The organism is Streptomyces sp. NRRL F-6676 (assembly GCF_000725625.1).
In the GTDB taxonomy this organism is placed as follows: Bacteria; Actinomycetota; Actinomycetes; order Streptomycetales; family Streptomycetaceae; genus Streptomyces.
On record NZ_JOHS01000002.1, the window covers coordinates 1 to 230,686 of the forward strand.

The 230,686-nt window shown below is 72.5% G+C and carries 191 protein-coding genes, 3 tRNA genes, 3 pseudogenes and 1 riboswitch; of the genes and pseudogenes, 104 read left to right on the plus strand and 93 right to left on the minus strand.

Annotated features, from left to right (window positions below; all coding sequences use genetic code 11):
* Positions 1-236 precede the first annotated feature (236 nt).
* Positions 237-1,520 (minus strand): M6 family metalloprotease domain-containing protein, encoded by a 1,284-nt coding sequence (locus tag IO29_RS02325; protein ID WP_030377377.1) that lies wholly within the window; start codon positions 1,518-1,520, stop codon positions 237-239.
* Between the two features lie 476 nt (positions 1,521-1,996).
* Between IO29_RS02325 and IO29_RS02330 the strand changes: the two genes are divergently transcribed.
* Positions 1,997-2,689 (plus strand): TetR/AcrR family transcriptional regulator, encoded by a 693-nt coding sequence (locus IO29_RS02330; RefSeq protein WP_033224867.1) that lies wholly within the window; start codon positions 1,997-1,999, stop codon positions 2,687-2,689.
* Positions 2,690-2,966: 277 nt separating this feature from the next.
* Entirely contained in the window at positions 2,967-4,526 is a 1,560-nt protein-coding gene (locus tag IO29_RS02335) for an MFS transporter (protein ID WP_030377379.1), read from the plus strand.
* Between the two features lie 20 nt (positions 4,527-4,546).
* On the opposite strand, the gene IO29_RS02340 is transcribed toward IO29_RS02335, so the two are convergent.
* The gene (locus tag IO29_RS02340) at positions 4,547-5,050 is read right to left on the minus strand and encodes a MarR family winged helix-turn-helix transcriptional regulator (RefSeq protein WP_030377380.1); all 504 of its coding nucleotides are present in this window, start codon (positions 5,048-5,050) and stop codon (positions 4,547-4,549) included.
* A 110-nt stretch (positions 5,051-5,160) separates the two neighbouring features.
* Here IO29_RS02340 and IO29_RS02345 point away from each other — a divergent pair.
* Together IO29_RS02345 and IO29_RS02350 are read left to right on the plus strand one after the other, a co-directional pair.
* Positions 5,161-5,932 (plus strand): annotated as a pseudogene (locus IO29_RS02345) (dioxygenase).
* 315 nt (positions 5,933-6,247) lie between these two features.
* Positions 6,248-7,246: a sigma-70 family RNA polymerase sigma factor gene (locus IO29_RS02350; RefSeq protein WP_030377381.1), complete on the plus strand. Its 999-nt coding sequence runs from the start codon at positions 6,248-6,250 to the stop codon at positions 7,244-7,246.
* Positions 7,247-7,595: 349 nt separating this feature from the next.
* On the opposite strand, the gene IO29_RS02355 is transcribed toward IO29_RS02350, so the two are convergent.
* Positions 7,596-8,591 carry a helix-turn-helix transcriptional regulator gene (locus tag IO29_RS02355; RefSeq protein WP_030377382.1) on the minus strand — a complete coding sequence of 332 codons (996 nt, stop codon included), beginning with the start codon at positions 8,589-8,591 and terminating at the stop codon, positions 7,596-7,598.
* 320 nt (positions 8,592-8,911) lie between these two features.
* Between IO29_RS02355 and IO29_RS02360 the strand changes: the two genes are divergently transcribed.
* The 3 genes from IO29_RS02360 (at position 8,912) to IO29_RS02370 (ending at position 12,751) form a co-directional block, all read left to right on the plus strand.
* Positions 8,912-9,673: a DeoR/GlpR family DNA-binding transcription regulator gene (locus IO29_RS02360; protein ID WP_030377383.1), complete on the plus strand. Its 762-nt coding sequence runs from the start codon at positions 8,912-8,914 to the stop codon at positions 9,671-9,673.
* Positions 9,670-10,617 (plus strand): 1-phosphofructokinase, encoded by a 948-nt coding sequence (gene pfkB, locus IO29_RS02365; protein WP_030377384.1) that lies wholly within the window; start codon positions 9,670-9,672, stop codon positions 10,615-10,617. Before IO29_RS02360 ends, pfkB begins: the two co-directional genes overlap by 4 nt.
* 94 nt (positions 10,618-10,711) lie before the next feature.
* Positions 10,712-12,751, plus strand: a complete 2,040-nt coding sequence (locus IO29_RS02370; RefSeq protein WP_030377385.1) for a PTS fructose transporter subunit IIABC — start codon at positions 10,712-10,714, stop codon at positions 12,749-12,751.
* A gap of 193 nt (positions 12,752-12,944) precedes the next feature.
* Here IO29_RS02370 and IO29_RS02375 read toward each other — a convergent pair whose 3' ends face one another.
* From IO29_RS02375 to IO29_RS02385, 3 genes are all read right to left on the minus strand, one after another.
* On the minus strand, positions 12,945-13,724 hold the full coding sequence (locus tag IO29_RS02375) for a DUF6227 family protein (RefSeq protein WP_030377386.1): 780 nt from the start codon (positions 13,722-13,724) through the stop codon (positions 12,945-12,947).
* Between the two features lie 169 nt (positions 13,725-13,893).
* Positions 13,894-15,174, minus strand: a complete 1,281-nt coding sequence (locus tag IO29_RS02380) for a L,D-transpeptidase (protein ID WP_420705349.1) — start codon at positions 15,172-15,174, stop codon at positions 13,894-13,896.
* Between the two features lie 141 nt (positions 15,175-15,315).
* Positions 15,316-16,353 carry a P1 family peptidase gene (locus IO29_RS02385; protein ID WP_030377388.1) on the minus strand — a complete coding sequence of 346 codons (1,038 nt, stop codon included), beginning with the start codon at positions 16,351-16,353 and terminating at the stop codon, positions 15,316-15,318.
* Between the two features lie 79 nt (positions 16,354-16,432).
* On the opposite strand from IO29_RS02385, the gene IO29_RS02390 reads away from it, so the two are divergent.
* Positions 16,433-16,618 (plus strand): hypothetical protein, encoded by a 186-nt coding sequence (locus IO29_RS02390; protein WP_030377389.1) that lies wholly within the window; start codon positions 16,433-16,435, stop codon positions 16,616-16,618.
* Positions 16,619-16,710: 92 nt separating this feature from the next.
* On the opposite strand, the gene mscL is transcribed toward IO29_RS02390, so the two are convergent.
* The 6 genes from mscL to IO29_RS02415 all read right to left on the minus strand — a co-directional run bounded on the left by mscL (position 16,711) and on the right by IO29_RS02415 (position 22,968).
* Positions 16,711-17,202, minus strand: a complete 492-nt coding sequence (mscL, locus tag IO29_RS02395) for a large conductance mechanosensitive channel protein MscL (protein WP_030377390.1) — start codon at positions 17,200-17,202, stop codon at positions 16,711-16,713.
* 119 nt (positions 17,203-17,321) lie between these two features.
* Positions 17,322-18,107 (minus strand): RcpC/CpaB family pilus assembly protein, encoded by a 786-nt coding sequence (locus IO29_RS02400; protein ID WP_078618057.1) that lies wholly within the window; start codon positions 18,105-18,107, stop codon positions 17,322-17,324.
* 221 nt (positions 18,108-18,328) lie between these two features.
* Positions 18,329-19,282, minus strand: coding sequence for an S-methyl-5'-thioadenosine phosphorylase (locus tag IO29_RS02405; protein ID WP_234307371.1), 954 nt, complete (start codon positions 19,280-19,282; stop codon positions 18,329-18,331).
* Positions 19,283-19,448: 166 nt separating this feature from the next.
* Complete coding sequence (locus IO29_RS36155) at positions 19,449-19,790, minus strand: FmdB family zinc ribbon protein (protein ID WP_078618058.1); 342 nt, start codon at positions 19,788-19,790, stop codon at positions 19,449-19,451.
* Between the two features lie 69 nt (positions 19,791-19,859).
* Positions 19,860-21,170 carry an MFS transporter gene (locus tag IO29_RS02410; RefSeq protein ID WP_030377393.1) on the minus strand — a complete coding sequence of 437 codons (1,311 nt, stop codon included), beginning with the start codon at positions 21,168-21,170 and terminating at the stop codon, positions 19,860-19,862.
* Between the two features lie 202 nt (positions 21,171-21,372).
* A complete protein-coding gene (locus IO29_RS02415; protein ID WP_078618059.1) occupies positions 21,373-22,968 on the minus strand; it encodes a potassium/proton antiporter in 1,596 nt (531 codons plus the stop codon).
* 286 nt (positions 22,969-23,254) lie between these two features.
* Between IO29_RS02415 and IO29_RS02420 the strand changes: the two genes are divergently transcribed.
* A complete protein-coding gene (locus tag IO29_RS02420; protein WP_030377395.1) occupies positions 23,255-26,179 on the plus strand; it encodes a penicillin acylase family protein in 2,925 nt (974 codons plus the stop codon).
* Between the two features lie 83 nt (positions 26,180-26,262).
* Here the strand turns inward: IO29_RS02420 and IO29_RS02425 are convergent, their stop codons facing one another.
* Complete coding sequence (locus tag IO29_RS02425; protein ID WP_051707406.1) at positions 26,263-26,934, minus strand: 5-formyltetrahydrofolate cyclo-ligase; 672 nt, start codon at positions 26,932-26,934, stop codon at positions 26,263-26,265.
* Between the two features lie 61 nt (positions 26,935-26,995).
* Here IO29_RS02425 and galU point away from each other — a divergent pair, with 61 nt between their 5' ends.
* From galU to IO29_RS02460, 7 genes are all read left to right on the plus strand, one after another.
* Entirely contained in the window at positions 26,996-27,907 is a 912-nt protein-coding gene (gene galU / locus IO29_RS02430) for a UTP--glucose-1-phosphate uridylyltransferase GalU (RefSeq protein WP_030377397.1), read from the plus strand.
* Positions 27,908-27,911: 4 nt separating this feature from the next.
* A complete protein-coding gene (glp, locus tag IO29_RS02435) occupies positions 27,912-29,258 on the plus strand; it encodes a molybdotransferase-like divisome protein Glp (RefSeq protein ID WP_030377398.1) in 1,347 nt (448 codons plus the stop codon).
* 172 nt (positions 29,259-29,430) lie between these two features.
* Positions 29,431-29,910, plus strand: coding sequence for a cyclic pyranopterin monophosphate synthase MoaC (moaC, locus tag IO29_RS02440; RefSeq protein ID WP_030377399.1), 480 nt, complete (start codon positions 29,431-29,433; stop codon positions 29,908-29,910).
* The gene (locus tag IO29_RS02445) at positions 29,907-30,515 is read left to right on the plus strand and encodes a MogA/MoaB family molybdenum cofactor biosynthesis protein (protein ID WP_078618060.1); all 609 of its coding nucleotides are present in this window, start codon (positions 29,907-29,909) and stop codon (positions 30,513-30,515) included. Before moaC ends, IO29_RS02445 begins: the two co-directional genes overlap by 4 nt.
* The gene (locus tag IO29_RS02450; protein ID WP_078618061.1) at positions 30,512-31,147 is read left to right on the plus strand and encodes a GNAT family N-acetyltransferase; all 636 of its coding nucleotides are present in this window, start codon (positions 30,512-30,514) and stop codon (positions 31,145-31,147) included. Before IO29_RS02445 ends, IO29_RS02450 begins: the two co-directional genes overlap by 4 nt.
* A 142-nt stretch (positions 31,148-31,289) precedes the next feature.
* Positions 31,290-32,633, plus strand: coding sequence for a divisome protein SepX/GlpR (gene glpR, locus IO29_RS02455; RefSeq protein WP_030377402.1), 1,344 nt, complete (start codon positions 31,290-31,292; stop codon positions 32,631-32,633).
* Positions 32,634-32,715: 82 nt separating this feature from the next.
* Positions 32,716-32,789, plus strand: a tRNA-Ala gene (locus tag IO29_RS02460).
* Positions 32,790-32,850: 61 nt separating this feature from the next.
* Here IO29_RS02460 and IO29_RS02465 read toward each other — a convergent pair.
* Together IO29_RS02465 and IO29_RS02470 are read right to left on the minus strand one after the other, a co-directional pair.
* Positions 32,851-35,334, minus strand: coding sequence for an ABC transporter permease (locus IO29_RS02465; RefSeq protein WP_030377403.1), 2,484 nt, complete (start codon positions 35,332-35,334; stop codon positions 32,851-32,853).
* Positions 35,328-36,155 carry an ABC transporter ATP-binding protein gene (locus IO29_RS02470; RefSeq protein WP_051707407.1) on the minus strand — a complete coding sequence of 276 codons (828 nt, stop codon included), beginning with the start codon at positions 36,153-36,155 and terminating at the stop codon, positions 35,328-35,330. Before IO29_RS02470 ends, IO29_RS02465 begins: the two co-directional genes overlap by 7 nt.
* Positions 36,156-36,348: 193 nt before the next feature.
* Here IO29_RS02470 and IO29_RS02475 point away from each other — a divergent pair, with 193 nt between their 5' ends.
* Positions 36,349-37,710, plus strand: coding sequence for a sensor histidine kinase (locus tag IO29_RS02475; RefSeq protein WP_051707408.1), 1,362 nt, complete (start codon positions 36,349-36,351; stop codon positions 37,708-37,710).
* The gene (locus IO29_RS02480; RefSeq protein WP_030377406.1) at positions 37,701-38,342 is read left to right on the plus strand and encodes a response regulator; all 642 of its coding nucleotides are present in this window, start codon (positions 37,701-37,703) and stop codon (positions 38,340-38,342) included. The genes IO29_RS02475 and IO29_RS02480 overlap by 10 nt, the downstream gene beginning before the upstream one ends.
* A gap of 9 nt (positions 38,343-38,351) precedes the next feature.
* Here the strand turns inward: IO29_RS02480 and IO29_RS02485 are convergent, their stop codons facing one another.
* Complete coding sequence (locus tag IO29_RS02485; protein WP_030377407.1) at positions 38,352-38,828, minus strand: GNAT family N-acetyltransferase; 477 nt, start codon at positions 38,826-38,828, stop codon at positions 38,352-38,354.
* A gap of 144 nt (positions 38,829-38,972) precedes the next feature.
* On the opposite strand from IO29_RS02485, the gene IO29_RS35435 reads away from it, so the two are divergent.
* Positions 38,973-39,920 carry a hypothetical protein gene (locus tag IO29_RS35435; protein ID WP_051707409.1) on the plus strand — a complete coding sequence of 316 codons (948 nt, stop codon included), beginning with the start codon at positions 38,973-38,975 and terminating at the stop codon, positions 39,918-39,920.
* Between the two features lie 19 nt (positions 39,921-39,939).
* Positions 39,940-40,743, plus strand: coding sequence for an exodeoxyribonuclease III (locus tag IO29_RS02495; protein WP_030377409.1), 804 nt, complete (start codon positions 39,940-39,942; stop codon positions 40,741-40,743).
* 185 nt (positions 40,744-40,928) lie between these two features.
* Here IO29_RS02495 and IO29_RS02500 read toward each other — a convergent pair whose 3' ends face one another.
* The 4 genes from IO29_RS02500 to IO29_RS02515 all read right to left on the minus strand — a co-directional run bounded on the left by IO29_RS02500 (position 40,929) and on the right by IO29_RS02515 (position 44,604).
* A complete protein-coding gene (locus tag IO29_RS02500; RefSeq protein WP_234307372.1) occupies positions 40,929-41,162 on the minus strand; it encodes a hypothetical protein in 234 nt (77 codons plus the stop codon).
* A gap of 120 nt (positions 41,163-41,282) precedes the next feature.
* Positions 41,283-42,170 (minus strand): SDR family oxidoreductase, encoded by an 888-nt coding sequence (locus IO29_RS02505; protein ID WP_030377411.1) that lies wholly within the window; start codon positions 42,168-42,170, stop codon positions 41,283-41,285.
* The gene (locus IO29_RS02510) at positions 42,167-43,087 is read right to left on the minus strand and encodes an alpha/beta fold hydrolase (RefSeq protein WP_030377412.1); all 921 of its coding nucleotides are present in this window, start codon (positions 43,085-43,087) and stop codon (positions 42,167-42,169) included. Before IO29_RS02510 ends, IO29_RS02505 begins: the two co-directional genes overlap by 4 nt.
* Complete coding sequence (locus IO29_RS02515; protein WP_030377413.1) at positions 43,084-44,604, minus strand: flavin-containing monooxygenase; 1,521 nt, start codon at positions 44,602-44,604, stop codon at positions 43,084-43,086. The genes IO29_RS02510 and IO29_RS02515 overlap by 4 nt, the downstream gene beginning before the upstream one ends.
* A gap of 189 nt (positions 44,605-44,793) precedes the next feature.
* Here IO29_RS02515 and IO29_RS02520 point away from each other — a divergent pair, with 189 nt between their 5' ends.
* Positions 44,794-45,411 carry a MerR family transcriptional regulator gene (locus IO29_RS02520; RefSeq protein WP_420705351.1) on the plus strand — a complete coding sequence of 206 codons (618 nt, stop codon included), beginning with the start codon at positions 44,794-44,796 and terminating at the stop codon, positions 45,409-45,411.
* A 15-nt stretch (positions 45,412-45,426) separates the two neighbouring features.
* On the opposite strand, the gene IO29_RS02525 is transcribed toward IO29_RS02520, so the two are convergent.
* A complete protein-coding gene (locus IO29_RS02525) occupies positions 45,427-48,840 on the minus strand; it encodes a S41 family peptidase (RefSeq protein ID WP_051707410.1) in 3,414 nt (1,137 codons plus the stop codon).
* Between the two features lie 276 nt (positions 48,841-49,116).
* Here IO29_RS02525 and IO29_RS02530 point away from each other — a divergent pair, with 276 nt between their 5' ends.
* A complete protein-coding gene (locus IO29_RS02530; RefSeq protein WP_030377416.1) occupies positions 49,117-49,710 on the plus strand; it encodes a TetR/AcrR family transcriptional regulator in 594 nt (197 codons plus the stop codon).
* Between the two features lie 174 nt (positions 49,711-49,884).
* Positions 49,885-52,128, plus strand: a complete 2,244-nt coding sequence (locus IO29_RS02535; RefSeq protein WP_030377417.1) for an MMPL family transporter — start codon at positions 49,885-49,887, stop codon at positions 52,126-52,128.
* Between the two features lie 72 nt (positions 52,129-52,200).
* Here IO29_RS02535 and IO29_RS02540 read toward each other — a convergent pair whose 3' ends face one another.
* Positions 52,201-52,548 (minus strand): SsgA family sporulation/cell division regulator, encoded by a 348-nt coding sequence (locus IO29_RS02540; protein WP_030377418.1) that lies wholly within the window; start codon positions 52,546-52,548, stop codon positions 52,201-52,203.
* A gap of 292 nt (positions 52,549-52,840) precedes the next feature.
* Between IO29_RS02540 and IO29_RS02545 the strand changes: the two genes are divergently transcribed.
* The 4 genes from IO29_RS02545 (at position 52,841) to IO29_RS02560 (ending at position 55,827) form a co-directional block, all read left to right on the plus strand.
* Positions 52,841-53,917 (plus strand): energy-coupling factor ABC transporter permease, encoded by a 1,077-nt coding sequence (locus IO29_RS02545; protein WP_030377419.1) that lies wholly within the window; start codon positions 52,841-52,843, stop codon positions 53,915-53,917.
* A gap of 32 nt (positions 53,918-53,949) precedes the next feature.
* Positions 53,950-54,711 (plus strand): cobalt ECF transporter T component CbiQ, encoded by a 762-nt coding sequence (gene cbiQ / locus IO29_RS02550; RefSeq protein ID WP_030377420.1) that lies wholly within the window; start codon positions 53,950-53,952, stop codon positions 54,709-54,711.
* Positions 54,687-55,490 (plus strand): energy-coupling factor ABC transporter ATP-binding protein, encoded by an 804-nt coding sequence (locus IO29_RS02555; protein WP_106969734.1) that lies wholly within the window; start codon positions 54,687-54,689, stop codon positions 55,488-55,490. Before cbiQ ends, IO29_RS02555 begins: the two co-directional genes overlap by 25 nt.
* Before the next feature lie 61 nt (positions 55,491-55,551).
* Positions 55,552-55,827 (plus strand): DUF1876 domain-containing protein, encoded by a 276-nt coding sequence (locus IO29_RS02560; RefSeq protein ID WP_030377422.1) that lies wholly within the window; start codon positions 55,552-55,554, stop codon positions 55,825-55,827.
* A 10-nt stretch (positions 55,828-55,837) separates the two neighbouring features.
* Here IO29_RS02560 and IO29_RS02565 read toward each other — a convergent pair whose 3' ends face one another.
* From IO29_RS02565 to IO29_RS02580, 4 genes are all read right to left on the minus strand, one after another.
* Positions 55,838-57,022, minus strand: coding sequence for a serine hydrolase domain-containing protein (locus IO29_RS02565; RefSeq protein ID WP_030377423.1), 1,185 nt, complete (start codon positions 57,020-57,022; stop codon positions 55,838-55,840).
* Positions 57,023-57,099: 77 nt separating this feature from the next.
* A complete protein-coding gene (locus IO29_RS02570) occupies positions 57,100-58,797 on the minus strand; it encodes a penicillin-binding transpeptidase domain-containing protein (RefSeq protein ID WP_030377424.1) in 1,698 nt (565 codons plus the stop codon).
* A 109-nt stretch (positions 58,798-58,906) separates the two neighbouring features.
* Complete coding sequence (locus IO29_RS02575; RefSeq protein WP_030377425.1) at positions 58,907-60,523, minus strand: penicillin-binding transpeptidase domain-containing protein; 1,617 nt, start codon at positions 60,521-60,523, stop codon at positions 58,907-58,909.
* Positions 60,524-60,699: 176 nt separating this feature from the next.
* A complete protein-coding gene (locus IO29_RS02580) occupies positions 60,700-62,469 on the minus strand; it encodes a dolichyl-phosphate-mannose--protein mannosyltransferase (protein ID WP_030377426.1) in 1,770 nt (589 codons plus the stop codon).
* A gap of 103 nt (positions 62,470-62,572) precedes the next feature.
* Here IO29_RS02580 and rsmI point away from each other — a divergent pair, with 103 nt between their 5' ends.
* Entirely contained in the window at positions 62,573-63,421 is an 849-nt protein-coding gene (gene rsmI / locus IO29_RS02585) for a 16S rRNA (cytidine(1402)-2'-O)-methyltransferase (protein ID WP_030377427.1), read from the plus strand.
* A 452-nt stretch (positions 63,422-63,873) separates the two neighbouring features.
* On the opposite strand, the gene IO29_RS02590 is transcribed toward rsmI, so the two are convergent.
* The 3 genes from IO29_RS02590 to IO29_RS02600 form a co-directional block, all read right to left on the minus strand.
* Positions 63,874-65,085 (minus strand): ubiquitin-like domain-containing protein, encoded by a 1,212-nt coding sequence (locus IO29_RS02590; protein WP_078618062.1) that lies wholly within the window; start codon positions 65,083-65,085, stop codon positions 63,874-63,876.
* Positions 65,086-65,291: 206 nt separating this feature from the next.
* Positions 65,292-66,170 carry a TatD family hydrolase gene (locus IO29_RS02595; RefSeq protein WP_030377429.1) on the minus strand — a complete coding sequence of 293 codons (879 nt, stop codon included), beginning with the start codon at positions 66,168-66,170 and terminating at the stop codon, positions 65,292-65,294.
* A gap of 42 nt (positions 66,171-66,212) precedes the next feature.
* On the minus strand, positions 66,213-66,641 hold the full coding sequence (locus IO29_RS02600; protein ID WP_030377430.1) for a hypothetical protein: 429 nt from the start codon (positions 66,639-66,641) through the stop codon (positions 66,213-66,215).
* 293 nt (positions 66,642-66,934) lie between these two features.
* On the opposite strand from IO29_RS02600, the gene rsmA reads away from it, so the two are divergent.
* The 6 genes from rsmA to IO29_RS02630 all read left to right on the plus strand — a co-directional run bounded on the left by rsmA (position 66,935) and on the right by IO29_RS02630 (position 75,935).
* Positions 66,935-67,843 carry a 16S rRNA (adenine(1518)-N(6)/adenine(1519)-N(6))-dimethyltransferase RsmA gene (gene rsmA, locus IO29_RS02605; protein ID WP_051707411.1) on the plus strand — a complete coding sequence of 303 codons (909 nt, stop codon included), beginning with the start codon at positions 66,935-66,937 and terminating at the stop codon, positions 67,841-67,843.
* Entirely contained in the window at positions 67,840-68,733 is an 894-nt protein-coding gene (locus IO29_RS02610; protein ID WP_030377432.1) for a 4-(cytidine 5'-diphospho)-2-C-methyl-D-erythritol kinase, read from the plus strand. Before rsmA ends, IO29_RS02610 begins: the two co-directional genes overlap by 4 nt.
* Positions 68,734-68,861: 128 nt before the next feature.
* Positions 68,862-70,685, plus strand: a complete 1,824-nt coding sequence (locus tag IO29_RS02615; RefSeq protein WP_030377433.1) for an ABC-F family ATP-binding cassette domain-containing protein — start codon at positions 68,862-68,864, stop codon at positions 70,683-70,685.
* Positions 70,686-70,916: 231 nt separating this feature from the next.
* A complete protein-coding gene (locus IO29_RS02620) occupies positions 70,917-72,770 on the plus strand; it encodes an outer membrane protein assembly factor BamB family protein (protein WP_030377434.1) in 1,854 nt (617 codons plus the stop codon).
* An 88-nt stretch (positions 72,771-72,858) separates the two neighbouring features.
* A complete protein-coding gene (locus IO29_RS02625) occupies positions 72,859-74,979 on the plus strand; it encodes an outer membrane protein assembly factor BamB family protein (RefSeq protein WP_078618063.1) in 2,121 nt (706 codons plus the stop codon).
* Between the two features lie 281 nt (positions 74,980-75,260).
* Entirely contained in the window at positions 75,261-75,935 is a 675-nt protein-coding gene (locus tag IO29_RS02630) for a helix-turn-helix transcriptional regulator (RefSeq protein ID WP_030377436.1), read from the plus strand.
* Positions 75,936-76,175: 240 nt separating this feature from the next.
* On the opposite strand, the gene IO29_RS02635 is transcribed toward IO29_RS02630, so the two are convergent.
* The 7 genes from IO29_RS02635 to IO29_RS02665 all read right to left on the minus strand — a co-directional run bounded on the left by IO29_RS02635 (position 76,176) and on the right by IO29_RS02665 (position 82,664).
* Positions 76,176-76,988 (minus strand): enoyl-CoA hydratase/isomerase family protein, encoded by an 813-nt coding sequence (locus IO29_RS02635; protein ID WP_030377437.1) that lies wholly within the window; start codon positions 76,986-76,988, stop codon positions 76,176-76,178.
* Entirely contained in the window at positions 76,985-78,277 is a 1,293-nt protein-coding gene (locus IO29_RS02640; RefSeq protein WP_051707412.1) for a cytochrome P450, read from the minus strand. Before IO29_RS02640 ends, IO29_RS02635 begins: the two co-directional genes overlap by 4 nt.
* A gap of 298 nt (positions 78,278-78,575) precedes the next feature.
* Positions 78,576-79,967, minus strand: a complete 1,392-nt coding sequence (locus IO29_RS02645; protein WP_030377439.1) for a cytochrome P450 family protein — start codon at positions 79,965-79,967, stop codon at positions 78,576-78,578.
* A 40-nt stretch (positions 79,968-80,007) separates the two neighbouring features.
* Complete coding sequence (locus IO29_RS02650) at positions 80,008-80,634, minus strand: GTP-binding protein (RefSeq protein WP_033224882.1); 627 nt, start codon at positions 80,632-80,634, stop codon at positions 80,008-80,010.
* Positions 80,627-81,001 carry a DUF742 domain-containing protein gene (locus IO29_RS02655; protein WP_006143845.1) on the minus strand — a complete coding sequence of 125 codons (375 nt, stop codon included), beginning with the start codon at positions 80,999-81,001 and terminating at the stop codon, positions 80,627-80,629. The genes IO29_RS02650 and IO29_RS02655 overlap by 8 nt, the downstream gene beginning before the upstream one ends.
* Entirely contained in the window at positions 80,998-81,399 is a 402-nt protein-coding gene (locus IO29_RS02660) for a roadblock/LC7 domain-containing protein (RefSeq protein WP_006143844.1), read from the minus strand. Before IO29_RS02660 ends, IO29_RS02655 begins: the two co-directional genes overlap by 4 nt.
* On the minus strand, positions 81,396-82,664 hold the full coding sequence (locus IO29_RS02665; RefSeq protein ID WP_030377441.1) for an ATP-binding protein: 1,269 nt from the start codon (positions 82,662-82,664) through the stop codon (positions 81,396-81,398). The genes IO29_RS02660 and IO29_RS02665 overlap by 4 nt, the downstream gene beginning before the upstream one ends.
* Positions 82,665-83,031: 367 nt before the next feature.
* Here IO29_RS02665 and IO29_RS02670 point away from each other — a divergent pair, with 367 nt between their 5' ends.
* Positions 83,032-83,814, plus strand: a complete 783-nt coding sequence (locus tag IO29_RS02670) for a hypothetical protein (RefSeq protein ID WP_051707413.1) — start codon at positions 83,032-83,034, stop codon at positions 83,812-83,814.
* Positions 83,815-83,851: 37 nt separating this feature from the next.
* Positions 83,852-84,616, plus strand: a complete 765-nt coding sequence (locus IO29_RS02675; RefSeq protein ID WP_030377443.1) for a sensor domain-containing protein — start codon at positions 83,852-83,854, stop codon at positions 84,614-84,616.
* A gap of 13 nt (positions 84,617-84,629) precedes the next feature.
* Here IO29_RS02675 and IO29_RS02680 read toward each other — a convergent pair whose 3' ends face one another.
* Positions 84,630-84,821: a DUF397 domain-containing protein gene (locus IO29_RS02680; RefSeq protein ID WP_030377444.1), complete on the minus strand. Its 192-nt coding sequence runs from the start codon at positions 84,819-84,821 to the stop codon at positions 84,630-84,632.
* Between the two features lie 8 nt (positions 84,822-84,829).
* On the minus strand, positions 84,830-85,681 hold the full coding sequence (locus IO29_RS02685; protein WP_030377445.1) for a helix-turn-helix domain-containing protein: 852 nt from the start codon (positions 85,679-85,681) through the stop codon (positions 84,830-84,832).
* Between the two features lie 236 nt (positions 85,682-85,917).
* Between IO29_RS02685 and IO29_RS02690 the strand changes: the two genes are divergently transcribed.
* Positions 85,918-86,331, plus strand: coding sequence for an ATP-binding protein (locus IO29_RS02690; protein ID WP_030377446.1), 414 nt, complete (start codon positions 85,918-85,920; stop codon positions 86,329-86,331).
* Positions 86,332-86,754: 423 nt separating this feature from the next.
* Here IO29_RS02690 and IO29_RS36165 read toward each other — a convergent pair.
* Positions 86,755-86,973: pseudogene (locus IO29_RS36165) on the minus strand (transposase family protein); the annotation flags it as partial.
* Between the two features lie 139 nt (positions 86,974-87,112).
* On the opposite strand from IO29_RS36165, the gene IO29_RS38365 reads away from it, so the two are divergent.
* Both IO29_RS38365 and IO29_RS02705 read left to right on the plus strand, forming a co-directional pair.
* A complete protein-coding gene (locus IO29_RS38365) occupies positions 87,113-87,961 on the plus strand; it encodes a hypothetical protein (RefSeq protein ID WP_158709299.1) in 849 nt (282 codons plus the stop codon).
* 212 nt (positions 87,962-88,173) lie between these two features.
* The gene (locus IO29_RS02705; protein WP_030377448.1) at positions 88,174-88,386 is read left to right on the plus strand and encodes a hypothetical protein; all 213 of its coding nucleotides are present in this window, start codon (positions 88,174-88,176) and stop codon (positions 88,384-88,386) included.
* A 96-nt stretch (positions 88,387-88,482) separates the two neighbouring features.
* Here the strand turns inward: IO29_RS02705 and IO29_RS02710 are convergent, their stop codons facing one another.
* Positions 88,483-88,824 (minus strand): hypothetical protein, encoded by a 342-nt coding sequence (locus IO29_RS02710; protein WP_030377449.1) that lies wholly within the window; start codon positions 88,822-88,824, stop codon positions 88,483-88,485.
* 21 nt (positions 88,825-88,845) lie between these two features.
* Positions 88,846-90,525 (minus strand): sodium:solute symporter family protein, encoded by a 1,680-nt coding sequence (locus IO29_RS02715; RefSeq protein ID WP_030377450.1) that lies wholly within the window; start codon positions 90,523-90,525, stop codon positions 88,846-88,848.
* 164 nt (positions 90,526-90,689) lie between these two features.
* Between IO29_RS02715 and galT the strand changes: the two genes are divergently transcribed.
* The 7 genes from galT to IO29_RS02750 all read left to right on the plus strand — a co-directional run bounded on the left by galT (position 90,690) and on the right by IO29_RS02750 (position 97,893).
* Entirely contained in the window at positions 90,690-91,751 is a 1,062-nt protein-coding gene (gene galT, locus IO29_RS02720; RefSeq protein WP_030377451.1) for a galactose-1-phosphate uridylyltransferase, read from the plus strand.
* Positions 91,748-92,713 (plus strand): UDP-glucose 4-epimerase GalE, encoded by a 966-nt coding sequence (gene galE, locus IO29_RS02725; RefSeq protein ID WP_030377452.1) that lies wholly within the window; start codon positions 91,748-91,750, stop codon positions 92,711-92,713. The genes galT and galE overlap by 4 nt, the downstream gene beginning before the upstream one ends.
* 82 nt (positions 92,714-92,795) lie before the next feature.
* Entirely contained in the window at positions 92,796-93,968 is a 1,173-nt protein-coding gene (gene galK, locus IO29_RS02730) for a galactokinase (protein ID WP_030377453.1), read from the plus strand.
* A gap of 206 nt (positions 93,969-94,174) precedes the next feature.
* Positions 94,175-94,621 carry a hypothetical protein gene (locus IO29_RS02735; protein ID WP_030377454.1) on the plus strand — a complete coding sequence of 149 codons (447 nt, stop codon included), beginning with the start codon at positions 94,175-94,177 and terminating at the stop codon, positions 94,619-94,621.
* Between the two features lie 5 nt (positions 94,622-94,626).
* Positions 94,627-96,801, plus strand: a complete 2,175-nt coding sequence (locus IO29_RS02740) for a hypothetical protein (protein WP_030377455.1) — start codon at positions 94,627-94,629, stop codon at positions 96,799-96,801.
* Positions 96,791-97,444, plus strand: a complete 654-nt coding sequence (locus IO29_RS02745) for a hypothetical protein (RefSeq protein WP_030377456.1) — start codon at positions 96,791-96,793, stop codon at positions 97,442-97,444. Before IO29_RS02740 ends, IO29_RS02745 begins: the two co-directional genes overlap by 11 nt.
* Positions 97,444-97,893, plus strand: coding sequence for a hypothetical protein (locus IO29_RS02750; protein WP_030377457.1), 450 nt, complete (start codon positions 97,444-97,446; stop codon positions 97,891-97,893). Before IO29_RS02745 ends, IO29_RS02750 begins: the two co-directional genes overlap by 1 nt.
* Before the next feature lie 19 nt (positions 97,894-97,912).
* Here the strand turns inward: IO29_RS02750 and IO29_RS02755 are convergent, their stop codons facing one another.
* From IO29_RS02755 to IO29_RS02770, 4 genes and pseudogenes are all read right to left on the minus strand, one after another.
* Positions 97,913-98,521, minus strand: coding sequence for an ALF repeat-containing protein (locus IO29_RS02755; protein WP_030377458.1), 609 nt, complete (start codon positions 98,519-98,521; stop codon positions 97,913-97,915).
* Between the two features lie 159 nt (positions 98,522-98,680).
* Positions 98,681-100,855: a glycosyltransferase family 4 protein gene (locus IO29_RS02760; RefSeq protein ID WP_030377459.1), complete on the minus strand. Its 2,175-nt coding sequence runs from the start codon at positions 100,853-100,855 to the stop codon at positions 98,681-98,683.
* Between the two features lie 313 nt (positions 100,856-101,168).
* Positions 101,169-101,525 (minus strand): annotated as a pseudogene (locus IO29_RS02765) (VOC family protein); the annotation flags it as partial.
* Between the two features lie 34 nt (positions 101,526-101,559).
* Positions 101,560-102,393, minus strand: a complete 834-nt coding sequence (locus IO29_RS02770; RefSeq protein ID WP_030377461.1) for a trans-aconitate 2-methyltransferase — start codon at positions 102,391-102,393, stop codon at positions 101,560-101,562.
* A gap of 98 nt (positions 102,394-102,491) precedes the next feature.
* On the opposite strand from IO29_RS02770, the gene IO29_RS02775 reads away from it, so the two are divergent.
* The gene (locus IO29_RS02775) at positions 102,492-102,989 is read left to right on the plus strand and encodes a MarR family winged helix-turn-helix transcriptional regulator (protein ID WP_030377462.1); all 498 of its coding nucleotides are present in this window, start codon (positions 102,492-102,494) and stop codon (positions 102,987-102,989) included.
* On the opposite strand, the gene IO29_RS02780 is transcribed toward IO29_RS02775, so the two are convergent.
* The gene (locus IO29_RS02780; RefSeq protein WP_030377463.1) at positions 102,948-103,724 is read right to left on the minus strand and encodes a LuxR C-terminal-related transcriptional regulator; all 777 of its coding nucleotides are present in this window, start codon (positions 103,722-103,724) and stop codon (positions 102,948-102,950) included. The two genes, IO29_RS02775 and IO29_RS02780, sit on opposite strands and share 42 nt — an antisense overlap.
* A 254-nt stretch (positions 103,725-103,978) precedes the next feature.
* On the opposite strand from IO29_RS02780, the gene IO29_RS02785 reads away from it, so the two are divergent.
* Positions 103,979-104,434 carry a GNAT family N-acetyltransferase gene (locus IO29_RS02785; protein ID WP_030377464.1) on the plus strand — a complete coding sequence of 152 codons (456 nt, stop codon included), beginning with the start codon at positions 103,979-103,981 and terminating at the stop codon, positions 104,432-104,434.
* A 10-nt stretch (positions 104,435-104,444) separates the two neighbouring features.
* Here the strand turns inward: IO29_RS02785 and IO29_RS02790 are convergent, their stop codons facing one another.
* Entirely contained in the window at positions 104,445-104,939 is a 495-nt protein-coding gene (locus tag IO29_RS02790; RefSeq protein ID WP_030377465.1) for a MarR family winged helix-turn-helix transcriptional regulator, read from the minus strand.
* 74 nt (positions 104,940-105,013) lie between these two features.
* Between IO29_RS02790 and IO29_RS02795 the strand changes: the two genes are divergently transcribed.
* Complete coding sequence (locus IO29_RS02795; protein WP_030377466.1) at positions 105,014-105,382, plus strand: VOC family protein; 369 nt, start codon at positions 105,014-105,016, stop codon at positions 105,380-105,382.
* Between the two features lie 51 nt (positions 105,383-105,433).
* Here IO29_RS02795 and iolE read toward each other — a convergent pair whose 3' ends face one another.
* The 5 genes from iolE to IO29_RS02820 all read right to left on the minus strand — a co-directional run bounded on the left by iolE (position 105,434) and on the right by IO29_RS02820 (position 112,174).
* Positions 105,434-106,351, minus strand: a complete 918-nt coding sequence (gene iolE / locus IO29_RS02800) for a myo-inosose-2 dehydratase (protein ID WP_030377467.1) — start codon at positions 106,349-106,351, stop codon at positions 105,434-105,436.
* Complete coding sequence (locus IO29_RS02805; protein ID WP_030377468.1) at positions 106,351-106,914, minus strand: hypothetical protein; 564 nt, start codon at positions 106,912-106,914, stop codon at positions 106,351-106,353. Before IO29_RS02805 ends, iolE begins: the two co-directional genes overlap by 1 nt.
* Positions 106,915-106,936: 22 nt before the next feature.
* Complete coding sequence (locus tag IO29_RS02810) at positions 106,937-108,079, minus strand: ferritin-like domain-containing protein (protein WP_051707415.1); 1,143 nt, start codon at positions 108,077-108,079, stop codon at positions 106,937-106,939.
* 101 nt (positions 108,080-108,180) lie between these two features.
* Positions 108,181-110,109, minus strand: a complete 1,929-nt coding sequence (locus tag IO29_RS02815) for a GMC family oxidoreductase (protein ID WP_078618064.1) — start codon at positions 110,107-110,109, stop codon at positions 108,181-108,183.
* Positions 110,110-110,596: 487 nt separating this feature from the next.
* Positions 110,597-112,174 (minus strand): carbohydrate-binding protein, encoded by a 1,578-nt coding sequence (locus IO29_RS02820; protein ID WP_030377471.1) that lies wholly within the window; start codon positions 112,172-112,174, stop codon positions 110,597-110,599.
* A 212-nt stretch (positions 112,175-112,386) separates the two neighbouring features.
* On the opposite strand from IO29_RS02820, the gene IO29_RS02825 reads away from it, so the two are divergent.
* The gene (locus IO29_RS02825) at positions 112,387-113,043 is read left to right on the plus strand and encodes an ArsR/SmtB family transcription factor (RefSeq protein WP_030377472.1); all 657 of its coding nucleotides are present in this window, start codon (positions 112,387-112,389) and stop codon (positions 113,041-113,043) included.
* A gap of 83 nt (positions 113,044-113,126) precedes the next feature.
* Positions 113,127-114,416 (plus strand): MFS transporter, encoded by a 1,290-nt coding sequence (locus IO29_RS02830; protein WP_106969739.1) that lies wholly within the window; start codon positions 113,127-113,129, stop codon positions 114,414-114,416.
* Between the two features lie 27 nt (positions 114,417-114,443).
* On the opposite strand, the gene IO29_RS02835 is transcribed toward IO29_RS02830, so the two are convergent.
* Complete coding sequence (locus tag IO29_RS02835; RefSeq protein WP_030377474.1) at positions 114,444-115,121, minus strand: TetR/AcrR family transcriptional regulator; 678 nt, start codon at positions 115,119-115,121, stop codon at positions 114,444-114,446.
* Complete coding sequence (locus tag IO29_RS02840; RefSeq protein ID WP_030377475.1) at positions 115,118-116,128, minus strand: acyl-CoA desaturase; 1,011 nt, start codon at positions 116,126-116,128, stop codon at positions 115,118-115,120. Before IO29_RS02840 ends, IO29_RS02835 begins: the two co-directional genes overlap by 4 nt.
* A gap of 285 nt (positions 116,129-116,413) precedes the next feature.
* Between IO29_RS02840 and ppc the strand changes: the two genes are divergently transcribed.
* Positions 116,414-119,146, plus strand: coding sequence for a phosphoenolpyruvate carboxylase (gene ppc, locus IO29_RS02845; protein WP_030377476.1), 2,733 nt, complete (start codon positions 116,414-116,416; stop codon positions 119,144-119,146).
* 81 nt (positions 119,147-119,227) lie between these two features.
* Here the strand turns inward: ppc and IO29_RS02850 are convergent, their stop codons facing one another.
* The 6 genes from IO29_RS02850 to IO29_RS02875 all read right to left on the minus strand — a co-directional run bounded on the left by IO29_RS02850 (position 119,228) and on the right by IO29_RS02875 (position 124,148).
* Complete coding sequence (locus IO29_RS02850; RefSeq protein WP_030377477.1) at positions 119,228-119,719, minus strand: hypothetical protein; 492 nt, start codon at positions 119,717-119,719, stop codon at positions 119,228-119,230.
* Positions 119,720-119,837: 118 nt separating this feature from the next.
* Positions 119,838-120,443, minus strand: coding sequence for an aminoacyl-tRNA hydrolase (gene pth, locus IO29_RS02855; RefSeq protein ID WP_030377478.1), 606 nt, complete (start codon positions 120,441-120,443; stop codon positions 119,838-119,840).
* A 122-nt stretch (positions 120,444-120,565) separates the two neighbouring features.
* A complete protein-coding gene (locus IO29_RS02860) occupies positions 120,566-121,156 on the minus strand; it encodes a 50S ribosomal protein L25/general stress protein Ctc (RefSeq protein ID WP_030377479.1) in 591 nt (196 codons plus the stop codon).
* Between the two features lie 221 nt (positions 121,157-121,377).
* On the minus strand, positions 121,378-122,352 hold the full coding sequence (locus IO29_RS02865; RefSeq protein WP_030377480.1) for a ribose-phosphate diphosphokinase: 975 nt from the start codon (positions 122,350-122,352) through the stop codon (positions 121,378-121,380).
* 111 nt (positions 122,353-122,463) lie between these two features.
* The gene (glmU, locus tag IO29_RS02870; protein ID WP_078618065.1) at positions 122,464-123,951 is read right to left on the minus strand and encodes a bifunctional UDP-N-acetylglucosamine diphosphorylase/glucosamine-1-phosphate N-acetyltransferase GlmU; all 1,488 of its coding nucleotides are present in this window, start codon (positions 123,949-123,951) and stop codon (positions 122,464-122,466) included.
* Between the two features lie 121 nt (positions 123,952-124,072).
* Positions 124,073-124,148, minus strand: a tRNA-Gln gene (locus tag IO29_RS02875).
* A 178-nt stretch (positions 124,149-124,326) separates the two neighbouring features.
* Here IO29_RS02875 and IO29_RS02880 point away from each other — a divergent pair.
* A complete protein-coding gene (locus IO29_RS02880; protein ID WP_030377482.1) occupies positions 124,327-125,712 on the plus strand; it encodes a sensor histidine kinase in 1,386 nt (461 codons plus the stop codon).
* Positions 125,713-125,776: 64 nt separating this feature from the next.
* On the opposite strand, the gene IO29_RS02885 is transcribed toward IO29_RS02880, so the two are convergent.
* Entirely contained in the window at positions 125,777-126,271 is a 495-nt protein-coding gene (locus IO29_RS02885; RefSeq protein WP_030377483.1) for an SUKH-3 domain-containing protein, read from the minus strand.
* A gap of 168 nt (positions 126,272-126,439) precedes the next feature.
* Positions 126,440-126,952: a YwqJ-related putative deaminase gene (locus tag IO29_RS02890; RefSeq protein WP_030377484.1), complete on the minus strand. Its 513-nt coding sequence runs from the start codon at positions 126,950-126,952 to the stop codon at positions 126,440-126,442.
* 235 nt (positions 126,953-127,187) lie between these two features.
* On the opposite strand from IO29_RS02890, the gene IO29_RS02895 reads away from it, so the two are divergent.
* The 6 genes from IO29_RS02895 to mfd all read left to right on the plus strand — a co-directional run bounded on the left by IO29_RS02895 (position 127,188) and on the right by mfd (position 140,160).
* Entirely contained in the window at positions 127,188-128,210 is a 1,023-nt protein-coding gene (locus IO29_RS02895; protein WP_030377485.1) for an SMI1/KNR4 family protein, read from the plus strand.
* Positions 128,211-128,219: 9 nt separating this feature from the next.
* Positions 128,220-131,507 carry an SUKH-4 family immunity protein gene (locus tag IO29_RS35875; RefSeq protein WP_030377486.1) on the plus strand — a complete coding sequence of 1,096 codons (3,288 nt, stop codon included), beginning with the start codon at positions 128,220-128,222 and terminating at the stop codon, positions 131,505-131,507.
* 256 nt (positions 131,508-131,763) lie between these two features.
* Positions 131,764-132,636, plus strand: a complete 873-nt coding sequence (locus tag IO29_RS02905) for a coiled-coil domain-containing protein (RefSeq protein ID WP_030377487.1) — start codon at positions 131,764-131,766, stop codon at positions 132,634-132,636.
* A gap of 372 nt (positions 132,637-133,008) precedes the next feature.
* The gene (locus tag IO29_RS02910; RefSeq protein ID WP_030377488.1) at positions 133,009-133,797 is read left to right on the plus strand and encodes an ABC transporter ATP-binding protein; all 789 of its coding nucleotides are present in this window, start codon (positions 133,009-133,011) and stop codon (positions 133,795-133,797) included.
* A complete protein-coding gene (locus IO29_RS02915) occupies positions 133,794-136,373 on the plus strand; it encodes an ABC transporter permease (RefSeq protein WP_030377489.1) in 2,580 nt (859 codons plus the stop codon). The genes IO29_RS02910 and IO29_RS02915 overlap by 4 nt, the downstream gene beginning before the upstream one ends.
* Before the next feature lie 256 nt (positions 136,374-136,629).
* Positions 136,630-140,160 carry a transcription-repair coupling factor gene (gene mfd, locus IO29_RS02920; RefSeq protein ID WP_030377490.1) on the plus strand — a complete coding sequence of 1,177 codons (3,531 nt, stop codon included), beginning with the start codon at positions 136,630-136,632 and terminating at the stop codon, positions 140,158-140,160.
* Positions 140,161-140,256: 96 nt separating this feature from the next.
* Here mfd and IO29_RS02925 read toward each other — a convergent pair whose 3' ends face one another.
* The gene (locus tag IO29_RS02925) at positions 140,257-140,442 is read right to left on the minus strand and encodes an antitoxin (protein ID WP_030377491.1); all 186 of its coding nucleotides are present in this window, start codon (positions 140,440-140,442) and stop codon (positions 140,257-140,259) included.
* 171 nt (positions 140,443-140,613) lie between these two features.
* On the opposite strand from IO29_RS02925, the gene IO29_RS02930 reads away from it, so the two are divergent.
* Positions 140,614-141,342 (plus strand): HNH endonuclease family protein, encoded by a 729-nt coding sequence (locus IO29_RS02930; protein WP_030377492.1) that lies wholly within the window; start codon positions 140,614-140,616, stop codon positions 141,340-141,342.
* A gap of 74 nt (positions 141,343-141,416) precedes the next feature.
* Here IO29_RS02930 and IO29_RS02935 read toward each other — a convergent pair whose 3' ends face one another.
* Positions 141,417-142,100, minus strand: a complete 684-nt coding sequence (locus tag IO29_RS02935) for an Rv1352/Rv1906c domain-containing protein (protein WP_030377493.1) — start codon at positions 142,098-142,100, stop codon at positions 141,417-141,419.
* A gap of 211 nt (positions 142,101-142,311) precedes the next feature.
* Here IO29_RS02935 and IO29_RS02940 point away from each other — a divergent pair, with 211 nt between their 5' ends.
* The 15 genes from IO29_RS02940 (at position 142,312) to IO29_RS03010 (ending at position 160,167) form a co-directional block, all read left to right on the plus strand.
* Complete coding sequence (locus IO29_RS02940; RefSeq protein ID WP_030377494.1) at positions 142,312-144,339, plus strand: N-6 DNA methylase; 2,028 nt, start codon at positions 142,312-142,314, stop codon at positions 144,337-144,339.
* Positions 144,340-144,489: 150 nt separating this feature from the next.
* Entirely contained in the window at positions 144,490-145,131 is a 642-nt protein-coding gene (locus tag IO29_RS02945) for a hypothetical protein (protein ID WP_030377495.1), read from the plus strand.
* Positions 145,132-145,196: 65 nt separating this feature from the next.
* The gene (locus tag IO29_RS02950; protein WP_267881971.1) at positions 145,197-146,690 is read left to right on the plus strand and encodes a serine/threonine-protein kinase; all 1,494 of its coding nucleotides are present in this window, start codon (positions 145,197-145,199) and stop codon (positions 146,688-146,690) included.
* A 111-nt stretch (positions 146,691-146,801) separates the two neighbouring features.
* Positions 146,802-147,638, plus strand: a complete 837-nt coding sequence (locus IO29_RS02955; RefSeq protein WP_030377497.1) for a glycoside hydrolase domain-containing protein — start codon at positions 146,802-146,804, stop codon at positions 147,636-147,638.
* Between the two features lie 200 nt (positions 147,639-147,838).
* Complete coding sequence (locus IO29_RS02960) at positions 147,839-148,480, plus strand: SurA N-terminal domain-containing protein (protein ID WP_030377498.1); 642 nt, start codon at positions 147,839-147,841, stop codon at positions 148,478-148,480.
* Between the two features lie 17 nt (positions 148,481-148,497).
* Positions 148,498-149,490 carry a nucleoside triphosphate pyrophosphohydrolase gene (locus tag IO29_RS02965; RefSeq protein WP_030377499.1) on the plus strand — a complete coding sequence of 331 codons (993 nt, stop codon included), beginning with the start codon at positions 148,498-148,500 and terminating at the stop codon, positions 149,488-149,490.
* Positions 149,491-149,714: 224 nt separating this feature from the next.
* Complete coding sequence (locus tag IO29_RS02970) at positions 149,715-150,989, plus strand: cytochrome P450 family protein (protein ID WP_030377500.1); 1,275 nt, start codon at positions 149,715-149,717, stop codon at positions 150,987-150,989.
* A gap of 189 nt (positions 150,990-151,178) precedes the next feature.
* Entirely contained in the window at positions 151,179-152,201 is a 1,023-nt protein-coding gene (locus tag IO29_RS02975) for a LysM peptidoglycan-binding domain-containing protein (RefSeq protein WP_030377501.1), read from the plus strand.
* A gap of 257 nt (positions 152,202-152,458) precedes the next feature.
* A riboswitch (cyclic di-AMP (ydaO/yuaA leader) is annotated at positions 152,459-152,649 on the plus strand.
* Positions 152,650-152,653: 4 nt separating this feature from the next.
* Positions 152,654-153,376, plus strand: coding sequence for a LysM peptidoglycan-binding domain-containing protein (locus IO29_RS02980; protein WP_030377502.1), 723 nt, complete (start codon positions 152,654-152,656; stop codon positions 153,374-153,376).
* 350 nt (positions 153,377-153,726) lie between these two features.
* Entirely contained in the window at positions 153,727-155,007 is a 1,281-nt protein-coding gene (gene eno / locus IO29_RS02985) for a phosphopyruvate hydratase (RefSeq protein ID WP_030377503.1), read from the plus strand.
* A gap of 148 nt (positions 155,008-155,155) precedes the next feature.
* The gene (locus IO29_RS02990; protein WP_030377504.1) at positions 155,156-155,635 is read left to right on the plus strand and encodes an FtsB family cell division protein; all 480 of its coding nucleotides are present in this window, start codon (positions 155,156-155,158) and stop codon (positions 155,633-155,635) included.
* Between the two features lie 86 nt (positions 155,636-155,721).
* Positions 155,722-156,288, plus strand: a complete 567-nt coding sequence (locus IO29_RS02995) for a DUF501 domain-containing protein (RefSeq protein ID WP_033224903.1) — start codon at positions 155,722-155,724, stop codon at positions 156,286-156,288.
* Positions 156,285-157,229, plus strand: coding sequence for a Ppx/GppA phosphatase family protein (locus IO29_RS03000; protein WP_030377506.1), 945 nt, complete (start codon positions 156,285-156,287; stop codon positions 157,227-157,229). The genes IO29_RS02995 and IO29_RS03000 overlap by 4 nt, the downstream gene beginning before the upstream one ends.
* A 127-nt stretch (positions 157,230-157,356) precedes the next feature.
* Positions 157,357-158,292, plus strand: a complete 936-nt coding sequence (locus IO29_RS03005) for a PRC and DUF2382 domain-containing protein (RefSeq protein ID WP_030377507.1) — start codon at positions 157,357-157,359, stop codon at positions 158,290-158,292.
* Between the two features lie 489 nt (positions 158,293-158,781).
* Complete coding sequence (locus tag IO29_RS03010) at positions 158,782-160,167, plus strand: NAD(P)/FAD-dependent oxidoreductase (RefSeq protein ID WP_078618067.1); 1,386 nt, start codon at positions 158,782-158,784, stop codon at positions 160,165-160,167.
* A gap of 162 nt (positions 160,168-160,329) precedes the next feature.
* Here the strand turns inward: IO29_RS03010 and IO29_RS03015 are convergent.
* Positions 160,330-160,416, minus strand: a tRNA-Leu gene (locus IO29_RS03015).
* Positions 160,417-160,824: 408 nt separating this feature from the next.
* Here IO29_RS03015 and IO29_RS03020 point away from each other — a divergent pair.
* Together IO29_RS03020 and IO29_RS03025 are read left to right on the plus strand one after the other, a co-directional pair.
* On the plus strand, positions 160,825-161,595 hold the full coding sequence (locus IO29_RS03020; protein WP_030377509.1) for an ABC transporter ATP-binding protein: 771 nt from the start codon (positions 160,825-160,827) through the stop codon (positions 161,593-161,595).
* 92 nt (positions 161,596-161,687) lie between these two features.
* A complete protein-coding gene (locus IO29_RS03025; RefSeq protein WP_030377510.1) occupies positions 161,688-164,216 on the plus strand; it encodes an ABC transporter permease in 2,529 nt (842 codons plus the stop codon).
* Between the two features lie 143 nt (positions 164,217-164,359).
* On the opposite strand, the gene IO29_RS03030 is transcribed toward IO29_RS03025, so the two are convergent.
* The 3 genes from IO29_RS03030 to IO29_RS38370 form a co-directional block, all read right to left on the minus strand.
* Complete coding sequence (locus IO29_RS03030; RefSeq protein WP_030377511.1) at positions 164,360-165,652, minus strand: class I SAM-dependent methyltransferase; 1,293 nt, start codon at positions 165,650-165,652, stop codon at positions 164,360-164,362.
* Between the two features lie 173 nt (positions 165,653-165,825).
* Positions 165,826-167,607: a caspase, EACC1-associated type gene (locus IO29_RS35455; RefSeq protein ID WP_051707419.1), complete on the minus strand. Its 1,782-nt coding sequence runs from the start codon at positions 167,605-167,607 to the stop codon at positions 165,826-165,828.
* Entirely contained in the window at positions 167,607-168,008 is a 402-nt protein-coding gene (locus tag IO29_RS38370) for an effector-associated constant component EACC1 (RefSeq protein WP_051707420.1), read from the minus strand. The genes IO29_RS35455 and IO29_RS38370 overlap by 1 nt, the downstream gene beginning before the upstream one ends.
* A gap of 291 nt (positions 168,009-168,299) precedes the next feature.
* Here IO29_RS38370 and IO29_RS03045 point away from each other — a divergent pair, with 291 nt between their 5' ends.
* Together IO29_RS03045 and IO29_RS03050 are read left to right on the plus strand one after the other, a co-directional pair.
* Complete coding sequence (locus IO29_RS03045) at positions 168,300-169,475, plus strand: 4-hydroxybenzoate 3-monooxygenase (protein ID WP_030377514.1); 1,176 nt, start codon at positions 168,300-168,302, stop codon at positions 169,473-169,475.
* A gap of 212 nt (positions 169,476-169,687) precedes the next feature.
* The gene (locus tag IO29_RS03050; protein ID WP_030377515.1) at positions 169,688-170,584 is read left to right on the plus strand and encodes a Bax inhibitor-1/YccA family protein; all 897 of its coding nucleotides are present in this window, start codon (positions 169,688-169,690) and stop codon (positions 170,582-170,584) included.
* A 101-nt stretch (positions 170,585-170,685) separates the two neighbouring features.
* Here IO29_RS03050 and IO29_RS03055 read toward each other — a convergent pair whose 3' ends face one another.
* Positions 170,686-170,916 carry a DUF4287 domain-containing protein gene (locus tag IO29_RS03055; protein WP_030377516.1) on the minus strand — a complete coding sequence of 77 codons (231 nt, stop codon included), beginning with the start codon at positions 170,914-170,916 and terminating at the stop codon, positions 170,686-170,688.
* Positions 170,917-171,017: 101 nt separating this feature from the next.
* Between IO29_RS03055 and IO29_RS03060 the strand changes: the two genes are divergently transcribed.
* Positions 171,018-171,335, plus strand: a complete 318-nt coding sequence (locus tag IO29_RS03060) for a hypothetical protein (RefSeq protein WP_033224905.1) — start codon at positions 171,018-171,020, stop codon at positions 171,333-171,335.
* Positions 171,336-171,458: 123 nt separating this feature from the next.
* Here IO29_RS03060 and IO29_RS03065 read toward each other — a convergent pair whose 3' ends face one another.
* The 3 genes from IO29_RS03065 to IO29_RS03075 all read right to left on the minus strand — a co-directional run bounded on the left by IO29_RS03065 (position 171,459) and on the right by IO29_RS03075 (position 175,359).
* Entirely contained in the window at positions 171,459-172,247 is a 789-nt protein-coding gene (locus IO29_RS03065) for a hypothetical protein (RefSeq protein ID WP_030377518.1), read from the minus strand.
* A 335-nt stretch (positions 172,248-172,582) separates the two neighbouring features.
* Positions 172,583-173,803, minus strand: a complete 1,221-nt coding sequence (locus tag IO29_RS03070) for an acetyl-CoA C-acetyltransferase (protein WP_030377519.1) — start codon at positions 173,801-173,803, stop codon at positions 172,583-172,585.
* Positions 173,804-174,336: 533 nt separating this feature from the next.
* The gene (locus tag IO29_RS03075; RefSeq protein WP_199806830.1) at positions 174,337-175,359 is read right to left on the minus strand and encodes an SGNH/GDSL hydrolase family protein; all 1,023 of its coding nucleotides are present in this window, start codon (positions 175,357-175,359) and stop codon (positions 174,337-174,339) included.
* A gap of 182 nt (positions 175,360-175,541) precedes the next feature.
* On the opposite strand from IO29_RS03075, the gene IO29_RS03080 reads away from it, so the two are divergent.
* Positions 175,542-176,933 (plus strand): cystathionine beta-synthase, encoded by a 1,392-nt coding sequence (locus IO29_RS03080; RefSeq protein WP_030377521.1) that lies wholly within the window; start codon positions 175,542-175,544, stop codon positions 176,931-176,933.
* Between the two features lie 404 nt (positions 176,934-177,337).
* On the opposite strand, the gene IO29_RS03085 is transcribed toward IO29_RS03080, so the two are convergent.
* Entirely contained in the window at positions 177,338-177,748 is a 411-nt protein-coding gene (locus tag IO29_RS03085; protein ID WP_030377522.1) for a hypothetical protein, read from the minus strand.
* Between the two features lie 223 nt (positions 177,749-177,971).
* On the opposite strand from IO29_RS03085, the gene IO29_RS03090 reads away from it, so the two are divergent.
* Positions 177,972-178,817, plus strand: coding sequence for a MurR/RpiR family transcriptional regulator (locus IO29_RS03090; RefSeq protein ID WP_030377523.1), 846 nt, complete (start codon positions 177,972-177,974; stop codon positions 178,815-178,817).
* 82 nt (positions 178,818-178,899) lie between these two features.
* The gene (locus tag IO29_RS03095; protein ID WP_420705350.1) at positions 178,900-179,547 is read left to right on the plus strand and encodes a hypothetical protein; all 648 of its coding nucleotides are present in this window, start codon (positions 178,900-178,902) and stop codon (positions 179,545-179,547) included.
* 49 nt (positions 179,548-179,596) lie between these two features.
* On the opposite strand, the gene IO29_RS03100 is transcribed toward IO29_RS03095, so the two are convergent.
* The 5 genes from IO29_RS03100 to IO29_RS03120 all read right to left on the minus strand — a co-directional run bounded on the left by IO29_RS03100 (position 179,597) and on the right by IO29_RS03120 (position 183,772).
* Positions 179,597-179,971 (minus strand): roadblock/LC7 domain-containing protein, encoded by a 375-nt coding sequence (locus IO29_RS03100; RefSeq protein WP_030377525.1) that lies wholly within the window; start codon positions 179,969-179,971, stop codon positions 179,597-179,599.
* Positions 179,972-180,041: 70 nt separating this feature from the next.
* Complete coding sequence (locus tag IO29_RS03105; RefSeq protein WP_051707421.1) at positions 180,042-180,641, minus strand: roadblock/LC7 domain-containing protein; 600 nt, start codon at positions 180,639-180,641, stop codon at positions 180,042-180,044.
* Between the two features lie 38 nt (positions 180,642-180,679).
* Complete coding sequence (locus IO29_RS03110; RefSeq protein ID WP_030377527.1) at positions 180,680-181,606, minus strand: hypothetical protein; 927 nt, start codon at positions 181,604-181,606, stop codon at positions 180,680-180,682.
* On the minus strand, positions 181,603-182,001 hold the full coding sequence (locus tag IO29_RS03115) for a hypothetical protein (RefSeq protein WP_030377528.1): 399 nt from the start codon (positions 181,999-182,001) through the stop codon (positions 181,603-181,605). The genes IO29_RS03110 and IO29_RS03115 overlap by 4 nt, the downstream gene beginning before the upstream one ends.
* Before the next feature lie 310 nt (positions 182,002-182,311).
* Entirely contained in the window at positions 182,312-183,772 is a 1,461-nt protein-coding gene (locus IO29_RS03120; protein WP_078618068.1) for a type III PLP-dependent enzyme domain-containing protein, read from the minus strand.
* Positions 183,773-184,077: 305 nt separating this feature from the next.
* Here IO29_RS03120 and hutU point away from each other — a divergent pair, with 305 nt between their 5' ends.
* The 4 genes from hutU (at position 184,078) to hutI (ending at position 189,591) form a co-directional block, all read left to right on the plus strand.
* On the plus strand, positions 184,078-185,775 hold the full coding sequence (gene hutU / locus IO29_RS03125) for a urocanate hydratase (protein ID WP_030377530.1): 1,698 nt from the start codon (positions 184,078-184,080) through the stop codon (positions 185,773-185,775).
* Complete coding sequence (locus IO29_RS03130; RefSeq protein ID WP_030377531.1) at positions 185,772-186,989, plus strand: allantoate amidohydrolase; 1,218 nt, start codon at positions 185,772-185,774, stop codon at positions 186,987-186,989. Before hutU ends, IO29_RS03130 begins: the two co-directional genes overlap by 4 nt.
* Positions 186,986-188,320 carry a formimidoylglutamate deiminase gene (locus tag IO29_RS03135; RefSeq protein WP_030377532.1) on the plus strand — a complete coding sequence of 445 codons (1,335 nt, stop codon included), beginning with the start codon at positions 186,986-186,988 and terminating at the stop codon, positions 188,318-188,320. The genes IO29_RS03130 and IO29_RS03135 overlap by 4 nt, the downstream gene beginning before the upstream one ends.
* Positions 188,321-188,415: 95 nt before the next feature.
* Positions 188,416-189,591, plus strand: coding sequence for an imidazolonepropionase (hutI, locus tag IO29_RS03140; protein WP_030377533.1), 1,176 nt, complete (start codon positions 188,416-188,418; stop codon positions 189,589-189,591).
* A gap of 143 nt (positions 189,592-189,734) precedes the next feature.
* On the opposite strand, the gene IO29_RS03145 is transcribed toward hutI, so the two are convergent.
* Entirely contained in the window at positions 189,735-190,694 is a 960-nt protein-coding gene (locus IO29_RS03145) for an RNA polymerase sigma factor SigF (protein ID WP_030377534.1), read from the minus strand.
* Positions 190,695-190,931: 237 nt separating this feature from the next.
* Here IO29_RS03145 and IO29_RS03150 point away from each other — a divergent pair, with 237 nt between their 5' ends.
* Both IO29_RS03150 and IO29_RS03155 read left to right on the plus strand, forming a co-directional pair.
* Entirely contained in the window at positions 190,932-191,303 is a 372-nt protein-coding gene (locus IO29_RS03150) for an STAS domain-containing protein (RefSeq protein WP_030377535.1), read from the plus strand.
* 464 nt (positions 191,304-191,767) lie between these two features.
* Positions 191,768-192,391 carry an ATP-binding protein gene (locus IO29_RS03155; RefSeq protein WP_030377536.1) on the plus strand — a complete coding sequence of 208 codons (624 nt, stop codon included), beginning with the start codon at positions 191,768-191,770 and terminating at the stop codon, positions 192,389-192,391.
* Positions 192,392-192,855: 464 nt separating this feature from the next.
* On the opposite strand, the gene IO29_RS03160 is transcribed toward IO29_RS03155, so the two are convergent.
* Positions 192,856-194,352 carry an oligopeptide:H+ symporter gene (locus IO29_RS03160; protein ID WP_030377537.1) on the minus strand — a complete coding sequence of 499 codons (1,497 nt, stop codon included), beginning with the start codon at positions 194,350-194,352 and terminating at the stop codon, positions 192,856-192,858.
* A 613-nt stretch (positions 194,353-194,965) separates the two neighbouring features.
* Between IO29_RS03160 and IO29_RS03165 the strand changes: the two genes are divergently transcribed.
* On the plus strand, positions 194,966-195,643 hold the full coding sequence (locus IO29_RS03165; RefSeq protein ID WP_030377538.1) for a response regulator transcription factor: 678 nt from the start codon (positions 194,966-194,968) through the stop codon (positions 195,641-195,643).
* Between the two features lie 16 nt (positions 195,644-195,659).
* Positions 195,660-196,949 carry an ATP-binding protein gene (locus tag IO29_RS03170; protein ID WP_030377539.1) on the plus strand — a complete coding sequence of 430 codons (1,290 nt, stop codon included), beginning with the start codon at positions 195,660-195,662 and terminating at the stop codon, positions 196,947-196,949.
* 9 nt (positions 196,950-196,958) lie between these two features.
* On the opposite strand, the gene IO29_RS03175 is transcribed toward IO29_RS03170, so the two are convergent.
* Positions 196,959-197,489 carry a GtrA family protein gene (locus IO29_RS03175; protein ID WP_030377540.1) on the minus strand — a complete coding sequence of 177 codons (531 nt, stop codon included), beginning with the start codon at positions 197,487-197,489 and terminating at the stop codon, positions 196,959-196,961.
* A gap of 165 nt (positions 197,490-197,654) precedes the next feature.
* Here IO29_RS03175 and IO29_RS03180 point away from each other — a divergent pair, with 165 nt between their 5' ends.
* Genes IO29_RS03180 through IO29_RS03190 form a run of 3 tightly spaced genes read left to right on the plus strand, consistent with a single transcriptional unit; the run spans position 197,655 to position 200,559 of the window.
* Positions 197,655-198,815: a 5-(carboxyamino)imidazole ribonucleotide synthase gene (locus IO29_RS03180; protein ID WP_030377541.1), complete on the plus strand. Its 1,161-nt coding sequence runs from the start codon at positions 197,655-197,657 to the stop codon at positions 198,813-198,815.
* Positions 198,812-199,360: a 5-(carboxyamino)imidazole ribonucleotide mutase gene (gene purE, locus IO29_RS03185; RefSeq protein WP_030377542.1), complete on the plus strand. Its 549-nt coding sequence runs from the start codon at positions 198,812-198,814 to the stop codon at positions 199,358-199,360. Before IO29_RS03180 ends, purE begins: the two co-directional genes overlap by 4 nt.
* 5 nt (positions 199,361-199,365) lie before the next feature.
* On the plus strand, positions 199,366-200,559 hold the full coding sequence (locus IO29_RS03190; RefSeq protein WP_030377543.1) for a dipeptidase: 1,194 nt from the start codon (positions 199,366-199,368) through the stop codon (positions 200,557-200,559).
* A 57-nt stretch (positions 200,560-200,616) separates the two neighbouring features.
* Here the strand turns inward: IO29_RS03190 and IO29_RS03195 are convergent, their stop codons facing one another.
* Positions 200,617-201,168 (minus strand): acyl-CoA thioesterase, encoded by a 552-nt coding sequence (locus IO29_RS03195; protein ID WP_030377544.1) that lies wholly within the window; start codon positions 201,166-201,168, stop codon positions 200,617-200,619.
* 118 nt (positions 201,169-201,286) lie between these two features.
* Here IO29_RS03195 and IO29_RS03200 point away from each other — a divergent pair, with 118 nt between their 5' ends.
* Both IO29_RS03200 and IO29_RS03205 read left to right on the plus strand, forming a co-directional pair.
* Positions 201,287-202,588 carry an LCP family protein gene (locus IO29_RS03200; protein ID WP_030377545.1) on the plus strand — a complete coding sequence of 434 codons (1,302 nt, stop codon included), beginning with the start codon at positions 201,287-201,289 and terminating at the stop codon, positions 202,586-202,588.
* A 103-nt stretch (positions 202,589-202,691) separates the two neighbouring features.
* Entirely contained in the window at positions 202,692-203,879 is a 1,188-nt protein-coding gene (locus IO29_RS03205; RefSeq protein ID WP_030377546.1) for a dipeptidase, read from the plus strand.
* A 95-nt stretch (positions 203,880-203,974) separates the two neighbouring features.
* On the opposite strand, the gene IO29_RS03210 is transcribed toward IO29_RS03205, so the two are convergent.
* Positions 203,975-204,376, minus strand: a complete 402-nt coding sequence (locus IO29_RS03210) for a VOC family protein (RefSeq protein ID WP_030377547.1) — start codon at positions 204,374-204,376, stop codon at positions 203,975-203,977.
* A gap of 38 nt (positions 204,377-204,414) precedes the next feature.
* Complete coding sequence (locus tag IO29_RS03215; RefSeq protein ID WP_030377548.1) at positions 204,415-204,777, minus strand: VOC family protein; 363 nt, start codon at positions 204,775-204,777, stop codon at positions 204,415-204,417.
* Between the two features lie 94 nt (positions 204,778-204,871).
* On the opposite strand from IO29_RS03215, the gene IO29_RS03220 reads away from it, so the two are divergent.
* Positions 204,872-205,372, plus strand: coding sequence for a CGNR zinc finger domain-containing protein (locus IO29_RS03220; RefSeq protein ID WP_030377549.1), 501 nt, complete (start codon positions 204,872-204,874; stop codon positions 205,370-205,372).
* Between the two features lie 179 nt (positions 205,373-205,551).
* Here the strand turns inward: IO29_RS03220 and IO29_RS03225 are convergent, their stop codons facing one another.
* Complete coding sequence (locus tag IO29_RS03225) at positions 205,552-206,709, minus strand: acyl-CoA dehydrogenase (protein WP_030377550.1); 1,158 nt, start codon at positions 206,707-206,709, stop codon at positions 205,552-205,554.
* Positions 206,710-206,918: 209 nt separating this feature from the next.
* On the opposite strand from IO29_RS03225, the gene IO29_RS03230 reads away from it, so the two are divergent.
* Complete coding sequence (locus IO29_RS03230; protein WP_030377551.1) at positions 206,919-208,262, plus strand: UDP-glucose dehydrogenase family protein; 1,344 nt, start codon at positions 206,919-206,921, stop codon at positions 208,260-208,262.
* A gap of 155 nt (positions 208,263-208,417) precedes the next feature.
* On the opposite strand, the gene IO29_RS03235 is transcribed toward IO29_RS03230, so the two are convergent.
* Positions 208,418-209,983: an LCP family protein gene (locus tag IO29_RS03235; protein WP_078618069.1), complete on the minus strand. Its 1,566-nt coding sequence runs from the start codon at positions 209,981-209,983 to the stop codon at positions 208,418-208,420.
* 198 nt (positions 209,984-210,181) lie between these two features.
* Here IO29_RS03235 and IO29_RS03245 point away from each other — a divergent pair, with 198 nt between their 5' ends.
* On the plus strand, positions 210,182-211,252 hold the full coding sequence (locus IO29_RS03245) for a glycosyltransferase family 2 protein (protein WP_030377554.1): 1,071 nt from the start codon (positions 210,182-210,184) through the stop codon (positions 211,250-211,252).
* Between the two features lie 84 nt (positions 211,253-211,336).
* Here the strand turns inward: IO29_RS03245 and IO29_RS03250 are convergent, their stop codons facing one another.
* The 3 genes from IO29_RS03250 to IO29_RS03260 all read right to left on the minus strand — a co-directional run bounded on the left by IO29_RS03250 (position 211,337) and on the right by IO29_RS03260 (position 216,275).
* A complete protein-coding gene (locus tag IO29_RS03250; RefSeq protein WP_030377555.1) occupies positions 211,337-213,118 on the minus strand; it encodes an LCP family protein in 1,782 nt (593 codons plus the stop codon).
* 343 nt (positions 213,119-213,461) lie between these two features.
* On the minus strand, positions 213,462-215,201 hold the full coding sequence (locus IO29_RS03255) for an LCP family protein (protein WP_030377556.1): 1,740 nt from the start codon (positions 215,199-215,201) through the stop codon (positions 213,462-213,464).
* 318 nt (positions 215,202-215,519) lie between these two features.
* Positions 215,520-216,275 (minus strand): TIGR03089 family protein, encoded by a 756-nt coding sequence (locus tag IO29_RS03260; protein ID WP_030377557.1) that lies wholly within the window; start codon positions 216,273-216,275, stop codon positions 215,520-215,522.
* Positions 216,276-216,397: 122 nt separating this feature from the next.
* Here IO29_RS03260 and IO29_RS03265 point away from each other — a divergent pair, with 122 nt between their 5' ends.
* Positions 216,398-217,921: a peptidoglycan recognition protein family protein gene (locus IO29_RS03265; RefSeq protein ID WP_234307376.1), complete on the plus strand. Its 1,524-nt coding sequence runs from the start codon at positions 216,398-216,400 to the stop codon at positions 217,919-217,921.
* A gap of 183 nt (positions 217,922-218,104) precedes the next feature.
* On the plus strand, positions 218,105-219,187 hold the full coding sequence (locus IO29_RS03270; RefSeq protein WP_030377559.1) for a mannose-1-phosphate guanylyltransferase: 1,083 nt from the start codon (positions 218,105-218,107) through the stop codon (positions 219,185-219,187).
* Positions 219,188-219,662: 475 nt separating this feature from the next.
* Here IO29_RS03270 and IO29_RS03275 read toward each other — a convergent pair whose 3' ends face one another.
* The 4 genes from IO29_RS03275 to IO29_RS03290 form a co-directional block, all read right to left on the minus strand.
* Complete coding sequence (locus IO29_RS03275) at positions 219,663-220,679, minus strand: DNA-3-methyladenine glycosylase family protein (RefSeq protein WP_030377560.1); 1,017 nt, start codon at positions 220,677-220,679, stop codon at positions 219,663-219,665.
* A 93-nt stretch (positions 220,680-220,772) separates the two neighbouring features.
* On the minus strand, positions 220,773-222,098 hold the full coding sequence (locus tag IO29_RS03280; RefSeq protein ID WP_106969738.1) for a coenzyme F420-0:L-glutamate ligase: 1,326 nt from the start codon (positions 222,096-222,098) through the stop codon (positions 220,773-220,775).
* Entirely contained in the window at positions 222,095-223,054 is a 960-nt protein-coding gene (gene cofD / locus IO29_RS03285; RefSeq protein WP_030377562.1) for a 2-phospho-L-lactate transferase, read from the minus strand. Before cofD ends, IO29_RS03280 begins: the two co-directional genes overlap by 4 nt.
* A gap of 152 nt (positions 223,055-223,206) precedes the next feature.
* Entirely contained in the window at positions 223,207-223,716 is a 510-nt protein-coding gene (locus IO29_RS03290; protein ID WP_030377563.1) for a cysteine dioxygenase, read from the minus strand.
* 789 nt (positions 223,717-224,505) lie between these two features.
* Here IO29_RS03290 and IO29_RS03295 point away from each other — a divergent pair.
* The 3 genes from IO29_RS03295 (at position 224,506) to IO29_RS03305 (ending at position 230,600) form a co-directional block, all read left to right on the plus strand.
* Positions 224,506-224,769 (plus strand): WhiB family transcriptional regulator, encoded by a 264-nt coding sequence (locus tag IO29_RS03295; RefSeq protein ID WP_030377564.1) that lies wholly within the window; start codon positions 224,506-224,508, stop codon positions 224,767-224,769.
* 384 nt (positions 224,770-225,153) lie between these two features.
* The gene (locus IO29_RS03300) at positions 225,154-229,062 is read left to right on the plus strand and encodes a glycosyltransferase (protein WP_078618070.1); all 3,909 of its coding nucleotides are present in this window, start codon (positions 225,154-225,156) and stop codon (positions 229,060-229,062) included.
* Positions 229,059-230,600: a DUF5719 family protein gene (locus tag IO29_RS03305; protein ID WP_030377566.1), complete on the plus strand. Its 1,542-nt coding sequence runs from the start codon at positions 229,059-229,061 to the stop codon at positions 230,598-230,600. Before IO29_RS03300 ends, IO29_RS03305 begins: the two co-directional genes overlap by 4 nt.
* The last annotated feature ends 86 nt before the right edge of the window (positions 230,601-230,686 follow it).

Consider the following 230,686-nt stretch of genomic DNA (forward strand, 5'->3'; position numbering starts at 1 on the left):
GCGGAGGCCGTCGCCCCGGGCGGGGGTGGGGTTCGGGGGCATGGGGGTCACGGTAGTGCGGGTGGGGTGGGGTGGCTGTTGCGCCTGAGGGCTCGGGGGGTTGTGTCGTTCTGCGGGTGCGGGTGCGGGTGCGGGTGCGGGTGCGGGTGCGGGTGCGGGTGGTGTGTGGTTGCTCGCGCGGTTCCCCGCGCCCCTTCGGGGGCGCCCCTTCGCGGCGCCCCCTTTCGGCGTGGCCCCTACCCCCTCGTCACCCGTATCCGGTAGTTGCCCCTGGTGTCCTTGGGGAGGACCGTCACCGTGAGGTGGCGGGTGGGGTCGCGGAAGGTGTCGCCGGGGGTGAAGGTCGCGTCGGAGAGTTCGGCCTGGACGTTGGGGGTGCGGGTGCAGCCGCCGCTGTCGTGGTGGGCGTCGCGCACGGTGATCGGGCCGTCGCCGGTGTCGACGTCCGCGTCGACCCGGTAGACCAGCACCCCCGGCCGGCACACCGCCGCGTCGTTGCCCTCCTTGGTGCGCAGCTCCAGCGCGTACCCCGTGCGCCCGCTCAGCGGGACGACGACCAGCTTCACCCCGCCCGCCCGGGCCAGCGGCGTGAGCGTGTACTCCCGGCTGCCGCGGTCCGCCGCGCACCGCACCTGCGTGTCGTCGAGCCAGCCCAGCTTCCACTTGTGCCAGCCGAGCAGGTCGTTGTCGGCGCCCCAGTCCTCGCTCATGATGTCCCAGTGCCCGACGGCCCCGCCGCCGTCCTGGGTGTAGAGGTCGGGCAGCCCGAAGACGTGCCCGTTCTCGTGCGGCAGCACCCGGTAGCCGGTCCGCCCGTAGGAGCCGGAGCCGTCGTCCTGGCGGCTGTAGACGAAGGACGCGTTGGCCACCGGCACGCCGTCGGCGACCGGGGCCTCCGCGTTGCCCGCGAACGTCACCGACAGCACCGTGTCCAGCGCGGAGGGGCCCGCGTTGGGTGTGACCAGCACGTTGAGCAGGTCGTAGGCACGGAAGTCGACCTGGGCGTCGGCCTCGGCCACGATGTCCTGGACCAGGTCCCGGTACGCGGGCTCGAAGGGGGCGCCGCGCTCTATCCCGTACGCCTTGAACGGCTTCGGCATCCGCAGCCAGTGCGTGACCGGGGTCTCGGGGCGGTAGTCGAGGCGGCCGTAGGAGCTGGTGGCGAACCACTTCCGGGTCTGCGGGAAGAACTCGTGGAACCGGTCCATGGCCCTGCCCTCGCCGGGGGCGTCGGAGAAGTCGACCATCAGGGTGAGGGCGTGCACGGTACCGGTGGAGCGGGCGTAGCCGGACGGGGTGGGCAGACCCTCCGACATCTGTACGCCGTCGTCGCCGTGGATCGTGCAGGAGCCGAGCGAGGCGGCACGGGCGGGGGCGGCGGGTCCCGCCGTCGTGGGGCCCGCCCGGAGCTGACCTGTGCCGGCGGTGGAGACCGCCAGGGTCAGCGCGGTGACCGAGGCGAGGGCGGCGGCGCGGCGCGGGCGTATCCGTCGGCGCGGGCGTATCCGGCAGTGGACCATCGGCACAGGCGACCCCTCCGCTCCAGGCAGCCACCCGGCGTCACGGCTGCTCCCCTTTCGCTCACCCTCCGTGACCTGGGGTGGAGCCGCGCGTTGAAGGGGACCGATCGGGTTCGGGGCGGCGCTCGGCGAAGTTCCCGAAGGGGCCTCGGGGGCGGCCTCGAAAGGCCTCGAAGAAGGGACCTCGGGGGCGGCCCCGAAGGGCCTCGGAGGCGGGCCCCGAACGGCCTCGGAGGACGGTCCCGGAGGGTTTCCGAGGGGGTGTGACGCAGGTCACGACATGACTTCCCGGCGGCCCGGAATTAACGGGGACCCGTTCCCCGTTTAGCTGACTGTCCGGCTGAAGCGGGGAACGGATCCCCGGTTCGAGCGGGGGGCTCGGGGAAGAGCCCGCGCACCGCGGTCCCGGGGAAGAGCCCGCGAACGGCCGGACACCGAAAGCCCCACCGGGGACCGGAAAGGACAGGGAGGACGCCGTGGAGACCGCGACACCCGTGCAGCAGCGAGCGACCCGGCCGCCGCGCGCCGACGCCCTGCGCAACCGGGAACGCATCGTCGCCGCCGCCCGGGAGATGTTCGTCGAGTTCGGCCCGTACGTGCCGCTCGACGAGATCGCCCGCCGCGCCGGTGTCGGCAACGCCACGGTGTACCGCAACTTCCCGGACCGCGAGGCGCTGGCGCTCGAGGTCGTCTGCTCCGTCATGGACCGGACGGCCGAGGCGGCCGAGGCGGCCCTCGCCGAGAGCGGCGACGCCTTCGAGGCGCTCTCCCGGTTCGTGCACGCCTCCGTCGATGAACGGATCGGCGCGCTGTGCCCGATGCTCCAGGGGACCTTCGACCAGCACCACCCCGATCTTGACGCCTCCCGCCACCGCCTCGAGGACCTGGTGGAGTCGCTGATGGACCGGGCCCGCAGGGCGGGACAGCTCCGCCCCGACGTGGCCGTCGGCGATGTGATGGTCGCCGCCGCCCAGCTCAGCCGCCCGCTCGCGGGAGTGATGTGTCTGAGCATCGACCGATTCGTCCACCGTCATCTCCAGCTGTTCCTGGACGGACTGCGGGCCCCGGTCCGCTCCGAACTGCCGGGTACGGCCGTGACCATGGAGGCTCTCCGCACACCCTGCCCCGACCAGCCGATGAGTTCCGAGCAGCCCGGCGGTCATCACTGAGACCCCCACGCCTCACCCCATAGACCACTCGCACGCATCACGGCACCACACAGACCAACCACAGGCACCACACAGACCACAGACGCCATACAGACCACAGACGCCAGGCGCCGCGGCCGTCGACGAGGACGGGCCGGGCCCCGGTCACACGTCCGCGTCCGCACCTCCGCGTCCGCACGTTCGCACGTCCATGCGTTCGCGTTCTTCCGTCCTGACGCAGCGGTACGACTTCCGCCGTTGCGTTCCTCCCTCACCAAGTCCCGGAGTGGGTACACCCATGTCTGACACAGCCCCGGCCGCCGCCGAGGCGGCGCCTCGATCCGACGGCACGTCCGGCCGCACGCACAATCCCTGGAGGGCGCTGATCTTCATCGCGCTCGCCCAGCTGATGGTCGTGCTCGACGCGACCATCGTGAACATCGCCCTGCCCTCCGCCCAGCAGGACCTGGGCATATCCGACGGCAACCGGCAGTGGGTCATCACGGCCTACGCGCTCGCCTTCGGCGGTCTGCTGCTCTTCGGCGGCCGCATCGCCGACCTGTGGGGCCGCAAGCGGACCTTCGTCGTCGGCCTGGCCGGCTTCGCCGCTGCCTCCGCGCTCGGCGGTGCCGCGCAGAGCGGCGCCATGATGTTCGGCGCCCGCGCGCTCCAGGGCGTCTTCGGCGCGCTGCTCGCGCCCGCCGCGCTGTCCCTGCTCGCGGTGATGTTCACCGACGCCAAGGAGCGCGCCAAGGCGTTCGGCATCTACGGCGCGATCGCCGGTGGCGGCGGCGCCGTCGGCCTGATCCTCGGCGGCTTCCTCACCGAGTACCTGAACTGGCGCTGGACGTTCTTCGTCAACATCCCGTTCGCGCTGGTCGCCGCGCTCGGCGCGTACTTCGTCATCCACGAGCCGGCCGGCGGCCGCAACCGCTCGTCGCTCGACATCCCCGGCGTGATCCTGTCCACCCTGGGCCTGGTCTCGCTGGTGTACGGCTTCACCCGCGCCGAGTCCGAGGGCTGGAGCGACGCGACGACCATCGGTCTCTTCGTCGCCGCCGGGGTGCTGCTCCTCGCGTTCGTCCTGACCGAGGCCAAGGTCAAGGCCCCGCTGCTGCCGCTGCGCGTCATCACCGAGCGCAACCGCGGCGGTGTCTACCTCTCCCTCGGCCTCGCGATCATCGCGATGTTCGGTCTGTTCCTCTTCCTGACCTACTACCTCCAGGCGGTGCAGGGCTACTCGCCGGTCAAGACCGGCTTCGCCTTCCTGCCGATGATCGCGGGCATGATCACGGGCTCCACGCAGATCGGCGCCCGGCTGATGACCCGGGTTCCGCCGCGGCTGCTGATGGGTCCGGGCTTCCTGCTCGCGGCCGCCGGCATGCTGGTGCTGACCCAGCTGGAGATCGGCAGCTCCTACGCCACCCTGCTGCTGCCGGGCCAGCTGCTGCTCGGCCTCGGCATGGGTACGGCGTTCATGCCGGCGATGTCCCTGGCCACGTACGGTGTCGAGCCCCGGGACTCCGGTGTCGCCTCCGCGATGGTCAACACCTCGCAGCAGGTGGGCGGCGCGATCGGCACCGCCCTGCTGAACACCATCGCCGCGTCGGCGACCGCCTCGTACATCAAGGACCACCTCGCGGGGAGCGGTTCGAAGACGCAGGCGCAGTTGGTCCAGCTCCAGGGCCAGGTGCACGGTTACACCAGTGCGATCTGGTTCGCCGTCGGCATCCTCGTGGCGGCCGCGGCCATCGCGATGACGCTGATCAACACCGGCCGCCCCGGCGCCGGCGTGGGCGTCGGCCAGGCGGCCGGCGAGGCGGAGGACGAGTTCAAGATCCCGGTGGTCGCGCACTGACCACGGGATGAGGGGGGCGGTCAGCGGAGCCAGGGCAGGTCCGCGCCCGCCTCCTTCGGCTGGAGTCCCTCGGCGACGATCTTCATGATCTCGCCGAGGGACTTCTGCTGTTCCGGGGTGAGCCGGTCGAAGACGGCCTGGCGGACGGCCTCCACATGGCCGGGGGCGGTCCGCCGCAGCACCTCGTACCCGGCGTCCGTGAGCACCGCGAACTGGCCCCGCCTGTCGGAGGGGCAGTCCTCGCGCCGGACCCACCCGCTCTTCTCCAGCCGGGCGACGGCGTGCGAGAGCCGGGAACGCGTGATCTTGGCCTGCATCGCCAGCTCCGTCATCCGCAGCCGCCGCTCCGGCGCCTCACCGAGCTGGACGAGCAGCCCGTAGTAGACGTGCGGCATGTTCGCGTCCCGTTGCAGCTGGCGGTCGAGATGGTCGTCCAGGAGCGTGACGGCGTGCCGGTAGGCGCGCCAGACGCGCTGCTCCTCGACGCTGAGCCAGCGGGTGTCGCGAGGGGATGCGGTGTCCATGGTCCTACTGTACGAGGCATCTTCTTGAAGGTTAAACAACCGAGCGTTACGGTGAAGGGGTGAGCTTGACATTTCAAGTAGATCCCTCCGCGCGCCCCGCACCGGAGCGCATGCCCGCCCTCTACCTCAGCCATGGCGCGCCCCCGCTGGCCGACGACCCCGTCTGGCCCGGCGAACTGGCCGCCTGGTCCGCCGCGCTGCCGCGCCCCAGGGCGATCCTCATGGTCTCCGCCCACTGGGAGGACGCCCCGCTCGCACTCGGCGCGGTGGAGCCGGTTCCCCTCGTCCACGACTTCTGGGGCTTCCCCGAGCACTACTACCGCGTGCGGTACGACGCCCCGGGCGCCCCCGCGCTCGCCGACGCCGTCCGCAAGCTGCTGCGCACGCCCGGCACGCCGGTCCAGGACGTACCGGACCGGGGGCTGGACCACGGGGCGTACGTGCCGCTGGTGGAGATGTACCCGGAGGCGGACATCCCCGTCCTGCAAATCTCGATGCCCACGCTCGACCCCGTACGGCTGATGGAGATCGGCCGCCGGCTCGCCCCGCTGCGGGACGAGGGCGTGCTGCTCGTGGGCTCCGGCTTCTTCACCCACAACCTACCTGGCCGCACTGCGGCACGGCGGGTCGGTGCCGGGCTGGTCGGCGGAGTTCGACGACTGGGGACAGCGGGCGCTGGCCGAGGGCGACGTCGACGCGCTGCTCGACTTCACCCGCACCTCCCCCGCGGGCCGACTGGCCCACCCCCGCACGGAACACTTCGCTCCCCTCTTCGTCACCCTCGGCGCGGCGGACGCGACCGGCGACCTGGGCACACAACGCTCCGTGATCGAGGGCTTCTGGCTGGGCCTGGCGAAGAGGTCGGTGCAGTTCGGCAATTAGGGGCGGCGGGAGCGGACAAATCCACGTCCACAACGAACCGTCGCCGTGGCAACCTTCCGTCGACCGCCCCCGTCTACACAGACAGAGGCCCGGATCACCCCTCTGACCTGGGCCTCACCCCTCCCACACCCCCCACCCGCCCCGTGCAGCCGTGCAGGATACTGCATGATCAGAAAAAAGGACGGCCGGGTTGGGAATTCTGTCCGGATTCCAGTCGTTGTTTCCATCAGATGCAGGGCACCCGACCACAGTGCCAGGCACCTGAACGAAGCACCCGAGAACCACCCGCCAGCCCACCATCGCAAGGGAGCACGCATGGCAACCCGTGCCGTCGCCCGTCGTAAGTCCGCCACCGGCGAGACGGCCGACGCGGCAGGCAGTGTTCGCACCCACGCCGGCGAGATCGCCGACCGCGACCTGGTCGGCATGTACCTCGACGAGATCGCGCGCACACCGCTGCTCGACGCAGCAAAGGAAGTCGAGCTGTCCCAGGTCATCGAGGCGGGTGTGTTCGCACGGCAGATCCTCGACGGCGAGGAGGAGTCCCGCGCGGACGCCTCCCGTGAGGAACTCGAGGCCCTGGTCGCCGGCGGTGAGCGTGCGAAGGACGTCTTCATCCGTTCCAACCTGCGGCTGGTCGTCGCCGTCGCCCGCCGCTACCCGCGCAGCGGACTTCCGCTGCTCGATCTCATCCAGGAGGGCAACGCCGGCCTGGTCCGCGCGGTGGAGAAGTTCGACTACCGCAAGGGCTTCAAGTTCTCGACGTACGCGACGTGGTGGATCCGCCAGGCGATCACCCGCTCGATAGCCGACCAGTCCCGCACCATCCGGCTCCCCGTCCACCTCGTGGAGGAGCTGGGCCGGATCCGCCGTGTGCAGCGCGAGTTCAACCGCGAGCACGGCCGGGACCCGGAGCCCGCGGAGATCGCCGCGGAGCTCGGCTCCAACCCCGAGCGCGTCACGGACGTCCTGGACTGGGCCCGCGACCCGGTGTCGCTGAACATGTCGGTGGACGACGAGGGCGAGACCCAGTTCGGCGACCTGCTGGAGGACACCTCCGCGGTCTCCCCCGAGCAGTCGGTCATGACCCTGCTGCGCAGCGAGGAGCTGGACGACCTGATCGGCCGGCTCGACCAGCGCACGGCGTCCATCATCAAGATGCGCTACGGCATCGACGACGGCCGGGAGCGTACGCTCACGGAGGTCGGCAAGGAGCACGGACTGACCCGCGAGCGCATCCGGCAGATCGAGAAGCACGCGCTGCTCGAACTGAAGAAGCTGGCCCGCAGCACCGGCTTCGACGCGGTGGCCTGACCCCGGCCACCGTCCGCACCACGGTGTGGCGTGGCGCACGGCGCACCGCCCGCGCCACCGCACCACGCGGCGCACGACGTACCGTGTGACGTACGGGCGTCACCCGGGGGCGCGCATCGGCCAGATGTGCGCGCAACGGGGTGCACCTCTGCTTCAAACCGCGGGGTTCGGGGCACAAGAGTTTCGAACCCTGGTACGTGTGTACTGCACGCGCCGCCCGCGGGGCGCGGCCACCCGGCCCGTCCCGCCCCCAGAACCACGTCCCGACGCACTACCCCCCCGGCGCCGGGACCTTCCCAGAGCCGGGCTCCGGTGTCTCCCCCCGACGCCGGAGCCCGGCTCCTTTGCGTCAGCCGCCCGCGTTCACGTCTACGTCTCCGTCCCGGCCCGCGGCGCGTAGGAGGCGGGCCCCCATCCTCCGTACGCGCTCGGCCAGTTCGGCCGGCTGCCGCACCGTGAACTCCACGTCGAGCGCGGCCAGCCGCATCGGCAGCCAGTCCAGCGAGTCGGCCACCCGCGCCCGTATCAGACAGCCGCCGCCGTCGGCCGGCTCGGGGGTGCCCCACCAGTGCGGCAGCCGGTCCGCGAGGACGTCCACCCCGGCGGCGAAGTGCACCTCCAGCTCGTACGCCTCGTTGCGCCCGTACATCGACTGCCGCAGGAACTCCGCCGCGCTGCCCGTCGGCAGCTCCCGGGGCGCGTACCGCGCGCCGGTGGCGAACGGCTCGGCGATCCGGTCCACGCGGAAGGTACGCCAGTCCTCGCGGCCGAGGTCGTACGCGACGAGGTACCAGCGCCGCTCGGTCGACACCAGCCGGTACGGCTCGGTCAGGCGCCGGGACTCCGCGCCGTCGGCGGCACAGTAGGCGAACCGCAGCCGCTCCCGTCCGGCGATCGCCGACGCGATCACGGTGAGCGTCTCCGGGGCGATCCGGGGGCCGTCGCCGCTGGTCAGCGCGGTGGTGGCGGTCTGCAACGCGGCGACCCGGTGGCGCAGCCGGCTCGGCAGCACCTGCTCCAGCTTGGCGAGGGCCCGCACGGACGCCTCGTCGACGCCCTCCACCGCGTGCCCGGCCCCGGCACGGAGGCCGACCGCGATCGCGACGGCCTCCTCGTCGTCGAGCACCAACGGCGGCATGGCGGTCCCCGCCACCAGCCGGTACCCGCCGTCGGCCCCCCGGCTCGCCCGCACGGGATACCCCAGCTCCCGCAGCCGCTCGACATCCCGCCGCACGGTCCGCCGCGACACCCCGAGCCGCTCGGCGAGCTCCCCACCGGGCCACTCGCGCGGCGACTGGAGGAGGGAGAGCAACGTGAGAATCCGAGCGGGGGTGTCGGTCGCCATCCCCGAAGCATGCCGCACTGATAGGACGGGTCCTGTCCTAACGGGTGGGGGTGGCTGAGCCCGGGGGTTGGCTGCGGGAGCGTCGTGGCCGCTCGCGCAGTTCCCCGCGCCCCTGTCCCAGGGGCGCGGTGAGCTGCGCAAAACGGGGCGAAGCCCCGTGCCGGGGTCCAAGGGGCGGAGCCCCTTGAAGGGACGGGAAGGGGAGGGGCGGCGGGGGCGAAGAAACCCACCCGCCCCCACCCCCCGTTTACTTTCCCGAGAGACGGACGTAACCTCCCCCCAAAACCACACACTCGGACATCACCCGGAGACGAACAGACATGTACGCACCGGAGCGCCAGCAGGACATCCTGCGCCTCGCCCGCGACGCCGGCCGCGTCGACGTCGTCTCCCTCGCCGACCACTTCCAGGTCACCGCGGAAACCATCCGCCGCGACCTCAAGACCCTCGACCGCGCCGGCCTCGTCCGGCGCGTACACGGCGGCGCCATCCCCGCCGGCCGCCTGGACTTCGAACCCGACCTCGCCGAACGCGAGTCCACCGCCGCCGACGAGAAGGACCGCATCGCCAAGGCCGCCCTCGCCGAACTCCCGCCCGACGGCACCCTGATCCTCGACGCCGGCACCACGGTCGCCCGCCTCGCCGCCGCCCTCCCGCTGGACTCCGAGCTCACCGTCGTCACCCACAGCCTCCCCATCGCCGCCCGCCTCGCCGACCACCCCGGCATCCAGCTCCACCTCGTCGGGGGGCGCGTGAGGCACCGTACGCGCGCCGCCGTGGACGCCTGGGCGCTCCGCGCGTACACCGAGATCCGCGCCGACGTCCTCTTCCTCGCCGCCAACGGTTTCTCCGCCGCGCACGGCCTGACCACCCCCGACCTCGCCGAGTCCGCCGTCAAGCGCGCCGCCGTCGCCGCCGCCCGGCGCGTGGTGCTGCTCGCCGACTCCGCCAAGCACGGCCAGGAGCACTTCGCCCGCTTCGGCGGCCTGGACGACGTCGACCTGCTGATCACCGACAGCGGGCTGAGCCCGGAAGACGCCGCCGCGATCGAGAGCGCCGGCACGGAAGTGGTACGCGCATGATCCTCACCGTCACCCCCAACCCGTCCCTCGACCGCACCTACGAGGTGCCCTCGCTCGACCGCGGCGAGGTCGTCCGCGCCGTCGGCGAACGCGTCGACCCGGGCGGCAAGGGTGTCAACGTCTCCCGGGCGGTCACCGCGGCCGGCCGGCGCACGGTGGCCGTACTGCCCCTGGGCGGTGCGCCCGGCGCACTCGTCGCCGACCTGCTCGACGCGCAGGGCATCGAGGTCGCGCCCGTCCCCGTGGCCGGGGCCACCCGCTCCAATGTGGCGCTCGCCGAGGCCGACGGCGTCCTGACGAAGATCAACGCGCCGGGCCCGGAGCTGACCCCCGCCGAGCAGGAGGCGCTGCTCGACACCGTGCGGCGGCACGCGGCCGGCGCCGACTGGATCGCCTGCTGCGGCAGCCTCCCACGCGGCCTCGCCCCCTCCTGGTACGCCGACCTGGTCGCCCGCGCCCACGCGGCCGGCGTCCGGATCGCCCTGGACACCTCCGGGCCCGCCCTCCTCCAGGCGCTGCGCGAGCGGCCGGACGTGGTCAAGCCCAACGCAGAGGAGCTCGCCGAGGCCGTCGGACGCCCCCTGGCCACGGTCGGCGACGCCCTCAAGGCCGCCGAGGAACTGCGTGGCCTGGGCGCCGGCACGGTGCTGGCCAGCCTCGGCGCCGACGGGCAGTTGCTGGTGGAGGCCGACGGGGCCTGGTTCGGCAGCGCCCGTGTGGCCGCCGTCCGCAGCAACGTCGGCGCCGGCGACTCCTCGCTCGCCGGGTTCCTGCTCGCCGGCGGCCGGGGTGCGGCGGCGCTCGCCTCGGCCGTCGCCCACGGCGCCGCCGCCGTCCAGCTGCCCGGCAGCGTCATGCCGACCCCGGCCGATCTCGACCCCGGCGCGGTGACCGTGACCTCACGGATCCCCGTCGACCGGCCCCTGACGGAGCCGGCGCCATGAGCCGCGCGCTCACCCCCGTCCTGTTCTCCGTCCCCGTCCCCACCCCCTCCGCCCACGAGCTGTCCCGGGCAATACGCGTGCGAAGGAGCTCGCGATGAGCGAGATGATCACCGCGGACCTGGTCGACCTGGACCTGTCCGCCGACACCAAGGAAGCGGCGGCCCGTGCCCTCGCCGAACGGATGGTGGCCTGCGGCCGGGTGACCGACCTGGAGGGCTTCCTCGCCGACGTCGCCGCCCGCGAGGCACAGATGCCGACCGGCCTCGACGGCGGCATCGGCATCCCGCACTGCCGCAGCGCCCATGTCACCGAACCGACGCTCGCCTTCGGGCGCAGCGCCGCCGGGATCGACTTCGGAGCGGCGGACGGCCCGGCCGACCTGGTCTTCCTGATCGCCGCCCCGGCCGGCGCGGACGACGCGCACCTGACCATCCTGTCGTCGCTGGCCCGGCAGCTGATGAACGACGAGTTCACGTCCGCGCTGCGGACGGTGGACGACGCGGGGGCGGCGGCCGCGCTCATCCGGGGCGAGGAGGCGCCGGAGCCCGGTGCGGAGTCCGGCGAAGTGCCCGCCGAGGAGGCGCCGGAGCCCGGTGCGGAGTCCGGCGAAGCGCCCGCCGAGGGGGAAGCCCGTCCGTTCCGTGTCGTCGCCGTCACCTCCTGCCCCACCGGCATCGCTCACACCTACATGGCGGCCGAGTCCCTGGAGAACGCGGGCCGTGCGGCCGGTGTCGAGGTGGTCGTCGAGACACAGGGCTCGGCCGGTTTCACCCGGCTCGACCCCGCCGTCATCGCCGCCGCGGACGGCGTCGTCCTCGCACACGACGTGCCCGTACGGGAGAAGGAACGCTTCGCCGGGAAGCCGACCGTCGACGTCGGCGTGAAAGCGGGCATCAACCGCCCCGCCGAACTGATCGCCGAGGTCCGCGAGAAGGCCGCCCGAGGCGAGGTCACCGTCACCGCCGACACCGGCGGGAGCCCCGTCGACCGGGCCGGCGAGTCCGGCGAGGGGTACGGCACCAGGCTGCGCACCTGGCTGATGTCCGGCGTCAGCTATATGGTCCCGTTCGTCGCCGCGGGCGGTCTGCTCATCGCCCTCGGCTTCGCGATCGGCGGCTACACGGTCAACAAGGCGCCCTCGGTGATGGACCACTTCGTGTGGACCGAGGCCGACAGTTGGGGCGCGCTGCTCTTCCAGATCGGCGGCGTGGCCTTCGGCTTCCTCGTCCCCGTCCTCGCCGGTTACATCGCCTACGGCATGGCCGACCGCCCCGGCCTCGTCCCCGGCTTCGTCGGCGGGGCGATCTCGCTCACCATCAACGCCGGGTTCCTCGGCGGTCTGGCGGCCGGTCTGCTGGCCGGCGGGGTGGTGATGGCGATCCAGCGGGCGCCGATACCGGCCGCGCTGCGCGGGATCATGCCGGTGGTGGTGATCCCGCTGGTGTCCTCGGCGGTCGTGGGATTCCTGATGTTCGTCGTCATCGGCAAGCCCATCGCCTCCGCGCAGAAGGGCATGACCGACTGGCTGAACGGCCTCGGCGGTGCCAACGCCGTGCTGCTCGGCGCGCTGCTCGGCCTGATGATGTGCTTCGACCTGGGCGGCCCGGTCAACAAGGTCGCCTACGCCTTCGCCACGGCCGGCATCGCGGTCGCCGACCCGAGCGACAGCGCCATGAAGATCATGGCGGCGGTGATGGCGGCCGGGATGGTGCCGCCGCTGGCCATGGCACTGGCCACCACGGTGCGGGGCAGGCTGTTCACCCGCACCGAGCGGGAGAACGGCAAGGCCGCCTGGGTGCTGGGCATCTCGTTCATCTCCGAGGGCGCGATCCCGTTCGCGGCGGCCGACCCGCTGCGGGTCATCCCGTCCTCGATGCTGGGCGGTGCGGTGACGGGGGCGCTGTCGATGGCCTTCGGCGCGACGCTGCGGGCCCCGCACGGCGGCATCTTCGTGGTCCCGCTGATCGGCAACCCGTTCCTGTACCTGGTGGCCATCGCGGCGGGGGTGTGCGTGACGGCGGCGACGGTGATCGTGCTGAAGGGCCTGCGGAACCGGGACGCCCAGGGCGTGGACGGCGCCCCGACGACAGCCGGAGCCGCCGGCACGCCCTCGAAGGAGCGGGTCGCGGCTTGACGCGGGGTGGGCGGGGCTCCTCGCGCAGTTTCCCGGGCCCCTGGAAGGGGCGCGGGAAACTGCGCGATCTTCCGGGGGTCCGGGGGCTTGCCCCCGGGGACGGGAAGGGACGGGAAGGGACGGGAAGGGAAGGGCAGGGGCGGGAAGGGCAGGGGCGGCGGGGGCGAGGAAACCGCCGTCGTCCCCGCCCCGCTCAGCCCCGCCGCGGCTTCGGCCGTACCCGCCCACCGGGCGCCGTCGCCCGTAGCTCCATCGCCGCCCGGGCCGCCCGCTCGCTCGCGTACACCTCGCACATGTGCCGCCCGTCCGGCGTCGCCGTGTGCTCGACCTCCCACAGGGAGATCTCCCGCCCGTCCCGCAGCAGGAACGCGTGCTCGTACAGCGAAAGGCTCAGCCCCGCCCGGCCGGTGCGGCCGGGCCGGCCGAAGGCCTGGGAGATCTGGTGGGCGGAGGCGGAGCTGAGCAGCAGCGCGGACAGCTCCGCGTCCGGGGAGTCGGAGTTCTCCGCGCGGCGCAGCAGCCGTCGTACGTGGTCGGCGGAGCCGTCGGGCACGTAGGAGTGCCGGGGTTCGGGGACGGAGGCCGGGCGCGCCGGTAAGGAGAGCTCGAACGCGGGGGCGTCCGGGGGCAGCGGCAGCCTGGCGGTGGCGGTGTGCAGCTCCTCCTCGTCGACGTACACCTCGTGCTGGAGGAGACCGCCGGGGGCGGTGTTGTGCACCAGTTCCCACAGCGTGAGGGCGGAGCCGTCGGCGAGCAGCCAGGTGTGCCGGTGGGTCTCCCGGTGCAGCCCGGCGCTGTGGTGCGCGGAGTGCAGCGAACTGGAGTGCGCGAGCGCGCAGTCGAGCAGCCGGATCGTCTCGTCGGGCAGCTCGAAGGAGTTCAGGGCGCGGCCGAGCAGCCGCTCGAGTTGCTCCTCCGGAGACTCGGGCGACTCGAAGGGCTCGTACGCTGCGGTCTCGTACGGAACGCTCAAGGTTGCTCCCGGCGTCGCTGCATGTCACCTGGTGGGTGCATACCGTAGCCCCTCGGTCGGACATCATGTCCGCGAACAGAGAAAACCTGCGCACGGAAAACGGGCGGGCCGCGCGGAATGTTCCCGCGCGGCCCGCCCCGTTGCCTCAAACTTCCTCAGGAACCCCTCGTCAGACCGCACTTCCGGCGGTCCACTCGGCCCAGGACATGTTCCAGCCGTTGAGGCCGTTGTCCGGCGAGACGACCTTGTCGGGGGAGTTCTTCACGACCACGACGTCACCGATGAGCGAGCTGTCGTAGAACCACTTGGCGGTCGTGTCGCCCTGCGCGCCCCGCACGTCCGCCAGGCCCACGCAGCCGTGGCTGGTGCCCTCCCGGCCGAAGGGCGGATTGCCCTGGTTGTACCAGTAGTTGCCGTGGATGAAGGTGCCCGAGGAGGTCAGCCGCATGGCGTGCGGGACGTCCGGGATGTCGTACTCGCCGCCGAAGCCGACCGTCGAGCCGTTCATCCGGGTCTGCTGGAACTTCTCGGAGATCACCATCTGGCCGTTGTACGTGGTGTGGTCCGGGCTGCCGGCGGAGATCGGGACCGTCTTGACGGTCTTGCCGTCGCGGACGACCGTCATCGTCTGGGTGGCCGCGTCGACCGTGGAGACCTGGGAGCGGCCGACGGTGAACGTGACCGTCTTCTTCTGCACGCCGTAGCTGTCGTTGGTGCCCTTCACCCCGTCCAGGTCGATCTTCATCGTCACCTTGGAGCCGGCGTCCCAGTACTTCTCCGGGCGGAAGTCCAGCCGCTGGCTGCCGAACCAGTGCCCGGCGATCTGCTGGCCGCTGCTGGAGGTGACGGTGATGTGCGACTGCACGGCCTTCTTGTCGCTGATCACCTTGTTGAAGTTGAACGACACCGGCATGCCCACACCGACCGTGGTGCCGCCGTCGGGGGTGTAGGTGCCGATGAAGCTGTGCGCGGAGGAGACCGTGGTGAAGACGGAATTGGCGGCGGCCGGACGGCCGTTGGAGTCCTTGGCCATCGCCGATATGCGGTACTTCGTGCCGCGCTCCAGCTGCTCCTTCGGCTTCCAGGTCGCCCCGTCCGCCGACACCGTGCCCTCGACGGGCTTGTCGGAGCCGGCCACCGTCATCTTCACCTCGGTCAGCTTGCCCTGGCTGACCTTCACGCCGGTGGCGTTGATGGACGCGTTGTCCGAACCGTCCTCGGCGGAGATGGTGATGCGTGCGGCGGAGGCCTTGGTGTCGGACTTCTGGCTGCCCTTGCCGTTGTCCGCGCTGGCGTCTCCGCCGCAGGCGGTGAGGGTCAGGGCGCCGACCACGAGGGCGGCCGCGGCCCCGAGTACGCGCCGCGCTGTCATGTCCGGCGTTGTCACGAGTTTCTCCCAGTGGTCGGTGAGGTGCGCATATCCGCTGCGATACGTGAAACAAGAGCGCACACCGCGCCGAGGGGTTCCCGTCCGGACCGCCCCGGCCCCGTGGCGTGACAGAACCGGGACAATGTCGCCCCGCCCGGCCGCCGTTGGCCCCCGGCGACCTGGAGAAAAGCACAACAACCGCTCCCGTACGGCGACGACCCGTCAGGAGGTGCCGTACAGCTCCCCGTACGACGGCCAGTCGCCGCCCGGCCCCGTGTACGACGTGGCCGCCCGCACCGCCCGCAGCAGCGCCCGGGTCACCAGGTCCGCGCCCGCCGCGAGCACCTCGTTGAGCGCCAGGGGGTCGCCGGCCGGGAGCGGCCGGGCACCGGTGGCGAGGGCGAACACCGTGTCGCCGTCGTTCAGCAGATGCACCGGGCGCACCGCCCGCGCGATCCCGTCGTGCGCCGTGCCCGCCACCTTCTGCGCCTGCGCCTTCGACAGCACCGCGTCCGTGGCGACGACCGCCAGCGTCGTGTTCAGCGGTGGTGGCGTGTGCCGCGCCGCCGCCTCGGCCAGCCGCCGCCGCGCCGCCTCGTGCACACCGGCCGCCGGATACGCGGCCCGCCGCCCCTGCCAGAGCTCCCCGTACAGCACCCCCGTTTCCGGATCCATCGCCGAACCCGCCGCGTTGGCCACCACCAGCGCGCCCACGGTGATCCCCGAGCCGAGCACCGTGCTCACCGTGCCGATCCCGCCCTTGAGCGCCCCGACCACCGCCCCCGTACCCGCCCCGACGCACCCCTGCGCCACCGCCGCACCGGCCGGCCCCGCGGCGGCCGCCTCCACGGCCGCCCGGCCCATGGCCGAGTCCGGACGGGCCCGGAAGTCACCGCCCCGCCCCAGGTCGAACACGCACGCCGCCGGCACCACCGGCACCACATGCTCCGGACCGGGTCCGACCCGGACTCCGCGCCCGTGCTCCTCCAGCCAGGCCATCACGCCGGAGGCGGAGTCCAGCCCGTAGGCGCTGCCGCCGGTCAGCACCACCGCGTCCACGGTCCGCACCACGTTGCGCGGGTCCAGCGCGTCCGTCTCCTTCGTCCCGGGCCCGCCGCCGCGCACGTCCACGGCGGCCACCGCTCCGCCCTCGGGGGCGAGCACGACCGTCGTCCCGGTCAGCCATCCGTCCCCGGACCGGGTGGCATGCCCCACCCGCATCCCCGGGACGTCCGTCAGCGCATCGGTCTCAGCATCCATCCCCCCATCCTCGCGCCCGGCCGTCCTGCCGGGCACCGGCTCCGGACCCGGCCGTCCTGCCGGGCCGTACGCTGGAAGCATGCACAGCGACTCCACGCCCCCCGAGCCGGCGGCACCGGCGGCTCTCGTCTTCGACGACCCGCTGGATCAGTACCGGCAGTCCTCGGACGACACCGACCGCGGCTGGGGCGAGCGGCCGGCCGGTGACACGAGCGCCGCCGACCTGAAGCGCTTCCTCGACGAGAAGCCCCCGCACCACATCTGAGCGAGCAGGCGGGTACAGCGAGCAGGGGACTGTCCGGACGAGTTCAGCGGCGCGGGGTTCGGACCCGCTCAGCCGCGCGGGGTTGGACCCGCTCAGCCGCGCGGGATCCGGGCGTCGTGGCCGCCGCCACGCTGGGTGACCAGGGTGTCGCGGATCTGCTGGAGGACCTCCAGCTCCGTCACCTCCACCACCGACTCCTTCGTGCCCTCCCGCGCCTTGCGGCGGGCCTCGACCCGGGCCAGGTACTTCGACATCGGCAGCACCATCAGGAAGTACACGACGGTCGCCGTGATCAGGAACTGGAGCGTGGAGCCGAGGACCGAACCCCACGCGATCTGGATGCCCTGGGTGACCGTGCCGTCCTTCGCCACCTCGCAGTGCGAGGTCAGGCACGAGCTGTAGCTGTCCAGGTTCTTGGTGCCGATCGCCCCCACGAGCGGGTTGATGATGCCCTTCACCACCGAGTTCACGATGTTGGTGAACGCGGCTCCGATCACGACCGCGACGGCCAGATCGACGACGTTTCCACGCATCAGGAAGGCCTTGAAGCCCCCCCAGACGCCAGACCCCTTCTTCTCGCTCACCGATGAGCTCCTTCACTGCGGCACGTACTGTGGAACAAACGACTCCGCAACCTACGACAATCAGTCGGGTTCGTGCCCATCGGGTCCACGCGAACGAGGCGTTCCGGATCACCACGGCGTCACCACAGCGTCACCGCCAGCCGCCCTGCCGCGCCCGCTCCGGCCAGCCGGGCGGCGTCGGCGCGGGGGACGGCGAGCACGATCAGCGCGCCGGCCTCCGCCGCGGGCACGGGGCCGGCCCCGGCTCGGGTTCCGTCCGCGCCCGGCGCACCGGGCGGCTCCGGTACCCCCGTCACCCGTGCCCCGGACGCCACGACCCGTGCGGCTCCGCCGCCGTCCGCCGCGATCACGTCGACCCGGTCGCCCGGCCGCAGCAGCCGTACCGTCGCCGCGTCCGCGATCCGCACCGGTGCCGTCACCGTCGCGGCCCGCGGACGCCCCCGGTGCGGCGGGGACGCGACCGGCCCGGCGGTCGCCCCCGCCCGGGCCCGGGGGACGCCGTCCGGGTGCCCGCGCGGGCGTCCCTCGGCGTGCGGGCCCGCCGCGACCAACGCGGCGGCCGTCACCGCGAGCCCCGCCGCCACGGCCCGCCTGCGGTGCCGGACCAGCCGGCGCAGCCGCCCCGCCCCGCCGCGCACCCGCACGGGAGCGAAGTGCGGTACGGCGCAGGAGGGGGGAGTGTCCTGCGGGTCCGGCCGCCGGGGCGCGTCCGTGCCCGGCGCGGCGCACGAGGCGCGGGAGAAGCGGCCCGAGGGCACGGGAAAGTGCGCGGAGAAGTCGGGAAGGGGCGCTGAGGGCTCGGGAAGGCGCGCTGAGGGCTCGGGGAAGCGCGAGGAGGACTCGGGAAGGCGCGCGGAAGGTGAGGAGAAGCGGGCGGACGGCTCGGGAAAGTACGGGGACGTCATGGGTGTCACCACCTGGTTCGTGCGGTCGTGGTCGCGCTGTGCGTTTCCACGATGACGCCCCGCCGCCGACTCCGTCGGAGCCTGTGGACCACCGGCCGGTTGTGGATATCTCGCTCACCCGAACGAGAAATTCCGCCCCCGCTCCCGCCCCGCCTCCGCGCCGCCCTCGCTCCCGCCCCCGACTCAACCCGTCCCGGCCCATCGCCCCACGGCGGCCCCGGCTACGGCAGCGCGAACCCCGGGTCCATCCCGCCCAGCGCCGTCGCGCACAGGCAGTCCCGCTCACCGGCCGGCGGCAGCGCGGCCACCGCGTCGAAGAGCACGCCCCGCAGTCGGTCCACGTTGGCCGCGAACACCCGCAGCACCTCCTCGTGCGAGACGCCCTCGCCGGTCTCGGCGCCCGCGTCCAGGTCCGTGACCAGGGTCAGCGAGGTGTAGCAGAGCTCCAGCTCACGGGCGAGCGCGGCCTCCGGGTGCCCGGTCATGCCGACCACGGACCAGCCCTGCGCCTGGTGCCACAGCGACTCGGCGCGGGTGGAGAACCGCGGGCCCTCGACCACGACCAGCGTGCCGCCGTCCACCGGCTCCCAGTCCCGTCCCCGCGCCGCCTTCAGCGCGACCTCGCGGCCCACGGGGCAGTACGGGTCGGCCAGCGAGACGTGCACGACGTTCGGCACCTCGCCGCCGGGCAGCGGGAAGCCGTCGAAGTACGTCTGCTGCCGGGTCTTCGTACGGTCCACGAGCTGGTCGGGCACGAGCAGTGTGCCGGGGCCGTACTCGGGGCGCAGCCCGCCCACTGCGCACGGGCCGAGCACCTGCCGCACGCCGACCGAGCGCAGGGCCCACAGGTTGGCGCGGTAGTTGATCCGGTTCGGCGGCAGATGGTGGCCACGGCCGTGGCGGGGCAGGAACGCGACCCGGCGGCCGGCGATCTCACCGAGGAACAGGGAGTCGCTGGGCTCCCCGTAGGGGGTGTCGACGCGGACCTCGGTCACGTCGTCGAGGAACGAGTAGAACCCCGAGCCCCCGATGACCCCGATCTCCGCGGCCCCACCGGGCACTCCGGTCTCGGCGGCCACACCGGGAACTCCGGTCTCCGCCGTCCCACCCGGCGCTCCGGTCTCCGCCGTCCCACCCTGCTCCGGCCCCTGCGTGCTCTCCGTCTGCTCCACCATGCCCGCACCCTAGCCGCCCGCCTCCCGGCGCCGGCCGGCCGCGCGTCTTTCGATATCGGAACACCGGCGGACGGCGCGCGAGGACGCCATGGGCGGGCACGAACGCCGAGAACCCCGCCGTCCTACGACGACAGGGTCCACTGGACGTACGGCTGCGGCCGGGCCGTCAGGCCGCCGAGCTGGAAGAGGTGTTCGAAGAGCCCGAGGAGGAGGCGCTCGACGATGAGGACGACGACGAGGAGGAACCGGAAGAGCCGGACGACCCCGACCCCGACGAGGACGACGAGGCCGATGACGACTTCGACGCCGCCGGCGAGGTGCTCGACGACGAGCCGCGGCTGTCGTTGCGGTAGAAGCCGGAGCCCTTGAAGACGATACCGACCGCGGAGAACACCTTCTTCAGGCGGCCACCGCAGTTGGGGCACTCGGTCAGGGCGTCGTCGGTGAACTTCTGCACCGCCTCGAGGCCCTCGCCGCACTCGGTGCACTGGTACTGGTACGTCGGCACTGTGTCTTCCTCCTGGCACTCTTGCTCAGTGAGTGCTAACGACGATCCATAGTGGCCTATTCCCTCCGTTCAGTCCACTGTCATCGGCGCGCGGTGACCGACGCCACGTGCGACCGGGTGCCCGGAGGGCCGCCCCGCCAGCACCGACCGCAGCGCCACGAGCACCACCAGGGCCGCCACCGTGCCACCCATCGGCACCAGGAACCCGGCGCCGTCCCACAGCCGGTCCTCCAGCTGCCCGGCGACGGTGACCGCGGCCGCCTGGCCGAGCGCGACCGCCCCGGTGAGCCAGGTGAACGCCTCGGTGCGGGAGCCCGCCGGGACCAGCTCCTCGACCAGCGTGTAGCCGGTGATCAGCGCGGGGGCGATGCACATGCCGACCAGCAGGCCGATCACCGCCAGGGCGGCCACCGAGTGACCGGTCCACAGCACGGAGGCGGCCACCGCCAGGCCCGTGTACGCCACGAGCAGCCGGCGGCGGGGCGCCGCCTTCCAGGCGATCGCGCCGCAGACGACACCGGAGAGCATGTTGCCCGCGGCGAAGACGCCGTAGAGGACGCCGTTGAGTCCCGGCTCGCCGATCGACTCGGTGAACGCGGCGAGCGCGACCTGCATGCCGCCGAAGACGCAGCCGATGCCCAGGAAGGCGACGATCAGCACGCGCACCCCGGGGACGCCCAACGCGGAAACGTGCCCCACGCGCGCGTGCCCCTCGCCTCCGTCCGCGTCGCCCGCGCGCGCGGACACGACCTTCCCGGCCACCGGCTGGGTCCCCTTCTGCGCGGCGAACAGCACGCCGCCGACGAGGGTCAGCCCCGCCTCCGCGAGCAGTCCGGCCGCCGGGTGCACGGCGGTGCACAGGGCGGTCGCCAGCAGGGGGCCGAGGACGAACGTCAGCTCGTCGGTGACCGACTCGAAGGCGGTGGCCGTCACCATCAGGGGCGAGCCCTGGAGCTTCACGCCCCAGCGGGCGCGCACCATCGGGCCGACCTGCGGCACCGAGGCACCGGTCGGGACGGCCAGCGCGAACAGCGCCCACAGGGGCGCGTCGGCGAGCGTGAGCACCGTGAGGGTGAGGGCCGCGGCGGCGTGCACCAGGACGCCGGGCAGCAGCACCGCGCGCTGTCCGTGCCGGTCGGCCAGACGGCCCCCGTAGGGGGCGAACAGCGCCATGGAGACGCCGGTGACGGCGGCGACGGCGCCCGCGGCCCCGTAGGAGCCGGTGGTGTGCTGCACGAGCAGCACCAGGGAGAGGGTGAGCATCGCGAACGGCTGGCGTGCCGCGAAGCCGGGGAGCAGGAACGTCCAGGCGCCGCGGGTGCGCAGCAGCTGCCCGTAGCCGGGACGGGACGACGACGTCGAGGTGACCGTGGATGCCACGGCCCGTGCCTTTCTGCCGCCTGGTAGCGCCGCCCCGGCACGGCTCACGCGCGCGTGGGGGCGACGCCGAGAGCTGTCCTCTTGCGCGGACTGCGGTAGATGCCGGGTCCACCAGGGTCCCGCCCTGGGGCCGCCCGGCCGCCATACGGTCGCGCCAGCTCTGCGTCAGGCAGAGTTGGTTCGATCAAGTACGCCGTTCATGCTACAGCGAGCCCGCTTTGCGGGCGCCCCGTCGCCGCGGCGCCCGGCCCTTCAGCGGTCCGTCGCCGCCGGGTCCGCCCCGGTTGCCCGCGCCCGCCCCGGGGCCGTCGCCGGGCGTGCCCAGCCAGTCGGCGAGCTTGCCGCCCTGGCCGACGGCGCGCAGCCGGCGCTCCGCCGCGTCGCGCACCGGGTCGGTGGCGACGACGAGAAGTTCGTCGCCGCGCGCCAGGACAGTCGTCGGCTGCGGCACGAAGGACTTCCCCTCGCGCACGACGAGCGTGACCGCCGCCCCGGCCGGCAGCCGCAGCTCGCGGATCTCGACGCCGTTCATCCGGGAGCCCTCGGGGATCGCCATGGAGAGCAGATGGCCGCGCAGCCGCTCCAGGGGCGCCGATTCGATGCCGAGGTCGGAGGCCTCGTCGCCGCGGCCCAGCCCGAGCCTGCGGGCCAGCCAGGGCAGCGTCGGCCCCTGGACGAGGGTGTAGACGACGACAAGAACGAAGACGATGTTGAAGATGCGACGGCTGTTCTCGACGCCGTTCACCATGGGGATCGTCGCCAGGATGATGGGCACCGCTCCGCGCAGTCCCGCCCACGACATCAGCGCCTGCTCCTGCCATGGCACCCGGAACGGGGTCAGGCACAGCACCACGCCGAGCGGCCGCGCCACCATGGTCAGCACCAGCCCTATGACGAGCGCGGGCACCACGTCGTCGCCCATCTCGTGCGGGGCGACCAGCAGGCCGAGCAGGACGAACATGCCGATCTGGGCGATCCAGCCGAGCCCGTCGGCGAAGCCGCGGGTGGCCGGCGCGTGCGGCAGCCGGGCGTTGCCGAGCAGCAGGGAGGCCAGGTAGACGGCGAGGAAGCCACTGCCGTGGGCGAGGGCGCCGGCCGCGTACGCGGCGACGGAGATGGCCATGACGGCGATCGGGTACAGACCGGAGGCGGGCAGCGCCACATGCCGCAGGCCCCACGCGCCGAGCCAGCCCACCGCGACGCCGATGGCGGCGCCGATCGCCAGCTCCAGCGCGATCTCGCCCACCAGGACGTACCAGTGCTCGACGGGTCCGGCGGTGGAGAAGGCGACGACGAGGATGACCACCGGGGCGTCGTTGAAGCCGGACTCGGCCTCCAGGACGCCCGTCACGCGCGCGGGGAGGGGGATCTTCCGCAGCACCGAGAAGACCGCCGCCGCGTCCGTGGAGGACACCACCGCCCCGATGATGAGCGCCTGCCGCCATTCCAGCCCGATCAGCCAGTGGGCGCCCGCCGCCGTGACGCCGACGCTCACCGCGACCCCGCCGAGCGCGAGCGCGGACGCGGCCGGCAACGCGGGCCTGATCTGCTTCCACTTGGTGCCCAGACCGCCCTCGGCGAGGATCACGACGAGGGCCGCGTAGCCGATGACCTGGGTCAGTTCGGCGTTGCTGAAGTTGATGTGGCCGATGCCGTCCTGGCCCATGGCCATGCCGATGCCCAGGTAGACGAGCAGGCTGGGGAGCCCGCTGCGCGAGGAGACGCGCACCGCCGCCACCGCGACGAGCAGGACGAGCGAGCAGACGAGCAGGAGCTGGTTGAGGTGGTGGACAGTCAGCGGCTGGTCCTTTCTCGGGGGCCGGCAACCAGGGCGGCGGGCAGGGCTGGTGATCGTGGCTGGTGAACGGGGCCGGTAGTTCGTTACCTTACCTAACTCTTGACGGTTTCTTGACGCGTGATCGCGGCTTCGTCGAACTCCCGTCCGGCCGGTTCCCGACTCCGCGTCAAGGCGGCGCGGGCCCTGCGCCTATGGTTGCTCCAGCGCTCGAGCGAAAGCGGCGCCGACAAGCCCAGCCGAAAAAGCAAGCACTGCCCGTCTGCCGTGTAAGGACGCAAGGACAGCGATGCCCCCCAACACCACCGCCTCTTCCGGTCAGGAGCCCGGCAAGTCCGGCAGGAAGAAGGGGCGCAGAGGCCGTCTCTTCGTCATCGTCCTCGTCCTGGCCGTCGTGGCGGGCGTGGCCTATGGCGCGTTCTGGTCGGTCAGCACCGTGCGCGCCTCTTTCCCGCAGACCAAGGGGTCGCTCACGCTCGAGGGCCTGTCCGGCCCCGTCGACGTGAAGCGGGACGGCTACGGCATCCCGCAGATCTACGCCTCCTCCGACGAGGACCTGTTCATGGCCCAGGGCTACGTCCAGGCCCAGGACCGGTTCTACGAGATGGACGTGCGCCGTCACATGACCTCGGGGCGCCTGTCGGAGATGTTCGGCAAGGACCAGGTCGACAACGACGAGTTCCTGCGCACGCTGGGCTGGGACCGGGTGGCGAAGAAGGAGTACGACACCAAGCTGTCGGCCGCCACCAAGAAGTACCTCCAGGCCTACGCCAAGGGCGTCAACGCCTACCTCCAGGGCAAGGACGGCAAGGACATCTCCCTGGAGTACGCGGCGCTGGGCTTCACCAACGACTACAAGCCCCAGAAGTGGACGCCCGTCGACTCGATCTCCTGGCTCAAGGCGATGGCCTGGGACCTGCGCGGCAACATGCAGGACGAGATCGACCGCGCCCTGATGACGAGCCGGCTCGGCCCGAAGCAGATCGCCGACCTCTACCCGGAGTACCCCTACGGCCGCAACAAGCCGATCGTCCAGGAGGGCGCGTACAACGAGCTGACCGAGGCGTTCGAGCAGGGCGCCTCCTCGACAGGCTCGACCGGCTCCACGGGCACGAGCGGCACGACGGGCGGCACCGGCACGGGCAGCACCACGGGCACGACGGGCACCGGCGGTACGACGACCGGCACCACGGGCACCGGCGGTACGACGACCGGCACGACGGGCTCCACGAGCACGACGACGGGCACCACCACAGGCATCACCGCGGGCTCCTCCGGCTCCTCGACGGCCACGTCCTCCGGGACCACCGGATCGGGCCTCCAGAGCCAGCTCGCGGGCCTCTACAACGTCCTGGACGACGTTCCCACGGCCGTCGGCGTGAACGGCAACGGCATCGGCTCCAACTCGTGGGTCGTCTCCGGCGCCCACACGATCACCGGCAAGCCGCTGCTCGCCAACGACCCGCACCTGACGGCCTCCCTGCCGTCGGTCTGGTACCAGATGGGCCTGCACTGCCGGACCGTCTCCAGCAAGTGCCAGTACGACGTCGCCGGCTACACCTTCGCGGGCATGCCCGGCGTCGTCATCGGCCACAACCAGGACATCGCCTGGGGCATGACCAACTCCGGGGTCGACGTCACCGACCTGTACCTGGAGAAGCTCAGCGGCGACGGCTACCTGTACGACAACAAGACCGTGCCGTTCACCACCCGCAAGGAGACCATCGAGGTCGCCGGCGGCAAGAGCAAGACGATCGTCGTCCGCGAGACCAACAACGGCCCCCTGCTCTCCGACCGCGACGACGAGCTCGTCAAGGTCGGCAAGAAGGCCACCGTCGACACCGCCGCGCCCGACCGCGGCGACGGCTACGGGCTCGCGCTGCGCTGGACCGCGCTGGACCCGGGCAACTCCATGGACGCCGTCTTCGAGATCGACAAGGCGTCCGACTGGACGAGCTTCCGCAAGGCCTCGGCCGACTTCGAGGTCCCCTCGCAGAACCTCGTCTACGCCGACACCAAGGGCAACATCGGCTACCAGCTCCCGGGGAAGATCCCCACGCGCGCCAAGGGCGACGACGGATCGGTCCCGGCGCCGGGCTGGAACGCGAAGTACAAGTGGACCGGCTACGTCAAGCAGTCCGAACTGCCCTACGAGTACAACCCCAAGCGCGGCTACATCGTCACCGCCAACCAGGCCGTGGTCGCCAAGAGCACGTACCCGTACACGCTGACCACCGACTGGGGCTACGGCAGCCGCAGCCAGCGGATCACGGACCTGATCAAGTCCAAGATCGACGACGGCGGCAAGATCTCCACCGACGACATGCGTCAGATGCAGCTCGACAACAGCAGCGAGATCGCCAAGCTGCTCGTGCCCAAGCTGCTCAAGATCGACGTGTCTAACAAGTACGTCCGCCAGGCGCAGAAGCTCCTGGAGGGCTGGGACTACACCCAGGACGCCGATTCGGGGGCGGCCGCCTACTTCAACTCCGTGTGGCGCAACATCCTCCAGCTCGCGTTCGGCGACAAGCTCCCCAAGGAGCTGCGCGTCAAGGGCGAGTGCCTCTACGTCGAGCCGGCCGACAACACCGGTCCGGCGGACGAGGACCGCAAGGTGCGCGAGTGCGGGCAGCGCGACGCCTCCCAGGCACAGCCGGACGGCGGCGACCGCTGGTTCGAGGTGGTGCGCAACCTCCTCGACGACCAGGACAACGCCTGGTGGCAGTCGCCGGGGACGCGCACCGACAAGGCGACCAAGACCCGCGACGAGCTGTTCGCCCGCGCCATGCGGGACGCGCGCTGGGAGCTGACCGCCAAGATGGGCAAGGACGTCGACTCCTGGAGCTGGGGCCGGCTGCACCAGCTCAACCTGAAGAACCAGACCCTGGGCACCGAGGGCCCCTCGTTCCTCAAGTACATGCTCAACCGGGGCCCCTGGAAGCTCAGCGGCGGCGAGGCGACGGTCAACGCCACCGGGTGGAACGCGGCGGGCGGCTACGAGGCCCTGTGGGTGCCCTCGATGCGGATGGTCGTCAACCTCGGGGACCTCGACAAGTCCAAGTGGATCAACCTCACCGGGGCCTCGGGGCACGCCTACAGCGCGCACTACACCGACCAGACGGGCAAGTGGGTCAAGGGCGAACTGCTGCCCTGGAACTTCTCCGGCAAGGCGGTCGACGCGAGCACGGGCGACACGCTGGTGCTGAAACCGTGAGCGCGCCGGCACCCTGGGAAACGGGCGCCGGAAGAACGTGAAAAGGGCCCTCCACGCGCGCGTGGAGGGCCCTTCTCACGCGTTCACGACACAGCGGCGCCCCCGGTGCCGCCGAAGCGCCGTACCCCCGACGGCGTCACCACCGCGTGCACCGGGCGGTCGTGCGGCTCGGCCGGCACCTCGGCCACCACCTCCGTGTCGTACAGCAGGACCACCAGCGCCGGCGCGGCGCCCGCACGCGCCAGCCGGGCCAGTACGCGGTCGTAGGAGCCCCCGCCGCGCCCCAGCCGCATCCCGCGCCCGTCGACGGCCAGTCCGGGCAGCAGCACGGCGTCGGCGGCCAGCACGGCCTCCGGACCCAGCCGTTCCCCGGCGGGCTCCCGCAGCGTCATCCGGCCGCTCCGCCCGACGGCGACCAGCGAGCCGGGTCCGGCGTACCGGCCCCAGTCGAGGTCGTCGTCCGGCAGCAGGACCGGCAGCAGGACGCGCACCCCGCGCGCGTGCAGGCCGTCCAGGAGCGCGCGGGTGCCCGGCTCGCGCCCCACGGAGACGTACGCCGCCACCGTGCGCGCCCCCGCCAGCTCCGGCAGCCCGAGCGCGCGCCGCGCGAGCGCCCCCGCCGACTCCCGCACGTCATCCGCCGTCAACCCGCGCCTCACCGCGAGGAGTTCCCGCCGCAATGTTCGCTTGGCAGGCTCTGATCCGGATCCCAGGTGACTCACAGCCGTCTTCCGTATCCTTTCCAATGTGTTCATATGAGAGCGGATCAATCAGTTCCACAGATTCCGCACATATCGACCGGATATGGTGACGGACATGACTGAGTCGAACCCAACGATCAGCAGGATCACCAAGGCCGTCATTCCCGCCGCGGGCCTCGGTACACGGTTCCTGCCGGCGACCAAGGCCACTCCCAAGGAGATGCTGCCGGTCGTGGACAAGCCGGCGATCCAGTACGTGGTCGAAGAGGCCGTGTCCGCGGGGCTCGACGACGTCCTCATGATCACGGGCCGCAACAAGCGCCCCCTGGAGGACCATTTCGACCGCAACTACGAACTGGAGTCGGCCCTCCAGCGCAAGGGCGACGCCGGGCGGCTCGCCAAGGTCCAGGAGTCCAGCGACCTCGCCACCATCCACTACGTCCGCCAGGGCGACCCCCGGGGCCTCGGCCACGCCGTCCTGTGCGCCGCCCCGCACGTCGGCGACGAGCCCTTCGCCGTCCTCCTCGGCGACGACCTGATCGACCCCCGCGACCCCCTCCTCGCCCGCATGGTCCAGGTCCAGGAGCGGTGCGGCGGCAGCGTCGTCGCCCTCATGGAGGTCGCCCCCGAGCAGATCCACCTCTACGGCTGCGCCGCCGTCGAACCCACCGAGGACGGCGACGTCGTCAAGGTGACCGGCCTGGTCGAGAAGCCCGAACCGGCCGACGCCCCGTCGAACTACGCCATCATCGGCCGCTACGTCCTCAACCCGCGCATCTTCGACATACTGCGCAAGACCGAGCCCGGCCGCGGCGGCGAGATCCAGCTCACCGACGCCCTCCAGCAGCTGGCCGAGGACGAGAAGGTCGGCGGGCCCGTGCACGGCGTCGTGTTCGACGGCCGGCGCTATGACACCGGCGACCGCGGCGACTACTTGCGTGCCATTGTCAGACTCGCGTGCGAACGTGAAGACCTGGGCCCCGACTTCCGGGCCTGGCTTCGCCATTACGTCACCGAGGAGATGTAGTCACTTGAGCGCCGCCGCGACCCGCCCCGAGGACCCGGACCGCCTGTGGTCGGTGGACGAGCACCTCTCGGACATCCTCTCCACCGTCCGCCCCCTGGACCCCATCGAGCTGCAACTCCTCGACGCCCAGGGCTGCGTCCTGGTCGAGGACGTGATGGTGCCGGTGTCGCTGCCGCCCTTCGACAACAGCTCCATGGACGGGTACGCGGTGCGGGTCGCGGACGTCGCGGGCGCGAGCGAGGAGTTCCCGGCGGCCCTGACGGTCGTCGGTGACGTCGCGGCGGGTGCCGCCGAACCGCTCCACGTCGGCCCCGGGCAGGCCGCCCGCATCATGACCGGCGCCCCGCTGCCGCCCGGCGCCGAGACCGTCGTCCCCGTGGAGTGGACCGACGGCGGCCTCGGCGGCGGCCCCGTCACCAAGATGACGGCCCGCAGCGCCGCCCCCGAGGGCGCCACGGGCCAGGTCCAGGTCCACCGCCCGGCCGAGGCACGCGCGCATGTGCGCGCCAAGGGCAGCGACACCACGGCCGGTGAGCGCGCCCTGGAGGCCGGAACCGTCCTCGGCCCCTCCCAGATCGCCCTGCTCGCCGCCGTCGGTCACGCTTCCGTACGCGTGCGCCCGCGCCCGCGCGTGGTGGTCATCTCCACCGGCAGTGAACTGGTCCAGCCCGGCGAGGAACTGCGCGGCGGCCAGATCTACGACTCCAACAGCTTCGCCCTCACCGCCGCCGCCCGGGACGCCGGAGCCATCGCCTACCGGGTCGGCGCGGTCACGGACGACGCCGACATCCTGCGCTCCACCATCGAGGACCAACTCGTCCGCGCCGACCTGGTGGTCACCACCGGCGGGGTGAGCGTCGGGGCGTACGACGTCGTCAAGGAGGCGCTGTCCGCCGTCGGCGACGAGAGCGCCGCCGGGGGCGAGGAGGAGGCGCCGGCCGGGCCCGGGGTCGACTTCCGCAAGCTGGCCATGCAGCCCGGCAAGCCCCAGGGCTTCGGCGCCGTCGGCCCCGACCACACCCCGCTGCTCGCCCTCCCGGGCAACCCCGTTTCGTCGTACGTCTCCTTCGAACTGTTCGTCCGGCCCGCGATCCGTGCCCTGATGGGCCTGGGCGACGTGCACCGGCCCACTGTCCGGGCCGTCCTGGAGGCCGGCAAGGCGCTGACCTCGCCCGCGGGCCGCCGACAGTTCCTGCGCGGCCGGTACGCCGACGGCACCGTGACCCCGGTCGGCGGGGCCTCGTCCCACCTGGTGGCGGCGCTCGCCCATGCCGACGCGCTGATCGTGGTCCCGGAGGACGTGGAGTCGGTGGAGCCCGGCACGGAGGTCGAGGTCGTCCTGCTCGGCTGACGCGGGGGAGGCACGGCGGCGGTCCGGCGGCGGCCCCGCGGGCGGCCTCCCGGGCGGGGATGCGCAGGCTCCCGTTCGGCGGTCCGGCGCCGGTTGGCGGTAGCGTGTCGCTGCACACAGGCCCGGGCGCCCGACCGTCCGGGCCCGGGCCGTGACCGGGAGCGCACACCACATGAGCACGCAGGACCGACTGACGCACCTCGACGACGCGGGCGCCGCCCGCATGGTCGACGTCTCGGGCAAGGCCGTCACCGAGCGCACCGCCCGCGCCAGCGGCCGCGTACTGGTCTCACCGCGCGTGGTCGAACTCCTGCGCGGTGAGGGAATGCCCAAGGGCGACGCGCTCGCCACCGCCCGCATCGCCGGGATCATGGGCGCCAAGCGCACCCCGGACCTCATCCCGCTGTGCCACCCGTTGTCAGTGGCGGGTGTCAAGCTGGATCTGTCGGTCGCGGACGACGCCGTGGAGATCCGGGCCGCGGTACGCACCACGGACCGCACGGGCGTCGAGATGGAGGCGCTCACCGCGGTCTCCGTCGCCGCGCTCACCGTGATCGACATGGTCAAGGCGGTCGACAAGGGGGCGGTCATCACGGACGTACGGGTGGAGGAGAAGACGGGCGGCACGTCGGGCGACTGGAGCCGCGCATGACACGCGACGCGACGGACGGGACGCCCTACCGCGCGCTGGTCGTGACCGCCTCCAACCGCGCCGCCGCGGGGGTCTACGCGGACCGTGGCGGGCCGCTCATCGCCGAGGGCCTGCGGGGCTTCGGCTTCGCCGTCGACGGCCCGCAGGTCGTCCCCGACGGCGACCCCGTCGAGGCCGCCCTGCGCGCGGGCGCCGAGGCGGGCTACGACGTGATCGTCACCACCGGCGGCACGGGCATCTCGCCCACCGACCGCACCCCCGAGGCGACCCGCGCGGTGCTCGACCGCGAGGTCCCCGGCATCGCCGAGGCGATCCGCGCGTACGGCCGCGACAAGGTGCCCACGGCCGCCCTCTCCCGGGGCCTGGCCGGGATCGCGGGCGGCACCCTCATCGTCAACCTGCCCGGCTCCACCGGCGGCGTGAAGGACGGCCTGGCGGTGCTGGAGCCCCTGCTGAGACACGCGGTCGACCAACTCCGCGGCGGCGACCACGTCCGGGCCGGCGGGGAGGCCCACACCGGCGGGGAGGGTCACACCGCCGGGGACGGCCACACCGGGGCCCACGGCGGCGAGCACGCCGGGCCGAGCACCGGGGGTGCGCGCTGAACACCCCCTCCTGGCCCGTCGAACTGGCGGACGGCGACGTCCTGCTGAGGCCCATAAAGATGCGCGACCAGCGGGTCTGGCGCGAGGTCAACCGGCGCAACCGCGACTGGCTGCGGCCCTGGGAGGCGACGATCCCGCCGCCCACGCCCAGCGGCCCGATCGTCCACCGCCCGACCTACCGGCAGATGGTCAGGCACCTGCGCTCCGAGGCGGGCGCCGGCCGGATGCTGCCCTTCGTGATCGAGTACCAGGGGCGCCTGGTCGGCCAGTTGACGGTGGCCGGAATCACCTGGGGCTCGATGTGCTCGGGGCATGTCGGCTACTGGGTGGACGAGGCGGTCGCCGGCCGCGGGGTGATGCCGACGGCGGTCGCCCTCGCCGTGGACCACTGCTTCCGCACGGTCGGACTGCACCGGGTCGAGGTCTGCATTCGCCCCGAGAACCGGCCCAGCCGGCGGGTGGTGGAGAAACTCGGATTCCGCGAGGAGGGACTGCGCCCGCGTTATCTCCACATCGACGGCGCCTGGCGGGACCATCTCGTCTTCGCGCTGACCGCCGAGGAGGTCCCCGAGGGACTCCTCGCACGCTGGCGCCGTCGGCGGGCCGAGCGGGCGGGCGGAACCAGCAAATAAAAAATATGTTCGAATAGCATCACGGAGCGATCGGGCTTGTGACCGCATCGATCACAAAAAATGCTCGAAATATCAGCCAGATCGTGCGACACACCGGCCCAATTGGCGGATGGCCTCACGCAAATCCCTCTACCGTGTGAGCGTGAGCAGCAGCGGCCTCATCTACGCAGTCATTGTCGGGGCCTGGGCCGCCTACTTGGTGCCGATGTGGCTCCGTAGGCAGGACGAGCTGAACGAGGCCCGTCCGACGGAACGCTTCAGCACCGCCATCCGGCTGCTTTCCGGACGGGCGGGCATGGAGCGCCGGTACGCCAGGGACCTGCGCGCCCGCTCCGCCGACGAGTCGGAGCGCGACGCCGACCCGGACGACGTCACCGCCTCGGTGGACGTCCGGGCCTTCGCCATGCCCCCGGCCGGACAGCGCGCGCACACCCGGATCGCCCCGGCACCGCAGCGGTCCGCGCCGGTGCCGCCGCAGCAGGGCGCGCGGCCGGAGCCGTCCGCCCGGCCGGCCCGGCCCGCCCCGACGCCGCAGCAGGAGGCTCCCGAACGGCACTCCACGGCTCCCGAGCGGCATTCCACGGCTCCCGAACGGCACTCGGCGGCTCCCGAGCGGCAGCCGGCGGCGAGGGCGGCGTCCCGGCCCGTCCCGGGGGCGCGTCGGGCGCAGTCGGCCGAGGCCCTCGCGCGCGCCCGGCGCTCCAAGGTGCTCGCGCGCCGGCGGCGTACGACCGTGATGCTGTTCCTCGCCTTCACCCTGGGCGCGATCGTCGCCGCGGTGGGCGGGCTGGCGTTCCTGTGGGTGCCCGCGGTCCCGGCCGTGCTGCTCAGCGGGTACATCGCCTATCTGCGGGCGCAGGAGCGCAAGCGCTTCGCCTACCAGATGGACCGGCAGCGCGCCGAGGTCGCCGCGCAGCGGCTGCGCGAGCGCCGGCCCCGGCAGCGCCCCGCCGCCCTCGACGCCGACACCGACGAACCGGAGGACGGACCCGAGCCGGCCACCGACCCCGGCCTGTCCGCGCTCGCCGCCGACCGCCGCGCGCTCGTCGAACAGACCGACCACGCCGAGTGGGTCGACCAGCAGCGCGAACGGCAGCGCCGCCCCGGCCACGGCGACAGCTGGGACCCGGTCCCGGTGCCCCTGCCGACGTACGTCACCGCGCCGGTCGCCCCCCGTGCCACCCCGCACGTCGACCTGTCCGCGCCGGACACCTGGAGCGCGGCCCGCTCCAGCGCGGCCGACCCGGACACCGGCACGGGCGCGCACCGTGACGGCGGCGGCAGGCCGCGCGAGGCCCGCGACCGCGCCGCCCGCCCGGAGTCCGCCGCGGACACCGGCCCGGCGGAGGAGAAGCCGGACGGCGCCTCCGCCGACCGCAGCGACGCCCGCCGCGCCGCCTCGGCCCGCCGCTCGCGCGGCCGCGGCCGCACCCCGCTCTTCGACCAGTACGAGGACACCGACCGCCCCCGCGCAGCCAACGAGTGACGCCCCCCGTCCCTCGGCTGACCTGCCGGGGAACGGATTACCAAGCACCCTGACGGGGATGCTAGAGTTTCACTCGTTGCAAGGGCCTGTGGCGCAGTCCGGTAGCGCACCTCGTTCGCATCGAGGGGGCCAGGGGTTCGAATCCCCTCAGGTCCACGCACACGAGATCCCACCCGATCTGATTGATCGGGTGGGATTTCTGCGTTCCGGCGTGGATTCACCGGGCCGGCGCGTTCCGGCGCAGGGTGAGCGCCGTGGGGAGCAGGGTGGCCGCGGTGGCCAGGACGGCGCAGGCCGCGGTGGTCGCGGTCAGGGCCCTCCAGGGGAATGTCAGGGGGGCCGGGGCCGACTGGAGCGTCAGGGCCAGGTGAAGGGTGGTCAGGTCGGCCGCCGTCGTCACCAGGGCCAGGACGGTGCCCGTGGCCACCAGGGTCAGGGTCTCCGCCGTGGCCAGGCGCAGGAGTTGGGCGCGGGTCGCGCCGGTCAGGCGCAGGGAGCGCAGGTCGCGGGTGCGGGCCGCGGTGGCCATGGCCAGGGTGCCGGTGAGGGAGATGCCCGTGTAGAGGAGGGCGATGCCCAGGACCAGGGCGTAGCCGAGACGGGTGGTGCGGGTGGTGTGCGGGGCGTGCGCCGACACCCACTGCGCCCTGGTGGAGACCCGTGCGCCGGTCGCCTCCGCCGCCGCGCGCAGCGAGCGCGCCACCGCCGCCGCGTCCGCGCCCTCCGCCACCCCCACGTCGACCCGGTCCACCGGGGCGCCGGGCGCGTTGGCCGGGGTGACGTACGCGCCGTTGTCGCCGGTGCCGGTGGCCAGGACCGCCGCGATCCGCAGGGTCCTGCGTGTGCCGTCGCCGCGCCACACCGTCACCCGCTGACCCACCGTGTGCCGCGCCCACTCCTCGTTGACGACGATCGAGTCGTCGTCCAGCGCCGACAGCCGGCCCGCCGTCACCGGCAGCCGTACGGTCGCCGCGAGCGCGGCGGGGTCCACGGCGCGCGCCTCGGAGCCGATCAGGGCCACGCCGTCCTCCAGGACGTACACCTGCGTCCCGGCGGTGGCCGAGACCACCGCGCCCGGCACCGAGCGCAGCCGGCGCAGCGCGGCCTCGTCGAAGCCGTCCGTAGAGGAGGCGGGGGCGAGGACGAAGTCGGCTGTGTGCGCGCGCAGTTCGGTCGCCTTCGCGGCGTTCAGCATCCCCGTCGCGCCGAGCAGCGAGCCCGCCAGTGCGACCGTCACCAGTACCGGCGCGACGACGGACGCGGCCCGGCGCGCCCCGGCCGCCACGCCCTCGCGCACCAGCATGCCCGTGGCCGACGGCAGTCGGGCCGGCAGTGCGGTCAGCAGCCGCACCAGCGGGCCCACCAGAGCCGGGGACACCACCGCCACCGCGCTGATCAGCAGCATCGGACGGCTGACGTACGTCTTGCGGTGCAGCAGCTCGCCCGGGTCCCCCCGCAGCGCCAGGACCAGGGTCACGGCGGCCGTCAGCAGCAGGGCGGCGCCGGTCAGCCGGCGGCTCCACGGCAGGGTGCCGCGGTCCACCGCCGCCTCCCGCAGCGCCTGCGCCGGGCGCACCCGCCCGGCGCGCACGGCGGCCGTCGCCGCGCCGGCGCACGCCACCGTCAGGCCCGTCCAGAACGCCACCTGGTACGGCCACGCGTGGCCGCCCACCGTGAACCACTCCGGCGCGAGGTCCGCGTCGACCACCCACCCGGCCAGGTGCGGCGCGCCCCACGCGCCGAGCGCGCAGCCCGCGGCCGACGCCAGTACGCCGACGAGCAGCGCCTCGGTCAGGACGAGCCGGCGGACCTGGCCCGGCGTCGCGCCCACCGTGCGCAGCAGGCCCAGTTCGCGGCGCCGTCCGGCGACCGCGAAGGCGAACATCGACGCCACCACGAACACCGAGACGAAGCCGCTGACCCCGCCCGCCGTGCCGAACAGCGCGTTCAGCGCCGCGAGGGTCTCGGTGTCGCGGTCCGGGTCGGCGTCCGCCAGCCGGCGCGCGTCGCCGGTGAGCACGCGGACGCCGTCGGTGTCCCGTACGGCCCGGCGTACGGCGCCGGCGGGTGCGTCGACGACGAGTTGGAGGGCGGCGGGGGAGAGGCGGGCCGCGCGGCGGCCGGTGTAGAAGAGGGCGGTCTCGAAGGTCCTGGCGGGGGCGCCCCGCGCTGCGCCGGTGCTCCCCGGCCTGCCGACCGCCAGCGTGCCCACCACCCGGACCGTGCCGTCGGGCGTGCGCAGTCGTGCGCCCACCCGCGTCCAGTCGCCGGTCGCGGCCACCTCGTCGTCCGCCGTCGGGGCGCGCCCCGCCGCCAGGGTGTACGGGGCGTATGCCGCCGTCGGCCACGGGTGGCCCACCACCCCGCTCGGGCCGCCCATCACCCGTACGGGGAACGTGCGGTCCTCGACGACCGTGCCGAGCCGGCGCAGCGCGGCGACGGTCCGGGCGGGGACGGGGCGGGGGCGCGCGAGGGGCTTGCTGCGCACGCCGTGCGCGGTCGGTACGCGCAGGGTGTGCGCCCCCTGCACCACGACCGGCGCGGTGGCGAACCGTTCCGGCCGCCGCTCGGGGGCGTCCAGCGAGGCGGCGAGGGCCGCGCCCATGACGGCGATCAGCGCCACCCCGAGCGCCAGCGCGACGAAACTGCCGACGAAGGAGGACCAGCGGGTCCGCAGGGTCCCCACGGCGATGCTCAGCACGGCGCGGCCTCCCGTCGGGTACGCCCCTCGGACTCCCGCCCCGGCGTCTCCAGGTCCGCCAGCGTCGCCGCGATGCGCCGCGCCGACGCGCCCGTCAGCTCCCCGGCCACCCGGCCGTCGACCAGGAAGACCACCCGGTCGGCGTGGGCCGCCGCCACCGGGTCGTGCGTCACCATGACCACCGTGCCGCCACCGCCACCGCCACCGCCACCGCCACCGCCACCGCCACCGCCGCCCCCGCCGTCCCCCTCGTCCGCCACCGCCCGCAGCAGCCGCAGCACCTCGCGGCGCGCCGACGCGTCCAGCGCCCCCGTCGGCTCGTCGGCGAACAGCACCTGCGGGCGGGTGATCAGCGCCCGCGCCAGGGCGACCCGCTGCTGCTGACCGCCCGACAGCTCCGAGGGCCGGTGCCCGGCGCGGTCGCCGAGCCCCACCCGGTGCAGCACCGCCCGTACGTCGGCCCGGGCCGGGCGCCGGCCGGCCAGCCGCAGCGGGAGCGCCACGTTCTGTGCGGCGGTCAGCGAGGGCAGCAGGTTGAACGCCTGGAACACGAACCCGATCCGGTCCCGCCGCAGCAGCGTCAGCCGCCGTTCGCTCAGCGTCGTCAGCTCCGTGCCGCCGACCCCGACCGAGCCCGACGTCGGCCGGTCGAGCCCCGCCGCGCAGCTCAGCAACGTCGACTTGCCCGACCCGGACGGCCCCATGACGGCCGTGAAACCGCCGTGCGGGAAGGTGAGCGAGACGCCGTCCAGCGCCCGCACCCGCCCCTCGCCCGTCCCGAACTCCCGGGTCACCCCGGTCAGTCGCACCGCCACGTCCATGTGTCCCCGTCCCTCGCCCTTGGCCCTGCCCCGGCCGCTCGTGCGCCGGTTCTCCGTACGGCTCCACGAAACCGTCCGGTGCACCGCGGGCGCAGTGCGGCAGGGGCGAGACCCGGGGTGGGGCCAGGCATACCCCCGCCCCGGTGGCCAGGGCGATGGCACGGCGGTACGACGGCCTTCTACGGTGACGGGCATGCGACCCGGTGAGGAATCAGCGAGCGTCCCGCACCTGTGGCGGGCCCTGCGCCGCCCCCGCTATCTGGCCTCCGCGTGGCCCTGGCGGGCGGTGCTGTTCCTGCTGGCCGGGGCGGTCGCCGGGGCCGTGACGCTGGTGGTGCTGGCGGCGACGGCCCTGGCCGGGGGCGTGCTCGCGGTCGTCCTCGTCGGGCTGCCGCTGCTCGTGCTCACCGCGCTCGCCGGGATCCCGGTCGCGGCCGTCGAACGGCACCGGCTCGTCCTGCTCGGGCTGGCCCCGCCGCCCCGCGCGCACCGGACGCCCACGGAACCGGGGCCGTGGCACTGGCTGGCGCTGCGGCTGCGCGAGGGCGTCACCTGGCGGGAGTTCGGGTACGCGGTGCTGTTCGCGACGGTGCTCTGGCCGCTCGACGCCCTCCTGGTCGTCGTCGGCCTGGGCGTGCCGCTCTCCCTGGCCGCCGCGCCCGCGCTGGTCGGGCGGTACGGCGAGGCCAAGGTGGTCAAGGTGTGGACGGTGGAGAGCTGGCCCGCGGCCTGGGCGGTCGCGCTGCTGGGGCTGGTCCTGCTGGCCCCGGCAGGGTACGCGCTGGGGGCGCTCGCGGGAGCGCGCGGTGAGCTGACGCGCGCCCTGCTCACCCCGAAGCGCCATGCGGAGGACAGCGCGCGGGTCACCGAACTCGTGCGCTCCCGCGTGCGGTTGGTCGACGCGTTCGAGGCCGAGCGCCGGCGCATCGAACGCGATCTGCACGACGGGGCCCAACAGCGCCTGGTCGCCCTCACGATGACACTGGGTCTGGCCCGCCTCGACGCACCTCCCGGCCCGCTCGCCGACCGGCTCGCCACCGCGCACGACGAGGCGGGCCGGGCGCTCGCCGAACTGCGCGAGCTGATCCACGGCATCCACCCGCGCGTGCTGGCCGACTACGGGCTCACGGCCGCCGTCGCCGACGCCGCCGACCGCTCCCCGGTCCCCGTCGACGTCGCCCTCGACCTGCCCGCCCGGCTTCCCCCGCCCGTCGAGGCCGCCGCGTACTTCGTCGTCTGCGAGGCGCTCGCCAACGTGGCGCGGCACAGCGGGGCCGGGCGGGCGCGGGTCGAGGGCGGACACCGCGGCGGACGGCTCGTCCTCACCGTCTCCGACGACGGTGACGGCGGCGCCGATCCGGCCGGCGGGAGCGGGCTGACCGGGCTCGCCGACCGGGTGTCGGTGCTCGATGGCAGACTCTCCCTGTCCAGCCCGCGGGGCGGACCGACCCTGCTGCGTGTGGAGATCCCTTGCGAGCCGAGCCAGCCCCCGACGGCGCTTCCTCCGACGGCAGGCGTCCCGACGGGGACGCCGGACCCCGGCGCCTGCGCGTAGTCCTCGCCGAGGACGGCGTGCTGCTGCGGGACGGACTCGTCGGGCTGCTCGCCCGGTTCGGGCACGAGGTCGTGGCGGCCGTCGGGGACGCGCCCGCGCTGCTCGCCGCCGTCGCCGCGCACACCCCCGACGTCGTCGTCACCGACGTCCGCATGCCGCCGGAGCTGAAGGACGAGGGCCTGCGCGCGGCCGTGCGGCTGCGCGCGGAGCGGCCCGGGCTGCCGGTCCTCGTCCTCAGCCAGTACGTGCAGCGCGCCTACGCCGCCGAACTGCTCGACTCCGGGGACGGCACCGGCGTCGGCTATCTGCTCAAGGACCGCGTCGGGCAGGTCGAGCAGTTCGTGGCCGCGCTCGGCGAGGTCGCGGCCGGCGGCACGGTCGTCGACCCCGAGGTCGTACGGCAGCTGCTGCGCCGGCGGCGGGACCCGCTGGAGCGGCTCACCCCGCGCGAGCGGGAGGTACTGGCGCTGGTCGCCGAGGGCCGCTCCAACGGGGCGATAGCCCGGGAGCTGGTGGTGTCCGAGGCGGCCGTCGGCAAGCACATCGGCAACATCCTCACCAAGCTGGACCTGCCCCCGGCCGAGGACACCCACCGCCGGGTCCTCGCGGTGCTGGCGTTCCTGCGGGCCTGACGAGGGACCCTAGAGCGGCTTGGCGTAGCAGCGGCTGTCCGGGTAGTCGCGGTACAGGCCGAACTTGGCGCAGGGCTCGTAGCCGCTGGAGGTGTACAGGCCGATGGCCTCCGGCTGCTTGGTGCCGGTCTCCAGGACCATCCGGGTGCGCCCCGCCGCGCGGGCGTCGTCCTCCAGCTGCGACAGGACGCGGCGGGCCAGCCCCCGGCCGCGCGCCTCCTCGACCACGAACATCCGCTTCAGCTCGGCGTCCCCGTCCGCGTAGCCCTCGTCGTTGGCGTTCTGGGTGCGCCAGCCGCCGGTCGCGACGGGCCTGTCGTGCTCGTCGTACGCGATCAGATAGAGACCGGTGGGCGGCGCGAACATGGCCGGGTCCAGCGGGGTCATGTCACCGCCGTCGCCGTAGCGGAGGTCGTACTCGGCCTGCACCAGGTCGTTGAGCTTGACGGCGTCGGGGTGGTCGAAGGAGACAGGGCGTATGAACATGCGGGATATCGTACTTCTATGCGAATGAGGTGATGTGTCCGAGGCGGTGTGCGCCTCCGTAGGGTACGTGGGGCGTGTGGTGATTTCCCGTGGCTTTCGGCGATGACGGGGCCCGGGCGGTGTGGCACGGGCCACCATGGGGCGGTGGAGGTTGCGGAGCTCGTCCTGAAGTACGTACGGGTGCTGGTGTGGCCGGTGGTCACGCTGATCCTGGTGTGGAGCCTGCGGGCACAGTTGCGGGCGGCGCTCGCGCGGATGACCCGGGTGGAGACGCCGGCCGGCGCGATCGAGTTCGCGACGGAGGCGCGGGAGGTGCTGAACGAGGCGCAGGGGGCGGCGGACGCGGGGGCCGTGACACCGCCGGCGCCGCCGTGGCCCGCGCCCCCGGCGCCGGCTCCCGATCCCGTTCCTCTGCCGCGGACGCCGCGGTACGGGCCCGCGCCGACGTACGGGGGAGGCCCGCAGGCACCGGCACCGGCGGGGTCCGCGCCGGATGGACCGCAGCCGGAGCCCGTTCCCGCGTGGGACGTCGAGCCCGAGGACGACGAAGAGCCGTCGGCTTACCTGCGGCGGCCGGATGCGGGAGCGTTTCCCGGGCCGCAGCCGGGCGGGGGCCCGGCGCCGGGCCCGGAGTACGCGCAGCCGGGCGCGGGGCCGGTGCCGAGCCCCGGGTACGGGGCCCCGGGCCCGTCGAACGGTGGGTACGGGTTTCCCCGGGCTCCTCAGCCGCACTTCCCGCCGCAGCAGCCCTCGCCCCCCTGGCAGGAGCAGTTCCGGGAGGCCCGGGGGATGACCGAGGCCTCGCCCGTGGGAGCCGTCGTCACCGCGTGGAACGCGCTGAACCGGCTCTGTCTGGACGTGCTCGCCGCGCTCCCCGTCGTACCGCCCCCCGGTGAGCGCCCGGCGGAGGTCGGCAGGGCGCTCGCCGTGGCCGGGCTCTCGCCCCGTGCCCTCGCCGTCCTCGACCGGCTCCGGCTGCTGCGCGACCGGGCCGTGCACGGGGCGGGTGACGTCACCGCCGTCGCCGCGCGCGACTTCGTCGACAGCTGCCGGACGGTCGCCCGGGAGGTGGCCGCGCTGCGGCGTCCGTGAGCCCGGGTATCGTGCCGGGGTGCTGACCGTTACCTCCGTGAATGTCAATGGCCTGCGTGCCGCCGCGCGCAAGGGCTTCGTCGAGTGGTTCGCCGGGACCTCGGCGGACGTGCTCTGCCTCCAGGAGGTCCGGGCCGAGCCGCGGCAGTTGCCCGAGGCCGTGCGGGCGCCGGAGGAGTGGCATGTGGTGCATGCGCCGGCGGCCGCGAAGGGACGGGCCGGGGTGTCCCTCTACACCCGGCGCGAGCCCGACCGGGTGCGCGTCGGGTTCGGCTCCGCCGAGTTCGACGGCAGCGGGCGGTATGTCGAGGCGGATCTGCCGGGGGTGACCGTGGCGAGCCTGTATCTGCCGTCGGGGGAGGTCGGGACCGAGCGGCAGGACGAGAAGTTCCGCTTCATGGACGAGTTCCTGGCGTACCTCAAGGAGCTGCGGGTGCGGGCGGCGGCGGACGGGCGGGAGGTGGTGGTGTGCGGGGACTGGAACATCGCGCACCAGGAGGCCGACCTGAAGAACTGGCGGGGGAACGTCAGGAACTCCGGCTTCCTGCCGGAGGAGAGGGCGTGGCTGGGGAGGGTGCTGGACGAGGGGGACGGGGGATATGTGGATGTGATGCGGGCGCTGCACCCGGGGGTGGCGGGGCCGTACACGTGGTGGTCGTACCGGGGGCGGGCGTTCGACAACGACTCGGGGTGGCGGATCGATCTCGCCGTCGCCACGGCTGGGCTCGCGGGGCGGGCGGTCAAGGGGGTCGTGGAGCGGGCGGCGTCGCATGCGGAGCGGTGGTCCGACCATGCGCCGGTCACTGTCGTGTACGACGTGTAGTGCGGCAGGGGGCTCCGCCCCTCGGACCCCGCGGGTGCGTGGTCGGCCGACGGCCGCTGGGGACTGCGCGAGAAGCCACGACGGGCCCGCGGCCGGAAACGAAGAGGTGGGGCGCCGGCGGCTGCGAGAACCGCCGGGCACCCCACCTCTCGTGGGTGAAGCCGTTGCGTTCGACCGCGCGTCGGTCAGACGTCGTAGTCGGAGTCGATCCGGTCCCGGTCCTCCTGGGCCATCTCGTCCATTTCCCGGCGGCCCCGCTCCTGCGGAGACCCGCCCGGCCGCTGCCGCTCCTGCCCGCCGGGACGGCCCTCGCGCTCGGGGCGGCCCTGACGCTCGGGGCGGCCCTGGCCGCCCTGGCCCATACGCTCCTGCGCACGCTCACGCAGCTGCTCGGACTTCTCCTGGAACTGGTCCTTCATGCCCATGTGTGTTCACTCCCAAGGGGGGTTGAGGGGATCGGGCCCGATCAGCGTGACACGCCCGGTCACGCACCGCTCGTCGATCACTCACCCTCTGTAATGGACCAGTAGAACCCCAGGTCAGCCCCGTATCACCGGGCCCCGAGACGCCTCGTCGGCCGCTCCGCCCGCCCCCACCAGCCCCGTCCGCACCCGTTCGAGGCGCGGTGCGAACCGCCGCATCTCCCGCTGCCCCACGGTCGCGATCAGACCGGGCAGATACCCCCGCACGCCCTGCATCCCGCGCAGCCACCACTGCCCGTACACATGCGGCGCCCGCCGCTCGATCCCGGCGACGAGGCGGTCCACGGCCGGCCCCAGCGGATACGTCTTGTTGGACGGCCACGGCAGCCGCTGCCGCAGCTCCCGCATCACGTCGTCCTGGTCGGCCCCGCGCACCATGTCCGTGTCCGTCCAGGACAGATACGCGACCCCGACACCCACCCCCTCGTGCGCGACCTCGGCGCGCAACGCGTGCGCGTACGCCTCCACGCCCGACTTGGACGCGCAGTACGCCGACATCATCGGCGCCGGAGTGAGCGCGGCGAGCGAGGCGATCTGGAGCAGATAGCCGCGCCGTTCCCGCAGCGCGGGCAGGAACGCGCGCGCGGTGACGGTGGAGCCGATGAGGTTGACCTCGATGACGCGGCGCCAGGAGTCCGGATCGGAGACGGCGAACGGACCGCCCAGCGCGACACCGGCGTTGGCGACGACGACGTCCACCCGCCCGAACCGCTCGCGCACCTCGGCGGCGACCCGGGTCATCGCCTCGTGGTCGGTGACGTCGGCGTGCCAGTGGGCGCCCTCGGTGTGCAGCCGCTCGGCGACCTCCTTCAGCGCCTCCGGCTCCAGCCCCACGAGGGCCACCTTCATCCCGCGCGCGGACAGCTTGCGGGCGAGCAGCTCGCCCACGCCCCGGGCCGCGCCGGTGATCACCGCGACGCGCCCCTCCAGCTTCGTCCTGCTCATGCGCCCTCCTTCAACTCGACGTAGCCACCGACCAGTTCACGGATCTTCCCGGTGACGAGGTCCGGTGCCTCCACCGGTGTCATGTGCCCGATCCCGGGCAGTTCGGTCAGCGAGACGCAGTCCGGCAGCGCGGCGGCCAGCGCCCGGGCGTGCACGGGCGGGGTCAGCCGGTCCGCCGTCCCGGCGACCACGGCCGTCGGCACCCGCAACGCGCGTACCCCGTGGTCGAGATCGAGCGAGTCGAGCACGCGCGACCACGCGTACCGCGCCCGGCGCGGGCACGCGTGCACGATCCGCGCGCACGCCCTGACCATCGCCGGGGACGAACCCGGGCCCATCGTGGCGTACTTGAGGATGCGCAGGGCGAGCGGTGTCACCGGGCCGAGCGGGGCGCGGGAGCCGAGGACGCGTCCGGTGAGCCAGGTGCGCAGCCGCCCCGCGCCCAGCAGCGGCACCACCAGCGACTCGGCGACCAGCCGCGAACTGCCCGTGCTGCACAACAGGACGGCCGCCGCGTGCGCGCGGAAGCCGGGCCGGGAGGCGGCGGCCATGACCGTCATGCCGCCCATCGAGTGGCCGGCGATCACGGCCGGTTCGCCGGGCGCGAGGGTGGCGGCGAGCACGGCCTCCAGGTCGTCGGCGAGCGCGTCGGTGCCGCACGCCTCGCTCGCCGGGGAGCGGCCGTGGCCGCGCTGGTCGTAGGCGATCACGCGGTGGTCGACGGAGAGGTCACGGATCTGTGCCGCCCAGAAGGCGGTCGAGCAGGTCCAGCCGTGCGCGAGGACGACGGCGGGCGCTCCCTCGGGCCCGTGCACCTCGGCGTGGAGCACGGCTCCGTCGGCCGAGGTCACGGTCAGGACGCGCCCCGGCTCGACGGGGGCGTACGGGTCGGTGGCCGCGGGTGTCGTACGGCTCATGCGCCTGCCTCCACCGTGTGCTCCGCGCCGTCGCGTTCCCGCGCGGGGGCGCGCAGGACGTCGTACTCGGCGAGGTCGACGTGCCGGGTGGCGCGGCGGAACTCGCCCGTCGTGCCCGGCCAGATGGTGGTGTTGCGGCCGTTCGCGTCCAGGTACCAGCTGGTGCAGCCGCCGGTGTTCCACACCGTGCGCTTCATGCGTTCCTGCACCCGGTGGTTCCAGGCGTCGACGGCGGCGGGGCGGGCGTCCAGCGCGGCCCGGCCGGAGCCGCCGAGCAGCTCCAGCTGCCGTACGTAGTCGGCGAGGTAGTTCAGCTGGGACTCGATCATCAGGATCATCGAGGTGTTGGCCAGGCCGGTGTTGGGGCCGATGATCGTCATCCAGTTGGGGAACCCGGCCGCGGACGTCCCGCGCAGCGCCGCCATGCCGCCCTGCCAGGACTCGGCGAGGGTGCGTCCGCCGACGCCGACGACCCGTTCGGCGATCGGCATGTCGGTGACGTGGAACCCGGTGCCGAAGACGATGGCGTCCACCTCGGCCTCGCTGCCGTCGGCCGAGACCAGGGTGGAGCCGCGCACCTCGGCGAGGGCGCCGACGACGTCCGTGGTGGGCCGCGCGAGGGCCGGATAGTAGGTGTTGGACAGCAGGATGCGCTTGCAGCCGATGCGGTAGTCCGGGGTGAGCCGGGCGCGCAGCGCCGGGTCCTTGACGGCCCGGGCCATGTTCCGCTTGGCCAGCCGTTCCACCACGTCCAGTTCGCTCGGCCACCTGGTGAACGCCTGGACCTGGAGTTCCCGGATGCTCCACAGCAGTCCGCGCCGCGCCTTGGCGGTGACCGGCAGCGCCCGGTGCAGTCCGCGCTCCAGGGGGCCGATGGCCCGGTCGGCGCGCGGCATGACCCAGGGCGGGGTGCGCTGGAAGAGGGTGAGGCGGGAGACCCGCGGCTGGATCTCGGGCACGATCTGGATGGCGGAGGCGCCGGTGCCGACCATCGCGACCCGCTTGCCGCGCAGGTCGTAGTCGTGGTCCCAGCGGGCCGAGTGGAAGACCTTGCCGGGGAAGCCGGCCAGCCCCGGGATGTCGGGGATCTTCGGGTCGGAGAGCGGCCCGGTGGCGGAGACGACGAGGTCGGCGGTGAGCGTGCCGCGGGTCGTCTCGATCTCCCAGCGCAGCCTCTCGTCGTCCCAGCGCATCAGCTTCACCTCGGTGCCGAGGCGCAGGTGCGGGCGGAGCCCGAAGGTGTCGGCGACGTGCTCCAGATAGGCGCGGATGTGCGGCTGCCCGGAGAAGGTGCGCGGCCACTCGGGGTTGGGCGCGAAGGAGAAGGAGTACAGGTGCGAGGGCACGTCGCACGCGCACCCGGGGTAGCTGTTGTCCCGCCAGGTGCCGCCGACGGAGTCCGCCCGCTCCAGGACGACGAAGTCGGTGACCCCTTCGCGGCGCAGCCGCACGGCCGCCCCGAGCCCGCCGAACCCCGACCCGACCACCGCCACCCGTACATGCTCGTGCTCGGCCATGCCACCGCCTCCACGCGTCCTTGCGTACTCGTCCCGTCACCGGCCGTACGACCGTGCCAGTGAACACTGGCACAGTGGGACTGTAGGGCAGCGTTCTACTGATGGGTAGGGGTTGCGGCGAGGAAAGTTACCGCGGGTACGACATAGGCTGCGGGGGTGACGGACGAAGGGGAGCGGCGCGAGTACCGCATGGCGGAGCTGGCCGAGGCGGCCGGCATCACGGTGCGCACGCTGCGCTTCTACCGCGAGCGCAAGCTGATCCAGCCACCGCGCCGCGAGGGCCGTATCGCCTGGTACGACGACACCCACCTGGCCCGGCTGCGCACGATCTCCGGGCTCCTGGAGCGCGGCCACACGCTCACCGGGATAGCGGAGCTGGCCGAGGCCTTCGACCACGGCCGCGACGTCGGCGACCTCCTCGGCGTCGGCGGCCCGAGCGAGGAGACCCCGGTCCGCCTCACCCCGGAGGCGCTGGCCGACGTCTTCGGCTCCGAGGCCACCGCGGAGAACCTGGCCGCCGCGCTGGAGCTGGGGTATCTCGGCACGGACGGCGCCGAGATCGTCCATGTCAGCCGCCGTCTGCTGGACGTCTCGGCGGCCCTGGTCCGCGAGGGCATCCCGCTGGCCGAGGTCCTGGCGGCCGCCCGCCGGGTCCGCACGCACACCGAGGCCCTGGCGGACCTCTTCACCACCCTGATCCTCACCCACCACACCCCCGAGGCACTGACCCGGCTGCGCCCCCTGGCGAAGAGCGTGGTGGAGGCGGAACTGTCACTGGCGCTGGACAGGCGAGCGGCGCCCCAGTAGCGCTCGCGCTCGTTCTCAGCCCTGCCCCGTACGGGGCGGCAGCTTCGGACGCGCCCGGTCGGGGATGTCCGTATGCGCCGGCGGGCTTGCCGCCGGCCGCTCCGCGAGCAGCGTGAGCGCCAGATGGACCGCGTCGTCCAACTGCGCGTGCCGCCCCTCCGCCCAGTCCAGCGGCGTCCGCAGCGCCTCCAGGTCCGGGTCGACGCCCCGGTTCTCCACCGACCACCCGTACGCGGCGAACCACGCCGCGTTCATCGGCACCGTGATCACCGTGCCGTCCCCCAGCCGGTGCCGCCCGGTCATCCCGACGACGCCGCCCCAGGTTCGCTGCCCCACCACCGGGCCGAGCCCCAGCAGTTTGAACGCCGCCGTGATCATGTCGCCGTCGGAGGCGGTCGCCTCGTCGGCGAGGGCGACGACCGGGCCGCGCGGGGCGTCGGAGGCGTACGACACGGGCTGGGCGTCGCGGGTAACGTCCCAGCCCAGGATCGTGCGGGTCAGCTTCTCGACGACCAGTTCGCTGATGTGCCCGCCCGCGTTGCCGCGCACGTCGACGATGAGCGCGGGCCGGAAGACCTCCCCGCGCAGGTCGCGGTTGAACTGCGCCCAGCCGGAGCCGCCCATGTCGGGGATGTGGAGGTAGCCGCACTTGCCGCCGCTCAACTCCCGTACGACCTCCCGGCGCTTGGCCACCCAGTGCTGGTAGCGCAGCGGCCGGTCGTCGACGAGCGGGACGACGGCGACCCGCCGGGCGGCGCCGCCGCCGGTCTCCCCGGCCGGGGCGAAGGTCAGCTCCACCGTCGTACCGCCCGCCCCGGCCAGCAGCGGGTACGGGCCGGTCAGCGGGTCGACGGGGCGGCCGTCCACGTGGGTGAGGACCGCGCCCTCGCGGATGCCGGAGCCGGCCAGCGGGGAGCGGGCGCGGGAGTCGGAGGAGTCGCCGGGCAGGATGCGCCGGACCACCCAGCTCCCCTCCCGGCACACCAGGTCCGCGCCGAGCAGGCCCTGCGGGCGCTGGTAGTGCGGCGGGCCCTCGTTGCGGCGGGCGGCGGCGACGTACGCGTGCGAGGTGCCGAGTTCGCCGAGGACCTCGCGCAGCAGGTCGGCGAACTCGTCGGGGGAGGCGACGCGTTCGACCAGCGGCCGGTACTGGGCGAGGATCGCGTCCCAGTCGATGCCGCACATGCCCGGGTCCCAGAAGTGGGCGCGGATGATCCGGCCCGCCTCGTCGAAGGACTGCCGCCACTCCGCCGCCGGGTCCACCTGGTGCAGGATGCGCCGCAGGTCGATCCAGACCGTGCTGTCGCCGTCGCCGGCCTCCGTGGCGGGCACCGCGCGCAGGTCGCCCTCGTCCATGACGACCAGCCGGGTGCCGTCGCCGCTCACCGCGAACCAGTCGAGGTCCCCGACGAGTTCGGACTTCTTCGCCCGGCCGACGTTGAAGTGTTCGAGGGTGGGCCGGCCGGAGAGGTCGTCGGGGTTGGCGAAGGTCTCGCCGAGGGCGCCGGAGATCGGCCAGCGCAGCCAGACCAGTCCGCCGCCGGCGACGGGGTGCAGCGCCGAGTACTTGGACGCGGTGACCGGGAACGGCGTCACCCGGCTGGCGAGGCCCTCCACCTCGACGATGACGGTGCCGTCCCCGGCCTCGTCCTCGTTCTCGACGGGGTCCAGGCCCCCGGCGGCCGGGCGGCCCTCGGGGTTGAGGGCGAAGGGGGAGGGTGTGGCCGAGGAGAGGGTGACGAGGTAGGGGCGGCAGCCGAGCGGGAAGGACAGGTCGCCGGTGTGCACGTCGTAGACGGGATCGAAGCCGCGCCAGGAGAGGAAGGCGAGGTAGCGGCCGTCGCGGGTGAAGACGGGGTTCTCGTCCTCGAAGCGGCCGTCGGTGACGTCGAGGACGGGGCCGGTGGCCGGTCCGGTGGCCGATCCGGTGACCGGCCCACCGGCCGGCCCGGTGACCGGTCCCGCGATGCGGGCCATCTTGATCTGGCGCAGGGAGCGGCCGATGCCGGGGTGGGACCAGGTCAGCCAGGCCCCGTCCGGGGAGAAGGCGAGATCGCGCACGGGCCCGTTGACGGACCGGATCAGCTCGGTGACCTCGCACGCGGCGGGCCGCTCCTCCCGCACCTCCTGTCCCTCTGCCCGTCCCTCCGCTGCCTCCGGTTCCTCCGGCTCCCCGACCCGGACGAGGAGCAGTCGGCCGTCGTGGGAGGCGAGGGCGAGGCGTTCGCCCGCGGGGTCGGCGACCATCTCCAGCACCCGGCCCAGCCGTCCCGCGGCCAGCCGGCGCGGGGGCCGGGCGCCGGACGCCCGGGGCAGCCGGGCGATCTCGACGGCGTCCTCGCCCTCGGCGTCGGTGACGTACGCGACCTGGCCGCTCTCCCCGAGCATCTCCGGCAGCCGGACCCGTACGCCCGGGGTGTCGGTGAGGGTGCGGGCGGGGCCGTCGCGGTGGGTGAGCCAGTGCAGGCTCCCTCGGACGACGACCGCGCTGGCCCGGCCGGTCTCGTCCACGCAGACGCCGTCCACGTGCTGGGCGGCCGGCACCTGGTACGTACGGCGGCCGGCGCGCGGTCCGCACAGGTGTACGTCGAGGCGGTGGGGTACGGCGCCGGGGGAGAGGTCGTCGACGAGCCACAGTTCGCCCGCGCACTGGTACACGATCCGGGTGCCGTCACCGGCGGCGTGGCGGGCGTAGAACTCGTCGTGGTCGGTGTGGCGGCGCAGGTCGGAGCCGTCGTGGGCGCAGGAGTAGAGGTTGCCGACGCCCTCGTGGTCGGAGAGGAAGGCGATGCGGTCGCCGATGAACATCGGGGCGTCGAGATGGCCGTCGAGGTCGGCGAGGAGGCGCCGGCCGTGCAGCCAGAGCCTGCCGGTGGCGCCGCCCCGGTAGCGCTTCCAGGAGGCGGGTTCGTGGGGTGGGGTGCCGGTGAGGAGGAGCGTGCGGCGCTCGCCGTCGAGGTCGGCGACCTGGATGTCGGTGACGGGGCCCCAGGGGAGCTTGCGGCCGGGGCGGCCGTCGGTGGCGACCTTGTAGGCCCAGGTGAGGTGCGAGAAGGGCTCGGCGTGGGAGGTGACGGCGAGGACGGCGCTGTGGCCGTCGGCGTCCGGGGGTGTCCAGCCGCGCACCTTGGTGTCGGTGCTGCCCCAGTAGGTGAGGCGCCTGGCGGGGCCGCCGGTGACGGGGACGAGGTGGATCTCGGGGTCGAGGCTGCGCCAGGTGGTGTACGCGATGTGCAGGCCGTCGGGGGAGAAGCGGGGGTGGCCGGTTCTGGTGCGGTCCACGGTGAGGCGGCGGGGGTGGGCGGAGCCGTCGAGGGGGGCCAGCCAGAGGTCGTCCTCGGCGACGAAGCAGAGGAGGTTGTCGTGGAGGTGGGGGAACCGGAGATAGCCGGGGTTCTCGGCCGCCGTCGTGTGCCTCACCGTCCCCATGCTTTGCCCGGCCCCCGGCCGGGGCAACTCGGCGGGGCCTGATGGAGGCGGGGCGCGGAGGAGCTCGGGGGGTCGGGGTGCGTCGGCGGGTGCGGGTCCGTCGTGGCCGTTCGCGGGGAACCGCGCGAGAAGGCCCCGCCCACCCGCACTCCCCGACGTGCCTCAACCGTCCGAGCTCTTCCGGGGTCTCTAGGGGCGGAGCCCCTGGGGACACGTGACACAGCCCACGTACGAAACCGTTTCGTTTCGCTGGAAGCGCACGGTACAGTCGGTGTCATGACCGAGGTCGCCACGACGACGCGCCGCAGCCGGATCACACCCGAGCGCGAGGCAGAGTTGTACACCGCCGTCCTCGACCTCCTCCGCGAGGTCGGCTACGACGCCCTCACCATGGACGCCGTCGCCACCCGCACCCACTCCAGCAAGGCCACCCTCTACCGCCAGTGGGGCGGCAAGGCCCAGCTCGTCGCCAAGGCACTGCGCCACACCAAGCCCGGCGGCAGCGCCGACATCGACACCGGCACGCTCCGCGGAGACCTGCACGCCCTCGTCGTACGCGAGGACGACTGCACCATGGAGCAGAACAACGCCCTGATGCGCGGCGTCGCCATGGCCGTGCACACCAACCCCGATCTGCACCAGGCGCTGCGCGAGGTCGTCGTCGAACCCGAACTCGTCGGCTTCCAGCGCATCCTGGACCGCGCCATCGACCGCGGCGAGGTCCGCCCGGACAACCCGGCGCTGAAGTACATGGTCCACATGATGCTCGGCGCCTTCGTCACCAGAGCGCTGATCGAGGACCTGCCACCGACGCAGGAGTTCCTGCGCTCGTACATCGACGCCGTCGTCCTCCCAGCCCTGGGCGTCTGAACCCTCTCCATCCCCGCGCCACCACCCCCCCGCACCAAACCCTCCCCACCCGTTCCTGACGCACGACCGCTCTCGTCGTCGGGCCGGTCGGTCCTGCCCCGGCACACCCCAGCGCCGGTCACCGGGCCGATCACCCTGCCAGCACAACCACGACCTGACCGGGAGTACGTCCGCGTGGCCACATTCCTGTACCGACTGGGCCGACTCGCCTTCCGGCGACGGCACTTCGTCGCCCTGATCTGGGTGGCGCTGCTCACCCTCGCCGGCGTCGGCGCCGCCAACGCGCCCGCCGCCGGCGACAGTTCCTTCTCGATACCCGGCACGGAGGCGCAGAAGGCCTTCGACCTGCTGGAGCAGCGCTTCCCCGGCTCCAGCGCCGACGGGGCCACCGCCCGTATCGTCTTCAAGGCCCCCTCCGGCGAGAAGATCACGGACGCCGACGCCAAGGCGGCGGTGCACAAGACCATCGACGCGCTCGGCGACGGCTCCGAGGTCGCCTCCGTCTCCGACCCGTACGCCACCAAGACGTTCAGCAAGAACGGCACGATCGCCTACAGCTCGGTGTCGTACAAGGTCGGCCCCGGCGAGCTGGCCGACGCCTCCAAGGACGGCCTGGAGCAGGCCGCGCAGGACGCGCGGGACGCCGGGCTGACCGTCGACGTCGGCGGTGACGCGCTCTCCGCCGAGCCCGAGGGCGGCGCCACGGAGGCCATCGGCATCGTGATCGCCGCGGTGGTCCTCGTCCTCACCTTCGGCTCGCTGCTCGCGGCCGGACTGCCGCTGCTCACCGCGATCATCGGCGTCGGCATCGGGGTGGGCACCATCACCGCCCTGGCCAGCGCGCTGGACCTCGGCTCCACCACCTCCACCCTGGCCGCGATGCTCGGCCTCGCGGTCGGCATCGACTACGCGCTGTTCATCGTCTCCCGCTACCGCTCCGAACTGGCCGAGGGCCGCAGCCGCGAGGAGGCGGCGGGCCGCGCGACCGGCACCGCGGGCTCCGCGGTGGTCTTCGCCGGACTGACCGTCGTGATCGCGCTGGCCGGACTGGCCATCGTCAACGTGCCGATGCTGACCAAGATGGGTGTCGCCGCGGCCGGCACGGTCGCCGTCGCCGTCCTCATCGCGCTCACCATGATCCCGGCGATGCTCGGCTACGCGGGCCGGCGGATCAAGCCGGCCGGCGAGAAGGCCCGCTTCCTCGGCGGCAACCGGCCGAAGAAGACCGACGCCTCCGGCGAGCCGAAGCCCAACATGGGCACCCGCTGGGCCCGTTTCGTGCTGCGCCGCCCCGTCGCCGTCCTGATCGTCGGCGTGCTGGGCCTCGGCGCGATCGCGGCCCCGGTCGCCTCGCTGGAGCTGGGCCTGCCCGACGACGGCTCGCAGCCCACCTCCACCACGCAGCGCCGCGCCTACGACCTGCTCTCCGAGGGCTTCGGCCCCGGCTTCAACGGTCCGCTGATGATCGTCGTCGACGGCAAGTCGAGCGACGACCCCAAGGCGGCGGCGACGGACGTGGCCGACGGCATCAAGAAGCTGGACGACGTGGTCTCGGTGACCCCGGCGACCTTCAACAAGGCCGGCGACACCGCCACCATCACGGTGATCCCCGACTCCAAGCCGTCCTCCACCCGCACCGAGGACCTGGTCCACGCGATCCGCGCGGGCGACGGCCCGGTGAAGTCGGCCACCGACGCCGACGTCCTGGTCACCGGCACCACGGCGATGAACATCGACTTCTCGCAGAAGCTCAACGACGCCCTGGTGCCCTACCTCGCGCTGGTCGTCGGCATGGCCTTCCTGCTGCTGATCGCGGTGTTCCGCTCGGTCCTGGTCCCGCTGAAGGCGGCGCTCGGCTTCCTGCTCTCGGTGCTCGCCGCGCTCGGCGCGGTGGTCGCGGTCTTCCAGTGGGGCTGGCTGGCGTCCCTGATCGGGGTCGAGGAGACCGGCCCGATCATGTCGATGATGCCGATCTTCATGGTCGGCGTGGTCTTCGGCCTGGCGATGGACTACGAGGTCTTCCTCGTGACCCGGATGCGCGAGGCGTACGTCCACGGGGAGCGCCCGGGCCAGGCGGTGGTCACCGGCTTCAAGTACGGCGCCCGGGTGGTCGCGGCCGCGGCGGTCATCATGATCGCGGTCTTCTCCGGCTTCATCGGCTCCAGTGAGTCGATGGTCAAGATGATCGGCTTCGGCCTGGCGATCGCCGTCGCGTTCGACGCGTTCGTGGTCCGTATGACCCTGGTCCCGGCGGTGCTCGCCCTGCTCGGCGACAAGGCCTGGTGGGTCCCGAAGTGGCTGGACCGCGCCCTGCCCAACGTCGACGTCGAGGGCGAGGGCCTGCGCGCGATGGACGGCGAGGGTCCGCACGACCCGGACGCCGATCCGGACGGACGGCGGGAACTGGTCGGCGTCTGACGCCGGCGCGCGAGGAACGAGAAGGGGTGCCCCCACGGCCGTGGGGGCACCCCTTTCCCGCTGTCCGGACCGTCAGCCCGCCACCGGCGCCGCCGTCGCCACATAGGTGCGGCGCAGGAAGCGGAGAAGCGTCTTCGCCTCGAACTGGATCACCGAGACGCCCTGTGCGGTGTGCAGTTCCATGACGGCCTGGACCCGCCCGCAGGGCCAGATGCTGACGTCGGCCGTGGTGGCCGGGGTGCGCAGGCCCCGTTCCAGGAGCTCCCGGGAGAAGCTCCACTCGTGCGGACCGGGCAGGCCGACGCGCACCTCGCGCGGGTCTGCCTCGGGGTCGTAGCGCAGCACGACGGGGACGGTGTCCTGGGCGTCCGGGGCATCCGTGACCACGTGGGCTCGTGCGTACTGTTCGACGACGGACATCGGACGACTCCTCACGCTGCGTAATCCAAGCAGAGGCTGTGAATCCGCTACCTCACCTCCCACTGTCGCACGGTTGAGCGAGACGAGCCCGGCGTCAGGGGGCGACTCTTCGTGTTCGTGGGGAGTCTCACAGTGCGGGACGATCGGGTTTGGCCTGCTGCGGGAGGGGTTGCGGGCCGGCTTCCGCGAAGGGAACGCCGGGCGTCCGCCGGGCAGCCGTCAGGTGATCGTCGAGCAACGGCACCACACGCGCTCTTGCAAGAGGTTCGCAACAAGCATCTATCATCTAACGGTGCATGTGCCTGACGGATTCATCAACGCCCCCACCTCCGCCGCCGCCGGGGTCATAGCCGCCGGCGCCGTCGCAGTGAGCCTGCGCGGTGCCCGGCGCGAGCTGGACGAGCGCACCGCGCCGCTCGCCGGTCTCGTGGCCGCCTTCATCTTCGCCGTACAGATGCTGAACTTCCCCGTGGCCGCCGGCACCAGCGGCCATCTGCTCGGGGGCGCGCTCGCCGCGATCCTCGTCGGGCCGTACACGGGTGTGCTGTGCGTGTCCGTCGTCCTGCTGATGCAGGGCATCCTGTTCGCCGACGGCGGGCTGACCGCCCTCGGCGTCAACGTCACCGACATGGCCCTCACCACCACCGTCGTCGCCTACGCCGTCTTCCGCGGCCTGGTGAAGGTGCTGCCGCGCACCCGGCGCTCGGTCACCGTCGCCTCCTTCGCCGCCGCGGTGCTGTCCGTACCGGCCGCCGCCTGCGTCTTCACGCTGATCTACGCGATCGGCGGCACCACCGACGTGTCGATCGGCAAGGTCGCCACCGCCATGATCGGCGTCCATGTGCTCATCGGCATCGGCGAGGCGGTCATCACCGCCCTGACCGTCGGCGCCGTCATCGCCGTACGCCCGGACCTCGTGTACGGGGCGCGCGGGCTCCAGCAGCGGCTCAAGCTGCGGGTCGGCGGCGAACTCGTCGACGCCCCGGACACGGCACCGGCACCCGTTCCCGCCGCCCGCAGCGGCCGGGTCTCCCGCCGCACGGTGTGGGCCACCGGACTCGTCGCCTCCCTCGTGCTCGCCGGGTTCGTCAGCTTCTACGCCTCGGCCAGCCCCGACGGCCTGGAGAAGGTCGCCCACGACAAGGGCATCGACAAGAACGAGAAGGAGCACGCCTCCGCCGACTCCCCGCTCGCCGACTACGGCGTCAAGGACATCACCGACGCCCGACTGTCCGGCGGCCTCGCCGGGGTGATCGGCGTCGGCGTCACGATCGTCGCGGGCACCGGCGTCTTCTGGGCCGTCCGCAGGCGGCGTACGGACGACACCTCCCCGGCGTCGCTCGACACCTCAGCCGCCGAGAATGTCTGACATGACCGAGCCCGAGACGAGGGGTGCCTGACATGGGCGCCGGACACGCGCACCGGCTCTACCGGCACGGGCACTCGCCCGTGCACGCGCTGCCGCCGCACACCAAGCTCGCCGCCGCCTTCGCCTTCGTGGTCGTCGTCGTCTCGACGCCGCGCGAGGCGATGTGGGCGTTCGCGCTGTACGCCGCCCTGCTCGCCACGGTCGCGTACGCGGCCCGCGTGCCCGCCGCCTTCCTGCTCAAGCGGCTGCTGATCGAGGTGCCGTTCGTCGCCTTCGCCGTGCTGATGCCGTTCGTCGCGGAGGGCGACCGGGTCGACGTCCTCGGGCTCTCGCTCAGCGTCAACGGGCTGTGGGGCGCCTGGAACGTGCTGGCCAAGGGCACCCTCGGCGTCGCCGCCTCCGTGCTGCTCGCCTCCACCACCGAACTGCGCGAACTCCTCCTCGGGCTCCAGCGGCTCAAACTGCCGCCGCTGCTCGTGCAGATCGCCTCGTTCATGATCCGCTACGGCGACGTCATCACCGACGAGATGCGGCGCATGCGCATCGCCCGCGAGTCCCGCGGCTTCGAGGCACGCGGCGTACGGCAGTGGGGGGTGCTCGCCAAGTCGGCCGGGGCGCTGTTCATCCGCTCCTACGAACGCGGCGAACGCGTGCACCTGGCGATGGTGAGCCGGGGGTACGCCGGGTCGATGCCGGTGATCGACGAGGTGACCGCCTCCCGGGCGCAGTGGTCGTACGCACTGGCCCTCCCCGTGGCCGCGCTCGTCGTATGTCTGCTGGGATGGACACTGTGACAGTTCCCTCCGCTTCTTCCGCCCCGGCCTCCCTGGAGGTCTCCGGGCTCGCGTTCGCCTATCCCGACGGGCACCAGGCGCTCTTCGGCGTCGACTTCCGCGTCGAGCGCGGCGAACGGGTCGCGCTGCTCGGGCCGAACGGCGCCGGCAAGACCACGCTCGTCCTCCACCTCAACGGCATCCTGAGCGGGGGCGCCGGGACGGTGACTGTCGCCGGGCTGCCCGTCGGCAAGCGGCACATGGCCGAGATCCGGCGGCAGGTCGGCATCGTCTTCCAGGACCCCGACGACCAGCTGTTCATGCCGACGGTCCGCGAGGACGTCGCCTTCGGGCCGGCCGCCGCCGGGCTGAAGGGGGCGGAGCTGGAGGCGCGGGTCGACCGGGCGCTGGACCTGGTCGGCATGGCGGAGTTCAAGGACCGGCCGCCGCACCACCTCTCCTTCGGGCAGCGGCGCCGGGTGGCGGTGGCCACCGTGCTCGCGATGGAGCCGGAGATCCTCGTCCTGGACGAGCCCTCCTCCAACCTCGACCCGGCCTCGCGGCGCGAACTCGCCGACATCCTGCGGTCGCTGGACGTGACCGTGCTCATGGTCACGCACGACCTGCCGTACGCGCTGGAACTGTGCCCGCGCGCGCTGATCCTCAGCGACGGGGTCATCGCGGCGGACGGCAAAACCGGCGAACTCCTCGGCGACGAGGGGCTGATGCGGGCGCACCGGCTTGAACTGCCGTTCGGCTTCGACCCGCGGGCCGCGTCCTCCCGGGCGGCCATGCCCTAGCAGGTGCGGCCGTTCGGGGCCCGAGGGACCCTGGAGGGAACGGCACTGGGAGGTGGTCGTCATGACGCACACCGTCGTGGGCTGGCACGTGGAGCTGGAGTTCGAGGAGGACGGGGACCGCACGCGCGCGGCCGCGCTGGTGCGGCTGCCGGACGGCAGCGAGGTGCGGGCCCACGGGTACGCGCACCGGCACCGCTCCGACGACGACCAGCCGCGCATCGGCGAGGAGATCGCGGGGGCGCGGGCCCTCAACGAGCTGGCGATGCGGATGCTGACGAAGGCGCACGGGGAGATCGACGACGCGGCGGGACGGACGTCCCGGCCGCTCGCCGTGTGACCACAGCTCCCTAGGCGGCGGTGGCGGCACGCACCGCCCGGACCAGGGACTGCGCGCGCGGGTCCGCCGTGACGCTCTTCCGGAAGCCGTTCGTCACGTAGGCGAAGGCCAGCCCGGACTCCGGGTCGGCGAAGGCGAGGGCGCCGCCGCGGCCGGGATGGCCGAAGGAGGTGGGGGCCAGGAGCGGGGACGCGGGGCCGTGGAGCATGTAGCCGAGACCGAAGCGGGTGGGGACGACGAGGGTGCGGTCCGGTCCGGCGGACGCCTCGGCGCGGGCGAGGCCGACCGTCTCCGGGCGCCGCCACAGCCGTACGCCGTCGACCTCGCCGAGGAGCGCCGCGTAGAAGCGGGCCAGCGACGGGGCCGTCGCGATGCCGTTGGAGGCGGGGAGGACGGCCGCGCGGTACGCCGGGTCGTTCTCGTCGGGCATCGGGGTGATCGCGCCGAACGCGCGCCGGGTCAGTGACTCGGGGTCCGCGTACGCCTCGGACACCGCGCGCCGGGGGCGGAGACGCGGACCGGAGCCGCCGGCGGAGGGCTCCGGCTCCGGAAGCGGCCCGACGCGGCCGACCCGGCCGGCCTCCGACTGCGGCAGTCCGACCCACAGGTCGAGCCCCAGCGGACCGGCGACCTCGGCCGCCAGCCACTCGCCGAGGGAACGCCCCGTGACCCGCCGCACCAGCTCGCCGGTGAGCCAGCTGTACGTCTGCGCGTGGTAGCCGTGGTCCGTGCCCGGCTCCCAGGCGGGGGCCTGCGCGGCGACCGCCGCCGCGGCGAGGTCGGGGTCCAGCGCCTCGGCCGGGGTGAGCGGCCGGTCGAGCACCGGCACGCCGACGCGGTGCGCGAGCACGTGCCGGACGCGCGCGTGCTCCTTGCCGCGCGCCTTGAACTCGGGCCAGTAGTGGCCGACCGGCGCGTCCAGGTCCAGTTCGCCGCGCTCGGCCAGCATCAGCAGGACGGCGGCGGCGACGCCCTTCGTCGCGGACCGGACGATCTGCGCGGTGCCGTGCTCCCAGGGCGCATCACCGGCGTCCGTGTCGAAGTCCCGGCTGCCCGCCCACAGGTCGACCACCTTGCGCCCGTCCCGGTACACGGCGACGGCCGCGCCCCGTTCGCCCAGCGCCTCGAAGTTCCGCGCGAACGCGTCCCTCACCGGCTCGAAACCCTCGTCCACCGTGCCCCGCACGCCGTCCACGCCCACGTTCCCCTTCTGCCTACGACAGTGGGTGCAACGTCCGCGTACGGCCTTGGATTCCTCAGGGCTCCCGCCCTTCAGCTCCCCGCCCGCAGCAGCGCCGCCACCAGCGGGCCCGCCGTGTCGCCGCCGTGGCCGCCGGCCTGGACGACGCCGGCGCCTGCCAGGTCGCCCTTCCAGGCGGTGAACCAGCCGTTGGGCTGCTCCTGGTTGTCGACCTCCGCCGAGCCCGTCTTGGCGCCGTCGTCGGGGCCGAGGCCCGCCATCGCCTCGGCGGCCGTGCCCGCCGCCGCCGTGTAGTGCAGGACCTCCTTGAGCTGGGCCCGCACCGACGCGGACATCGTGCGGCCCGCCTTCGCCAGCGTGCGGTGGTCCACCGACGGGGCGACCAGGTACGGCTGGTGGAAGACGCCCGTCTTCGCCGTCGCCACCACCGACGCCATGTTGAGCGGGTTCATCCGCACCCCGCCCTGCCCGATCAGCGACGCCGCCATCTGCGCCCCGCTCTGCACCGGCACCGAGCCGTCCAGCGAGGGCACGCCGATCGCCCAGTTGTTCCGGCCCAGGCCGTAGACCTGCTGGGCGACCTCGGTCAGATCGCCGTTGTCCAGCTTCTCCGCCTGGCTGATGAAGGCCGTGTTGCAGGAGCGGGCGAAGCTCGCCTTGAACGTGCCGCCGGTGATCGAGAACTTGTCGTCGTTCTGGAACTTCCAGCCGCCGTAGGAAGAGTATTTCGGGCACGGGTGCGGCTTGTCGGCCGAGGCCAGGCCCTTCTCGAACAGCAGCGTGGAGGTGATGATCTTCATCGTGGAGCCGGGGGCGAGACTCCCCTGGAGCGCCACGTCGAAGCCGTGGCCCTGGTTGGCGACCGCGAGGATCTCGCCGGTCGAGGCCCGCGTCAGCACCACCGACGACTTCGCCTCGGTCAGCACCTCCTGCTCCGCCTTGGCCTGGAGCGCCGGGTCGAGCGTGGTGCGCACGGTGCCGGGCGTGCCCTCGGTCAGCGTCACCAGGGTCTTGTCAGGCGTCTTGCCGGGGGTCGTGCCGGGGGTCTTGGACGCGCCCGGCTCCCCGCTCGCCCTGTCGTCCTTCGCCGCCTCGCGGACGATGCGCAGTTCGACGCCCGCCGTGCCGCCGGCCTTCTTGCCGTACTTCTCGCGCAGTCCGTCGAGGACCGTGCCGAGCGAGGGGTACTTCGCGGTGGTCAGTTCGCCGCCCGCGCGGTCCACCGCCTTGATCGGCGGGGTGCCGGCCGGGCCGGTGACCAGACGGTCGCCGTCCTCCAGGTCCGGGTGGAGCACCGAGGGCCGCCAGCCGACCACCGGCTCGCCGTCCTCCGAGCGCCGGACGACGGTCAGCTTCGAGGAGTACGACAGCGGCTTGGCCGTGCCCTTGTACGACACGGTGGCCTTCACCGTGAACGGCACCGTCGCGCCCGACCGCTTGCCGCGCGTGAGCGTCAGCTCCGTGAGGCGGGCGTCCTTGTGATAGCCCGTCAGCGCCGCCTCCGCCGCCTCGGGGTCGTCCGTCGCGGCGGCGGCCCGCCCGTCCTTGCCGCCCTGCCAGGCGGTGAGGAAGGCGGTGGCCGCCGTCCGTACTTCGGCCGCGGAGAGCGGGCCCTTCTTCACGGCCTTGTGCTCGGCCGTCGCCGCCGTACGGTCGCCCGACGCGCCGTACACGGCGAGCGTCCCGCCGACGACGGCCACGGCCGCCACGGCACCGGCGATCAGCGGACCGCGCCTCTTGCGCTCGACGGCGCGCCTTCTTCTGCCCACGGCTTCCCGCAACCCTTCGCTGTTCCCCGCCCCTGCCTCGCACGCTCCGTGTTCCCCGAGGAACGCGACGAGGCCCTCAGCCTAAGGGCGCGGTATGACAGCGGGGACCTCAGCCGGCGCTTCGCAGCACGGCTGCGACGATCGGACCGGCCGCGTCGCCGCCGTGACCGCCCTCCTGGGTCATCGCCGCGGCCGCCACGTCGTCGCGGAACCCGGTGAACCAGCTGTTGGACTTGGCCTGCCCGTCGACCTCCGCCGAGCCGGTCTTGGCGCCGATGTCCCCGCCGAGCCCGGACATCGCCTGCGTGGCGGTGCCCTGGGTCGCCGTCATCCTCATCATCTGCTTGAGCTGGCTGGAGGTGTTGGCCGGCAGTCCCTTGGCGGTGGCGAACTTCCGGTCGTCCAGCTTCCGCGAGACCAGATACGGCTGCCGGAACGAGCCCGTGATCGCCGTCGCGGTCACCGAGGCCATGTTCAGCGGGCTCATCTGCACCTTGCCCTGGCCGATCGCGTTGGCCGCCCGGTCCGGACCGCTGGAGGCCGGGACGCTGCCGTCGAACGAGGTGATCCCGGTGCTCCAGTTGTTCCGGCCGAGCCCGAACCGGTCCTGCGCCTCGTTCATCAGCGAGGCGTCGGTGAGCGGCTTCTCGTCGATCAGCTTGATGAACGCGGTGTTGCAGGACCGCAGGAAGCTGTTGGCGAGCGTGGCCGACTCGTTGGAGGTCATGCCGGCGAGGTTGTGGAAGGTCTGCCCCTGCCACACCGCGGTGTCCGTGCAGGGCGCCGGGCCGTTCATCGACGTGACCCCGTTGTCGATCAGCATCGCGGCGGTGACGATCTTCATGGTGGAGCCGGGGGCGAGCTGGCCCTCGAAGGCCGCGTTGAACTGGTCCTTGCGGTGGTTGGCGACCGCGAGCACCTCACCGGTGCTGGGCTTGACCGCGACGACGGAGGACTCGGCGTACTCGCGCACCGCCTTCTCGGCCGCCGCCTGCGCGCTCGCGCTGAGCGTGGTGTGCAGCTTGCCGGGGGTGCCCTCGGTCAGCGTGGCCAGCGTCTCGTCGGCCGCCGAGCGGTCGCCGCGCCGGATCTGCAACTCGATCCCGGGCTTGCCGCCCGCCTTGTCGCCGTACCGCTTGCGCAGGGTGGCGAGGACGGGGGTGAGCGAGGGGTACTTCTCGCCGGTGAGCACCTTGCCGTCGCGGTCGACCGCCTCGATGGGCGGGGTGGTCGCCTCGCCGGTCACCAGGGTGTCGTCGGCCCGCAGGTCCGGGTGGATCACGGACGGCTTCCAGGCGACCAGCGGGTGCCCCGTGGCCTTGCCGCGCACCACGTTCAGGGCGCTCTTGTACGACAGCGGCTTCGTCTCGCCCTGGTAGGTCACCTTCGCCCGCACGGAGAACGGCACCGTGGTGCCCTTCGCGGTGCCGGGCGTGATGTGCACGTCGGAGATGTGCGCGTTGCTCTTGTAGGCGGTCAGCAGGTCGGTGGCGGCCCCGGACATGTCGTCGGTGCTGTCGGCCGCCTTGGCGGCGTCGCCCTTCTCCCAGGCCGTGAAGAACGTACTGCTCGCGTCCTTCACCTCGTCCGCCGAGAGCGGCCCGGTCTTCACCTCCGTGCCGGTGTCGCTGACGGCGGTCACGAAGCTGTACGCCCCGTACCCGGCGCCTCCCACCATCACCACGCACACCGACGTGATGATCGCGGCCTTGGCCCCCTTGCGCATGCCTTTCAGCCCCTCCCGGCTCTACCGTGCACCCTCGACTGTAGGGGGCGCGTGCGGCACCTGTGGCAGATGTGACCCTAAGTTGTCCTAAGAGTCATCAGATCGCTGACCCCCTGTCCAGCCCGCTGAACTCCGGTGCTGACCCTGCCGATTAGGGCCGATTAAGTACGTACCGGTCAGATCCATGTGTCCAGCCACATCCGTGAGCGCCAGTCCTCGATGGGGATGGCGTTCCCGGTGAACAGGGGCCAGAAGTAGATGAAGTTCCACGCGATCAGCAGCACCAGCGCGCCCGCCCCCGCCGCGCCCGCCACCCGGCGGCGTTCCGAGGCGCCGGGCGGCCCCAGGATGCCGCCGATCATCATGGCCACCGCCAGGCACAGGAACGGCAGGAAGACCACCGCGTAGAAGAGGAAGATCGTGCGGTCCTGGTAGAGGAACCACGGCAGGTATCCGGCCGCGATGCCGCAGGCGATCGCGCCCGCCCGCCAGTCGCGGCGGAACGCCCAGCGCCACAGCACGTAGAGGATCGCCAGACACGCCGCCCACCACAGCAGCGGGGTGCCGATCGCGAGCACCTCGCGGGCGCACTTCTCGGTCGCGTCGGCGGGGCAACCGTCCTGGCCGGGGGAGGGCGACTCGTAGAAGTACGAGACCGGGCGCCCGAGGACCAGCCAGCTCCAGGGGTTGGACTGGTACGTGTGCGGCGAGTGCAGATTGACGTGGAACTCGTAGACCTCGTGCTCGTAGTGCCACAGACTGCGCAGCCACTCCGGCAGCCAGGTCCAGCCGCTGCCCTTGCCCGCGCCGGTCGCCCAGTCGCGGAAGTAGCCGCCCTTGCCGTTGTCCGGGGAGAGGATCCAGCCGAGCCAGGAGAGCAGATACGTGGCCAGGGCGACCGGGACGGTGGCGAGGAACGCCAGGCCCGTGTCGCGCTTGAGGACGGTGAGGTAGGGGCGCTCGGCGCCCGCGACCCGGCGGCTGCCGACGTCCCACAGCACGGTCATCACGCAGAACGAGACCATGATGTACAGGCCGTTCCACTTGGTGCCGATCGCCAGGCCCAGCATCAGCCCGGCCGCCCAGCGCCAGGGCCGCCATCCGAGGCGGGTGGTCTCGGCGATGTACGCGTCCGGGCGGACGCGGCCGTCCGGATCCGCGGGCAGCGCGGCGGCCAGCCGTTCCCGTGTCCGGTCCCGGTCGAGGACCAGACAGCCGAACGCGGCCAGCACGAAGAACATCAGCACGCCGTCGAGCAGCGAGGTCCGGGCCATCACGAAGGCGAGGCCGTCCACCGCCATCAGGGCGCCCGCCAGGCAGCCGAGGAAGGTGGAGCGGAACAGCCGGCGGCCGATGCGGCACAGCAGCAGCACCGCGAGGGTGCCGAGCAGCGCGGTCATGAACCGCCAGCCGAACGGATTGAACCCGAACAGCAGTTCGCCCAGGCCGATGACGTACTTGCCGACCGGCGGATGCACCACGTACGCCGGGTCCGTGGGGATCGCCACGTGGCCGTCGTGCTGGAGGATCAGGTCGTTGGCGTTCTTCGCCCAGTTGGCCTCGTAGCCGTTGTGGACCAGCGCCCAGGCGTCCTTGGCGTAGTACGTCTCGTCGAATATCACCGCCCGGGGGCTGCCCAGGTTCCAGAACCGGATCACCCCGGCGAACAGCGTCACCAGCAGCGGGCCGCCCCAGCCGGACCAGCGCCGGATCCGGTCGGCGAGGCCGGGGGCCAGCCCGAGCGTCGCCCACAATCGCGGGCCGGGCTCGGCGAACGGCGGCACGAGCCGGGTCCGTACGTCACCGGCGGCGCCGGCGGCCGGGGCGGCGGCACCGCCCGGTGGGGCCGCGTAGCCGAAACGGCGCAGCCGCTGCTGCCACGCGTGCTGCCGGTCCTGGGCGGCCGGGCTCTGCCGGGTGTCCGTGGAGGACGCGGTACTGGTCACCGCGCCATCGTAGGGAACGGCGCTGTGTGAGTCCCGTGCAACCACGGATCGGCCGCGGACGGGGGCGGCCCGCGCGGCCCCGGGGCCCTGGGAGGATGGGGGAGTGACTGGAACCCTCGTACTCGCCGGCACGCCCATCGGTGACGTGGCCGACGCCCCGCCCCGGCTCGCCCAGGAACTGGCCTCGGCCGATGTCGTCGCCGCCGAGGACACCCGGCGGCTGCGCCGGCTCACGCAGGCCCTCGGGGTGCAGCCGGCGGGGCGCGTCGTGTCGTACTTCGAGGGCAACGAGAGTGCCCGGACGCCGGAACTGGTGGAGGCGCTGGCGGGCGGCGCCCGGGTGCTGCTGGTCACCGACGCGGGCATGCCGTCGGTCTCCGACCCCGGGTACCGGCTGGTGGCGGCGGCCGTGGAGCGGGACGTGCGGGTGACGGCGGTGCCGGGGCCGTCGGCGGTGCTCACCGCGCTCGCCCTGTCCGGGCTGCCGGTGGACCGGTTCTGCTTCGAGGGGTTCCCGCCGCGCAAGGCGGGCGAGCGGCTCGCCCGGCTGCGGGAGGTCGCCGACGAGCGCCGCACCCTCGTCTACTTCGAGGCGCCGCACCGCCTCGACGACACGCTCGCCGCGATGGCGGAGGTGTTCGGCGCGGAGCGCCGGGCGGCGGTCTGCCGTGAGCTGACCAAGACCTACGAGGAGGTCAGGCGCGGCGGCCTGGGCGAACTGGCGGCGTGGGCGGCGGAGGGGGTGCGCGGCGAGATCACGGTGGTGGTCGAGGGCGCGCCGGAGCGGGCGGAGGCGGCGGTGGACGCGGCGGAGCTGGTCCGGAGGGTGCGCGTCCGTGAGGACGCGGGGGAGCGCCGCAAGGAGGCGATCGCGGCGGTCGCCTCCGCGGCGGGCGTCCCCAAACGGGAGGTCTTCGACGCGGTGGTCGCGGCGAAGCACGCGGGTGGTTAGGGGGTGGTTAGAGGGTGGTTAGGGGGGCGCCCAGGAACTCGGGGGGTGCCTGTGCGTGGGCGGGTGCGGCTGCGTCGTGGCGTGTCGCGCAGTTCCCCGCGCCCCTTGAAAGCAGGGGGCGCCCCCAGCTTTCGCGGCTCCGCCGCGTGGACGCGAACAACCACGACGCACCCGCGCCCCCATGCTTTCAGGGGCGCGGGGAACTGCGCGATCAGCCACGACGGGTCTGCACTCGTCCGCGCACCTGTGCCCCCGCGTTTTCAGGGGCGCGGGGAACTGCGCGATCAGCCACGACGGGTCTGCACTCGTCCGCGCACCCACGCCCCCGCGTTTTCAGGGGCGCGGGGAACTGCGCGAACAACCACGATGCACCCGCACTCGCCCGCCCACTCGCGCCCCCGAGCTCATAGGCGCTCCACGCCCACCGCGACCCCCCCCAACCCCCGGAGGGATCAGGCGCCCAACCGCGAACCGCAGTGGGGCCATGGCGCCGAACCCCGGTGGACGTACAGTTTTTTCGCCCGGTACGTCTGCTCGTCCGCCGGCGCGGACTCCGGGCGGCCCTGGCCGCCGAGGTCGTGCCAGGTGCGGACGTCGAACTGGTAGAGCCCCCCGTACGTCCCGGACGGATCCACCGCGTCCGCACGGCCCCCCGACTCGCACTGCGCCAGCGCCCCCCAGTCCAGCCCCTCCGCCCCCGCCACGGACGCCGGCAGCGGCCGGGTCCCCACCCGCACCACCCGCGGCTCCGGCTGCCGCACCACCTCCGTGCGCAGATGCCGCGGGGTCTGCCGGACCCCGTTGACCGTCCGGACGCCGTACGTCACCCGGCGCACGCCCGCGTGCCCCGCGCTGTCCACGACCTCCGTGCCGCGGAACAGCGACGGATCGTCCGTGCGCCGTTCCTCGAACGGGATCGGCTCCTCGCGCACCTCCTGGTGCCCCCGCACCCGCAGCACGGTCACCGTCTGCCCGTCCCGGGGGAAGCTGTCCGGCGCGACCGACGTCGTGTCCTCGCCGTGGAGGGCGACCCCGGCCTGCGCCACCGCCTCCCGTACGGTCGCCGCGTTGGTGCGGACGTGCCGTTCGCGGCCGTCCGCCATGACCGTCACCGTCCGCTCGGTGCGCACGTCCAGCGCGAGCCCCTCGCGCCCGATGCGCCGGGAGCGCGCGACCGACAGGTACGCGCCCTCCACCCGCACCCCCAGCTCCCGCAGCGCCCCCTCGACCGTGCGCGCCGTCGTCCACACCCGGTGGTACCGCCCGTCGAGCATGAGCCGCAGGGGCCGCCCGTGCCGCACGTCGATCTCGTCACCGCTGCTCAGAGCGGTGCCCGGGCCGGGGACGACCAGGTCGTGGGCGCCGGTGTCGAGGCCCTGCTCGGCGAGGAGCCCGGTGACGTCGTCGGCGAAGGTGTGCAGGGTGCGCCGCTCGCCGTCGACGTTCAGCTCGACGGCCTTGTCCTTGGCCACGAACGCCGTCGTACCGCCCGTGAGGAACGCGACGACCAGCGCCTGCGGCACCAGTCGGCGCATGGCGTCGGGCCGCGCCGGGGGCTTGCGCCGGGCGCCCCGCCGAGGGGCGGGAACGTAGACGGGGGCGTACGGGGAGGTGTTCACGACGACGCGCTCCGAGGTGTGCTGGTCCGGACCGGGCTGATCCAAACGACAGGCCCTCGCGCAACCTAGCCGCGGCGGACGTCCCGCTCCCGCACGACACGAACACGGAGCGTGGCGACGGGTGTTCGTGTCGTGACCCTCCGCAGTCAGTACGTACTGTTATCGCGCTCGGCCCTCGGCCCCTGGCCCTTGACCCCTGGCCCTCGACCCCTGGCCTCGACCCCTGTCCCTGGACCCCTGGCCCTCGGCGCTCAGTAGCCGAACGCCCGAGCCGTGTTCGCGGCGATCGCCCCGGCCAGCGCGTCCTCGTCCGTCCCCCGCACCTCGGCCATCGCGCGCAGCGTGACCGGCACGAGGTAGGGAGCGTTGGGACGGCCCCGGTAGGGCGCGGGGGTGAGGAAGGGCGCGTCGGTCTCGACGAGGACCAGTTCCAGCGGGGCCACGGCGAGCGCGTCCCGCAGGTTCTGGGCGTTCTTGAACGTGACGTTGCCCGCGAACGACATGTAGTACCCGTGCCGGGCGCACTCCTCGGCCATCGCCGCGTCCCCGGAGTAGCAGTGGAAGACCGTGCGCTCGGGGGCGCCCTCCTCCTTCAGGAGGCGCAGCACGTCCGCGTGGGCGTCGCGGTCGTGGATGACGAGCGCCTTGCCGTGCCGCTTGGCGATCTCGATGTGCGCGCGGAAGGACCGCTCCTGCGCGTCCTTGCCCTCCGGGCCGGTGCGGAAGTAGTCGAGCCCGGTCTCGCCGACGCCCTTGACCTGCGGGAGGGCGGCGAGACGGTCGATCTCGGCGAGCGCGTCGTCGAGAGCGGCGTCCCCGCCGGGCTCGCGGGCGCCCTGCCGCGACCAGCCATCGGGGTCACCGTGGACGATGCGGGGGGCCTCGTTCGGGTGCAGGGCGACGGCGGCGTGGACGGCGTCGTACGCGGCGGCGGTCTCGGCGGCCCAGCGCGAGCCGTTCAGATCGCAGCCCACCTGCACGACCGTGGTCACACCCACCGACGCGGCCCGGGCGAGGCCCTCCTCCACCGTGCCGGACTGCATGTCGAGATGGGTGTGGGAGTCCGCGACCGGCACCCGGAGGGGCTCCGGGAGCGGCGGTGCGGCGTTCTTGTCGGTGTGCGAAGGCATGCACCGATCCTACGAACCGGACTCCCGGGTCCGTTCGGTCCCTCAGCTCGGCCGGTGCTGGAACAGGTGCAGGAGGTCGGAGAGGTGCCAGTGGCGGCGCTCCCCGGCCGCGCCGACGGTGGCCGGCACGTCGGGGACCCCCGTCTCCTGGCGGGGGACGGCCGCGCGGGCGGGCCGGCGCTGCTGCCCGTACATCGGCCGCTGCGCCGACGAGACCCGGCCGGGACGCATGATCCGCAGCACCTGGCCGCCGCAGTTCTGGCAGCTGGGGTGGGACAGCGGCGACGGCACGACGGCGCCGTCGGCCACATAGGTCACGAACATGGTGCCCTCGGCGTCGAGGTGGTGCTCTATCTCGTACGACTGCTCCCAGCCGTGCCCGCAGCGCATGCAGGCGAACGAGTACGACTCGTGGACGACGTCGGTGGCGCGGGCGCCCGTGCCGCCGGTGCGCCCTGCGAACTCTGTCATGCCGGCTCCTCTTGCCTTGTCCGGGGACAAGCGCCCGGCGGATGGCGGCCGCCGTGGGCGTGGGACGGGGTGCCGTCCCTCGTTCCAGTGGATGCCCGGGGGCCGTGCCGGGGCACGGAACCTGTCGAAGGTTGGCCCCGTTTTGACCGCTTCGTTGCCGGGTGCGCCCGGCGGTTACCTGGCCCTTTGCACGACCGCGTCGTCGCTTTGCCCCCGCATGGGGCGCCACCGGTCGCACGCGCCCACCCGGCGCGCGCCCCTCGCCCGGGTGCCCGCCCCGTACCCTTGTCGCCGTGAGCAACCCCTCCCCCTCCGACCCCCTCCTCGGGCCCGCCGACGTCCGCGAACTCGCGGGCGCGCTCGGCGTGCGGCCCACCAAGCAGCGCGGGCAGAACTTCGTCATCGACGCCAACACCGTGCGGCGCATCGTCCGGACCGCCGAGGTACGGCCGGCGGACGTCGTCGTGGAGGTGGGACCCGGGCTCGGCTCGCTCACCCTCGCCCTGCTGGAGGCCGCCGACCGCGTCACCGCCGTCGAGATCGACGACGTGCTCGCCGCCGCGCTGCCCGCCACCGTCGCCGCTCGGATGCCCGAGCGCGCCGACCGTTTCGCGCTCGTGCACTCCGACGCCCTGCGGGTCACCGAACTGCCGGGGCCCGCCCCGACCGCGCTCGTCGCCAATCTGCCGTACAACGTGGCCGTGCCCGTGCTGCTGCACATGCTCGACACGTTCCCGAGCATCGAGCGCACCCTGGTGATGGTGCAGTCCGAGGTCGCCGACCGGCTCGCCGCCGGGCCCGGCTCCAAGGTGTACGGCGTGCCCTCGGTCAAGGCCAACTGGTACGCGGAGGTCAGGCGGGCCGGCGCGATCGGGCGCAGTGTCTTCTGGCCCGCGCCGAACGTCGACTCCGGGCTCGTCTCCCTCACCCGCCGCACCGAGCCGGTCAGGACGACCGCCGCCAAGGCCGACGTCTTCTCCGTCGTCGATGCGGCCTTCGCCCAGCGCCGCAAGACGCTGCGCGCCGCCCTCGCCGGCTGGGCCGGGTCCGCGGCGGACGCGGAGGCCGCGCTGCTCGCCGCCGGTGTCTCGCCGCAGGCGCGCGGCGAGTCCCTGACGGTGGAGGAGTTCGCGCGCATCGCGGAAAACGCCCCGCACACCCCGAAGGATCACGCCCCGCACAAGGAGCCCGGCACCCCGTGAGCGTCACCGTCCGCGTCCCCGCCAAGGTCAACGTCCAGCTCGCGGTGGGCGCCGCCCGCCCCGACGGGTTCCACGACCTCGCCAACGTCTTCCTCGCCGTCGGCCTCCACGACGAGGTCACCGCGACCCCCGCCCCGGCGCTGCGCCTGACCTGCGAGGGCCCGGACGCCGACCAGGTCCCCCTGGACGGCACGAACCTGGCCGCCCGCGCCGCCCTCGCCCTCGCGGAGCGGTACGGCGTCGAGCCCGCCGTCCATCTGCACCTCGCCAAGGACATCCCGGTCGCCGGCGGCATGGCGGGCGGCAGCGCGGACGCGGCCGGCGCGCTCGTGGCCTGCGACGCGCTCTGGGGCACCCACGCCCCCCGCGAGGAACTCCTCGCCATCTGCGCCGAACTGGGCAGCGACGTGCCGTTCAGCCTGGTCGGCGGTGCGGCGCTCGGCACCGGACGCGGGGAGAGGCTGCGGCCCGTCGAGGTGGGCGGCACGTTCCACTGGGTCTTCGCGGTCGCCGACGGCGGACTCTCCACCCCGGCGGTCTACCGCGAGTTCGACCGCCTGACGGTGGGCACGGACGTCCCGGAACCGGTGGCCTCCGAAGCCCTGCTGTCCGCCCTGGCCAAGGGCGACGCCACGGCCCTGGCCACCACCCTCACCAACGACCTCCAGCCCGCCGCCCTCTCCCTGCGCCCCTCCCTCGCCGACACCCTCACGGCCGGCCGCGCGGCCGGCGCCCTGGCGGCCCTGGTCTCCGGCTCGGGCCCGACCACGGCCTTCCTCACCCCGGACGCGGACACGGCCACGAAGGTGGCCCACGCCCTGACCGCCTCCGCCACCTGCCGCACCGCCCGCGTCACGACAGCGCCGGCGCCGGGGGCGACGGTGCTGTAGCGGACGCGCGGAGACGACCGGGCGTCACGGTGAGTCACCCCACCCGGGCGCTCCGTCGCCACCCCCGCAGGCCCTACGCTTGAAGGCTGGTCGAGCCACCTTCGATCATGTCCCCGTTCAGGAGTGAAATGGCCGTCAACCTCGTCAATGTCGAGTCCGTCAGCAAGGTGTACGGCACGCGTGCGCTGCTCGACGGGGTCTCCCTCGGGGTGTCCGAGGGGGACCGGATCGGGGTCGTCGGGCGCAACGGCGACGGCAAGACCACCCTGATCCGGATGCTCGCCAAACTGGAGGAGGCCGACACCGGGCGGGTCACGCACTCCGGGGGGCTGCGGCTCGGCGTGCTCACCCAGCACGACTCGCTCGACCCCGCCGCCACCGTCCGGCACGAGGTCATCGGCGACCTGGCCGACCACGAGTGGGCGGGCAACCCGAAGGTCCGCGACGTCCTCACCGGACTGTTCGGCGGGCTCGACCTGCCCGGCTTCCCGCAGGGCCTGGACACCGTCATCGGCCCGCTCTCCGGCGGTGAGCGCCGCCGCATCGCGCTCGCCAAGCTGCTCATCGAGGAGCAGGACCTGCTCGTCCTCGACGAGCCCACCAACCACCTCGACGTCGAAGGCATCGCCTGGCTCGCCCGCCACCTCCGGGCCCGGCGCTCCGCGCTCGTCTGCGTCACCCACGACCGCTGGTTCCTCGACCAGGTCTGCACCCGCATGTGGGACGTGCAGAAGGGCACGGTCTACGAGTACGAGGGCGGCTACTCCGACTACGTCTTCGCCCGCGCCGAACGCGAGCGCATCGCCGCCACCGAGGAGACCAAGCGGCAGAACCTCGTCCGCAAGGAGCTCGCCTGGCTGCGGCGCGGGGCGCCCGCGCGGACGTCCAAGCCCCGCTTCCGCGTCGAGGCCGCCAACGAGCTGATCAAGGACGTGCCGCCGCCCCGCGACACCTCCGAGCTGATGCGGTTCGCCTCCTCCCGGCTCGGCAAGACCGTCGTCGACCTCGAGGACGTCACCGTGCAGGCCGGGCCCAAGGTGCTGCTCAAGCACGTCACCTGGCAGCTCGGCCCCGGCGACCGCATCGGCCTCGTCGGCGTCAACGGCGCCGGCAAGACCTCCCTGCTGCGCGCCATGGCCGACGCCGCCGTGACCGAGGGCGAGACCCAGCCGGCCGGCGGGAGCATCCGCGTCGGCAAGACGGTGAAGCTGGCCTACCTCTCCCAGGAGGTCGCCGAACTCCGCCCCGATCTGCGGGTCCTGGAGGCCGTGCAGCAGGTGCGCGAGCGCGTCGAGCTGGGCAAGGGCCGCGAGCTGACCGCCGGTCAGCTCTGCGAGACCTTCGGCTTCAACAAGGAGAAGCAGTGGACGCCCGTCGGCGACCTGTCCGGCGGTGAGCGGCGCCGGCTGCAACTGCTGCGGCTGCTGATGGACGAGCCCAACGTGCTGTTCCTCGACGAGCCCACCAACGACCTCGACATCGAGACCCTCACGCAGCTGGAGGACGTGCTCGACGGGTGGCCCGGCTCCATGGTCGTCATCTCCCACGACCGGTTCTTCGTCGAGCGCACCACCGACCGGGTGTTCGCCCTCCTCGGCGACGGCGCGCTGCGGATGCTGCCGCGCGGGATCGACGAGTACCTGGAGCGGCGCGAGCGCATGGAGCGCGCGGCGGAGGCCGCGTCGGCTCCCGCGCCGGCGCCCGCCTCCTCGGCGGAGGGCGCGGGCAGGACCGTCTCCGCGGCGGACGCCCGCGCGGCGAAGAAGGAGTTGCAGAAGATCGAGCGGCAGCTCGACCGGGTCTCCGACAAGGAGAAGGCGCTGCACGCGGCGATCGCCGAGCACGCGACGGACTTCGCCAAGGTCGCCGAGCTCGATGCGGAGTTGCGTGACCTCGGCGGTCAGCGCGAGGAGCTCGAGCTGCGCTGGCTGGAGTTGGCCGAGGAGGCGTGAGGGCGGGGTTCGTTCCTCGCGTGCACGCTTCGTGTCCGCTCGGTGAAGGCGCGTAACGACACCATCACGGACCGGTCCTCCTCCGGGAACAGGGGGTGACCGGGACGTCGCGTTGTCGTAGGGCGGTGATAGAAAGGGCCGGACTGAGAATCGTCTGAGAAGCACTGCTGTGGCGGGAAACGATCGCTGTCGGGCTCGGCCTCACGCGGTGAAACAGGGGGGAAGGCGCTGATGACTCAGCCGACGGATCCGCCGCCGCAGGGCGGCCACGGCACACCGCAGGGACAGCAACCGCCGCCCCCGCAGGGCGGCTTCGGCGCCCCGCAGGACCCGCGCGCGACCCCCGCGCCCCCGCCCCAGCCTCCGCAGGCACCGCCCACCCCGCCGCAGACGCCACCACAGCCCGGGTACGGCTACCCGCAGCAGCCGGCCGGGCCCTACGCGCCCCAGCCGCAGCCGGGGCCGTACGGCGGCGCCACCCCGCCCCAGCAGCCGGGACCGTACGCCCAACCCGGGCCGTACGCGCAGCCGGGACCGTACAACGCCCCCGCCCAGCCCGGCCCCTACGGCACCGCGCCACAGCCCGGCTACGGCTACCCGCAGCAGCCGCCGAACTTCCCCGGCGCGCCCACGCCCCCGCCCGGCGGCGGCCGGAACCCCTTCAAGGGGAAGCCCGCGATGATCGTCGGCGCCGCCGTGGCGGTGCTGCTGCTCGTCGGCGGCACGGTCTGGGCCGTCACCAGCGGCGGCGGCGGTGACGACGACAAGAAGCCCGTCGCCCACAAGAGCGGCACGGCGACGGCCACCGCGAGCGACGCCCCCGTCGACAAGGGCGACGGCAGCGGCGCCGGCGGCGAGGACCCGGAGAACCTCAACGAGGGCCGCAAGGACGGCGAGGCGAAGGTCCTCTGGTACAAGTCCGCCCCCAAGGCACCGGGCGACGGCGCGGACGCCCCCGGCATGTGGATCACCGACAAGACGGCCGTCAAGGCGGTCTACAAGGAACTGGTGGCCTACGACGTCGGCACCGGCGACGCCTCCTGGGACCCGATCACCTTCCCGCAGAAGATCTGCGCGGTGACGCACCAGAAGACCGACGACAACAAGGTCGTCGTCGCCTACATGAACGGCGTCAGCGACAACGCCACGTGCAACCAGCTCCAGCAGGTGGACCTCACCACCGGCAAGAAGGGCTGGAGCGCGAAGGTCGCCGAGGGCGATCTGTTCGACAGCACGCTCTCGCTCGAACTGGCCCTCACCGGCGACACGCTGATGGTCGGCCGCTCGCAGTCCGGCACGGCGTACGACGTGCACTCCGGCAAGAAGCTGTGGGACAAGAAGAAGTACGGCTCCGCCTGCTTCCCCTCGGCGTTCGCGGGCGGCCCGAAGCTGATCGCCGTCTCCTCCTGCGCTGCCACCACGTCGGGCGAGCACGACGAGGTGCAGCAGCTGAACCCGAAGACCGGCAAGGCCGAGTGGACGAAGAAGATCCCCAAGGGCTGGTCGGTCGCGCGGACGTACTCCGTCGACCCGTTGGTGCTGTACCTCACCGACGAGGACCACAAGAAGTGGAACATCTCCGCTCTCAAGGACGACGGCTCGGTGCGCTCCCAGGTGGACGTGGACGAGTCCTTCGCCCCCGAGTGCGGCTGGGCCATCCTCGAACGTGACCTCCAGGGCTGCACCGGCGTCGCGGCCGACGACGACACCCTCTATCTGCCGACCGAGGCCAAGACCGGCGCCAACGAGATCGTCGCGATCGGCCTGGACTCCGGCAAGGAGAAGTGGCGGGTGAAGTCCCCGGCCGCGGCCTCCATGCTGCCGATGCGGACGGAGGGCGGGAAGCTGCTCGCCTACGTCGAGCCGACGTACGAGGCCGGCGGCCGGGTGGTGTCCGTGGCGACGGGCGGCGGCAGCCACAAGCCGAGCACGCTGCTCCAGAACCCGCAGGGCACCGCCGAGATCGAGAACGGCTTCTACTCCCGCGACATCGACTACGTGGACGGCCGCTTCTACCTCTCCACGGCCCGGCTCACCGGGAGCAACGAGGCCAAGCAGAAGCTGATGCTCGCCTACGGCAAGTGAGCGGTCCGCGCGGGCCCTTGAGGTCCCGCGGACCCCGTCGCCGTCCCCTGTCGTCCCCGTCGTCCGTACCCATGAGGAAATCCACACCATGAGCCAGCCGCCGCTCCCGCCGCCGCCGAACCAGCCGCCGTCGGGGGACTCCGGTGCCCCGCAGGACCCGCTGAAGAAGGACCCCGGTACCCCCGAGGCTCCCGGTACCTCCGGCGCTCCCGGTGCCTCCGGGACTCCCGAGGCCCCCGCTTCCGCCCCGGCCCCGCAGAGCCCGCCGCCGCCCGCGCCCCCGGGCTTCGGCGCACCCCAGGCGCCCCAGGGTCCGCCGCCGGGCGCCCCGCAGGCACCGTCCCCGCAGGGCTTCGGCGCCCCGCAGCCCCCGCCGGCGGGCGGCTTCGGCGCGCCCCAGACGCCGCCGGCCACCCCGCCCGCGGCCCCTCCGCCGGCTCCGCCGAGCGCGCCCCCGGCGGCCCCGCCGGGCCAGACGCCGCCGCCCCCGCCCACGCCTCCGCAGGGCCCCGGCTACGGCTACCCGCAGCCGGCCCCGGGGTACGGCTACCCGCAGCCCGCCCCGCCCCAGCAGCCCCAGCCCGGCTACGGCTACCCGGGTCAGCCGCAGGCGCCGTACGGGCAGCAGCAGTACGGGCAGCAGGCGTACGGACAGCAGGGCTACGGCCAGCCGCAGCCGGGGTACGGCTACCCGGGCCAGCAGCCCGGCTACGGCGGCTACCAGCCGCCCACCGTGCCGATGCAGCCGCAGCCGGGCAGCGGCAGGAACCGGAACATGCTGTGGATCGTCGTCGCGGCGGTCGCCGCGATCGCGCTGATCGTCGGCGGCGGCGTCATCTACGCCACCTCCGGCGGGGGCGACGACGACAAGAACACCGCCTCCGGCTCCTCCGGCGGCAAGGGCGGCGGCAAGGGCGAGGACGGCTCCACCGGCGGCAGCGGCGGGAGCAAGGGCGGCGAGAAGGCGCCCGCGAACCCGTCCGCCAAGGTCCTCTTCCAGCTGCCCGCGCCGAAGATCACCAACAAGGACGAGATCGACAGCGTCGCCGGCTCCTGGCTGACCGACTCCGTCTACGCCAAGGCCGCCGTCAACAAGATCGTCGGCCACGACGCGGACTCCGGCGACACCAAGTGGACGCTGGACCTGCCCGGCCAGACCTGCGCCGGCACCCGTACGACCAGTTCGGACGGGATCGCCGCGGTCATCAGCGAGTCCGCGAAGCGGAAGAACGCCAAGGACTACCACCCCTGCACCGAGATCACGGCGTTCGAGGTGGCCACCGGCAAGAAGCTGTGGAGCAAGCACATCGAGGTGAGCGGCACGGAGGTGCAGTTCAAGGAGGCCACCATCTCCGCCACCACCCTCGCCGTCGGCGGCGGGTACAACGGCGGCGCGGCCTTCGACCTCGCCTCCGGCAAGGTGCTGTGGCAGCCCAAGGTCGGCAACTGCGAGGACGAGGGCTACGCGGGCGGCGAGCAGCTGGTGGCCGTGCGCAAGTGCGGCGACTACGGCAACGAGCGCTACTCCGTGCAGCTCCTCAACTCCAAGTCGGGCGCCGTGAAGTGGGAGTACAAGCTGCCCGCGGGCATCGACAACGCCAAGGTCATCTCCACCAAGCCCGTCGTCTTCGGCGTGGACTCCGGTGAGATCACCGCGAGCGGCGTCACGGACGTCTTCTCGCTGGACGACAAGGGCGAGCTGCGCACGAAGATCACGCTCGCGGACGGCAAGTACGAGCACGACTGCGGCGTGAACATGGTCGAGGACTGCCACGCCATCGCGGTCGGCAACGACAAGCTGTACGTGCCGACCAAGCAGCACGACGGCTCGGGCGACTTCAGCCGGACCAACGAGATCATCGCGTTCTCGCTGGCCACGGGGAAGACCACCGGCGACAAGATCGACGCCGGTGACGGCTACGACATCTTCCCGATCCGCATGGACGGCGACAACGTCCTCGCCTTCAAAGACGGCCCCTACGACAAGGGCGCCCAGGTCGTCTCGGTCGACGGCACGTCGCTGAAGGAGACCAAGCTCCTGGAGACCCCGGCTTCGGAGTCGGTGATCGACGCGATCAGCAGCATGGTCCCGAAGACCTCCGAGATGCTCTACACCGACGGCCGGCTCTTCCTCGGCAAGGATCTGGTCAGCCGGCCGTACTCGGCGGACGAGAAGGAGTACACGGCGCTCGGCTTCGGCGCCAAGTAGCACGCGAGGCGCGCGCGGCAGCGCGTGCGCCGGGCCCCGCCCCCGTCGAGGGGCGGGGCTTTCGTGCGTTCTCCGCCTACCGTGCCGGCCCCCCGCGGGGGAGGGATTTCGGCAAACCGGGCAGTTCTGAGCGCCAGGGGGAGCGCAACGTCGAACAAGCGTGTAGCTTCCGGGAGCAGACAGAACGGGGTTGCCGAGCGGGGTTCTTCCTCCCGCGGGGGATCGATGGGCATCCACAGTGGGCATCCGTTGGGGGACTGGGGTGACTGGGGGGTTGCTCGATGGGAGTGCGGCTGATGGTGGTCGACGACCACCGGCTGCTGGCCGAGGCGCTGGCCTCGGCGCTGAAACTGCGCGGGCACCGGGTGCTCGCCGCGGCGGCGCCCGCCGCGGGGGCGGCGGAGCTGGTGATCACCCGCGCCCCCGAGGTGTGCCTGCTGGGGACGGCCGCGCCGGGTGAACCGGGCGCGTTCGACCCGGTGGCCCGGATCAAGCGGGAGCGCCCGCAGGTGGCGGTGCTGGTACTGGGTCCGGTGCCGAATCCGCGCGGCATCGCGGCGGCGTTCGCGGCCGGCGCGTCCGGCTATGTACGGCACGACGAGCGGATCGAGGCCGTCGAGCGGGCGATCATGAAGGCGCGGGCGGGGGAGGCGGCGGTGGCGCCGCAGCTGTTGCAGGGGGCGTTCGCCGAGCTCCTCAACCCCGCCGCCCAGCCGGACGACGAGGGCCAGCGGCTGCTCGCGATGCTGACGCCCCGCGAGGTGGAGGTGCTGGTCCGTGTCGCCGACGGCGAGGACACGCGGCTGATCGCGGCGGGCATGGGCATAGCACCGAGCACGGCCCGCACGCATGTGCAGCGGGTCCTGATGAAACTGGGCGTGGGCAGCCGCCTGGAGGCGGCGGCCTTGGCCGCGCGCACGGGGTTGCTGGACAGGGCCGGCCCTGTCGACCGGTGAGGGTGCCTCGGAGCTCGGGGATGCGGGTCCGTCGGCGACTGCGGGTGGATCGTGGCTGGTCGCGCAGTTCCCCGCGCCCCTAAAAGGGGCGCGGGGAACTGCGCAAAACGGGGCGAAGCCCCGTGTCGGGGTCCAAGGGGCGGAGCCCCTTGAAGGGACGGGAAGGGTAGGGGCGGCGGGGGCGGGAAAAACCCGGCCGCAGCCGCCAACGAACCCGAACCCCCCGAGCTCCGAGGCGCCCTACAGCAGATGCCCCGTGCGCCGACCCGCACCGTACTGGTCGGCCGCGAGCACGGAAGCCAACAGTTCCGCGTCCAACCCGGTCGCGTCGGCAAGACGCGACCCCACCCCGTACGCGTTCAGCAACGCCTTCGTCACCCGCAACGCACCCCCCGGCCGCCGCACCACCGGCCGCGCCCACGCGGCCACCGCCGCATCCAGCTCCGCCCACGGCACCACCCGTTGCAGCACCGACAGCGAAGCCGCCTCCTCCGCCCCGAACTCCCGCCCCGTCAGCACCAGTTCCCGCGCCCGCGCGGGCCCCACCTCGCTGAGCAGCCGCGGCAGCAGTCCGCCCCACGCGGCCGGCACCCCGAGCGCCAGCTCCGGGAGCCGGAACGTCGCGTTGTCGGCCCCGGCCCGCAGATCGCAGGCGAGGGCGAGCGCGAACCCCGCCCCGATCACCCGGCCGTGCACCGCGGCTACGGTGACCGCCGGGTTCCCGGTCAGCGCCTCGCAGACCCGCCGCGCCCGGGTGCCGTAGGCGCGCACCCCGGCGCCGCCGGGGTCGTCGGCCAGGTGCCCGGCCAGCTCGGCCCGGTCACCGCCGAGGCAGAAGTCCTCGCCCGCGCCGGACAGGACGACCACCCGGACGCCGGGATCCTGGCCGTCGAGCACGGTCAGCAGATCGTCGAGCATCTGGTCGGTGACGAGATTGCCGTCGTCGGGCGTGTTCAGCTCGATCGAGAGCACGGCCCCGCTCTGCTGCACCCGCAGGGTCTTGAGCAGGACGGTCTCGGGCACCGGGGGGCCCGGAGGTACTGGGGAGTTCATGCGGTCGCTTCCACGGGGGTCACTTTCGGCAACGTCACTTTCAGGGAGGTCACGCGCCGGAACACCATCCGGGGCGCGTAGGCGGGCGCCGAGACCGGCCGCAGCGTGGGGAACCGTTCCAGCAGCCGGGCCAGCAGGGTGCGGATCTCCAGCCGGGCCAGCGCCGCGCCCAGGCAGTAGTGCGCACCCCCGCCGAAGCTGAGGTGCGCCGCGGCCCGGGTGGGGTCGAAGGTGCCGGGGTCGGGGTTGCGGCGCGGGTCGTGCGCGGCGGCGCCGTAGAGCACGTGGACCATCGTGTCCCGGGGCATGGGCACCCCGGCCAGTTCGGTGTCCTCGGCGGCGTACCGGGAGGTGAGGTGCACCGGCGGGTCGTAGCGCAGGGTCTCCTCGACCGCCCCGTCGACGAACTCGCGGTGCTCGCGCAGCCAGGCCCACCGTGCGGGGTCCTCGCCGAGGAGCCAGACCGCGTTGGCCATGGTGGTGGCGGTGGTCTCCATGGAGGCGATGGTGATGAACATGGTCAGGTGGTAGAGGACGTGGTCGGCGGTGGCCGGGTCGTCCGGGCAGGCGGCGTCCCAGTGGCGGATCCAGCCGGAGAGCGCGTCGTCGCCCGGGTCGGCGCGGCGACGGGCGATCAGCTCGGTGAAGTAGGCGCGCATCTCGGCGGTGGCCTCGGCCGAGACCTCCAACTCGCTCCTGGTGGGCGTCAGTTCCTGGGCGAAGACCTGGCGGTGCGCGAAATCGACGATGCGCGCGTGGTCCTCCGGGGGCAGACCCAGCCAGTGGCCGACGGTGCGGATGGGCAGCCGTTCGGCGACGGTGGTGAGGAAGTCGGCCTCGCCGTCGGTCGCCAGCCGGTCCTCCAGGTCGTCGAGGAGGTCCTCGACGTGTCCGGCCACGACGGGGGTCAGGTCCTGGAGCGTGGTCCGGTCGAAGGGGTTGCCCAGGGCGCGGCGCTGGCAGGTGTGCTCGGGGGCGTTGAGCCGGGAGAGGGTGCCGCCCATCTCGCGGGTGGCGGCGGCGCCCCAGCGGCCCGGTTCGGGCTGCCGGTCCTGCCAGGCGAAGTCGGGCACGTGCCAGGAGCGGTCGCGCAGCACCTGGTTGCAGACGTCGTAGCCGGTGACGAAGTAGCCGCCCCAGGGAGCGGGGACGACATCGCCCAGCGCGCGGAACTCCTCCCAGAGCGGGAGGGGATTGCTCTGTCCTTCGGGTGAGCGGAGCCGTCGGAGTACGGAAAGGACGGTTCGGCGGTCGACGGTGGGACGGGGTATGTCACCGACGGCGGACACGGGAAGCTCCTTCGGGTGGGCAGCGCGTTACCCGTACCGGCGGAACCTACCCCTCCCCATACCGTCGGCATGCGCCGCTGCGTGTTGCTCCTGTCACATTCCGTGGCACATTGTGGACTTCTGGCGATCGTCATCGTCCATAGTCGGTCAAAGGATGTTCACAGGAGCACACATACGCTCACCCGGTGCGGTGCTCCGGAGCCGCGCCCCCTCGCTCCGGAACCCCGCACCGCCGCCTCGCCGTCACGCCGCCCTCGCACCGTCATCGCGCGGGCGTCACGCCGGCGGCACACCGGCGTCACACCCGGAACAGGTCCAGGAACGTGCTCCAGAAGCCGCCCTTGCGGGCCGTGCGCTGCGGCTCCGCCGGACGCGGGGCCGCCGGCGCGGCAGGGGCCCGCAGCGGCTGCTCGGCCGGGGCCGGCCGGGACGCCGTCCCGCCGCCGTTGCCCAGAGCCGCCGCCACCCGGGTCGCGGGCGTCGGGCTGAACCGCACCGGCAGCGCCACGAGCGCCCGGTGGAAGTGGCCCGGCCGCCACTCCAACCGCCCGGCGGGCACCGCGAGCTGAAGGTCGGGCAGGGCGTTGAGGATCGCCTCGACCGCCGCCACCGCGATCACCTGGGCCGGCGACTTGGCGGGGCAGGCGTGCGGCCCGGCACCCCAGGCCAGGTGGGCGCCCGCGCTGCGCGCCTGCCGGGCCTCCTTCAGCGCCGGGTCGGTGTTGGCACCCGCGAAGCTGATCACGACCGGGGAGCCGGCCTCCACGACCGTGCCGCCGAGGTCGACGTCCTGCACCGGGAAGTGCGTGGCGTAGTTGGCGATCGGCGGGTCGTTCCACAGGACGTGGTCGAGCGCCTCCTCGATCAGCATGCCGGTGCCGCGGCCGGAGGAGGCCTCGGTGAGCAGCGTGAGCAGGGTGTTGGAGATGAGGTTGCGCTCCGGCTCGATGCCGGCGCCCATCAGCATCACCAGCTGGTCCTTGAGCTCCTCGTCGGTCAGCCCCGCCCCGTGCTGGATCAGCCAGGAGGTCATGTCGTCGCCCGGCTCGCGCCGCTTGAGCGCGATCAGCTCCATCAGGGAGGCGTTGAGCTCCTCGTTGGCGCGCAGCGCCTCGTTCGGGTCCTGCGCCTCGAACAGCGCGGCCATCGCGCCGGTCAGCCGGTCGCCGATGCCGGCCGGGCAGCCGAACAGCTTGTTGAACAGCAGCAGCGGAAGCAGCTTGGCGTAGTCGTGCAGCAGGTCGGCCCGGCCGCGCTCGCTGAACTGGTCGATGAGATAGGCGGCGATCGGCTCGACGTCCCGGCGGATGCGGGTGATGTTCAGCCGGTCCAGGCTCTCGGTGACCGCCTTGCGCAGCCGCAGGTGCACGGCGCCGTCGGTGAACAGGCAGTTGGGCCGGTACGCCATCATCGGCAGGACGGGGCTGTCCAGGGATATGCGGCCCTCGTTGAGGTCCTTCCAGCGCCGCGAGTCCCGGACGAAGAGCTGCGGGCTCTGAAGGACGCGCAGGGCGGTCTCGTACCCGGTGACCAGGGTGGCGTTGACGCCGGGCGCGAGCTCGACGGGGGCGGCCGGGCCCTGGGCGCGCAGCTGGTCGTAGACCAGGTGCGGGTCGGCCGCGAAGTCGGCGCCGTGCATCGGGCATCTGGAGGCGGAGCCGGAGGCGCCGGCCGGTGGCTGGTGGTCCATGAGGGTGTTCCTTCTGGGGCGGAAAAGGTTCGGGGGGTGTTCAGGACGCCCGGCTGAGCAGGTGCTGGACGAGAGCGATCAGCGCGTGGGCGGAGGAGCGCTGGTCCCGGGCGTCGCAGTACTCGACGGGGGTGTCCGGGAGCAGGTCGAGCGCCTCGCGGATCTCCTCCTTGCCGAACTGCGCGTCCGGATCGAAGGAGTTGACGGCGATGGCGTACTCCAGGCCGTACTTCTCCACCAGGTCGATGACGGGGAAGGAGTCGGCGAGCCGGGACGGGTCCACCAGGATCAGCGCGCCCAGCGCGCCGCGCGCCATGTCCTCCCACAGCTGCATGAACCGCTGCTGGCCGGGCGTGCCGAACAGATAGAGCACCAGCTCGTCGCTGAGGGTGAGCCGGCCGAAGTCCAGTGCCACGGTGGTGGTCACCTTGTCCGGCGCGCCGCGCAGGTCGTCGACCTGGGTGGACGCCTCCGTCATCTTCTCCTCGGTGCGCAGCGGGGTGATCTCCGACAGCGAGCCGATGAGGGTGGTCTTGCCCACGGCGAAGTGTCCCACGACGAGGATCTTGGCGGTCGTGGTCACCGCGTCGGAGACGTAGATGCCCGGGTTGCGGCCGGCGTGGGTGCTGCGGGTGTCGCGGGGATCGTCCACGCGGTGCTCATCCATAACGGGTTTGGAGTCCATGCAGCACCTTCTCGATGGTTTCTCGGTCGACGAGCTGCGCGCGCGGCGGTGCGGCGCGGCGCAGCAGATGGCCCTGTTCGAATAAATCGGTCAGCAGCAGCCGGGCCACTCCGACGGGCAGCCCGAGGTGGGCGGAGACCTCGGCCACGGCCAGGTAGCCCCCCGCGCACAGCTCCCAGATCTCGCGCACCTCCGGGGACGCGCCGAGCGGCAGCTCGGCGTCGGGGGCGAGCGTCACCAGGGTGTGCAGGGACAGCTCGTCCGCCTCCGGCAGGCGCCGGCCGCCGGTGATGACGTAGGAGCGTACGAAGTGACCGGTGACCGCGGCTTCCTCGTCCGGCCTGGTCATACGTCCGCACCCGCGCTCTGGCGGGGCGGTGTGGTCATCGCCTTGCCCAGGGCGCTCACCTGCTGCTGCATCCGGAACGACATCGACTCCATGTCGACGTCGAGGGCCGCCGAGACCGCGAGGTAGGCGCCCTGGCCCGCGGCGATCAGGAAGATCCAGCCGCCGTCGTACTCGATCAGCGTCTGCTTCCAGACGCCGTTCCCGGCGGACACGAACGGGGCCACCGCCCGGCTCAGGGACTGCATGGAGCTCATCGCGGCGGCGTTGGTCTCCGCCTCGTCGCGGCCGATGTCACTGGAGCGCTCCAGGAGCAGGCCGTCGGCCGAGACGAGGATCGCGTGCCGGGCGCCGCGCACCTGGAGCACGTCGTTCAGCACCCACGACAGGTCGGGATTCACTGGTCTTCGGGTCCTTCCGTGGCAGGGGTGTTCCGACCGAGCTGCGTGCCGCGCGCGAACGCCGAGATGCGCGCGGCGGTGACCTGGCCGCCGTGTTCCGGCTCCGGCTCCCGCTCCGTCTCCTCGACGGGGAACGGGACGACGGAGACCGAGCTGATGCGGCGGCGCTTGGGCAGGCCGCCGGCCGTGGTGCCGAGCGGCCGGGCGGGGGCGGCGTGGTGGGCCGAGCTCGCCATCGATGTCAGCCGCTGCGGCGGGGCCATCGGCTCCGGGTCCGGTACGGGTGTGGGGCCCGGGACCGCGGCCTGCTGGGCCGCGTGGCCGTAACCGGCCGCCCCGGACTCCTCCGGCTCGGGCGCGTTGGTGGTCAGCAGGTTCTCGGGCAGAAGAATCACCGCACGTACGCCGCCGTAGGGGGATACGGAGTCGACCGACACCTTGAAGCCGTAGCGGGCGGCGAGCATCCCCGAGACGGCGAAACCGAACTTGGGGGGATTGCCGAGGCCGGTGATGGCGACGGGCCCCTTGGGGCTGAGCAGCTCTGCGGCCCGGTCCTTCTCCTCCTGGCTCATGCCGAGACCCGCGTCGTCGACGATCACGCAGACGCCGGCCGACACGGACTGGATGTTGACCTCGACGGGCGTGCCGGGCGCGCTGTAGTTGGTGGCGTTGGCCAGCAGCTCGGCCAGGACCACCGCCACGGGCTCCACGGCCTTGGGCGCGACCGAGATGTTCACCTGCGAGTTGATGCGGACGCGGTCGAAGTGCTTGATCCGCCCCTGGGCGCTGCGGGCCACGTCGTAGACCGAGGCGAGGGTCTCGCGCCGGCCGAGCCAGCCGCCGCACAGCACCGCGATGCCCTGGGCGCGGCGGCTGAACTGGCTGTTGGTGTGGTCCACCAGCATCAGATCGGCGAGGATCTCGGAGTCGTCGCCGTACTTGCGCTGTGCCTTGTCGATGACGTGCTGCTGTTCGTCGGCGAGCACCTGAAGGGTGCGCATCGCGGACTTCAGTACGTCCTTGGTCTCCGCCTCGGCGTCCTGGCGCACCTCCGCGAGGGCGTCGGAGTGCTGGGTGCGCAGGGCGGCGTAGTCGGTGTAGAGCTGGTTGCGTTCTCCCTGGAGGCCGTCCCGGGCGCCACGCAGGTTCTCGTTCTGTCTGCGGAGTGCCATGTTGGTTCGGCGGGCCTTCAATACCGCGAAGACCGCGGCGAGAAGTACCGCCAGCAAGACCCACAGGAGTGGGTCCTGGATCAATGACGTCATGAGACTCTCTTCAAGTCGCCTCGCGACAGGGGCGACCGTGGGCCCGGGCCCGCAGGCCGGCCATGGTCGCTGCCCCTCGCGATGGGGCCCTAGAGACTGTCCCCCGTGCGCGGTCAACACGTGACGCGCCGTCAGCCTACTGAACGTGCGATGATCTTAGCAGTCTGTGAGCTGTCAACCCCTTTGTTCGGACTCTTGCCTGAGACCTTCACAGGGCCTTCGCGAGCGCGTTTCCCGGGAGTTGGGTGCGGCGCCGACCAGGGGTGACGGGGTACCCGGGTGCGTTTCCTGTGAAGCCGCAAGTAAAGTCCTGTCGATCATCTGTTGAACTTCTCTCAAAAGAGCTCACGAAAGGTGAGGCACTCCCTTGCCCAGACGCACCCTGCCCGCGACCGCGACCTTCGCCGCTGTCGCGGCCGTCCTCCTCACCGCCTGCGGCGGCACGGACTCCGCCTCCGACACCTCGTCGTCCGACGACTCGAAGGCACCGGCCGCCGCGGCGGCCCGGCCGCTGAGCGCGGCCGACCTGGACGCGAAGGTGCTGGCCTCGGCCGACGTGAAGGGCTTCCTGGTCAGCGAGGTGACCAAGGAGGAGAAAGTCACCGCGGACAAGGTGACGTCGGACCGGGACGACTGCGAGCCGCTGAGCCGCTCGCTCTCCGGTGTCGCCCTCGACGACCCGTCGGCGACGGCGCAGCGCCGTGCGACGGGCAAGAAGAAGGCGCCGTCCGGCGACGTGGCGAAGGACGATGTCGACGCCGCGGTGGACGCCGCGTTCGACACGACGACGTCCGTGGTCACCCTCGCCTCCTACGCCGACGAGGCCGCCGCGACGAAGGCGCTGACCTCGATCGGCAAGAGCGTGACGGCCTGCGCGGCCGGCTACACGTACACGGCGATGGGCACCGAGCAGAAGATCACGAAGGTCACCGCCGACACGGCCCCGAAGGCGGGCGACGCCGCCATCGCCTTCACGGCCGCGGTCCAGCAGGAGGGCATGCCGAAGCCCGGCCCGATGAAGGTCGCCGCCTTCCGCACGGGCACGACGGTGACGTACGTGAGCAGCGTCAACCCCGCGTCCCTGATGAAGGGCGGGGACTTCGAGTTCCCGACGGTCCTGGTGGAGACGCAGGCGAAGAAGCTGGGTTGAGGAAAACGAGGGCCTCCCGAAAGCAGACGCAGCCCGTATGCACACACCCGCCGTACGCACGGCCCTGGCCGTCCTGACCGTTCTGCCCCTCACCCTGCTCACCGCGTGCGGTGACTCGGGTTCGGGCCCCGGTTCGGGTTCCGCTTCCGGTCCCGGCAGGGCCGACGGTTCCGGCACCAGGGCGACGACCTCGGCGCCGTCCGGACCGCTGAGCGCGCGCGAACTGGAGAAGAGGTCGCTGGGGAAGAGGGAGGTGAAGGGCTTCTTCATCTCCAAGCCGGGCACGTCCATGGTAGTCACGGAGGATCAGGTCGGCACGGACCGGAAGCAGTGCCGGCCCCTGGGGCTGGCACTGTCTTCGGTCGCCGTGGGGAGCCCGGCGGCGACCGCCCAGCGCTGGGCGGTCGCGGAGCTCAACGCCCACTCCTCGCCCGACGCCCCCGCCTCGGTCGTGGTGATCACCCTGGCGTCCTACGACGACGTCGAGGGCGCCAGGGCGGCCCTAACGCGGCTGAAAAAGGCCGTGACGGCGTGTCCCGACGGCTTCACCGGGACGCAGCAGGACACGGAATCGCGCTTCACGAAGATCACCGAGGACACGTCGCCGCGGGTGGGCGACGATCCCCTCGGGTTCACCGCGACGCTGGAAGAGGACGGCGGCACGGCCCCGATGAAGGCGTTCGTCTTCCGCGAGGGCAGCACGCTGGCCTACTTCAGCGCGATCGACTTCGGCACCCTGGACGGCTCGGACTTCACCTTCCCCGTCGCCCTGGCGAAGGCCCAGGCGAAAAGGCTGGGCTGAGCGCGCCCCCGGCTCACGCCCCGGCCGCGCGTATGCGCCGCAGGAGCCGGGCGAGGGCGACGGGCGTAGTGCTGAGCCGCACGTCCGGTTCGTCGCTTTCGCGGAGGTGGAGGGTGATGGGGGTGGCGGCGAGTTCGAGGCAGTTGTTGCCGTCGCCGCCGGCGGAGAAGGACGACTTCTGCCAGTTGTCGGGGGTCGTTGCCATGAGGGTTCTCAGAGCTCCTTCTTCAGTGCGTGGATGAAGTCCTGCGACCGTTCGGGGTCGAGTGCCAGTGCCTCCGCCTTACGGAAGTGTGCGCGGAAGGCACCGAGTTGCGCTTCCGCGTCGACGAGCATCGCACCGTGGGGAGCATCGCGTACGACGGTGTCCAGCCGGGGAACGGTCCCTCCCGCGTACATCATGACGTTGCCCGCTCCGGTGACTCCGTCCAGGTCGAAGGGGATCACCCGCACGGTCACGTGATCGGCTTCGGACAACTCGAGGAGATGGGCCAGTTGGGCCCGGGAGGCGGCACGGTTACCGACCCTGATGCGCAGCGCCGCTTCGTGCAGGACCGCCTCGAACGTGGCGGGCGAGGGCCGTTCGAGGATCACCTTGCGCTGCATCCGGTGCCGTACCCGCAGGTCCAGGTCATCGGCAGGCAGCGCCGGGATCCGGTCCCCGAAGACGGCTCGCGCATAGTCCTCGGTCTGCAACAGGCCGGGGATGTACAGCGAGTCCACGTCCCACCGGTACGTGGCATGGTGCTCCACCTCGGAGAGGTCGAGGAATGCCTCTGGCAGTAGGCCCCGGTACTCCTCCCACCACCCCCGCGTCCGGTCCGTCGCCATGGCAACCAACGCGTTGACCAACTCCGTGTCCGTACAGCAGTACTGCGCGGCGAGGCGTCGTACGCGCTCCTCGCTCACGCCCGCGATGCCCGCCTCGATCTGGCTCATCTGGACGGAATCGGCTCCGAGCAGAGCCGCTGCCTCGCGCGCCTTCAAGCCTGCTGCCTCACGAAGTTTCCGCAGCTCGGTGCCCAGTCGCACCTGGCGTGCGGTGGGTTGCCGTCGACGCGGCATGACGTCCTCCTCGCCCCTCAAGTACCCGTGACGGGTGACTCGTTCAGGGGGAAGATTACGGCAACGACTTGCGCGGTCCTAAATTAAGGTCCTACCGTCGGTGACGCGACGCACACGCTGCGGAATCACCGGAATATCCGGAAGCGCACCGATCCGTCCTGCCACGACGGCTGAGGCATGCCACCGTCCGGGAGCCGCGCGACACTCACCCTCGCTCCACCGAACGGAGTTCACGCATGCCCGAGAACGGAACCTGGGAGTACTCGCTGTACATCCCCAACGACCCGCGCGCCGTCACCGTCAGCCGTCGTACCCTCCGCCTCATCCTCACCCTGCACGGACTGATCCGCTTCGTCGACGTCGCCGAGCTGCTCGCGGCGGAGCTGGTGTCCAACGCCGTACGGCACACCAAGGGGCCGGCGGCGCTGCGGGTGCGGTGGTCGGCGGGGGTGCTGCGGATCGGGACGTGGGACACGGACCCGCGCCCGCCCGAGCCGGTGGACGCGACGGCGGCGGACCGCGCGGCCGACCTGGAGGCGGGCCGCGGCCTCACCCTCGTCCGCGCCTGCGCGGACCTCTGGGGCTGGTACCCCCTGTCCACGGAGGGCGACCGGGGCAAGTACGTGTGGTGCGACCTGGCGACCGCGTGACGCGTTGAGCAGTGCGGGCTGCGGGCTGCGGGCTGCGGGCTGCGGGCCCGCCCGGCCACAATGCCAGGAGGAGGTGAGCTGCTGTGACTGTCATGAACGACCTGATCGAGCGAGGCGGCATCCCCGAGGGCTACAAGGTCGAGGGTCTTCGACGGAAGGGTGATCATGACCCCGCGGAGTCCGGAGCAGGACTGGACCGTCTCCGACGTTAAGGACGCGGTCAAGGCCGCCGGTATCGCGCGTGAGCGCGTCTTCGGCGACGTGCTCGTGACGTTCCCCGGGGAGAACGACGCGGCTCCTGACCTGACGGTCGTCGGCTTCGATGCCGAACGGCGCGGGAACAGCTACTCGTGCCTCGACGTCCTGGCGGTGGTCGAGGTGCCGTCCGAGCCCGAGGACGAGAAGCCTCCAGCAGGAAGGGTTTCAGCGTTGCCTCTCCAGGGTGAGGACGGCGGCGGCGATGACGGTCATTCGGTTGGGACCGCAGCGAGTTCTGCGGAAGATGCTCCAGGACTCCAACCTCGCGATGTTCCGTTCGACAGGTGCTCGTGCCGCTGACAGGGCCCGGTTGATCGTTCGCTGCGTCGCGGTGAGGTCCTTGTGCGGGAGCCGTCTGATCGGCGTGGTCACCCAGGAGGAGGCCACGTCCTTGACCGTATCTCCTTGACCCGAGTTGAGCTGAACCAGTCCTGTCTTTTCAGCGTTGTTCTGTGTATGCGGGCGACGGAAACGGCGGGCCTGGATGTCGGGCGGAACACCCGAAGCCTCACGGTCGTCCGCGATGGCAGATGACAAGGAAAGTGAGAGGCTAATGCCCGGTAGTACGTCCAGCGACGAGACCAATTTCGATGGCATCAGGGAAGCTGCTGGCGGCCTGCCGTCGAATCATTACGATGACGCACAGCAACAGGGCCTCGCTCATGTGGGGCAGTTGATCGTGAGCAATGAGGCACGCGACGCCAGGGTTTATTTTCGCGCGAATCCAATGGTAGATGAGATGGCGGAGCTTTTCGAAGAGGCTGTTGCGGCGGCGAACGCATTCAATTCGACCAGGAATGCAGTCGTCGACGCGGGGCGTCGACTTGATGAGCGTCCTTCGAACCGTCGATACGATGCGTTCACGCAGGCATCAGAGTATCACGATCTGGCTACGAACCTCTGGATAGCGATCGGCACGCAGTTCTCTGAGCAAGTGGACAATGTCTTGAACGCGCGGGACCAAGATGCGCAAGATCTGGTCCAGACGTGGATGAGTGAACGCCAGGCGGACCAGTTGGCACCGGACCAGCAGCAACGTCTGTATGAAACATATGCGGCGTGGGCGTACGAGCGAATGAATATGCCTCTGGACAGGGTGGTCGGCCAAACCGAGGCAGGTGAGCCGATAGCTCTGTTTCCTACGGCGCAGCAGTTGGATGGAGCCTTCGAGGACGTACAGGTACAGAACAATGGTGTCCAACCGTTGCTGGGCCATTTCGCTGCACAGATGTTGCGAAACGATGCCGCACTTCGCGCGTCGCAGGCGCAGCCGAGCAGAAACGCGGGGGCAGGAAACGGGACAAACGGTCACCGGAACAACCCCAACGGTCAGCGGCGCAATGGTAACGGTCGGGGGAGTCGCAGGCGTTGATGGCGTTGCGGTCCGGCCGGTCACCGGTGCCGTGCTGTCTGTGCTGGGCTCTCAGTATCCCTCGGCGGGGTTGCTGAAACGATGACTTCTGCCAGTTGACGAAAGTCACGTCGGACCGTGTCGCCCTCGACCACCGGAAGTGGCTCGCAGGTTACGGGTGTGGCGGAAGTCGGCGTACGCCTGGCACGCGGCAGGGCGGGACGGCGGCAGAGGTGGAAACCGACGAGGGGAACGCCCTGCTCGAAGAGGGCCGGCGGGAGGACCGCGCCGCGATGATCCTGCGCATCCTGGGATGGCGGGACATCCCGGTGCCCGAGGTCGTCCGCGAGCAGGTGCCGCACTGCACCGATCTCGACCGGCTGGAGCTCTGGGCCGAGCGCGCGGTCCACGCCACCACCGCCGAGGACCTGTTCGCCGGGGAGTGACCCGGCCTGGCGGCCACCCCGGCGCGCGAAGCAATGGCCAAGCCGGTGTCCGCCCTCGTGGACACCGGCCCCGTGGCGCCGTAGGCGGCGACTCGCCTACTTCTGCTCCAGTACGTCCTCCTCCGTCACCTCCGGCGGCTCCGTGGGGCGGAGCCAGAGCCAGGCGAGGAAGAAGAGGCCGAGGATCAGCATGCCGATGCCGGTCCAGAGGTTGATGTTGACGCCGACCGCCTTGTCGATGTCCGCGTCGGACGCCGTGAAGCCGGCGATCGTCACGATGATCCCGTAGACCACGAACAGGCCGCCGATGATGCGGCGGATGTCGAACAGGCGGGCCGCGGTCGCGGACTTCGTCTGGAGTTCGGCGACCTCGCGCTGGAGGTCCTTCTCGGACGACGCCTGACGGCGGTCGTCGTCGTGGGGATATTGCTCAGCCATGGTGTATCAGCCCCTCGGCCGTCAGATCGAGAACGGGATGTAGCACGCCGCGGCCAGGACGACCGCGCCCCAGCCGAGCAGCGCCGGCCGCCGGTACCACGCGTCGTCGCCCTTCGCGGGCGCCTCCTCCATGCCGGGCGAGCGCGTGCCGTAGACCAGGCCCTGGAGCTCGTCCGCCGGCTTCGGCTTCGTGAACAGCGTGACCGCGACCATCACCACCGCACCGGCGACGAAGCCGGCGATCGCGGAGACGAAGTTGGCGCCCTGGTCGGTGGGGATGTCGACGATGCCCTTCTTGTAGAAGACGAAGTAGTTGACCATCGCCGCCGTCGTACCGGCCAGCAGCCCCCAGAACCCGGACTTCATGGACGCCCGCTTCCAGAACATGCCGACGATGAAGACCACGAACATCGGCACGTTGAAGAAGGAGAACAGCGTCTGGAGGTAGCTCATGATGTTCGAGAACGAGGAGGCGAGGAACGCCGTGCCGACCGAGGCGGCGACGCCGATCACCGTGATCAGACGGCCGAACCGCACGTAGTAGCCGTCCTCGCGGTCGCGCACCACGTACCGGGCCCAGATGTCGGTGGTGAACACCGTGTTGAACGACGACACGTTGGCCGCCATGCCCGCCATGAACGCCGCCAGCAGACCCGTCACCGCGATGCCGAGCATGCCGTTGGGGAGCAGCTCCTGCATCAGATAGGGGATCGCGTCGTTGTACTGGAGGTCGGAGCCGGAGGTGCCGATCTTCGGCACGAGCACCGCGGCGACCAGGCCCGGGATCATCACCAGGAAGACGATGAAGATCTTCGGGAACGCCGCGATCAGCGGCGTGCGCTGCCCGGCCGAGAGGTTCTTCGCGGACAGCGCCCGCTGCACCTCGGCGAAGTTGGTCGTCCAGTAGCCGAACGACAGCACGAACCCGAGGCCCAGCACGATGGTCAGCCAGTTGGCGCCGAGCGGGTTGGCGCTGCCGATTCCCGTGCCGCCCCACGCGCTGACGAAGTTGTCCCCGTGCGACTTGGTGAGCGAGTCCGTCAGACCGTCCCAGCCGCCGACCCGCTTCAGGCCGAGCGCGGCGATCGGGATGAGGGCCGCGAGGATCACGAAGAACTGAAGCACCTCGTTGTAGATCGCGGAGGACAGCCCGCCCAGCGTGATGTACGCCAGCACGAAGAGGCCGGCGACCAGGATCGCCACCCACTGCGGCCAGCCCAGCAACGCCTCGACGACGATCGCCAGCGCGTACAGGTTGACGCCCGCGATCAGGATGGCCGCGAAGGCGAACAGGATCGAACTGAGCAGGTGCGCCCACTTGTCGAAGCGGAGCAGCAGGAACTCCGGGACCGAGCGGACCTTCGAGCCGTAGTAGAACGGCATCATCACCAGGCCGAGGAAGACCATGGCCGGGATGGCGCCGATCCAGTACCAGTGCACGGTGTAGACGCCGTACTGGGCGCTGTTGGCGGCCATGCCGAGGATCTCGGTGGCGGCCAGGTTGGCCGAGATGAACGCCAGACCCGTGATCCAGGCGGGCAGGGAACGCCCGGACAGGAAGAAGTCGAGGCTGGTCTTCACCGAGCGGCGGGCCGCGAGGCCGATGCCCAGGACGACCACGAAGTAGATGCCGAGGATCGTGTAATCGAGCCAGTTGGTGGGGAGCCGAAGCTCGGCTGCCAGATATGTGGGGGTCTGCATGCGTACTCGCTTCGTCGCGTGAACCGATCAGGGCGGAACTTACGCCTCCGTGTTCAGAAAATGAACATCCCTGGTGGTTGTTTTTGTGGGATTGTGATGTTGACGTTCGAGGGGTGGCATGGTTTGTTATGTTGGGTTCTGTTGGAAGATTGGGGTAAGGCGCCGTGAAGAAGACCTCGACCCGGTTGGCCGACGGGCGTGAGCTGATCTACTACGACCTGCGTGACGACACCGTGCGCGACGCGGTGGACCGGCGCCCGCTGGAGCGCACCGTCACCACGTCCGAGATCCGCCAGGACGTGCTGCTCGGCGACGCGGTCGCCGTCGCCTCCCACCGGCAGGGCCGCACCTACCACCCGCCCGCCGACGAGTGCCCGCTCTGCCCCTCCCAGGGCGAGCGGCTCAGCGAGATCCCCGACTCTTCGTACGACGTCGTCGTCTTCGAGAACCGCTTCCCCTCGCTCGCCGGCGACTCCGGCCGCTGCGAGGTCGTCTGCTTCACCTCCGACCACGACGCGTCCTTCGCCGACCTCACCGAGGAGCAGGCGGGACTGGTCCTGGACGCGTGGACCGACCGCACCGCCGAGCTGTCCCATCTGCCCTCCGTCCAGCAGGTCTTCTGCTTCGAGAACCGCGGCGCCGAGATCGGTGTGACGCTGGGTCACCCGCACGGGCAGATCTACGCCTACCCCTTCACCACGCCTCGCACCGCCCTGATGCTCCGTTCCCTCGCGGCCCACAAACAGGCCAGCGGCGGGGAGAACCTCTTCGACGCCGTCGTGGAGCGGGAAGCCGCAGGTGAACGCGTGGTTCTGGCCACCGAGCACTGGGTGGCCTTCGTGCCCTACGCGGCCCACTGGCCCTACGAGGTCCACCTCTACCCGCGCCGCCGGGTGCCCGATCTGCTCGGGCTCGACGAGGCGGCGCGCACAGAGTTCCCCCAGGTCTATCTGGAACTGTTGAGGCGCTTCGACCGGATCTTCGGCGAAGGTGAGCCTCCGACGCCGTACATCGCGGCCTGGCACCAGGCCCCGTTCGGCGCGCTGGAGGAGTTCGACGGCGTGAGCCGCGACGACTTCGCGCTCCACCTCGAGCTCTTCACCATCCGCCGCACCTCCGGAAAGCTGAAGTTCCTCGCGGGTTCCGAATCCGGCATGAACGTGTTCATCAACGACGTGCCGCCGGAGGCCGCGGCCGTGCGACTGCGAGAGGTAGCGAGTTCATGAGTGGGAAGTACCTGGTCACCGGCGGTGCCGGCTATGTCGGCAGCGTGGTCGCCCAGCATCTGCTGGAGGCCGGCCACGAGGTGGTCGTGCTGGACAACCTCTCCACCGGCTTCCGCGAGGGCGTCCCGGCCGGCGCCGCGTTCGTCGAGGGCGACATCCGCGACGCGGCCAAATGGCTGGATCCCTCCTTCGACGCCGTGCTGCACTTCGCCGCGTTCTCGCAGGTCGGCGAGTCGGTGGTGAAGCCGGAGAAATACTGGGAGAACAACGTCGGCGGCACGATGGCGCTGCTCGCCGCGATGCGCGAAGCGGGCGTGCGCCGGCTCGTCTTCTCCTCGACGGCGGCGACGTACGGCGAGCCGGAGCAGGTCCCCATCGTGGAGACCGCGCCGACGAAGCCGACCAACCCGTACGGCGCCTCGAAGCTCGCCGTCGATCACATGATCAGCGGCGAGGCGGCGGCGCACGGCCTCGGCGCGGTGTCGCTGCGCTACTTCAACGTGGCCGGCGCGTACGGGGAGTTCGGCGAGCGGCACGACCCCGAGTCGCACCTCATCCCGCTCGTCCTCCAGGTCGCGCAGGGCCGCCGCGAGGCGATCTCCGTCTTCGGCGACGACTACCCGACGCCGGACGGCACCTGTGTGCGCGACTACATCCACGTCGCCGACCTGGCCGAGGCGCACCTGCTCGCCCTGGACGCGGCCGCGCCCGGCGAGCACCTGATCTGCAACCTCGGCAACGGCAACGGCTTCTCCGTGCGCGAGGTCGTCGAGACCGTGCGCCAGGTCACCGGTCACCCGGTCCCCGAGGTCGTGGCCCCGCGCCGCGGCGGTGACCCGGCGGTCCTGGTGGCCGCGGCCGGCACCGCCCGCGAGAAGCTGGGCTGGAACCCGTCCCGCGCGGACCTCGCGGGGATCGTCGCCGACGCCTGGCGGTTCGCCCAGGCACGCGCCGCCGAGTAGAACGTACGCGAGGAAAGACGTACGCGCGGCCGGCGCGTACGTCGTCGCAGCGAGTCCGTAGCGAAGGGTCAGGGAACAGGGCATGAGTGAGGCTGTCGCCAAGGCCGCCGGTGAGGTGGCCGACCGGTTCCGGGAGCTGTACGGGGCCGGGCCGGAGGGGGTGTGGGCCGCGCCGGGGCGGGTCAACCTGATCGGCGAGCACACCGACTACAACGACGGCTTCGTCATGCCGTTCGCCCTGCCGCACACCACCGTCGCCGCCGTCTCCCGGCGTGAGGACGGCGTACTGCGCCTGCACTCGGCCGACATCGACGCCGGCCCCGTCGAACTACCGCTCGACGGCCTCGCCCCCGAGTCCGACAAGAGCTGGACCGCCTACCCGGCCGGCGTGGTGTGGGCGCTGCGCGAGGCGGGCCACGAGATCGACGGCGCCGACATCCACCTGGCGTCCACGGTCCCCTCCGGGGCGGGCCTGTCCTCGTCGGCGGCGCTGGAGGTCGTGGTCGCGCTCGCACTGAACGACCTGTACGAACTGGGCCTGCGGGGCTGGCAGTTGGCGCGCCTGTGCCAGCGCGCGGAGAACGTCTACGTTGGCGCCCCCACCGGCATCATGGACCAGACCGCCTCCGCCTGCTGCGAGGACGGCCACGCCCTGTTCCTCGACACCCGGGACCTCTCCCAGAAGCAGATCCCCTTCGACCTGGCGGCCGAGGGCATGCGGCTCCTCGTCGTCGACACCCAGGTCAAGCACGCGCACAGCGACGGGGAGTACGGCAAGCGCCGGGCCGGCTGCGAGAAGGGCGCCGCGCTGCTCGGCGTCGACGCGCTGCGCGACGTGGCGTACGACGACCTCGACGCGGCGCTGGACCGGCTCGGCGACGAGGAGGAGGTCCGCCGCCTGGTCCGCCACGTGGTCACGGAGGACCAGCGCGTCGAACGCGTCGTCTCCCTCCTGGAAACCAGCGACCCCCGGGGCATCGGCCCGGTCCTCACCGAGGGCCACGCCTCCCTCCGCGACGACTTCCGCATCTCCTGCCCGGAGCTGGACCTGGTCGTCGACACGGCCCTGTCCACCGGCGCCCTCGGCGCCCGCATGACAGGCGGCGGCTTCGGCGGCTCGGCCATCGTCCTGACGGAGGAGGCGGCGGTCGAACCGATCACGAAGGCGGTGGAAGCCGCCTTCACGAAGGCCGGCTTCACCACCCCCCGCACGTTCACGGCGGTACCGGCGGCGGGGGCGCGACGGGTGCGGTGACGGAGAACGCGAGTGGGGGGCGCCCGGTTGTCACCGGGCGCCCCCCACTCGCACGCCCGGCCGCAACACACCGTGGCCGTAACGGCACTTGGCGCGGTCGGTAGTGTGCACGGTGTCCGCCGCGGAGACGCGGCCACAGGTCCGCACGTCGGTACCGGACCGGCGCAGAGCCGGCGGTGCCACGGAAGACACGGGGGAGGCCATCCATGGCATGGGAGGAATGGGACCGGCTGAAGGCCAAGGCGGCCGATCAGCACGCCGTCCGGATGCGGCTCAACCAGTATCCGGCCGACCAGGGAGGCGACGGTACCCAGGGCGATCTCGTCGTGGGCCACAAGGACCTCGAAGCGGTCGGCAAGGCGGCCCATGAGTTGTTCGACCACTTCACGACGTACAGCGGGCATGCGCGGGCGGCCTCGGAGTCGGCGGCGAGTGGGCTCAAGAGCGAGGGCTACGCCCTGGGCGGCGCCCTGGAGCATGTGGCGGAGCGTTGGAGCGAACAGTCCAAGACCCTGCTGGACGCCTGCACCCACATCTCCAACCACCTGCGGTACACGAAGAACCAGCACGCGGCCTACGAGTCCTACATCTCCGGCGCGGTGAGCAAGATCGCCACGCTGGACAAGGGCTTCGACGACCGGAAGGACCACTGACGCCGATGGACCTCGACGCGCTGCGTCACGGCAACTTCGCCAAGCTCGGTGAGGCGGTCACCGACTGGGAGCAGATGACGAAGAACCTCGCCGACCTGCGAAAGGACGCCGAGGACAATCTCAAGGCCAAGGCCGACAAGGCGGACTGGGCGGGCGTCAACGCCACCGTCACGCGCGGATTCGTCGACCGTACCGTCGCCGAGTTCGCCGACGCGCACACTCAGGCCGACTCCATCACCAAGATCCTCAGCGACACGCGTGGCGAACTCATCGACTACCGCACCCAGCTGAACAACGCCATCGAGCGGGCGGCTGAGCAGAACCTGACCGTCATCGACACCGGTGGCGGCACCTTCACCGTCGTGGGGAACACCCGCCCCGACTGGGCCTCCGACCCCAGCGGAAAGACCGGAGCGACGGACCCGAAGACGGCGGCCGCGTTCCGCGACGAGATCCAGGACATCCTGAGCAAGGCGACGCAGAGCGACACCAGCGCGGCCAAGGTCCTGCGACTCCTCGCGGACCAGACCAAGTACGGCTTCGGCGACGCCTCCTACGCCAGCCGCGACGAGGCGGCCGACGCCGTCGCCGCCGCGGAGAAACTGGCCAAGGCCGCCAAGAACCCGGCCGACATGAGTGTCGACGACATCGCCGACTTCAACCGCACGATGGCGAAGTACAGCGGTGACCCCCTGTTCGCCGAGCAGTTCGCGACACGGCTGGGGGCCAAGGGGACACTCCAGTTCTGGACCGAGATGACCCACGCCCACGCAGGCGCCAAGGGCTCGGAACTCGACACGATGAAGGACCTGCAGACCAACCTGGGCCTGACCCTGGCCACGGCGTCCTTCTCGGACTCGGACGCCATGGGGGACTGGAAGAAGGACCTCGTCGCCGAGCGCAACACCAACTTCCGCGCCTCCGGCTCGTTCGGCCCGGTCGGTGCCCTGGGTTCCCAGGTCATCAGCAGCCTCATGCGACAGGGACAGTTCGACACCGAGTTCCTGGACGACTACCGGGAGAAGATCTTCAAGGCGGACAAGGCGGCGGGGGACGCGGGCACCCACGACCTGTGGGTCAAGGGGTACGACTCCCTGGACCTCGTCTTCGGCGACGGCAACGGCCGGGATCCGCTGGAGGGTCTGTTCGACGGGCTCTCCCACAACCCCGAGGCGGCGGAGCACGCCTTCGCGTCCAAGTCGGACCTGGACCACATGCTCGGCACCACCAGGTACACGGACCGGGGCGAGGCCCTCGGCCGCGCCCTGGAGAGCGCCGTCACCGGCGTGGCCGACGGCGACACCACGTCCATGGCCCCGCCGCACAACGCGACGCAGGTACGGATCATGGCCAACATCATGGAGGCGGTGGCCCAGCCCGGCGGTGGCGCGGACCTTGTGAGCAAGGGCATGGGCGAGAGCTTCGGAGACATGGCGGCCGCTTATATGCCGGAGATCAGTCAGGCAATCGCCGGTCCTAAATCGGATGCAGTATTCCTCACTAACAGTGAAGCCCCTGGCGGACTCGTCCTTTCGGACGCGGCCCGTTTCCTTTCGGCGACATCTGCGGACCCTGCGGGTAGAGCGGGAATCATCTACGGGGAAAGCATCTACACCGGAAGCCTCCTTGAGGCGCATCTCTCGGACCCCTCCCTGTTCGATGGGGGCCGCAAACAACTCCTCTCCGACATCGGGAGGAATGCGGGAATTATCGAGGGAATCGTCGGGCACTCCGCGGCGAACTCCGAAGTCGGTAAGGCTGTCGACGGCCAGAAGGACTACAACGACGCACTGAAGGCGAAAGGAGATTTCGCCAAGACCTGGATCGCCATCGGTATGGCCGGCGTCAAGGTGCCGGAGAGATACGGCGGAGACCTTATGGGTGCTGTGGGCGGTGGAATGGTCGGAGCGGTCGCTGGATCGGCCGTCGATCGCCTGCTCGAGGGCCAGCAACTGGAGGGCGCCAAGGACGAAGCGTTGTACTACTCCAGTAAAGACCTGTTCAAAATGCGGGATTCGGTCAGCCAGCAAGCCCAGTGGTCAGTGGATGACGCCCTGGCTCGACATCACCTGAAACTACCGAAGGACGGAACGGAGGACGCCGTGCGACAGGCCGTGAACGATGGTTGGAAGGACAGCGATTACTACCTGAATCGCTCCGAGGACCGCTATGAACAGTAATGCGAAGGGGAAAAGTGCGTCGCAGTACAACCTCAAGGGGCTCTTGCTCGGTCTCGTGATCGTTGGACTAGTGGGTGCAGGTGTTGTCTTCTTCTTCGTGAAGGGGTTGTATCTCCTCCCGGGCAAGGTGTGCGAAAAATCCGTGCAACGGGACATCGCGGTCCGGGCCCTGCCGCGTGCACGGGTGGCGGATCAGTGGGCGGATCAACACGGCTCCGGGCGCGATTTCGTCTTCAACTGCACCGTTTCCACCAGCGGGAACTCGGTTCTTTCGGGCCGGGTAGCACTTCAGGACACGTCCGCATCCGGATGGGTGGACTTCTATAGGCAGTCCGCAGGCCATCACGTGGTCAGTGTCTCGAAGAACGGTGTAGAAGCTCTGGCGCAGACGGATAGCGATCGTGGCTTCGCTTCCGTCTACGTACCGTGTGTGCCGAGGGACGTGGAAGCGAACACGGCGTCGGACGGCTTTGCCCTGGTGGCGCAGGCTCAAGTGAGCGGGGAGAGCAGGGCTACCGGCAGAGAGCTGAGCCAGGTCGTGACCGACTTCGCCTACCAGCTCTCCCGGCACGCCTACGAGTTGGCCGAGTGCAAGGCTCAGCGGGACTTCCCCGCGGAACTGCCGCGTTACGAGGACCGGTGATGAAGGACGACGAGCTGCGGGCCCGGTTCGACGGGCGGGGTGTGGTTGAGGTGCGGCTCGACGTGTCGGCGGGGGGCCGGGCCGAGGAGGTCGGTCATGCGCTGGGGTACACGTTGATCCGGCGCGGGAAGATCACCCGGAGGCTGCTCGAGCTCGTCTTCCGGCGCGACGACGACCCGCTGGCCCGGCGGCGGGCCGAGGAGACCGTCGAGCGGTTGCGGGCGGGCGGTCCGGTACTGCCGGAGGGGAAGCAGCCCACGTTCCCGCCCCCGCCGCCATCCCCGCCCCCGCCCCTTACGCTCCGGGAGCCGACACCGCGTCCCCGGCGGTCGCTGGAGCCACAGCCGCCTCCACCGGCCCCGTCGGGCCCGTCCGGGCCCCGGATCCCGTCCCGCCCGCCGTATCCGCCACCGCCCCCGCATCCCGGCACCCCGCCAGCCGGCCGGTAGGCGGAGCGGGAGCGGCTTCTCAGCCGTCGACCTCGTACTGGCCGACCTCCAGGAAGTGGCGCATGGCCTCGGGGGTGCCGTCGTCCAGGACCGCGTAGATCGCGGTGCGCATGGCGTCGGTGAGGTCGGGGTCGGCGAGCATCTGGAAGAGGGTGAAGCGGTCGTCCTCGGCCTGGGCGAGGCGGTAGCCGGTCTCCAGGAACTCGCGGGCGGCCTCGGGGGTGCCCGCGTCGAGGGCCTTGGCGGCCTCGCGGTAGACGGCCCTGCCAGAGGAGGGCTTGCCGATGATGGTGAAGATGGCGACCTGGTCGTCCTCGAACTGGGCGAGCCGGTAGCCGGTCTCCAGCCAGGTGCGCATCTCCTCCACCGTGCCGTCGTCGAGGAGGGCGTTCGCCTCCTTGGTGACCCGCTTGCCGCTGTCCGGGTTCGCCAGGATGCGCAGGATGGCGATGCGCAGGTCGTGGATGTCCATGTCGTCGTAGGGAGACCCGGCGCCCGGGTCCGTGTCCGACGCGGCGGCGGCCGGGACGGCGGTCGCCGCGCCGGCGGCGAAGGACGGGGTGGAGAGCAGCAGCGCCGGGGCGAGGGCACCGGCGGCCACGGCGAGCGTCACACGGGTCAGTCTCACGGGGTCGAACCACCTTGGATCGAGGGGGTGTTGGGCGTACCGCTCGGTCGGACGCGGCGGGATCATCGTGTCAGCGCGGCGCGGGGCGGGTCATTGCCCGGTCCACGCAGTGTTCACAGGCTGTTCATTGCCGACCGCTTCCGGCCCCCGCGTCCGCCCCTACGCGCTCTCCGGGCGCACGCGCAGCGCCAGCGCGTTGCTCGCCGTGAAGTACGGATTCACCCGGTGGCCGCCGACCACCGTGCCCGGTACGACGTCCGTCTTCTTGCGCTCCACCACGTCCCCGCCGATCCGCCCCAGCGGCACCGGCGCCGCCAGGCCGGGGCCGGTCAGCCGTAGGTCCCACGGTGCGTCGTCACCGGTACTCCGGCGGACCGGTTCCTCGTACGGGAGGGTGAAGACGAATCCGCCGGCGCCCGTCGGCCGTACGGGCACCGCGATCTCCGATGCCCCCTCCGCCCGCCGCACCGCCGTGACCCGCGCCCCCTCGGGCAGCGCCGTCCCGTACAGCGTCGCGGTCACCGTCACCGACGCCGTGCCCTCCTCGTCGACGAGGAGCCGTCCGACCTCCGCGTGCGCGGGGCGCAGCCAGGTGCGCAGGGCGAGGAAGCCGTCGGTGGTGGTGTACGGGATCCAGGAACTCACGCCCTCGGGGCCGGCCGTGGGCGGGAGCCCGACCAGCGCGGCCTGTTCCACGATCCGCGCGGTGATCCGCCGCCGTCGCGTCGCCCCGTCGCCCGCCGGCACCAGGTAGCAGTCCCAGCGGCCGTCCGGCAGGACGTGCTCGGCGCGGGACAGCAGGACCCGCCGGCCGGCCCCGCCCTCCGGCACGGGGACGCGGAGCTCGCGGCCCTCCGGATCGTGGCGCAGCCGCAGCAGCAGTTCGCGCGGCCCGCCGGGCAGCCGGCCGCCCCGCCCCGGCCGGACCAGCAGCCCGCCGTCGGCGGTCGCCGTGGCGCACAGGGCGAGGGGCTGCGGCGGGGCGGAGGGCTGCTGCGGCGGGGCGAAGGGCCCGGCGGCCGTGAGGGCCGAGGCGCCGCGCCCCCTGGCCTGCGGCTCCCTGGCCTGCGGCCCCTTGGTCTGCGGCTTCCCGGCCTGGGGCTCCCTGGCCTGCGGCCCCTTGGCCTGCCGCTCCCGTCCCAGCCGCAGCCGTACCCGCGACGCGGCTCCCGAGAGCGTCCGCCGGCGCGCCCGCGTCAGCTCCTCGAACAGCGTCTCGTACCGCGCGGCGATGGCGTCGGGCGCGTACGCGCGGGCCTTCTCCCGGGCCGCCGCGCCGAGCCGGCGGCGCAGCGGCTCGTCGTCGATGAGACGTTTCAGCGCGTCCGCGAGGGCGTCGGCGTCGCCGGACAGCGGGGTGAGCAGGCCGTCCCGCTCATGGCCGATGATCTCGGCGGGGCCGTGCGGGCAGTCGGTGGCGACGACGGGAACCCCGCAGTGCATCGCCTCGACGATGGTCATGCCGAACGACTCCATGTCGGAGGAGACGGCGGCGATCGCCCCCTTGGCCCACTCGGTCTCGATCGGTGAGACCGCTCCCATCAGGAACACCCGGTCGTACAGCCCGAGTTCGTCGATCAGCTCCCGCAGGGCGCCCTTCTGCACGCCGCGCCCGTACAGCCGCAGCGTCCAGTCGGGATGCTCGGCGGCGACCTTGGCGAAGGCGGTGACGAGGCGGTCGTAGCGCTTGACGGGGATGAGCCGCCCGGCGGCGACGATCGTGCGGGAGTCGAGGGTGGACGGGGCCACGTCCGGTGTCGGCACGCTGTTGGGGATGCACATGATCCGCGTACGGGCCCGGGGCAGGGCGGCGCGGTACGCGGCGGCGTCGGCCTCGGAGACGGTGAGGAAGGCGTCGAGCCCGGGGACGGCCGCGTTCTGGTCGTCGCGCACCTGCTCGCGGTGGGCGGAGAGGCTGAGGTGCTCCTGGCCGAGGCGGAGGTAGCGGCTGTGCCGGCCGCCGCGGGCGAGGTAGCCGTTGAGGTCGGGGCGGGTGGCGATCACCACGTCGGCGTCGGTGCCGGTGAGGTACTCGGCGATGCGCCGGTCCTCCAGCGCGGTGTGCGGCTCGTTGAGGGAGTACCCGAACATCGTGGTCGGCCGGCGGGTGAGCTCGTGGTCGCTTTCGTCACGGGGGGAGCCGGCGCGGGTGTCGACGAGCGGGGTGAGCCTCACCCGCGGGTCGAACGCGAGCCGCGGCGCGTCCTGGGAGCGGTGGACGCTGACGACCTCGACGTCGTGCCGCCGTTCGGCGAAGGCACCGGAGAGGTTGGCCGTGGCACGGATGGTGCCGCCGATGCCGTACGCGTTGTTGATCAGGAAGGCGATCTTCATGGGTCCCCCGGGACCGTCCGCCACGTCCGCTCGCACCCCGCCTACACGCTCGAACGTGGCGGAAACCGTGCGGAAGTGATGGATGAGCAGTGAACGGGCTTCGAGGAGCCTATGAGCCGAACGATCACGAAGTGGCGATTGGCGGCCTTTGCGTCACCTGATTCGACCAGATGTGAATGATCTATGGCTGATTGTGTGCGGTTGTGTGGATGGAGGCATTGGTTCCGTTTGCCGCGGGCGGGGAAGGTGCCGCGGGCGGGGGAGGTGCCGTGAGCGGGGATGGTGCCGTGAGCGGGGAGGGCGGCCCGGCCGCCGTCGGCTCCAGGAACTCCAGCCGGTTGCCGACCGGGTCCTCGGAGTAGAAGCGACGGTGCCCGGGAAGGGTGTCGTCCCAGACGACCCGGGCGCTGCGGGCGGTGAGGCGGGCCGCGTACGCCTCGATCCCGGTGACGCGCAGCCCGGGGTGCGCCTTCCGGGCGGGGCGGAAGTCCTCCTCCACGCCGAGGTGGAGCCGGACCGTGCCGGCCGCGAACCAGCAGCCCCCGCGGGCGGCGAGCACCGGCGGCTTGGGCACCTCCGTCATGCCGAGCACCCCGGCGTAGTAGGCGCGCAGCAGATCCTCGGAGCCGGGGGGTGCCGCGAGCTGGACGTGGTCGAGGGAGACGAGCATCAGGAATCACCCTCCTCGCGTGCGGCGGTGAGCATCAGACGCCGCCCTCCTTCCGCGCCACGGCGAAGATCCGGCGGAACGGGAAGACCGTGCCGTGGGCCGTCGCCGGGTAGGCCGCGCGCAGGGCCGTGCGGTACTCGGCGACGAAGGCGTCGCGGGCCTCGGGGTCGTCGCCGAGCGCGGTGAGGACCGGGCGCAGGCCCGTGCCCTTGACCCAGTCGAGGACCGGGTCCTGGCCGGTCAGCAGATGCAGATACGTCGTCTCCCACACGTCCGCCGCGCAGCCGAGGCCGGTCAGGGTCTCCAGGTAGACGGCGGGGGAGTGCACGGCGTCCTCGTGCCGCAGGGTGTCCGCGAGCCGGTTCCGCCAGCGCGGGGAGCCGGCCAGCTCGCGCATCAGCCGGTGGCTGGGGGCGTCGAAGTTGCCGGGCACCTGGAAGGCGAAGGTGCCGCCCGGCGCCAGCGCCGCCGTCCAGCGGGCGAAGGCGCGCAGATGGCCCGGCACCCACTGCAACGTGGCGTTGCTCAGCAGCAGGTCGTACGGCTCGGGAGGCGTCCAGGTGCGCGCGTCGGCGACCGCGAAGTCGAGCCGGCCGCCGCCGGGGGTGGGCCCGGCGTGGGCGACGGTGGCCGCGTCCAGCATCTCGGCCGAGTTGTCGTAGCCGGTGATGTGCGCGGCGGGCCAGCGGTCGGCGAGCAGCGCGGTGACGTTGCCGGGGCCGCAGCCCAGGTCGGCGATGCGGGGCGGGTCGCCGGGGAGGGCGGGGACGCGGGCGAGCAGGTCGACGAAGGGCCGGGCGCGGTGCCCGGCGTGCCGCAGGTACTGGCCGGGGTCCCAGACGGGGGTGGTCGGGCTGGTGGGTGCCATGGCGGAGCTCCTCCCAAGTACCTTGACATCAAGATACTGAACATCAAGAAGGCGTACGTCAAGAGACTTCACGTCGACACAACCACTACACTGATCGTATGGAGGACGAGGTCGATCGGCTGGTCGCAGCATGGCGTCGGGAACGCCCGGACCTCGACGTGGAGCCGCTCGAGGTGCTCAGCCGGGTCAGCAGACTCGCCCGGCATCTGGACCGCGCCCGCCGGCTGGCGTTCGCGGAGCACAGCCTGGAGCCGTGGGAGTTCGACGTGCTCACCGCGCTGCGCCGGGCCGGCGCCCCCTATCAGCTGTCGCCCGGGCAGTTGCTGACCCAGACCCTGGTCACCTCGGGCACGATGACCAACCGCATCGACCGGCTGGCCAAGAAGAGCCTGGTGGAGCGGCTGCCCGACCCCACCGACCGGCGCGGCGTGCTGGTCCGGCTCACCGAGGTGGGCCGGGACCAGGCCGACCGCGCACTGGCCGGACTGCTCGACCAGGAGCGAGCCCTGCTCGCCGAACTGAGCAGCGCCCAGCGCGCCCAACTGGCCGGACTGCTACGCCAGTTGACCGCCCCGTTCGACAACATCCCCGGTTAGCTTCAGATCGACGGGACCCACCCCGGCCCGCCGCGCGAGGGCGACGGCGGCCAGCGTGGAGTGCACGCCGAGCTTGCCCAGCACGTTCTGCATGTGGGTGCGGACGGTGTGCGGGGAGAGGAACAGCCGTTCGGCGACGGCCTTGCGGCCCAGCCCGGCGACCATGCAGCGCAGCACCTCGCGCTCGCGCGGGGTCAGCGACTCCACCAGGCGCTCGCTCTCCGTGCGGTGCTTGCGCGCGGCGGTCAGTTCGCGCAGGACGCCGGTGAGCAGGGCGGGCGGCAGATGCGTCTCGTCGCGCAGGACGCCCCGGATGACGGTGAGCAGCCGGACGAGCGAGCAGTCCTTGGCGACCCAGCCGCACGCCCCGGCCTGGAGCGCGAGCGCGGCCCGACGCGGGTCGTCCCGCTCGGCGAGCACGACGGTGCGCACGCCGGGCTGGGCGGTCCGCACGCCGGTGACCAGCGAGATCCCGTCGACGAACCCGTCCGCACCGACCGGCTGCACGGGCACGGCGGCGGGCCGGGGAGCGGGCACACCGCACCCCAGATCGGCGTCGACGAGCATGACGTCGAATCTGCGGCCCTCGGCCGCCGCCCGCTCCAGGCAGCGCAGCGCCGCCGGGCCGCTGCCGGCGGCGGAGACCTCGACGTCCGGCTCGGCGGCCAGGGCCGCGGCCAGCGACTCGGCGAAGATGCGGTGGTCGTCGACGACCAGGACTCGGATGCGCACCACTGAAATACCCCCACAGGTCGGGGGACGGCCGGAGCGGGTACGGCGCCCGGAGTTCCCGAGCAGCCGGCTCGGGACACGGGGCGTCGCAGCCCGCACGGCCGCCGCCGTGCTGAGACTGCTACCCCCACTCCGGGCGTCGTACCCGACTGATTTCGCCCCCTGATCGGCACCGGCCCCCACCGGCACCGTCCTCAGAGTAGGGCCGTGTGCGCGGAGCGGAAGCGAATTCGCGGAACTGCCCGTCCGGCGCGTTTATGGTGAGCCGTATGTTTCGTATCGAGACAGAAGTCGACAAGGAGCGGCGCGATCTCCTGCGGAAGCGACTGCGCGACACGAACACGGCGGCGTCCCCGGTGCTGCGCGCGCTGCGCGGCACGCCGGGGGAGCGCGAGACCCCGCTGCACGTGTGGGCGCGGGACGATTCCGGGCAGTTGGCGGGCGGCCTGGTCGGTCACACCTGGGCGACGTGGCTGCACGTCACCTACCTCTGGGTCGACGAACCGTTCCGCGGCACGGGTCTCGGCACGCATCTCCTGGCCCGGGCCGAACACCTCGCCCGCACGGACCGCGGGTGCGCCGCGTCCCGCGTGGAGACATGGGACTTCCAGGCCCCGAAGTTCTATGTGAAACAGGGGTACGAAGTGGTGTGCGTGATCCCGGACTACCCGCCGGGGATCACGGAGTACACGCTGGTCAAACGGTGGGCGTGAAGCCCCCGGACTAGGCCCCGTCCTCGTCCCCGCCCCCTCCCCCGTCTCCGCCCTCGCCCCCGTCCCCCCGCAGGGAACGGACCATGCTCCGCAGCACCCGGAACGCCTGCGCACGGTCGGCCTCGGACAGCCCGGTCAGCATCCTGACCTCGACCGACCGGACCGCCGCGGTCGCCTTCTCCAGACTCCGCCGGCCGCGGGGCGTGAGCCGCGCGGGCAGCACCTTCCCCACGGGCGCCTCCGCGGGCCTGGTCACGAAGCCGTCCCGTTCCAGATTCTTCAGCAGCGTGTTCATCGACTGCCGGGTCACGAACGCGCCCCGCGCGAGCTCGGAGTTGGACAACCCCGGCCGCTGGGCCAGCAGTTCGAGACAGGAGTAGTGCGTCACGCTCATCCCGAGCGGCCGCAGCACCTCCTCCATGGCCACGCGCAGCGCGCTCGAAGCCTCCTTCAGCAGATAGCCCAGGGAGGTGTCCAGGTCGACGCCGGCATCGTCTTGCTTCATGTCAGTATTCTGACATACGGTGGCCGTGTCAGAAAGCTGACACGCAACTCAGGTGAAACCGAAGGAGCATCCGCATGCCCGCCACCGGCCCCGACTTCCTCTCCCTCCAGGTACGCGACCTCGACGCCTCGCAGGCGTTCTACGAGCGCTACCTCGGCCTCGTCCGCTCACCGGCCGGCCCCCCGCACGCCGTCGTCTTCGACACGAAGCCGATCGCGTTCGCACTGCGCGACATCGTCCCCGGCACCGACCTCACCTCCGCCGCCCGGCCCGGCATCGGCGCCGCGATCTGGCTCCACGCCACCGACGTCCAGGCCATCCACGACGCCCTGGCCGCCGACGGCCACACCATCGTCGCCACCCCGATCGACGGCCCCTTCGGCCGTACGTTCACCTTCGCCGACCCGGACGGCTACCACGTCACGCTGCACGACCGCACGTGACGGGGCGATCGAACAGGAAGAAGCCGAGGCAGATGTCGCGTGCGCTCCTCCTCACCAGCCCAGGACTTCGGTGAGGTAGGCGTGGGCCGTCTTGGCGTACTTCAGCGGGCATGCCCTAGCCGGGTTCTGTTCGGCCTCGACGACCAGCCATCCCTCGTAGCCGGCTTCCCCCAGCGTCAGGAGGACGGGCTCGAAGTCGATCGTGCCTTCGGGGTCTCCGGGCACGGTGAAGACGCCCTTCAGGATTCCGTCCTGGAAGGACAGGCGGCGCTCCCTCACCTCTTCGGCGACGGATTCGCGGACGTTCTTGAGGTGGACGTGCTTGATCCGCTGTTGGTGCCGTTCCGTGGTCTCGAGCGGGTCGTCGCCCGCGAACCGGAGATGCCCGGTGTCGAGCAGCAGATGCACATGGTCCGGGTTGGTGCCCGCCATCAACCTGTCGATGTCCCGGGCCGTCTGCACGCCGGTGCCCATGTGAGGGTGGTAGCAGAGCCGCATCCCCTTGTCCGCGGCCAGTTCACCGATTTTGTCGAGCCCGTCGGTGAGGAGATCCCACTCCTCGTCGGTGAATTCGGGGCGGTGCTCGAAGAGCGGGATGGGTTGCAGGTGCGACGACCGTCCGAACTCCGCGACGACGATGTCCTCGCCGCCCACTTTCTCGAGGAACTCCAGCTGCCTCGTGAAGTTCTCGACGGTTCGGACATCGTCGCCGATGGTGAAGTAGGTGCTCACCCAGGGCTCGGACACCTTCAGGCCGCGCAGGTCGAGTGCCTCCTTCAGCACCGCGGGGTCGGCCGGGTACTTGTGGCCGACGCTGCAACCCTGGAATCCCGCGAGCGCCATCTCGCTCACGCACTGCTCGAACGGGATCCCGATGTCGATCAGTGGGAAGTCGTCGTTCCACCACAGTGTCGGCGTCACGCCGAGTGAGACCTTGTCGGGACCCAGGTTCGGGACGGTGCCGGGCATCACACTTCCTCCGCTTGGTGGTCCTCGAAGACGGGCGGATTGGCCCACGATCCGTAGCCCGGCGCCTTCGCGCCGGCGGGGTGGGCGCCGATCGCCCGCCACAACAGCCCCTCGGTGTAGGCGTCGGGAGAGACGACGAACAGGTGCTCGTCTCCGTCCGCGCCGTGCGCGGTCTCTTCCCCGGCCCGGTGGTGTCCGGCCGTGGCCGGCCGGGCCGGGCTCACCTCGGGCCGGCTGTCGTCCGGGACGGCGGGCTTCGCTCCGCTCCGCCCGGGCGCCGTCCAGGCCGCCACGTCCATGCGTCCCGCCAGTTCCGGGTCGTACCAGACGCCGACGTACCAGAGCTTGATGATGCTTTTCACCACTGGATCGGTGGGAGCCGCGGAGGGATCGGAAGCCATCGCCCGCTGGACCGCCTTCGGCCCCGCCCGGTCCGCGGCCGTCCTGTAGTACGCCTCCGCCTGACCGGTTCCCCACAGGTCGAACTCGCTGAACCCGGTCACAGTGGCGGAGAACTTCACGAAATCGCGCAGCCCGTTGTCCGTGTTCGTTCCTTGCGTCATGGTGCCGCCTCCTTCGACGGTCTCAGAGCTCGAATGTCGGGCCGGCGTTCTGCCCCGGATGCCCGGTGAGCGGGTTGCGGATGAGTCGGTTCATGCTGTCGCGCATGCGGAACATCTCCCACACCGCCTTGAGCAGAAGGTCCGGCCGGCCGTTGTAGGCCAGATTGATGTCGGTCAGGAAGGTGGCGTAGAAACGGTTGAATTCCTCGGCCGCCGCCAGGATTTCCGGGTCTCCCGCGAGGTGCGCCAGTTTGATGTCCGGCTTCACCGGAAAGGCGGCATCCCAGTCGACGTGCAGTTCCGGGCCGGAAGGCGAACCCGGTTGGTCGCCCTTCTGGTAATACCGCCCTTTGTCCAACTGCTGGAACCGGTAGTAGTGGGCGAGTTCGTCCTGACTGTCGAAGATGCCGCCGTGCAGCCCTTCGCCCTGCTCCGCGACGAGGGTGAGCGCCGCGACCGCGGTGTCGCGGCCGGTCACCTTGATCACGTCGCCGCCACCGGAGTAGAAGTACTCGGGAGTCACCTGGCGGGCGGGATCGCCGGTGAAGATCGTCTTCCCGTCCTTACGGGCCTGGTCCTCCAGGTGGTTGATGCCCCGGATGATCTCCTCGTAGAACTCGCCGATGCTCAGAAAACGCTCGGTGGGCTCTCCCGGGACGAGGCCGAGGACCGTCCCGGACTCCTCGAGTTCCGCCAGTTTCTCCGGTGGCGGCGTCGAGCCGTCGGACGTCAGTCCGAGGGCCGCCCAGTCCATCGGGACGAACCTGTCCTCCTCGGAGTCCGCCTGTGCGGGCTTCTCGATCTTCAGGAACGTGTCCAGAGCCTCGTGCGAGAACGGCCGGAGGTGCACCTCGAAGTAGTCCGGACCGCACGGCAGGCGCGTCGGATAGTTCGGCACGAAGTTCGGCCTGGTGAGGTCCGGCGTTCCGCCCACGGCGTTCAAGACGTTCGCGACCAGGGTGAGGTGCAGCATCTCCTCGACGGCCACCACCCTGATGACATGCCAGGCGTCCGAGTTCTTCCCCGGATGCAGCGAGTAGAGCGCGGTCAGGTAGGGCGGGAGCGTCGCGTGCTCCAGCTGGAGCCCCTTGTAGAGGTATTCGTGCAGCTCCTCGATGGTGCGGATCCTGGGGTCCTGGGCGGTCTCTGATCCCGAAACGGACATGTTCCCCCAATCGTGGGCGGTGGGCGGTGGGCGGTGGGGCGGTAGGTGGTGGGCAGGAGGCGGTGAGCGGCGGGCGCCGGCCTGTGCGCCCTGTCGAACCGTCAGCCGTTGCCCCGCGGACCGCGGACGACGGCCGGCGCCTTCGCGGCGCGCAGGTGCCTGACGATGTGGGTCGCGCTGCGGAAGGCGAGCGCCGCCATGGTCAGGCTGATGTTGGACGTCCCGATCGAGGGCATGCTGCCGGGCCCGACGAGGTAGAGGTTCTCGTGGTCCCACGAGTGCTGGGTGTGGTCGACCACGGAGTTCGCCGGGTCGGTCCCCATGAGGTGGGTGCCCGCCAAATGGTTGCCGCCCACGATGTTGTACCAGTGGCCTTCGTGCTCGACGGCGCTGTAGCGGTCCTTGTCGTACTTGGTCCGGTCCTCGGCGCCGAGCTTCTCGAAGATGTCGGTCGCGAGCTTGCGGGCGAACGCGGCGCCCCGCATGGTGTAGGGCGGGATCTTGAGCGACACGACCGGCTTCAGATTGCCGAGGGCGTCCTTGTACCGCTCGTCCACGGTGACCTTGTTGCTCCTCTCGGGCAGCAGGTCGATCATGAAGGCCAGCAGCAGCTGCCGGGAGATCTGGTTCCCGAGTGTCCTGCGCAGCTCCGGCCCGCGCAGGTTCCGCTTGTCCACGAGTTCGACCAGGTCCGTGTAGGGCGAACCGGTCGCCCACCCCCAGCCGTCGTTGTGGATGTCCACGCCGAATCCGGCCTGGGTCCGGCGGAACCGCCCGCCGCGCAGATCGGTGATGCCGCTCGTGCACGAGGTGCCGCGCATCGTGCCGGCCGGCTTGGGCAACAGGCCCCAGGACAGCAGGTACGCGTGGTCCATCAGGTTGTGGCCGATCAACTGGCTGCGGCTCATCCGCTGCATGCCGGAGGCGAGCATGAGCCGGGCGTTCTCGATGGCGTGGGCGCAGAGAATGTAGACGGTGCCTTTCACCGTGTACGTCTCGTACTTCTCGGAGTCGAGCGCCGCGTATTTCTTGATGGTGATCCCGGTGACCCGTCGGTCGTGCTCGTCGATCTCGACCTTGGAGGCGACCGCCTGCGTCACGATCTTGACGTTGCCCTTGCCGAGCGCCTTGGCCAGCGTCTTTCCCGCGTGGTATTTGGCCTGCACGGGGCAGATCGGGACGCAGTTGGTGTTGCCCTGACAGCGCTCGCCCTGTTCCGCCTGGCTCGTGCTCACCGCGCCGACCGGGACGAAGCCCTTGCCGCCGTCGTACGCGGCGTTCGGCACGCCATTACGGGCCTGCGGAAAGCTGCGCACCCGGAGTGTGTAATCGTCGTCCGCCAGGTTGACGCGCATGCCGTCCACGCCCCGGGCGACCGTCCGGTCGAGATAGGACGGCGGCATGCGGTGCATCGGGAACACGTATCCCTTCGGGAAACGCATTCCCAGGTACGTCTGGTCCTCGACCTCGGCGGCCACGCCCAGTTCGGCCTCGGCCTGCCGGTAGTAGGGCTCCAGGTCGTCATAGCCGAGCGGCCAGTTGAGGCCCTGGCCGTACTTGGTTCGCAGATCGAAGTCCTCGGGAAGCATGCGCAGCGCTTTTCCCTCCCAGTGCATGGAGGTGCCGCCGAGGACCCGGGTGAAGGTGGTGTCCGTGCAGTACTTGTCCTTCTGCACGAGGTAGAACTCGTCCCGGGGCGTGTCCGGACGCACCGGCATGGTGTCGGTGCTCCTGGGCATCCGGGCGTTCGGATTGAACGGGTACGGAGACTGGTTGTCCTTGACGACCGCGCCGTAGAACCGTGACAGGTACGACTCGTACTCGGCGAGGTCCAGGTCCTTGCCGGGGCCGGCTTCGAGGACCACCACCTTGTAGCCCGCCTGGCCCAGCTGCTCGGCGACGATGGAACCCGCCATGCCGCCACCGACGACGACGGCGTCCCACGTGTCCCTCGCGGCCTCTGCGGCGCTGGTCCCGGTCGCGGCACCGGCTGGGAAGATGACCGGGTCAGTACCGTCGTAAGACGTCATTGATACCCCTTGTCGCGTCTGGGGTGACCCCACCCCGGTTACGGGCAGAAAAGTCCGGTGACAGATTTCACCAGCCGTCAGAACGGGTGGTGTTCGCATGGTTCCCGAGGATTCGCCACCGCCGCCGGCCGGGAACCGCCGTTTGTTTTGTGCTCGATCATTTCTGACGCCACTCGCCGCTCCAGCGGGATCGCGGGAAGTGCCTCATGACGAGGCTTGCATATGGCGCTGTCATGTGGCTCTACCGCAGCGGGGACCTTTTCGTTAAACCCATCGTTCGGGCGTAATCAGTGAGCAACTCCAACCTGCTTATGGGACAAGTGAGTTGGGCTTACAGACGAGTGAAGCCTCTGGCGGATGGGCCTCGGCCAAGAGGCCGTCCCCCCGCCGGAGGCTTCGTGCGCTCGTCTTCTCCCGCGACGACGAGCCGCTGAGGGAGGGGCCGGTGGGGGCGAAACCCCCACCGGCCCCTCCGTCGGAGATCCGGTCAGCCGAACGTCACGTCCAGGCTGCCGTCCGATCCGAACGACCACCCCAGCTTTCCGTCGTAAGCGCCGCACCGCGACCCGTTCGACCCGGTCCAGAACTGGTTCGAACTGTCCGCGTTCCCGACCGTCTTGTCGTTCGACCCGTCCACGTCGAACCGGCACGAGGTGTTGCCGCGGAACACGGACGACCCCTTGTCGAAGGAGAAGTTCCGCTCCGCGTTGTCGATGCTGACGTTGTCCGAGACCGTCATCGACCCCGGGTTGCTGTTGTACGTGAACCCGTGGTGCCCGTTGCCGTAGGCGATGTTGCGCCGCACGACGTGGTTGACGGCGATGTCGTCGCCGCCGAGCTTGAACCCGTTGCGGTCACCGCTCGTGTTCTGTGTCCCGTCGCTGAGCGTGCCGTTGTCGTACGACAGGGAGTCCTCGATCGTGACGGGGCCGATCGGCCCGGTGTCGGTCTTGGTGTAGAGGTCCCATCCGTCGTCGATGTTGTGGTGGGAGACGTCGTAGCGGAAGACGTTCCCGGTGCCGACCGTCAGCTTCGCGGCGAACCCGTCCGCGTCCTCGCCGTCGGAGTCCGCGTTGTCGTGCGACTCGGCGCTGATGACGAGGTTGTCCGAGGGCCACTCGTCCTCGGGCGTGCTGGAGGAGATCCGCGAGAGCTGGAGTCCGGTGTCGTGGTTGTAGCGGGTCACCGTCCGCTCGATGACGTTGTCGCTGCCGCCGACGAAGATGCCGTTGTCGCCGGCGTGTTCGACGACGAGGCCGTAGACGTGCCAGTACGAGCCGTTGACGGCCAGCCCCCGGTTGGAGGAGCTCTCGCTCTGCGCCGAGAAGTTGAGGACGGGGGTCTCGCCCGGGTAGGCGGACAGGGTGGTGCGGGCGCCGGACGTGCCGTCGTTGCCCTGCGGGATGGTGACGGTCTGCGCGTAGTGGTACGTGCCGCCGCGCAGGTAGATGGTCCCGCCGGCGGAGACGCGGCCGATCGCGGAGGCGAGGGTGGTCGGGTCCGACTCGGTGCCGGCGGCGCCGTCGCTGCCGCCGGGGGCGACGTAGAGGGCGCCGGAGGCGGGCGGGGTGGTCGTACCCCCGTCGTCGCCGCCGTCGTCGGCGCTGATGCTGACGTCGAGACAGTCGACGTTGGGCAGTCCGCCGGAGGTGGTGGGGCTGAGCCGGATGGTGTTGGCGCCGGCCCGCACGGGGACGGTGAGCGTCTTCGTGGCCCAGGTGTCCCAGGCGCCCGTGCCGCCGAAGGAGGCGGACCCGGCGGCCGTTCCGTTCACGCTGATGTCCGCGGGCCGCGCGGTGGTCGTCCCGTTGGCGTACCGGATGGCGAGCGTCGCGGTGCCCGCGGCGGAGGCGTCGACGGTGAACCGGAGGGCGGCGCCGGAGGAGTTGGTGCCGTTGCAGAATCCGCTGCCGGAGTATCCGGTCCAGTCGGAGTCGAGGGTTCCGGTGCAGGACGCCGAGCCGCCCTCGGCCTCGTAACGGCTGGTGGCGGCCTGTGCGGGGGTGCCGGACAGCGCGACGAGCGCACCGGCCAGCAGGCTCGCGCACGCGAGTGCGGTTCTCATGTGCTGGGGCATGGTCTTGCCTCCAGGTGGGGGTTGCGGCAGGCTTCGACAGTGGGAGAAAGCGCTTTCCGCAAGCGAAGCTAGAGGCGGGGGGAGGGGGTGTCAATGGTCGTGTAGGTGATTGACGTTCAGCTGACTGAACACCCATTCCGCGAAGGAAGCTTTGCGAAGAAGTCTTTGCGAAGAACCCTTTGCGGTCTACAGTGCTGCCCATGGCCGACATCAGTGAGGAGCCGGGCGCCGTTCCGGACGCCGTCGTTCTCGATGCCCGGGGGCTGCGCGCCCTGGCGCATCCGCTGCGCGTGCAGTTGGTCGGGGTACTGCGCCGGTACGGGCCGTCCACGGCCACCCGGCTCGCGGAGCGCCTCGGCGTCAATTCCGGGACGGCCAGTTATCACCTGCGGCGGCTCGGTGCGGCCGGGTTCGTCGAGGAGGACGCGGAGCGCGGCAACGCGCGGGAGCGCTGGTGGCGTGCCGTGCACCGGATGACGGAGCTCAACGACGCCGACCTGGCCGACCGCGAACCCGAGGCGACCCTGACGTATTTGCAGTCCGTGGCCTCCGCCTACACCCTGCGCACCCAGCAGACGCTCAACGAGCTCCAGACGATGCCCCGGACCTGGCGGGACACCTTCGACATGAGCGACTGGGTGCTGCGGCTCACCCCCGAGGAGGCCCTCGCCCTGCGCGGGGAGCTCAGGGCCGTCGTCGCCCGCTACCGCACGGACGGGCCCGAGGCGGCGGCCCGCGCCCCCGAGGGCGCCGAGCGGGTCACCGTCGTCACCCATCTGCTGCCCGAACTCGACGCGCCCGTCCCGGCGGACGGTCCCGGCGAACCGGGAGACGCCACCGGGACGCGACCGTCGTGACAGGGCATACCCCAGGCGCCCCGCTCGCCGGGCCCCCGCCCGGCAAGCGCTCCCCGCGCGCGCTGGGCGGCGTGCTCGCCGCCATGGCCGTGTCGCTGACCGGCACCCGGATATCCGCCGTGGCCCTGCCCTGGTTCGTCCTCGTCACCACCGGCAGCGCCACCCGGACCGGGCTCGTGGCGTTCTGCGAGATGGCCCCCTACGTACTGGTCAAGGCGCTCACCGGGCCACTGGTCGACCGGGCCGGACCGCGGACCGTGTCCTGGACCACCGACCTGGCCAGCGCGACCGCCGCCGTCGCCGTCCCCGTCTGCCACGCCCTGCATCTGCTGTCCTTCCCGCTGCTGCTGGCGCTCGTCGCGGTGATCGGAGCGGTGCGTGGCCCCGGTGACCTGGCGAAGGAGGTCATGGTCCCGGAGGCGGCCGAGCGCGGCGGGGTGCCGTTGGTGCGGGCGACCGGGCTGTCCGGTGTGACCGAGCGGCTGGCCTCCACCCTCGGCCCGGCGGCCGGCGGCGGGCTCGTCGCCCTGCTCGGCCCGCTGGCGGGGCTCGTCGTCAACGCCGGCTGCTTCGCGCTCGGCTCGGTGATCATCGCCGTCGTGCTGCCCCGGACCATGGGGCGCGCGACGGCCGAGGCCCCGCCGCCGGGGACGGCGGAACCGGGCTACTGGCAGCGGTTCGGCGAGGGGTTCGCCTTTCTGCGCCGCGAGCCGCTGCTGCTCACCGTCGTCGTCACGGTGGGGATCACCAACCTGCTGGACGCGGCGTTCGCCACGGTCCTCCTGCCGGTCTGGGCCAGATCGTCCGGGAACGGGCCCGCCGCGCTCGGCCTCCTCGGCAGCGCGATGGGGGCCGCCGCGGTCGGCGGCAGCCTGATCGCCGCGGTGGCCGCGCACCGGCTGCGGCGCCGGATGGTGTTCTTCGGCGGGTTCCTGCTGGGCGGGGCGCCGAGATTCCTGGTGCTCGCCTGCGACGTCCCGCTGGGGGTGGCGGTGGCCGTCTTCGCCGTCGGCGGCTTCGGGATGGGGTTCGTCAACCCGGTGCTCGGCGCCGTCCTCTTCGAGCGGGTGCCGCGGCGGATGCTGGGCCGGGTCCGCGCCCTCGGCGACTCGCTGGCCTGGGCCGGGATCCCGCTCGGCGGGCTGCTCGCCGGGGCGGCGGTGGCCGCCACCGGGCTCGTCCCGGTGCTGCTCGTCTCGGGGACCGGGTACTTCCTCACCACGGGCCTGGCCGGGCTGCGCCCGGAATGGCGGGAGATGGACGGGCCGGGCGGCGGCCGGGACGCGAGGCCGCAGCCGCCGACGGCGCCGGATCCGTTCGCCGCGGCGGAACCGGCCCCGGTGACGGAACCGGCCCCGCCGGCGCGGGAGTGAGCGGCCGGCGGTGGGTGAGCGGCGCCGTCAGTTCTTCCGGTGGCCTATCAGCCGCGGCTTCGGTTCCAGGCCGTCCAGGCCGTGCCACGCCAGGTTGACCAGATGGGCGGCGACCTCGGACTTCTTGGGGCGGCGGACGTCCAGCCACCACTGGCCGGTCAGGGCGACCATGCCGACCAGGGCCTGGGCGTAGAGCGGGGCCAGTTTCGGGTCGAAGCCGCGGCTCTTGAACTCGCGGCCCAGGATGTCCTCCACCTTCGTGGCGATGTCCGAGATCAGCGAGGCGAACGAACCCGTCGACTGGGGGATGGGGGAGTCGCGGACCAGGATGCGGAAGCCGTCCGTCGACTCCTCGATGTAGTCCAGGAGGGCGAACGCGGCCTGTTCGAGGAGTTCGCGCGGGTGGCCGGCGGTCAGCGAGCCGGTGACCATGTCGAGCAGCCGCCGCATCTCGCGGTCGACGACCACCGCGTACAGACCCTCCTTGCCGCCGAAGTGCTCGTACACCACCGGCTTGGACACCCCGGCCTTGGCCGCGATCTCCTCCACCGACGTGCCCTCGAACCCCTTCGCGGCGAACAGCGTGCGGCCGATCTCGAGCAGTTGCTGGCGGCGCTCCGCACCGGTCATCCGGGTACGGCGCGGCCGCCGCGGCTTCTCATTGCTGGAGGTGCTGCTCGTGTCGGTCGCCACGGCGACCATCATGCCGCCTGCGCGGTGTCCTCCTTGCGCCGGGCGCGGCCTTCACCGGAGTTCCGCTTGGAATCGATACGTGAGCGTGACGGCCACCGCACGTCGTACGCCCAGCCGAGCTGTTCGAACCAGCGGATGATCCGCGCCGAGGAGTCCAGCTGCCCGCGCATCACACCGTGGCGTGCGGAGGTCGGGTCGGCGTGGTGCAGGTTGTGCCAGGACTCGCCGCACGACAGCACGGCCAGCCACCACACGTTCCCGGAGCGGTCACGGGACTTGAAGGGCCGCTTGCCCACCGCGTGACAGATGGAGTTGATCGACCAGGTCACGTGGTGCAGCAACGCCACCCGGACGAGTGAACCCCAGAAGAACGCGGTGACCGCGCCCCACCAGGACATCGTCACCAGACCGCCGATCAGCGCCGGCAGCGCCAGCGACAGCGCCGTCCACAGCACGAACTGGCGGGAGACCGCGCGCAGCGCCGGGTCCTTGATCAGATCCGGTGCGTACTTGTCCTGCGGGGTCTGCTCCTCGTCGAACATCCATGCGATGTGCGCCCAGACCAGGCCCTTCATGAGGGCCGGGACCGTCTCCCCGTACCGCCACGGCGAGTGGGGATCGCCCTCGGCGTCGGAGAACTTGTGGTGCCGGCGGTGGTCGGCCACCCACCGCACCAGCGGCCCTTCCACCGCCATCGAACCGGCGATCGCCAGCGCGATCTTCAGCGGGCGTTTCGCCTTGAACGAGCCGTGCGTGAAGTGCCGGTGGAAACCGATGGTGATGCCGTGGCACCCGAGGTAGTAGAAGAAGACCAGCAGACCGATGTCGAGCCAGCTCACGCCCCAGCCCCAGGCCAGCGGCACGGCCGCCACCAGGGCCAGGAACGGAACGGTGATGAAGAGGAGCAGCGTGATCTGCTCGATCGAACGCTTCTGCTCGCCACCGAGCGTGGCGGACGGGAGGGGGGAGTCCGACGGCGCCTTGGCGGCGTCGCCGATCACGTCGGAACTTGTGGTCATGAAGCGTCCCCTGGGGGGTCGAGGATCGTGGCATGTGCCGGGGGACGGGCCGCAGGTTTTCCTACGGTTCCGTAACCTACGGCAACGTAAGTATGGCAGCGCGTCACCCGGCGGCAAGAGCCCAACAGTCTGCGCGTCCGCATGGACACCTATCCTTGGATTCGGTCGGACAGCGTGGTCCGCTCTGATTCCTGCCCGGATGCCCGGCCGCCGAAGCGGGCCAGCCGCCCGGCCCGGCACCGGGTTCCCTCCAGACGAGCTTCAACACTGCAAGGAGCCGCACCTGTGAGCAGTGCCGACGAACAGACCGCGACCACGAACAACGAACTGCGCGCCGACATCCGGCGACTGGGTGACCTCCTGGGCGAGACCCTCGTCCGCCAGGAGGGCCCCGAGCTGCTGGAACTGGTCGAACGGGTCCGCAGGCTGACCCGCGAGGACGGCGAGGCCGCGGCCGAACTGCTGCGTGGCACCGAACTGGAGACCGCCGCCAAGCTGGTGCGCGCCTTCTCCACCTACTTCCACCTGGCCAACGTCACCGAACAGGTCCACCGCGGCCGCGAACTGCGCGCCCGCCGCGCCGCCGAGGGCGGACTGCTCTCCCGCACCGCCGACCGGCTCAAGGACGCCGACCCCGACCACGTGCGCGAGACCGTGGCCAACCTCAACGTGCGCCCCGTCTTCACCGCGCACCCCACCGAGGCCGCCCGCCGCTCCGTCCTCAACAAGCTCCGGCGCATCGCCGCGCTCCTGGAGACCCCGGTCATCGAGTCCGACCGCCGTCGCTACGACACCCGGCTGGCCGAGAACATCGACCTCGTCTGGCAGACCGACGAACTCCGCGTCGTCCACCCCGAGCCCACCGACGAGGCCCGCAACGCCATCTACTACCTCGACGAACTCCACGCGAACGCCGTCGGCGACGTCCTGGAGGACCTCACCGCCGAACTCGAACGCGTCGGCTTCAAGGTCCCCGACGGCACCCGCCCCCTCACCTTCGGCACCTGGATCGGCGGCGACCGCGACGGCAACCCCAACGTCACCCCCGAAGTGACCTGGGACGTCCTCATCCTCCAGCACGAACACGGCATCAACGACGCCCTGGAGACCATCGACGAGCTGCGCGGCTTCCTCTCCAACTCCATCAGATACACCGGCGCCACCGAGGAACTCCTCGACTCCCTCAAGGCCGACCTCGACCGGCTCCCCGAGATCAGCCCCCGCTACAAGCGCCTCAACGCCGAGGAGCCCTACCGCCTCAAGGCCACCTGCATCCGGCAGAAGCTGGAGAACACCAAGCAGCGCCTCGCCAAGGGCACCCCCCACGAGGACGGCCGCGACTACCTCGGCACCACCGAACTCCTGCGCGACCTCACCGTCGTCCAGGAATCCCTGCGCGCCCACCGCGGCGCCCTCTTCGCCGACGGCCGGATGAACCGCACCATCCGCACCCTGGCCGCCTTCGGCCTCCAGCTCGCCACCATGGACGTCCGCGAGCACGCCGACGCCCACCACCACGCCCTCGGCCAGATGTTCGACCGGCTCGGCGAGGAATCCTGGCGCTACGCCGACATGCCGCGCGACTACCGCGCCAAGCTGCTCGCCAAGGAACTCCGCTCCCGCCGCCCCCTCGGCCCCACCCCCGCCCCCCTCGACGCCGCCGGCGAGAAGACCCTCGGCGTCTTCCTCACCGTCAAGCGCGCCCTGGAGGTCTTCGGCCCCGAGGTCATCGAGTCCTACATCATCTCCATGTGCCGGGGCGCCGAGGACGTCTTCGCCGCCGCCGTCCTCGCCCGCGAGGCCGGCCTCATGGACCTCCACGCCGGCTGGGCCAAGATCGGCATCGTGCCCCTCCTGGAGACCACCGACGAGCTCAAGGCCGCCGACACCATCCTCGAGGACATGCTCTCCGACCCGTCCTACCGGCGCCTCGTCGCGCTCCGGGGCGACGTCCAGGAAGTCATGCTCGGCTACTCCGACTCCTCCAAGTTCGGCGGCATCACCACCAGCCAGTGGGAGATCCACCGCGCCCAGCGCCGGCTCCGCGACGTCGCCCACCGCTACGGCGTACGGCTGCGCCTCTTCCACGGCCGCGGCGGCACCGTCGGCCGCGGCGGCGGCCCCACCCACGACGCCATCCTCGCCCAGCCCTGGGGCACCCTGGAGGGCGAGATCAAGGTCACCGAACAGGGCGAGGTCATCTCCGACAAGTACCTCATCCCCTCCCTGGCCAGGGAGAACCTCGAACTCACCGTCGCCGCCACCCTCCAGGCCTCCGCCCTGCACACCGCGCCGCGCCAGTCCGTCGAGGCCCTCGCCCGCTGGGACGCCGCCATGGACGTCGTCTCCGACGCCGCCCACGCCGCCTACCGCGCCTTCGTCGAGGACCCCGACCTGCCGACGTACTTCCTCGCCTCCACCCCGGTCGACCAGCTCGCCGACCTGCACCTCGGCTCCCGGCCCTCCCGCCGCCCCGGCTCCGGCGTCTCCCTCGACGGACTGCGCGCCATCCCCTGGGTGTTCGGCTGGACCCAGTCCCGCCAGATCGTCCCCGGCTGGTTCGGCGTCGGCTCCGGCCTGAAGGCACTGCGCGAAGCCGGACTCGACACCGTCCTCGCCGAGATGCACGAACAGTGGCATTTCTTCCGCAACTTCATCTCCAACGTCGAGATGACGCTCGCCAAGACCGACCTGCGGATCGCCCAGCACTACGTCGACACCCTCGTACCCGACCACCTCAAGCACGTCTTCGACGTCATCAAGGCCGAACACGAGCTCACCGTCGCCGAAGTCCTGAAGATCACCGGCGGCGAGGAACTCCTCGACGCCCAGCCCGTCCTCAAGCAGACCTTCGCCATCCGCGACGCCTACCTCGACCCGATCTCCTACCTCCAGGTCGCCCTCCTCAAGCGCCAGCGCGACGCCGCCGAGGCCGGCCAGGAACCCGACCCGCTGCTCGGCCGCGCCCTGCTGCTCACCGTCAACGGTGTCGCCGCGGGCCTGCGCAACACCGGCTGACCAGGCCACAGTCACCCAGTACGGCGGTGCCCCGGCGGTTACGTCATGCCGGGGCACCGCCGTGTTCCGTGACCGCCGCGGCTACTGAAGCGCGACGAACGCCGCCGTCACCAGCACGAGCCCCGTCCCGCCCATCGCCCACGCCGTACGCCGCATGCGCAACCCGCCCGCCACCACGACCCCGGCCAGCATCAGCGCACCCGCCAGCGGCAGCCACGCGTACAGCATCCCGGCCGGACCCGTACGCACCACCTCGTTCGTGCCCGGCTTCACCACCACGCCCAGCACCTCCCCGGTGCGCACCCCCACCGACGTGTCCAGCCGCACCTCCGCACGCGCCACCGACCCCGCCGACACCGGCCGGTACGGCCCCGTGCACGCGTCCCGCGCACAGTCCGCCACCTCGACCGTCCCCCGCTCACGCCCCTTGGTGAGCACCACGTACTGCGCCGTCCCCCACGACCCCCACACCCCGCCCACCAGAATCAGCGCGGACACCACGGCCATCGACGCACGCTGCCCGAACCGCAGCGCCACGGAGCCCCGGGACGATGCGACGGCGGCAGAAGGCATGGCCGAGATCCTTGGCCATGCCCGCACACCCGGTCAACTCGCGAAGGAGACAAGTCACAAGTTGTACGCGTTCACGACACCAGTGGCGCCGGTCACCCCGCGAAGGCCACCGGCCGCCTCACGAGTTGTACGTGTTCTGCGCCCGCTCCAGACCCTCCGTCACCAACGCCTCCACCGCGTCCGCCGCCCGGTCCACGAACCAGTCCAGCTCCTTGCGCTCCGACGACGAGAAGTCCTTCAGCACGAAATCCGCCACCTGCATCCGCCCCGGCGGCCGCCCGATCCCGCACCGCACCCGGTGGTACTGCGCCCCCATCGCCTTCGTCATCGACTTCAGCCCGTTGTGCCCGTTGTCCCCGCCGCCCAGCTTCAGCCGCAGCACCCCGTAGTCGATGTCCAGCTCGTCATGGACCGCCACCACATGCGACAACGGCACCTTGTAGAACTCCCGCAGCGCGTTCACCGGGCCGCCCGACAGGTTCATGTACGACATCGGCTTCGCCAGCACCACCCGCCGGCTGCCCGGACCCGGCGGACCCATCCGCCCCTCCACCACCTGCGCCTGCGCCCGGCCGGCCCGCTTGAACCGGCCCCCCATCCGCCCGGCCAGCAGCTCCGCCACCATGAACCCCACGTTGTGCCGGTTCATGGCGTACTCCGGCCCCGGATTGCCCAGGCCCGCGATCAGCCACGGTGCGGCGGCCTCGTCGGTCGTCACGTCCATCTCTCCTTGCGCTGCGGATGCGGATATGAGGTGCGGGTGCGGACACGCGACGGCCGCTGCCCCACGAGGGAACAGCGGCCGGCGCGCACGATGACGTCAGAACGTCGGGCTGAAGCCGTGGCTCACGCCTCGGCGGCCTCGTCGCCCTCGCCCTCGCCCTCCGCGGACTCCTCGGCCTGCGCGGCCAGGACCTGGAGGACGACGGTGTCCTCCTCGACGGCCAGCGTGGTGCCCGACGGCAGGGGGATGTCCTTGGCGAGGATGGAGGCACCGGCCTCCAGGCCCTCGATGGACACGGTGACCGACTCGGGGATGTGCGTGGCCTCGGCCTCGACCGGCAGCGCGTTCAGCACGTGCTCCAGCAGGTTGCCGCCCGGGGCCAGCTCACCCTCGGTGTGCACGAAGATCTCGACGTTGACCTTCTCGCCGCGCTGCACGAGCTGAAGGTCGACGTGCTCCAGGAAACCCTTGATCGGGTCGCGCTGCACGGACTTCGGGATGGCCAGCTCCTGGGCGCCCTCGATGTCCAGCGCGATCAGGACGTTCGGCGTACGCAGCGCCAGCAGCAGCTCGTGGCCCGGGAGGGTCAGGTGGATCGGGTCGGAACCGTGCCCGTACAGGACGCCGGGGACCTTGTCCTCGCGGCGGATGCGGCGGGCGGCACCCTTGCCGAACTCGGTGCGCTTGGCGGCGGCGAGCTTCACCTCGGACATGATGATCACTCCTCGTAGTAGAAGACGGTGACGGAAAACAGTCGGTCACCCGGCCACGAACGGCCTGCTACGAAGAGCGCGTCGATAACGGACAGTCGTACGCATGTGCGGTACACACGCGGACGGCCTCCCTCGCCGAGCAACTCGGGCAGTCTACTCGGCGGGGGAGGCCGCACCCAAAACGATCACGCACTACCGCGTCCGCGGCAGCCGCAGAAACCTCACTGCTCGTCGAACAGGCTCGTCACCGAACCGTCCTCGAACACCTCGCGCACCGCACGCGCGATCGTCGGCGCGATCGACAACACCGTGATCTTGTCCAGCTCCAGCTCGTTCGGCGTCGGCAGCGTGTCCGTGAACACGAACTCGCTCACCTTCGAATTCTTCAGCCGGTCCGCCGCCGGACCCGACAGCACACCGTGCGTCGCCGTCACGATCACGTCCTCCGCACCGTGCGCGAACAGCGCGTCCGCCGCGGCACAGATCGTCCCACCGGTGTCGATCATGTCGTCCACCAGGACGCAGATACGGCCCTTCACATCACCGACGACCTCGTGGACCGTGACCTGGTTCGCCACGTCCTTGTCACGCCGCTTGTGCACGATCGCCAGCGGCGCGCCCAGCCGGTCGCACCACCGGTCCGCCACCCGCACCCGGCCGGCGTCCGGCGAGACCACCGTCAGCTTCGCCCGGTCCACCTTGCGGCCCACGTAGTCCGCCAGCAGCGGCAGCGCGAACAGGTGGTCGACCGGACCGTCGAAGAAGCCCTGGATCTGGTCCGTGTGCAGATCCACGGTCAGGATCCGGTCCGCACCCGCCGTCTTCATCAGATCCGCGATCAGACGCGCCGAGATCGGTTCACGCCCACGGTGCTTCTTGTCCTGCCGCGCGTAACCGTAGAACGGCACGATGACGGTGATGGAACGCGCCGACGCACGCTTCAACGCGTCGATCATGATCAACTGCTCCATGATCCACTTGTTGATCGGCGCCGTGTGGCTCTGGATCAGGAAACAGTCCGCACCACGTGCCGACTCCTGATAGCGGACATAGATCTCGCCGTTGGCGAAGTCGAAGGCCTTCGTCGGGACTACCCCGACACCCAGCTGCTCGGCGACCTCCTTGGCAAGCTCGGGGTGGGCGCGGCCGGAGAAGAACATCAACTTCTTCTCGCCGGTCGTCTTGATCCCGGTCACAGCACAGTCTCCTCAGAGGTGTCACAGCTGGGCACAGCGAATCGCCACAGCTGGGTGGGGTGCGGATGTGCACTTATCACGGTACGCCGACTCAGACGTACCCGTTTCCGGTCAGCCTTCGCCACCCGGTCCCCGGGACGCCGACTCCGCCGCCTTCGCGGCCGCGCTCCCGGGACGCTTGCGGGCCACCCAGCCCTCGATATTCCGCTGCTGGCCCCGGGCCACCGCCAGCGAACCGGGCGGCACATCCTTCGTGATCACCGAACCCGCGGCGGTGTACGCACCGTCCCCGATCGTGACCGGTGCCACAAACATGTTGTCCGAACCCGTCTTGCAGTGCGAGCCGACCGTCGTGTGGTGCTTGTGCTCGCCGTCGTAGTTCACGAACACACTCGCCGCACCGATGTTCGAGTACTCGCCGATCGTCGCATCCCCCACGTACGACAGATGCGGCACCTTCGTACCCTCGCCGATCGAGGAGTTCTTCGTCTCCACGAACGTCCCCACCTTCGACTTCAGCCCCAGCCGCGACCCCGGACGCAAGTACGCGAACGGACCCACCGACGCACCCGGACCCACCTCGGCCTCCACCGCCACCGTGTTGTCCACCCGCGCGCCCGCGCCGACCCGCGTGTCCGTCAGCCGCGTGTTCGGACCGACCTCCGCGCCCTCGCCCACGTGCGTGGCACCCAGCAGCTGCGTGCCCGGCTGCACCACCGCGTCCTGCTCGAACGTCACCGTCACGTCCACCCACGTCGTCGCCGGGTCCACGACCGTCACGCCCGCCAGCATCGCCCGCGTCAGCAGCCGGTCGTTCAGGATGCGGCGCGCCTCGGCGAGCTGCACCCGGTTGTTGATCCCCGCGATCTCCCGGTGGTCACCGGCCACACAGGCACCCACCCGGTGCCCCGCCGTACGCAGGATGCCGAGCACGTCCGTCAGGTACTCCTCACCCTGGCTGTTGTCCGTCCGCACCTGCTTCAGCGCGTGCGCCAGCAGCTGCCCGTCGAACGCGAACACCCCGGAGTTGATCTCCCGGATCGCCCGCTGGGTGTCGGAGGCGTCCTTGTGCTCCACGATCGCCGTGACGGCACCCGAGGCGCCGTCCCGCACGATCCGGCCGTACCCGGTGGCGTCCGGCACCTGCGCGGTCAGCACCGTCACCGCGTTGCCGTCGGCGGCGTGCGTGCCGGCCAGGTCGCGCAGCGTCTCGCCGGTCAGCAGCGGGGTGTCGCCGCAGACGACCACCACCGTGCCGTCGACCGTGCCGCCGAGCTCCTCCAGGGCCATGCGGACGGCGTGCCCGGTGCCGTTCTGCTCCGCCTGCACGGCGGTGCGTACGCCGGCGTCGACGCCGGTGAGGTGGGCGGTGACCTGCTCGCGGGCGTGCCCGACGACCACGACGAGGTTCTCCGGCTCCAACTCCCGCGCGGCGGCGAGCACGTGACCCACGAGGGAGCGGCCACAGATGTCGTGCAGGACCTTGGGTGTGGCCGACTTCATGCGGGTGCCCTCACCCGCCGCGAGAACGACGACGGCTGCGAGTGGGGTCTCCCCTGCTCGAGCGGAGCCGAGAGCTTGGGGACGGTTGGCGCTCACGGAATGCCCTTCGGCTTATGGGGTGAGATGGACATCCGCAGGATACCGGGGGGATATGGGGCGAGCATGAGAGCGGGCCCCGGCTTGACAGCCGGGGCCCGAACCTGGGTCCTGCTCGCTGTGGCTCCCCCGCAAGGATTCGAACCTTGTCCTACTAGATCCAAAATCTAGTGTGCTGCCAGTTACACCACGGGGGACAGCGCTTCAGACTTTACCCGAGACGTTCCTGGGCTTGGGTCGCGATGCCCTGCCACCAGCCCTCGATGCGGTTGTGCGGGTGGGCGCTTCCGGCAACCTTTCGGTGACCGTGCGTGGGCGGTGGTGATCGGGGAAACTCTTCGGAAAAGGGCGGGCGGGCGCCCGTAGGGTGGGGGTATGACCACGACGGGGGAAGAGCGTGCCGGGCCGTCGCCGGGGGGCGGGCCCTGGTGGTGGGACCGGTGGCGTGCGGCGGTGCTGGACGTCGGGCTCGCGGCGGTGTCCGCGGTGGAGTGCACGGCGGAGGGGTGGCCGTTCGCGCAGGACGCGGGGCTGCCCGTGTCGGTGGGGATGGTGTTCGGTTTCCTCGCCGGGGTCTCGCTCGTGCTGCGGCGGAAGTGGCCGATCGCCGTCGTACTGGTGGCGATCGCGATCACGCCGGCGCAGATGGGGTTCCTGCTGGGCCTGGTGGGCCTCTACACGCTGGCCGCCGCCGAGCTGCCGCGGCGGATCATCGGGGCGCTGGCGGGGATGTCGTTCGTCGCGACGCTGATCGTGACGTATGTGCGGGCGCATCAGGGTGTGATGCACGGGGATCTGGCGATCAGTGACTGGTTCGTGCCGTTCCTGTCGCTGACGACCGCGCTCGGGATGACGACGCCGCCGGTGCTGCTGGGGCTGTATGTCGGGGCGCGGCGGCGGCTGATGGAGAGTCTGCGGGAGCGGGCGGATTCGCTGGAGCGGGAGTTGGTGCTGCTGGCGGAGCGCGCCGAGGAGCGTGCGGAGTGGGCGCGCAACGAGGAGCGGACGCGGATCGCGCGGGAGATGCACGACGTGGTGGCGCACCGGGTGAGTCTGATGGTGGTGCACGCGGCGGCGTTGCAGGCGGTGGCGCGGAAGGATCCGGAGAAGGCGGTGCGGAACGCGGCGCTGGTGGGGGACATGGGCCGGCAGGCGTTGACCGAGTTGCGGGAGATGCTCGGGGTGCTGCGCAGCGGGGACGGTCTCACGGGGCGGGAGCGCGGGGTGCTGGGCGGTTCCGACGGTGTGGTGGAGCCGGTGCCGTTGGCGGCGGTGGGTCTGGCGGCGGCCGCGGCGGCTTCGCGGGTGGACGAGGGGTCGTCCGGCGGGGGTGAGGGGGCGCCGGAGGGGCCGACGCTGGCGGAGCTGGAGGAGTTGGTGGGGCAGTCGGCGGCGGCCGGGATGGTGGTCGATCTGTCGGTGGAGGGGGAGGCGCGGGGGTATGCGCCCGAGGTGGAGTCGACGGCGTACCGGGTGGTGCAGGAGGCGTTGACCAACGTCCACAAGCACGCGGCGGGCGCGAAGACGTATGTGCGGCTGGCGCACCGGGCGGCGGAGATCGCGATGCAGGTGGAGAACGAGCCGGCGCCGGAGCCGGAGCCGGGTGCGGTGGACGCGGCCCGGTTGCCGAGTGGGGGGAACGGGCTGGTGGGGATGAAGGAGCGGGTGAGCGCGCTGGGGGGCGTGTTCGTGTCCGGTCCGACGGATGCGGGGGGTTTCCGGGTGTCGGCGGTGATCCCGGCGGGGGCGGCGTCGGCGTAGGGCGGGTCCGCCGTGTCCGTCCGGTGGCTGCGCGGGTCCGCCGGGTCCGGTCCGCCCGTCCCGTTCAGGCCGTCGTGAGGCGGACCGGTGTCATGCCGGTGAGCAGGGTGGTGAGGCCCTGGTCGATGTCGGCGCCGAGGTACCAGTCGCCGGTGTGGTCGAGGGCGTAGGTGCGGCCTTCGGCGTCGATGGCGAGGAGGGCGCGGCTGTCGGTCTCCTCGCCGAGGGGGCAGAGCTGGGTGCCGAGGGCGCGGCCGAGGTCGCCGAGGGTGCGGGCGAGGTGGAGGCCGTGCAGGGGGTCGAGGTGCAGGGGGGCGGGGGCGAGTTGGCGTCCGGCCTCCTGGGCGGTGAGCCGTAGGCCGCCGAATTCGGCCCAGGCCTCGACGGCGGCGGGGAAGACGGTGTGCCGGTGGCCGCCGGGTGTGGTGTGGTCGCGCAGGGTGTCGGCCCAGATCTCGGCCTGCTTTATGTCCCAGCGTCCGGGGGCCCAGCCGGCGGTGCGCAGCGCGGCGTCCACGGGGACGGCGAAGCGGGTGGTGGAGGTGCGGTCGGTGTGCATCTGCCTATCGTTCGTCGAGGACCGGGACATCGGCGCGGGGGAGGGGCGGGGTGTCCGCCGCCGTGTGCGCCGTCGTGCGGTGTGCGGGTGCGTGCGTGTGTGGTGCGGTGTCGGTGGGTCTGCTGCCGTGCGGGGGCTGCCGCCGTGACGGGTCTGCTGTGCGCGGCCTCAGTCCTGCTGGGTGGAGCCGACGACGCGGACGCCGAAGTGGGCGCTGAGCGCGGTGCAGGCGTGGCAGGGGGCGGCGAAGCTGCCGTGCAGGGGGTCGCCGTCCTCGCGGATGCGGCGGGCGGTGAGCTTGGCGTGCTTGAGGGCTCTGCGGGCCTCGCCGTTGGTCATGGGTTTGCGGGCGGCGCGCTTGCTGCGGGCGGCGTCGGCGGCGGTGAGGTGCCGGGAGATGAGGAGCGTCTCGGCGCAGCGTCCGGTGCCGCGGTCGCGTTGTGCGCTGGTGAGGGTGTCGAGGAAGTCCTGGACCAGGGGGTGCAGGGTGGGCGGCTGGTCGCCGCGGGCGGCGGTGCCGGTGAGGGTGGTGCCGCGGACGGAGAGGGCGGCGGCGATGGTGGGGAGGATGCCGTCGCGGCGGTGGAGGAGGACGGGGGCCTGTGGTGCCGCGGTGGCGCTCCAGCCGATGCGGGGATCTCCGGACGGGTTCGTCCGGTGTTCCGTCTGTGCCGCGTTCATGGTGGTGTACCCCTCCCTCGCATCCCCCCAACGGACACAGATTGCCAAACGGTGGGGCCGGTGTGGAAGCTGGGGCGGTGTGACACGCCCGTGTCTCGCCGCACGGTCACGGTGGGGTGACGGCTGGTCACGGTTCGGGCCGGGCGGAGCGCCGGTGACCGGTGTCGGCGTACCGCATAGGCTGTTGCGGCAACGAGCCAGTGCATCACACAGATCGCCGCAGGGGGCTATCGCCATGACGACAGGTCGGCCCGGGCTGGGGGTTCCACCCGGTGGCCACCAGGTGCGGGGACATGCCGTGCCGCCGAACGTGGCCTACGCGGGGCAGGTCGTGCGGTTCCCGGATCCGGTCCGGGCCGCGCGTCATCCCGGTGGGGTGCGGGTGGACGGGCAGGGTTATCCCGACTTCTCGCCGTACGCGCGGGCGGCCGCGGAGATCGCGGAGCCGCCGGAGGGTTTCGGCGTGGACGAACTGCGGCTGACGGACTACGTGTCGGCGAACGCGGCGCTGGCGGCGTCGGGGCACGCGTTGTGGGACACGGTCCCGAACGTGGCGACGCCGCACGGCTGGACCTGGCACCACGTGCCCGGTGGCCGTCGGCTCGAGTTGGTGCCGGTCGAGGTGAAGGCGCTGCTGCGGCACCACGGCGGGATCGCGACGGCGCGGGTGGAGCAGGACAAGCGCGGGACGCGGCCGTTGCAGGAGACGCGGCCGGCCCACTTCGGGCTGCCGAAGTCGGCGGTGGCGGTGACGGAGCAGGAGGTGCTGGGGGTCGAGGAGGACCTGGGGTACCGGTTGCCGGGCGCGTACCGCTCGTTCCTGAAGGCGGCGGGCGGGTGCGCGCCGGTGGGCACCGCGCTCGACGCGGAGCTGGGGCTGCTGATCGACCAGCCGTTCTTCACGGTGCGGGACGAGGCGGCGGTGAACGACCTCGTGTACGTCAACAAGTGCCTGCGGGACCATCTGACCAAGGACTACCTGGGGGTGGCCTTCGTGCAGGGCGGTCTGCTGGCGGTGAAGGTGAAGGGCGAGCGGCTCGGTTCGGTGTGGTTCTGCGCGTACGACGACGCGCGGGACGTGGATCCGTCGTGGTCGCCGGCGGAGCGGGTGGAGCGGCTGCTGCTGCCGTGCGGGGACGACTTCGACGCGTTCCTGGGGCGGTTGGCGGGTTCTCCGCCGGAGCTGGAGACGGTGGCGAATCTGATGGTGGACGGCGGGTTCGCCCGTGCCGTTCCGGTGTCTTCCGCGGGGGAGTGAGGTCGGACGATGGTGACCTACGCGCAGGCGCAGGAGCGCGCCGAGGAGTGGATCAACGGCGACGTGCCGGCGTACCAGCACCGTGAGGTGCGGGTACGGGAGTTCGAGCTCGGGTTCGTGGTGTGGGCGGAGGACCGGGCGGACGGGCCTCGTTCGGACGGGGGCGGGCAGCGGCTGGTGCTCGCGCGGGACAGCGGGGAGGTGACGCTGTGGCCGTCGCTGCCGGTGGGTGAGGTGATCCGCCGGTACGAGGAGGAGTACGGCCGTCCGGACGCGGTCCCGGCGGAGACGCCGGCGGCACCGCCGGCGCGGATGGACCTGAACCAGACGTCGTTTCTGCTGACCCCGCCGGAGTGGCTCCAGGAGGCGGCGGACCGCCTCGGCATCCCGGACCAGCGGAGGGACCGGACGGGGGGCGCGGGCGTGGCCGCCGTGCCCCCGTCCGCGGCGGACGGCCCGCCGGGGGCGGCGGCTGCGCCGCCGGCCGGGGCCGGCGGGGCGTCGGGTGAGCCGGGCGACCCGGGTGGGCTTGGTGCGCCGGGTGCCGACGGTTCCCCGGCGGGGGCTTCGGGGGCCGGTGGCTCCTCGGCTCCGGGTGCCGGGCGCGCGGTGGCCTCGGACGCGCCGGGGGCGCCCGGTGAGGGTGCGCGGTGGCCCGCGCCCGGTGACGTACGGGGCTCGGGCCCGCAGGGCCAACTGCCGGGCGCGCCCCCGGGGGCGACGCCCTGGACGGGTACCGACATCACCGCCGACGGGGACGACGACCGTTCGGTCGCGCTGCCGGCGACGGTGTTCGCCCCGCCGCTGAGCGGGCCGGACGACGGCGACGCCGGGCCGGGACCGGCGGCGGACGCCAAGACCGCGCTGATGTCGGGCGGCAGCGGCCTCCCGCCGACGACGGTGGCTCCCGCGCTGGACACCGCCCCGCAGGGCCCTGGGGCCCCGTCGTCGTACGGGTACCCGGCGCCGGGGGACGCCTCCGGCACCCCGCGGTACGGGTATCCGCCGCAGGCGCCGGCCCCCGCCGGCGACGCCGGGGGCACCCCCGACGCCGCGACGAGCCAGGCGCCGCCGCCCGGGGCTCCGGGCGCACGGCCTGGCGCCGCGCCGGGCGACCCGGCCGCGGCGCAGCCGCCGGGTGTTCCCGGTGCTCTGGGTGCCGGTGTGCCGCAGGCGCCGGGTGGGACGCCCGCCGGTGGTGTGCACCACGTGGCCACCGTGCTCGCCGGTCCGTCGATCGGCGGCCCGGGCGTGCCGCCTCCGCCGGGCGCGCCGGGCGGCCCGGGTGGTCCTGGTGTGCCGCAGGTGCCGGGTGCCCCGGGTGCCGCAGGTGGTCCTGGTGCGCCGAATGCTTCTGGGGGTCCGGCCGGTCCTGGCGTTCCGCCCCCGCCGGGTGGTCCGGGTGCCCCCGGCGGTCATGGTGCGCCGCAGGTGCCGGGCGGGCCGGGTGCCGCGAGTGGTCCTGGTGCGCCGCAGGTGCCGGGCGGGCCGGGTGCTTCTGGCGGCCCGGCGGGTCCTGGCGTTCCGCCTCCGCCGCAGGTGCCGGGTGCCCCCGGCGGTTCTGGTGCGCCGCAGGTGCCGGGTGGCCCTGCCGTACCGCCTCCGCCGGGCGCCCCTGGCGGCCCGGCCGGTCCTGGCGTACCGCCTCCACCGGGTGCTCCCGGTGCTCCCGGTGCTCCGGGCGGTCCTGGGGTGCCCCCGCCGGGCGCCCAGGGGACCCCGGGTGCCCCGGCCGGCCCCGGTGCGCCGCTGCCGTCCGACGGCACGCCCGCCGGTGGTGCGCACCACGCCGCCACCGTGCTCGCCGGTCCGTCCGTCGGCGGGCCCGGGGTTCCGCCCCCGCCGGGTGCTCCGGGGGCGCCGGGTGGTCCTGGCGTCCCGCCCCCGCCGAGCGCGCCGGGCACCCCGGGCGCCCAGCCCGGTCCCGGTGCCCCGCAGGCGCCGGGTGTGCCCGGTGCCGGTGCGCCGCAGCCGCCGGGTGGTACGCCCGCCGGTGGTGTGCACCACGCCGCCACCGTGCTCGCCGGTCCGTCCGTCGGCGGCCCGGGGGTCCCGCCCCCGCCGGCGGCCCCGGGCGCCCCGGGCGGCCCCCGCGCCCCCCAGCCGCCCGGCGCGCCGGGCACCCCCGGCACCCCCGGCGCCGTCCACCACGCCGAGACCGTGCTCGCCGGTCCGTCCATCGGCGGGCCCGGCATGCCGCCGCCCCCGGGTGCCGTGCCGCCCCCGCCGGGCGCCCCGGGCATGCCCGGTGGGCCGGTCGGTGGTCCCGTGCCCGGTGGGCCGGGCGCACCCGGCGGTGCCTACGGTTACCCCCCGCACGGGCAGCCCACCGTCGGGCCCGGGTATCAGGCCGTGCTGCGCTACCGCGCGCAGGACGGGTCGGAGCAGCAGATCATCCGGCGCTCCGCGCCGGGCACCCCGCACCCGGAGTGGCAGATCTTCCACGAGCTGCGCGGTCTGAACGTGCCGCCGGACCAGGTGCTGGAGCTGCACACCGAGCTGGAGTCCTGCCACCTCCCGGGCGCCTACTGCGCCCGGATGATCGGCGAGCAGTGGCCCAACGCCCGGATCACCTCCATCGCCCCGTACGGCACCGACCACGCCTCCCGTCAACAGGGCATGCGGCAACTCCTCGCGCACCAGGGGGAGTTGCACCAGGTCGCGGACGGCCCCGCCCGCCCCGCCCCGGTGCGGGCGCCGATCCCGCCGGTGCCGCCCGCCCCGCCGATCCCCCCGGAGGGCATCGCACAGGAGCTGGCCGCGGCCTTCGGCCCCGGCGTCTTCCGCTTCGACCAGACGGCGGTCTCCCGCCAGGGCGTCCCGCCGGTCGTGGCGCACACGCTGGTCGTGGCGGGGCTCCCGGTCGACATGGGCCCGTTCTTCTGGGCGCAGGCCCAGCCGGGCCGTCCCGTCCCGACGCTGGCGGAGCTGGCGCAGGAGCGCGGGGTGCGCCCGGCCGCCGACGCCGGTTCGTACCTCGTGATGGGCAGCGACTTCGGCAAGGCGCTCTGCGTGCAGTACGGCACGGCGAACATCGTCGCGGTGCCGGTGGAGGCGGGCCCGAACGGGCAGTCCGCACCGCCGCAGTTCGTCAACACGGGGCTGCCGGAGTTCGCGCGCTGCCTCGCCCTCCTCGGGCGGATGTGGCGGCTGCGCTACGGCCTGAACCAGGAGCAGGCGGGCCGCTGGACCGTCGACTTCCAGGCGCAGCTCGCCGCGCTGGACCCGGCGGCGCTGAACTCGCCGGAGAGCTGGTGGTCGGTGCTGCTGGAGCAGATGTGGGACGGCCTGCTGTGAGCTGACCGCACCCCGTCCACACGCGGTTGACGTCGCGTCAGGGCCGGGTGGGGGCGTACGACTCGTGCGCCCCCGCCCGGCCCTTCGTCGTGCCGCCACGCGCCCCTTTGCGACCCTTCTCCCCGGAGTGTCGCGTTGTCCCCGTCTCCGTCCGATCCACCAAGATATGCGCCAGATACGTGCGGAATCATTTCTGATTTCCCGTTCGTCATCTTGTCAGGTGGGTCGGGCGGAGAGGAGTTCCCCAGTGAGCAGCCTGAGCGGTCCGCCGGCGGTGCCGTACGAGTTCGACGTCGTGCGGCGCGGCTACCGTCCCGACCGGGTCGACGCCTTCGTCGGGCACCTCTCGCGGGACCGCGACGCCGCCTGGGAACGGGCGGCGCGGCTGACCGTGCTGGCCCGGGAGATGGACGAGGAGCTGGCGCCGCTGCGGGAGGCGGTGGCCGGCCTGGCCCCGCAGACGTACGAGAGCCTCGGCGAGGGCGCGCGACGGCTGTTCGAGTCCGTGCGCGAGGAGGCCGAGGCCGTACGGGAGTCCGGGCGCCGGGAGGCGGAGCGGCTGGCCGCCGAGGCCGAGGCGGCGGCCCGGCGCATCGCCGAGGCCGCGCGGGCGTACGCCGACGGGGTGCTGGCCGAGGCCGAGGAGCAGGCCGGACGGCGGCTGGCGGCGGCCCGCGCGGAGGCCGACGAGGTGCGGATCGCCGCCCGGCGCGAGGTGAAGGCGGGCCGCGGCGAGTCCCTCGCGGCGATGCGGGAGGCCCGGGAGCGGACCCAGGCGCTGCTGGACGACCGCGAGCGCGAGCGGGCGGAGCGGTTCGCCGAGGTCGACCGGGCCGCCGCCGAGCGGACGGCGGAACTGGACGCGCGCTGCGCGGAACGGACGGCCGAGGCCGAGGCGGGCCTCGCGGAGGCGGAACGGGCGCTGGCCCGGGCGGCGGAGGACGCCGAGCGCGAGGAGGCGGCGGCGCGGACGCGGGCGGAGGAACTGGTGGCCGAGGCCAGGGCCCGCGAGGAGCAGATCGCGCGGGACACGGAGCGGGTGCTGCGGGAGCACGGGGAGCGGTGGGACGACGTACGGGCCCGGATCGACCAGGTCAGGGCCAGCCTGCTGGCGCTCAGGGGAGGGTGAGCGAGGCCCGGGGGGTGGAGCGGTGACTCCACCGACGGGTGGACGGCCCCTAGGGGATCCTCCGTAGTAGGGGTGGGGGCACAGTCGTCCCGGCGGAGGACGAGGAAGGACACCGCTGTTCCTTAGGCTGGCTTTACGCCGCTGGGGAGCGGGCGGGACGTACGGGGGGTCGTACGGACCGCAGGCAAGGGGGTGGGGTTTTCCCCAGGGGAAGAGGGGGCTCGGCACCAGCGCGCCCGAGGGGGCACCGGCGCCAGACTCATGGTCGTACCGCTTCGGGCCACGCACCGCACCGCCCGTCGGTCACCTCACCACCGCACCGCTTCGCGCGTCGCACCGCGCACATTCGCAGACCCATATAGGAGACATACCGTGACATCGGCTGTGACCATTCCCAGGCACGGGGGTACTGGAGGGCGTACGGCCGTTGCCGCGCGGGCGCGGCAGGTCGTGAAGGCGTACGGCTCCGGGGAGACCCGCGTCGTCGCGCTCGACCGCGTCGACGTGGACATCGCCCGCGGCCAGTTCACCGCGATCATGGGCCCCTCGGGGTCCGGCAAGTCCACCCTGATGCACTGCCTCGCCGGTCTCGACACCGTGACCGAGGGTCAGATCTACCTGGACGACACCGAGATAACCGGTCTGAAGGACAAGAAGCTGACGCAGCTGCGCCGGGACCGGATCGGGTTCATCTTCCAGGCGTTCAACCTGCTGCCGACGCTGAACGCGCTGGAGAACATCACGCTGCCCATGGACATCGCGGGCCGCAAGGCGGACAAGGCGTGGCTGAACCGGGTCGTGGAGACCGTCGGCCTGGCCGAGCGGCTCAAGCACCGTCCCAGCCAGCTCTCCGGCGGCCAGCAGCAGCGCGTCGCCGTGGCCCGGGCGCTGGCCGCCCGCCCCGAGATCATCTTCGGTGACGAGCCGACCGGAAACCTGGACTCCCGGGCCGGCGCGGAGGTCCTCGGCTTCCTGCGCACCTCCGTCGACGAGCTGGGCCAGACCATCGTGATGGTCACCCACGACCCGGTGGCGGCCTCGTACGCGGACCGGGTGCTGTACCTCGCCGACGGCCGCATCGTCGACGAGATGCGGCAGCCCACCGCCGAGCAGGTCCTGGACCGCATGAAGGACTTCGACGCCCGGGGGCGCACGTCATGACCGTCCTGAAGACCTCGATGCGCAACTTCTTCGCGCACAAGGGACGCATGGCGCTGTCGGCCGTGGCGGTCCTGCTGTCGGTGGCGTTCGTGTGCGGCACGCTCGTCTTCACCGACACGATGAACACGACGTTCGACAAGCTGTTCGCCGCGACCTCCTCCGACGTGACGGTCTCCCCGAAGGAGGCCTCCGACAGCGGTGAGACCACCTCCGACACCGGGAAGCCGCCGGTCCTGCCGGCCTCCGTGCTGGGCAGGGTGCGCGGCGCGGACGGCGTGAAGTCGGCCGAGGGCACGGTGTTCTCGTCCTCGGTGACCGTCGTCGACGCCGACAAGGACAGCCTGTCGCCCACCAGCGGCGCGCCGACCATCGTCGGCAGCTGGAACGGCAACGACGCCCGCACCATGAAGATCACCGACGGGGCGGCGCCCAAGGGCGCGGACCAGATCATGGTGGACGCCGACACCGCCGACAAGCACCATCTCGAGCTCGGCGACGAGATCTCCGTGATCAGCGCGGTGGGCACGCACCCGGCGAAGATCTCCGGGTTCGCCGCGTTCACCGTCACCAACCCCGGTGCCGCGATCTTCTACTTCGACACCGCGACCGCGCAGAGGACGCTGGTCGGCGAGAGCGGCGTCTACACCACCGTCAACGTGACGGCGGCCGCCGGGGTGAGCGACGCGGCGCTGAAGAAGAACGTCGCGGGCGCGCTCGGCACCGGCTACAAGGTGCAGACCGCCAAGGAGGTCTCCGACGCCAACCAGAACGAGATCGGCAGCTTCCTGGACGTCATGAAGTACGCGATGCTCGGCTTCGCCGGGGTCGCCTTCCTCGTCGGGATCTTCCTGATCATCAACACGTTCTCCATGCTCGTCGCCCAGCGCACCCGGGAGATCGGGCTGATGCGGGCCATCGGCTCCTCGCGCAAGCAGGTCAACCGGTCGGTGCTGGTCGAGGCGCTGCTGCTGGGCGTGTTCGGCTCCGTGCTCGGGGTCGGGGCGGGCGTCGGCATCGCGGTCGGGCTGATGAAGGTCATGGGCGCGGTGGGCATGGAACTGTCCACCGACGACCTGACCGTCGCCTGGACCACGCCGGTGGCCGGGATCGCGCTCGGCGTCATCGTCACCGTCCTCGCCGCGTATCTGCCGGCCCGGCGGGCGGGCAAGGTCTCGCCGATGGCCGCGCTGCGGGACGCCGGGGCCCCGGCGGACGCCCGCGCCGGACGCGTCCGGGCCGTCCTCGGCGTCCTGCTCACCGGCGGCGGCGTGGCGTCGCTGTACGCGGCCGGGTCGGCGGCCAAGGCGACCGAGGGGTCGCTGTGGCTGGGGCTCGGCGTGGTGCTCTCGCTCATCGGCTTCGTCGTCATCGGTCCGCTGCTGGCGAGCGGGGTGGTGCGGGTCCTGGGCGCGGTGCTGCTGCGGATGTTCGGGCCGGTCGGCCGGATGGCCGAGCGCAACGCGCTGCGCAACCCGCGCCGCACGGGGGCGACCGGCGCGGCCCTGATGATCGGGCTCGCCCTGGTGGCCTGCCTGTCGGTGGTCGGCTCCTCGATGGTCGCCTCGGCGACGGACCAGCTCGACAAGACCGTCGGCACGGACTTCATCATCCAGTCCGACAGCGGGCAGCGGATCACGCCCGAGGCGGTGAAGGCCGTCAAGTCGGTGCCGGAGCTGGAGCGGGTCACCGAGTACCGGGTGACGGAGGCGGACTACACCATGCCCGACGGCGCGACCCTCAAGGACACCGCCATCACGGCCGCCGACCCGACGTACGCGCAGGATCTGCGCACCAAGACGGTGGCCGGCGACATCGCCGACGCGTACAAGCCGGACTCGATGTCCGTCCACGAGAAGTTCGCCGAGGACCACGGGATCCACCTCGGCTCGAAGATGAAGGTCGACTTCCACGACGGCGCCACCGCGGCGCTGACCGTGCGGGCCATCACCAGCGACGACGTGGTGATCGACAAGGGCGCGATGTACACGTCCATCGACACCGTGCGCAAGTACGTGCCCGCCAAGCGGATGCCGCTGGACATGCTGCTCTTCGGCACGGCGAAGGACGGGCAGCAGGACGCCGCGTACAAGGCGCTCAAGGCGGAGCTGCACGACTTCCCGCAGTACACGGTCCGCGACCAGACCGACTACAAGCAGGAACTGAAGGACCAGATCGGCCAGCTCCTGAACCTGATCTACGGGCTGCTGGCGCTCGCGATCATCGTGGCGGTCCTCGGCGTGGTCAACACGCTGGCGCTGTCGGTGGTGGAGCGCACGCGGGAGATCGGCCTGATGCGGGCGATCGGCCTCTCGCGGCGACAGCTGCGCCGGATGATCCGCCTGGAGTCGGTCGTGATCGCCCTCTTCGGCGCGCTCCTCGGCCTGGGCCTGGGCATGGGCTGGGGCGCCACGGCCCAGCAGCTCCTGGCCCTGGAGGGCCTGAAGGTCCTGGACATCCCCTGGCCGACGATCACAGGCGTCTTCATCGGCTCGGCGTTCGTGGGCCTCTTCGCGGCCCTGGTCCCGGCGTTCCGCGCGGGCCGGATGAACGTCCTGAACGCGATCGCCACGGAGTAGCCGCCGCCGGTTGTACGGGGGTACGGCGAGCCCGGAGTCGAGAGGTGGCCCTCTGCGACTCCGGGCTCGCCGTTCGGCTGCGGCACCCGGGGACGGGCAGGGCGGGGGCGGCGGGGGCGGGGAAACCGGGCGGTGGCCCCCGTAGGGGCGACGTACCCTGGGAAGGTCCCCCGGCCCGCCCCGCGTGTCGGGTCGTTCGCGTTGCACACCGCCCCCCGCGGCGGCCTCCTCAGCCGGGATGGATGGAAAGTTCTTCATGAGCCTGCACGGTCTGCTCGACGCCGTCGTCAAGGACCCCGCCCTCGCGGAGGCGGTCACCGCCGCCACCGACGGCAACCGCATGCACGTCGACCTCGTCGGCCCGCCCGCCGCGCGCCCCTTCACCGTCGCCGCCCTCGCCCGCGACACCGGCCGGCCCGTCCTCGCCGTCACCGCCACCGGCCGCGAGGCCGAGGACCTCGCCGCCGCGCTGCGCACGCTCCTGCCTCCGCAGGGCGTCGTGGGGTACCCCTCCTGGGAGACCCTCCCGCACGAGCGCCTCAGCCCCCGCAGCGACACCGTCGGCCGCCGCCTCGCCGTCCTGCGCCGCCTCGCGCACCCCCGCACCGACGACCCCGAGACCGGCCCGGTCTCCGTGGTCGTCGCCCCCGTGCGCTCCGTGCTCCAGCCGCAGGTCAAGGGCCTGGGCGACCTCGTCCCGGTGGCGCTGCGCAGCGGCCAGACCGCCGATCTCGGCGAGGTCGTCGCCGCCCTGGCCGCCGCCGCGTACTCCCGCGTCGAGCTGGTGGAGAAGCGCGGCGAGTTCGCCGTTCGCGGCGGCATCCTGGACGTCTTCCCGCCCACCGAGGAACACCCCCTGCGCATCGAGTTCTGGGGCGACGACGTCGAGGAGATCCGCTACTTCAAGGTCGCCGACCAGCGCTCCCTGGAGGTCGCCGAGCACGGCCTGTGGGCGCCCCCCTGCCGCGAACTGCTGCTCACCGACGACGTACGGCAGCGGGCCGCCGCGCTCGCCGAGGAACACCCCGAGCTGGGCGAACTCCTCGGGAAGATCGCCGAGGGCATCGCCGTGGAGGGCATGGAGTCCCTCGCGCCCGTCCTCGTCGACGACATGGAACTCCTGCTCGACGTGCTGCCCAAGGGCACGATGGCCGTCGTCTGCGACCCCGAGCGGGTCCGCACCCGCTCGGCGGACCTGGTGGCGACCTCGCAGGAGTTCCTCCAGGCGTCCTGGGCGGCCACGGCCGGCGGGGGCGAGGCGCCGATCGACGTGGACGCCGCCTCCCTGTGGTCGCTCGCCGACGTCCGGGACCGGGCCCGCGAGCTGGACATGATGTGGTGGTCGGTCTCCCCGTTCGCCGCCGACCTCGACCTGGACGCCGACACCCTCAAGCTCGGCATGCACGCCCCCGAGACCTACCGCGGCGACACCGCGAAGGCGCTCGCCGACACCAAGGGCTGGCTCGCCGACGGCTGGCGCACGGTGTTCGTCACCGAGGGCCAGGGCCCCGCCTCCCGCACGGTCGAGGTGCTCGGCGGCGAGGGCGTCGCGGCCCGGCTCGACGTCGACCTCGGCGAGATCTCCCCGTCCGTCGTCCACGTGGCGTGCGGCTGCATCGACCACGGCTTCGTCGACCCCGCGCTCCGGCTCGCCGTCCTCACCGAGACCGACCTGACCGGGCAGAAAGCGGCCGGCCGCGAGGGCGCCCGGATGCCCGCCCGGCGCCGCAAGACCATCGACCCGCTCACCCTGGAGGCGGGCGACTACATCGTCCACGAGCAGCACGGCGTGGGCCGCTACATCGAGATGGTGCAGCGCACCGTGCAGGGCGCCACCCGCGAGTACCTGGTCGTCGAGTACGCCCCCGCCAAGCGCGGCCAGCCCGGCGACCGCCTCTACATCCCCACCGACCAGCTGGAGCAGATCACCAAGTACGTCGGCGGCGAGGCCCCCACCCTGCACCGGCTCGGCGGCGCCGACTGGACGAAGACCAAGGCGCGCGCCAAGAAGGCGGTCAAGGAGATCGCCGCGGACCTCATCAAGCTGTACAGCGCGCGCATGGCCGCGCCCGGACACGCGTTCGGCGCCGACACGCCCTGGCAGCGCGAGCTGGAGGACGCCTTCCCGTACGCCGAGACCCCGGACCAGCTCACCACAATCGCCGAGGTCAAGGACGACATGGAGAAGTCGGTCCCGATGGACCGGCTGATCTGCGGCGACGTCGGCTACGGCAAGACGGAGATCGCGGTGCGGGCCGCGTTCAAGGCGGTCCAGGACGGCAAGCAGGTTGCCGTCCTCGTCCCCACCACGCTGCTGGTGCAGCAGCACTTCGGCACGTTCTCCGAGCGCTACGCCCAGTTCCCCGTCAGTGTGAAGGCGCTCTCCCGCTTCCAGACGGACACCGAGGCGAAGGCGGTCCTGGAGGGGCTGCGGGAGGGCTCGGTGGACGTCGTCATCGGCACCCACCGGCTGTTCTCCTCCGAGACGAAGTTCAAGGACCTCGGCCTGGTCATCGTCGACGAGGAGCAGCGCTTCGGCGTCGAGCACAAGGAGCAGCTGAAGAAGCTGCGCGCCAACGTCGACGTGCTGACGATGTCCGCGACCCCGATCCCCCGAACCCTGGAGATGGCGGTCACCGGCATCCGCGAGATGTCCACGATCACCACGCCCCCGGAGGAGCGCCACCCGGTGCTCACCTTCGTCGGACCGTACGAGGAGAAGCAGATCGGCGCGGCGATCCGCCGTGAGCTGCTGCGCGAGGGCCAGGTCTTCTACATCCACAACCGGGTGGAGTCCATCGACCGTGCGGCGGCCCGGCTGCGCGAGATCGTCCCCGAGGCGCGCATCGCCACCGCGCACGGGCAGATGTCGGAGCAGGCGCTCGAACAGGTGGTCGTCGACTTCTGGGAGAAGCGGTCCGACGTCCTCGTCTCGACGACGATCGTCGAGTCCGGCATCGACATCTCCAACGCCAACACCCTCATCGTCGAGCGCGGCGACAACTTCGGCCTCAGCCAGCTCCACCAGCTGCGCGGCCGGGTGGGCCGGGGCCGCGAGCGCGGGTACGCCTACTTCCTCTACCCGCCGGAGAAGCCGCTCACGGAGACCGCGCACGAGCGGCTCGCGACGATCGCCCAGCACACCGAGATGGGTGCGGGCATGTACGTGGCGATGAAGGACCTGGAGATCCGCGGCGCCGGCAACCTGCTCGGCGGCGAGCAGTCCGGGCACATCGCGGGCGTCGGCTTCGACCTGTACGTCCGCATGGTCGGCGAGGCGGTCGCGGACTACCGGGCCTCGCTGGAGGGCGGCGTGGAGGAGGAGCCGCCGCTGGAGGTCAAGATCGAGCTCCCGGTCGACGCGCACGTCCCGCACGACTACGCCCCCGGCGAGCGGCTGCGGTTGCAGGCCTACCGGGCGATCGCCTCCGTCAACACGGAGGAGGACGTCGCCTCCGTGCGCGAGGAGCTCGTCGACCGCTACGGCAAGCTGCCGGAGCCGGTGGAGAACCTGCTCCTGGTCGCGGGCCTGCGCATGCTCGCCCGCGCGTGCGGCGTCGGCGAGATCGTCCTCCAGGGCACCAACATCCGCTTCGCCCCGGTGGACCTGCGCGAGTCCCAGGAACTACGCGTCAAGCGCCTCTACCCGGGCGCGGTCCTCAAGCCGGCCACCCACCAGATCCTGATCCCCCGCCCCAAGACGGCCAAGATCGGCGGCAAGCCGCTGGTCGGACGAGAACTGCTGTCGTGGGTGGGCGAGTTCCTGACGTCGGTGCTGGACTCGTAAGAGGGGAGTGTGACGGGGCCGCGCCCGAGGCGAAGGGTCCGCCCGCCAAGGGGAATCCCGAGGCGGACGGACCCGATCGATGTCGTAACCCGCCGGCTACGACTCGTCCCGCTTCATGCCCAGCCGGTCCTCCATCTGCTGCTGGGCCTGATCGACCTGGTCGGTGTACTTCCCGCCGGTCTTGTCGTTCACACGACGCTCCGCCTGGTCCGACATCTTCTCGGACATCTTCCGGCCCTTGCTGCTCTGCGCCGCGCTCTTGAATCGGTCGAAGATACCCATCCAGAGGCTCCTTCCGGAGGAGGGACGTGCAGGTGCCTCACCACCGACGATACGCCCGGCGTGCACCTGTTGCCCGTTGAGTGGTGGTATGCGCATGACACCGCGCTCGCTACGGTGGAAGCGCACGGCTGAACGTGCGCACATCAACGCGGAGCAAGGGGAGGACGTCCCGTGAGGCGATGGAGGGGTGGGGTCGCGGTCGTCGCCCTGGCACTGGCCACCGTGAGCGGCTGCAAGGTGGACGACACGGGGACGGGCTCCCCGGGCCAGCAGCCGAAGGAGACGGCGGCCGCGCACGGCAGCGCCCTCGCCGCCGCCGACGCGCTGACCGTCAAGGGCAGGGCGCCCAAGACCGGTTACAGCAGGGAACGCTTCGGCAGCGCCTGGGCCGACACCGACTCCAACAGCTGCGACACCCGGGACGACATCCTGCGCCGGGACCTGGAGGACGTGAAGTACGGCGACGGGGACTGCAAGGTCGCCTCGGGCGAGCTGGACCCCGACCCGTACAGCGGGAAGGCGGTGACGTTCACCCGGGGCCGCAGCCAGGTGGACATCGACCACCTCGTGGCGCTGTCCGACGCCTGGCAGAAGGGCGCCAAGTACTGGGACCCGGCGAAGCGGATAGCGCTGGCCAATGACCCGCTCAACCTGCTCGCGGTGGGCGCCACGCCCAACCGCAGCAAGGGCGACGGCGACACCGCGACCTGGCTGCCGCCGTACAAGAAGTACCGCTGCACGTATGTCGCCGCGCAGGTCGCGGTGAAGAAGAAGTACGGCCTGTGGGTGACGTCGGCGGAGAAGTCCGCGATGAAGAAGGTCCTCTCGACCTGCCCCGGCCAGAAACTGCCCACCGGCGGCAACCCCACCAAGGCCCCGTCCCGCTTCCACGCCGGCTGACAACGACGCCGGCTGACGACGACGCCGGCCGGCACTGGGGGTGCCGGCCGGCGCCGAGCGGGAGGGAGCCGTCCTCAGCCCGCCTTCTTCCAGTCCGCGCAGCCCGCGGTCTTGAAGTAGGCGTCCCCCGAGCCGATCGTCACGACCGCCGTGCCCGTGACGTTGTCGTTGGCGAGGATGGACTCCATGCCGTGGAGGGCGTCCTTGTCGCGCTCCCAGTAGCACTGGTCGTCGGTGTTGCCGGTCGAGCGGTAGGTGCCCGGGGCGATGTCGACGCCCACGCGGAGCATGCCGCCGTCGCCCTTGAAGCCGGCCGTGGCGGGCTTGCCCTCGGCCTTCGGGTCGACCGTCTCCCAGTCGTGGCAGCCCTCGGACTTGAAGAGCTTGTCGCTCGCCTTGACCGTCACGTAGCTCGAGCCCGTGACGTTGTCGTTGGCCAGGAGCGAGTCCATGTCGCCGGAGGCGTCCTTGGCGCGCTCCCAGTAACACATGTCGTCCGTGTTGCCGGTGGTGCGGTAGGTGCCCGGCTTGACGTCCTTGCCGACCTGATAGGTGCCGTCGCCGCTGAACGCCGCCTTCTTCTCGGCGTCGGCCTTCTTGGCGTCCCCCTTGCCGGAACCGGCACCGGAGTCCTGCTTCGCCGACGCCGACGTGCCCTTGCCGCTGTCGCCGTCGTCGCCCCCGCCGGCGGTCGAGACGACGCCGATGACGACGACTCCGACGACCACACCCAGCGCGATCTTGCCCTTCATGCCCATGGTGATCTTCCTCCCCCTCTGTTGTCCGGACACGGGCGACCGCCCCCCTCCGGCGGTCGCCCGTTGCGGGGTCAATCACAGCAGAGCTTGTGAACCGAGTCAACCAGAATCTCATCAGGGAGTGTGTACACGGCCGTGAATGCCGGTCTTACGGACGCGTCGGTATCATCGGCGCCACAGACGGCCGGAGGCCGAGGAGAGTGGGGGTCTCGTGCAGGACAACGCCACAGAGGTGACCGCCGCCGGTATCGCGCGGCTCGCGGGTGTCGGCCGCGCCGCCGTCAGCAACTGGCGCCGCCGTCACGCGGACTTCCCCAAGCCCGTCGGCGGCACCGAGACCAGCCCCGCCTTCGCCCTCGCCGAGGTCGAGGAATGGCTGCGCGGCCAGGGAAAACTCGCCGAGGTCCCGCTGCGCGAGCGGGTCTGGCAGCAGCTCGCCGGCCACCCGGAGGGCCCCGTCACCGGCCTCCTGCACGCCGGCTGCGTCCTGCTGCTCATTCACGCCCGGCCCACCGTCTGGCTGGAGATCTCCGCCGGCTCCGACGACCGGCTCGCCCGCCTCCTGCCCGGCCACCTCGAACAGGTGCTCACCGCCCGCTTCGGCGCCCTGCGCACCCCCGCCGTCCGCGTCCCCGACGCCGCCGCGCTGCGCCCGTCCGCCCCGCTGCTGCGCTCCACCGTCGACCTCGCCGCCGAACTGGGCGCCCGGCAGACGTACGAGTTCCTGCTCGGCCGGCACCTGGACGCGGGCCCGCGCCAGTACACGCTCACCCCGGCCGGCCTCGCCGCCCTGATGGCCGAGCTGGCCGGGCCCGCCCGCACCGCCCTGGACCCCGCCTGCGGCACCGGCGCCCTGCTGCGCGCCGTCGCCCCCGCGCCCGAGCAGACCCTGTACGGCCAGGACGCCGCCCCCGAACTCGCGGCGCTCACCGCACTGCGGCTCGCCCTGCACGGCCGCGCGGTCGTCCGCGCCGCCGCGGGCGACAGCATCCGGGCGGACGCGTACGACAGCCTCCGGGCCGACGTCGTGCTGTGCCACCCGCCGTTCAACGAGCGCAACTGGGGCCACGAGGAGCTCGCCTACGACCCGCGCTGGGAGTACGGCTTCCCGGCCCGCACCGAGTCCGAACTGGCCTGGGTGCAGCACGCGCTTGCCCGGCTGAAGGACGGCGGCACCGCCGTGCTGCTGATGCCGCCCGCCGCCGCCTCCCGCCGCTCCGGCCGCCGCATCCGCGCCGACCTGCTGCGCCGCGGCACCCTGCGCGCGGTGGTCGCGCTGCCCGTCGGGGCGGCGCCGCCGCACGGCATCCCGCTGCACCTGTGGGTGCTGCGCCGCCCCGACCGGGCGCCCGCCCAGCCGCGGGTGCTGCTCGTGGACACCGGCGCGGCCGCCGCCGAGGGGCGCGGCGGTCCCGACTGGCAGGCGGTGCGCGAGGCCGTCCTGGAGACCTGGCGCGGCTTCGACCGCACCGGCGCCGCCGAGGAGCGGCCCGGCGTCAGCCGCGCGCTGCCCGTCGTCGAACTCCTGGACGACGACGTCGATCTGGCCCCCGCCCGCCATCTGCCGCCGCCCGCCCCGGCCGGCGGCGCCGCACACCTCACCGAGGTCCGCGCGCGCCTCGGCCAGACCCTGCGGCTCACCGCCGACCTCACCCCGCCCGCCGCCGGCAGCGCCGAACCCGCGCGCTGGCCGCTGACCACCGTCGGCGAACTCGCCCGCGGCGGCGCCCTGGTGCTGCGCACCGGGGGCACCGGCGGCCCCCACGCGCGCGTGCTCACCGACCACGACGTCCTCGCCGGCGACGCCCCCTCGGGCACCCTCCCGGACGCCACGGAGGAACCAGTGCTCCTGGCGGCCGGGGACGTCGTCGTCCCGGTGCTCGGCGGCGGCCCGGTCGCCCGCGTCGTCGACGAGGCGACCGCCGGCGCCGCGCTCGGCCGCAATCTCACCCTGCTGCGGCCCGACCCCGCCGCCCTCGACCCCTGGTTCCTCGCCGGGTTCCTGCGCGGCAGCGCCAACCACCGCCAGGCCAGCAGCTATGCCTCCACCTCGGCCCGGCTCGACGTGCGCCGGCTGCAACTGCCCCGGCTGCCACTGGAACAGCAGCGCCCCTACGGCCTACGCTTTCGCGAACTGGCCCGGTTCGAGGCGGAGTTGCGGCAGGCGGGCCGCCTCGGCGCCCAGCTCGTGCGCGGGATGCACGACGGACTGACCGACGGGAGCCTGCTGCCGGAGTGACGGCCCGCCAGGGGGCGCGGGGGAGTGCGAAGCCCATCGGTGGCACAACGGTTACGCGTAACCCGTGACCGGTTGTCCGAGGCGGGTTATACGCTCTGATTCCGCAACCCGTACCGTCCGTCCGTATCCCACCCGGTCCCAGGAGCAGTCATGTACGGCCACGGCATGCAGCCGCCCGCCCGCACCCGGGGCTCGGTCATAGCCATTCGCGTGCTGGTCTTCTTCGGCAGCTTCTTCTCCATCGGCCTGCTCGCCTTCCTGCCGCTGTTCCGCATCGCCGTGCTCAGCCGCCGCTCGCGGGACTGGCTGTTCGCGGTGGTGAGCGTGCCGCTGATCATCACCTGCTTCGCCGTCGTCGGCTCGCTCCCGGAGTCGAACCCGCTCACCGACGTGGGGATCATCGTCCTGCTGCTCCTCGGCGCGGGCAGCGGCACCTACTACATCCTCTTCGACATGCGGCGCAGGCACTCCCCGCTGTACGGACCGGTACCGCAGACCGGCGCGGTGTACCCGCCCGGACCCCGGCAGGGCTACGGCTACCCGGCCCCGCCGCAGCAGCCGTACGCGCCCCGGCCCGTGCCGCCGCAGCCGTACGCCGCCACCCAGGCCGCCCCGGGGCCGGTGCCCGCACCGGCGCCGCAGCCCCCGTACCCCTCCGGTCCCTCGTCCACGCCGGTACCCAGCTCCGCCGAGAGCGCCGCGGGCCGGCCGGGACCGGCCCGGATCGACCAGGTCCGCGCCGAACTGGACGAACTCAGCGACTACCTGCGCAAGCAGGAGGGTGACAGGTGAGTGTGGCCACCCCCGGCACGGGCACCGGCACCGGAACCGGGCGGATCGTCGCCAACCGCTACGAGCTGTCCACCCTCATCGGGCAGGGCGGCATGGGCCAGGTCTGGACGGCGTACGACCGCCGCCTCGACCGGCGGGTGGCGGTCAAACTGCTGCGGCCCGACAAGGTCGCGGGCCAGGAGGCCGACGAACTGCGCCGCCGGTTCGTGCGCGAGTGCCGGGTCACCGCCCAGGTCGACCACCCCGGCCTGGTCACGGTGCACGACGCGGGCAGCGAGGGCGAGGAACTGTTCCTCGTCATGCAGTACGTCGACGGCGCCGACCTCGCCGACCACCTCGCCGAGCACGACCCCTACCCCTGGCAGTGGGTGGCCGCCGTCGCCGCGCAGCTGTGCGCCGTGCTCTCCGCGGTGCACGCCGTGCCGATCATCCACCGGGACCTCAAGCCGCGGAACGTGATGGTCAAGCAGGACGGCACGGTCACCGTGCTCGACCTCGGCGTCGCGCACGTCATGGACACCGACACCACCCGCCTCACCCACACCGGTTCGCCCATCGGCAGCCCCGCCTACATGGCGCCCGAGCAGGCGATGGGCGGCGCGGTGGGCCCGTACACCGATCTGTACGCGCTCGGCGTGCTGATGCACGAACTCCTCAGCGGCAACGTGCCGTTCACCGGCACCACCGCCCTCGGCGTCCTCCACCGCCATCTCTACGAGCCGCCGCTGCCCGTGCGCCGGCTGCGCCCGGAGGTCCCCGAGGCAATGGAGGCGCTGGTGCTGCGGCTGCTCGCCAAGGACCCGATGCACCGGCCCGCCTCCGCGCAGGAGACGTACGAGGCGCTGCTGTCCCTGCTCCCGGCGCGCGGCCTGCCCACCGGCGCCCCGCTCGACCCCACGCGCCCCTTCCTGCGTCCGCACGCCCCCTGGCCGGACCGCGCGCGCACCCCCGCACCCCAGCCGCAGCCCGCCACGTCCGTCGCCGAGAACGTCGAGAAGCCCGATGTCGCGGGCGCCGTCGACGAGGTCAAGCGGCTGCTCGGCGAGGGCCGCATCACCCAGGCCGTCGACATCCTCGGCTCGATCCTCCCGGCCGCCGCCGCCGAGCACGGCGAGCACTCACCCGTCGTCCGCACCCTGCGCAAGCAGTACGCGGCCACGCTCATGGACGACGGGCAGTACCGCCGCGCCCTGCCCGAACTGCGCCGCCTCGCCGACGAACGCGCCGCCGAGGCCGGCCAGGCCGACACCCAGTCGCTGCGGTTCCGCTACGAGGCCGCCCAGTGCCTCGAACAGCTCGGCGAACCCGCCGCGGCGCTCGCCGAGTACCGCGCGCTGCTGCCGTACTACGAGAACAGGTACGTCGGCGGCGACCCCGCGACCGCGCTCGAACTCCGGCGCCGCATCGGACACTTGCTGCTCGCGCTCGGCGACCGCGGCGCCGCGCACGACATCCTGGGCCGCCTCCTGGCCGACGTCGAGCGGCAGCACGGCCCGGGCCACCCCCTGGCCGCGGAGGTCCGCCGGACGCTCCAGTGGCTGGGGCAGGTCCGCGGCTGACGCGAGTCCCGGGCGCCACGGGTCCGCGGCCGACGCCGGACGGCAGTGCGGCAGGCCCCGCACTGACCTGTTATTTTCCCTTCGTTCTGTTACTCAGGGGTGGGGATCGTCATGGTCAGCAGCAGCCGTCACCGGCAGTCCAAGAAGCGCAGATACATCGCCTGGGGCGTGGCCGGCGCCGTCGTCGTCGCGGGGGCGGGGATCGCCGCCCAGACCTCCATGGCCGCCACGACGTGGCCCGCGCAGAAGACCTACACCGGACGCGCGTTCGACACCTGTGCCGCGCCCTCGAAGTCCGCGATGAAGGCCTGGCACACCGGCTTCTACGGTGCCGCCGCCGTCTACGTCGGCGGGAAGAACCGCGGCTGCGCCCAGCCCAACCTCACCGCCTCCTGGGTCACGTCGGTCACGGCGATGGGCTGGAAGCTCATCCCGCTCTACGTCGGCGCCCAGCCGCCCTGCCAGACCGGCTCGAGCCCGGAGAAGCTCACCGCCTCCACCGCCACGTCCCTCGGCGCCAAGGACGCGGCCGACGCCGTCGCCAAGGCGTCCGCGCTCGGCATGAAGAAGGGCAGCCCCGTCTACCTGGACATGGAGCCGTACGACACGGCCGACAAGTCGTGCAACGACGCCGTGCTCACATACGTCCGCTCCTTCGACAAGACGCTGCACGCCAAGACCTACCGGGCCGGCTACTACGGCTTCACCAGCTCCAGCGCCAAGGCCGTCGCCACCGCCAAGGACCGCACGGACCTGCCGGGCAACCTCTGGTACGCGCTGTGGGACAAGAAGAACACCACCACCTCGGACTGGCCCTGGGGCAGGACCCAGTACACCCCGCACAGCCGGGCCCACCAGTACATGGTGAACAGCAAGGAGAAGCGCGGCGCCTACACGATCACGGTCGACCGTGACGCGTGGGACGCGCCGGTGGCGATCACGGGCTGACGGCCGGAGGGCGCCGTGGGCGGGCCGCTCCGGTGCCGTGAGCGGCCCGCCCGTCGTGCGGTTTGCCTCTCGTACGGGCGGGCGGTGCCCGAAGTCGTCGCGAATCGTTGGTCCAATGCCTTGGCCGCAGCCCGGCCACTGCCTACCATCGATCACCGCAAGACCTTGTGCATTGGCGCACAACCTCCGGGAGGCCCCCCTTGCACCGCCGTCGCACCGCGATCGCTCTCAGCGCCGCCCTTCTCGCGGCCCCCGTCCTCACCGCCTGCGGAAGCGACTCGCACCCCGGTGCCGCGGCCGTCGTCGGCGGACAGCGGATCACGGTCGCACAGCTGGAGAACAGGGTGGAGGAGGTGCGCACCGCGCAGCGGGCCGCCACCGGGGACCAGACCCAGTACGCCCAGGAGGTCGCCCGCACCAGCGGCCTCACCCGGGACACCCTGCACACCCTCGTCCTCGACCGGGTCCTGGACCGGGCCGCGAAGGACGCGGGCGTCACGGTCACCGACCGGGACGTGCAGGCGATGCGCACCTCCCTGGAGCAGCAGGCCGGCGGCGCCCAGGAGCTGCGCACGGCCTGGCTGCGGCAGTACGGGGTGGCGCCCGCGCGGCTCGACGAGAGCCTGCGCACGGAGGTGCGGGCGCAGAAGCTGGCCGCGGCCCTCGGCGCCGACATGAACACCAGCACCGGCAAGGCCGTTTTCTGGAAGTCGCTCTCCGACGCCTCCAAGGCGCTCGACGTCGACATCAACCCGCGCTACGGCAGCTGGGACGTGCAGAAGAGCAGCCGGGTCGACGCCAAGACGCCCTGGGTGAAGGACGTGAGCCGGGCCGGGGCCTGACGGGTTACGTTCGGAGGGTGAACGCAACCACTCCCGAGGCCACCGCGGCCGACGCCCCCGGGCGCATAGTCCTGCTCACCACCAGCCACCGGGTCGCCCCCGGGCTGCTGTCCTGGCCCGCCTGGCAGCTGCTGCGCGCGGCCGACCGGGTGCTGTGCGCGGACGGCGCGCATCCGCAGCTGCCGTATCTGCGGGAGGCCGGCGTCGTGGTGGACGAGGCCGCGCCGGACGCCGGTGAACTGGTCGACGCGTGCGCCGGCGGGCGGACGGTGGTCGTCGTCGCGACCGGCGAGGGCGAGCCGCGGCTGACCGACGGGCTGGCCCGGCTGGCCGGCTCCGGCCGGTTCCGGATGCCCGACCTCGAACTGCTCCCCGCCTCCTACGACCTCCCCGGCGCCCGGCTCCTCGACCTCGTCCAGGTCATGGACCGGATCCGGCGCGAGTGCCCGTGGTCCTCGCGGCAGACGCACGAGGGGCTGGCCAAGTACGCGATCGAGGAGGCGTACGAGCTGGTCGAGGCGATCGAGGACGGGAACCGGGGGGAGCTGCGGGAGGAACTGGGGGACGTGCTGCTCCAGGTCGTCTTCCACGCGCGGATCGCGGAGGAGGACGCGGAGGAGCCGTTCTCCGTCGACGACGTCGCCGGGGGGATCGTGGCGAAGCTGATCCACCGGCATCCGCATGTCTTCGGGGAGGAGACGGCGAGTACGCCGGAGGAGGTCAAGGCGCACTGGCTGCGGACGAAGGCGGAGGAGAAGCGGCGGGCCTCGGTGACGGAGGGGGTGCCGGTGGGGCAGCCGGGCCTCGCGCTCGCGGCCAAGCTGGCCTCGCGGGCGCGGACGGCGGGGCTGGCGGTGCCGTTGCCGGTGGGGGAGGGCGTGGGCTACGAGCTCCTCGCCCTCGCGGCGTCGGCGGAGGCGGCCGGCGTGGACCCCGAGGCGGCGCTGCGCGCCGCGGCCCGCACGTACCGCGACGCGATCCGCGCGGCGGAGTCGGGCGCTGGGACCTGACCCCGGGGGCTCCGCCCCGGACCCCCAAAAGATCGCGCAGTTCCCCGCGCCCCTTTCAGGGGCGCGGGACTGTGTCGATTCGCGGCTCCGCCGCGTGGGCGCGAGAAGCCCCACCCACCCGCGCGTCCGGGGTCCAAGGGGCGGAGCCCCTTGAAGGGACGGGACGGGTAGGGGCGGCGGGGGCGAGGAAAGCCCGGGGGGCACCGGGCCGCTAGGGTCGCCCCATGCATGGCGAGCCCTCGCCGCCCCCGGCGGCGCCCACCCTGTTCGACTGGGAGTTCGCGGCGAACCCCTACCCCGCCTACGCCTGGCTCCGCCAACACTCCCCCACCCACCGCACCCGCCTCCCCAGCGGGGTAGAGGCCTGGCTCGTCACCCGCTACGCCGACGCGCGCCGCGCCCTCGCCCACCCCCACCTCTCCAAGAACCCCGCCCACCACGACGAGCCCGCCCACGCCCGCGGCAGAACCGGCATCCCCGGTGAACGCAAGGCCGAGCTGATGACCCATCTGCTCAACATCGACCCCCCGGACCACACCCGCCTGCGCCGCCTCGTCAGCACCGCGTTCACCCCCCGCCGCGTCGCCGAGTTCGCCCCCCGCGTCCAGGAGCTGACGGACCGCCTCATCGACGGCTTCGCCGCCCGGGGCGAGGCCGACCTGATCCACGAGTTCGCCTTCCCGCTCCCCATCTACGCCATCTGCGACCTCCTCGGCGTCCCGCCCGAGGACCAGGACGACTTCCGCGACTGGGCCGGCATGATGATCCGCCACCAAGGGGGCCCCCGCGGCGGCGTCGCCCGCTCCGTCAAGAAGATGCGCGGCTACCTCGCCGAGCTCATCCACCGCAAGCGCGAGGCGCTCCCCGCCGAGCCCGCCCCCGGCGAGGACCTCATCTCCGGCCTCATCCGCGCCTCCGACGAGGGCGAGCACCTCACCGAGAACGAGGCCGCCGCGATGGCGTTCATCCTGCTCTTCGCCGGCTTCGAGACCACCGTCAACCTCATCGGCAACGGCACCCACGCCCTGCTCACCCACCCCGAGCAGCGCACCCGGCTGCACGACTCGCTCGCCGCCGGGGAGCAGGGCCTGCTGGAGACCGGCGTCGAGGAACTGCTGCGCTTCGACGGCCCCGTGGAGCTGGCCACCTGGCGGTTCGCCACCCGCCCGCTGACCCTCGGCGGCCAGGACATCGCCGCCGGCGACGCCGTCCTCGTCGTCCTGGCGGCCGCCGACCGCGACCCGGAACGGTTCGCCGACCCGGACGTGCTCGATCTCACCCGCCGTGACAATCAACACCTGGGATACGGCCACGGCATCCACTACTGTCTCGGTGCGCCGCTCGCCCGCCTGGAGGGCCGGACCGCGCTCGCCACCCTCCTCACCCGCCTGCCGGACCTCCGACTCGCGGTGGATTCCACCGAATTGCGGTGGCGCGGAGGCCTCATCATGCGCGGATTGCGCACGCTGCCCGTGGAGTTCGCACCCGTCCCGAATTGAGGCGGCATCGGTTCCGCGTAAACACGGACGACCAGGCAAAGGTGACAGTTCCTCAGCTCTGTGATCTTCACGTGATCTGCGCTGCATTAACTTGTAACCGGTGTTGCTCTGGCTATACGTTCACGCATCAACAAGGCGGTTCCCATGGCCGCCGCGTTGGGTCACCGCTGTCGCGTGAAAGGCTTCCGCATGCTCTCCGGGAACGGTCGTCACCGTCGCCCCCGTCAGGCTCCGGCCCTCCTCGTCGCGGCCGGCGTGACCGGCTCCGCCATCGCCATCCCCCTGCTCGGTGCCACCGGCGCGAGCGCCGCCAGCGGTACCACCTGGGACCAGGTCGCGGAGTGCGAGAGCGGCGGCTCCTGGAGCGCGGACTCGGGCAACAACCTGTACGGCGGGCTCCAGTTGTCGCAGGACGACTGGAACAACTACGGCGGCCTCGACTACGCGGCCAGCCCGGACAAGGCCAGCCGTTCGCAGCAGATCGCCGTCGCGGAGAAGATCCTCGACGCCGAGGGCGTCGCCGCCTGGCCCACCTGCGGCCCGCTCTCCGGCCTCTCCAAGGACTCCGGTTCCGCGGACGTCGACACGGGTGTCGGCAAGGGCTCCTCGGGCGAGTCCGGTGATTCCGACTCCGGACTCGACCTCGGCCTGGACAACTCGTCCGGTTCGTCCGACTCGTCGTCCTCCTCGTCCGGCTCGTCCGATTCCTCTTCCTCCGGCAAGTCCGCCGGGAATTCCGACGGCACGTCCACCGGGAAGTCCGGCGACGACTCCGACGGAAAGGCGAGCGCGAGCCCGGGCAAGAAGGCCAAGGATTCCTCGGACGACTCCGGCGATTCCCGTTCCGGCGGCGATTCCGCCCGATCCACGGAATCCGGCGACAAGTCCGGCAGTTCGTCGGCCCGAGGGTCGAAGGGGGGCGAGTCGGACCAGTACCGGCAGGGCCCGGCCTCCTCCGCCCTCGTCGACACCGGCAGCGTCGACGGGACGAAGGGTGCCAACACCCTCATCGCCGACGGAACCGGCCGGCACCGCGGCAGCAGCGCCGAGGAGGGCTCCACCTACACGGTCCGCGACGGCGACACCCTCGGCTCCATCGCCGACTCCCTTGGTGTCGACGGCGGCTGGCGGGCCCTCTACGACGACAACAAGGGCGCCATCGGCGGCGACCCGAGCGTCATCCACCCCGGTCAGAGCCTTGTCGTGGAGTAGTTGAGCGGCTGTCGGAAACGTGGGGGACGCTGGGGGAGCAATCGGACGTACGGTGCCGAACTGCATGGAAAACCGGGGGAGTTTGGTCCGTGGATCACCCGTGATGTCCGGTTCGGTGAAAGTGTGGGATGAGTCTCATAAGCCGTGATCGTCTTTGAAATCCGGCGGATCCCGTGTCTACGGTCATCACCGCTCGCCACCGCGGGCCCCGACGGTCGCCACGCCGAATCCTGCCAGTGGCCGTACGGGAACAGTCGTCGCGTCAAGCGCCGTAGGCAGGAGCGGGGGACCCAGGTAAGCGCCGGGTCCGGCAGCCGGGGCCACAGTGTGGCTCCGGGCAGCCGGATACGGCTTGGGGTGAAGTCGTGCGCCGGAAGCGGCACACGACCGGGCAACTCAACCGGCCCGAACCCGACAGCTCACCTCGCAGGCGTCGGTGAGGGGATCTCTCCATGCTGTTTTCCGGCAAGGGCAAGCACCGTCGTCCGTCCAAGGCCACCCGTGTCGTCGCGCTCGCCGGTGTCACCGGTGCCGCCGTCGCCGCCCCGCTGATGGCGGCCGGCAACGCCTCCGCCGCCACGGCCTCCCAGTGGGACGCCGTCGCCCAGTGCGAGTCCGGTGGCAACTGGTCCATCAACACCGGCAACGGGTTCTACGGCGGGTTGCAGTTCACCAACTCCACGTGGGCCGCGTACGGCGGCACCGCGTACGCCGCGCGGGCCGACCTGGCCTCCAAGTCGGCGCAGATAGCCGTCGCCGAGAAGGTCCTCGCGGGCCAGGGCAAGGGTGCCTGGCCGGTGTGCGGCAAGGGGCTGACCGGCGCCGCGTACGACGGTGCGGCCGCGTCGTCGTCGAACGGCTCGTCCTCCAACGGCTCCAGCAGCTCCAGCGGCTCCAGCAGCGCCGGGTCGTCGAGCAGCTCGTCGTCCTCGACCGAGCAGCACGCCTCCCGGTCGCAGGAGCGGCCGGCCGCGAAGAAGACGGTCACCACGCCGACCGGCAAGAAGGTCGAGAAGGGCGACGGCGAGTACAAGGTCGTCAAGGGTGACACGCTGAGCGGGATCGCGGCGGAGCACGACGTCGCGGGCGGCTGGCAGAAGCTGTTCAAGCTGAACGACGACATCGTGGACGACGCGGACGTCATCTACCCCGGCCAGCAGCTCCACCTGAGCTGACGCTCCCCTCTTCACTCCCACCCCCGCCGCGTCTCCCCCGTACGCGGCGGGGGTGGTGTGTGTGGGGTGCGTCGTCGGCTGACGGCTGGTGGGCGCGACAAGCCAGGACGCACCCGCGGTCGCACCCGTACCGTTCGCCCCGCGCTCTCAGGCGCTCCCCTGTGCTTCGCCGCGCTCATTTTGTTCCGTCAGGAAACAATTCACCCACACTTCTGCCCACGGAGTGGGCCGCGCACCTGCCCCGCCGTCGGAGACGGCTAGGCTCGGGTCCGCGAGCCACCCCGGCCTCGCGCCCCGCGTCGGGCCCCGCGGCCCGGCGTACCCGCGTCACATCCCAGAAGGAGATGCTCGTGCCGTCCATCGACGTCGTCGTAGCCCGGGAAATCCTGGACTCCCGAGGCAACCCCACGGTCGAGGTCGAGGTCGGCCTCGACGACGGCAGCACGGGTCGTGCCGCCGTCCCCTCCGGTGCCAGCACCGGCGCCTTCGAGGCCATCGAACTCCGTGACGGCGACCCGAGCCGCTACCTGGGCAAGGGCGTCGAGAAGGCCGTCCTCGCCGTCATCGAGCAGATCGGCCCGGAGCTGGTCGGCTACGACGCCACCGAGCAGCGCCTGATCGACCAGGCCATGTTCGACCTGGACGCCACCGACAACAAGGGCTCGCTCGGCGCCAACGCCATCCTCGGCGTCTCCCTCGCCGTCGCCCACGCCGCCTCCGAGGCGTCCGACCTGCCGCTCTTCCGCTACCTGGGCGGTCCCAACGCGCACCTGCTGCCGGTGCCGATGATGAACATCCTGAACGGCGGCTCGCACGCCGACTCCAACGTGGACATCCAGGAGTTCATGATCGCCCCGATCGGCGCGGAGTCCTTCTCCGAGGCCCTGCGCTGGGGCGCCGAGGTCTACCACACGCTGAAGAAGGTCCTGAAGAACAAGGGCCTGGCCACCGGCCTCGGCGACGAGGGCGGCTTCGCCCCGAACCTGGGCTCCAACCGCGAGGCCCTGGACCTCATCCTGGAGGCCATCAAGGAGGCCGGGTACGCGCCCGGCGAGCAGATCGCCCTCGCCCTCGACGTCGCCGCCTCCGAGTTCTACAAGGACGGCACGTACCTCTTCGAGGGCAAGGAGCGCTCCGCCGCCGAGATGACGGAGTACTACGAGGAGCTCGTCGCGGCCTACCCGCTCGTCTCCATCGAGGACCCGCTGTTCGAGGACGACTGGGCCGGCTGGCACGTCATCACCGAGAAGCTCGGCGACAAGGTGCAGCTCGTCGGCGACGACCTGTTCGTCACCAACCCCGAGCGCCTGGCCCGCGGCATCGAGGAGAACTCCGCCAACGCGCTGCTGGTCAAGGTCAACCAGATCGGCTCGCTGACCGAGACCCTGGACGCCGTCGAGCTGGCCCAGCGCAACGGCTTCAAGTGCATGATGTCCCACCGCTCCGGCGAGACCGAGGACGTCACCATCGCCGACCTGGCCGTCGCCACCAACTGCGGCCAGATCAAGACCGGCGCCCCGGCCCGCTCCGAGCGCGTCGCCAAGTACAACCAGCTGCTGCGCATCGAGGAGATCCTCGACGACGCGGCGGTGTACGCCGGCCGCAGCGCCTTCCCCCGCTTCAAGGGCTGAGCGGCCGCTTCAAGGGCTGAGCGGCCGCTTCAAGGGCCGACCCGGCCCTGTGGGCAGCGTCGTCCGTACGTCCCCGTACCCGGTCCCGTACCGTGTGCGGGGACGTACGCGCGAGACGGGCGCGCGACCGCGACGGGAGGCGGAGGAGATGGCCGCGAAGGACCGGGACCGGTTCTCGACCGCGACCAGGCTGCGGCTGCTCGGCGAGCAGACGGCGGCCCGGGTCTACCGCTCGCAGACCCGGCGCCAGGCCCGCCGCTCCCGGCTCACCGGCCGCGCGGCGCTGCTCGCCCTGGTGCTGTGCACGATGATCGTGGCGCTGGCGTACCCGATGCGGCAGTACGTCTCCCAGCGGGCCCGGATCGCCGACGAGGAGCGCGAGCAGCGGCAGGCCCGCGAGCGGGTGGAACAGCTGCGCGACCTCAAGGCCCGCTGGCAGGACGACGCCTACGCCGAGCAGCAGATCCGGCTGCGGCTGCACTACGTGCTGCCCGGGGAGACCGGCTACGTCGTGGCCGACCCCAGCGCCGTCACCCGCACGCGCAGCGACGGCGGTGCGGCGGCGCGCCCTTGGTACGCCAACCTGTGGGACGGCGTCGACCGGGCGGACGCGGCCGTCCGCCGGTGAGACCGTACGGTTCTCGTACGGCAAGAGCGGGTCCCGGACCGAACCGGGCCCGTGGCATCACGGAACAGAGAGACTCTTCGACGCGCATGGACACCCCTCCGCCGACCACCCCGCGCACCGCACCCACCGACGCCGACGTGGAGGCGTTCCGGCAGCAGCTCGGCAGGCCGCCGCGCGGGCTGCGCGCGATCGCGCACCGGTGCCCGTGCGGGCAGCCCGCCGTCGTCGAGACGGCACCGCGGCTGCCCGACGGCACGCCGTTCCCGACGCTGTACTACCTGACGTGCCCGCGGGCGAACTCCGCGATCGGCACGCTGGAGGCCAATGGCGTCATGAAGGAGATGACCGAGCGCCTGGCCGAGGACCCGGAGCTGGCCGCGGCCTACCGCGCCGCCCACGAGGACTATCTGCGGCGCCGGGACGAGATCGAGGAGCTGAAGGGCTTCCCGAGCGCGGGCGGGATGCCCGACCGGGTGAAGTGCCTGCACGTCCTCGTGGCGCACGCGCTGGCCGCGGGGCCCGGCGTCAACCCGCTGGGCGACGAGGCGCTGGCGATGCTGCCGGAATGGTGGCGCAAGGGGCCGTGCGTGACGGTTCCCGGGGCCGGTGACGCACAGGACGCGCACGTCGCGCACGAGGAGGACGCCAAGTGACCAGGGTCGCCGCCGTCGACTGCGGTACCAACTCCATCCGGCTCCTCGTCGCCGACGTGGACCCCGAGACCGGTGAACTCACCGATCTGGACCGGCGCATGACGATCGTGCGGCTCGGCCAGGGCGTCGACCGCACCGGCCGGCTCGCCCCCGAGGCGCTGGAACGCACGTTCGCCGCGTGCCGCGAGTACGCGGCGGTGATCGAGGAGCACGGCGCCGAGCGGGTGCGCTTCGTGGCCACCTCCGCCTCCCGGGACGCCGAGAACCGCGAGGAGTTCGTGCGCGGGGTGGTGGACATCCTCGGCGTGGAGCCGGAGGTCATCACCGGCGACCAGGAGGCCGAGTTCTCCTTCACCGGCGCCACCAAGGAGCTCACCGGCCGCACCGACCTGGACCGGCCCTACCTGGTGGTGGACATCGGCGGTGGCTCGACCGAGTTCGTCGTCGGCACCGACTCGGTGCGCGCCGCGCGCTCCGTGGACATCGGCTGCGTACGGATGACCGAGCGGCACCTCCTGGTGGACGGCGCCGTCACCGATCCGCCCACCGAGGAGCAGATCCGGGCCATGCGGGCCGACATCGAGGCCGCCCTCGACCTCGCGGAGGAGACGGTCCCGCTGCGCGAGGCCCGCACCCTGGTCGGCCTCGCGGGCTCGGTCACGTCGGTCTCCGCGATCGCCCAGGACCTGCCGGAGTACGACTCGTCGGTCATCCACCACTCCCGCATCACCCGCGCGCGCGTCCGCGAGATCACCGAACGCCTGCTCCACTCCACCCACGCCGATCGCGCGAGGATCCCCTCCCTGCACCCCGGCCGCGTGGACGTCATCGCCGCGGGCGCCCTCGTCCTCCTGGCCGTCATGGAACGCGTCGACGCGCAGGAGGTCGTCGTCAGCGAACACGACATTCTGGACGGCATCGGCTGGTCGATCGCCCGCTGAGCCGCGCGTGACCGGCCGCTCGGGGCCGCTCGGGAAAAAATGCGGCGATTGTTCCATTTGTGTCGTTTGTGTCTTCCGTGGCGGTGAACTCGGCAAGGGAATCGCTCCGGAAGGAGGGTGACCAAACATGATCACCAGAGAACAGATCCCGACCGTCCTGGACCACCCGGTCTTCGACGACGGTGGTAACAAAATCGGCGAGGCCGCACACGTCTTCCTCGACGACGCCACCGGGCGCCCGGAGTGGGTGACCGTGAAGACGGGCTGGTTCGGCAGCAGCGAGTCCTTCGTGCCCATCCGTGACGCCTCGATGGTCTCCGACCACATCGAGGTCCCGTTCGCCAAGGGCAAGGTCAAGGGCGCGCCGCACGTCGACGTGGACGCCGGTGGTCATCTGTCCGTGGACGAGGAGCACCGCCTCTACGACTACTACGGGGTCCCCTGGGAGGTCCCGGCGGCCGGCACCGGCCGGACACCGGGCGGCACGGCGGGCACCGCGGGCACGGCCGGCACGGCGGGCGCCGCGGGCACTGCCGCCGGCGGGGTCGCGGGCGGCACGGCCGGGCGCGCGGCGGCCGGGCGTACCGAGTCCGCGGGGCGTACTCCGACGGCCGGCGGACGGACCGCGTCCGGCGACCGGTTCCGGCACGGCGACGACGCCATGACGCGCTCCGAGGAGCATCTGCGGGTCGGCGTCGAGCGCCGCGAGACCGGCAGGGCACGGCTGCGCAAGTACGTGGTCACCGAGGACGTGGAACAGACCGTGCCGCTGCGCCACGAGGAGGTGCGGATCGAGCGGGAGCCGATCACCGAGGCCAACCGCGGCGACGCGCTCGCCGGTCCGGAGATCGGCGAGGCCGAGCACGAGGTGATCCTGCACGAGGAGCGCCCGGTGGTGGAGACCGAGGCAGTCCCCGTCGAACGGGTCCGGCTGACCACCGAGGAGCACACCGAGCAGGAGACCGTCCACGGGCGCGTCCGCAAGGAGCGCATCGAGGGCGACGCGGAGCGGATCGACACGGCGGACCGCCGTGACGACAGAGGTGAGGGCCGCCGTCGCTGACCGGCCCGCGGCACCCCTCGCGCCCCCGCCGGGGCGCCGGGGTGCCGCCTCGACGGGGGCGCTTCGCGGAAGAGTTCGGAAGGTCCTGGGGCGTCGGCGGGCGCGGCTCCGTCGCGGTTGCCCGCGCGGTTCCCCGTGCTCCGCGGCGCCCTACGGAACGAAGTTCGTGAAGTTCTTCACAAGGATTTCGGCCCTGGTGGGGGACACCGGGCGGCGTCGGGGCCGTTCGGGTGGCTCAGCGGGCCACCCGGCCCGCTCGCCCGAGCGCCCCGGAGGGGGCCGGCCGACGCCGTACGCGCCCCCTGTTCACACCCTGTGGAGGCTCAAGTGGCTGCTCACTGGCCCTTGACAACGTCCGCCGGTATGTCGTGGTTCCCGTTCCGGTCCATGGTGTGGGTCACGTGGGCGGCGCAGTGTAGCAGAGACCCCGGGCAAGCTTGTGAAGGGGCGCACGAGCGACCCCCCTGGGCCGGGTGGATACTCGATGGCATGAGCACCACGGAGCGTCCCAGGATCCTCGTAGTAGGCGGTGGGTACGTAGGCCTGTACGCAGCTCGGCGCATTCTCAAGAAGATGCGCTACGGCGAGGCGACCGTCACGGTCGTCGACCCCCGGTCGTACATGACCTACCAGCCCTTCCTCCCCGAAGCCGCCGCCGGCAGCATCTCCCCCCGGCACGTCGTCGTCCCGCTGCGGCGCGAACTGCCGAAGGAGGCGGAGGTACTCACCGGCCGGGTCACGTCCATCGACCAGGACCGCAAGGTCGCCTCGATCTCGCCGCTCGTCGGCGAGGCGTACGAGCTGCCGTTCGACTACCTGGTCATCGCGATGGGCGCGGTCTCCCGCACCTTCCCGATCCCCGGCCTCGCCGAGCAGGGCATCGGCATGAAGGGCATCGAGGAGGCCATCGGCCTGCGCAACCACGTCCTCGAGCAGCTCGACAAGGCCGACTCGACCACCGACGAGGAGGTCCGCCGCAAGGCGCTCACCTTCGTCTTCGTCGGCGGTGGCTTCGCCGGCGCGGAGACCATCGGTGAGGTCGAGGACATGGCCCGGGACGCGGCCAAGTACTACCGCAACGTCACCCGCGAGGACATGCGGTTCATCCTCGTCGACGCCGCCGACAAGATCCTTCCCGAGGTCGGCCCCAAGCTCGGCCTGTACGGCAAGGAGCACCTGGAGGGCCGCGGGGTCGAGGTCTACCTCTCGACCTCCATGAACTCCTGCGTCGACGGCCACGTCGTCCTGAAGAACGGCCTCGAGGTCGACTCCAACACCATCGTGTGGACCGCCGGCGTCAAGCCGAACCCGGTGCTGTCCCGCTTCGGTCTGCCGCTGGGCCCGCGCGGCCACGTCGACTGCGCCCCCACCCTCCAGGTGCAGGGCACGGACTACATCTGGGCCGCCGGCGACAACGCCCAGGTTCCGGACCTCGTCGGCCGCAAGGCGGGCAACGAGAACGCCTGGTGCCCGCCGAACGCGCAGCACGCGCTGCGGCAGGCCAAGGTCCTCGGCGACAACGTGATCTCCGGTATGCGGGGCTTCCCGCAGAAGGACTACGAGCACGCCAACAAGGGCGCGGTCGCGGGCCTGGGCCTCCACAAGGGCGTCGCGATGATCGTCATGGGCAAGATGAAGATCAAGCTCCGCGGCCGGCTGGCGTGGTACATGCACCGCGGCTACCACGGCATGGCGATGCCGACCTGGAACCGCAAGATCCGCGTCTTCTCCGACTGGACCCTCGGCATGTTCCTCAAGCGCGAGGTCGTGTCCCTGGGCGCCATGGAGACGCCGCGCGAGGAGTTCTACGAGGCCGCGAAGCCGGCCCCCGTGGCCGCGGCCGCGAAGCCGGAGGAGAAGGCCAAGGCGTCCTGACGCCACGGCACCTCCAGCGCCACGCAGTACCCCCGAAGGGGCCGTCCGCCATCCGTGGTGCGGACGGCCCCTTCGCCGTGCCCGGGCACCGGCGCCACCGTACGGGGGGAGGGGAAGAGAGCGCCGGACGCGGTCGCGTCGTCGGCGCTGTGGGGTGGCGGATGGTGCCCGGAGCCGGACTTGAACCGGCACGCCCGCGTACGGGCAGCGAGGTTTAAGCTCGCCGTGTCTGCTTTCCACCATCCGGGCAGGCCGTGGGCTCCGCATCGAGTGCTCCGAGCCTATCGGGACGCGTCACTCGAACAGCGGCCGGGGAAGGCCATGTTGTCTTATTTTATTGGCGCCTGAGGGAGCATCAGTACCCGGTACAGGCCATCCGCACTTGCCACCAGCCTTGTCGGCGGGCGCCGGCGAGGCAGACGGAATGACGTGATTTCACCGCCGCGAGGGACGGGTTCGCAGAACCGCGCGAGGCCCCGACGGCAGGGTGAGCAACCGCTTTCCCGGGGCGGGGTCGTTCTGAGGTATGACGCCGGGCCGCCGGGTCAGCCCAGAGAGGGCCACGAGAACCGGACGGGCGGGGGACTACACGGGCGCGGGCGGCACCGAGCATGGAGTACGTACCCCTCGCACCCGGCCCGACAGGAGCACCCTCCCGTGACCACCTTCCCCCTTGCCGACCGGACCACCGGTGTGGCCGCCCGCGCCACGGAACTGTCGAAGGTCTACGGACAGGGCGAGACCCAGGTGGTCGCCCTGGACCGGGTCACCGTCGACTTCGACCGGGCCCGGTTCACCGCGATCATGGGCCCCTCCGGGTCCGGCAAGTCCACGCTGATGCACTGCGTGGCCGGTCTCGACTCGTTCAGCAGCGGCTCCGTGCGCATCGGCGACACCGAGCTGGGCTCGCTCAAGGACAAGCAGCTCACCCGGCTGCGCCGGGACAAGATCGGGTTCATCTTCCAGGCGTTCAACCTGCTGCCCACGCTGAACGCGCTGGAGAACATCACGCTCCCCATGGACATCGCGGGGCGCAAGCCGGACAAGGCGTGGCTGGACCGGGTCATCGACATGGTCGGCCTGTCCGGGCGGCTCGGGCACCGGCCCAGCCAGCTCTCCGGCGGCCAGCAGCAGCGCGTCGCGGTGGCCCGGGCGCTGGCCTCCCGGCCGGAGATCATCTTCGGCGACGAGCCCACCGGCAACCTCGACTCCCGCTCGGGCGCCGAGGTGCTGGGCTTCCTGCGCAACTCCGTGCGCGAGCTGGGGCAGACGGTGGTCATGGTCACGCACGACCCGGTGGCCGCGGCGTACGCGGACCGGGTGGTCTTCCTGGCCGACGGACGCATCGTCGACGAGATGCGGGAGCCGAGCGCCGACGCGGTGCTCGACCGCATGAAGCGGTTCGACGTCAAGGGCCGCACGAGCTGACGCCGGTGCGCGCGCCCCGGCGCGCGGGCATGCGCCGCCGGCGCGCGCCGCCCCGCCCTGTCCCACCCCCCTCTACTGGACTGAGTAGCCCCATGTTCCGTACCGCCCTGCGCAACGTCTTCGCGCACAAGGCACGGTTGCTGATGACCGTGCTCGCCGTGATGCTCGGCGTCGCCTTCGTCTCCGGCACCCTCGTCTTCACCAACACCATCACGGACGCCTACCAGAAGAGCTCCGCCAAGGGCTTCGACCAGGTCGACGTCGCCGTCGGGGCCGATGGCCGCGAGGACAGCGGCGACACCTTCGCCAAGCAGCCCGAGCTGACGGACGCGCTGCTGAAGAAGGCCGCCGGCGTGGACGGCGCGCGCTCCGCGATCGGCGTCGTCATCGGCTTCACCGCCCTCGCCGACAAGGACGGCGACCTCATCGGCAACGGCTTCCAGTCCCAGGGCGGCAACTACTGGGGCACCGACGACCCCCGCTACCCGCTGACCGAGGGCAGGGCCCCGCACGGCGCGAACGAGGTCCTCATCGACTCCGAGACCGCCCGCCGGGCCGGCTACCACGTCGGCGACACCGTACGGATGTCGGTCGACGGGCCCGTGCTGGCGCCGCGTGTCACCGGCATCTTCACCACCGACGACGGCAACGTCGCCGCCGGCGGCAGCCTCACCCTCTTCGACACCGCCACCGCCCAGAAGCTGTTCGGCAAGCCCGGCACGTACGACGAGATCGACGTCAAGGCCGCCGCCGGCACCAGTCAGACGCAGCTGCGCGCCGCCCTCGACAAGGCACTGCCCGCCGACACCGTCGAGACCACCACCGGCCAGAAGCTCGCCGACGACCAGGCCGCGGCGATCGCGTCCTCCATGAGCGGGCTCAAGCAGGGCCTGCTGGTCTTCGCCGGGATCGCGCTGTTCGTCGGCACGTTCATCATCGCCAACACCTTCACCATGCTGGTCGCCCAGCGCACCAAGGAGCTCGCGCTGCTGCGCGCGGTCGGCGCCTCCCGCCGCCAGGTCACCCGCTCGGTGCTGATCGAGGCGTTCGTCGTCGGACTGGCCGCCGCCGTCACCGGGCTGCTCGTCGGCGTCGGCATCGGGGCCGGGCTGCGCTCCCTGATCGGCACCTTCGGTGCTTCCGTCCCGGACGGCCCGCTGGTGATCACCTCCGGCACGGTCGAGGCCGCGCTCGCCGTGGGCGTCCTCGTCACCATGGCCGCCGCCTGGCTGCCCGGCCGCCGGGCCGCGAAGATCCCGCCGGTCGCCGCGATGAGCAGCCTGCACGCCAAGGCCACCACCAAGTCCCTCGTCGTCCGCAACACCCTCGGCTCGCTGCTGGCCGGGGCCGGCATCGCGACCGTGCTCTACGGGACCACCCTGAGCGGCTCCGACGGCCAGGCCCCCATGGGGCTGGGCGCCGTCCTGCTGGTGATCGGCGTCTTCGTGCTCACCCCGCTGCTGTCCCGCCCGCTGATCGCCGCCGCGGCCCCCGCGCTGCGTGTCTTCGGCACGGCGGGCAAGCTGGCCCGCCAGAACTCCGTGCGCAACCCGCGCCGCACCGCCGCCACCGCCTCCGCGCTGATGATCGGACTGACCCTGATCACCGGTCTGACGGTGACGGCGAACAGTCTCCAGAGCGCGATCGACAAGATGGCCTCCTCCGCGATCCGCGCGGACTACGTCGTCTCCATGGCCAACGGCAACTCGCTCTCCCCGGACGTCGAGAAGAAGCTCCGGGCGGCCGGCGGCGTCACCGCCCTCAGCCCGCTGCGCGAGGCCCCCGCCCGCATCGACGGCGACACCGAGTACGTCACCGGCGTCAACGGGGCCACCATCGGCAGGCTCACCGACCTGACCGTGGACAGCGGCAGCTTCCACGTGGACGGCACCCGGATCGTCGTCGACGACGACACCGCCAAGGACCACGGCTGGAAGGTCGGCTCCCGCATCCGGGCCGGCTTCGAGGACGACAGCAAGCAGACGCTGACCGTGGCCGGCGTCTACCAGGGCAACGAGATGATCCGCGGCATCATGGTGGACAACGCCACCCTCGCCCCGCACGTGGACGACGTCTCCGACATGCAGGTCATGGTCAGCACCTCCGGCGGCGCCTCCGACGGGGCCAAGGACCGGCTGGAGAAGGCGCTCGGCGACAACCCCGGCATCCAGGTCCAGGACAAGAAGGACATCTCCGACGGCATCGCGCAGATGTTCACCCTCATGCTGAACATGCTCTACGGGCTGCTCGCCATGGCTGTCATCGTCGCCGTCCTCGGCGTCGTCAACACCCTGGCCATGTCGGTCTTCGAGCGCTCCCAGGAGATCGGCATGCTGCGCGCGATCGGCCTCGACCGGCGCGGCATCAAGCGCATGGTCCGGCTGGAGTCGCTGGTCATCTCGCTCTTCGGCGGGGTGCTCGGCATCGGGCTCGGCGTGTTCTTCGGCTGGGCGGCCGGAGAGGTGTTCAGCACGAAGATGGCGACGTACGAACTGGTCCTGCCCTGGGGCCGGATGGGGATCTTCCTGCTCCTCGCGGGGCTGGTCGGCATCCTGGCCGCGCTGTGGCCGGCCCGCCGCGCGGCCCGGCTGAACATGCTGACGGCGATCAAGACGGAGTAGCACGCACGCGCGCGTGCACGGCGCACGACGTCGAGCAGTGGCAGGCGGTCATCGACGCCAGCACGTACGCGCGCGTGCACGGCGCACGGCGAAGGCCGCCCCGGAGGAACCCGGGGCGGCCTTCGCCATGGACCCGCTCGTGCTCAGTTCCAGGTGCGGGCCCGCAGCGGCATCCCCGAGTCGCCGGACTCGGGGGTGCGCACGGCGAGGACCTGGTTGATCCCGATGCGGTTGCGCTCGAACGCCAGCGCGGAGGCGGCCATGTACAGTCGCCAGACGCGGGCCCGGCCGGGGCTGGTGAGCCCCTTGGCCCGCACCCACTGGGCCTCCAGATTGGCCACCCAGCGGCGCAGCGTGAGGGCGTAGTGCGCGCGCAGCGACTCCACGTCGCGGACCTCGAAACCGGCCCGCTCCAGCTGCGTCACCGTGGTGCCGATCGGGGCGAGTTCGCCGTCGGGGAAGACATAGGCGTCGATGAACTCGTCGACGTCGTACGCCGACTCGTCGCGCAGCGGGCGCCGGGCGATCTGGTGGTTCAGCAGCCGCCCGCCGGGCGCGAGCAGCGCGTACAGGGCCTGCGCGTACTCCAGGTACCGCTCGGCGCCCACGTGTTCGGCCATGCCGATGGAGGAGATGGCGTCGTACGGGCCGTCCTTGACGTCCCGGTAGTCCTGGACGCGGATCTCCACCCGGTCGGTGAGGCCCTCGTCGGCGACGCGCTTGCGGGCGTAGGCGGCCTGCTCCTGGGAGAGGGTGACGCCGACGACGTGCACGCCGTGCTCGCGGGCGGCGTGCACCGCCATCGAGCCCCAGCCGCAGCCGACGTCCAGCAGCCGCTGACCGGGCTTCAGGGCGAGCTTGCGGCTGACCAGTTCGAGCTTGTCGCGCTGGGCGAGCTCCAGCGTGGAGTCGGGGGACTCCCAGTAGGCGCAGGAGTAGACCATGGACGGGCCGAGGACGAGCTCGTAGAAGTCGTTCCCGACGTCGTAGTGGTGGCTGATCGCCCGGCGGTCGCTGCGCCTGGTGTGCAGATGGCCGCGGACCCTGCGGATCTCCTCGCGGGGCGGCGCGGGCGGCGGCAGCGGTCCGGCCAGCGCGAACAGCCCCCGGGCGGCGGCCCGGAACTCGGGGTCGCGCAGCGCCTGGGCGAGCGTACGGGCGTCCTCGCCGCGCTCCCAGAGGAGGCCGGAGAGCAGGCCGAGCGCGGTGTAGAGGTCGCCGTCGATGCCGAGGTCGCCGGAGACCCAGGCGCGGGCGAGGCCCAGCTCACCGGGTTTCCACAGCAGGCGGCGCAGGGCGCGGCGGTTGCGGACGACGAGGGCGGGGGCGTCGGGCGGGCCGGCCTCCGAGCCGTCCCAGGCACGGATACGGATGGGGAGCGGGGTGGCGAGCAGTTGTTCGATGAGGCCCTTCAGCCGCGACGCGGCGTCTGCCATGGCGTGCACCTCCGTGAGTCCGGACCCGGAACGACGAACACCACGTAAACACCGGAAGGGCTCGCACACACTCCCGCGTTGGAGTTACGTCTCGGCAAAATACGTGTACGGGGCATGATTCGAGCGGCGTCGCGGAGGGCGCGGGGCCCGCAGGGGGCGCGCGGGGCGTGCCGTCAGTCCACGGCGGCCGGCAGGCGGGCCGCCGCCGCGGCGGCGAGCGAGGTCGCCGCGCGGCGCAGGGTCTCCCGCCCTGCCTCGCCCCCGACCACCACGTCCAGCGTCTCGACCAGGCGCCGCCCCCGGTCGTCGCGGTAGGCGCGCTGGACCACCTTCACCTGCCACGCGTCCTCGTCCGGCCCGTCGGGCCCCACGAGGGCGCGGCGGCCCGCGAGGCGGGTGAACGTGCCGTGCGTGGCGCGCAGCGGGCCGCCCCGGTCGAAGCGCACGGTGACGGCGAGGCCGGTGGTCGCGCCGCGCCAGCCGCACGACCACCGGGCGAACCCCGGGTCCGGGCCGGCCGCGTCGGCTCCCGGTACCGCCGTGAGCGCCTCGGCCGTGAGCAACCCGCAGGCGTCCTGGTGGAAGAGCGAGCCGGCCGGGAACGCGGCCGTACGGCGATGCGCCCGCCCCGTGTCGAGGACGGTGGCCGCCCGGCTCGCGGCCGCGTCGGCGAGCTCGCACAGGGGGGCGGGTCCGCCGTCCTCCGGGTCCTGCGGGCGGGCGGAGACCGCGACCGTGACACCGGTGCCGGCGGGCAGCAGCAGCCGGTCGCACCGCCCGCTCTCCGCCGGCTCCTCGCGCACCCGGACCGAGCCCCGGACGGTGTCCGTCCGGCTGCCCGGGGGCTGCCCGGCGTCGAAGCCGACCATCACGTCCACGTCGGTGCCGTCGGCGCGGTGCACGAGGACGTCGCACCGCGCGAAGTCGCCGTACGCCGGGTCGAGTTCGGTCTCGCCGAACCGGCCGAGGGCGACGGGGGAGAGCAGGGAGCAGGGGTCGGTGAGACGGTCGAGGGCGGGCCGGGGGGCCGGCGGGGCGAGGCGGAGGGACGACGGCGCGGACGACGGCGCGGATCCGGCGAGCGTCACCATGACCGCCGCCGTCGCCAGCAGCCGGGCACCACGCCGTGCCCACCGGGACCGAGGGGGCGGTGGTGGTGGGGAAGGCGGTGGTGGCGGGGGCGGGGGCGCGCCGGCGTGGTTGCGTACGAGAGCGATCTCGTCGTTGACCGCCAGCCGCTGCGGCGGCGGCATGCGCCTGTCCCGCAGGACGTGCCTCACCCGCTCGAAGACGCTGCCCAGGGGCAGTGGATCGGGGGCGCCGGGGACACCCCGCTCCAGGGTGTCGAGCAGCGCCCCGGTGAACGCGGGGTAGGGCTCGCCCGGCGGCGCGTACGACCGGCGGTGCATGGGGCACGACGTCATCACGAACGCGCTGTCGACGACCGCCGGGATCCTGGGATCCGCGGCCGCGTCCGTGCCCGTGCCCGTGCCCGTGCCCGTGTGCGCGCCGCCCATCGCACCGATGACGGCGGCTCCGCTGAAGCAGCAGTCCAGGACGACCACCTGGTTGCGCGCCCGGCGGCCGTTCTGGAGGATCTCGCGCAGGCGGTCGTACCGCACCGTCTGCGAGGGCAGCGACCCGTCGCACCCCGACAGCAGCAGACCCAGCCCGCCGTCGGCCAGCGACCCGTGGCCGGCGAAGTACACGAGAAGTGTGTCGACGGCCTCGGTGGCCGCCGTGTGCACGGCGTCCTCGACCACGCCGGCGTCCTCCGGGTTGTGCAGGACGCGGCAATTCTCGGCGGGCAGCCCCCACCAGCGGGCGTCGGTCAGCAGCCGGCCGAGCTTCGCCGTGCCCGCGGCCACCGAGGGCAGGCCGAGGTGCGTCGGCCCGTCGTACGCGTCCACGCCGATGAGGACCGCACGGGAGGCGGCGGGGTCCGGGAGGGGCATCAGACGGCCCCGGGCTCGCCCGTCTCCGGGACGCCGGGCCCCGGACCGGGGTTCCCGCTGTTCTCGGCACCGTCCAGCAGCGCGCGGACCAGGCGCAGGGCCTCCTCGTCGGTCTCGCCCCGCACCGTGACCGTCGTGCCGCCGCGGGTGACGGTGACGGTCCCGGCCGTCCGGCGGGTCTCGCGGTAGGCGAGGTAGGACAGGAAGAGGTCCAGGAGGGCGAGGGTGTCCACCACCACGGCGTCGACCACGTCGAACGCCCCCATGGCTCCCTCGCCGGGGCCCGGGTCCGGAGCGGCCTGGCGCAGTGCCACCCGGTGCCGCAGCTCCGGGTCCGTCCGCAGCCAGCGGTAGAGGTCGAGCGTCGCCGGTCCGTCGCCGGCCCGGATCTCGGTGTGCATGATGCCCCCGTGCGGTTCCCTGGTGCCCCATGGCCATCGGGGGCGGCGCTCACCGTAGGAGGGACGGAGGCCTTTCATGCGGGAGCCAGGCTCTTTTCACCCGATCGTGGCGGAGCGCATGCGCCCATCACGCACGCGGGAGCGCATGAGCCCACCACACACGCCGGAGCGCGCTCCCGGCGCACCGGACCGTTGACAGGGGCCGCCCCACGCCGGAAACTCGGGTCAATTCAAGTGAAAAGAATTTCACCTGACGAACACGACCTGTCCCGCCCCCGAAGGGAACGCCCGATGCGCACCACCGTCGGCATCATCGGAGCCGGCCCCGCCGGCCTCCTCCTCGCCCGTCTGCTCCACAACGCCGGCATCGCCTCGGTCGTCCTGGAGAGCCGCGACCGCTCCTATGTCGAGCAGCGCCAGCGCGCCGGCATCCTCGAACAGGGCACCGTCGACGTGCTGCGCGCCGCCGGGGCCGGGGCGCGGATGGACCGCGAGGGGCTGCGCCACGACGGCATCGAACTCCGCTTCGACCGCCGCAGGCACCGCGTGGACTTCCCCGGCCTCACCGGCGGCCGCGCGGTGATGGTCTACGCGCAGACCGAGGTCTGCAAGGACCTCATCGCGCTCCAGCTCGCCGAGGGCGGCCCGCTGCTGTTCGAGGCGGAGGCGCTCGCCGTGGAGGGTGCCGACACCGACGCGCCCCTCGTGCGGTTCCGGCACGAGGGGCGCGAGTCCGTCCTGGAGTGCGACTACGTCGTCGGCTGCGACGGCTTCTGGGGCGTCGCCCGCAAGGCGGTGCCCGAGGCCCTGTCCCGTGTGTTCGAACGGACGTATCCGTTCGGCTGGCTCGGCATCCTCGCCGACGTCGCCTCCTCCCACGACGAGCTGGTCTACGCCCGCCACGACCGCGGCTTCGCCCTGCTGAGCATGCGTTCCCCGTCGGTCTCCCGGCTCTACCTCCAGGTCCCCGCGGAGACCGACGCCGCCACCTGGACCGACGAGGCGATCTGGGACGAGCTGGAGCGCCGCTTCGAGACCGCCGACGGCTGGCGGCTGGAGCGCGGGCCGGTCACGCAGAAGTCCGTCACCCCGATGCGCAGCTTCGTCCACGAGCCCATGCGCCACGGCCGCCTCTTCCTCGCCGGCGACGCCGCCCACATCGTGCCGCCGACCGGCGCCAAGGGGCTCAACCTGGCCGTCGGCGACGTCGTCACCTTCGCCCGCGCCCTCGTCCACCAGCGCGAAACCGGTTCGAGCGAGCGGCTCGACGCCTACTCCGAGACCTGTCTGCGCCGGGTCTGGCAGGCCGAGCGGTTCAGCTACGACATGACGACGCTGCTGCACCCGGCCCCCGGTGCCACCCCCTTCGAGGACCGCCTCCAGGTGGCCCGGCTGGACCGGATCGCGAGCTCCCGCGCCGCCGAGACCGACCTCGCCGAGGCGTACACGGGGTTCCCGTTCGACTGAGCGGAGGACGGGGCGGAGGACGGGAGCGGGCGGGGCGGTCGCGGCGGCCGTACGGTCCTGTCACGGCTGTGTACCGGTGCGCGCCGGATGTCACACCCGGCGCGTACGGTGGCAGCACGGGGGAAAGATCCTCCCCAAGCAGTAGAGTCAATCTTTTGCGAAGCCATTACTCTTGAGGCCAAGGCCGCGCAGGGCGGCCATGGAGGAGTGAAATGAGGAGCAGCAACCCGGTCTTCTCGCGACGGGGGTTCAGCCGCGACAACGGCTACGCCGGCTTCAACACCGCGCCGCAGGCCGGGGGCCCCGCTGTCGGCACGCAGGCCAACCCCTACGCGCAGGGCAACCCGTACGCCCCGCAGGGCGGCAACCCGTACGCCCAGAACCCCTACGCCCAGCAGTACGGCCAGGGCGCCCCGCCGCAGGCCCCGGCCGCCCCCGGCCGGATGACGATGGACGACGTCGTCTCGCGCTCCGCCCTGACGCTCGGCACGGTCGCCGTCGGCGCCGCGCTCGCCTGGGCCCTGCTGCCCGTCTCCACCACCAGCTACGGCCTGGCGATCGGCTCCGCGCTCATCGCCTTCGTCCTGGCGATGGTGCAGTCCTTCAAGCGCAAGGCCTCGCCCGCGCTGATCCTCGGGTACGCCGCCTTCGAGGGCGTCTTCCTCGGGGTGTTCAGCGAGATGTTCAACTCGCGCTGGAGCGGCGCCCCGTTCCAGGCGGTGCTCGGCACCATGGCGGTCTCCGGCGCCACGCTGCTCGTCTACAAGGCGGGCTGGATCCGGGTCACCGCGCGGTACGCCCGGATCGGCATGGCCATCGCCGTCGCCTTCATCGCGGTGCTGGCGGTCAACCTGCTGCTGGTCGCCTTCGGCGTCGCCGAGGACGGCGGGCTGCGCAGCTTCGGTCCGCTCGGCGCGATCGTCGGCATCATCGCGATCCTGCTCGGCGCGTTCTTCCTGACGCTCGACTTCAAGCAGATCGAGGACGGCATCGCCTACGGCGCCCCGCGCGAGGAGTCCTGGCTGGCCGCGTTCGGCCTGACCATGACCCTGGTGTGGATCTACATCGAGATGCTGCGGCTGGTGGCGATCTTCAGCAGCAGCGACTGACGCGCGGCGCACTGCGCCGAAGGGCTCCGTACGGTCGAAGCGACGACCGTACGGAGCCCTTCTGTCTGCGGCGGTGGAGGGGAGCGGGGACCGGCGGCGGGTCAGAGCAGTCTGCGCGCGGCCCGGCGCAGGTCGTACTCGTGGACGAGCGCCTTGGCGTGGCCGTAGGCGAGGTTGTGCTCACTGCGGAGCCAGCTCACCTTCTCCTCGAAACGGACGAGGGCGGGGCCTTCTTCGACGGTGCGCAGCCAGTCGGCGACCTCACGACCGGTGCAGTGCGGGATGCGGGCGAGCAGATTGCGATGGGTCTCCGCGGAGAAGACTTGGGACATCGGCGCCTCCGGACGCGAGCGATGAATCCGGTCCTTCAGGTCACCGTGCCTGAGCGTTCGCCCGTTGGCAACAGTCCCGTCCGGACGCGTACGCTCGCGCCGTGCTTGATACGACGCCTTTGACGCGGGCCGTGGACCACTTCGCCGACCGGCTGCGGGCCGCCCCGCAGAGCCGGCTCCAGCGCGGGGCGGCGGCCGAGGCACTGGGGCTGGCCAGGGAACTGGCACGGCGTGCTCAGCTCCTGGAGGAGCCCTCGGCGACCCCCCGGGAGATGCCGGACGCGGGCATGTTCGCGGCGGCGGACCAGATCACCGTCGCCGGACAGGATCTGGCCCTCGTACTGGTGAACGAGGACGAGGAGGCGCTGTCCCAGGCGATGACCCTGGTGGCGGAGGCCCAGCAGCGCGCGGGGGTGTGACGGGGCGCGGGGCGCGCGGGGACCGCGCGGGACGATGAACGGGGCGCCGTCGGAGAACGGCCCCGTCGGAGAAATGCGCCGTCGGAGAAGGGCCCCGTCGGAGATGGGCCACGTCGGGGCGGGTCAGAGAGAGGCGATGACCCGGTCGGCCAGGATGTACACGCTCTCCTCGCCGCACTCGAACGTCAGGCTGTACGCCCCCGAGACGCCCGAACCGCCGAGCAGCACCGGCGTCCCGCCCGCGTGCAGCGCGGCCGCCAGGCGCTCCGCGGTCTCACGGTGGCCCGGGGTCATGCACAGCGTCGTCCCGTCGGCGAAGACGTAGACGTCCAGGGTGCCCAGCGGGCCCGGGCGGACGTCGGCCAGCGCGGTACGGGAGGCGGCGAGCTCCTCCAGACACGCGACCGTGCGCTCGTGGTCGCCGAGGACGGGCGAGGGGCCCGGCACGAAGTCCGGGTGCGAGGGGTGCCGGCGGCGGGCCGCGGCCAGCTCGGCCGGGTCGACGGCCGGCTCGCCCTCCTCCAGCGGGGGCTCGGTCACCGGCTCCAGCGCCTCGTGCTCCAGGCCGGCGAGGTCCGCCTGGCGGGGCAGGAACAGCTCGCCGCCGGGCAGTCCGCCCAGGATCGGGGGCGCGTCGATGTCGCGGGCCTCCTGGGCGGCCCAGAAGGCGCGGGCCTCGGCGAGTTCGCGCTCCCGCTCCTCGGCCAGGGCCTCGGCCACGGCGGCGCGTATCTCGTCGGTGTCCGCCGCGGTGCGCGCGGCCGGCACGGTGGCCGAGGCGTGCGCCGCACGGCTCTCGGCGAGTTCGGTGTGCAGGGCCGCGACCTGCCGGCGCAGCGACTTGAGGCTGCGCAGGGCGGCGACACCCACGGCCGCGGTGGTGGCCGTGGTGAGCAGCAGAGCAATCGGCATGGCGCTCACGGACGTACTCCCGGTTCGGTCGACCCCCGACTTCCTACATCAGCTTGAAGGGCGGACTATCGAGCTGTCAGTGCGTAACGTCACGAACCGGACAACTCATGGGGCGCCTGGGGGCTCTGGGGCAGTGTGCCGACCGCTGTGACCTGGGGGTATCCCTCACAGGAGCGAGATAGGTCACATCATGGGGGAGATTGGATCACAAAACGGCCCGGAGCCGTGTGGAAGCGGAACTCCGGGCCGTACGTGCGCGGGCGCGTGACGGCGTGCGCGGGGGTGGCGGGGTGCCGCGTGCGCGCCCGTCTCAGCTGAGGCGTTCGATCACCATGTCAGCTGAGGCGTTCGATCACCATGGCCATGCCCTGGCCGCCGCCGACGCACATCGTCTCCAGGCCGAACTGCTTGTCGTGGAACTGGAGCGAGTTGATCAACGTGCCGGTGATGCGGGCGCCCGTCATGCCGAACGGGTGGCCGACGGCGATGGCGCCGCCGTTGACGTTCAGCTTGTCCAGGTCGATACCGAGGTCGCGGTAGGAGGGGATCACCTGGGCGGCGAAGGCCTCGTTGATCTCGACGAGGTCGATGTCGTCGATGCCGATGCCCGCCCGCTTGAGCGCCTGGTTGCTGGCCTCGACCGGGCCGTAGCCCATGATCTCGGGGGAGAGACCGGAGACGCCGGTCGACACGATCCGGGCCAGCGGGGTCAGGCCGAGTTCGCGGGCCTTGGTGTCGCTCATGATGACGACCGCGGCGGCGCCGTCGTTGAGCGGACAGCAGTTGCCGGCGGTGACCAGGCCGTCGGGGCGGAACACCGGCTTCAGTCCGGCGACGCCCTCCATGGTGACGCCGGGGCGGGGGCCGTCGTCCTTGCTGACGACCGTGCCGTCCGGGAGCGTCACGGGGGTGATCTCCCGCTCCCAGAAGCCGTTGGCGATGGCCTGCTCGGCGAGGTTCTGCGAGCGGACGCCGAACTCGTCCATCTCCTCGCGGGTGATGCCCTTGAGGCGGGCGAGGTTCTCGGCGGTCTGGCCCATCGCGATGTACGGGTCGGGGAGCAGGCCGTCCTCGCGGGGGTCGTGCCAGGCCGCGCCCTCCTGCTCGGCGGTCGTGGCGGTGCGGGCCTCGGCCTCGGCGAACAGCGGGTTGTGCGTGTCCGGGAGGCTGTCGGAGTTGCCCTTGGTGAAGCGGGAGACCATCTCGACGCCGGCCGAGATGAAGACGTCGCCCTCGCCGGCCTTGATGGCGTGCAGGGCCATGCGGGAGGTCTGGAGGGAGGAGGAGCAGTAGCGGGTGACGGTGCAGCCGGGCAGGTGGTCCATGCCCATCTGCACGGCGACGATCCGGCCGAGGTTGTTGCCCTGCTCGCCGCCGGGGAGGCCGCAGCCGAGCATCAGGTCGTCGATGTCCTTCGGGTCGAGACCCGGGACCTTGGCGAGGGCGGCCTGGATGACGGTGGCGGTGAGGTCGTCGGGGCGGAGGTCCTTGAGGGAGCCCTTGAAGGCGCGGCCGATGGGGGAGCGGGCGGTCGAGACGATGACGGCTTCGGGCATCACGGCTCCATTGGCGGTACGGGGGTGGGCGGGCAGGGCTGACTGGGAAGCTACCCGTCCGTAGGGCTGAGGTCACGGTTGCCGGCGTGTGACGCGGGCCGCACTTTCCAAGCGCTTGCTTTGGTTGCCGGTGAGTTTCTTCGCCCCCGCCCGCCCCTACCCTTCCCATCCAGAACCTGGGGGCTCCGCCCCCAGGCCCCCGGGGGGGGGAGGGGGGGGACGGGTCGTCGGACGAGTGCGGGCGGGTGGGGGTTGCTCGCGCAGTTCCCCGCGCCCCTGAAAACGCTCCCGCACGTACCACCCGGGCTGAGGCTCGTCAGGGGCGCGGGACTGTGCTGAATCTGCGGCTCCGCCGCGCGGGCGCGAGCGACCACGACGCACCCGCACGTGCCCGCCGGGCCAAGGCTCCGTCAGGGGCGCGGGACTGTGCTGAATCTGCGGCTCCGCCGCGCGGGCGCGAGCAGCCACGACGCACCCCGCACCCGCCCGCCGGGACGCAGTCCCCCCACCCGGCGGCCCTGGGGGTGGAGCCCCTAGTGGGGGGCCTCCGCCGGGGTCGCGTCCGGGGTGGGGACCCGGCGCCGGCGGCGGCGCTTGAGGAGGGCCCACGGTCCCCGCTGGCCGGCCGGCATCGCCGCCGCCACCTCCGTACCGCCCTCCGACGCCGCCTCCGCCGCCGCCCGCGCCACCGGCAGGAACCCCTCGCGCCGGCTCGCGTCCGGCCGCTCTTCCTCCGGCCACAGGCCCAGCGCCGCGCACACCGTCGGCAGTACCGCCATCGCCGCCGTCGCGTACCCCTCCACCGAGGGGTGGTAGTTGTCGGGGCCGAACAGCTCCCGCGGGTTCGCCTCGAACTCGGGGCCGAGCAGATCGCCCAGCGACACCGTACGGCCGCCCTGCTCCACCGCGCCGATCGTCTGCGCCGCCGCCAGCTGCCGCGAGGTCCGCCGTGCCAGCCACCGCAGCGGCTGCTGCACCGGCTCGATCGTCCCGAGGTCGGGACACGTGCCGACGACGACCTCCGCCCCCGCCGTCCGCAGCCGCCGCACCGCGGCCGCCAGGCACCGCACCGAGCGGGTCGGCGGCACCCGGTGGGTGACGTCGTTCGCGCCGATCATGATCACGCACACGTCGGGCACCCGCGCCGGATCGTCCAGCGCCCGCCCGACCTGCCGTTCGAGGTCGTCCGACCGCGCCCCCGTCACCGCCACGTTGCGCAGCTCCACCGGCCGCTCCGCCACCGCCGCGAGCCCGGCGGCGAGCAGCGAGCCCGGCGTCTGCCGCGCCCGGTGCACGCCCTGCCCCGCCGCCGTGGAGTCGCCGAGCATGGTGAGCCGCAGCGGGGGCTCGCCGGGCACGGCGAACGCCCGCCCGTAGAGTCCGTCCGCGCTCGGCGGAGGCGCGCTCTGCCCGTTGCCCACATGACGCTTGGCGAGCTGCATCTCCGCCAGCACCAGGCCCACCGCGGCCGCGCCGACCAGTCCGACCCCGCCACCGCCGTACGCCGCGCCGGCCGCGATCCGCCGGGCCACCCGCGCCCTCGACATGCTCGTCATGCTCCGCCGCCACCTCCTCATAGCCGTACACCCACTGCTTGCCCCGTACGGTCGGTCGGCCAATCCCGACGGGAGGTGGACGGACGGTGACCAACGGCCGCGGGCAACCGTCTGACCAGCGCAGCGCTTACTCTGGCGGGACCATCACGACCATTTCCCCATCGCTGCGACCGGAGACAACGGTGCGATACCACGACTCGATGATCAGCCTCGTCGGCAACACCCCCCTGGTGCGGCTCAACAGCGTCACCGCCGGCATCGAGGCGACCGTCCTCGCCAAGGTGGAGTACTTCAACCCGGGCGGCTCGGTGAAGGACCGCATCGCCCTGCGCATGATCGAGGCGGCCGAGCAGAGCGGCGAGCTGCGGCCCGGCGGCACGATCGTCGAGCCGACCAGCGGCAACACCGGCGTCGGGCTCGCGATCGTGGCGCAGCAGAAGGGGTACAAGTGCGTCTTCGTGTGCCCCGACAAGGTGAGCACCGACAAGATCAACGTGCTGCGCGCGTACGGCGCCGAGGTCGTCGTCTGCCCGACCGCCGTCGACCCCGAGCACCCGGATTCGTACTACAACGTCTCCGACCGCCTGGTGCGCGAGACCCCGGGCGCCTGGAAGCCGGACCAGTACTCCAACCCGCACAACCCGCTCTCGCACTATCACTCGACCGGCCCCGAGCTGTGGGAGCAGACGGAGGGGCGGATCACCCACTTCGTGGCCGGCGTCGGCACCGGCGGCACCATCTCCGGCACCGGCCGCTACCTCAAGGAGGCGAGCGAGGGCCGGGTGCGGGTGGTCGGTGCCGACCCCGAGGGCTCGGTCTACTCCGGCGGCTCCGGGCGCCCGTACCTCGTCGAGGGCGTCGGTGAGGACTTCTGGCCCGAGGCGTACGACCGCGGTGTCGCCGACGAGATCGTCGCCGTCTCCGACAAGGACTCCTTCCAGATGACCCGCCGGCTCGCCAAGGAGGAGGGGCTGCTGGTCGGCGGCTCCTGCGGCATGGCGGTCGTGGCGGCCCTGAAGGTCGCCGAGCGGCTCGGCCCGGACGACGTGGTGGTCGTCCTCCTCCCGGACAGCGGCCGCGGCTACCTCAGCAAGATCTTCAACGACGAGTGGATGGCCGACTACGGCTTCCTGGACGACTCCGGCCCCAGCGCCCGCGTCGGCGACGTGCTGAACCACAAGGAGCACGGCCACATCCCGTCCCTCGTCCACATGCACCCGGACGAGACGGTCGGCCAGGCCATCGACGTGCTGCGCGAGTACGGCGTCTCGCAGATGCCGATCGTGAAGCCGGGCGCGGGCCATCCGGACGTCATGGCCGCCGAGGTCGTCGGCTCGGTCGTCGAGCGGGAACTGCTCGACGCGCTGTTCGCCAAGCGGGCCTCCCTGGAGGACCCGTTGGAGAAGCACATGTCCGCGCCGCTGCCGCAGGTCGGCTCCGGTGAGCCGGTGGCCGACCTGATGACCGTGCTCGGCGCGGCGGACGCGGCGATCGTGCTGGTGGAGGGCAAGCCCACCGGGGTGGTCAGCCGGCAGGACCTGCTGGCCTTCCTGGCCACGTCCGGCAAGCAGTAGGCGCCAGGGGACGCCCGGCCGCGACAAGCAGTAGGCGCCAGGGGACGCCCGGCCCGCGGACTTCGCGGAAGTGGTACGAGGGCGTCACGTCCGCGCAGCACCCGCTTAACACGCGAGGGGCACAGTGGTGGATGTCGGCAAGGGGCGGGAGCGGCTCCCCGCCCGGGCCGGCACCGTATGGCGTCCCGAGCTTCCGGAGCGGCTCCCGGACCTCCATGGCGCCACGGACGCGCGGCCCGTTCTGACCGGCTGCCGCCGTCCCTCGCGGGGACCGCCGTCGTCCCGCCCCCCGGGTCACCCGGGGGTGTTGGCGGTCCCCGCGCAAGCTTTCGCGCGGTGGCCCCCTGACCATCCTGGGAGGGCCTGCCCGTCCTGGGACGGCCTGATGATCGTCCTGGGAGGACCTAATCGTCCTGGGAGGACCGGCGGCGGCCGAGGAGGGCAGGCTGGGTGCGCAGCACCTGTGCCACGTTGACGCCCACGATGCCGAGCCACGCCGTGACCAGCCCCGGCAGATGGGCGACCCCGCCGCCGATCGCCGAGAGCGGGATCGCCAGCACCAGCGAGACCACTCCGAAGCCGAACCGCTCCCCCCAGGAGTCCGTGGGCCGCGGCCGGCCCGATCCGCGCGCCACCACGAGCTGCTGCTCGCCCAGATGGCGCCGCACCCGCCGGTCGACGGTGCTGTCGATGCGCTGGTCGACCTTCTCCAGGAACGAGTCGACCAGTGCGGACTCGTACTCCTCGCCGAGCTCCCTGCGCGCGTGCAGGGTGGCGTCGAGTTCCTTCTTCAGTTCTGCGTCGCGCGCGTCCATACCGCTCATGGGGACCACGGTAGGGAGCGCGGGCCGCCGTGACACTGGGGAGAACCCCCCAGTGCCGGATCGGGGTGGCCGGTCCCCCGCCGGTCCCTCCTTGCCGCCCCTGCATACGTTCATGCAGAATTCCAGGGACCTGAATAGGACGGACAGGGCGGTGGGCGCGGCCGTGTCCGCCGCTGCTGCCGCGTCCGGTGGCACACGGCGAGGGGACCACACCATGAGTGGCGCGACCGACAGCCCCGCCGCGCGGCTTCAGACGCTCTTCGAAGGGCACCGGCTGACGCCCACCCAGCGGCGCATCGCCCACAGCATGGTCCGCCGTGCCGCCGAGGTGCCGTTCCTGTCCAGCGTGGAACTGGCCGAGCTGGCCGGGGTCAGCCAGCCCTCCGTCACCCGCTTCGCCGTCGCCCTCGGCTTCGACGGCTACCCCGCGCTCCGCCGCCATCTGCGCGAGGTCGCCCCCGCCGAGGCACCCGCGGGGAGCGCCTCGTACAACGAGTACCAGCAGGCCGTCGAGGCCGAGATCGAGAACCTGCGGCACCTCGCCGAGGTGCTCGCCGACCCCGGACCGGTGCGCGAGGCGGGCCGGCTGCTCGCCGCGAGCCGGCCGCTGCCGGTGCTCGGACTGCGCGCCGCGGCGTCCCAGGCGTACGGCTTCACGTACTTCGCCGCCAAGGTCCATCCGGACGTACGGCTGCTCGACGAGGGCGGCACGATGGTCCACGACCGCGTCGACGCCGCCGTCCGCGCGGGCGCCACCACCCTGCTGTGCTTCGCGCTGCCCCGGCATCCGCGCGAGGTCGTCGACACCCTCGCGTACGCCAAGGAGGCGGGGCTGACCGTCGTCACCGTCGCCGACTCCGCGTTCGCGCCGGTCGCCAAGGTGTCCGACCTGCTGCTGCCCGCCGCCGTCGGCACCGGGCTCGCCTTCGACACCGCGTGCGCGCCGATGCTGCTCGGCCGGGTGCTCCTGGAGGCGATGTGCGACGGGCTGCCGGAGGCCCAGGCCCGCCTGGAGGAGTTCGACGTGCGGGCGGCCCGGCGCGGCCTGTTCGTCGAGTAGGGCTTTTTCAGGTCGTTCTCACGTTGCCCCACTAGCCTGCGGTGCCGGAAATCCCTTTGGCACGGACGGACGGGAGGACGGCGTGGCGCGCGCAGGACGGGAAGGCCGGGAGAGGCAGGAGAAGCGGGAAGGACGGGGCGGGCGCGAGGGGCGCGGAGGGCACGGGCTGGCCCGGGTGGCCGTCGTCGTACGGGCCGGGGCCGCCCCGATGTGGTGGCTCGGGGTGTGCGCGGCGGGCATCGGCGTACTGGTGCCGGGGCTCACCGGACGCCGGATCGGCGTCCTGGCCGGGGCCGCGCTGTATCTCGTGAGCCTCGCCGTCGTCGCGCTGCGCGGCCGCAAGGGGTACCGGGCGCTGGCCCGGGGTGCCGCCCGGGCCGGCAAGTACGACGTGCTCCAGGACCGTGCGGTCACCGTGCGCAACTGGCGCCGCGGGCACCGCTGGTGGCTGCTGCTCGGCTTCCTCCTCGCGCTCGGCGCCGCCTTCGCCGTGCCCGCCGCCGGCGGCATGCTGCTCGCCGGGCTCGGCACCGGGCTGCGGCTGAAGGCGGCCTGGCTCGGCCGCCTCGAACGTGCCGGCGACGGGCTCCTGTGGGTGCGCGTCGACTGGCTCGGCCGGGGCGCCGGCGCCCCGGCGGGGCGGACCGTCAAGGGCTACCGGCGCACCGGCATCGCGGCGGGCGACGCGGCCCCCGGAGGGGCGCGCCGCCGCGCCGCCGCGCTGGTCTGACGGCCGGGCCGTCGGGGTTCGTGGCCGGGCCGGTTCGGCCGGTGGCGGCTCAGACCTCCAGGGTCTCCTCGATCCGCTTCAGCTGGTGCCGGGCCATCGCCAGGTTGGAGCGCTTGGCGTCGAGCACCAGGTAGAGGAAGAGGCCGTTGCCGCCGCGCCCGGTCAGCAGCCGGATCATGTGGTACTGGTCGGACAGGGTGATGAGGATGTCCTCGATCTCGCCCTTGAGGCCGAGGTGCTCCATGGTGCGCAGCTTGGCGCGCACGACGTCGGTGTTGCCGGCGGCGGCCACGGTGAGGTCGAAGGACTTGCTGCCGCCGATCGTGCCGAGCGCCATGCCGCTGGTGTAGTCGACGAGCGCGGCGCCGGTGGAGCCCTCGATCGAGGCGAGGATTTCCTTCAGCGCGGTTTCGGTGTTCGCCATGACGGGGTGATCCCTTTCGGTTGCGGTTCTCGTTGGGTGTTCGCTCATGAGAGGTGTCGGTGTCGGTCTGTCAGTTCTGCACGGTGTTCTCCGCGGTGTTCTGCACGGTGCTCTCCGTGCTGTTCTCCGCGGTGTTCTCCGTGGCGCGCGCGTTCGCCGCGGAGCGTGGGGCGTTCGCGGGCGGGCGCGCGGCGCGGGTCCGCGCGGCGGCGGACCTGGCGGTGGGCCTCATGGGGGGCTTGGCGGGGAGCTTGTCCGGCGGCCCGGCCGGGGGCGGCGGTGCCGCCTCGGCGCGGACCGCGGCGGCGTCGACCAGCTCCCCGATACGGGCACTGGCCCGGCGCCCCTCCAGATGCAGCCTGCCGACGTTGACCCGGTCCTGGGCGAGCAGCGTCACCACGGCGGAGCGCCCGGCGGCGTAGGTGGCGACGTAGCCGTACACGCCGCGCACCAGCAGCTCGCGGAAGTCGCCCTGCGCGGTGGCGTCCGTCATGCGCACGGCGACGCCCAGCGCGGCCGCCGTCAGCGCGGCCACGCCCTCCGGTTCGACGCCGGGGGTGTCGTGCGCGAGCACCAGCCCGTCGACGCTCGCGGCGAGCGCGCCGGTCAACTGGGGTACGCGGGACCTCAACCGGCGCAGTTCGTCGAGGACCTCGGCCTCGGCGGCCATCAGCAGTCTCCTCTCGGCACGCTGGCGAAGCGCGCGGATCACAGTGCCTCCAGGGCGTCACGGAGCCGGCGCAGCAGCGTGATGTGCGGGTCGGCACAGGCCGTGTCCTGCGGCAGCGCCTCGACGTACGCGGGGGGCTGCCCGCCCGGAGCGGACGGGGGTGGGGGCGGGAGCGGGGCCGGGGCTGGTGCGGGCGGGTCCGCGGGCGCCCGGGGTGCGGGGTGGGCGTACGCCGTGCCGGGCGGGTCCGCCGGGGCGAGCAGGCCCGCCGCGGCCAGCCGGTGCACGTCGACCAGGGTGTGGAAGGCCGGCCGGCCCAGCGCGCGGGAGATGTCCGACGCCGTCCGCCGGCCGTCCACGAGGCGCAGCACCGCGGCCTGCCGGGGCGGCACCGCCGGTGCCGCCGCCGGTGAGCTCCGTACCAGCGGGGCCTCGTCCGGCGCCGGGTCGGGCCAGATGCGGTGCAGCAGCGCCCGGCGGCGCAGCGTCTCCCGCTCCACGGCCGCCACCGGCACCGGGTGCACGGGGCCGAGCCAGTGCGCGTCCCCGTACCGGAAGCGGGCCGGGGCGCTGCTCGGCTCCAGGACGAAGTAGGCGGCGTCGTACAGCGCCCCCAGGTGGCACAGCTCCAGCGCGCCCGTGGTCAGCCGACCCCGGTCCACCAGGTACCGCCCCACCCGCCCGTCCTCCCCGGCCCGGGCGAACGCCTCGCGCCAGCCCTCCGCGTCCAGTACGCCGTGCGCGGTGAGCAGGACGTCGAGGCCGGGGGTGTCCGGGCTCTCGGCGTGCACCACCTGGCCGTCGGCCAGGTAGAGCGCGCCGCGCTCCCGGATCAGCACGCCCGTGGCCCGCTCGGCGGCGAGCCGGACCAGCATCGGGGACAGGCTGCCCGCCGGTATTCGCGTGCGGTCCCGCACCGGCAGCGCGGGCGGCGGGGGCGGGGTGGGCGTCGCGACCATGGTCATCCCAGCACCAGCCGGCCCGCCATCTCACCCAGGCGTATCCGGGCCAGCGCGAGGTTGCCCTCGACGCGGGACAGCCACAGGTGGAGGAAGACGCTGCTGTCGAACGTCGTCGGGACGAAGCGCAGCAGGTGGTAGCTGTCGCTGTTGCTGATGATCAGGTCCTCGACGGGGATGTCGGGGCCGGACCAGTCGGAGCCGTCCGCCGGGGCGAAGCAGCGGTGTTCGGCGGCCAGCCGGGCGAGTTCGGCGGCCTCCGCGGCGGTCGTCTCGTGGTCGCCGCCGGGGGACTCCCCGACGACGCCCAGCGTCAGACCGCTGGTCCAGTCGACCACCGCGGCGCCTCTCGCGCCGGGCAGTCGCATGGCTTCCAGCAGGCACTCGTCGATACCGGGCACCCTGGCTCCCCTCCCGCCTCGGGTACGGATGAGTGACGCCGACGCTACGCAACGTGTGCGCGAGGGGTGACTGTTCTGGCATTTTCCGGTGGAACATGCGGAGGGGTGACTAATGTGGGTCGGCTCGGCTCGGCTGTGGGTGGGGGCCGTGGGGGGCGCGGGATTCTTCTCGCCCCCGGCGGCCCCTGCCCTTCCCGTCCCTTCGAGGGGCTCCGCCCCTTGGACCCCTGACGTGCGGGCGGGTGGGGCTTCTCGCGCCCGCGCGGCGGAGCCGCGCACCGACACAGCCCCGCATCCCTGTCAGGGGCGGTCAAAGGCTGGTCAGCGCACCCGCGTGCGCCCCGCCCGACTCCGTCACGATCTCCCGTACCGTCTGCGGCTCCCGCACCGTCGCGAACCGCACCCCACCGCCCCGCCCCCCGTCGGAGACGTACCCGTACACCCCCACCCGCGGCAACGCGTTGTACGCGTAGTGGTGCGCGAACCCGTACGCCCCCGCGTCCAGGACCGCCACCACGTCCCCCGGCTCCAGCACCGGCAACCGCCGCCCCTCCGCCAGCAGATCCCCCGCGAAGCACGCCGGCCCCGCCACGTCCTGCACCACCCGCGGCCCCTCCTTGGGCAGCCCCTTCGCGTCGTACACCGCGATCCGCACCGGCCACGCCCCCGGCGCGTACACCGTCCGCGTCGCCACCTGCACGCCCGCGTGCGTCACCGCCACCGCACGCCCGCCCGCGCTCTTGGTGTACTCCACGCGCGCCACCACCGCCCCGTGCTTCGCCAGCAGTGACCGCCCGAACTCGGTGACCAGCCCGTACCGCCCGTCCACCAGCCCCGGCACCGTCTCCGCGAGCAGCCGCGCATACTCCGCGTACGTCGGCGTCGACGCCTCCGAGCCGAAGTTCACCGGGAGTCCGCCGCCGATGTCCAGCACCTCGACCTGCCGCCGGCCCGCCCGCCGGTTGATCTCCTCGGCCAGCGCGTACACCTCGCCGACGCCCCGCACCATCAGCGACAGCGGGATGCCCTGCGAGCCCACGTGCGCGTGCAGCCGGGTCAGCCAGGGCCGCTCGGCGTACGCGCGCAGCAGCCACTCCCGCGCCCCCTCGTCCCGCAGCGCCACCCCGAACTTCGAGGTCGCCGTCGCGGTCGACAGCGCCCCGATCGCACCGCCCCCGACCTGCGGGTTGACCCGGATACCGAGGGGCGAGCGGGTGGGCGCGGAGCGGACCAGGCCGTCGATCCTGGCCAGCTCCTGCGGATTGTCGGCGTTGACGGCGATGCCCAGCGCGAGCGCCTCGCGCAGCTCCGCCGGGGTCTTGGCGGGCGAGTCCAGCACCGTCCGCTCCGGCGGCACCCCGGCCGCCCGCGCCAGGGCCAGCTCACCCGGGCTCGCCACCTCCGCCCCGATCCCGGCCTCCCGCAGCAGCCGCAGCACCGGCACCAGGGGACCCGCCTTCACCGCGAACGCGTGCAGCACCGGCGTGCCGGCCGGGAGGACCGCCTCGAACGCCGCCCGCAGCTCCGCCGCCGCCTCCCGTATCCCGGCCACGTCCAGCAGCCCGGCCACGGGCGTGCCCGGCCCGAGCAGCCCCTGCTCGACGGCGGCCCGCACCGCCTCGTCCCGCCGCGCCACCCGCTCCCGGTCGGCTTCGGACAGCGGACCGCCCGCCGCCGGACCCCACACGTTCTCCGTCACGGCCCGCGCCTCCCGCGCGGCCCGGCCCTCGTCCGCCTGCTCCCTCGGCTCCCTCTGCTCCCTCTGCTCCATCGGGGTCCCCGTCACCTCGTTCGCTCCACGTCCCCTGTGCACGTCCTGCCCATGGCCACGCGCCCGCGCCGCCGCACGGTTCCCACGGACCGCACGTCCGGCGCGTCCGGGCGGGTACCCCGACGGACCGGCGTGTCCGCGCCGGACACCGAGCCGGCCCGGGAGACCGTATTGACTAGCCTTATTCAGCACGCGACGATGTGAATATCTGCAACCCGGATCCGGACCCGAACGCGGATCCAGATCCATATCCAGATCCGTCCCAGTCCCAGTCCCAGTTCCACATTCCGGCCCGGGAGGCACCCATGTCAGGACCCCGTCCAGTCCGAGCCCCGCGCGGTACGGAGTTGAGCGCCCTCGGGTGGCAGCAGGAGGCCGCCCTTCGGATGCTGCACAACAACCTCGACCCCGAGGTCGCCGAACACCCCGACAAACTCGTCGTCTACGGCGGCACCGGCAAGGCCGCCCGCGACTGGCGCTCCTTCGACGCCATGGTCCGCACCCTGCGCACCCTCAAGCAGGACGAGACCATGCTCGTCCAGTCGGGCCGCCCGGTCGGCGTGATGCAGACCCACGAGTGGGCGCCGCGCGTCCTGCTCGCCAACTCCAACCTCGTCGGCGACTGGGCCAACTGGGAGGAGTTCCGCCGTCTGGAGGCCCTCGGCCTGACCATGTACGGGCAGATGACCGCCGGCTCCTGGATCTACATCGGCACCCAGGGCATCCTCCAGGGCACCTACGAGACCTTCGCCGCCGTCGCCGCCAAGCGGTTCGGCGGCACCCTCGCCGGGACCATCACCCTCACCGCCGGACTCGGCGGCATGGGCGGCGCCCAGCCGCTCGCCGTGACGATGAACGACGGCGTCGTGATCTGCGTCGACTGCGACCCGCGCGCCATCGACCGCCGCATCGAGCACCGCTACCTCGACGTGAGGGCCGACTCCCTCGACCACGCCCTCCACCTCGCCACCGAGGCCCGCGACCAGCGCAAGCCGCTGTCCATCGGCGTCCTCGACAACGCCGCCGAGGCGGTGCCGCGGCTCCTCGCCATGGGCGCCCCCGTCGACATCGTCACCGACCAGACCTCCGCCCACGACCCCCTGGCCTATCTGCCCACCGGGATCGCCTTCGAGGACATGGCCGACGCCGCCGCCAAGGACCCGGCCGGCTTCACCACCCGGGCCCGCGAGTCCATGGCCCGGCACGTCGAGGCCATGGTCGGCTTCCAGGACGCCGGCGCCGAGGTCTTCGACTACGGCAACTCGATCCGCGGCGAGGCGCAGCTCGCCGGGTACGAGCGGGCGTTCGCCTTCCCCGGCTTCGTCCCCGCCTACATCCGCCCCCTGTTCTGCGAGGGCAAGGGCCCCTTCCGCTGGGCCGCCCTGTCCGGCGACCCCGCCGACATCGCCAAGACCGACAGGGCGATCCTCGACCTCTTCCCTGAGGCTGAGTCTGTTCAAAACGCGTCCCTGGCCCGCTGGATCAAGATGGCGGGGGAGCGGGTCCACTTCCAGGGCCTGCCCGCCCGTATCTGCTGGCTCGGTTACGGGGAGCGGGACAGGGCCGGCGAGCGGTTCAACGACATGGTCGCGAGCGGCGAGCTGAGCGCGCCCGTCGTCATCGGCCGCGACCACCTCGACTGCGGCTCCGTCGCCTCCCCGTACCGCGAGACCGAGGCGATGCTCGACGGCTCCGACGCCATCGCCGACTGGCCCCTGCTCAACGCCATGGTCAACGTGGCCTCCGGCGCCTCCTGGGTCTCCCTCCACCACGGCGGCGGCGTCGGCATGGGCCGCTCGATCCACGCCGGGCAGGTCACCGTCGCCGACGGCACCCCGCTGGCCGGCGAGAAGATCCGCCGCGTCCTCACCAACGACCCCGGCATGGGCGTCATCCGGCACGTCGACGCCGGGTACGACATCGCCGAGGACGTGGCAGGGGAGCGGGGCGTGCGCGTTCCGATGCGCGAGGGCGACGAGACGCCCGAGGGCGGCGCGGCGTGAGCTTCCACAGCATGTGGGCGGAGCTGCTGCCGGTCGGCCGCAGCTCCGCCTCCGGCGGCTACCGCCGCTTCGCCTGGACCCCCGCCGACACCGACTGCCGGGCCTGGTTCCGCGCGCAGGCCGAGACCCGCGGACTCACCTACGAGACCGACCGCAACGGCAACCAGTGGGCCTGGCTCGGCGACCCCGCCGCCGGGAACGCCCTGGTCACCGGTTCCCATCTGGACTCCGTGCCCGACGGCGGCGCCTTCGACGGCCCCCTCGGGGTCGTCTCCGCCTTCGCCGCCCTCGACGAACTCCGCGCCCGGGGCGTGCCGTTCACCCGGCCCTTCGGCATCGTCAACTTCGGCGACGAGGAGGGCGCCCGCTTCGGCCTCGCCTGCGTCGGCTCCCGGCTCACCTCCGGCGCGCTCACCGTCGAGGCGGCCCACCGCCTCACCGACGCCGACGGCATCACGCTCCCGCGTGCCATGGAGGCCGCCGGGTACGACCCGGACACCCTCGGCCCCGACCCCGAACGGCTCGCCCGTATCGGCGCCTTCGTCGAACTCCACGTCGAACAGGGCCGCGCCCTCGACCTCACCGGGGACCCCGTCGGCGTGGCGAGCGCCATCTGGCCGCACGGCCGCTGGCGCTACGACTTCCGCGGCGAGGCCAACCACGCCGGCACCACCCGCCTCACCGACCGCCGCGACCCCATGCCGGCCTACGCCGAGACGGTCCTCGCCGCCCGCCGCGAGGCCGCCCGTGCCGGCGCTGTCGCCACCTTCGGGAAGGTCGCCGTCGAACCCAACGGCGTCAACGCCATCCCCTCCCTCGTCCGCGGCTGGCTCGACTCCCGCGCCGCCGACCAGCCCACCCTCGACACCGTCACCGGCGCCCTGGAGAAGGCGGCCCGCGAGTACGCCGAGGCCCACGGGGTCGAACTGGACGTCGTCCGCGAGTCGTTCACCCCCGTCGTCGAGTTCGACCACGCCCTGCGCGACGAGATCGCCCGCCTCCTCGGCACCGGCAGCGACCTCACCGTGCCCGTTCTCGGCACCGGTGCCGGACACGACGCCGGGATCCTCTCCGGCGCCGTCCCGACCGCCATGCTGTTCGTACGCAACCCCACCGGCGTCTCGCACTCCCCGGCCGAGCACGCCACCGAGGACGACTGCACGGCCGGCGTCACCGCGCTCGCCGACGTACTGGAAGGGCTGGCCCACAGGTGACGCGGACCTACTGGCTGGAGCACGCCTGGCTCGGCGACCACGTAGAACCGGGCGTCGCCGTCGGGACGGCCGACGGACGGATCACCACCGTCCGCACGGACACCCCCGCCCCGCCACCCGGCGCCGAGGTGCTGCGCGGCCTCACGCTCCCCGGGCTGGCCAACGCCCACAGCCACGCCTTCCATCGTGCGCTGCGCGGCACCGTGCAGGTCGGCTCCGGGACCTTCTGGACCTGGCGCGAGGTCATGTACGCCACCGCCGACCGGCTCACCCCGGACACGTACCACGCGCTCGCCCGCGCGGTGTACGCCGAGATGGCGCTCGCCGGGATCACCGCCGTCGGCGAGTTCCACTACCTGCACCACGCCCCCGGCGGCACCCCCTACGCCGACCCCAACGCCATGGGCGAGGCACTGATCGCAGCCGCCGCCGAGGCCGGCATCCGGATCACCCTCCTCGACACCTGCTACCTCTCCGCCGGCTTCGGCCGGCCGCCCACCACCCACCAGCTCCGCTTCTCCGACGGCACCGCGGAGGCCTGGGCCGAACGCTGTTCAGTTCTCAAGGAACGGGATCACGCGCGGATCGGTGCGGCCGTCCACTCCGTACGGGCCGTGCCCGCCGACCAGTTGGCCACCGTGGCCGGCTGGGCCGAAGAACGGCGGGCCCCGCTGCATGTGCACCTCTCGGAGCAGACGGCGGAGAACGACGCCTGCCGCCAGGCCCACGGCCGTACCCCCGCCCGGCTGTTCGCCGACCACGGAGTGCTGGGCCCGCGCACCACCGGGGTGCACAACACCCATCTCACGGACGAGGACATCGCGCTCCTCGGCGGCTCGGGCACCGGCACCTGCATGTGCCCGACCACCGAACGGGACCTCGCCGACGGCATCGGCCCCGCCGCCGCCCTCCAGCGGGCCGGCTCCCCGCTCAGCCTCGGCTCCGACAGCCACGCCGTCATCGACCTGCTGGAGGAGGCGCGCGCGATGGAGCTCGACGAACGGCTGCGCACCCGCACCCGCGGTCACTGGACGGCGGCCGCCCTGCTGCGCGCTGCCTCCGCCGACGGCCACGCCGCCCTCGGCTGGGACGAGGCGGGCCGTATCGAACCCGGCGCGCTCGCCGACCTCACGACGATCGCCCTCGACTCCGTCAGAACCGCGGGAGCGCTGCCCCGGCTGGGCGCGGAGACCGCGGTATTCGCCGCGACGGCAGCGGACGTACGCCACACGGTCGTCGGAGGCCGGCACGTCGTACGGGACGGCGCCCACGCGCTCGTACCGGAGGTGCCGGCGGCGCTGGCGCGAGCGATCGACGCGCTGCGCGGCTGAGGACGCCGGCCACCTCCCCGACCGCCACGGCCACTGTCACCGCCACCGCCCCGGCACCCACCACCGCGCCCGCCATCGCCCCCACCGAGGACACCATGAGCAGCAGCACGGTCATCACGAACATCGCCACGCTGATCACCAACGACCCCTCCCTCAGCGACACGGACCCCCTCGGCGCGGTCCGGGACGCGGCCGTCGTCATCGAGGGCGACCGCGTCGTGTGGACCGGTGAATCAAGCAAAGCACCCGCCACTGACAATCGGGTCGACGCCGCCGGCCGGGCGGTGATCCCCGGCTTCGTGGACTCCCACTCCCACCTCGTCTTCGCGGGCGACCGCACCGCGGAGTTCCACGCCCGCATGTCCGGCCGCCGCTACGAGGCGGGCGGCATCCGCACCACCGTCGCGGCCACCCGCGCCGCCACCGACGCGGAACTGGAGGCGAACCTCACCCGTTACCTGGGCGAGGCACTGCGCCAGGGCACGACCACGTTCGAGACCAAGTCGGGCTACGGACTGACCGTCGAGGACGAGGCCCGCGCCCTGCGCATCGCGGCCGCGCACACCGACGAGGTGACGTTCCTCGGCGCACACGTCGTGCCGCCCGAGCTCGCCGAGGACCCGGCGGCCTACGTCGCCCTGGTCACCGGCGCGATGCTCGACGCCTGCGCCCCGCACGCACGCTGGATCGACGTGTTCTGCGAGAAGGGAGCCTTCGACGGCGACCAGGCCCGCGCGATCCTCACCGCGGGCCGCGCCAAGGGCCTGCACCCGCGCCTGCACGCCAACCAGCTCACCCACGGCCCCGGCGTGCAACTTGCGGTGGAGCTCGACGCGGCCAGCGCCGACCACTGCACCCACCTCACCGACGCGGACGTCGACGCCCTGGCGAACAGCGGCACCGTGGCCACCCTCCTCCCCGGCGCCGAGTTCTCCACCCGCGCCCGGTGGCCCGACGCCCGCAGACTGCTGGACGCCGGGGCCACGGTCGCGCTCTCCACGGACTGCAACCCCGGCTCGTCGTTCACCAGCTCGATGCCGTTCTGCGTCGCCCTCGCCGTACGGGACATGGGCATGACCCCGGACGAGGCGCTCTGGTCGGCCACCGCGGGCGGCGCCCGCGCCCTGCGCCGGGACGACGTCGGCCGGCTCGCCCCGGGGGCGTACGCCGACCTCGTCGTCCTGGACGCCCCCAGCCACGTCCACCTGGCCTACCGCCCCGGCGTCCCCCTGGCCGCGCAGGTCTGGCGTCGCGGAGAACGCGTGACCTGACCGGAACGGGGAACACGACGGACGGGGCGGGAAGGCAGGGAAGAGGGACGGAAGAGGACAAGAGAACAGGGGAACAGGGGAAAGCAGGCGAACACGGAGAAGAAGCCGTTCCGTCGGCTGCTCCTCGGAAGCCGGACCGTCGGCTACTCCTCGAGCGCCAGGCCCTTGCGCAGCCGGACGAGCGTGCGGGCCAGCAGCCGGGAGACGTGCATCTGGGAGATGCCGAGCTCCTCGCCGATCTCCGACTGGGTCATGTTGGCCACGAACCGCAGCGAAAGGATCTTCCGGTCGCGCTGCGGCAGCCCGGCGATCAGCGGCTTCAGCGACTCGACGTACTCGACGCCCTCGAGGTCGTGGTCCTCGTAGCCGATGCGGTCCGCGAGCGCGCCCTCGGAGTCGTCCTCCTCGGGCTGCGCGTCCAGGGACGACGCCGTGTACGCGTTGGAGGCGACCATGCCCTCGACGACCTCGTCGTTGGACAGGCCGAGACGGTCCGCAAGCTCGGTCACCGTGGGCGCCCGGTCCAGCTGCTGGGCCAGCTCGTCGCTGGCCTTGGCCAGGTCCAGGCGGAGTTCCTGGAGCCGGCGCGGCACGCGCACGGACCACGAGGTGTCGCGGAAGAACCGCTTGATCTCGCCGATGATGGTCGGCATCGCGAACGTGGGGAACTCCACCCCGCGGCTCAGCTCGAACCGGTCGATTGCCTTGATCAGGCCGATCGTGCCCACCTGGATGATGTCCTCCATCGGTTCGCTGCGGGTGCGGAACCGGGAGGCGGCGAACTTGACCAGGGCGAGGTTCAGCTCGACGAGCGTGTTGCGGACGTAGGAGTGGTCGTAGGTGCCCTCTTCGAGGGACTCCAGGCGCTGGAACAGGGTCTTGGACAGCGCCCGCGCGTCCACCGGTCCGACCTCGTCGTACGGGGGGATCTCGGGGAGTCCGGCCAGGGGGTCGGACCCGGTGAGGTTCTCGAAGTCCTCCAGCGCCTCGAGCCCTTCGAGGGACTCGACAGCGGGTTCGAACTCCCGTCGTTCCGGGGAGCGTGTCGACGTCGCCCTCTGGGTATGCGATTCGTCGAGCCGGGGTGACATGATGTCCTCCATCGTTCTCGGCATGTGGCAGCCGAAGCCATTCGTGCACTGCGGTGTGCGGCGCCTCCAAAGCCGGCCGTGTCGATTGGGTGTCCCTACTAGCCCTACCCGCTTCCACAAGCCCGTTGCAAGTGCGTTTAGCTGCACGTTGTCCGGGTTTGTGCGTTTGTTCGGGTGTCGGGAGTCGTGGGGAAGGCGTAGTGTTCGAGGGCGTCAAGCAAGAGCCACAACGGTCGGGAGAGGGACGGCATGGACCGCGGGACGGTCGGCAGCGCACAGTCGGGCCGGCTTCTGGTCGAGGTGCGCGAAGAGGGCACGAGCGCTGTCGTGACACCGGCGGGTGAGCTGGATCACCACACCGCCGATCTGTTGCGCGAGCCGCTCGACGACTGCCTGGAGAAGGGTTTCGCACGCCTGGTGGTGGACTGCTCCCGGCTGGAGTTCTGCGACTCCACCGGGCTCAATGTGCTGCTCGGTGCCCGGCTGAAGGCCGAGGCCGCGGGCGGCGGGGTGCATCTCGTGGGGATGCAGCCGGTGGTGGCCCGGGTCTTCGAGATCACCGGCGCCGACTCGGTGTTCGTCCTCCATGACACGCTCGACCAGGCTCTCGCCTCCGAGTAGGCGAGGGGAGTGGAGCGGGCGCGCACGGGTGGAGCACGAACATGCGGACGACGCCCACGGTCCGCGGGGCGGGCGGCGACCCGTCCGGTGTCCTCTGCGCTGCCCCCTTTGCTGTCCCCTGTGACGGATGTGACGAGCGCGTTGCGATCGTCACGGGTTCCGTCCGAATCCGTGGGTGTTCCACCGGTCGGCCCGGGCAGGAGACATGCTGAACGTGCCGGTGGCACGGAAGGGCCGGCATTCCCGACGGCGCGAGCGGCGTCCTTCCCGCACGGAGCGGGGACGGTGACGCGCGTGCCGTCCGGGGCGGTGATCCGTGCGTCGTCCGGAACGGTGGTCCGTACATTGTCCGGAACGGTGGCGGGTACACCCTTTCGTGCGGGTACCGAGTCGTGTAGTGCGTCGTGTACGTCGTGTAGTGAGTCTTGAATTGTGAACTGGTGAATCGGTGAGGTGAAGCGCTGATGAGCACCACCCGGCCTTACTCGCCGGGCGACCGCGGCCCCGAGCCCAGCGGCGCTTCCGGGGTGACCGCGGACGGGGCGGTTTCCTCGGAGGGTCCGTCGTCCGTGCCGTCTGCGTCTTCCGCGTCCGCCGCGTCCGACGGTGGTTCCGTTTCCGCCGGTGGGCCCGCGTCCGCCGCGGGCGCACCGCCGTCCGGTGGGCGGCAGGTGCGGCGGCTGAACTTCGACGGGGCGAGCGGGGTGGTGCCGCTCGCGCGCGACTTCACCCGGCAGGCGCTCTACGCGTGGGGCTGGCTGCCGGCCGACTCCGCGGACCGGCGGGCCGCCGCGGAGGACGTCCTGCTGGTCGTCTCGGAGCTGGTCACCAACGCGTGCCTGCATGCCGAGGGGCCCGAGGAGCTGTACATCACCTGCGACAACAAGGTGCTGCGGATCGAGGTCTCCGACCGGGGGGCGGGGCAGCCGGCGCCGCGGAATCCCCACCGGGCGGGTCGGCCTGGCGGCCACGGCATGTTCATTGTTGAGCGGTTGTGTTTGGACTGGGGGGTTGTGCGGGCTGATGGCGCGGAAGGCGCCGCCGGTTCAGTGGGGAAGACGGTTTGGGCGGAGTTGGGGGCGCCGTAGCCCTCCGGGCGGGGTGCGCCGTAGCCCTCCGGGCGGGGTTCGCCTGGGTTCGCCTGGGTTCTTTCGCCCCCGCCGCCCCTACCCTCCCCCGAGCTCTCAACTTCGTTCGAGCAGGGGGGACCCCCACGTCCCTTCAAGGGGCTCCGCCCCTTGGACCCCGGAGAGCTCGGGTGGGTGGGGCTGTGTGGGGAGTGCGGGTGGGTGGGGGCTTGTCGCGCCCCCGCGGCGCAGCCGCGCAAGAGACACAGCCCCGCGCCCCTTAGGGGCGGGGTTGCGCTGCTCGCGCCCTCGCGCCCTCGCGCCCTCGCGGCGGAGCCGCGTGCTAGTCACAGCCCCGCGCCCTTTATCGCCCCCGCGGCGGAGCCGTGTGACGGTCGCAGTTCCGCGCCCCTGTGGGTGAACGCATGGTGAAGGGCGGCGGCCTCCCAAGGAGGCCGCCGCCCTTCAGGTGTGTCGCGTGTGCCTCAGCGCACGTCGCCCATCAGTTCCTTGACCTTGTTGCGGTAGAGCCAGACCGCCGCGCCCGCGACGACCGCCAGCGTGGCCTCCAGGGCGACGATGCCGTTCCTGTTGAGGTCGACGCCCGCGATGGAGAGCAGGCCCGTCGTCGCGTCGCCCGCGGTGACCGCGAGGAACCAGACGCCCATGAGCTGCGAGGCGTACTTCGCCGGCGCCATCTTCGTCGTCACCGACAGGCCCACCGGCGACAGCAGCAGCTCGCCCATCGTCTGGACGAAGTAGATCGCCACCAGCCACAGCGCGGCCGCCTTGTGGCCGCCGTCGGCGATCGACAGGGGGGCCAGGAAGACGAAGAAGGAGACGCCGACCAGCATCAGACCGGAGGCGAACTTCACGACCGTGCTCGGCTCCTTGCCGCGCCGGTTCAGCGCCAGCCACACCGCGGCGAACACCGGTGCGAACGCCATGATCAGCACGGGGTTGACCGACTGGTACCAGGAGACCGGGAAGCCCCAGCCGAGGACGGTGTTCTTCGCGGACTCGTCCGCGAAGAGCGACAGCGTCGAGCCGCCCTGGTCGTAGATCATCCAGAACACGGCCGCGGCCACGAAGAACCAGATGTACGCGGTCATCCGGGACTGCTCGGCGCGGTCCAGCGAGCGGTCCCGCTTGATGCGCGCGATGACGAACACCGGGATGACCAGGCCGGCCACGGTGATCGGCACCATCAGCCAGTTCAGCGTGTAGACGCCGGTCAGGCCGATGATCGCGTAGAAGATCACGGCGGCGGCCGCCCAGGCGCCGGTCTTGCGGAGCGTGGAGGACTTCTCGCGGGCCGACAGCGGCGTGGGGACGACGTCGGAGCGCGGGCTCAGGTGGCGGGTGCCGAGCAGGAACTGGGCCAGGCCCAGGCCCATGCCGACCGCCGCGAGCGCGAAGCCCAGGTGCCAGTTGACGTTCTCGCCGACGGTGCCGATGGCCAGCGGGGCGGCGAAGGCGCCGACGTTGATGCCGACGTAGAAGAGCGTGAAGCCGCCGTCCCGGCGCGGGTCGTCGGGGCCGTCGTACAGGTGGCCGACCATCGTCGAGATGTTGGCCTTCAGCAGACCCGAGCCGATCGCGACCAGTCCGAGGCCGCCGTAGAACGTGCCGGCCGACGGCAGCGCCAGTGTCAGGTGGCCCAGCATGATGACCGCGCCGGCGACGGCGACCGTCTTACGGGGGCCGAGGACGCGGTCGGCGACCCAGCCGCCCGGCATGGCGAGCAGATAGACGAGCGAGAGGTAGACCGAGTAGATCGCGGTCGCGGTGGTGGCGCTCAGATGCAGACCGCCCGGGGCCACCAGGTACAGCGGGAGCAGAGCCCTCATGCCGTAGTAGGAGAACCGTTCCCACATCTCGGTCATGAAGAGGGTGGCCAGTCCGCGGGGGTGGCCGAAGAAGGTCTTGTCGGAGCCGGGGGTGCCCGGGCGGACCGAGTCCTTCGTCAGGCTGGACGCCATGGTCGTTCCTTGCTGGTCGGGACGCGGTACGAAGCGTTGCGCCCGGTGGGGGGAGGCCGGCACCGGCGGTCGGGCGCCCACCCCACGCTCAGGGGGAGTCCGCTCCGGATCACGGAGCGGCGGACGGCGACCACCGGGATCCACGCCCCTCGCGTCGTCGCGCACGCGCTCGGGGCCCGGCCACAGGTCGTTGTTCGCAGGGCCGGAGAACCGGCCCGACCGGATCGGTGGGGGACCGGTCCGTGCACGGGCCGGTGGGGCCGACCCGTGCGGGCCGGGAAGAACCGGCCCGCGCGCCCGTACAAAAAGGGACCCGGCGGCAAGCCCGCCGCAGGTCCGCTCCCGGTTGTCCGGGTTGTTGTCACAGGCGCTCAATCTCACGATACGACACCACACCGCCCGGTATGGAAGCACTTGAGACGTGAATCACAGGTACGGACGGAACCGAACACCCGTTTCCAAGCTCTTTCCCTACTTCCCACCCCATGGTCGCAGGCCGTACGGCCCGACGCGAACCGGTGCCGGCCGACCGGCCACCCTCCCAGCTCAAGGTAAGAGAGCGGGGTGCCGATCACCCCCTCACCTCTTGCACTGGTCGGACTACCATCACCCCATGACCCGTGTACTGCTCGCAGAGGACGACGCGTCCATCTCGGAGCCACTGGCCCGCGCCCTGCGCCGGGAGGGCTACGAGGTCGAGGTGCGCGAGGACGGACCGACCGCGCTCGACGCGGGGATGCAGGGCGGCGTCGACCTGGTGGTACTCGACCTCGGGCTGCCCGGCATGGACGGGCTGGAAGTGGCCCGCCGGCTGCGCTCCGAGGGGCACACCGTCCCGATCCTCATCCTGACCGCGCGCGCCGACGAGGTGGACACCGTCGTCGGACTCGACGCGGGCGCCGACGACTACGTCACGAAGCCGTTCCGCCTCGCCGAACTGCTGGCCCGGGTCCGGGCGCTGCTGCGCCGCGGTGCCACGGAGCCGCAGCAGCCGCCCGCCACCCACGGAGTGCGGATCGACGTCGAGTCGCACCGGGCGTGGATGGGCGACGAGGAGTTGCAGCTGACGGCGAAGGAGTTCGACCTGCTGCGGGTGCTGGTGCGGGACGCCGGCCGGGTCGTCACCCGCGACCAGCTGATGCGCGAGGTCTGGGACACCACCTGGTGGTCGTCGACGAAGACGCTGGACATGCACATCTCCTGGCTGCGCAAGAAGCTGGGCGACGACGCGGCGAACCCCCGTTACATCGCGACGGTCCGCGGCGTCGGCTTCCGCTTCGAGAAGAGCTGACGAGGCCCCGGCAACCGTGCGCCGCCGTCTCATCCAGTCCACCCTCGCCGTCGTCCTCGTGGTGATCGCGGTCTTCGGCGTCTCCCTCGTCATCGTCGAGACCCGCACCATCAGCAACAGCGCGCAGGAACGCGTCGACTCCGAGGCGCTGCGCCTGGCCAGCATCGTCGACGGCCGCATCCTCGACCACGAGAAGGTCACCGCCGCGGCGCTCAAGGAGCAGCTCAAGGGCCAGGTCACCGAGGACCGCTACGCCGTCGTCACCCTGCCGGGCAAGGCGCCGGTCGAGGTCGGCTCCCGGCCCACCGGCGACGTCATCCACGCCACCACCCGGGGCGAGGAGGGCGAGACGGTCCACGTCGAGGAGCCCCGGTCCACCGTGACCCGCGAGGTCGGCCGCACGCTGCTGATCATCGGACTGGTCGCGCTGCTCGCGATCGTCGCCGCCGTGCTGCTCGCCGTGCGCCAGGCCAACCGGCTCGCCTCCCCGCTCACCGACCTCGCCTCCACCGCCGAGCGGCTCGGCTCCGGGGACCCCCGCCCGCGGCACAAGCGGTACGGGGTGCCCGAGCTGGACCGGGTCGCCGACGTGCTCGACTCCTCCGCCGAACGCATCGCCCGGATGCTCACCGCCGAGCGGCGGCTGGCGGCCGACGCCTCCCACCAGCTGCGCACCCCGCTCACCGCGCTGTCCATGCGCCTTGAGGAGATCACCCTCACCGACGACCCGGACACGGTGAAGGAGGAGGCGACCATCGCCCTGACCCAGGTCGAGCGGCTCACGGACGTCGTGGAGCGGCTGCTCACCAACGCCCGCGACCCGCGCACCGGCTCCGCCGTCTCCTTCGACCTCGACGAGGTCATCCAGCAGCAGGTCGCCGAGTGGCGCCCCGCCTACCGCAGCGAGGGCCGGGCCATCGTCAGCTCCGGCAAACGGCACTTGCAGGCCGTGGGCACGCCGGGGGCGGTCGCGCAGGTGCTGGCCGCGCTGATCGAGAACTCCCTGATGCACGGCGGCGGCACGGTGGCGCTGCGCACCCGTGTCACCGGCAACCAGGCGGTCATCGAGGTCACCGACGAGGGCCCCGGCGTCCCCTCCGACCTGGGCGCCCGCATCTTCGAGCGCACGATCAGCGGACGGAACTCCACGGGCATCGGCCTCGCCGTCGCCCGCGACCTCGCGGAGGCGGACGGCGGGCGGCTGGAGATGCTCCAGGCGCAGCCGCCGGTCTTCGGCCTGTTCCTGTCCCGTACGCCGCTGAAGAAGACCCCGGCGGGCGACGAGCCCCGGCCGACGGTGCGCTGAGCCCGGCCGTCAGCGGGGCAGGCGCCGGGGCGGCGCCGCCTCCTCCAGGAACGATTCCGCGCTCGCCACGGTCTCCTTGGCGGGCAGCGCGCGGAACACCCAGGTGCGGTACGACCAGAAGCGGAAGAGGGTCGCGACGCCGATGCCGAGGAACTTGAAGATGTTGCTCTGCAACGGGCTGTCCCAGCCGAAGCCGTACGTCGCCACGTACAGCACCCCGTTCTCGATCACCAGGCCGGCCGCGCTGAACAGCAGGAACAGCGTGAGTTCCTTGGTACGGCCGCTCTTGTCGCGGTCCCGGTAGGCGAAGTAGCGGAACCCCACGTAGTTGAACGCGATCGCGACGATCGTGGCGATCACACTGGCGCGGACGACCTGTAGATCGGTGGCGTGCCGTACGAGGTTGAAGACGAGCAGATTGACGAGGAGGCCGGCGCCGCCGACCGCGCCGAACTTCACGACCTCGCGGCCGAACTGCTGGACCTGCCGGCGCAGGCCACGGCGAGAGGCGCCCCGCACCCCCGTGGAACCATTGCCCATCGTCTCGCCAGCCCCCGTCGGGTCGCATCCACCGGCCACCCCCGCAGGGGCGACCACAATCCCCCCATGCTAACCAGCGCGCCGTCGCGGCGGCGCGAGCGACGAGGACGCGAGGTCACAGGGCGGGTCGGCGGGCCGAACCCCCCGCCGGATAACCTGGGGAACGTGACGTTCCCGGTAGTCGGCATGGTCGGCGGAGGCCAGCTCGCGCGTATGACGCACGAGGCAGGCATCCCGCTCGGCATCAAGTTCAAGCTCCTGAGTGACACTCCTCAGGACTCCGCGGCACAGGTCGTGCACGAAGTCGTCGTCGGCGACTATCGCGACCTGGACACGCTGCGCGCCTTCGCACGCGGCTGTGACGTGATCACCTTCGATCACGAACATGTGCCGACCGAGCACCTCAGGGCCCTGGAGGCGGACGGCATCCCGGTCCGCCCCGGCCCCGACGCGCTCGTGCACGCCCAGGACAAGGGGGTGATGCGCGCCAAGCTCGACGCGCTCGGTGTCCCCTGCCCACGGCACCGCATCGTGAGCGACCCGCAGGACGTGGCCGCGTTCGCCGCCGAGGGCGTGCCCGAGGGCGCCGGGGGCGACGGCTTCCCCGTCGTCCTCAAGACCGTCCGCGGCGGCTACGACGGCAAGGGCGTCTGGGTCGTCGACTCCGTCGAGGAGGCCGCCGAACCGTTCCGCGCCGGCGTCCCCGTCCTCGCCGAGGAGAAGGTCGACTTCGTCCGCGAGCTCGCCGCCAACGTCGTCCGCTCCCCGCACGGCCAGGCCGTGGCCTACCCCGTCGTCGAGTCCCAGCAGGTCAAGGGCGTCTGCGACACGGTGATCGCCCCGGCGCCCGGCCTGGAGGAGTCCCTCGCCCTGCGCGCCGAGGAGATGGCGCTCAACATCGCCAAGGAACTGGGCGTCGTCGGCCACCTCGCCGTCGAGCTGTTCCAGACCCGCGACGGCCGCATCCTCGTCAACGAGCTCGCGATGCGCCCGCACAACTCCGGCCACTGGTCGATGGACGGCGCGGTCACCAGTCAGTTCGCCAACCACGTCCGCGCCGTCCTGGACCTTCCGCTCGGCGACCCGCGCCCGCGCGCCAAGTGGACCGTCATGGTCAACGTCCTCGGCGGCGACTTCCCGGACATGTACTCCGCGTATCTGCACTGCATGGCCCGTGACCCCCGGCTCAAGATCCACATGTACGGCAAGGACGTGAAGCCCGGCCGCAAGGTGGGGCACGTCAACACCTACGGCGACGACCTCGACGACGTGCTGGAGCGCGCCCGTCACGCAGCCGGCTACCTGAGAGGCACGATCACCGAATGAGCCCCGCCGCACAGCCCGTCGTCGGCATCGTCATGGGGTCGGACTCCGACTGGCCCGTCATGGAGGCCGCCGCCAAGGCCCTCGACGAGTTCGAGATCGCCCACGAGGTCGACGTCGTCTCCGCGCACCGCATGCCGCGCGAGATGATCACGTACGGCGAGCAGGCCGCGGAGCGGGGTCTGAAGGTGATCATCGCGGGCGCGGGCGGCGCCGCCCACCTGCCCGGCATGCTCGCCTCCGTCACCCCGCTGCCCGTCATCGGCGTACCCGTGCCGCTGAAGTACCTGGACGGCATGGACAGCCTGCTCTCCATCGTGCAGATGCCGGCCGGCGTGCCCGTCGCCACCGTCTCCGTGGCCGGCGCGCGCAACGCCGGGCTGCTCGCGGCCCGCATCCTCGCCGCCCACGACGAGGAACTGCTCTCCCGCATGCGGGAGTTCCAGCAAGAGCTGAACGACCAGGCCACCGAGAAGGGCAAGCGGCTGCGCGCCAAGGTCGACGGCGCGGGCGGCGGCTTCGGCTTCGGCCCGGGCGCGGGGAAGTGACGGCGATGACCTCCACGACCTCCGCCTCCCTGGACGCGGCACGCGAACTGCTGCGCGAGTTCCCCGTCGTCGACGGCCACAACGACCTGCCCTGGGCGCTGCGCGAGCAGGTCCACTACGACCTCGACGCCCGCGACATCGCCGGCGCTCAGCAGGACCACCTGCACACCGACATCCCCCGGCTGCGCGCCGGCGGCGTCGGCGCCCAGTTCTGGTCGGTCTACGTCCGCTCCGACCTGCCCGGCGCCGTGACGGCGACGCTCGAGCAGATCGACTGCGTACGGCAGCTCATCGACCGCCACCCGGACGCGCTGCGCGCCGCGTACACCGCCGCCGACATGGAGGCGGCCCGCGCCGAGGGCCGGATCGCCTCCCTGATGGGCGCCGAGGGCGGCCACTCCATCGACAACAGCCTCGGCACCCTCCGCGCGCTGTACGCGCTCGGCGTGCGCTACATGACGCTCACCCACAACGACAACGTGGCGTGGGCCGACTCGGCCACGGACGAGCCGGGCGTCGGCGGCCTGTCGGCCTTCGGTCGCGAGGTCGTACGGGAGATGAACCGGCTCGGCATGCTCGTGGACCTCTCCCACGTGGCCCCCAGCACCATGCGGGCCGCGCTGGACACCACCTCGGCGCCGGTGATCTTCTCGCACTCCTCCGCCCGCGCGGTCTGCGACCACCCGCGCAACATCCCCGACGACGTACTGGAGCGGCTGCCCGGCAACGGCGGCGTGGCGATGGTGACGTTCGTCCCCAAGTTCGTCCTCCAGGCCGCCGTCGACTGGACGGCCGCCGCCGACGAGAACATGCGGGCGCACGGCTTCCACCAGCTGGAGACCACGGCCGAGGCCATGGCGGTGCACCGCGCCTTCGAACAGACGCACCCGCGCCCGGTCGCCACGGCGGCCACCGTCGCCGACCACCTCGACCACATGCGCGAGGTCGCCGGCGTCGACCACCTCGGCATCGGCGGCGACTACGACGGCACGCCCTTCACCCCCGCAGGTCTCGACGACGTCTCGGGCTACCCGAACCTCATCGCCGAACTGCTCGACCGGGGCTGGTCACGGGCCGACCTCGCCAAGCTGACCTGGCAGAACGCCGTCCGGGTGCTCGGCGCCGCGGAGGACGTGGCCCGCGCGGAGCAGGCCGCCCGGCCGCCGTCCAACGCCACGCTGGAGCAGCTCGACCGATAGCGGCAGCCGGGCGGGCGGCGGCCGTCGGGCCGCCTGCCCGCCTGCCGCCGGGAGCCCTCAGTGCTCGTACCCCTCCGCCGCCCGCTTCTCCCGCAGCTCGCGGATGGCGCGGCGGCGGGCCAGCCGGTGGGTGCGCCGGATCTGCGCCTCCTGCTGCCGGCGGCGGTCCCGGTCGGTCTCCGGAAGCACCGGCGGCACCGGGCGCGGCTTCCCGTCGGCGTCCACCGCCGCGAAGACGAGGTACGCCGAGCCCACGTGGGTGGCCGGCGTCGACTCGTTCCAGCGCTCGGCAAGGACCCGCACCCCCACCTCCATGGAGCTGCGCCCGGTCCAGTTGACCTGCGCCTTCACATGGACCAGGTCGCCGACCCTGACCGGCTCCAGGAACACCATCTCGTCCATGGAGGCGGTCACCGCGGGCCCGCCGCAGTGCCGTCCGGCCACGGCACCGGCCGCGTCGTCGACCAGCTTCATGACCACTCCGCCGTGCACCGTGCCCAGCAGGTTCGTGTCGTTGTGGGTCATGATGTGGCTGAGCGTGGTGCGGGAGGCGGATACGGGCTTGGCGGGAAGCCCCTCCGGAGTCGCCGACGAGGCGTGGTCTGTCATGACCTCCACCTTATGCGTCGCCGTCGTTCGAAGACTTTGTGTCGGCTTCGCAACAGCACTGGCCCAGTTTTCCAGGACCCCTGTAAGGCACACAGCCCGGCACTGCACACTGGGCGGCATGAACGAGTGGCCGGACGGGTGGTCCGAGAGCAACAGCGGCAATCGGTACGGACGCGGCAGCGCCGGTGCGCAGCCCGAGGGCGCCCGGTCGATGCGGCAGGTCCGGCGCGGCCCGGGGCAGGGCTACGGTCCCTCCGCCCCGCCGCACGGCAGGGTCCCGCAGCAGCCGTCGTACGTCGACGGTGGTGCCGGCGGTGCCGGCGGCGGGCAGGGCGGTTACGACGACGGCTCCGGCTACGACAGCGGCTACAACACCGGCCATGTCTACGGCGGCGGCCCCGGCGCGGGCGGCCCGGCCGGGACCGGCGGCGGGCGTCCCGCCCCGAACTGGCGGCGCCGCATCAAGTGGACCGCGATCACCGTCGTCACGGTGCTCGTGGTGACCACCGTCGGCACGTACTTCTGGGCCGACTCCAAGCTCAACCGCGACGTCGACCTGTCCAAGGTCATCGACCGCCCCGCCGAGGGCGACGGCACCAACTACCTGATCGTCGGCTCCGACAGCCGCGAGGGCCTGTCCGCCGACCAGAAGAAGGACCTGCACACCGGCTCCGCCGAGGGCAAGCGCACCGACTCGATGATGATCCTGCACGTCGGCGACAGCGGCGACACCCTCATCTCGCTGCCCCGCGACTCGGACGTCGAGATTCCGACGTTCAAGGGCTCGGAGTCCGGCAAGACCTTCCAGGGCACCGGCAAGCACACCAAGCTCAACGCGGCCTACGCCACCGACGGGCCGACGCTGCTGGTGCGGACCGTCGAGTACAACACGGGCCTGCACATCGACCACTACGTCGAGATCGGCTTCGCCGGGTTCGCCAACATCGTGGACGCGGTCGGCGGCGTCGACATCACCATCGACAAGGCGTTCAAGGACAAGTACTCCGGCGCCGACTTCAAGGCGGGCAAGCAGACGCTGAACGGCGAGGAGGCCCTGGCCTTCGTCCGCACCCGGCACGCCTTCGCCGCCAGCGACCTGGAGCGCACCAAGAACCAGCAGAAGTTCCTCGCCGCCCTCGCCCACCAGGTGGCCACCCCCTCCACGGTCCTCAACCCGTTCAAGCTGTACCCGACGCTCGGGGCCGGCCTGGACTCGCTGATCGTCGACAAGGACATGTCGCTGTGGAACCTGGCGTCCATGTTCTGGGCGATGAAGGGCGTCAGCGGCGGTGACGGCACCTCCATGAACATGCCGATCTCCGGCTCCAGCGGCGGCAACCTCGTCTGGGACAAGACGAAGGTGAAGACGCTGGTGAACGAGCTGAACAACGACGAGAAGGTGACCGTCTCGGGCAACTGAGGCGGGCGCCCGCGCCCGTACCCCGAACGCCCCGCCCACCAGGAAGCCGCCGGGGCTCCGTGCGACCGTGAACCGAACCCGTTCACGACACAGGGAGCCCGCCATGGCCGACCTGCAGGACGAGCTGCACACGACCACCGGACTGGGCGGGTTCGACACACCCCTGCCCGGCTCGGAACGGCCCGCGGCCCGCTCCCCGCAGGACGCCGGGGGCAGCGGGGAAGGCACTGAGGAAGGCGCCGGGGAAGGCACCAAGGCGGGCGCCGAGGAGGGCACCGGGGAGGGCGGTCCGCTGGAGCGGGCCCGGGCCCTCCTCGCCGTCCATCCCGTGGCCGACGGCCACAACGGGCTGGCCCGGGTGCTGCGGAGCCTGCCCTGGTACGACCTCGAACTCGGCGAGAGCGCCCTCGGCACCGATCTGCCCCGGCTGCGCGCGGGCCACGTCGGCGCCCAGTTCTGGTCGCTGCACCTGCCCGATCCCCTCACCGGCGAGCGGGCCGTCGGCGCCACCCTCGAACAGCTCGACCTGGTCCGTACGGTGGTCGGCGCCCACCCCGAGGGGCTGCGGCTCGCGTACGACGCCGGGCAGCTCGCCGACGCCCGCAACTGCGGCCGTACCGCCGTGGTCCCCGGACCCGCGGTGGCCGCCGCGATCGGCGACTCCCTCGGCATCCTGCGCTCCCTGCACGCCCTCGGACTGCGGCTGCTCACGCTCGCCCGGGCCTCCTGGGCGAGTGAGGCGGGGCTGACCCGGTTCGGCGAGGAGGTGGTCCGCGAGATGAACCGCCTCGGCGTCCTGGCCGACCTCTCCGGTGCCTCCGACGCCACCGCCCGCCGCTGTCTCGCCCTCTCCAAGGCGCCGGTCGTCTTCACCCGCTCCGCCGCCCGCGCGCTGCGCCCGCACCCGGCCAACCTCCCCGACGACCTGCTCACCGAGCTGGGCACCGCGCACGGGCTGTGCCTCGTCCCGCTCACCGCCGAGCAGACCGGCCCCTCGCTGCGGGACGTCGCCGACCACCTCGACCACGTCCGCCGGCTCGCCGGGGCGCACTGCGTGGGCCTCTCCGGCACGTACGACACCGGGACCGCGCACCCCGGCGGCCTGGCCGACACCTCCCGCTACCCGCACCTCGTCGCCGAGCTCCTCGACCGCGGCTGGACCGACTCCGACGTGGCCCTGCTGACCTGGGGGAACGTGCAGCGGGTGGTGCGGTGCGCGGACTTCACGGCCCGTGCGGCCCAGCAGCGGAGGGGACCCTCGGCGGCACGGATCGCGGACCTGGACGGCTGAGACGGCTGAGACGGCTGAGACGGCAGAGACGGCTGAGACGGCAGAGGGCCCCGGGCGGATGTCCGCCCAGGGCCCTGCGTCGCACGCGGGTGCCGTCAGCCGCCGTGCTCGATGCGGCAGAGGCAGAACGGATGCCCCGCCGGGTCCGCGTAGACCCGGAAGTCCTCGCCCTCGGGTGCCTGAAGCCGCCGGGCGCCGAGCGCCAGCACCTTCTCCTCGGCCGCGTCGATCTCCGCCCAGGTGCTGCCGCCGTCGAAGTCCAGGTGGAGCTGTTGCGAGTTGCGGTCGGAGCGCGGCCACTCCGGCGGGGTGTAGTCCTTCCCGGCCCGCTGGAAGGCGAGCCGGGGCCCGCCGGGCACCTGGACGACGACCCAGTCGTCGCCCCCGTCCTCGGCCTCCGGGGTGCCGCCGGCGATCCGGGCGTAGAACTCGGCGAGGGCGGACGGATCGGGGCAGTCGAGCACGACGGAACGGAACCGGGCGACGGTCTCGGGCATGGGGCGTCCTCTCTCGGGGGGCCGGCCGGCGGCGTGGCTCAGCCGGCACACAGGCAGAACGGGTGCCCCGCCGGGTCCGCGTAAACGCGGAAGGTGCGCGTGCGGTCGTCGGTCTCCAAGGGCGTGGCGCCGAGCGCGAGGACGTCCTTCTCCGCCGCGTCGAGGTCGTCGACCGTGAGGTCGAGGTGGAACTGCTGCGAGGCGTCGGGCGCGGGCCACGTGGGCGGCACGAAGCCGGGGGCGGCCTGGAAGGCCAGCGGGGTCGCGCCGCCGGGCAGCTCGAGGTCCACCCAGTCGCCCTGGTCCTCCACCGTGCCGCCGAGCACCGCGGCGTAGAACCCGGCGAGGGCGTGCGGGTCGGGACAGTCCAGGACGACGGTGCCGAGCGTGGCGAGAGCCATGACGATCTCCTCCAGGTCCTACGGGCGACTGGTTACCCCATGCTGCCGTCCTTCCGGTAACGCCGCAAGGGGGCGGAGCGGTACCGTCACTGGCATGAGTGAGCGAGTGCCCGCGCCGGGAGGTCTGGCCCTGGTGCAGGACCTGGTGAACACGCTGGACCTCGAATCGGGCGCCGACTCGCTCGACACGGCGGAGGGCAGGGCGCGCTTCGGGCTGGCCGGGGAGCGGGAGACGGCGGCGGCGCGGGAGTTGCGGGAGGCGCTGCGGGCGACCCTGCTGGCCCACGCGGGCCACCCGCCCCACCGGGAGACCGCCCCGCTGGACGTGCTGCTGGCCGAAGCACCCCTGGTGGTGACCGTCGGCACGGACGGCACGGCGTCCCTGGCCCCGACGGATCCCCGCCCCCTCACCTCCCGCGTGGCGGCGGCCATCGCGGAGGCACTGGTGGCAGGCACCTGGCCCCGCCTGAAGGCCTGCGAGGCGACCGACTGCCACTGGGCGTACTACGACCGCAGCCCGGCGGCTCGCGGCCGCTGGTGCTCGATGTCGTCCTGCGGCGCGAGAGCGAAGATGCGCCGCTACAGAGCGAAGTAGAAAGAGGGGAGGGGGGCGCCCCATAAGGGGCGCGGGGAACCGCGCGGCGCACCCCCACCGGCCGTCAGCCGACAACGCACCCCCCGGGGTCCAAGGGGCGGCGCCCCTTGAAGGGACGGGAAGGGTAGGGGCGGAGGGGGCGAAAACCCCTCCCCGCACGCCCCCTCCCCGGAAAACCGCTACGGCAGGTTCCGCGCCATCACGATCCGCTGCACCTGATTCGTGCCCTCGTAGATCTGCGTGATCTTCGCATCCCGCATCATCCGCTCGACCGGGTAGTCGCGCGTGTACCCGTACCCCCCGAGCAACTGAACGGCGTCCGTGGTGACCTCCATGGCGACGTCCGAGGCGAAGCACTTCGCGGCGGCGCCCTGGAAGGTGAGGTCGGCATCGCCACGCTCGGACTTGGCCGCGGCGGCGTAGGTGAGCTGCCGCGCGGCCTCGATCTTCATCGCCATGTCGGCGAGCATGAACTGGATCCCCTGGAAGTCGCCGATCGGCTTGCCGAACTGCTTGCGCTCCTTCACGTACCCCTTGGCGTAGTCGAGCGCCCCCTGCGCGATCCCGAGCGCCTGCGCGGCGATGGTGATGCGGGTGTGGTCGAGCGTCTTCATCGCCGTGGCGAAGCCGGTGCCCTCCGCGCCGATCATGCGGTCGGCGGGGATGCGGACGTTGTCGAGGTAGACCTCGCGGGTCGGGGAGCCCTTGATGCCGAGCTTCTTCTCCGGGGCGCCGAAGGAGACGCCCTCGTCGGACTTCTCCACCACGAACGCGGAGATGCCCTTGGACCGCTTCTCCGGGTCGGTGACGGCCATCACCGTGTAGTACTCGGAGACGCCCGCGTTGGTGATCCAGCGCTTCACGCCGTTGAGGACGTAGGTGTCGCCGTCGCGGACCGCGCGGGTCTTCATGCCGGCCGCGTCGGAGCCCGCGTCCGGCTCGGAGAGGCAGTAGGAGAACATCGCGTCGCCCTTGGCGAGCGGGCCCAGGTACTTCTTCTTCAGCTCCTCGGAGCCGGAGAGGATCACCGGCAGCGAGCCCAGCTTGTTGACGGCCGGGATGAGGGAGGAGGACGCGCAGACGCGGGCCACCTCCTCGATCACGATGACCGTGGCCAGCGCGTCGGCGCCCGCGCCGCCGTAGCTCTCGGGGACGTGCACGGCGTGCAGGTCGTTCGCGGTCAGCGCGTCCAGCGCCTCCTGCGGGAAGCGGGCCTCCTCGTCCACCGCGGCGGCGTACGGCGCGATCTTCGCCTCCGCCAGCGAACGGATCGCGTCGCGGAGCATGTCGTGCTCCTCCGACGGGCGGTACAGGTCGAAGTCAGCCGATCCGGCCAAGGTCTCTCACGCTCCCAGAATGCTGCGGCGGCGACGCCGGTGCTGCGGCGATGACGCTAACTACCGTTAAGTAACCCGAATTCTAGAGCCCGTCCGCGTCCCTGGACAGGTGAGTTCGACAACAACGGGAAGGCGACCGGCGAAGTGGCCCGTCCCCGCCCCGGATATGCTCGGGCGCGCACAATCGGCCGGACACCCCTGGAGCAGCCATGGCCCTGAAGATCACCGTGATCGGCACCGGTTATCTCGGCGCGACGCATGCCGCGGCCATGGCCGAACTGGGGTTCGAGGTGCTGGGGCTCGACGTGGTGCCCGAGAAGATCGCCATGCTGGAGCGCGGCGAGACGCCGATGTACGAGCCGGGCCTGGAGGCGCTGCTGCGCCGGCACGTCGCCGGGATCGAGGGCTCGACCGGCCGGCTCCGCTTCACCCTGGACTGGGCCGAGGCCGCCGACTTCGGCGACATCCACTTCGTCTGCGTGAACACCCCGCAGAAGCACGGCGAGTACGCGTGCGACATGTCGTACGTGGACTCCGCCGTCGAGTCGCTCGCCCCGCATCTGAAGCGGCCCGCGCTGGTGGTCGGCAAGTCCACCGTGCCGGTGGGCTCCGCGGACCGGCTCGCGGCCCGCCTCGCCGAGCTGGCGCCGGTCGGCGAGCAGGCGGAGCTGGCCTGGAACCCGGAGTTCCTGCGCGAGGGGTTCGCCGTCGAGGACACGCTGCACCCCGACCGCATCGTCATCGGCGTGCGCAGCGAGCGCGCGGAGGCGCTGCTGCGCGAGGTGTACGCGACGCCGGTGGGGGAGGGCTCGCCGTTCGTGGTGACCGACTTCCCGACCGCCGAGCTGGTGAAGACCTCCGCCAACTCCTTCCTCGCCACGAAGATCTCCTTCATCAACGCCATGGCCGAGGTGTGCGAGGCCGCCGACGGCGACGTGGCCAAGCTGGCCGAGGCGATCGGCTACGACGACCGGATCGGCCGCAAGTTCCTGCGGGCCGGGATCGGCTTCGGCGGCGGCTGCCTGCCCAAGGACATCCGCGCGTTCATGGCCCGCGCGGGCGAGCTCGGCGCCGACCAGGCGCTGACCTTCCTGCGCGAGATCGACTCCATCAACATGCGCCAGCGCGGCCGCATGGTCGAGCTGGCCCGGCAGGCGCTGGGCGGCGGCCCGTTCCTGGGCAAGCGGGTCGCGGTCCTCGGCGCGACGTTCAAGCCGGACTCCGACGACGTACGCGACTCACCGGCCCTCAACGTCGCCGGCCAGATCCATCTCCAGGGCGGCCAGGTCACGATCTACGACCCCAAGGGCATGGACAACGCCGCCCGCCTCTTCCCCACCCTGACCTACGCCCCCTCCGCCCTGGAGGCGGTCCGCGGCGCCGACGTCGTCCTGCACCTGACGGAATGGCGCGAGTTCCGCGAACTCGACCCGGCGGTCCTCGGCGAGGTCACCGCCACCCGCCTCCTCCTCGACGGCCGCAACGCCCTCGACGCCGACCTCTGGCGCAAGGCCGGCTGGACGTACCGCGCGATGGGCCGCCCGACGGCGTAGGGGGACCGCGCCCCAAAGGGGCGCGGGGAACTGCGCGAGAAGCCCCACCGGCCGTCAGCCGACCACGCACCCGCGGGGTCCAAGGGGCGGAGCCCCTTGAGGGATGGGAAGGGTAGGGGCGGCGGGGGCGAGAGAGCCCCCACCGCAACGCCCCCCTACGGGCACACCACCTCGTCGCCCTTCACCACCTCCGGGTCGTCGGAGGACGGGGTCGGGGCGACCTTCACCTTGCGTACGTCCTTGAAGTCCGTGCCCACCGTGACCTTCAGGACCGGGCCCTGGCCCGGGACCGCCCGCAGTTCGCTGCCCGGCAGCGCCGTGGACAGCGACCGCGCCGACCGGTCCCAGCGCGGGTCGTACTCGACGACCGTGCGCCGCACATCGTGCGCGACCGCGTCCGCCGGCTGCGCCGCCGACCGGAACCCCAGCCCCGTCAGCGCCCGGTCCACCCGCCCGGCCAGCCCCTTCGTCGTCGTCCCGTTCAGCACCCGCAGCCGGATCTGCTGCGGCGGCACCTCCACCGTCGGCGTCCGGTCCACCGGCGCCTTCCGGTGCGGCGCCGCCAGCGGCCGGTCCTCGCGCAGCGCGTCGAACAGCTTGCGCGCCTTCTCCTCGTCCCACTTCAGCGTCGAGCCGATCCCCTTCACCGGGAACGCCATCTCCGCGATCGGCACGGTCGTGAACTCCGACGACGACGGCGAGAAGTTCCGCATCGCCCGCCCCAGGTCGAGGAGTTCGTCCGCCCCGAACCCCTTGTCCGCGCGCACCGACCCGAGCACGGCCCGCGTCACGTCCCGGAACTTCATCGGGTTGAGCAGCACCCCGGAGGACGTCGTCCGCTCCAGCAGGGCGGCCAGAAAGCGCTGCTGACGCCGCATCCGGCCGAGGTCGGAGGCCCCGTCGGCGTGCCGGGAGCGCACGTACTGAAGCGCCTGCCCGCCGGTCAGCCGGTGCGTGCCGGCGGGCAGGTCGAGGCCGGTGTACGAGTCCTTCAGCGGTTCCGGCGTGCACACCTGCACCCCGCCGAGCACGTCCACCGTCCGCATGAAGCTGGTGAAGTCGACCTCCACGTAGTGGTCGATCTTCAGGTCGGTCATGTGCTCGACGGTGCTCACCGTCAGATTCGGTCCGCCCTCGGCGTACGCCGCGTTGAGGCGGACCGGGTGCGCGGCCCGCTGCTGCCCCGTCCTCGGGTCGGTGCGCGCGGGCACCTCGGCGTAGGAGTCGCGGGGCAGGCTGACGACGCTGGCCCGCTCCCGGTCGGCCGAGACGTGCACGATCATCATGGTGTCCGTGCAGTGGCAGGGCGCCCCGCCGAGATGGAAGTCGCGGCGCTCGGCGGCGGTGAGCCGGTCGCGGCCGTCGGTGCCGACCAGCAGCACGTTCATGCCGTGGCCCGCCGCGGGGCGGTTCTTCATGTCGCGGAACGCGTCGACCCGGTCGATGTCCGACTCGATGCTGCTGACCACCGCGTGCCCGATGCCGGCGGAGGCGAGGACGACCACGGAGAGCGTGGTCGCCATCCGCGTCGCCCACCGCGGCCTGCCCCGCCGCAGCCGGGGCCGCCCGACGCCGCCCGGCCGCCGCCGGCCCGCCGCCCGCAACGGCGCGGCGGCACCCGGCCGGGACGGCACCGGCGCACCGGCACCGGGCCGGGGCGGCACGGGCGCGGGCGGCCGGTGGGGCGGCGGGGGCACGGGAGGCTCGGACGGTGCGGGCACGGGGGACACCTCCGTGACGAGGGGGCCTGAACCGTGAGCACGGTATGCCCATACGATCTGCGGCCCGCCGCAGCAACCCGGCGGCGCGCACCCGTGTCCCCCGATCGCGGTAACGTGAGCACCGATTCGGATGAGAACTCTCCGGACGAAGACCCCCGGACGACAATCCGGATGAAACCCCCCGGACGAAAAGACGAGATGGGATCCCACCACGTGAGTCAGGTGCGCTCCGACGGGCAGCTCCCCGCCGTGTCCGTGATCATGCCCGTCCTCAACGAGGAGCGGCACCTGCGCGGAGCCGTCACCGCGATCCTGGCCCAGGAGTACGCCGGCGAGATGGAGGTGGTCATCGCCCTCGGTCCCTCCGGCGACCGTACGGACGAGATAGCCGCCGAACTGGTGCGCGAGGACGCGCGCGTGCACACCGTGCCCAACCCGACCGGCCGCACCCCCGCCGCGCTCAACGCCGCCATCAAGGCCTCCCGGCACCCGATCGTGGTCCGCGTCGACGGCCACGGCATGCTCTCGCCGAACTACATCGCCACCGCCGTACGCCTCCTCGAGGAGACCGGTGCGCAGAACGTCGGCGGCGTCATGCACGCCGAGGGCGAGAACGACTGGGAGCGCGCGGTCGCCGCCGCCATGACCTCGAAGATCGGCGTCGGCAACGCGGCCTTCCACACCGGCGGCGAGGCCGCCCCCGCCGAGACGGTCTACCTCGGCGTCTTCCGCCGCGAGGCGCTGGAGCGGCAGGGCGGCTACAACGAGGAGTTCATCCGCGCCCAGGACTGGGAGCTGAACTTCCGCATCCGCGAGGCGGGCGGCCTCATCTGGTTCTCGCCCGAGCTGCGGGTCTCCTACCGGCCACGCCCCAGCGTCCGGGCGCTGGCCAAGCAGTACAAGGACTACGGCCGCTGGCGACACGTGGTCGCCCGCTACCACGAGGGCTCGATCAACCTGCGCTACCTCGCCCCGCCGACCGCCGTGTGCGCGATCGCGGCGGGGATCGTGGTCGGCGCCGCCCTGACCCCGTGGGGCTATGTGATCCCTGCCGGCTATCTCGCGGCGATCGCCGCCGGGTCGCTGCCCGCGGGCAAGGGGCTGCCACTGAAGGCGCGGCTGCGGATCCCCGTCGCGCTGGCCACCATGCACATGTCGTGGGGCTGGGGCTTCCTGACCAGCCCCCGCTCACTGGCCCGCAAGGTGATCGCCTCCCGCCGCCCGGCCGTGACCGCCCCGGACACGGACACCAGCACCGCCGTCGGCTGACCCGCCGCCGGCCGACCGTACGGCACCACGGAAGCGGGCCCCTCCCCGACGGCGAACGCGCCGGGGAGAGGCCCGAGTCGTGTCTCACCAGGTGTAGTTCGGGTCCACCTTCATGCACGCCCCGGTGTCCGAGCCCTTGTCGAGCTTGGCGGACGAGGGCACCTTGTCGTCGTCCTCCGGCGCCTTGTAGGTGCTGCCCGAGCGCCAGTCGGCGCCCACGTACAGGGTGACGCCGGAGACGTCCGTCGACTTCTCCACCGCGTTCGTCGGGATGCCGAGCTCCTTGGCGACCCGCCGGGCGTCGCCCTCCAGGTCCGCGCTCGGATAGCGGACGACCGTGGTCTCCTCGGACGGCAGCGTGGCGCCGTCCGCCCTGGCCTGGGTGAAGCCCTTGCCCGCCAGCAGCTGCGTCACCTGCGTGGCCCGTCCGCCGACCGGGGCCAGCGCGTCGGTGCGGGTGCCGTTCACCACCTGCACGGAGATCTTGTCGTCGGCGGCGGCCGGGTCCGACGGCTTCTTCTCCTTGGCCTTCTTCTTGTCCTTGCCGTCCAGCGCCACGTCCTCGCGCACCAGACGGAACAGCTTGTCCGCGTCCTCCGGCTTGGGCAGCACCCGGTTGCCGTCGGAGGAGTACACCCACGGCATCGTCGTCATGCTGATCCGGTTGGTGGGGACCTTGCGCAGCTCCATGCTCAGGTCGTACAGCTTCTTCACGGTGCCGAGGCCGTCGTCGACGGTGAGCGACTTCGTGGCCGTCTCGGCGAGCTTGCGCATCTTGTTCGGGTTGCCCAGCGTGGCGTTCTCGCGCAGCTGGCGGACCATCGCGTTCATGTACTGGTGCTGCGCCTTGGTCCGCGCGATGTCGCTGCCGTCCTCGAACCCGTACCGGGTGCGCAGCCACTCCAGGGCCTGCTTGCCCTTGACGTACGTGGTGCCCTTCTTCAGCTTCAGGCCGGAGCCGTGGCCGGTCGAGGTGTGCGAGTAGACGTTCTTGTCGACGCAGACCGGGACGCCGCCGATGGCGTCGGCCATCGACACCACGCCCGCGAAGTCGACCATCATGAAGTGGTCGATGTGGATGCCGGTCAGCTTCTCCCAGGTGGCGACCGTGCAGCCGGGGCCGCCGTGGTTCAGGGAGTCGTTCGTCATGGCCAGCGACGTGGTCGCCTGGTAGACCTTCTTGGTCTTGGGATCGGTGCACTTGGGCAGGTGCAGCAGGGTGTCGCGGGGCATGCTCACCACCGACATGTTGCTGCGGTCCGCCGAGACGTGCACCAGCATCTGCACGTCCGCGCGGGCGTCCCCGCCGAAGGTGTCCTTCGCGCCGCCGAGCTTCTGGTTCTCCTTGCTGTCGCGTGCGTCGGAGCCGATCAGCAGGATGTTCAGGGGGGTCTGGCCGGCCGCGTTGGGGGTGGGCTTGGCGGCGCGGTCCTTGGAGTCGCCGAGGTTGAGATCGTCCTTCTTGATGTTGGCGTTGAGGTGCTGGTAGTAGAGGTATCCGGCACCGGCGGTCCCGAGTATCACCACCGCCAGGACCGTCGCCGACCAGCGCAGCACCCGGCGTCTGCGGCGCGGCCGGCCCGCCGCGTTGCCGGACCCGTCGCCGTCGCCGTTCCCCGGGCCGCCGCCGCGCCGGTGGCCGCCGCCACGCGCGGCCGGGCCGCCGTCGCCGTCACCGTTCTGGGAGTGGGCGCCGCCGGTCTCCTTGGTGCCCTGCGCGGCACCGCCCCGGGCCTCGGCCCCCGGGGCGGTGCCGGTCCTGTCCCCGGCTCCGTCCCCCTCGTAGAGGTCTTCGTGCCAGCCGAGATCACCGGCGTCCCGGGCGCGTGGTCGCGCCCCCTCTCCCCGCACACCGCTAGGCACCATCGCCGCCCTGCCTCCCACCCTGCGCCCGTCACACGGGTCCGTTCACGGTCCGGCCGGGCGCCCCGTCGCGCCCGGTCCGGACCATCGCCGTACGGTTGGACGCCCCACGCGCCCGACCGGATGTATCCGCGCGGGTAAGAAACCGTGTCCGCCGTTTCTCGCGGCCGTACGGCTCCCCGCGTCCGGCCGGGCGCGCGGTGCGGCCCGGCCGGCGGCGGGAGCCTCCGTGTGGCACCCGCCCGATGTCCTCGCGTCCCGTTGGACGCCGCACACGCCGTACCGGATGGGCTCCGGCGGCGGTGCGTCTGCGCCCTGTTAGACGCGCAACGGCCCCGTCAGGTCATCACGTGGAGCAGACTTGCTTGTCCGCGGTCGACTTTCCGTCGACGTCCGGCGCCTTGGACGACGACTTCACCGGCGTTCCGGCGCCCTTGAAGTCCTTGCCGAGGGTGAGCACGATCGCGGGCAGCCCCTGGTCGTTCTTCTCGCTCTCGCCGGGCTTCATCGCGGAGGCGGGCAGCCCCATCAGGTCGGCCAGCTTGCGGGCCTGGTCGGCCTGGTCGGGGGAGTACTCCAGCGTCGTCTTGCTGAGCGTCTTCTCGGCGTTGCCGAGCTGGCTGGCCTTGGCGACGCCCTGCTCGTTCTGCAACCAGGCCAGGGTCTCCTGGGCGCTGCCGGTGGCGGCGCCGCCGTTGTAGATGTCGACGCGGATGTCGGCTGCGGCGGAGCGGGAGCCCTTCAGCCGGGCCGCGACGGCCGCCTTCTCCTTCTTCTCCTTCTGCTTCACCGCGGTGAAGGAGACGTCGTCCTTGATCGCCTGGAACACCGCCGGGGCCGTCGCCTGGTTGACGACGACCGTCGCCTTGACCTTCTCGAGGGGGTTGTCGAGCACCGGGACGGTGAGGAAGGTGATGTTCTTCGGCGGCACCTTCTTCAGCTCAAGGGCCATGTCCTTCAGCGTGCTCGCCTTGCCGATGCCGGTGTCGACGGTGAGTGCCTTGGTGGCCGCCTCGGCGAGCTTGTAGAGCTTGGTGGGGCTGGTCAGCGTGTCGCTGGAGGACATCTTGCGGGCCAGCGAGCCCAGGAACTGCTGCTGCACCTTGATCCGGTCGAGGTCGCCCTCGTTGCCGAAGCTGTGCCGGGTGCGCAGGAAGGCGAGCGCCTGTTCGCCCTCGATCGTGTGCTTGCCCTTGGACAGCTTCAGGTGCGAGTCCGGGTCGTTGACGTCCTTGCCCACGCACACCTCGACGCCGCCGACCGCCGAGGTCAGCGTCTTGACGGCGTTGAAGTCGGCCATCATGAAGTGGTCGGGTTCGATCCCGGTGACTTCCTTGACCGTGCGCATGGTGCAGCCCGGGTCGCGGTTGTCCTGGCCGAGGCTGGTGTTGAACCGGACGTTCTGCGTGCCCCCGATGACCTTGGTGCTGCCGTCCTCCTGCTTGGTGGGGCAGTCCGGGATGTTCGTGATCAGGTCGCGCGGGATGCTCAGCGCGGTGGCGTTGGTCCGGTCCTTGGAGACGTGCAACAGGATGTTGGTGTCGGCATGGCCGACGCTGTTCTTGTCGCCGTAGCCCTCGTTGCCGGCGCCGGTGCGCTTGTCGGTGCCGATGATCAGCAGGTTGAAGGCCTCGTCCTTGCTGAAGCTGCTCTTGGCCGCGTCACCGACGTCCGTCGTGGTGATGTTTCCCTCGAGGTGCTTGAGGTACAGGTAACCCGCGCCGGTCACCGCGACGAGCACGAAGGCCATGCCGCCACCGGTCCACAGCAGGACCTTCTTGGCCTTGCCCTTCTTGGGCCTGCCCTTGGTACGACCACTGGTCTTGCCGCGCCGGCGGCCGGGCGGCGGCTCCTCCGGGGCGCCGCGACGGCGGCGCTGCCCGGGCAGCGCGTCCGGCGCCGGGGCCTCGGGGCCGGGCGCGCTGCGGGACCGCCCGACGGGGGCGTCGGCGGTGCGGGGTCTGGGTACCGATGACTGCGGAGGGGAAGGAGCCAGTCGCAGTTCGTATTCGCCGGTGTCCGGGTTGAGTACCCACTGGTCTGCGGGGTCGATGTTGTCCGCCCGCCCACGGCCTTGCGCGTCCACGGTTGTCCGAATCCTCCGTCGGGGCCACGCGGCGCCTTTCCCCTCAAAGGCGCTCGGGTCACTTCATGCGATGCGTGAGCCCAGGACGGACCTCGAGGCATGCACCGGGTCGCTCACACTATCCGCCCGGTTGGGGCTTGAGCGACGGCAGTGCGCTTTTTCACGTGCCTACAACCGGGCAATCCGACCTATTTCTCAGAGAGTTCTTAGCTCTGATGTTCCCGCTCTTGGGCCGGGCTTTACCAACGGTGCCCAAAAGGGCTGCCGGAAGGGGAGATTCCGGCATTCTTGGTGAGGCGTCGCCGCGACGCGTCCCGTCTAGCGGGCCGTCGCCGTGACGCGCTCCGTCTCGACGCGCTGTGCCAGCCGCTCCTCGGGGAGCGCGTCCAGGTTCCGGCACAGCACCACGGAACCGCCCGTCGCGAGCGGGGAGTAGAGGCCCGCCGCGAGCCCCTCCCAGGTGTCGTACGGGAGTCCGGACAGCAGTCGTGACCCCGGACCCGTCAGGCCGAGCCCCGGCGCGTCGGCGCGGGCCCTCTCCACCACCTCGGCGCCGCTGAACTCCCGCCCGGCGACGATCAGCGCCGGCTCCTCCGGGGCGACCGGGGCGTACGGCCGGAAGAGGTCGCCCTGGCCGGGCACCTCCACCGCGTAGTCGAGGAACCCCTCCGGCGGCTGCGGGAACCGCCCGCCGAGGGGGCGCAGGGCGAGCGCCACGCGCTCCCCGGAGCAGGCGCGCGCCGTTTCGAGCGACTCCGGGCCGCTGACGACGACATCGGCGGCGCCCGGTGCGCCCGCCATATCGGCGACCGCCCCCACCGACGCGCACGCCAGCAGCCACACCGCCGTCTGCCAGTGCGCGGGCAGCAGCAGCGCGACCCGGTCGCCGGGCTCCACGGACAGTTCGCCCTGGAGCAGGTTGGCGGTCTTGGCCACCCAATTGGCGAAGGTGGCGACGGAGAGTTCGACGCGTTCGCCCGTGGCGTCGTCGTAGAAGGTCACCAGGGGGCGCGCGGGGTCCGCGGCGAGCGCGGATCGCAGCAGGTCGGCAGGGGTGCGGTCGGTGGCGTTCACGCGCGTCAGCCTACGCGGGCGGCGCGGCGGGAACCGACCGTACGGGCCACCCGGGGGCCACCGGTTCGGCGCAACGCCGACCGACGGCCCGTCAAGTCCGCGATGGACAGATATGTATGACTATGTTCAGGATCGAGGGCATGCGTGGATACCTTGTTTCTTCGATCGGCGTCACCTGCGCGGCGGCACTCACCCTGCCGCTCGCCCCGACCGCCGCGACCGCGGCCGCCTCGCCCTCGCAGACCGTCTCCACCACCGCACGCGGAGCCGCGTCCGGGGCCGTCCCCGACAGCACCGCGCCCGGGGCCGTCCCCGGCAGCACCCAGTCCCTCGCGCTCGCCCCCCTCTCCCGCACCCGGGCCGGGGCGGGCGCCGGCGTCCAGGGGCTGACCCGGCGTGAGGTGCGGCCGTTCTCGCTGCTGGGCGTGGTCTGGGACGACCCCCGTGCCGCCCTGCACGGCACGGTCCAGGTCCGCACCCGCGCCACCGGCACCCACCAGTGGTCCGACTGGCAGGAGGTGGAGACCCACAACGACGACCACGCGGCCGACCCCGGCACCGCCGAGAGCCGCTCCGGCCGGGTCCGCGGCGCGACGGCCCCGCTGTGGGTGGGCGACTCGGACGGCGTCGAGGTCCGGGTGCGCCCGGCGCAGCCCGGCGAGGCGGGAACCGACGGCCGTACGGCGGCCGGGGGCTCCGCCGACGCGACGGACCCCGACCCCACCGCATGGGAACTCCCCGGCGGCCTCCGCCTGGAGCTCGTCGACCCGGGGGAGCCGCCCGCCACGGACACCGGCACCGGCACCGGCACCGGCACCGGCACCCGCACCGACGCCGCCCCGGCCCCCGTCCCCGCGCTCGGCCCCGTCTCCGCCGACCGCCCCCCCGTCCTGGACGCCCGTACGGCCGAGACCGCCGCCGCCAACGCGGAGCTCGCGGCCCCGGAGGCCACCGTGATCCCGGCCCTGTCGAAGGAGGAGACCGAGGCGGCGTACGCCGCGGGGCTCCCCGACTCCGCCGACGGCACCCGCGCCAAGCCGTACATCGGCCCCCGGCCGAGCATCACCACACGGCGCGGCTGGGGCGCCGACGAGGGGATCCGCAAGGGCGGCTTCACGTACACCAAGAAGGTCAAGGCGGCCTTCGTGCACCACACCGCGACCGGCAACAACTACACGTGCGCCCAGGCGCCCTCCGTCATCCGGGGCATCTACCGCTACCACGTGCTGAGCAACGGCTGGCGCGACATCGGCTACAACTTCCTCGTCGACAAGTGCGGAAAGATCTACGAGGGCCGCGCGGGCGGCGTCGCCAAGCCCGTCATGGGCGCCCACACCCTCGGCTTCAACACCGACAGCACCGGCATCGCCGTGCTCGGCACCTACAGCTCCAAGAAGCCGTCCGCCGCCGCGGTGAAGGCCATCGCGCGCCTGACGGCGTGGAAGCTCGGCCTGTACGGCGTCAATCCGAAGGGCAAGACATACCTGACGTCCGGGGGTGGCAACCTCTACGCCAAGGGCAGGAAGGTACGGCTGCACACGATCTCCGGCCACCGGGACGGCTTCGCCACCAGCTGCCCCGGCAAACGCCTCTACGCCAAGCTCGGCTCGGCCAGGTCCACCTCGGCGGGCTACCAGGGACGCTGACGGCACGTCCGCACCCGCGTTCGCCACAAAACGCCATAAAGTGCCCGAGGCGAGGCGCGTCGCGGACGCATCGCCGGCGTACTGCGGGCGTACTGCGGGCGCCTCGAAAGCGCGTCGAACGGACTGCATACACTGACCGGCCGAGGGGCCTCGGCCGGTCCCGGCAGGAAGCGGAGACGACAGGTGACAGAAGCGATCCTCCTGGTCGGGGGCAGAGGCACCCGCCTGCGCCCGCTCACGGTGCACACCCCCAAGCCGATGCTCCCGGCGGCCGGCGTCCCCTTCCTCACCCACCAGCTCGCCCGGGCGCGGGCGGCGGGCGTGGACCACATCGTGCTGGCGACGTCGTACCTCGCCGAGGTGTTCGAGCCGTACTTCGGCGACGGCTCCTCCCTCGGCCTCCACCTGGAGTACGTCACCGAGGAGGAACCGCTCGGCACCGGCGGTGCCATCCGCAACGTGGCCGGGCGGCTCCACTCCGGCCCCGACCAGCCGGTCCTGATCTTCAACGGCGACATCCTCACCGGCCTGGACATCCGCGCCCTCGTCCGCACGCACGAGTCGACGGGGGCGGACGTCTCCCTGCATCTGACGAGGGTGACCGACCCGCGGGCCTACGGACTGGTCCCGACGGACGGCACGGGCCGGGTCACGGCGTTCCTGGAGAAGCCGCAGACCCCGGAGGAGATCGTCACCGACCAGATCAACGCGGGGGCGTACGTCTTCCGCCGCTCGGTCATCGACACGATCCCGGCCGGCCGCCCGGTCTCGGTCGAACGCGAGACCTTCCCCGGGCTGCTGGCCGCCGGTGCGCACTTGCAGGGCATGGTCGACTCCACCTACTGGCTCGACCTCGGCACCCCCGCCGCGTTCGTGCGCGGCTCGGCCGACCTGGTCCTGGGCCGCGCCCCGTCCCCGGCGGTGCCGGGGCGCTGCGGCGACCGGCTGGTGCTGCCGACGGCGGAGGTCGCCACGGACGCCAAGCTGACCGGCGGCACGGTGGTCGGGGAGGGCGCGTGCGTGGGCGAGGGTGCCCGGATCAGCGGCAGCACGCTGCTGTCCGGCGCGGTCGTGGAGCCCGGCGCGGTCATCACCGACTCCATGATCGGCGCCCACTCCCGCGTCGGCCGCCGCACCATCCTCACCGGCACGGTCATCGGCGACGGCGCGACGGTAGGCCCCGACAACGAACTACGCGAAGGCACCCGCATCTGGTGCGACGCCCACATCCCGGCGGGAGCGGTGCGCTTCTCACCGGACGAGTAGGGCTCAGGCAGGGGCACGGGGCTGTATTTGATCTGCGGCTCCGCCGCGGGGCGCGACCAACGCAGGGGGCGCCCTCCTGCTTTTGAGGGGCGCGGGGCTGTGTTGTGTTGCGCGGCTCCGCCGCGGTGGGCGCGAGCACTCACCGTGCCCCCGTAAGGGGCGCGGGGCTGTGTTGTCTTGCGCGGCTTCGCCGCGGTGGACGCGAGCACTCACCGTGCCCCGTAAGGGACGCGGGGCTGTGTTGTCTTGCGCGGCTCCGCCGCGGTGGGCGCGAGCACTCATCGTGCCCCGTTAGGGGCGCGGGGAACTGCGCGAGAAGTCCCCACCCACCCGCACCCGCCAACGAACCCCACCCACCCGAGCTCTCCCGCGCCCCCACCCGGAGGGCCCGGGGTCCAAGGGGCAGCGCCCCTTGAAGGGACGGGAAGGGTAGGGGCGGCGGGGGCGAAAAAACTCCCGGGCGAACCCCCAGCCATCACAACCGCCCGATGTCCCCCCGCCGCATCCGCGGCGCCCGCCGCCCCGGCACCCGCCCACTCAACAACACCAACCGCACCGCCCGATGCCGCTGCCCCTGCCCCGCATACGGCTCCAGCAACGACAACATCGCCGCATCATCCGCCCCCCGATCCCCCCCGAGCGCGAACCCCACGATCCCCGGCAGATGCAGATCCCCCACCGTCACCGCATCCGCCGCCCCATGACTCCGCTGCACCGTCTCCGCGGACGTCCACACCCCCACCCCCGGCACCACCTCCAACCGCGCCCGCGCCTCCGCAGGCGCCATCCCCACCCCCTGCTCCAGCCGCGCAGCGACCCGCACCGCCCGCAGAATCGCCGACGCCCGCTTGTCGTCGACCCCGGCCCGATGCCACTCCCACGAGGGAATCAACGCCCACGTCCGCGGCTCCGGCATGACCCACATCCGCCCCGCCACCGGCCCCGGCGCCACCTCACCGAACTTCCGTACGAGCAGCCGCCACGCCCGGTACGCCTCGTCCGTGGTCACCTTCTGCTCCAGCACGGACGGGATCAGCGACTCCAGCACGAGCCCGGTCCGCGTCAGCCGCAGCCCCGGCCGCCGGTGCCGCACCATCGCCAGCAGCCGGTGCCGCGGCTCGAAGGCGTCGGGATCGTCCATCGCGCCCAGCAGCTCGGGCAGCTTCTCCAGCAGCCACTCCGCCCCCGGCCCCCAGGCCTCCGCCTCGGCGACCCCACCGCGCACCGCGACCCGCAGCGTCCCCGGCCCGGCCGGCGTACGGCTGGCCCGCCACACCGACCCGTCCGGCGTCGTACGGAAGGTCGGGTCGGCGGGCCCGCGCCGCAACGGCCCGAGCACCAGCCCGAGGTCGAGGGGCCAGGGCAACGCCCAGGACCGCCGCAGCCCGGCGACGGGGCGGGGGGACGCCGGTGAGGGCACCCCCGGGGGCACGACGACGTCCCCGCCGCGCATGGTCGTACGCGTGGGCCGAGGAACGAAACGTCCAGCCACGGAAAAGGTCCTTGGGGAAGAGGAGGTAGAAGACGCCCTACGAGACTAGGCCGCCCCCCAGCCACCCGTTCCCCAAACCCGATGTGCCCCCCGTCACCGCACGGCCACGAACCCCTCCACCTCCCGCTCCCCCCGCGCCGCCGGCTCCCCCGCCGGATGCCCCACCGCCACCGCCCCCATCGGCTCCCACGCCTCCGGCAGCTCCAGCACCTCCCGTACGACGTCCCGGCAGAACATCGTCGAGGACACCCACGCCGAGCCCAGCCGCTCCCCGGCCAGCGCGACCAGGAAGTTCTGCACCCCGGCGCCCGTGGCGACCACGAACATCTCCCGCTCGGCCGCGTCCCGCCGCGCGTCGTCGTACGTGTGCGAGCCGTCCATGACCATGCACGGCACCACCAGGTAGGGCGCGTTGCGCAGCACGTCACCCCGGCGGACCCGCTTGGCGATGGACTCCTCGCTCTTGCCGTCGCGGCGCAGGTCGGCGATCCACGCGTCCCGCATGGCGTCGAGCAGCCGGGTCCGTGCCTCGGGCGACTCCAGCAGCACGAACCGCCACGGCGTCGTGTGGTGCGGCGCCGGCGCGGTGACCGCCGCGGCCACCGCCCGCCGTACGGCACCGGCGTCGACGGGCTCGTCGGTGAACGCCCGCACCGTGCGCCGCTGTGTCACCGCCTCGCGTACCGCCTCCGACGTACCGAGCCGGAACATGTCGTCGCGCGCGCCGCGCACCATCGTCCGCGCCCCGTCGCCGTCACCGCCGCCGACGAGGTGCGCCAGCCCGCGCACCACCGCGACGGGCAGCCCGGCGGCCTTGCCCTTGACCAGGTCACCCGCGGCGGCCAGTTCGTCGGCGGTGGCGACGACCGTGGCGCTCAGCGGGTTGCCGTGCGCGTCCGTGCCGCCGCGCAGGTCGTCCAGGACCCGTACGCCCGCGGCACCGATCGCCACGTCCGTCAGCCCGTTGCGCCAGGGGCGCCCGAACGTGTCGGTGACCAGCACCCCGACCTCGACCCCGAGCGCGTCCCGCAGCCCGTCCCGCAGCGCCCGCGCGGAGGCGTCGGGGTCCTCGGGCAGCAGCAGTACGGTCCCCTCGGGGGTGTTGGAGGCATCGACCCCGGCGGCGGCCATCACCAGGCCCTGCCGGTTCTCGACGATCCGCAGCGGCCCGCGCCGCGCCACCACCCGTACCGTCTCGGCGTCGATCGCGGCCTCCCGGTCGGCGGCCCGCAGCACCCGTCCCTCCGCCTTCGACACGATCTTCGAGGTGACGAGCAGCACATCACCGTCGGCCAGCTCCGGCTCGGCCGCGGCGATCAGCTTGGCGAGGTCGTCGCCCTGCCGCACCTCGGGCAGCCCGGGCACGGCCCACACCCGGAACCCGGCACCGCCGGTCGTCCCGCCACCGATCCCGCTCACGCGACCCGCACCTCCTCCGCCAGCGCGAGCGCCTCCCGGGCCATCTGCGCCGCCGCCTCAAGATCGGTCATCATCAGCGGTACGGCACGGCAGCGGATGCCGGCCGCCTCGACCCGCTCGACCGCGCCCGCGTCGACCGTGTCGACCAGCCAGCCGTCCAGCAGCCCCGAGCCGTAGTGCTCGGCGACCGCCGCGGCCGTCGACTCCACGCCGACCGCCGCGAGCACCTTGTCGGCCATCCCGCGCACGGGCGCGTCGCCGACGATGGGGGAGAGGCCGACGACCGGCACGCCGGCGTCGGCGATCGCCGCGCGGATGCCGGGCACGGCGAGGATCGTGCCGATGGAGACCACCGGGTTGGACGGCGGGAAAAGGATCACGTCAGCCTCGGCGATCGCTTCCAGCACCCCCGGCGCGGGCTTCGCCTGCTCGGCGCCGACCGGGACGACGGCCTCGGCGGGCACGGAGGCGCGCAGCCGGACCCAGTACTCCTGGAAGTGCACCGCCTTGCGCTCGCCGTCCAGTTCGACGGCGACGTGCGTCTCGACGCGGTCGTCCGACATCGGCAGGAGCCGCACCCCCGGCCGCCACCGGTCGCACAGCGCCTCGGTCACCGCGCTGAGCGGGTAACCGGCGCCGAGCATCTGCGTGCGCACGATGTGCGTGGCGAAGTCCCGGTCCCCGAGCCCGAACCACTCGGGCCCGACGCCGTAGGCCGCGAGCTCCTCCTTGAGGTGGAAGGTCTCGTCGGCCCGCCCCCACCCCTGCTCCTCGTTGATGCCGCCGCCGAGCGTGTACATCACCGTGTCGAGGTCCGGACAGACCTTCAGCCCGAAGAGATGGATGTCGTCCCCGGTGTTCCCGATGACGGTGACCTCGGCATCCGGCACGGCCCCACGCAACCCGCGCAAGAACCGAGCCCCACCAATCCCACCGGCCAAAACCACAATCCGCATGGGACACAGTCTGTCAGCACCCACTGACAAAGCGCCCCGAAGGGGGCGCCCGCCCGTCAGGGGCGCGGGGCCGTGTCGATCCGCGGCTCCGCCGCGCGGGCGCGACCAGCCCTCCACGAACGCGCACCCGCCAACGAACGGAAGCTCCCGAGCTAGAAGGCGCCCAAGGGGGCAGTGGGGGCGCAAGCCCCCGCTCCCACCCCCCGCACGACCGGCATCTCCGTCAGCCCCGGCCAATACACATGCAAGCTCACCGCGGGTACCAACGCATCGTTGACGACCTCATGCGCGTACCCCGCCCCGAACACCCTCTGCACCCCCGCCCCCAGCGCCCGCACCCCCCGCGCGCTCCGCTCCGTCAGCACCCCGTCCAGCACCGTCAGCACCCCCGACGACGGCCCGTGCCCGTGCGGCCCGGTGCCCTGCCCGGGGACCCACGACAGCAGCCACACCTCGTACCCGGGCCCGGTCCGCAGCCGGTGGTACCACCGGGACGTCGCGTCGTACTGGACGAGCGGCTCCCACTGTGCGCGGTCGGCCGCGACGGCCCGCGCCAGCCCGGCGAACTCGGCCACGGTGGACGGATGCTCGCGCGGCGGCTGGAGCAGATGCGGCACTTCGAGGATGTCGCCGGCGATCTGGAGGTCGCTGTCACTGTTCATGGATGCGGTGGTTCCTCGGCGGAGAGTGAGGCGGGAACGGTAAGGAAGGGAGGACACGGAACGCGAGACGCGGACGCGGGTGACCGAAGCGAACAGACGACCGGATCACGCGTCGAGCGGGGCGAGGACGACGCCCAGCAGACGAGGACGACACCCCACGGGGGTCAACGAGAAAACCGACCGGACGACTACACCCGGACCCGGCGACGACCGGAGCGACAGACGGCGCTCAACAGCCGGAACAACGACAACACTGCCGACAGCTACAGCGAGACCGGGCAGCACCGTGGGACCCGGTGAGCCGGGTCGAGGCGATGGCCAAGTTCGCGAGCATGCCCCCTAGGACACCGGTTCACACTCCCGGTGTCAACTCGTCCCCCGGCCCGTACGGGTGTTTCACCTCATCCGGTGGATCCCCCAGGCGAAAGGTTTGCTCTCCCGGATACGGGGACACATGGCCCACACCCGGGTGCACGGCCGCCGTTGTGATCCTGTGATACGAACGTGATCAAGTTCGCTTCGACGACCGGGGCGGAACGAGATCGACCGTCCGGGCGTCCTTCCCTGTGAAGGGGTGGAGGCCCGCCGGGGCCCCTGTCGGCTGTCATGATTTAGGCCGATTTGAACACTTACTGCGCCGCCTTGGTTCCGCAGAGTGAATAAGGGGCTCAATAGCAGATCTCGGCTTGACTCGCCCGGAGCAGCACACTTGTAATTTCACTCGTGTCGTTCAGCCGGAATCGGTAACGACCGCATCACGGGGACGCGAAAGACAGACGAGGGGCGCACATGACCGAGCTGGTGGAGCAACTGCTGGTCGACGACGCGGACGAGGAACTCGGCTGGCAGGAGCGCGCGCTGTGCGCCCAGACCGACCCCGAGTCCTTCTTCCCCGAGAAGGGCGGCTCCACGAGGGAGGCCAAGAAGGTCTGCCTGGCGTGCGAGGTCCGCTCCGAGTGCCTGGAGTACGCGCTCGCCAACGACGAACGGTTCGGCATCTGGGGCGGTCTGTCCGAGCGCGAGCGCCGCCGCCTGAAGAAGGCCGCGGTCTGAAGAAGGTCGCGGTTCTGAAGAAGGCCGCGCTCTGACGGCCCGTCGGCCGCCACCACGAACCGCACGAACCGTCCGCACGGGTCGCCCCCCGTGCCGCACGCGCACGACCCGCACGAGCCCTCCGCACAGCACACGCACGACGCACGCACATCCCCCCGGAACCACCCCCCCGCCGCACCCCCGCGCCGCAGCGGCGCCCCTCAAGGCGCCCCGAGACGCCGCGAAACACCACGAACGGCCCGCCGTCGCGGGGTTGTCCACAGGCGGCGGGCCGTGATCTTGCGCAGCCGTTAGTGTGGGCCTCCGTCCGAGACACCCCGCCGTTCCCCTGAGGTTCGGGCACGGGTGTCCACCGCAGTCCATCGAACCGGGGCCCGTACCTCGATGTCCGTGCACAGCCACACGGCGGTTCCTCACGACACCGCCCTCCCAGAGTTCCCGCGTCACGTGGTGACGGCGGTGCTCGTCTCCCACGACGGCGCCCGCTGGCTGCCCGACGCGCTCGCCGGGCTGCTCGGCCAGGAGCGCCCGGTGCAGCAGGCCTGGGCCGCCGACACCGGCAGCGCGGACGACTCCGCACGGCTGCTCGCCGAGTCCCTCGGCGACGACCGCGTGCTGCACCTGGCCCGCCGCACGGGCTTCGGCCAGGCCGTCGAAGAGGTGCACCGCACCGCGCCCACGCCCACCGTCGAGGACCTGCCGTACCTCAAGCGCCCCAGCGGCTGGGACCCCGTCACCCACTCCTGGCGGGACGACACCTACGACCTGCCCGAACTGCCGTACGGCGAACCGGAACACTGGCTCTGGCTGCTGCACGACGACAGCGCCCCCGCCCCCGACGCCCTGGCCCAGCTCCTCGGCGTCGTGGAGCGCGAGCGCGAGGCCGGCCAGGACGACGTGGCGGTCGTCGGCCCCAAGCTCCGCGGCTGGTACGACCGCAGGCAGCTCCTGGAGGTCGGCGTCACCATCGCCAACTCCGGCCGCCGCTGGACCGGGCTGGACCGCCGCGAACAGGACCAGGGGCAGCACGACTACGTGCGCCCCGTGCTGTCCGTCTCCACCGCCGGCATGCTGATCCGGCGTGACGTCTTCGAGGAACTCGGCGGGTTCGACCGGCACCTGCCCCTGATGCGGGACGACGTCGACCTGTGCTGGCGCGCCCAGGCCGCCGGCCACCGCGTCCTGATCGCCCCCGACGCCGTCGTACGGCACGCCGAGGCGGCCTCCCGCGAGCGCCGCGCCGTCGACTGCGTGGGCCGCACCGCCGCCTCCCCGCACAAGGTGGACAAGGCCGGCGCCGTCTACACCCTCCTCGTCAACGCCCGCGGCGCGCAGCTGCCCTGGATGGCCGTCAGGATCGTCGTCGGCACCCTGCTGCGCACGCTCGCCTACCTCGTCGGCAAGGTGCCCGGGCAGGCCCTGGACGAGATCCGCGGACTCCTCGGCGTCCTGCTGCGGCCCGAGCGGATCCTGGCCGGCCGCCGCGAACGCCGGGCCCACCTCGACAAGAACGAGTCCAAGCCCCTGTTCCCGCCGCCCGGCGCCACCCTGAGAGCCACCGTCGAACAGGTCGCGGGCAACCTCGTGGGCCGCTCCGACCCCGAGGCGTCCTCGGCCGGCCGGCACGGCGGCGCCGTCGAGTCCGGCCCCGGCGGCGACGACGCCGACTTCCTGGAGATCGAACAGTTCGCCCGCCTCAAGCGCATCGCCCGCCGCCCCGGCCCGGTGCTCTTCCTGGTGCTGCTGCTCGTCTCCCTGGCCGCGTGCCGCAATCTGCTCGGCGGCGGCGCCCTGGCCGGCGGCGCCCTGCTGCCCGCCCCCGCGGACGCCTCCGAGCTGTGGTCGCGCTACCTCGACGCCTGGCACCCGGTCGGCGCCGGCGGCACCCCGTCCGCGCCGCCCTACCTCGCCGCCGTCGCCCTCCTCGCGAGCGTGCTGCTCGGCTCCACCGGGCTCGCGATCACCGTGCTGCTGGTCTGCTCCGTGCCGCTGGCCGGCCTCACCGCGTACTTCGCCTCGCGCCCGCTGGTCACCTCCCGGCTGCTGCGCGCCTGGGCAGCCGTCGCCTACGCCTTCCTGCCCGCCGCCACCGGCGCGCTGGCCGGCGGCCGGCTCGGCACCGCCGTCCTCGCCGTGCTGCTGCCGCTCATCGCCCGCGCGGGCGTCGCCGCCGCCGGGCTCGCCCACGCCCCGGGCACCCGCGGCAGCTGGCGCGCCACCTGGGCCTACGCCCTGCTGCTCACCGCCACCACGGCGTTCACGCCGATCGTGTGGCCGATCGCGGCCGTGCTCGGCCTCGCCGTCCTGGCCGTGCGCCGCCGCGAGGCGCTCGCGTACCTGCCGCGCTACCTCGTCCAGCTCGGCGTGCCGCTGCTCGTGCTCGCCCCCTGGTCGCTGACGCTGCTGCCGACCGGCTTCTTCCAGGAGGCCGGACTGGAGTTCGGCGCCGGCGCCGCCTCGGCCACCGACCTGCTCGGCGCGAGCCCCGGCGGCCCGGGCACGGTCAGCGGCCTGATGCTGATCGGCATCGTGCTCGCCGCGCTCGCCGCCCTGCTCCGCTCCGAGCGCGGCCTCGGCATCCGCACGGCCTGGGCGATCGCGCTGGTGGGCCTCGTCTTCGCCGTGCTGTCCAACGACTCCGCCTGGGCCGGACCCGCGACCCTGGTCTACGGGATCGCGCTGCTCGCCGCCGCCGTGCTCGGCGCCGACGGGGCACGCGCACGCGTGGCCGAACAGAGCTTCGGCTGGCGCCAGCCCGTGGCCGCGCTCATCGCGTTCGCCTCCGCGGCCGGCCCGCTGCTCGTCGCCGCGGGCTGGATGATCGGCGGCGCCGACGGCCCCGTGGAACGCCGCGATCCCGCTCAGGTGCCCGCGTTCGTCGCCGAGGAGAGCACCAGTTCGGACCAGCCGCGCACCCTCGTCCTCGACAGCCCCACCGCCGCCGACGTTCGCTACACCCTGGTACGCGGCTCCGGGGCCCGCCTCGGGGACGCCGAACTGGCGGCGGCCGACGGCGAGAACGCGCGGCTCGACAAGGTCGTCGCCAACCTGGTCGCCGGTTCCGGCGCCGACCAGGCCGACGAACTCGGCGGCTTCGCCGTGCGGTACGTGCTGGTCCGCAAGGGCGCGCCCCGCGAGGTGAGCCGCGTCCTCGACGCCACGCCGGGGCTGAGCCGGCTCAGCCAGCAGGACGGCAGCGCGCTGTGGCGGGTGGACCGCCAGGTCTCCCGCGCGGCGATCGTGACCGGCTCCGGGTCCGGATCCGACGCGGGATCGGATTCCGGTTCCGCCTCGGCCTCCGCCTCCGGCGAGCCCGAGGCCGTCGCCGCCGGGCCCGTCGAGATCCACACCAAGATCCCGGCGGCCTCCGGTTCCGGCGACCGGATCCTGCGGATCGCGGACACCGCCGATGCCAACTGGACCGCGACGCTGGACGGCAAGCCGCTCACCCGCACCACCGTCGACGGCTGGGCCCAGGGCTTCCAGCTCCCCGCCACCGGCGGCCGTCTCGACGTCACCTACGACACGCCGCTGGCCCACAGCGCCTGGCTGTGGGCGCAGGGACTGCTCGCCGTCGTCCTGGTGGTGCTCGCCCTGCCGGGCCGCCGCCGCGACGTCGACGACGACCTGCCCGACGAGCCGCTCGTACCCGCCCAGGACCTCACCGGCGACGGCCGCCGCGCCCGCCGTCTGCGCGAACGCGCCGAGAACGCCGAGGCGGCCGAGGCCACCGGGGAGTTCGAGACGGCCGGGGCCACCGGCGAGGGCGCCGACGGCTCCGTATCAGAGGCACCGGACGACGAGTTCGCCGTACCGGCCGGACAGCGGGAGGACGACGCGGACCCGGCCACCGCCGTCCCGCAGCAGTCCGTCCCGCACCAGGGGTACGACACCTGGGACACCGCCGGCGCCACCGGCTACCAGGACACCGAGTACGCCGGCTACCAGGCGGACCCGTACCAGGGCGGCCAGTACGCCCAGGACCCCTACGAGGCACAGCAGCAGCCCTATCAGGGCGACCCCTACCAGGGCGCCGAGGCCACCCAGAGCGGCCAGTACGACCCCTACGCCTACGGCGCCGGCACCCCCTACGACCAGGGGTATGCCCAGGGCTACGACCCGGCGTACGACCCCCAGGTCTCGTACGACGCGCAGGCCCCGTACGACCCCCAGGCCCCGTACGACGCGCAAACGCCGTACGACCAGGGCGTCCCGTACGACCAGGGCGCGCCGTACGACCCGGCGCACGACAACGGCACCGACAGCGAGCGCCCCCACGGGAGCCAGCAGTGAAGCGCACCACCCTGTCCCTGATCGCCGGCACGGCCGCGCTCGCCGCCGTCACCGGGTTCGCCACGATGAACGCCCCGGCCGACACCGGGGCGAGCACCGCCCGCGCGGCCGCCCAGCTGCCCGTGGAGCGCACCAGCCTGCTCTGCCCCGCACCGAGCAACTCCGACCTGGCCGAGACCGACTACACGTCGTTCACGCCGGTCACCAAGGGCACCGGCAGCGACGGCAAGGCGGAGCTGACGGCGGCGGACGGGCAGTCGCCCGACGACGCCAAGGGCGGCGACGCGAAGAGTGGCTCCGAGAAGGACTCCAAAAAGGACTCCAAGAGCGACTCGAAGAGCGCCGACACACCGTCACTGAAACCCAAGGAGCCCGGCACCCCGGTCGCCGACGACACCTCCGGCGCCGAGACCCCCGCCCTGGCGGGCACCGCCACCGGCCGGTTCGCGCCCGGCTGGACGGTGCAGCAGACCACCCAGGTCGCCGCGGGCGCCGGCCGCGGACTGCTCGGCACCGCGTGCGGCCTCCCGGACACCGAGTTCTGGTTCCCGGGCGCCAGCACCGCCGCCTCCCGCGCGGACTACGTGCACCTGACCAACCCGGACGACTCCGCCGCCGTCGTCGACGTCGAGCTCTACGGCAAGGACGGCGCCCTGAAGACCACCGTCGGCGACGGCATCACCGTCAAGCCGCACGCGAGCGAGCCGATCCTGCTGTCCACCCTCACCGAGGCCGACGAGAAGGACCTCACGGTCCATGTGAACGTCCGCAGCGGGCGGGTCGCCGCCGTTGTCCAGGCCCTCGACGACGAACTGGGCGGCGACTGGCTGTCCGCCACCACCGACCCGGCCACCCGGCTCGTGCTCCCCGGCATCCCCACGGACGCCACCGACGTACGGCTGGTCGCGTTCGCGCCGGGCGACTCCGACGCCGACCTGAAGGTGCGGCTCGCCTCCCCCTCCGGGCTGATCACCCCGGCGGGCCACGAGACGGTGCACGTCAAGGCGGGCACGACCACCGCCGTCGACCTCGGCGACCTCACGCGCGGTGAGGCCGGTTCGCTGGTGCTGACCCCGAGCGACGGCTCGGTGCCGGTGGTGGCCGCCGTGCGGGTGCTGCGCGGCAAGAGCGGCAAGCAGGAGACCGCCTTCATCCCGGCCACCGCGCCGGTGGACACCAGGGCGACGGTCGCCGGGAACGGCGCCAAGGGCACGGTGCTGTCCCTGGCCGCGCCCGGCTCGTCGGCGAAGGTGCGGGTGACGGCGTCGGCGGGCAGCGAGGGCGGCACGGCGGCGACGAAGGAGTACACGATCAAGGGCGGTGCCACCGAGAACGTCACCGTGCCCGTGCCGGGCGGTCTGAAGGGCACATACGCCCTCACGGTCGAACATCTGTCGGGCGGTGCGGTGTACGCGTCGCGCACCCTGGAACGTACGTACGAGGGCGTTCCCGCCTTCACCGTCCAGACGCTCCCCGACGACCGCGGCACGGTCGCGGTTCCGGACGCGGACCAGGACCTGTCGGTGTTGCAGAAGTAGGGCGTCGGCAGGACCTCGGCGGGCTGGCCGTACCGCGGGCGGGGCAGTCCGCCCGTACCGCGGGCCGGCCGTCTTCGAGGTCAGTC

Coding starts and splice junctions, on each gene's coding strand:
- IO29_RS02325 (WP_030377377.1), bottom strand. CDS start 1,520: ATGGTCCACTGCCGGATACGCCCGCGCCGACGGATACGCCCGCGCCGC.
- IO29_RS02335 (WP_030377379.1), top strand. CDS start 2,967: ATGTCTGACACAGCCCCGGCCGCCGCCGAGGCGGCGCCTCGATCCGAC.
- IO29_RS02340 (WP_030377380.1), bottom strand. CDS start 5,050: ATGGACACCGCATCCCCTCGCGACACCCGCTGGCTCAGCGTCGAGGAG.
- IO29_RS02350 (WP_030377381.1), top strand. CDS start 6,248: ATGGCAACCCGTGCCGTCGCCCGTCGTAAGTCCGCCACCGGCGAGACG.
- IO29_RS02355 (WP_030377382.1), bottom strand. CDS start 8,591: ATGGCGACCGACACCCCCGCTCGGATTCTCACGTTGCTCTCCCTCCTC.
- IO29_RS02360 (WP_030377383.1), top strand. CDS start 8,912: ATGTACGCACCGGAGCGCCAGCAGGACATCCTGCGCCTCGCCCGCGAC.
- pfkB (WP_030377384.1), top strand. CDS start 9,670: ATGATCCTCACCGTCACCCCCAACCCGTCCCTCGACCGCACCTACGAG.
- IO29_RS02370 (WP_030377385.1), top strand. CDS start 10,712: ATGAGCGAGATGATCACCGCGGACCTGGTCGACCTGGACCTGTCCGCC.
- IO29_RS02385 (WP_030377388.1), bottom strand. CDS start 16,353: ATGGATGCTGAGACCGATGCGCTGACGGACGTCCCGGGGATGCGGGTG.
- IO29_RS02390 (WP_030377389.1), top strand. CDS start 16,433: ATGCACAGCGACTCCACGCCCCCCGAGCCGGCGGCACCGGCGGCTCTC.
- IO29_RS02400 (WP_078618057.1), bottom strand. CDS start 18,107: ATGACGTCCCCGTACTTTCCCGAGCCGTCCGCCCGCTTCTCCTCACCT.
- IO29_RS02405 (WP_234307371.1), bottom strand. CDS start 19,282: ATGGTGGAGCAGACGGAGAGCACGCAGGGGCCGGAGCAGGGTGGGACG.
- IO29_RS02420 (WP_030377395.1), top strand. CDS start 23,255: ATGCCCCCCAACACCACCGCCTCTTCCGGTCAGGAGCCCGGCAAGTCC.
- IO29_RS02425 (WP_051707406.1), bottom strand. CDS start 26,934: ATGAACACATTGGAAAGGATACGGAAGACGGCTGTGAGTCACCTGGGA.
- galU (WP_030377397.1), top strand. CDS start 26,996: ATGACTGAGTCGAACCCAACGATCAGCAGGATCACCAAGGCCGTCATT.
- moaC (WP_030377399.1), top strand. CDS start 29,431: ATGAGCACGCAGGACCGACTGACGCACCTCGACGACGCGGGCGCCGCC.
- IO29_RS02445 (WP_078618060.1), top strand. CDS start 29,907: ATGACACGCGACGCGACGGACGGGACGCCCTACCGCGCGCTGGTCGTG.
- IO29_RS02470 (WP_051707407.1), bottom strand. CDS start 36,155: ATGGACGTGGCGGTGCGACTGACCGGGGTGACCCGGGAGTTCGGGACG.
- IO29_RS02475 (WP_051707408.1), top strand. CDS start 36,349: ATGCGACCCGGTGAGGAATCAGCGAGCGTCCCGCACCTGTGGCGGGCC.
- IO29_RS02485 (WP_030377407.1), bottom strand. CDS start 38,828: ATGTTCATACGCCCTGTCTCCTTCGACCACCCCGACGCCGTCAAGCTC.
- IO29_RS02500 (WP_234307372.1), bottom strand. CDS start 41,162: ATGAAGGACCAGTTCCAGGAGAAGTCCGAGCAGCTGCGTGAGCGTGCG.
- IO29_RS02505 (WP_030377411.1), bottom strand. CDS start 42,170: ATGAGCAGGACGAAGCTGGAGGGGCGCGTCGCGGTGATCACCGGCGCG.
- IO29_RS02510 (WP_030377412.1), bottom strand. CDS start 43,087: ATGAGCCGTACGACACCCGCGGCCACCGACCCGTACGCCCCCGTCGAG.
- IO29_RS02515 (WP_030377413.1), bottom strand. CDS start 44,604: ATGGCCGAGCACGAGCATGTACGGGTGGCGGTGGTCGGGTCGGGGTTC.
- IO29_RS02520 (WP_420705351.1), top strand. CDS start 44,794: ATGGCGGAGCTGGCCGAGGCGGCCGGCATCACGGTGCGCACGCTGCGC.
- IO29_RS02525 (WP_051707410.1), bottom strand. CDS start 48,840: ATGGGGACGGTGAGGCACACGACGGCGGCCGAGAACCCCGGCTATCTC.
- IO29_RS02530 (WP_030377416.1), top strand. CDS start 49,117: ATGACCGAGGTCGCCACGACGACGCGCCGCAGCCGGATCACACCCGAG.
- IO29_RS02540 (WP_030377418.1), bottom strand. CDS start 52,548: ATGTCCGTCGTCGAACAGTACGCACGAGCCCACGTGGTCACGGATGCC.
- cbiQ (WP_030377420.1), top strand. CDS start 53,950: ATGGGCGCCGGACACGCGCACCGGCTCTACCGGCACGGGCACTCGCCC.
- IO29_RS02555 (WP_106969734.1), top strand. CDS start 54,687: ATGTCTGCTGGGATGGACACTGTGACAGTTCCCTCCGCTTCTTCCGCC.
- IO29_RS02560 (WP_030377422.1), top strand. CDS start 55,552: ATGACGCACACCGTCGTGGGCTGGCACGTGGAGCTGGAGTTCGAGGAG.
- IO29_RS02575 (WP_030377425.1), bottom strand. CDS start 60,523: ATGCGCAAGGGGGCCAAGGCCGCGATCATCACGTCGGTGTGCGTGGTG.
- IO29_RS02595 (WP_030377429.1), bottom strand. CDS start 66,170: ATGCCTTCGCACACCGACAAGAACGCCGCACCGCCGCTCCCGGAGCCC.
- IO29_RS02600 (WP_030377430.1), bottom strand. CDS start 66,641: ATGACAGAGTTCGCAGGGCGCACCGGCGGCACGGGCGCCCGCGCCACC.
- IO29_RS02615 (WP_030377433.1), top strand. CDS start 68,862: ATGGCCGTCAACCTCGTCAATGTCGAGTCCGTCAGCAAGGTGTACGGC.
- IO29_RS02620 (WP_030377434.1), top strand. CDS start 70,917: ATGACTCAGCCGACGGATCCGCCGCCGCAGGGCGGCCACGGCACACCG.
- IO29_RS02625 (WP_078618063.1), top strand. CDS start 72,859: ATGAGCCAGCCGCCGCTCCCGCCGCCGCCGAACCAGCCGCCGTCGGGG.
- IO29_RS02630 (WP_030377436.1), top strand. CDS start 75,261: ATGGGAGTGCGGCTGATGGTGGTCGACGACCACCGGCTGCTGGCCGAG.
- IO29_RS02635 (WP_030377437.1), bottom strand. CDS start 76,988: ATGAACTCCCCAGTACCTCCGGGCCCCCCGGTGCCCGAGACCGTCCTG.
- IO29_RS02645 (WP_030377439.1), bottom strand. CDS start 79,967: ATGGACCACCAGCCACCGGCCGGCGCCTCCGGCTCCGCCTCCAGATGC.
- IO29_RS02650 (WP_033224882.1), bottom strand. CDS start 80,634: ATGGATGAGCACCGCGTGGACGATCCCCGCGACACCCGCAGCACCCAC.
- IO29_RS02655 (WP_006143845.1), bottom strand. CDS start 81,001: ATGACCAGGCCGGACGAGGAAGCCGCGGTCACCGGTCACTTCGTACGC.
- IO29_RS02665 (WP_030377441.1), bottom strand. CDS start 82,664: ATGACGTCATTGATCCAGGACCCACTCCTGTGGGTCTTGCTGGCGGTA.
- IO29_RS02675 (WP_030377443.1), top strand. CDS start 83,852: ATGCACACACCCGCCGTACGCACGGCCCTGGCCGTCCTGACCGTTCTG.
- IO29_RS02680 (WP_030377444.1), bottom strand. CDS start 84,821: ATGGCAACGACCCCCGACAACTGGCAGAAGTCGTCCTTCTCCGCCGGC.
- IO29_RS02685 (WP_030377445.1), bottom strand. CDS start 85,681: ATGCCGCGTCGACGGCAACCCACCGCACGCCAGGTGCGACTGGGCACC.
- IO29_RS02690 (WP_030377446.1), top strand. CDS start 85,918: ATGCCCGAGAACGGAACCTGGGAGTACTCGCTGTACATCCCCAACGAC.
- IO29_RS38365 (WP_158709299.1), top strand. CDS start 87,113: ATGGCAGATGACAAGGAAAGTGAGAGGCTAATGCCCGGTAGTACGTCC.
- IO29_RS02710 (WP_030377449.1), bottom strand. CDS start 88,824: ATGGCTGAGCAATATCCCCACGACGACGACCGCCGTCAGGCGTCGTCC.
- IO29_RS02715 (WP_030377450.1), bottom strand. CDS start 90,525: ATGCAGACCCCCACATATCTGGCAGCCGAGCTTCGGCTCCCCACCAAC.
- galE (WP_030377452.1), top strand. CDS start 91,748: ATGAGTGGGAAGTACCTGGTCACCGGCGGTGCCGGCTATGTCGGCAGC.
- galK (WP_030377453.1), top strand. CDS start 92,796: ATGAGTGAGGCTGTCGCCAAGGCCGCCGGTGAGGTGGCCGACCGGTTC.
- IO29_RS02735 (WP_030377454.1), top strand. CDS start 94,175: ATGGCATGGGAGGAATGGGACCGGCTGAAGGCCAAGGCGGCCGATCAG.
- IO29_RS02740 (WP_030377455.1), top strand. CDS start 94,627: ATGGACCTCGACGCGCTGCGTCACGGCAACTTCGCCAAGCTCGGTGAG.
- IO29_RS02745 (WP_030377456.1), top strand. CDS start 96,791: ATGAACAGTAATGCGAAGGGGAAAAGTGCGTCGCAGTACAACCTCAAG.
- IO29_RS02750 (WP_030377457.1), top strand. CDS start 97,444: ATGAAGGACGACGAGCTGCGGGCCCGGTTCGACGGGCGGGGTGTGGTT.
- IO29_RS02760 (WP_030377459.1), bottom strand. CDS start 100,855: ATGAAGATCGCCTTCCTGATCAACAACGCGTACGGCATCGGCGGCACC.
- IO29_RS02770 (WP_030377461.1), bottom strand. CDS start 102,393: ATGGCACCCACCAGCCCGACCACCCCCGTCTGGGACCCCGGCCAGTAC.
- IO29_RS02775 (WP_030377462.1), top strand. CDS start 102,492: ATGGAGGACGAGGTCGATCGGCTGGTCGCAGCATGGCGTCGGGAACGC.
- IO29_RS02785 (WP_030377464.1), top strand. CDS start 103,979: ATGGTGAGCCGTATGTTTCGTATCGAGACAGAAGTCGACAAGGAGCGG.
- IO29_RS02790 (WP_030377465.1), bottom strand. CDS start 104,939: ATGAAGCAAGACGATGCCGGCGTCGACCTGGACACCTCCCTGGGCTAT.
- IO29_RS02795 (WP_030377466.1), top strand. CDS start 105,014: ATGCCCGCCACCGGCCCCGACTTCCTCTCCCTCCAGGTACGCGACCTC.
- iolE (WP_030377467.1), bottom strand. CDS start 106,351: ATGCCCGGCACCGTCCCGAACCTGGGTCCCGACAAGGTCTCACTCGGC.
- IO29_RS02805 (WP_030377468.1), bottom strand. CDS start 106,914: ATGACGCAAGGAACGAACACGGACAACGGGCTGCGCGATTTCGTGAAG.
- IO29_RS02810 (WP_051707415.1), bottom strand. CDS start 108,079: ATGTCCGTTTCGGGATCAGAGACCGCCCAGGACCCCAGGATCCGCACC.
- IO29_RS02815 (WP_078618064.1), bottom strand. CDS start 110,109: ATGACGTCTTACGACGGTACTGACCCGGTCATCTTCCCAGCCGGTGCC.
- IO29_RS02820 (WP_030377471.1), bottom strand. CDS start 112,174: ATGAGAACCGCACTCGCGTGCGCGAGCCTGCTGGCCGGTGCGCTCGTC.
- IO29_RS02825 (WP_030377472.1), top strand. CDS start 112,387: ATGGCCGACATCAGTGAGGAGCCGGGCGCCGTTCCGGACGCCGTCGTT.
- IO29_RS02830 (WP_106969739.1), top strand. CDS start 113,127: ATGGCCGTGTCGCTGACCGGCACCCGGATATCCGCCGTGGCCCTGCCC.
- IO29_RS02835 (WP_030377474.1), bottom strand. CDS start 115,121: ATGATGGTCGCCGTGGCGACCGACACGAGCAGCACCTCCAGCAATGAG.
- IO29_RS02840 (WP_030377475.1), bottom strand. CDS start 116,128: ATGACCACAAGTTCCGACGTGATCGGCGACGCCGCCAAGGCGCCGTCG.
- IO29_RS02850 (WP_030377477.1), bottom strand. CDS start 119,719: ATGCCTTCTGCCGCCGTCGCATCGTCCCGGGGCTCCGTGGCGCTGCGG.
- pth (WP_030377478.1), bottom strand. CDS start 120,443: ATGGACGTGACGACCGACGAGGCCGCCGCACCGTGGCTGATCGCGGGC.
- IO29_RS02860 (WP_030377479.1), bottom strand. CDS start 121,156: ATGTCCGAGGTGAAGCTCGCCGCCGCCAAGCGCACCGAGTTCGGCAAG.
- IO29_RS02880 (WP_030377482.1), top strand. CDS start 124,327: ATGACCACGACGGGGGAAGAGCGTGCCGGGCCGTCGCCGGGGGGCGGG.
- IO29_RS02885 (WP_030377483.1), bottom strand. CDS start 126,271: ATGCACACCGACCGCACCTCCACCACCCGCTTCGCCGTCCCCGTGGAC.
- IO29_RS02890 (WP_030377484.1), bottom strand. CDS start 126,952: ATGAACGCGGCACAGACGGAACACCGGACGAACCCGTCCGGAGATCCC.
- IO29_RS02895 (WP_030377485.1), top strand. CDS start 127,188: ATGACGACAGGTCGGCCCGGGCTGGGGGTTCCACCCGGTGGCCACCAG.
- IO29_RS35875 (WP_030377486.1), top strand. CDS start 128,220: ATGGTGACCTACGCGCAGGCGCAGGAGCGCGCCGAGGAGTGGATCAAC.
- IO29_RS02915 (WP_030377489.1), top strand. CDS start 133,794: ATGACCGTCCTGAAGACCTCGATGCGCAACTTCTTCGCGCACAAGGGA.
- mfd (WP_030377490.1), top strand. CDS start 136,630: ATGAGCCTGCACGGTCTGCTCGACGCCGTCGTCAAGGACCCCGCCCTC.
- IO29_RS02925 (WP_030377491.1), bottom strand. CDS start 140,442: ATGGGTATCTTCGACCGATTCAAGAGCGCGGCGCAGAGCAGCAAGGGC.
- IO29_RS02935 (WP_030377493.1), bottom strand. CDS start 142,100: ATGGGCATGAAGGGCAAGATCGCGCTGGGTGTGGTCGTCGGAGTCGTC.
- IO29_RS02945 (WP_030377495.1), top strand. CDS start 144,490: ATGTACGGCCACGGCATGCAGCCGCCCGCCCGCACCCGGGGCTCGGTC.
- IO29_RS02955 (WP_030377497.1), top strand. CDS start 146,802: ATGGTCAGCAGCAGCCGTCACCGGCAGTCCAAGAAGCGCAGATACATC.
- IO29_RS02970 (WP_030377500.1), top strand. CDS start 149,715: ATGCATGGCGAGCCCTCGCCGCCCCCGGCGGCGCCCACCCTGTTCGAC.
- IO29_RS02975 (WP_030377501.1), top strand. CDS start 151,179: ATGCTCTCCGGGAACGGTCGTCACCGTCGCCCCCGTCAGGCTCCGGCC.
- IO29_RS02980 (WP_030377502.1), top strand. CDS start 152,654: ATGCTGTTTTCCGGCAAGGGCAAGCACCGTCGTCCGTCCAAGGCCACC.
- IO29_RS02990 (WP_030377504.1), top strand. CDS start 155,156: ATGGCCGCGAAGGACCGGGACCGGTTCTCGACCGCGACCAGGCTGCGG.
- IO29_RS02995 (WP_033224903.1), top strand. CDS start 155,722: ATGGACACCCCTCCGCCGACCACCCCGCGCACCGCACCCACCGACGCC.
- IO29_RS03005 (WP_030377507.1), top strand. CDS start 157,357: ATGATCACCAGAGAACAGATCCCGACCGTCCTGGACCACCCGGTCTTC.
- IO29_RS03010 (WP_078618067.1), top strand. CDS start 158,782: ATGAGCACCACGGAGCGTCCCAGGATCCTCGTAGTAGGCGGTGGGTAC.
- IO29_RS03025 (WP_030377510.1), top strand. CDS start 161,688: ATGTTCCGTACCGCCCTGCGCAACGTCTTCGCGCACAAGGCACGGTTG.
- IO29_RS03030 (WP_030377511.1), bottom strand. CDS start 165,652: ATGGCAGACGCCGCGTCGCGGCTGAAGGGCCTCATCGAACAACTGCTC.
- IO29_RS35455 (WP_051707419.1), bottom strand. CDS start 167,607: ATGCCCCTCCCGGACCCCGCCGCCTCCCGTGCGGTCCTCATCGGCGTG.
- IO29_RS38370 (WP_051707420.1), bottom strand. CDS start 168,008: ATGCACACCGAGATCCGGGCCGGCGACGGACCGGCGACGCTCGACCTC.
- IO29_RS03045 (WP_030377514.1), top strand. CDS start 168,300: ATGCGCACCACCGTCGGCATCATCGGAGCCGGCCCCGCCGGCCTCCTC.
- IO29_RS03050 (WP_030377515.1), top strand. CDS start 169,688: ATGAGGAGCAGCAACCCGGTCTTCTCGCGACGGGGGTTCAGCCGCGAC.
- IO29_RS03055 (WP_030377516.1), bottom strand. CDS start 170,916: ATGTCCCAAGTCTTCTCCGCGGAGACCCATCGCAATCTGCTCGCCCGC.
- IO29_RS03065 (WP_030377518.1), bottom strand. CDS start 172,247: ATGCCGATTGCTCTGCTGCTCACCACGGCCACCACCGCGGCCGTGGGT.
- IO29_RS03070 (WP_030377519.1), bottom strand. CDS start 173,803: ATGCCCGAAGCCGTCATCGTCTCGACCGCCCGCTCCCCCATCGGCCGC.
- IO29_RS03075 (WP_199806830.1), bottom strand. CDS start 175,359: ATGACGAGCATGTCGAGGGCGCGGGTGGCCCGGCGGATCGCGGCCGGC.
- IO29_RS03085 (WP_030377522.1), bottom strand. CDS start 177,748: ATGGACGCGCGCGACGCAGAACTGAAGAAGGAACTCGACGCCACCCTG.
- IO29_RS03090 (WP_030377523.1), top strand. CDS start 177,972: ATGAGTGGCGCGACCGACAGCCCCGCCGCGCGGCTTCAGACGCTCTTC.
- IO29_RS03100 (WP_030377525.1), bottom strand. CDS start 179,971: ATGGCGAACACCGAAACCGCGCTGAAGGAAATCCTCGCCTCGATCGAG.
- IO29_RS03105 (WP_051707421.1), bottom strand. CDS start 180,641: ATGGCCGCCGAGGCCGAGGTCCTCGACGAACTGCGCCGGTTGAGGTCC.
- IO29_RS03110 (WP_030377527.1), bottom strand. CDS start 181,606: ATGACCATGGTCGCGACGCCCACCCCGCCCCCGCCGCCCGCGCTGCCG.
- IO29_RS03120 (WP_078618068.1), bottom strand. CDS start 183,772: ATGGAGCAGAGGGAGCAGAGGGAGCCGAGGGAGCAGGCGGACGAGGGC.
- hutU (WP_030377530.1), top strand. CDS start 184,078: ATGTCAGGACCCCGTCCAGTCCGAGCCCCGCGCGGTACGGAGTTGAGC.
- hutI (WP_030377533.1), top strand. CDS start 188,416: ATGAGCAGCAGCACGGTCATCACGAACATCGCCACGCTGATCACCAAC.
- IO29_RS03145 (WP_030377534.1), bottom strand. CDS start 190,694: ATGGAGGACATCATGTCACCCCGGCTCGACGAATCGCATACCCAGAGG.
- IO29_RS03150 (WP_030377535.1), top strand. CDS start 190,932: ATGGACCGCGGGACGGTCGGCAGCGCACAGTCGGGCCGGCTTCTGGTC.
- IO29_RS03155 (WP_030377536.1), top strand. CDS start 191,768: ATGAGCACCACCCGGCCTTACTCGCCGGGCGACCGCGGCCCCGAGCCC.
- IO29_RS03160 (WP_030377537.1), bottom strand. CDS start 194,352: ATGGCGTCCAGCCTGACGAAGGACTCGGTCCGCCCGGGCACCCCCGGC.
- IO29_RS03165 (WP_030377538.1), top strand. CDS start 194,966: ATGACCCGTGTACTGCTCGCAGAGGACGACGCGTCCATCTCGGAGCCA.
- IO29_RS03175 (WP_030377540.1), bottom strand. CDS start 197,489: ATGGGCAATGGTTCCACGGGGGTGCGGGGCGCCTCTCGCCGTGGCCTG.
- purE (WP_030377542.1), top strand. CDS start 198,812: ATGAGCCCCGCCGCACAGCCCGTCGTCGGCATCGTCATGGGGTCGGAC.
- IO29_RS03190 (WP_030377543.1), top strand. CDS start 199,366: ATGACCTCCACGACCTCCGCCTCCCTGGACGCGGCACGCGAACTGCTG.
- IO29_RS03195 (WP_030377544.1), bottom strand. CDS start 201,168: ATGACAGACCACGCCTCGTCGGCGACTCCGGAGGGGCTTCCCGCCAAG.
- IO29_RS03200 (WP_030377545.1), top strand. CDS start 201,287: ATGAACGAGTGGCCGGACGGGTGGTCCGAGAGCAACAGCGGCAATCGG.
- IO29_RS03205 (WP_030377546.1), top strand. CDS start 202,692: ATGGCCGACCTGCAGGACGAGCTGCACACGACCACCGGACTGGGCGGG.
- IO29_RS03210 (WP_030377547.1), bottom strand. CDS start 204,376: ATGCCCGAGACCGTCGCCCGGTTCCGTTCCGTCGTGCTCGACTGCCCC.
- IO29_RS03215 (WP_030377548.1), bottom strand. CDS start 204,777: ATGGCTCTCGCCACGCTCGGCACCGTCGTCCTGGACTGTCCCGACCCG.
- IO29_RS03220 (WP_030377549.1), top strand. CDS start 204,872: ATGAGTGAGCGAGTGCCCGCGCCGGGAGGTCTGGCCCTGGTGCAGGAC.
- IO29_RS03230 (WP_030377551.1), top strand. CDS start 206,919: ATGGCCCTGAAGATCACCGTGATCGGCACCGGTTATCTCGGCGCGACG.
- IO29_RS03245 (WP_030377554.1), top strand. CDS start 210,182: ATGGGATCCCACCACGTGAGTCAGGTGCGCTCCGACGGGCAGCTCCCC.
- IO29_RS03250 (WP_030377555.1), bottom strand. CDS start 213,118: ATGGTGCCTAGCGGTGTGCGGGGAGAGGGGGCGCGACCACGCGCCCGG.
- IO29_RS03265 (WP_234307376.1), top strand. CDS start 216,398: ATGTTCAGGATCGAGGGCATGCGTGGATACCTTGTTTCTTCGATCGGC.
- cofD (WP_030377562.1), bottom strand. CDS start 223,054: ATGCGGATTGTGGTTTTGGCCGGTGGGATTGGTGGGGCTCGGTTCTTG.
- IO29_RS03290 (WP_030377563.1), bottom strand. CDS start 223,716: ATGAACAGTGACAGCGACCTCCAGATCGCCGGCGACATCCTCGAAGTG.
- IO29_RS03295 (WP_030377564.1), top strand. CDS start 224,506: ATGACCGAGCTGGTGGAGCAACTGCTGGTCGACGACGCGGACGAGGAA.
- IO29_RS03300 (WP_078618070.1), top strand. CDS start 225,154: ATGTCCGTGCACAGCCACACGGCGGTTCCTCACGACACCGCCCTCCCA.